The organism is Novosphingobium sp. NFX11 (assembly GCF_057376415.1).
In genome coordinates, this window is sequence record NZ_CP080384.1 from 1,705,666 (window position 1) to 1,929,639 (window position 223,974).

Genomic DNA, 223,974 nt, shown 5'->3' on the forward strand with positions numbered 1-223,974 from the left:
GACGAGGCCCGCGATCACGTGCATGTCGCCCACGAAAGGCCCACGCAGGATGCCTTGCGCGGTCAGCACCAGAATCACCGTCGCCACCATGATCTTGTCGGCGATGGGGTCGAGGAATACGCCCAGCTTCGACACCGTCCCGCTCGAACGAGCGAGATAGCCGTCGAAATAGTCGGTGAGTCCCATCAGGCAGTAAAGCCCGAAAGCCAGTCCGTAGCCGAATTCCCATCTGGGCCACCAGAGCAGGAAGGCGAGCAACGGAAGGGCGACGATGCGTGAAAGCGTCAGGATGTTCGGCAGAGTCAGCATGATGGGAATGCCATAGCCCGCAATCGCTACGGGAATAAAGTGGTGAACAGGGCTTGTGCCCCCGCCCCATGCCATTAAGTGTCCCGACGACCAATGAGCAAGGCCGGCGGCATACTTAGATCATGACCACGACGACCCAACTCATCCGGGCGCGACGTTTTCTCCCCTTTTCGTCACCCAGCTTCTGGGTGCGTTCAACGACAACCTGTTCAAGAACGCGATGGTGCTCTTCGTCGTCTACGAGGTGTATCACTCGGAAGGCCAGGAGGCGCGGTTCAGCGCGATGGCCTCGGCGATCTTCATCATCCCCTTCTTCCTGCTCTCGGCGCTGGCTGGGCAGCTGGCCGACATGCGGGACAAGGCGAAGCTGATTCGCATCATCAAGGCCTGCGAGATCGGCATCATGCTGGTCGGCGGCGCGGGCCTTGCCCTTGCGTGGCAGGGGCAGGCGCTCGACGCCGTGGCGATCCCGCTGATGCTGCTGGCGCTGTTCGCGATGGGGGTGCACTCGACCTTCTTCGGACCGATCAAGTACGCGATCCTGCCGCAGCACCTGAAGGACGGTGAAGTCCTGTCCGGCACCGGGCTGGTCGAAGCGGGTACGTACATCGCCGTGCTCGCAGGCACGATCGTCGCGGGCTGGATCAGCGTCGATGCCGCCGCGATCGGGGTGATCGTCGTCGCCATAATCGGCTGGTTCGCCGGGCGACAGGTCCCCTCCGCCCCGCCGCTCGGCAAGATCGAGCCGCTCGACTACCACGTCATCCGCGCTTCCGTGCGCCTTGTGCGCACGACGATGCAGGACCGCCGCGTGTTCCTTGCCATCTGCGCGATCAGCTTCTTCTGGGCGATCGGCACCGTGTTGTTCGTGCAGTTCCCGCCGCTCGCCAAGAACATGCTGATGGCCAGCAAGGAAGTGGCCAGCCTGTTCCTGGTGATCTTCTCGGTCGGCGTCGCGATCGGGTCGATGGCGATCAATGCGCTGCTCAAGGGCACCGTTTCCGCGCGCTGGTCGCCGATCTCGGTGATCGGCATGGGCGTGTTCCTCGTCGCCTTCCAGCAGGTCTGCCGCATCTGGCCGCCGCATAGCGGGACGGGCACGCTGATGGACGTCGGCATCTTCGTGGTGCAGCCGCTGGCGATCCCGCTGATGCTGACCTTGCTGGGCATCGCCATCTGCGGCGGCATGTTCGTGGTGCCGCTCTACGCCTTCCTCACCACCTTCGTGCCCAAGTCGCAGACCGCGCGCACGATTGCCGCGAACAACATCGTCAACTCGGGCGCGATGGTCGTCGGCTCACTGGCGACCGGCGTAATGACGCTGATGGGCGTGGCGGTGGCGCAGCAGCTACTGGTCGTCTCGCTGTGCTGCGTAGCCTCGGCCTGGCTGGGCTATCTGCTGTTCCGCGCCGAGAAATGCCCCAAGGCGGGCTGAGCCTCTTATCTTCGTCATTGCGAGCGTAGCGAAGCAATCCAGGGCAGCTTAAACCGCCCTGGATTGCTTCGCTACGCTCGCAATGACGCTACAGGTAAATGGCGACGCCTCGCCGTATCAGGCGATGAACAGCGTGATCGCCACGAAGCTGGCGCAGTAGGCGGTCAGAAACCCCCGCCAGTCGCCGCCGCTGAGGCGCCATTTGCGCGCGGCCTCCACATCTTCGTCTTCCTCCTCAAGCGATTCGGTGAAGACGTGGGGCGGCAGTGAGCGGCGGAACCAGTGCCCGGCCGACTCCTGCGTGAGGACGAGTGCGCGACGTGTCATGCTTCGCATAAGTCACGCATTAACGATTTGTTTACCATTGCGCAAAGCGCTTGGCGAACCCTTCCCGAAACGGGACGATTCGTTCTTGCAAGCATCGGAAACCCAAAGAAAAAGGGCCGCCCTAAGGCAGCCCTCTCGCTGGTTTCCGTCAGGAAGAGGTCAGGTCAGACCCGGTCGCCGAGCGCGCCCTTGACCTTGCCGATGCCCTGCTGAAGCTCGCCCTTCTTTTCCTGGGCCTTGCCTTCTGCCTGCTGGGCCGGGTCGTTGCGCGCCTTGCCTGCGGCCTGCTTGACGTTACCGGCAATCTCGTTGCCCAGTCCCTTCACGGTGTCCTTGAGTTCACCCACGGCGGTATCTCCTTAGCTCGGCGGCGAAACATCTCGCTGCCGTCACGTGAAGAGAACACGCTGCTCCGTCGCTAAGTTTCGTACGCCTGCGCCGAGGCGTGCCTTAGCGGCGATATGTCGTCACTCCCCTGCCAGCCCCAGCACGTAGTCCCACTCCTGCGGCGTCACCACACCCACCGACAGGCGCGAGAACTTCACCAGTTCCATCTCCGCCAGCTTGGGATCGCCCTTCACTTGCGCGAGTGTCACCGGCCGCTTCAGCTTGCGCACCGGCTTCACCTTGACCGCCGCCCACTTGCCCTCGGGATCGCTGGGATCGGTGATCCCGGCCTTGCTCACCGTAGCGATGCCGACGATCTCCTTGCCGATGTTGGAATGGTAGAAGAACACCTCGTCGCCTACTTCCATGGCGCGCAGGTTGTTGGCGGCGCGGTGGTTGCGCACGCCGTCCCATGTGCCCTCGCCTTCCTTCACAAGATCGTTCCAGCCGTAAGCATCGGGTTCAGACTTCATCAGCCAGTATGCCATGCCCGCACCTTCCATCGTAAATTTCCGGCCCGAATTAGACTGTGACGGCCGGGGCGCCTAAAGGGGCGGCATACCGACTCGTTACGGATTGCACTACCATGGACCTCGCACAAATCCCCGTCCTCAGCCTCGTGGCCGACAGTGCCGACCTGCCCGCGCGCATCGGCGAGAGCTTCCGCACCTTCGGCTTCGCGATGATCCGCGACCACGGCATCGACCAGTCGCTGATCGACCAGGCCTGGGCCAGGACCGAGGAATTCTTCGCCCTCCCGGTCGAGACCAAGCAGAAATACTTCATCCCCGGCCAAGGCGGCGCGCGCGGCTATACGCCGTTCCGCACCGAAGTCGCCAAGGGCGCCAAGGAGAAGGACCTCAAGGAATTCTGGCACGTCGGCCGCGACGTTCCCGCCGATTCGCCGCTCGCCGCCTCGATGCCGCCGAACATCTGGCCGACCGAGGTTGAAGGCTTCGAAGAGACCTTCCGCGAACTCTACGCCCAGTTCGACGAGGCCGGCGCCAAGGTGCTCTCAGCGATCGCCGTCGACCTCGGCCTCGATGCGGGTTGGTTCGACGCAGGGATCGAGGACGGCAACTCGGTGATGCGCCTGCTGCACTACCCGCCGGTTTCCGCTGAATCCGGAGGCGCCATCCGTGCCGGCGCGCATGAGGACATCAACCTCATCACCCTGCTGCTCGGCGCACAGGAAGCGGGCCTCGAACTGCTGAGCAAGGACGGTCGCTGGCTCTCGGTCGCGCCGCCCGAGGGCGCGATCGTCGTCAACATCGGCGACATGCTGCAGCGCCTGACCAACCACGTGCTGCCCTCGACCACGCACCGCGTCCGCAACCCCGAGGGCGCGCGTGCCGGGCACAGCCGCTACTCGATGCCGTTCTTCCTCCACCTGCGCAGCGACTTCCGCTTCGTCACCCTGCCCGAGTGCGTGAGCGACGAGAACCCGGACCGCTACCCGGTCTCGATCACCGCCGACGACTACCTGCAGGAGCGCCTGCGCGAGATCGGTCTGAAGATGTGAACGGCGCCGATTAAAACTCTGTAATAGCCCAAGCCCCGGCCCGCTGATGCAGGCCGGGGCTTTTTCGTTAACTGATATTTCAGAGGAACTGCGTAGCTCCAACGGCTTACAAGCCACGCCCTTGGAGGGGCCATTTCGTGCACGCAGCAAGTATCCTTTCCTCCCGGCGTGACACGGAAGGCAGCGAGGTCGACATCGTCGCTTTCGGCATCGTTACCGCGGCGATCATTCTTTTCGTCGCCACCGGCAGCGAAATCGGCCCGGCGGTCGTCAACTCGCTTACCGGACAAGGGCCGGGGCCGGACCATTTCCTGCTCAACGCCTTCCTGCTCAACATCGCGATCATCATCTTCGGCTGGAGCCGCTACCGCGAATTGTGCGACGAGATCATGCTGCGCCGCGCCGCCGAGCGTGAAGCGCGGCGACTTGCCGAAACCGATTCGCTCACCGGCTTCCACAACCGCCGCAGCTTCAACCTGAGCGTCGACGCGCTGATCGATCGCAGCGCGACGGCCGGGCGGGCCGTGGCGGTGCTGATGATCGATCTCGACAACTTCAAACAGGTCAACGACTACAACGGCCACGCCACCGGCGACCGCCTGCTGGTGGAATGCGCCCGCCGCATCACCGCCGCGCTTCCAGAAGGCACCATCGTCGGCCGCATCGGCGGCGACGAATTCGCCGTAGCCGTTCCGTTCGAGCCCCGTCACAGCGAAACCGTCGACAGCATCGCCGCGGCCCTGGTGCAGGCCATCGCCGAGGGCTCGCGCATCAGCAACGCGACGATCGACGTCACCGCCTCGATCGGCCTCGCCCGCGCCGAATCGCGCACGACTTCCTCGCCCGCGCTGCTGGAGATGGCCGACGTCGCGATGTACCACGCCAAGCGACAGGGCCGGAACCAGTTCTCGTGGTTCGAGCCGCAGATGGCGCACGAGATGCGTTTCCGCGCCGACCTTGAGGCAGGCATCCGCCAGGGCATTCCGCGCGGCGAATTCGTGCCGTTCTACGAACAGCAGGTCGATCTGGAAACGGGCGAACTGACCGGCTTCGAGATGCTGGCGCGCTGGGATTCGCCGCAATTCGGCATCGTTGCACCTGACATCTTCATCCCCGTCGCCGAGGAGATCGGCGCGATCACCGAACTCTCGCGCAGCGTGATCGCACAGGCGCTGGAAGACGCGAAGCTGTGGGACCCGAAACTGACGCTGGCGGTCAACATCTCGCCCATCCAGCTGCGCGACCCGTGGTTCGCCCAGAAACTCCTGCGCATGCTGGTGGAGGCCAACTTCCCGCCGCAGCGGCTGGAGATCGAGATCACCGAAAGCTGCCTCCACCAGAACCTGGGCCAGGTACGCACGCTGGTGACCAGCCTCAAGAACCAGGGCATCCGCATCAGCCTCGACGATTTCGGCACCGGCTACAGCTCGATCGGGCAGCTCAAGCAGCTGCCGTTCGACCGCATCAAGATCGACCGCAGCTTCGTCTCCAGCATGCTCGACGACGAGGACAGCGCCGCCATCGTCCGCGCCGTGGCGACGCTGGGCGAAGGGCTGCACATGCCGGTAACGGCCGAGGGGATCGAGACGCAGGCCGTGCTCGACCACTTGCGCCAGTACGGCGGGATCACCGGCCAGGGCTATCTGTACGGCCGCCCCCGCCCCGCGGCCGAACTCGGCGAATGGCTGGGTGAGGAACCCAAGACCGAAGTCGCCCCGGATGATACACCGGAAGTGAAGCGCGCCTGACGTCGTCCCGGACCTGATCCGGGACCGCTTGCCTTGAGCGACCTTGCTCTCGGCAAGGCGTCTCGCCGACCGCATCCGCCTAAAGACAGCCACCGGTCCCCGATCAAGTCCGGGACGACGAAAACGGCAGGGAAATTGACCTTCCCCCCGCACCACCTAAATCGCGCGCATGCGGATCGACTTCACCAAGATGCACGGCCTGGGCAATGACTTCATCGTGCTCGACGGCCGCGTGCACGCGCTGCCCCCGGTGGACGCCGCCTTCGCCTCGGCGCTGGCGGACCGCCACACCGGGATCGGCTGCGACCAGCTCATCGTCCTCGAACCCTCGATGGACGCCGATTTCCGCATGCGCATCTTCAACGCCGACGGCAGCGAGGTCGAGGCTTGCGGCAACGCCACGCGCGCGGTCGGCCTGCTGCACGGTGAACCCGCCCGGATCGAGACGCTCGGCGGGCTCGTCATCTCCACGCCCACCGATGGCGGCATCAGCGTCCAGATGGGCAAGCCGCGCTTCGACTGGAACGCGATCCCCCTCGCCTACGCCATGGACACCCACGCCATGCCCGTCGCGTGGGAGGAACTGGTGAACCCGATCGCGGTCAACGTCGGCAACCCGCACGTCATCTTTTTCGTCGCCGATCCCTACGCGATCGACATGGCCCGCATCGGCCCGATGATCGAGACCGACCCGCTGTTCCCCGAGCGCATCAACGTCAACGTAGCTGGCATCACCGCGCGAGACGCGATCACCCTGCGCGTGTGGGAGCGCGGCGCGGGCCTCACGCGCGCCTGCGGCACCGGCGCCTGCGCCACCGCGATCGGCGCGATGAAGCGCGGCCTCGTCGACCGCCGCGTCACCGTGACGCTGCCCGGCGGCCCGCTGGTGATCGAGTGGCGCGAGGACAACGAGATCGTCATGACCGGCCCCGCGACCGAAGCCTTCCGCGGCTCCTTCGACGCCGCCGATTTCGGAGCGCACATCAGGATCGCCATTTGACCGTCGAGGTCCATTCGCTCGGCTGCCGCCTGAACCTCGCCGAAAGCGAGTCCCTGCGCGGGATGCTGGGTGAGGCGGACGACCTCGTCGTCATCAACTCCTGCGCGGTCACGGCGGAAGCCGTGCGCCAGACCCGCCAGGCCATCCGTCGCGCCCGCAAGGCCCGTCCCGACGCGCGCCTCCTCGTCACCGGCTGCGCGGCCGAAGTCGAGCGCGAGGCGCTAGCGGCGATGCCCGAGGTGGACGGCCTCATCGCCAACACCGCCAAGCTCGACCCGCGCGCCTGGAACGTGCCGCTGGCCACCCGCGCGCCAGACACCCGCGCCCACACCCGCGCCTTCGTGCAGGTCCAGAACGGCTGCGACCACGCCTGTACCTTCTGCATCATCCCGCAAGGCCGAGGCCCGAGCCGCTCGCGCACCGTGGCGCAAGTGCTGGACGACGTGGTCCGCCACCTCGACGCAGGCGTGCAGGAAGTGATCCTCACCGGCGTCGATCTCACCTCATGGGGCGGCGACCTTCCCGGAGAACCCCGCCTCGGCGCGCTCGCCGAAGCGATCCTCGCCCGGTTCCCCGACCTGCCGCGCCTGCGCCTCTCCTCGATCGACGGCGCCGAAGTGGACGACCTGCTGTTCGACCTCCTCGCCTCGGAGGCCCGGGTCATGCCCCATGTGCACCTCTCGCTGCAGCACGGCCACGACCTGATCCTCAAGCGCATGAAGCGCCGCCATTCGCGCGCCGATGCGGTGGACGTCGTCGCAGCCCTGCGCGCCCGCCGCCCCGAGATCGCCATCGGTGCCGACCTCATCGCCGGTTTCCCCACCGAGGACGACGAGGCGCACGCCGCCAACCTGTCGATCATCGAGGCGCTGGGCGTCGTCCACGGCCACGTCTTCCCCTACTCGCAGCGCCCCGGCACTCCCGCCGCGCGCATGCCGCAGGTGGAGCACGCGACGATCCGCGCCCGCGCCGCGCAGTTGCGCGCAAAGGTAGCCGAAACCCGCGCATCCTGGCTTGCCGCGCATCTGGGCTTGCCGCTATGGGTGCTCGCCGAAAAGGGCGGGAGCGGCCACGCGGCCGACTTCGCGCCCGTCCGGGTTCCCCCGGCACGCCGCCCGGCGCGCTGGTGGAAGTGACCCCGACCCGAATTGTCGAAGGAATGCTGGAAGCATGAGTACCCCTGACCCCCAGCAGAACGAGGGGGCATCAAGCGACTGGTCCGACCGTCTCTTCGGAGGCTTTCGCCAGACCTCGCAGCGCCTCGCGGGCAATCTTGCCGGCCTTGGAGGCGGCACCCGCCTGACCCCGGCGCAGCTCGACGCGCTGGAAGATGCGCTCATCATGTCCGACCTAGGCCCCCGCGCCGCCGCCCGCATCCGCGACCGGCTGGCCGAGGAACGCTTCGAGCGGGACGCCGACGAACGCGCCATCATGGAAGTCGTCGCGCGCGAGATCGCCGAGATCCTGCGCCCGGTCGCCAAGCCGCTCGACATCGTGGCCTTCCCGCGCCCGCAGGTGATCCTCGTCATCGGCGTCAACGGCTCGGGCAAGACCACCACGATCGCCAAGCTGGCGCACTTGTTCCAGGAGCAGGACTATTCGGTCATGCTGGCGGCGGGCGACACCTTCCGCGCCGCCGCGATCGGCCAGCTCAAGGTCTGGGCGGATCGCCTGTCGATCCCCATCGTCACCGGCCCCGAAGGCGGCGACCCCGCCTCGATCGTGTTCGACGGCCTCAAGGCCGCGACCGAGCAGGGCATCGACGCGCTGATCGTCGATACCGCCGGGCGCCTCCAGAACAAGCGCGAACTGATGGACGAACTGGCCAAGATCCGCCGCGTCCTCGGCCGCCTGAACCCCGCCGCGCCGCATGACGTGGTGCTGGTGCTGGACGCCACCAACGGCCAGAACGCGCTCTCGCAGATCGAGATATTCAAGGAAGTGGCTGGCGTTTCCGGGCTCATCATGACCAAGCTCGACGGCACCGCGCGCGGCGGCGTCCTCGTCGCGGCGGCGGAGCAGTACGGCCTGCCGATCCATGCCATCGGCGTCGGCGAGAAGATCGACGACTTGCGCCCCTTCAACCCCGACCTGCTCGCGCGGGTCATCGCGGGGATCGCGTGATGAGCGCCGATGCTGCCAAGAAGCCCAAATCCAGCTGGCTGAACCTCGTCGTCGATTTCGGGCCGCTGCTGGTGTTCTTCCTCGCCTACCGGCACTTCTCGCCCGAGGGTGACGGCAATTCGATCGCCACCGTCACCGCCGTCATCAAGGGCACGATCGCCTTCATGGTAGCGACCGTGGCGGCGCTGATCGTGTCGAAGTGGCGGCTCGGCCATGTCTCGCCGATGCTGTGGCTGACGACGGTGCTGATCCTCGGCTTCGGCGCGCTGACGGTGGTGTTCCGCAATGCGATCTTCATCCAGCTCAAGCCCACCGCCGTCTACCTGATGTTCTCGGCCGTGCTGTTCTTCGGGCTGTGGCGCGGCAAGGCGATGCTCAAGTACCTGCTGCAGGCCGCCTTCGAGGGGCTGGACGACGCCGGCTGGATGATCCTGTCGCGCAACTGGGCGTGGTTCTTCCTGGTGCTGGCGGTGCTGAACACGGTGCTGGTCTATACCGTCAGCTTCGACACGTGGCTGCAGGCCAAGCTCTGGGGCTTCACGGTGCTTTCGTTCCTGTTCACGTTCTCGCAGCTGCCGATGGTACTGAAGCACGGCATGGGCGAGAGCGCGAAGGAAGAACTGGTCGAGAACCCGCCGCACGATTGAGCGGCTGCGTCATCCCTGCAAAGACTGGGAATGTGGCGCGCGCCACCCGAACCCTGTCAGGAGGTGGGTTCCCGCCTTCGCGCGAATGACGGAAAGAGTTGCACAACGGACATTGGATTAGCGCGCTAAGCTCCCAACCTCTCGTCCTTGCAGTCTGACTGAGTAGGCATTTCACCTCTTGCTTGCCGGAAGGACAGCTAGCTTGCTTAGCCCTAAGTTAGTCGCAGGGGCTGGGCAAAACGCCAGGTCGTTCAAGGAAGCGTAAGCGACGAATCGGCTGACCCTTGCCCCCGCCGCCGCGCGGGCTAACACCGGCAGCATGACTCAGCGCATCCCCACGCCCGAAGGCATCGCCCTCGCCGCCCGCAAGGTGGCCGAAATCCTGCCCCGCACGCCGCTGCTCCCGCTCGAGGTCGATGGCCGAACGATCTGGTGCAAGGCCGAGAGCCTGCAGCCGGTCGGAGCCTTCAAGATCCGCGGCGCCTGGCACCGCCTGTCCGCGCTGAACGACGAGGAACGCGCATGCGGCGTCGTCGGCGTCTCCAGCGGCAATCACGCGCAGGGCGTCGCCTGGGCCGCGCGGCGCCTCGGCATCAGGGCGGCGATCGTAATGCCGGTGGACGCGCCCGAGGTGAAACTGTCCAACACGCGCGCGCTCGGCGCCGAAGTCGTGCTCTACGACCGCCCCGGCGGGGAGGACCGCGACGAAGTCTCGCAAGCCCTCTGCGCCGAGCGCGGCGCCACGCTGGTCCACGCCTATGCCGACCCGTGGGTGATCGAGGGACAGGGCAGCACGGGCCTCGAGATCGCGGCGCAACTGGCCGAGCAGGGCCTTGCCGGGCCGGACCTGATCGTCGCGCCTTGCGGCGGCGGCGGGCTGACGGCGGGGCTCGCCCTCGCCTGCCCCGATGCCCGGATCGTGCCGGTGGAGCCCGAAGGCTGGGACGACGTGTGCCGCAGCCTCGCCGCCGGAACTATCGTGCCGGTCGGCCCCGATGCGCCGCCCACCGCTTGCGACGCGCTGCAGACGCCCGCCACATGGCCGATCAACTTCGCGATCCTCAAGGACCGTTGCCCGTTCGGCCTGGTCGCGACGCCTGCCGAAGTCCGCACGGCCCAGCGCCTCGCCTTCGCGAAGCTGCGCCTCGTCCTCGAACCGGGCGGCGCGGCGGCGCTGGCGGCGGTGCTGGCGGGCAAGGTGGAGTTGGGGAGCGTAGCGCCGTCATCCTCTCGGGCGGAAATACCGATGCGGCGGCCTTCGCCAAAGTCCTTTCGTCCCGGGATTGAACGCCCGGTGCTGCAAACTCCCGATGGAACCGGCAACGGTTGCGCGATATATTCCCGATACAAGGATAAGAAACTTCGGGAGTATAGCCATGGAAAAGGGACTGCCCGTCCCTGCCTTGAAGCCGTTCAAGATCGTCTTCATCGGCGTGGAACTGTTCTTCATCGGCATCACGCTGGCAGCGCTGGCGGACGTCGTTCTCGGCGAAAACTGGGGACTGGGCTGGAGCGTGTTCTTCATAGGCTTCATCGCCAGTGCCTGGGGCGCGGTCGCCTATCCGGTGTTCTGCGGGTGCTGCGGCTGGAACCGCAGCTGAACCCCTGCTAGTACGGCACCATGGATTTCGACGACCAGCTGCGCCGCTACTTCGCCACCGAAGACCTTTCCACCGTCACCCCCGCCGCAATCGAGGCCGGGGTGGAGCGGATGAAGGTCGATTTCGGCATGGAGCAGGACAAGGGCCGCCGCTTCGCGCTCTGGACCTTCATGTACATCCTCGGCTCCGCGCCCGACCTCGACGTCGCGTTCGAGACCGAGGACGAACGCAACGCCGCGCGCGATTTCATGGACATGATGGCGCAAATGGGCGCGGATTAACCGCGCTCGAAATAGCTCGCCAGTTCTACATGAGTGGACCAGCGGAACTGGCCGACCGGACGCAGTTCCACCAGCCGGAAGCCCGCCTCGACCAGCCGCGCGGCATCGCGTGACCAGCTCGACGGATTGCAGCTCACGTAGACCACGCGATTGACGGTGGAATCGGCGATGCAGTCCACCTGCTCGCGCGCGCCGGCCCGCGGCGGGTCGAGCACGACGGCGGCGAAACGGCTCAGTTCGTCGGGCTGCAGCGGGTTGCGGAACAAGTCGCGGTGGACGCTGAACACCGGCAGCTGCGCGCGGTCGGCGCCCGCCTTGCAGGCATAGTGCACGTCGCGCGCGGCTTCGGCGGCCAGCACCTTGGTCTCCGGCCCGGCCAGCGCGAAGGCGAACGTGCCCAGCCCCGAGAACAGGTCCGCCACCGTCGGCGCGCCCGCCAGCCACTCGCGCGCGGCGCCCACCAGCGCCTCCTCGCCATCCAGCGTCGCCTGCAGGAAGGTGCCGGGGGAAACGGCACTTTGACGCCGCCGAGCGTCACCGTGACGGGCACCGGCTCCCACACCGTCTCGAAGCCGTAGCCGCCGTCCATCGTCAGGCGCGCCAGCTTGTGTTCGCGCGCGAAGTCCAGCATCGCCTCGGTGGCCGCAAGGCCCTCGGCGGTGAGGCCCTTGACGCCGAGGTCGATGCCCTGGTCCACCAGCGTCATCTCGATGTCGGCGGCCATGCGCGCCTGCACCTTGCCAGGCGCGGGCCTGCCATGGCGCCCCTTCTTGACGGGCGCGGCCTTGCCCATGGTGATGAGCAGCTTGCGCAGCGGCCCCAGCAACGCGACGATCTCGGGCACGAGGACGTGGCATTCCTGCACTTCGACCAGCCGGTGCGACTTCGCCTCGCGGAAGCCGATCACCACGCGCCCGCCCGAGCTTTCCGCGCGCAGCGAGGCCCGGCGGCGCGACGACGGCGGCGAGAGATGCGGCGCGGCGAGCGCCTGCGTCCCCAATTCCTGCGAGGCGGCGGCATTGGCCACCCGCGCCTCGACGAAGGCCGTCAGGCTTTCTTCGTCGAGCTGCTGCAGCTGGCACCCCCGCACTGGCCGAAGTGGCGACAAGGCGGCTCGACATGATGCGGCCCCCATTCGAGCGTGTCGTCGATGCGCAGCTTGTCGCCGGGCGCGGCGCCCCAGGCGAAACGGCCGGACGCGGTGACGCCGTCGCCCTTGGAGGCGATGCGCAGGATCTCTTCGGATCTCGGTCATGGTTCCCGCGCGTATGCCCACCCCAGCCCCTCCCGCAAGCGGGAGGGAGAATATGGGGCAGCCCCTCCCGCAAGCAGGAGGAGAGAAAGAGCGCGCTACCTGCTCCCCTCCCGCTTGCAGGAGGGGCCGGGGTGGGCTTGTCCTACAGGCACGCAGCAAGCGCCAGCGGCACCGCCTCGGCCAGTTGCCCCGCCGTGAACGCAGGCGGGCAGAGCCGCGCCGCCTCACCGTGCAGCCAGACGCCCTCGCAGGCAGCGTCGAACGCCTCCCGTCCCGTGGCGAGACGGCTGGCAATCACCCCCGCCAGCACATCTCCGGTGCCCGCAGTTGAGAGCCACGAGCTTGCCCGCATCGCACAAGCGAGCCTGCCGTCGGGCGCGGCGATCACCGTATCCGGCCCCTTGGCCACGACCACCATCCCGCTCGCCTCCGCCAGCGCGAGAGCACGCTCGGGCCGCGTCCCCGCACCGTCGAGATCGAAAGCCCGCTCCAGCGCGACGAGTTCGCCTTCGTGCGGCGTGGCGATGACGGAGGCCTCGCGCCCTGCGAGGTGACGCGGCGCCAGCAGAACCAGCGCATCGGCATCGACCACCACCGGCACCCCATCCGCCAGAGCCACCGCCAGCCGTTCGCGCGCGGTCGCATCGCGCCCCAGGCCCGGCCCGACCAGCACCGCCGTGTGGCGATCGTCGGCCAACACCTCGCTCAGCGCACCCTGATCGACGACGAGGTCGGCGGGCACATTGCGCTTGCTCTCGGCGAAGAGCTTCACGTAGCCCGCCCCTGCCCGCTGCGCCGCGATTCCTGCGAGCACCGCCGCGCCGGGCATCGCCCCGCCGACGACCGCCAGCAGCCCGCGCCGGTACTTGTGCGCATCCGGCGCCGGAGCGCGCAACTGCGGTCGCGCGACTGCGAGGGCAGCCCCCGCACCGCGTCGACGCCGATCGGCACGCGCTGGAGCCGCCCCATCCGGGCGCTAGAAGGCATCAGGAAATGCGCGAATTTCCATGCGCCGAGCGCGATGGTCAGGTCGTAGGCGGGCAAACCCTCACCCAGCAGCATGCCCGAATCGGACTGTACCCCACTCGGCATGTCCACCGCCACGCGGCGCGGATGCGTTTCGGCCAGCCGCGTGAGCAAGGCGAGGTGCTCCTGAGACAACGGCCGCGTCAGTCCGGTGCCGAAAAGACAATCGACCAGCACTTCGCCCTTCGCCTCGGAATCGGTCTCGACCACGTCTCCGCCGAACAGCGCGCGCGCCTTGCGGCAGGCGTCGGTGGCAGGCTCGGCCGCCGCGACGACGACGGCATGGCCGCCCCGCTCGCGAATGGCCTCGGCAATGACGTAGCCGTCGCCGCCGTTGTTGCCCGGGCCGCAGAGCACCGTCACCTTGTGCCGCCCCGCCATGCGCCAGATCCATTCGGCGGCGCCACGCCCCGCCACCTGCATCAGCGCATCGACGCTGGTGCCGGCGTCGATCAACGCCTGCTCCGCCGCACGCATCTGCCCGGCTTTGAGGATCTGTCTATCGCGGGACATCGTGCTTCACCGTCGCGGGAAAGAGGTAGCGATCGGTGCCCACGGTAACGTCGAGCCGGTCGCCGGCAAGGCGCACCTTCGGCGGCGTGGCGCTGTCCTTGGTGGTCACTCCCACACCGCCCTTCGCGACCGCGAACCGGCGATAACCGCCATCGGGGTGGTGCACGACAAGCGTGAGCGCACCGTCCTTCTCGACCCGCTCCACCGAGCAGGCGGGCTTGAGTTCGGGCTCTCCTCCCACGGCGCAGTCGATGTGCTCGAGCGCTACGGCAACGGGAGCGGGCTCGTCACTGCGCGAGCAGGCGGCGAGAAGGAGGACGGCACAGGCCAGCGGCGGGAGCTTGGCGGTCATGGCATAAATCATAACGCCCGAAACGCGCGGGGCAATGTCAGGCTGCGAGATCACCACATCGTCATTGCACAGCCGGCTCAGGCATCCCGAACAAGCTCCCTCGCAGGCCCTTTCGTCCGCCATCCTCAATGCTGAGCCGAAACCGGCCTTTCCGGATGCGCCCCGTTGCGGGCCTTGTTGCATCCTCCCTGTTGCGAAGCAATGGGGAGGGGGACCGCTCGCGCAGCGAGTGGTGGAGGGGGAAACCCCTCCGTCAGCCCTGCGGGTTGCCACCTCCCCATCGCTGCGCGACAGGGAGGATATATGGCAACTTTCTACCCATTCCTGCCATTGGGGTCATCGTTCGCACGCCCCGATAACCACAAACGGTCCAACCCCAAAATGTCCCCGCGCACCAAACACGGGCGCAGCGACCTCAACCCCGCTTGAGCTGCGTCACGTCGCGCACCGCGCCCTTCGAGGCGCTGGTGGTCATCGCCGCGTAAGCCTGTAGCGCCGCCGAAACCTTGCGCGGGCGCAGGTGCACCGGCGACCATGCATCGGCGCCGCGCGCCTCCTGCTGCGAACGGCGGTGCGCCATGACCTCGTCCGAGATCATCAGGTTGATGGTACGGCCGGGGATGTCGATCTCGATCGTGTCGCCGTTCTCGACCAGCCCAATCTCGCCGCCTTCCGCCGCTTCGGGCGAGGCGTGGCCGATCGAGAGGCCCGAAGTGCCGCCCGAGAAGCGCCCGTCCGTCAGCAGCGCACACGCCTTCCCAAGTCCCTTCGACTTGAGGTAGCTGGTGGGGTAGAGCATTTCCTGCATGCCCGGCCCGCCGCGCGGTCCCTCGTAGCGGATCACCACGACGGTTTCCGCCACGACTTCGCCGCCGAGGATGCCCGCCACCGCCGCGTCCTGCGATTCTGTAGACCCGCGCAGTGCCGGTGAACTTCAGGATCGAGTCATCCACGCCCGCCGTCTTCACGATGCAGCCGTCGCGCGCGATGTTGCCATAGAGCACCGCGATGCCGCCGTCCTGGCTGAAGGCGTGTTCCTTGGAGCGGATCACGCCGTTCTCACGGTCGAGGTCGAGTTCCTTCCAGCGCGCCGACTGGCTAAACGCGGTCTGCGTCGGCACGCCGCCGGGCGCGGCCTTGTAGAATTCCTGGACCGAAGCCTCGGTGGTACGGCTGGTGTCCCAGCGCTCGATCGCCTCGCCCAGCGTGCGGGTGTGGACGGTCGGCAGGTCGGTGTGCAGCAGGCCCGCCCGCTCCAGCTGGCCGAGGATCGCGTAGATGCCGCCGGCGCGGTGGACGTCCTCCATATGGACGTCGGCCTTGGCCGGAGCGACCTTCGACAGGCACGGCACCTGACGGCTCAGGCGGTCGATGTCGGCCATCGTGAAGTCCACGCCCGCCTCGTGCGCGGCAGCCAGCAGGTGCAGCACGGTGTTGGTCGAGCCGCCCATCGCGATGTCGAGGCTCATGGCGTTCTCGAACGCCTCGAAGCTGGCGATGTTGCGCGGCAGCACGGAGGCATCGTCCTGCTCATAATAGCGCTGGCACATGTCCACCGCGACGCGGCCCGCCTCCAGGAACAGGCGCTCGCGGTCCGAGTGAGTCGCCAGCGTCGAGCCGTTGCCCGGCAGCGAGAGGCCCAGCGCTTCGGTGAGGCAGTTCATCGAGTTCGCGGTGAACATGCCCGAGCACGACCCGCAGGTCGGGCAGGCCGAGCGCTCGATCGTCTTCACTTCCTCGTCGGTATAGCTTTCGTCGGCGGCGGCGACCATCGCATCGACCAGATCGAGCGCGTGCTCCTTGCCGCGCAGCACCACCTTGCCTGCCTCCATCGGCCCGCCTGAGACGAACACGGCGGGGATGTTCAGGCGCATCGCGGCCATCAGCATGCCGGGGGTGATCTTGTCGCAGTTGGAGATGCAGACCATCGCGTCGGCGCAGTGGGCGTTGACCATGTACTCGACGCTGTCGGCGATGAGGTCGCGGCTGGGCAGCGAATAGAGCATGCCGTCATGGCCCATGGCGATGCCGTCATCGACCGCGATGGTGTTGAATTCCTTGGCGACGCCGCCCGCCGCCTCGATCTCGCGCGCGACCAACTGGCCCAAATCCTTGAGGTGGACGTGGCCGGGCACGAACTGCGTGAACGAATTCACCACCGCGACGATCGGCTTGCCGAAATCGCCGTCCTTCATGCCCGTCGCGCGCCAGAGCCCGCGCGCACCCGCCATGTTGCGGCCGTGAGTCGAGGTGCGTGAACGAAGGGCGGGCATTGTCGGAACTCCAGCAGTCATGGGCGCGGGTTTTCGCGCAAGTTTTCACACTATGTTGGAGCCGCCCCTACACGGTGATTGATTTCAATTCAACGTGAGTTTTTGCAATTATATTTCATGCGAGTTTCTCGACCACTGCCGCGCAGAGCCGCGTCATCACGTCGGCCCACTCCGCCTGCCCCTCTTCCTCGGCGATCAAGTCCTGGCGGATCTCGATGCTGAGATAAGGCAATCCGTTCGGTTCGGCATGGCGGTTCATCGAGGCGTTGAGCAGCTTGCCCGAGTACGGCTCCTGATCGCCGGTAACGAAGCCCTGCCCCTCCAGCCAGGGAATGGCGATGCGCGCGGCGCGCTCATCCTGGTTGTAGAGGACGCCGACCTGCCATGGGCGCGGCTTGGTGCAGGTGGCAAGGCCCGGCGTGAAGCTGTGCAGCGAGAGGATCAGCGCCGGGGGCGTCTCCCGCAGCTGCGCGGCAAGGGCCTGGTGGTAGGGATCGAACAGCCGGTCCACCCGCGCCTGCCGCTCCTCTTTGGTGAGGACATTGCCGGGGATGACGTAACCGTCGCTGATCTCAGGCATCATGCCGGGAACGTCGTGCGTACGGTTGAAGTCGCAGACGAGGCGGCTGACGTTGCCCAGCCACGCGGCGGTTCCGGCCTGCACCATGCGTTCGGCGATGGCGGCGACGCCGATGTCGATGGCGATGTGCTCGTCGAGCAGCGCGTCCTCTATGCCGAGGTCGATGTCGTCCGGCACGCGGTTGGAGGCATGGTCCGATACGACCAGAACGCCGCCGGTAACGGGCGTGCCGAGCAGGCGGTGGTATTCGGTTTCCAAGTCTGCCTCCGAAGGTTGCGCGCCGCGACCTTACCGCAACTTGCCCGCCATTTTCCACCAGTGGGGTTGAGTTTCGGCCAGCTTATCCCACGCCGCCTGCAATTGCGCCTCGCTGTCGTAAAGCGCAAAGCACGTCGCGCCCGAGCCCGACATGCGGGCGAGGAACGGCTCGGTCGCCCGCAAAGCTGCCAGCACATCGGCGACCGGAGGGCATATCGCGATGGCCGGAGCCTCCAGGTCGTTGCGGCCTTCCAGCGCGATCTTGCGGACGGACCCTGTCGGCATTTCGCCGCGGTCGACGCCGTCCCAGGCCTTGAAGACCGGGCCGGTCGGCACGCCCACGCGCGGGTTGATCAGCAAGACCGGTGTGCCGGTCAGGTCGCTCTCGATAGCCTGGAGGTCGGTGCCGGTGCCGGTGCCGATGCAGGTGGTGGACAGGACGCAGGCGGGCACGTCGGCACCCAGGTTCGCGGCGCGGGCCTGCCAGTCGTCGGGGAGGCCGTGGCTGCGCTCCACCATGCGGAACACCGCGCCCGCGTCAGCGGAACCACCGCCGAGGCCAGCCGCGACGGGGAGGCGCTTTTCGAGGTCGACGGCCCAGCCTTTTCCGTGCGGCAATGCAGACAAAGCCTTGGCGACGATGTTGCCGAAAGGATCGTCGATCTTGGCTGCGAACTCGCCATGGGTGGAGAGGCGGTCAGCCTCAACCGGGGAGGCGCTCAGACGGTCGCCGTCATCGACGAAGGCGAACAGCGTTTCGAGTTCGTGATACCCGTCCTCACGCCGACGACGGACATGCAGCGCGAGGTTGATCTTGGCATAGGCGGTTTCGTTCACGCGCCATCCTCCCCTGCGGGGAGGGGGACCATCCGCAGGATGGTGGAGGAGCACAGGCCGCACCTCGCGCCCTCGCCGCAAGCGCTCCCGGCAGACCTCGACAATGCGTATAATCGCCACGTTCACGTCCTCCAGCACGACCTTCGCGGGAACCCGCAATGTCGCCACGCCCTGCGAGCGCAGGAAGTGCGAGCGGGCCGCGTCCCGGTCTGCTGCGCGCATAGAGTCGTGCGCGAAACCGTCAACCTCGATGGCAAGCGAAGCGGCGGCGCAGTAGAAATCGAGGATGAAGTTTCCCGCCGGATGCTGGCGGCGGAACTTGAAGCCTGCCGGGCGCTTGCGCAGTTCATGCCAGAGCAGGACTTCGGGCAGCGTCATCTCGCCGCGCAGCTTGCGGGCGAGCCTTACGCTGCGGCGCGGGCCGGTAATCATAGGCCGAGGCTATCGGGGTGGCGGCTGCGTGGCGCGTTAAATTCGCGTCACGTAAGCCGCCTGTGCCCCTCCACCATGCTTCGCATGGTCCCCTCCCCGTTTCGGGGAGGATTTACATGTTCGGGTAGTTCGGGCCGCCGCCGCCTTCGGGGGTGACCCATTCGATATTCTGCGTGGGGTCCTTGATGTCGCAGGTCTTGCAGTGGACGCAGTTCTGCGCGTTGATCTGCAGCTTCGGCCCATCGCCCGCGTCGAGGAACTCGTAGACCCCCGCCGGGCAATACCGCGCCTCAGGCCCCGCATAGACCGGCAGGTTCACCGCAGTCGGGATGCTCGGGTCCTTCAGCTTGAGGTGGACCGGCTGGTCCTCCTCATGGTTGGTGAACGAATACGACACGCTGGTCAGGCGATCGAAGCTGATGACGCCGTCGGGCTTGGGATAGGCGATCGGCTTGTACAAGTCGGCGCGCTGCGTCTCGCTCGCGTCGGTGTGATGCTTCATCGGCTTGGCGAGGCCGAAGCCGAACAGCGTGCGCAGCCACATGTCAGCGCCCGCGAGAATCGTGCCCAGTTCGCCGCCCCACTTCGCCACCATCGGCTCGGCGTTCTGGACGAGCTTGAGTTCCTTGGCGATCCAGCTGGAGCGCACCGCGTCGTCGTAGTCTTGCAGGGTGTCCTGCTCACGGCCCGCCTTGATGGCGGCGGCGATGGATCTCGGCCGCCAGCATGCCGCTCTTCATCGCGGTGTGCGTGCCCTTGATGCGCGGCACGTTGACGAAGCCCGCCGAGCAGCCCGCCAGCACACCGCCGGGGAACGCCAGTTGCGGCACCGACTGCCAGCCGCCCTCGTTGATCGCGCGCGCGCCGTAGGCGACGCGCTTGCCACCTTCGAGGATCGCGCGGATTTCCGGGTGCTGCTTCCAGCGCTGGAATTCCTCGAACGGGTATATGTACGGGTTCTTGTAATCGAGCGCGGTCACGAAGCCGAGCGCCACCTGGTTGTTGGCCTGGTGGTAGAGGAAACCGCCGCCCCAGGCGTCGTTCTCGCTCATCGGCCAGCCCTGGGTGTGGATCACGCGGCCGGGGACGTGCTTGTCCGCCGGGATGTCCCACAGTTCCTTGATGCCGATGCCGTAGATCTGCGGCTCGCTGTTGGCTTCGAGGTTGTACTTTGCCTTCAGGCGCTTGGTCAGGTGGCCGCGCGCGCCTTCGCAGAACACGGTGTACTTGCCCAGCAGGTTCATGCCCGGCTGGTAGTCCCCCTTGGGATTACCCTCGCGGTCGACGCCCATGTCGCCAGTCTGCACGCCGATCACGGCGCCGGCATCGTCATAGAGTATCTCGGCGGCGGGGAAGCCCGGGAAGATCTCGATCTCCAGCGCCTCGGCCTGCTCGGCCAGCCAGCGGCACAAGTTGCCCAGCGAGCCGGTGTAGTTGCCTTTGTTCGACATGAAGGGCGGCTGGATGATGTGCGGAAGGGAGAACTTGCCCTTCTTCGTCAGGTGCCAGTGCCAGTTGTCCGTCACGGGGGTTTCCGCCAGCGGGCAGCCGTCCTCGCGCCAGGTCGGCAGCAGTTCGTCGAGCGCCCTGGGGTCGATCGTGGCACCCGAAAGGATGTGCGCGCCGATCTCCGAGCCCTTCTCCAGCACGCAGACCTGCAGTTCCGGGTCCACCTGCTTGAGGCGGATCGCGGTCGCCAGACCGGCAGGTCCACCGCCGACGACGACAACGTCGTAAGGCATCTCTTCGCGTTCGATCATGGTAGCCCCGTGCATTCTTTTCGTGTTTAGTCGAGCGATTAAATTCACGAATGCCTTGATTGCTCCCGCGCATAAGGTCAAGACCCGCGCGATGGATCAACCGCCAAATCCGCAATTTCTGGACGATATCACAGGTGCGCTCGACTGGTGGCGGGACGCCGGGGTGGACTGCGACTTTCTCGACGAGCCGGTCGAATGGCTCGCCCCGCCCGAACTGGAAGGCGCCTCGCCGCCGCGCCGCCGCCCGGATCCGAAGCCCGATCCGGATGCCCCGCCGCCGCCCGCCAAGCTCGATCCCGCCAGCCTGCCCGCCGACCTCGCGGCTTTCGCACCGTGGTGGCTGTGCGAACCGCTGCTGTGCGAAGGCGGCCCCGCCGCACGCGTGGCGCCGCAGGGCAAGGCCGGTGCCGAACTGATGATCGTCGTCGAGGAACCCGAGGCCGAGGACAGCGAAACACTGCTCTCCGGCCAGCAAGGCAAGCTGCTGGACGCCATCCTTACCGCGTTCGGCACCGGGCGCGAGGACGTTTACCTTGCCAGCGCCCTGCCCCGCCATACGCCGGGCGCAGACTGGGCGGCAATGAGCGAGCGCGGAATCGGGCAGGTTCTGCGGCATCACGTGAGTTTGGTGGCTCCGAAGAGGCTGTTTGTCCTTGGTGGAAACGTCCTGCCGCTAATCGGCCACGAATCGCCGCATCGTCCTGCCATGTTAAGGACTTTCGATCATGAAGGGGATCGATACCCCTGCTCGCCTCCTGGGCGCTGCCTGCCTTGCTCGCGCAGCCGCGTGCAAAGCCGGTGCTCTGGAGGGCCTGGCTGGATTGGACCGCGTCCTGAGAGATGCGGCCATCGGTCAGCCGGAGCAGGCGAGATCGCACAGGATCGCGGGGAATACCTTTGAAACGATTTATCAGGGCCGGACTGTTTGCGGGCGCGTGTATCGCCGCCTGCGCATCGGCAGCACCGGCCTTCGCCAACAGCGCTGCTGTGGACTACTTCCGCACCCGCGCCGACCGTACCGCCGTCCCTTCGCTGCTCAGCCAGGACGATCGAACCTATTACAAGTCGATGTTCGACGCGATCGACGCGAAGGACTGGGCCACCGTCCAGAAGATGCTGGCCGACCGCCCCGATGGCCCGCTACACCAGCAGGCCCGCGCAGAATACTACCTCGCGTCCGGATCGCCCAAGATCCAGCTGAACGACCTGCAGACATGGCTTTCGCAGGGCACCGAACTGCCCGGCGCCGACCAGATCAGCCGCCTCGCGCTCAAGCGCGGCGCTGTCGGCCTCCCTCGCTCCCAGCCGAACAGAGCTTCGCGCGCCTGCCGACCATCGCCAAGCGGGTTCGCCCCTCCTCGATCGACGACGGCACGATGCCCGCCGGGATCGCGAACGGCATCAACGACCGCATCAAGAACGACGATCCGATGGGCGCGCGCCTGCTGCTCGACGGGATCGACGCCAACCTCTCGCCCTCCTCGCAGGCCGAGTGGCGCCAGAAGGTGGCGTGGAGCTTCTACATCGAGAACCAGGATGCCAATGCATACCAGATGGCGCAGATCGCCGCGCTGGGGCAAGGCCCGTGGGTGGGCGAGGCATGGTGGACTGCCGGGCTCGCCGCATGGCGTCTGGGCGACTGCGACGGTGCTGCCGATGCTTTCGCCAAGGCCGCACGCTCGTCCGACAATGCCGAACTGACCGCCGCCTCGCATTACTGGAACAGCCGATCGCTGGTGCGCTGCCGCAAGCCCGAGCAGGCGAGCGCCGCGCTGCGCCTTGCCGCCGCGCGCGACGAGACGCTATACGGGATGCTGGCCGCCGAGCAGCTCGGCCTCAAGCTGCCCGAGCAGCACGCCGCCGCTGACTTTACGCAGGCCGACTGGCAGGCCCTGCGCGCCAGCCCCAATGTCCGCACCGCCGTCGAACTGGCGGAGATCGGCAAGGACGGCCTTGCCGACGAAGTGCTGCGCCATCAGGCCCGCATCGGCGATGCCTCGCAATATGCCCCGCTGACCCGCCTCGCGCGCGATCTCGGCCTGCCCGGCACCCAGCTGTGGATGGCCTACAACGCGCCGTACGGCGGCAAGCCCGAACCCGCGACGCGCTTCCCCACGCCCAAGTGGACCCCAGTGGGCGGCTGGAAGGTCGATCCCGCGCTGGTCTACGCGCATACGCTGCAGGAATCGGTGTTCCGCGCCGGAGCCGTCAGCCCCGCTGGCGCGCGCGGCCTGATGCAGATCATGCCCGCCGCCGCGCAGGACCATGCCGGATCGCTGGGCTACAACGGCAATGCCTCCGACCTCAACAAGCCAGAAGTCAACCTCGCCTTCGGCCAGCGCCACCTTGAAACGCTGAAGAACGATCCGGGCACGCAGGGCCTGCTGCCCAAGGTCATGGCCGCCTACAACGCCGGGCCGGTGCCGGTGCGCCGCTGGGCCACGGAAGTGAACTGCCAGGGCGACCCGCTGCTGTGGATCGAATCGCTCCCCTACTGGGAGACGCGCGGCTACGTGAACATTGTGATGCGCAACTACTGGATGTACGAACGCCAGGCGGGCGGCGCTTCGGAGAGCCGCATGGAACTGGTGCAGGGCATGTGGCCGACCTTTCCCGGCCTCGCCGGATCGGAAGGCGTTCGCATGGCCGCGAACGGAGCGATATTGCGTGGCCATCGACCCTGAGCGTACTTTCAAGCCCATCAACATAGCCCTGCTGACCGTCTCCGACACCCGCACCGCCGAGAACGACACTTCAGGCGATATCCTCGCCCAGCGTATCGTCGATGCCGGGCATAAGCTCACGCGTCGTACGATCGAACGGGACGATGCGAACCGGATCGCCGAACTGTTTAACGAATGGATCGACGACGCCGAAGTCGATGCGATCGTCTCCACTGGCGGCACGGGCCTGACCGGGCGCGATGTTACCCCCGAAGCGCTCGGTAAGCTGGGCGGGCGCGAAATTCCCGGCTTCGGCGAACTGTTCCGCTGGCTGAGCTACAAGACGATCGGCACCTCCACGGTGCAGAGCCGTGCCATGGCCATCGTCGCGCGCGGCACTTATCTGTTCGCGCTGCCTGGCTCCAACGGAGCGGTAAAGGACGGCTGGGACGGCATCCTCGCCGAACAGCTCGACAGCCGCAACCGCCCCTGCAACTTCGTGGAACTGATGCCGCGCCTGCTGGAAAGCTAAGCGAACAGCGGCAGCCTTGCGACCTCCGCCTCGCTCAGGGCGATGCCGAACAAATCGCGCAATGTCGTCGCATAGTCAGCCGCATCTGCGATTTCGCGCGTTTCGGTAATACCACCGCGATGGATGCGCAACGCTCGTTCGCTCAGCGCCGCGAAGCCCTCGGGCAGCACCACACTGGCCACATGCAGCATGGTGAAGCGCGTGTCGGGTCGGGTCGAAGTCCAGTGGTTGACCATTTCCAGATCGCCAGGCACCACTTTGGCAAGGTCGAACGTGTACTGCGCCTGCCATTCGCCATGCGGCGCAGCGCGACCGTCGGTCGCCTCCACCGGCCCGGCGCGTTCGAGCAGCCATTCGCCGTGCTGTCCGCCCATTTCGCCGATCCGCCGCAGGCGGTGCGCCGCGCCATCTCGCGTCCGCGCCTCTGCGCCGTCTTCAAGCGGCAGCGGCGGCACGTAGCTCCCGCCGAAACCGGCATCGGCAATCCATGCCCGCCCCGGCTCCGCGCGCACCAAAAGCAGCACATGCGTACGCGGCGGTGGCGGCGCATCCTCGGCCAGCCCCATCCGCACACGCGCCAGAAGCGGGCGGTTGGCCATGCCCAACGCTGCCAGCACATCGCCGTAGAGCCGGTTCTGCTCGAAACAGTATCCGCCGCGCCTCCGCACCACGAGCTTGTCGAACACGCTCGCGGAGTCGATGCGGATGCCGCGCCCAAGCGAAATGTCCAGGTTCTGGAACCCGATCGCCTGTCGATGCGCCTGCTGCAGGGCGGCAAGCCCGTCCGGATCCGCCAACGGTGTGTGCGAAAGGCCGATGCGGGCGAGGTAGCGATCGATGTCCATCATTGCGCCCTACCCGCTCCCGGCAGATGCGAGCAAGCCTGTGGATAAGCCTGGGATATAGTGCGCAGAACATGGGAAACGGCCGGGATAACATCCCTTCATCTCCACCTGATCGCGTGGCTCGCGCAAAGGCGTGATTGCCGCCGTGCTGTGCACACGCTAGCCTCCCGCTACCAGCGAGGAGCCGCCCGACGGATGCAGGAATTGCACGCACTTGCCGAGGCGATCGGCCTGCAACGGATATGGTGGGACGTCGACGGCAGAGAGCAGGTCGTAACCGACGCCTCGCTGCGCGCGATAGCGGCGGCGCTGAGTTACCCGGCCGAAAATTCTGCAGAGATCGCTGCCAGCCTCGGCCGGATTAAGGCCGAAGCTGAAAGCCCTCCCGCCATGATCGTCACCGACGTCGGCATGGAAACGCCGTTGCCGCCCAGTCTCGCAGGCGCCGAACTCACCTTGCCGGACGGCTCGGTCCAACGCCTCGATACCACGCGCTGGACGCTGCCGGCGATCGACACGCCCGGTTACTATCCACTGACCGTGAGCGGCCATGTCCTGACGCTGGCGGTCGCGCCGCACTCTTGCCCGACCGTCGCCTCGCTGGGCAAGGGCCGTATCTGGGGCGCGGCGGTCCAAATCCCCGCCCTGCGCGGCGAGCGCCCCGATGCGTTCGGGACTTTCGCGGAACTGGCCGAAGCGGTCGAAACCTTCGCCGCTCAGGGAGCGGATGCTCTCGCGATCAACCCGGTCCATGCCCTCTTCGCGGGCGACGGACGGGATTTCAGCCCCTACTCGCCTTCGAGCCGCCTTTACCTGAACGCAGCCATGGGCGATCCGGGGCTTGTTGGCCTTCCGTCGTTGCCCACCGATCAGCCGGAAGACGGGCCGCTGATAGACTGGGAAAAGGCCCTGTCCCATCGCCTCGCGCAAATGCGGGTGCTCTTCGCGGCTCTTGATGCAACGACACGGAACCGGATAGCCCGCGACAATGCCCGCGAAGGCGAAAGCTTGCAGCGACAGGCGCTCTACGATGCGCTCGACGTCCATTTGCGCGAACAAGGTGCTAAGGGCTGGCAGAACTGGCCACGCGAATTCCATGACCCGAAGGGTGAAGCCGTAGCCGCCTTCGCGCGCGACAACGCCGCCGAGGTCGAGTTCCACCTCTTCGCCCAGTGGCTGGCGCACAAGAGCCTTCGCGAAGTGCAACGACGCGCCCGCGACGCTGGCATGGCGGTGGGGTTGCTGGCGGACCTCGCGGTCGGCGTCCATACCGGCGGTGCGGATGCATGGGCCATGGGCGGCACGCTGCTGCAGGGCCTGACCATCGGCGCGCCGCCCGATCCGCTCGGGCCGCTGGGGCAGAACTGGATGCTGACCGGCTTCTCGCCGCGCGGGCTCGCGCGCAGCGGCTATGCGCCGTGGATCGCAACTATCCGCGCGGCGCTGTCCACTGCGGGCGCGCTGCGGATCGACCATGCCTTCGGCCTCGCGCGGCTATGGGTCGTGCCGGAGGGCCAGCCGTCGAGCGCGGGGGCCTACCTGCATTACCCCTTCGCGGACCTCATCCGCCTCGTCGCGCTCGAGGCGCATCTGGCGGGCGCGCTCATCGTCGCGGAAGACCTCGGCACGATGCCGCATGGTTTCGGCCCTGCGATCACCGCGCGCGGGATGCTGGGCATGCGCGTTCTCTGGTTCGAGCGCGCAGCCGACGACGGCTTCATCGGTTCGGCGGATTACGATGCACAGGCTGTCGCGATGACCGGCACACACGACACGCCCACCGTCGCCGGCTGGTGGAGCGGGCGCGACCTGCAATGGGCGCAGTGCCTCGGCCGTCTGCCTGAAGACATGACCATGGAAGAAGCCGAGGCCCGGCGTGCCTGGGATCGCGGGTTGCTCTGGGCTTCACTGACCCGCAACGCCGCCCCGCGCCCCTCCCTGACGATCCTGCTCCCGTGATCGAAGCGGCCTTGCGCCATATTGGCGCCACTCCCTGTGGCCTGGCGATCGCGCCGCTGGAAGACCTTCTCGCCGAGCCCGAGCAACCAAACCTGCCCGGAACGATTACCGAGCATCCCAACTGGCGCCGCCGCCTGACCGCTCCGCTATCGGAACTGCTGCAGGCACCGGCGACAGCCGGACGCTTGCGAGCGCTAGATGAAGCAAGGAAGGGACCGCCTAGCTCCTGAACGTCCCCGGCATCAGGTAGCCGCGGTCCAGTTCCTCCAGTCGGCTGACGCCGACCATAGCCATGGCAACGTCGATCTCGTTGGCAAGCAGATCAATCGCGTGCCGCGCGCCGTGCTCTCCACCCGCCGCACAGCCGTAGAGCGTTGCGCGCCCGACCAATACAGCCTTCGCGCCGATCGCCAGCGCCTTGAGCACGTCCGCCCCTCGTCGCACGCCGCTGTCGAACAGCACCGTGGTGTGGTCCCCGACGGCATCGACGATGCCCGCAAGCACATCGATGGCGGGAGGCGAACTGTCGAAGTTGCGCCCGCCGTGATTCGACACCGCGATGCCATCCACCCCGTAATCGATCGCGATGCGCGCATCTTCAACGCTCAGCACGCCTTTCACGACCAGCTTGCCCGGCCAGCGGCGGCGCAGCTGCGCGACGTCGTCCCAGCACACCGAAGCCGAATTCGCTACGCGGCTGACGGTGCCGGTCAGCTTGCCGCCGACCTCGCTCGGATAATTTGCAAACTGCGGCAGCCCGCCTTCCAGGTAATAGCGGCAGATCACCGAGGTGAACCACGAGGGCCGCTTCAGGAAGTCCGACACAAGCGTCGCGTTCGGTCGGATCGGGTTGGACATGCCCGCTCGCTTGTTGAATTCCCGCAGCGGCCACATCGGCGTGTCGACCGTAAGTACCAGCACGTCCGCCCCGTTCTCCCGCGCGGCCTCGACCACCCGCCAGGACAAGTCGCGCCGTTCCCACAAGTACATCTGCATCCAGTGGCCAGACGTCGCGCATTTCGCGATGTCGGCGAAGCTGGTGGTCGAACTCGTCGTCTGCGTGAAGGGTATCCCCGCCGAGGCCGCTGCCCGTGCAATCGCTCGCTCGCCTCGGTGCCAGAGCAGATCGGATACCCCGGTCGGCGCGATAACCAGCGGCAGGGGCTGGCGGCGGCCGAACAGCTCGACCTCGGCCGAGCGCCGAGCCACGTCGCACAAGGTGCGGGGCAGGAGCTGAACCGCCTGCAGCGCCGCGACGTTGCGTTTGATCAGCAGGTCGTCCTCGGTGCCGCGCTCGATGAACTCCCAGATCGCGCGCGGCAGGCGACGCTTCGCCAGTTCCCGTACTTGCGCGATGTTGTGAGACTTGCCCCTCACGCCAGACCCAGGTTTTCACGGAAGGTCGTGCCTTCGTAATCGGTGCGATAGACGCCGTTCTTCTGGAGCACCGGCACGACCTGATCGACGAAATCGGTAACCGAACTGGCCATGACCGTCGGTGTCACGTTATAGCCATAGCACCCGGTTTCGCGCCAGATTCGCTCCATTTCGGCGGCGACCTGTTCCGGCGTACCGACGATCTGCGGCTTGCCCACCGCCAGGCCCCAGCGGATCGCGACTTCACGCAGGGTCAGGGGTTTATCGCCCTCGATCTTGGCGAAGGCCTTCATCAATCCCTGCGAGGCCTGCGTCTCGATCTCGGCGAGCGGCTGGTCCAGGTCCATCCCCGCAAAGTCGACGCCCATCGTGCCAGAGAGACGGGCGAGGCAGCCGTCGATAGGCAGCTTCTCTACGAGGTCGGCGAGCTTGCGCTTTGCCTCTTCCTCGGTGCCGCCGACGATGGGCTGGATGCCGAAGCTGACCCCGGGCGTCACCCTGCCCGCCGCCTGCGCCGCATCAGCAAGGTTGGCCATGAAGCGCTTCATCCCTGCGACATTGGGCTGGATCGAGAAAACGACGTCGGCGTGGCTCACCGCAAACTGCTGCCCCCGCCCGGAGCTGCCGGCCTGGAACAGCACCGGGCGACCCTGCGGCGAAGGCGGCACCGGCGCGACGGTCTGGCAAGAGAAGAACTCGCCCGCATGGTCGATGAACTCGACCTTGGCCGGGTCGGCGAACACCCCGGCATCCCGGTCGGCCAGGATGGCCCCCGGTTTCACCGAATTCCAGAGCTTGTAGCAGACCTCCATGTATTCGTCGGCGCGATCGTAGCGGCGGTCGTGGTCGAGTTGCTGGAGCCCGAGTGCACGATGCTCGCCGCGCAAGTGCCCGGTGACGATGTTCCAGCCGACGCGGCCGCCGGACAGGTAGTCGATGGTTCCCAGTTGGCGTACGATGGTCCAGGGCTGGTAAGCGCTGGTCGACATCGTCGTCGCCAACCCGAGGTGCGTGGTCACAGCCGCTAGCGCCGACAGCAGCACGACCGGATCGAGCGATGGCCAGCACACGCCGTACTTCACAGCGTCCTCGTGGCTGTCGCGGTAACGGTCGAAGACGCCGGGCGTGTCGGCGAAGAACATGCCGTCGAAGCGACCGCGCTCCAGTGTTCGCGCAAGATCCTGCCATAGCCTGAGGCCGTGCAGCGCGTCGAGGCGGTTGTCGCCCGGCTGCGCCCAGCTCAGCACGGTGTGATTGATAGGCGAATTGATCAGAAAGCTGACCAAATGAATGTGCTTGCTCATGCGTGTGCCTCTCCTGCACGCGTGATGGAGCGGGCAGAAAGAGGTCGCAAGGTCAATGTATACAATGAGCGGATACCAAGCAGGGTGATCCGCGAATTTCAGCCAAATCTGGAAAGCATCATATCCAATTCATCGCCGGAGCGTATCGTCGTCCCGGATCAAGCCCGGGATAAAGTGCTGCTCAGGGCATAGTTCAGGTAATCACGTCCGGAGCCGTCCGCCCGGTATGCGCGACGATCCCGGCGATTTCCTCGGCGGCGGCGATCTGGTGCTCCAGCATCGCCGAAGTCTCCGCATCGAGGTTTCCGAAGCGCGGCTCGTAGCGTTCAAGGTACAGGCGTAAGGTCGCACCCTGCGTACCGGTGCCCGAGAGGCGGAAGACGATGCGACTACCGTCCTCGAACAGCACCCGGATGCCCTGGTTAGAGCTGACCGAGCCATCCACCGGATCGGTATAGGAGAAGCTGTCCGCATGGCGGACGGTCAACGGACCGAACACCTTGCCCGGCAGAGTGCCGAGTTGCGCCTTGAGGCCATCCATCAGCGCATTGGCGCCTTCGGTGGCGATACCCTCGAAGTCGTGCCGCGCGTAATAGTTGCGGCCGTAGCGCGCCCAATGCTCCCGCGCGAGGTCGTCGACGCTGATCCCGCGCACCGCGAGGATATTGAGCCAGAGCAGCACCGCCCAGAGCCCGTCCTTCTCACGCACGTGGTCGGAGCCGGTGCCAGCGCTCTCCTCGCCGCAGATGGTGACCTTGCCCGCATCGAGCAGGTTGCCGAAGAACTTCCACCCTGTAGGCGTCTCGAACACGGGCACGCCCAGCCCTTCGGCGACGCGATCGGCCGCGCCACTGGTCGGCATGGAGCGGGCAATACCCGCCAGCCGTCCGCGATAGGCCGGCGCGATCTCGATATTGGCGGCCAGCATCGCCAGCGAGTCGGACGGAGTGATGAAGCGCCCGCGTCCGATGATGAGGTTGCGATCCCCGTCCCCGTCTGACGCCGCGCCGAGGTCCGGCGCATCCTCGGACATCATGAGATCGTAGAGTTCCTTTGCGTGGATCAGGTTAGGATCCGGGTGGTGCCCGCCGAAATCCTCCAGCGGCAAGCCGTTGACCACTGTGCCTGCAGCAAAGCCGAGTCGGCGCTCCAGGATTTCGGTGGCATATGGGCCGGTGACCGCGCTCATCGAATCCATGCGCATGGTGAAGCCCGAGGCGACGACCTTGCGGATCGCGTCGAAGTCGAACAGTTCCTCCATGAGGTCAGCGTAGTCCGCGACCGGATCAATCACCTCGACGATCAGCGCGCCCACCTGCACTTCGCCGATGGCGTCGAGATCTATGTCGGACGTCTCCACCGTGAGCCAGCGGTCGATCGTCTTCGTGCGATCCAGCACCGCGCCGGTGACGTTCTCGGGCGCAGGGCCACCATTGGCGATGTTGTACTTGATACCGAAGTCCTCGTCCGGCCCACCGGGGTTGTGGCTCGCAGAGAGCACCAGCCCGCCGCTGGCCCCGTACTTGCGGATGACGTGGCTTGCCGCCGGGGTGGATAGAATACCTCCTTGCCCCACCAGCACGCGCGCATAGCCATTGGCGGCGGCCATGCGGATCGCCTGCTGGATCACTGTTCGGTTGTGGAAGCGCCCGTCGCCGCCGATCACCAGCGCCGCGTCCGGTTCCCGCTCCACAACGTCGAACACCGACTGGATGAAATTCTCGGCATAGCCCGGCTGCTGGAACACCTTGACCTTCTTGCGCAGGCCGGAAGTACCTGGCGCCTGTCCGTCGAAGGGGGTGGTCGGGACCGTGACGATCTGGGTCAAGGAAAGCGTCTCCAATGGGTATACTGCAGGCATGTGCGCAATAAGCGACACTTTCGTGTCATGGCGCGCATTGTCAAATGATAGCTCGACTAATGCCGCAACCACCGCAGGGTTGCAGACGTTCCGATTTCGTTAACTATCTGCTATGTAGATGTGCGAGGATCGAACCTCCGACTTTGCGCCGAGGACGTCGGCGTGCCGCATGAGTACTTGCCGGATGCATGCCCATAATGCCTTGGCCGACGAACCCGCCCGCCTCGCTGCACTTCAGCGCCTCGCCATTCTCGACACTCCGCGCGAGGAGGCGTTCGACAATGTCGTGAACCTCGTGCGAACTGTCCTCAGTGTACCGATCTCTGCCGTCACACTAATCGATAAAGATCGGCAGTGGTTCAAGGCGATCGAGGGTATCGACGCCACGGAGACACCCCGCAGCGAGTCGTTCTGCGCCCATGCCATCCGACAAGACGCCCCGCTCCTCATACCGGACGCAACGCAGGATTCTGCGCGTTTCCGACTACCCTGCCGTCACTCAGGATCCGCACGTGCGCGCCTATGCGGGCGTGCCGCTGGTCACCTCGGATGGCTACAACGTGGGTGCACTCTGCGCGGTGGACACCAAGACGCGCGAGTTCACCGAGAGCGAACTCGACATCCTGCGCAACTTCGCGCGCATCGTCGTCAACGAGATGGAACTGCGTCGCATCGCCGAGCGCGATCAGTTGACTGGCGCTCTCACCCGACGCGGCTTCATCGAGAAGGTCAACCAGGAGATCGCCCGCTGCCATCGCTACGGAAGGGCAGCCTCGCTGGTGCTGATCGACGTCGATCACTTCAAGTCCGTGAACGACACATGGGGCCACCCCGCCGGTGACGCGGTGCTCCGCGACCTTGCCGCCACGCTGGGGACGGCCGGGCGCTCCGCTGACATGCTTGGACGTCTCGGCGGCGAGGAATTCGCAATGCTGCTGCCCGAAACCGGTGTGTCCGAAGCGCTTGCCGCCGCCGAACGCTTCCGCGCCGCGATCGAGGCCCGTCCCATCGTCGTCGCCCCGACACGCACGATCGCAGTGACGGCCAGCTTCGGCATCGCGATGCTGGACAGCGGCATCACCGTAGCCGAGGAATGGATCGCGCGCGCCGACGGCCCGCTCTACGACGCCAAACGTGGCGGTCGGAACCGCTGCGCCGTGGCCTGAGACCTCAGGATACCTCACAGGCCTTGCCTGGCCGGGCATAGCGCGGATCGGCGACTACCGCCGTATCGGTCAGGGCATTCAGGAAGACCTCCACCTCGGCCGTTTCCGCAGGTGACAGCATGATCCCGTGACGGGCGATCACCTCTGAGATCGTATCGGCGCTGCCATCGTGCAGATAAGGTGCGGTTAGCACCACGTTACGCAGCGATGGCGTACGGAACCGACCGCGATCCTCCTGCCGCCCGGTAGCGCGGCCGAGGCCGAAATCACCGTTAGCCGGAACATCCGGCTCGCCCGGCAGGCGATGGAACGCGAGGTCGGTGAATTCCCGCCCGCGATGACATCCGGCACACTCGCGCGCGAACACCGCCTCACCTCGCGTGGCGGCCGTATTCAATGCGGGACCGCCTGCCGCTGCATAATCCCAAGCCGTCTCATGGCTGTCGATCGTGCGCTGGAAGGCCGCCAGCGCCGCGGAAACCGAAGTAAAGTCGATCCGACCGCGCGTCGCCGGGAATGCCGCCTTGAACAGCTTCCGATAACAAGGATTTGTCGAAAGGCGGCGCGCCAGTTCCGCCTCCTGCCCCTTCATGCCCATCTCGACCGGATCCTCACCCGCGATCGGCACGATCGCCTGCTGCTCCAGTGTGGTCAGGGAAGCATTGCCCCATGTCAGTGGCGAGAAGCTCCCGACATTCAACAGCGAAGGCACGTTGCGCAGCCCCGGCTCTCCATGGGCGCCGGGATGCGCCCGCACGCCATCGGCGAAAGCGTGCCGCGGATCGTGGCAAGTCGCGCAGGACAGTGTGCCGTTGATCGAGAGGTCGCCGTCGTGGAATAGCCGTCGCCCGAGCGCGACTTGTGCGTCAAGGCTGTTCCCGGCATCATGGGCAACCCCCACCCCGGTCGCAAGAACGAGGCTGGACAGCAGCAGCGCCCAACCGCCCGATCGGCTCATCGTACGGGCGCGACCATCACCGTCAGCGCCTGTTCTCCATTGGCCGCGATCTGCAGCAAGTGTCGACCCGCCGGAAGGTCGTACTCGACTATCTTGGCAATCCCTGAGCAATCCGGCCCGCGGCCATGCGCGACCGAGGGAACCGCCTTGCCGTCGACGATCACGTCGACCCACGAACGTCCGCTCTGCGCCACGCGATAGCGTCCCGCCGTCGCGACATCGAAAGCGAATAGACCGCCGAAGCTGACCGAACCGCCGGGCTTTCCGGGCTCTATCGCGTAAGCCACCTTCGGCGTCGGGACGAGCGCGGCATCGGCCGCAACACCCTGCTTTAGCAGCGCCCTGGATGCTGCATCGACCTTGATCGCGGCCTTCATCGAACGATGCGCCGCGCTCCAACCCGCAAGATCGGCGGGAACGGCCGCGGGTGCCGTGCAGGCCGCCTGATCATGCCCGCTCATCGGCTCGGCCGCTTGCGCCGAACCGGTCGTTGCCATCGCGAGCATAATTGCACCCAGGATTTGTCTCATGCTCATGGCTCCGTGCTCGATCTATGCCTCTAGGAATATATTTATATTCTGCCGAGCAGAATTATGTACGGCGGGATACAGATTCGCTCCAAGCGCAGATCCACAGAAGGTTCAAGGGGGATAACATGAAGTATGCGATCACTACGGCGCTTGCCGCGTCGCTGGTCTGTGCGACCGTGCCTGCATTCGCCGCGGACGACACCAATAGCGCATTCGGGCTAGGCCAGATCGTCGTCACCGCGCCGCGCAGCGAGAACGGCGACATCACCGCGTCCACCGTCAACGCCGAGGCGATCTACGACTTCTCGCGCGATACCCTGGATGAAGCGGTCAAGCTGATCCCCGGCGTCACTTCCGGCCTTTCCGGAAATTCGCGCAACGAACGGCTGATCTACGTGCGCGGCTTCGACCGCTATCAGGTGCCGCTGTCGATCGACGGTATCCGCGTCTACCTGCCCGCCGACGGGCGGCTCGACTATGGCCGCTTCCTGACCCCCGACGTCGCCGAGATTCAGGTCGCCAAGGGCTATGTCTCGGTGCTTAACGGCCCCGGTGCGATGGGCGGCGCAGTTAACCTCGTCACCCGCAAGCCGCATAAGGAACTGGACGCGGAAGCACGCTTCAGCCTGAACCTCGACAACGACGCGGACTATGCGGGCTACACCGGCTTCGTTTCGCTCGGCACGCGGCACGACAAGTGGTACGCGCAGGCCAGCTACGCGCGCAACTTCACCGACCACTGGGACCTCCCGAACAAGTTCAATGCCACCAACAACGAGGACGGCGGCGAACGCGACCTGTCGCGCTCGGAAGACTGGCGTGTCAACGCCAAGCTGGGCTTCACCCCGAATGCGACCGACGAATATGCGATCAGCTTCACCCGGCAGGAAGGCGAGAAGCTCGCCCCGCTGCACGTCTCTGACCTGACCGGCCTGCGTTACTGGACCTGGCCGTACTGGAACCTGCAGAACGTCTACTTCCTCTCGACCACCCGGCTGGGAGAGATCGCAACGCTGCGCACGCGGGCCTATTACAATACTTTCAAGAACAGCCTCGACAGCTTCGACAATGCAAACCTAGACACGCAGACCGCTCGCAGTTCGTTCAACAGCGCCTACAGCGATCGTGCCTACGGCGGCTCCGCCCAGCTGGACCTCAACCCCAGCGATGCCGAGCGACTGAGCGTCTCGTTCCACTTCCGCAACGACCGCCACCGCGAGATCCAGCAGAGCTTCCCTTCGGGCACCTGGGAGCCGTGGCAAACCACGATCGAGGAAACCTACAGCGCCGCGATCGAGAACGGCTACAAGCTGACGCCGCAGCTGGAACTGGTAGTCGGCGCCAGCTACGACTGGCGCGATCTGCGCCGGGCCGAGGACTATACTTCGGGAGCCTTCGTCTATTACGACTTGCGCAACGGCGATGCTTGGAATGCGCAAGGGCAACTGCTCTGGACGCCCGACGAGGCGACCACGATGCACCTCTCGGTCTCGTCACGCGCACGCTTCCCGACCATCTTCGAACGTTTCAGCACCCGCTTCGGCGGCGCCACCTCCAACCCCGACCTCAAGGCCGAGCGTGCCACCCAAGTCGAAATGGGCGGCGCTCGCCAGTTCGGTCCGCTGCGCGTCGAAGCCTCGGGCTGGTATGCCAAGGTGGACGATGCGATCGTCTCGTTCCCGTTCATCTACCAGGGCCAGTCCACCGCGCAAAGCCGCAACGTCGGTTCGGGCGACTATTACGGTGCCGACATCTCGGCGACCGCGCAGATCGCGGAAACGCTGCGGGTCGGCGCCAACTACGGCTGGGTACATCGCAAGCTGGATGATCCTACGCTGTCCAAGATCGCCTCGTTCCACATCACCGGCGTTCCCGAGCACTCGAGCTTCGTGTGGGCCGAGTGGTCGCCGATCCCAGCTCTGCGCATCCTGCCCAGCATCGACATCGCCTCGAAGCGCTGGACGGTCAACACCGCGGGAACGCGCTATTACCAGACCGGCGACTACGCGCTGGCCAACCTGCGCGTGGATTTCGACGTGACCGACTGGGCAACTCTGGGCCTCGGTGGGCGCAATCTGCTTGATGAGAACTACACCACCGTCGATGGGTATCCCGAACAGGGGCGCACTCTTTTCGTCAGCCTGCGCCTAAAGAACTAGGGCTAGAAAATCCCCATTGCCTTCATGCTGGCAACCGCGTTTCCCGCAACGATGCAGTGATCGTCGAGCCGTATTTCCAGCGGCTCGACGATCTGCCGAAACCTCGCCGTGGCAACGATGTCGTCACTGCTTGGACGGGCAGTGCCGGACGGATGGTTGTGCGCCAGCACGATACGCCTCGCATCCAGATCGAAAGCGCGGCGCACCGTGCGCCGAAGCGGGATAAGACATTCGGTCCGTTTCCCGCCAGCGTAGATGTCCTCGGCGATGTAGACACCTTCGCCATTGAAGAAGAACACCAGTACGCACTCTTCGCGCCGGCTGCCAAGTCTATTGACGAGATATTGACGGAAGGCGAAAGCTTCGGTCTGGAGCGGCGCTCCCAACATCGCCTCGCGTGAGGCAGCTTCGGCAAGACGCCGGGCGGCCGCTATCGCATGCGCGATTTCGTCCGCTAAATCCCTGCCGTCATGCTGGCCAGCCTCGAACAATGCCTCGCGTAGCGCCTCAACAGAAGCCGAATAGATCGTGCGCAGCGAGCCGAAACGGCTAATCAGCCGCCGGGCAATGTTCTCGGCTCTGCTGCCCGCGCAAGGTACGAAGAGCGGCGCCAGGACGGATAGCTGCCCAGCCTCCTGCGCCGCGACATGTGAAACATGATACCCATAACGATCGCCACCAACTGAATGTATGAAGGCGTGATCGACATCACGGCGTAGGCGAAGGCGTTGATCTCCGTCAGCAGCAGCCGATAGATGTGCCCAAACATCGCGATGATCTGCGCTCCAGCTATCCATAGTGGATACACCCGGTTCGCGTGGAGCGCGACGACGAAGGCACAGACCATTGCGAGCACATCGATAAGCAGATGCCCAAGGTTCGTCTTGTGCCAGAAAATCGAGCCATCGACGGCGAAATGGTACGCCCGGTCGATCGTGCCCATGGCGACCAGCAGGCCCGAGAGAATGCATTCGGGCCCAGGTAGCTTGCGGACAAGGCAGTAGAGGAACAGCAGGGCATAAATGGCGAACTGCGCCACATCCTTGTTCGACCACGTGAACGCCAACCAGGACTGGTCAGGCATGAACATGCCCTCCCGGTCCCGACTGGACGAGTTCGCGCGTCAGGCAATCCGGCGCAGCGGTTCGGCGTCGAGCATGCCGCTGGGCGGGCAAGAGTCCTTGTCGTCGGTGATCGCCTTCACTTCGAGGCCGACGCCGCGCAGTTCCTGATGTACGCGGATCATGTCGTTCTGGCTTTCGATCAGGGTGCGCTGCGCCTTGGCTAGACGCATCAGCGCGGTCTGACCGGTAAAGGTCTCGATACCGTCCGCCTGGCGGGCCAGCAGCATCGATTCCATCAGACGCGCCGAAGCAAGGAGAGCGGAATCGAGCGAGAGTTCGGCCTCGGGAAGCTGGCGGGCGATCCGGGCAGTAGCAGCAGCAATGGTCATCGACATGGCAATATTCCCCCTGACGCGGGACCGGCTCGACGGGCGCGCCACAAACACAGGTTCGAGAAGGCTGAAACAAGACCGTGCCGATCAGATCAGATCGGCCAGCGCACGAACGACGCCAAGACCCACCATCGCCACCAGTAGCATACCCCCGGCGATGGCGACCATGGCGGCTGTCCGGCTTAACCCGGCATTTGCCCCATCGAGCACCTCCGGGACGATCCGTTCGTAAGTCTCGCGCTGCCACGGCGCCGTGACGGTATACGTCATGGCATCCGAGAGAGCGAGGCTGACACCCGGTTCGTCCTGAGCCCTGACTGGTGCATCGGGTAGCACGTCCGGAACCTGAGGAATCTTATCTGGTATCCGATTACAGGTCACATCCTGATCCAGCAGATATTGCCGGTAGGACCGCGCCAGCTCGGCACGCGGCGGGGAGCCAGCGCGAATGCGCACACCTTCGATCCGCTGGTTCACGGCGCTTTCGGAAATACCGAGTTCCCACGCGATTTCCTTGCTGGTGCGATTCTCGGATACGAAGCGGAGCACTTCATGCTGCTTGGACGTCAATCCGGGGAAGACATGAAGAATCCCTGCGCCCAGAGCGCGATTCGACCCATGCTCGTTGAGATTCCTGTCTGCCATATCCTGCCAGCGACCCACCCGGCTCTAATCTAAACGTTACAGAGCGATACTACGCGGTCGCAATCATAAACATAGTTAGTCAAAAATTTACCATAAAAACATCGGGTTCCGAGGTAACGACGCGAAAAGGCCCGACAACCGCCGGGGCGGTTGCCGGGCCTTTTCGCGGCCTCTCCGTCAGGTGAGACTTATTCCTCGCCCATGCGCAGCGCGGCGATGAAGGCTTCCTGCGGAATCTGGACGTTGCCATATTCGCGCATGCGCTTCTTGCCTTCCTTCTGCTTATCCAGAAGCTTCTTCTTGCGGCTGATGTCCCCGCCATAGCACTTGGCGGTGACGTCCTTGCGCATGGCGCTGATCGTCTCGCGCGCGATTACCTTGGCGCCGATGGCGGCCTGAATCGGCACCTTGAACATGTGCCGGGGGATCAGTTCCTTGAGTCGTTCCACCAGCGCGCGCCCGCGCGGTTCGGCCTGGCTGCGATGGACGATCATCGAGAGCGCATCGACCGGCTCGTTGTTGACGAGGATGTTCATCATCACGAGGTCACCCTCCTGAAGACCGGTCTGCTCGTAGTCGAAGCTGGCGTAGCCGCGGCTGATCGACTTGAGGCGGTCGTAGAAGTCGAACACCACTTCGTTCAGCGGCAGGTCGTAGGTCACCTGCGCACGGCCGCCGACGTACGTGAGGTCCTTCTGGATGCCGCGGCGATCCTGGCACAGCTTGAGGATCGAGCCGAGGTATTCGTCGGGCGTGTAGATCACCGCCTTGATCCACGGCTCCTCCATGAAGTCGATCTTCACGGGATCGGGCATGTCGGACGGGTTGTGCAGTTCCTTGATCGACCCGTCGGTCATCGTCAGGCGATAGACCACCGAAGGCGCCGTAGTGATGAGATCGAGGTCGTATTCGCGGCTCAGGCGCTCCTGGATGATCTCCAGGTGCAGCAGGCCGAGGAAGCCGCAGCGGAAGCCGAAGCCCAGCGCCGCGCTCGATTCCATCTCGAAGCTGAACGACGCGTCGTTGAGGCGCAGCTTGCCGATCGATTCGCGCAGCTTCTCGAAGTCGTTGGCATCGACCGGGAACAGGCCGCAGAACACCACGGGCTGCACTTCCTTGTATCCCGGAAGCGCCTGCGTGGCGCCGCCCTTCACGGTGGTGATGGTGTCGCCGACCTTGGCCTGCTCGACTTCCTTGATCTGCGCGGTGATGAAGCCGATCTCGCCCGGACCCAATTCGGGAAGGTCAATGCGCTTGGGCGTGAAGCAGCCGACGCGATCGACGAGGTGGTCGGTGCCGCCCTGCATGAACTTGACCGGCAGGCCCTTCTTGATGACACCGTCGATGACGCGGACCAGAATGACGACGCCGAGGTACGGATCGTACCACGAATCGACCAGCATCGCCTTCAGTGGCTTGTCGCGCTCGCCCTTGGGCGGCGGGATCTTCTTGACGACGGCTTCGAGCACTTCGGCGATGCCGATGCCCGACTTGGCGCTGGCCATGACCGCCTCGGAAGCGTCGATGCCGATCACTTCCTCGATCTCGTTGCGCACCTTTTCCGGCTCGGCGGCGGGCAGGTCAATTTTATTGATGACCGGCACGATCTCGTGGTTGTGCTCGATCGACTGGTAGACGTTCGCCAGCGTCTGCGCTTCCACGCCCTGCGCGGCGTCCACCACCAGCAGTGCGCCTTCGCAGGCGGCAAGGCTGCGGCTGACTTCGTAAGCGAAATCGACGTGGCCCGGCGTGTCCATGAGGTTCAGCTCATAGGTCAGGCCATCGGAGGCGGTGTAGTTCAGGCGCACGGTCTGCGCCTTGATGGTGATGCCGCGTTCCTTCTCGATGTCCATGTTGTCGAGCACCTGCGCGCTCATCTCGCGCTCGGACAGGCCGCCGGTGGTCTGGATCAGACGGTCGGCGAGCGTCGACTTGCCGTGGTCGATATGGGCAATGATGCTGAAGTTACGGATCTGCGCGAGTTCGGTCATGGAAGCGCCGTTAGAGCATTTTACGCCGGTGTGAAATCACCTCCGGCGCGGGAAAATGCGAAAAAGTACGCAAGGCGTCACGCGGTACGACGTAGCGGTGCCGTCTCCGACTTCTCGCGCCTCGGCCGGACCGGCGTGAACAGGACCGCGCCATTGCCGTCGAGTTCCAGCGGCTGCCCGAACTCGAGCCCCATGCGGTCCTCCTTGCACCAGCGCGAGGTCGCCATGACGACATAGTCATCCGCCAGATGCACACCGAAGGTCGTTCCCACCGGCACGTTCCACAGGCCCTCGATCATCGCGCCGTGCTGCGAGATGTTGCGAATGGTGCCTTCGTAGCTGTGCGGTCCATGTTCCAGCGCGACCTTGCGCAGCATCGTCTGCCGCGTCGCGCGGGCCGAACGCGGGCCTTTCGCCACGGCTACGAGGCCGTCGGCCAATTGCGCTAGAACGCTCTGTGCATTGAGTGGTCGCTCGTAGATGTAGCCCTGCACGTGACTGCAGCCCAGCATGCGCACGAGGTCCAGTTCGTCCAGCGTTTCGACGCCTTCCGCAGTCGTCTCCATGCCAAGCGCCTCGGCAAGGTTGACGATCGAGGAGATGATCGCCCCGTTGCGGCTGCCCTGGATGGTGGCGCCCCGCACGAAGCTCTGGTCGATCTTGATCTTGTCGAACGGCGCCTTCTTCAGATAGCCGAGCGAGGAATAGCCCGTCCCGAAGTCGTCGAGCGCCAGCCGCACGCCGAGGTTCTTGAGCGCGGAGAACATCGCCTCGGTCGTCCTGTCGTCGCCGAGGAACACGCTCTCGGTAATCTCCAGTTCCAGGCGACCGGGCGAGACGCCTGCAGCGGCGATCGCGCTGGTGACGATGGCCGGCAGTGCGGGGTTGGCGAACTGCAGCGGCGAGACGTTGACCGCGACGCGCACCTCTTCCGGCCACTTTGCAAGATCGGCGCAGGCGGTGCGCAAGGCCCACTCGCCGATCTGCGCGACGAGGCCGGTCTCCTCGGCCACCGGCACGAACTTGGCCGGCGAGATATAGCCGTGCACCGGATGGTTCCAGCGCAGCAGCGCCTCGAAACCGGTGATCTTCTCGCTCGTGGTGCGCACTTGCGGCTGATAATGCAGTTCGAGAGACCCGCTGGCGATGGCGTCGCGCAAGTCCTGCTCCAGCTGCTGGCGCTCCTTGGCGTCGGAGTGCAGGTCCTCATCGTAGAAGTGATGCCGCCCGCGTCCGCCGCCCTTGGCCGCGTAAAGCGCGAGGTCCGCGTTGCGGATGAGTGCGTCCGAGGTCATGCCGTCATCGGGGCACAGTGCGATGCCGACCGAGGCGCCGATGGTCACCCGCGCACCTTCGATGGTGTAGGGCTGCGACAGGTTCTCGATAATGCGGCGCGCCAGATGAGCCAGACCCTCGCGGTTCTGCGCGCCGTGGAGGATCACCTGGAACTCGTCGCCACCGAGGCGCCCGACACGGCCGCGATCGCCCACGGTATTGCTCAGTCGTTCGGCGACCTGCTTGAGCAGGGCGTCGCCCGCCGGGTGCCCCATGGTATCGTTGACCGCCTTGAAGCGGTCGAGGTCGAGCAGAAATACCGCACAGGCGCGGGTCTCTATGCGCGGGCTGGTCAGGATCTTTTCCAGCCACTCCGACATCTGGAAGCGGTTGGCAAGCTTGGTGAGCGAGATCGAACCGGGCTAGCTGTGTGACGTGTGCCTGCGAGCGACGCTTTTCGGTCAGATCCGTGCCCGACCCACGGAAGCCCATGAAATTGTTGAACTGGTCGAGCACGGGGCGACCGGAGATCGACCACCAGCGCTCGTCCTTCTCGCCCGTCGCAGCACGCACGCCCAGGTCCTGGAACGAGGAGCGCGTGTTGAGATGGAACACCAGCGTGCGCTCCCCCTCCTGCCCCGCAGCCTCCAGCATGAACATGCCGGTGAAGGGCTTGCCCTCCATCTCGGACACGGTGCTGCCCAACAAGGCGGCGATGCTCCGGGTCACATACGTGATCTTGCCCTGACGGTCGGTCTCCCAGAACCAGCCCTGCCCGGTCTGCTCGTACTCATGCAGCAATTGTTCGGCGCGGCGCTGCTCGCGCTCGCGCTCTGCGTGGCGATTCGATTGCGACGACGCGGTACGCGCCTGCCGGATCGCCATGAGCAGGCCGATCACCGTGCCTACCGTCAGCAGTGTGAACGAGGCCATCGAGCCAGCGTGGAGCGAGCCGCCACCCCATAGCCCGATCGTCGCAGCAATGATCGAAGTCAGTCGATTCTCCAGCAACGCCGTCGCCATCAGCACGACGATGACGAAGATGTTGACCGTCACCTCCCAGCCAAGGTGCGGGTGCAGGTTCGTCCAGCGCGCCGCTCCGAAGCCGAACAGCATCATCGGCAGCAGGATCGCGACGAACAGCAGCGGATAGCGCTGCCATCCATTGTGAACCACCCTGCGCTCCATGCGCGCATAGATCGAAGCAGGCAGGCACAGCGCCATGCCGAGGGCCATGCACAGGCCTGCCACCATGTCCGGCAATGTCCCGGATATAAGGCCCATCAGTAGCGCACTGACAAGCAGCGCCGGCCCCATCAGGACCCAGCGGCGACACGTGAAATAATGGAGGCAGTCTCCGGCATCGGGCCGCCCGCTCCATCGAGCGAACCCGGCGAAGGGGAGGACGCAGCGGGAGCGGCATCGCCGTGCGAATCGTTCTTCGCCTCCTGCGCTGCGGGCAGGAGCCCTCGCTCGGCGCCCGAATGCGCCGCCTGTCGTTCGCCACGCAGACCCGGTTTCTTCATGCCCGCGACCATGCCTTTGCCGCCGTTGCGAAACCGTTAAGCGAGGCGACCGCAATCGATCGGGCAACGATCCGGAATCCGAAGCATTTCACTTGATACCGCTTCGTCGCCGTGCTTGCTTCCATTCAACCGGCCGGCAACGAAGTCGGCCAGATACGGGAGACATAGCCATGCGGCACATCGCCATCGTCGGATCCGGCCCGGCGGGCTACTACACCGCCGAAGCCGCACTCAAGCAGTGGGGCGATGAGGTGCACGTCGATATATTCGACACTTTGCCCGTGCCCTTCGGTCTGATCCGCACCGGCGTCGCGCCCGACCATCAATCGATCAAGGCGGTCGCCCGTCGCTATGAAAACACGGCGCTCACCCGCAACGTCCGATTCGTCGGCAACGTGATGCTGGGCCGGGACGTGACGGTCGCCGAATTGCAGAACCTTTACGACGCCGTGGTCCTCGCCACCGGCGCGCCGCACGATCGCAAGCTCGGCCTGCCCGGTGAGCAATTGCCGGGCGTCTTCGGCTCCGCCGCCTTCGTCGGCTGGTACAACGGCCATCCGCAGTTCACCGGACTCGACCCGCAACTGGGCCACGACACCGCCGTCATCGTCGGCAACGGCAATGTCGCGCTTGACGTGGCGCGTATCCTCGCCAAGTCGGAGGCGGAGTTCGCGGGGTCTGACATCGTCGCCCATGCCCTCGCCGCCCTGCACAATTCGGCGGTGCGGCGCATCGTGATCCTCGGGCGGCGCGGACCGCATCAGATCGCGATGACGCCCAAGGAACTGGGCGAACTCGCCAAGCTGGAACGCGCGCACCCCGTAGTGGATGCCGCCGACCTGCCTCCGCTGGAAGCCGACGCGGGCCTCGATACGGGGCTTCGCAAATCCCTCGGTCTGCTGCGCGCCTTCGCGACCAACCAGAACCCGCGCGCCGATGACGTCACGGTCGAATTCGACTTCTTCGCCGCCCCGAAGGCCATCCTCGGCGACACCCATGTCGAAGCGGTGGAAGTGGAGCGCACCCGCCTGGAGAACGGCAAGGCCATCGGCACGGGAGAAACCTATCGCATCCCTGCCGGGATCGTCGTGGCCTGCATCGGCTATCAGACTTCGCCGATCCCCGACGTGCCCTATGACGAGCAGGGCGGCCGTTTCGCCAACATCGAAGGCCGCATCGCCCCCGGTCTCTACTGCGTGGGCTGGGCACGGCGCGGGCCGACCGGGACGATCGGCACCAACCGACCGGACGGCTTTGCCATCGTCGAGAAGATCGCGGCGGACATGAAGGGCGATTCCGGCAAACCGGGCCGCCCCGGCTTCGATGCCCTCGCGGAAGAACGCAGCATCCAGGTCGTCAAGTTCACCGACTGGCAGAAGATCGACGAAGCCGAAGTCGCCGCTGCCCGCGATGGCGCCCCGCGCGAGAAGTTCGTCGAACTGGAAAAGATGATCGAGGCCACCGGACGGGCCTGAACCCTTAGCCATGACAAAGAAAAAGGGCCGGAGCTTTCGCCCCGGCCCTTTTCTCTTGCCTGCCGCGAAGGTCAGACGCGCATCGGCATCAGCACGTAGAGCGCGGGGCTCTTGTCGTCCTGACGGATCAGCGTCGGCGCGGCCGCGTCGGCAAGGTGGAGTTCCACCGTGTCGCCGTCGATCTGACCGAGGATGTCCTTGAGGTAATTGGCGTTGAAGCCAATCTCGAAGCCTTCAGCGGCGTACTGCGCGGGCACTTCCTCCGCTGCCGTGCCATTGTCGGGCGAGGTGACCGACAGGGTGATCCGGTCGCTGTCCAGCGCCATCTTCACCGCGCGGGTCTTCTCGGTGGCGATCGTCGCCACGCGGTCCACGCCCTGGAAGAAGCTCTTGGGATCGACCTTGAGCAGCTTGTCGTTACCGGTCGGGATAACGCGGGTGTAGTCCGGGAACGTGCCGTCGATCAGCTTGCTGGTCAGCACCACGCCGTGCTCGCCGCCCAGCGTGAAGCGGATCTTGCTGGCAGACAGATCGACGAGCACGTTGGTGTCCAGCGCCTCTTCGAGCAGCTTGCGCAGTTCGCCTACGCATTTGCGCGGCACGATCACGTCGGGCATGCCTTCCGAGCCGTCCGGACGGGCGATGGTGAAGCGCGCCAGACGGTGACCGTCAGTGGCGGCGGCCTTCAGTTCCTCGTCGCTGACGTGCAGGAAGATACCGTTGAGGTAGTAGCGCGTCTCTTCGGTGGAGATCGCGAAACGGGTGCGGTCGATCAACTGTGCCAGCGTGGCGGCGGGCACCTCGAAGCTGGTCGGCAGTTCGCCTTCCGCGATCATCGGGAAGTCGTCGCGCGGCAGCGTCGGCAGCTGGAAGCGGCTGCGACCGGCCTTCACGACCATGCGGTTGTCCGCCGAGATCGAGGCTGACCTGGCTGCCCTCGGGCAGCTTGCGCGCGATGTCGAACAGCAGATGCGCCGAGACGGTGATCGCACCCGCCTGCTCCACCGAAACCGCGCTCAGCGTTTCCACGACCTGCAGGTCGAGGTCGGTCGCCATGATCTTGAGCGCACCGCCGGCGGCGGCCTCGATCAGCACGTTCGAGAGGATCGGAATGGTATTGCGGCGCTCGACGACCGACTGCACGTGGGAAAGGCAGCGCAGCAGCGTGGAACGTTCGATAGTGGCCTTCATGACAGCCTCAAGTCCCCCTTGGTCGGGCACGGGATAAGGATATCCCTTAAATTCGGACGACTATCTCTAACGGGAGTCCGGAGCGCGGCAAGCCGGATGTGGGCGGAAAACCGCGAATCTGGGGATAAATCAAGGGTTCTTATGGAGAACTTGGCGAGGCGGAGCGTTCCACGTCCTTCCAGTCGAGCACCTGCACGCCGCCATGGCCATCGAGCCGAAAGTAGACCGAGCCATAACTGGAGCCGGGACTCAGCGTACTTGCACTGTAGATGACGTTGGCAAGCAAGGGTTTGGGCGACACATGTGGCCATACCGCTCCATTCTGGCCACGATAGCGCCCGCCCTTGAGAACTTGACCGTAGAACACCGGATAAGCGTTCTCGCAGGAATCGCGCCAGTCGAACCAGTAGGTTCCGGACGTGACTCGATCTTCGTCATCGCCGACCTCTAGATTCGCAGAAGGTCCGCTCTGTGCTCGGACATCGATCGAATAGAAGCAATCAGCGCGCGACCACCAGCCGCCCAAGGCATCGAAGGCCAGCCGCCCGCCGATCATCCGGGCCGTCATCTCATGCTCTGACGAGCACGATCCCAACGCCGCGAGCAAAGCCGCAAGCGCCGAAAACCGTGCCCACCGTTGCATCAGATCACACCATCACCATGCCACCGTTGACGTGCAGGGTCTGGCCGGTGACGTAGCCCGCTTCCCTGCTGGCAAGGTACACGGCGGCTGCGGCGATTTCGTCGCCCTCGCCCATGCGGCCGATCGGGATGCGGGCGTTGAGCGCGTCCTTCTGCGCGTCGGGCAGCACGTCGGTCATCGGCGTGCGGATGAAGCCCGGTGCGATGCAGTTCACCGTCACGCCGCGGCTGGCGATTTCCTGCGCGAGGCTCTTGGACATGGCGGTGATGCCGCCCTTGGCCGCGCAGTAGTTCATCTGGCCGGGGTTGCCGGTGGTGCCGACCACCGAGGTCACGTTGATGATGCGGCCATAGCGCGCCTTCATCATCGGCTTAGTCACGGCGCGCATCAGGCGGAAGGTCGATTCGAGGTTGATGCGGATCACCTGATCCCATTCCTCGTCCTTCATGCGCATCGCGAGGTTGTCGCGCGTGATGCCGGCATTGTTGACGAGAATGTCGATCTGGCCCAGCGACTCGAGCGCGGCGGGGACCAGCTTCTCGACCTGCTCGGCATCGCCCAGGTTGCAGGCGATGGAGACGTGGTCGACTTCCTGCAGATGCTGCGGGGTGTGCTCGTCGAGTTCTTCGCGGAAGGCGCGCAGCTTGTCGGCATTAGAGCCCGAGATTGCGAGGCGCGCACCTTGCGCCGCCAGCGCGCGGGCCACGGCCGAACCGATCCCGCCGCTTGCGCCGGTCACCAGGGCAGTCATTCCGTTGAGGTTGAACATGAGAAACTCCTAGATCGCCATCCCGGCGATGCTTCATCTGACGGCGTGCGGCCCCGGGTCAAGCCCGGGGCCATGCGGAAAATCAGAGGCTCTTGGCCAGCTCCTCGATTTCAGCCATCGAGATCGCGGCCACGACGTCCACCTCGCCCGCCGAGCGCTTGATCATCGGGCCGACGACCTTGCCGCCGATCTCGACGAAGCGCTCCACGCCCGCCGCGTGCATCGCGATCGCGCTCTCGCGCCAGCGGACGCGGCCGGTGACCTGCTCCACCAGCAGGCGCTGGACTTCGGCCGGGTCGGTCACGACCGAAGCCGTCACGTTGGCGAACAGCGCCACCCGCAGCGCGCCCGGAGGGTCGCGGCAAGCGCCTCGGCCATGGCGTCGGCGGCGGGCTGCATCAGCGGGCAGTGGAACGGTGCCGAGACCGGCAGCGCGATGCCGCGCTTGATGCCGTGATCCTTGACCAGCGCGATGGCGCGCTCGATCGCTTCCTTGTGGCCCGAGATCACGACCTGCGTGGGGTCATTGTCGTTGGCTACGGTGCAGACCTGACCTTCGGCCGCCGCTTCGGCGAGCGCAGTGGCCTTCTCGATGTCGGCGCCCAGCAACGCGGCCATGGCGCCCACGCCAACCGGCACGGCGGCCTGCATCGACTGGCCGCGCAGCTTCAGCAGGCGCGCGGTGTCGGCGAGGCTGAAGGCCCCTGCGGCGCAGAGCGCGGTGTACTCACCCAGCGAGTGACCGGCGACGAAGTCCGCCTTGTCGGCGAGGCTGATGCCGCCTTCCTTCTCCAGCACGCGCAGCACCGCGATGGCGTTGGCCATGATCGCAGGCTGGGCGTTCTCGGTGAGGGTGAGCTGGTCCTCGGGGCCTTCGCTCATGATGCGGAAGAGGTTCTGGCCGAGCGCTTCGTCGACCTCCTGGAAGACCTCGCGCGCGACGGCGCTGGCCTGTGCGAGTTCGGCACCCATGCCGACCTTCTGGCTACCCTGTCCGGGGAAAACGAATGCACGCATCTGCGACCGCTCCTTGGCTTGCACGGCGGGCGCGAGCCTCTCGCCGATTGCGAATCGATTGTGGCGCGGCGGGTTATTGACCTTGGCCGCTCAGGGCAAGCCCTGAGACACGCACGTCACCCGAAAGCGATGTCCTGGGTGACGCCCTTCGAGAAGTCGCCCGCCTTGCGCCGCACGTATTCGTAGAAGCCCTTGAGGTTGTCGGTCGGCTCGTACAATTCGAGCATGTGCCCGTAAGTTGCTATCGTATCGAGGAAAACGTAACGGAACCCGTCGGTCATCTGCGCGTCTAGCGCCAGCGCAGCCCCTCGCCCGGTGAAGTCGGCGACGGCTGCATCCAGATTATCGACGAACAAGGCTACGTGATGCAGTCCCTCCCTCCCCGAGCCTTCCGGATAGAGGTCATGAAAGGCCGAAGGGCCGGGATTGTTCTGCTGGCAGAACTCGATCATCACTTCGCCCCACTGGCCGTAGGCGCTGGAGTGATCGAGTTCGCGCTCTACCCCGCGATGGACAGCGCGGGTCAGCGCGATATGGTCGGCCACGTAGTAAGGCCCGGAGCCGAAGGCCGCGGAATGGGCCCGCGCGGCGGCGCGCACATCCGGCACGAAGTAGGCGATCTGGCGGATCGGCAAGGGCGCCATCAGTCTCTCCCGTTCTGTTTGAGCCGGAGAGTGGCGTCTTCGTCAGCCGAAGGGAACTATCTTATTTGCGGCATCGTGGCCGATGTCCGCCGCGCCAAGGAAAGCGATCGCGTGGCGTTCGCACCAGTAGCGCGCGATCTGCTCGGCATCGGTGCCGAAGGGGCGGTCGTTCTCCGGCACGTCGCTGACGCGGCCGAGGCGAAGGCCCGCGATACCGCCGAGATGCGCGGTCGCGTGGAAGAACAGGCGGTCGACGGCGTAGAGATATTCCGAGACTTCCTCCACCATGACCACGTGGTTGGCGAGCCCCGGCATCAGCCGCGTGCCACCAAGCATGGCCAGCGTCATCAGGTTGAAGGCGGCGACGGCGTGGCGCTCGCCGCCAAGCGAGGGTTCCAGGCCGTCCCTTTCGCCCGAAAGATAGGCAAGCGCACGGCGAACCGCGTCGGCGCCACCTGCGCGCCGAATGTCCGCCAGCATGGGGCCGTGGACGGGCTTGCCGATCCTCTCGCGATAGAGCCCGCCAAGCAGATAGCCTGCGTCCGAATAACCGAGGTAGGTCTTGCCGACCGCCGCATGACCCATCTGCTCCAGCGCGGCCTCCGCAATCCGGCACGCACCGTAGCCGCCCCGCGCGAACCACACGGCATCGACGGATGGATCGTTGGCGCACTCCAGCAGAGCACCGAGGCGTTGTTCGTCAGTTCCGGCGAAGTGCCCTTCCTGCGCGAAGCATTGCTCGTGAACGACGAGTTCCATGCCGGGAAACTCGGCAGCGGCGAGCGCGAGCACGGCCTCGGCATCCTCGCGGGTGATCGGGGTGGACGGTGCGCAGACGGCGATACGTGTCATGCCATGCATTCCTATCGAGGTTGTCACGGCGGGCAAGGCCGCATACGGCTTGCGGTCTATGACCGACCTGCCAACGCCCTCCAGCGACCTCACTACTCACCCCTGGTTCTTCTGCGGCATCGGCGGCTCCGGCATGCTGCCGCTGGCGCTGATCCTCAAGGGCCACGGCGCGAGCATCGGCGGCTCGGACCGCAGCCGCGACCAGGGCCGGACGCCCGAGAAGTTCGCCTGGCTCGAATCGCTGGGCTTCGAACTGTTCCCGCAGGACGGCAGCGGCGTGACCTCGGCCGAGCAAACGCTGGTGGCCTCGGCTGCGGTGGAGGACACTGTGCCCGAAGTGGTACGGGCGACGCAGCTCGGGTGCCCCCGGATGAGCCGCGCGCAGTTGCTGGCGACACTGTTCAATGCCGCGCCCTTCGGCGTGGCCATTGGCGGCACCTCGGGCAAATCGACCGTCACCGGCATGACCGGCTGGATCATGACCGCGGCAGGTCGCGATCCGACGATCATGAACGGCGCGGTGATGAAGAACTTCGTCAGCCCCGATGCGCCCTTTGCCAGTGCCCGCGTCGGACAGGGTGATGCCTTCGTGTCAGAGGTGGACGAGAGCGACGGCTCGATCGCGCTCTATCGCCCCAAGGTGGCGGTGCTGGGCAACGTCAGCCTCGATCACAAGAGCCTCGAGGAACTGCGCGAGTTGTTCGGCGACTTCCTCGCCCGCGCCGAAGTATCGGCGATCAACCTCGACGATGCGGAAACCGCCGCACTAGCCCATCGGGCGCGCTCGCTGGTGACCTTCGGGATCACTTCGCCCGACGCCCAGATCGCCGCGATCGACGTGGTCGAGGAGCCGACTTCGCTGTCCGCCACGATCCTCGACAGGCGCGAGGGCACCGAGCATGCGCTGACACTGAAGGTGCCCGGCCGCCACAACCTCTACAATGCGCTCGCCGCGATCGCTGCCGCCAATGCCGCAGGCGTGCCGGTGGCCGAGGCGGTGGTCGCGCTCGGCAGTTTCGTAGGGCTGGCGCGGCGCTTCGACGTGGTGGGCATCTCGCCCTCGGGAATCGCGGTGATCGACGACTTCGGGCACAATCCTGACAAGGTCTCGGCGACGCTCTCGACGCTCAAGGTACATCCGGGCCGCGTCATCGCGCTCTTCCAGCCGCACGGTTATGGTCCCTTGCGGCAGATGGGCGCCGAACTGGCCGAAGTCATCGCCCGCAAGCTGGGCCCGGACGACCTGACCATCCTGTGCGACCCGGTCTACTTCGGCGGCACCGTGGATCGCAGCGAAGGCTCTGAGCGGATCGTCCGGCTGATCGAAAGCCATGGCGGCAAGGCGGAGTATGTCCCTGCCCGCGAGGACTGCGCCGCGAGGATCGCGGAGATCGCCCGTCCCGGCGACCGCGTGGTCATCATGGGCGCACGCGACGATACACTGACGGTGTTTGCGAAGGATGTTCTGGCAGCTTTGCCCTGACGTCGTCCCGGACTTGATCCGGGACCGGTGGCAGTCTTGAGGCGAGGGCTATCAGCGGGGCGCCTCGCTTCGTTCCGGGCTGTCCACGGCCAGCGGTCCCGGATCAAGTCCGGGACGACACCGCCTGCAAACGCCGCCTCAGTGCCCCTTGCCGCGCGCCTTGGCGACGAGGTGGACGATCACCGCCACCACCGCGCCGAGCACCAGCCCGACCACCGCCGAAGCCAGCGCATAGCCCAGCCAGCCGAACACCGGCCCCACCGGCCCGGTTGCCTCGGCCAGCGCGTGCTGGATACCGTGCGAGACATGGGCAGGCCCGGGGACGCCCAGTTCCTCGAGCCCATGGAGGATAATCCCGCCGCCGACCCACAGCATCGCCACCGTGCCGACGCTGCCCAGAACCTTGAGCACGATCGGCATGGCCTTCAGCAGCCCGCGCCCCAGCGCCTGCGCGCTCGCGCCCGGCTTCTTGGTCAGGTGCAGGCCGACGTCGTCCATCTTCACGATCAGCGCCACCGCGCCATAGACGCCGATGGTGATGAGAATGCCCACCACCGCCAGTGCCACAGCGCGGGCGATGAAGCTGGAATCCTCCACTTGCGACAGCGCGATCGCCATGATCTCAGCCGAGAGGATCAGGTCGGTGCGGATCGCCCCGGCAACGCGGGTCTTCTCGAAAGTGGTGACATCGCTCACCGGATCGTCCAGCGTCTCGCCGTGCTTCTCGCCGCCCAGCTTCTCCAGCACCTTCTCGGCGCCCTCGAACGCGAGGTAGAGGCCGCCCGCCATCAGGATCGGGGTGATCGCCATCGGCAGGAAGGCGCTCAGCAGCAGCGCTACCGGCAGCAGGATCACCAGCTTGTTGAACAGCGAGCCCTTTGTGATCTTCCAGATGATCGGCAGTTCGCGATCGGGCGTGAAGCCGGTGACGTAGCCCGGCGTCACCGCCGCATCGTCGATCACCACGCCCGCCGCCTTGGTCCCGGCCTTGGCCACCCCCGCCGCCACGTCGTCCATGGAGGCGGCAGCGGCACGAGCGATGACCGCAACGTCGTCAAGCAGGGCGACAAGGCCGGAAGGCATTCTATTTCCTTTTGTTTGCAAGTGCGAACGAAGCCGCTGCATGCGGGGTAATCAGTCTGCGATCAAGCGAAAGCGAAACGGACTTAAATCCTGCGCGCACCCGCCGTTCTTCTCGACATGTGAAGAGCGCTCCACTTCCGGGGCCGCTCGAAAGGCTTACCGGGGTTCAACACATGTCAGTCATCAACACCAACATCAGCGCGATCCGCGCCTCGAACGCTTCGAATTCGGCCAACAAGGCTCTCGGCACCGCGATGGAGCGCCTGTCGACCGGCAAGCGCATCAACTCGGCCAAGGACGATGCGGCGGGCCTCGCCATCTCGACCTCGATGACCTCGCAGATCCGCGGCATGAGCCAAGGCATCCGCAACGCCAACGACGGCATCTCGCTGGCGCAGACCGCCGAAGGCACGCTGTCGGAAGTCGGCAACATGCTGCAGCGCGTGCGCGAACTGGCGATCCAGTCGGCCTCGGGCACCTACCAGACCTCGGACCGCGCGGCGATGCAGCAGGAAGTGACCGCGCTCACCACGCAGATCAACGACAGCTTCACGCAGGCCAAGTTCAACGGCAACACGCTGATCTCGACCACCGCGGGCGCCGACCTCACCTTCAACATCCAGACCGGCTCGCAGGGCGGCCAGCAGGTCGTGCTGACCTCCAAGGCGATCGACGGCACCAAGGTCTCGGCGACTGCCCTCGACGTGACCGATGCGACCAAGGCGGCGACCACGCTCACCAACGTCGATGCGGCGCTGTCGGACGTCAACGCCACCCGCGCCTCGCTCGGTGCCGGCCAGAACCGCCTCGAATCGGCGATCAACAACCTGACCAACACCACCACCAACCTGGCCGACGCCCGCAGCCGCATCGAGGACGCCGATTACTCGGCCGAAACCACCGCGATGGCCAAGGCGCAGATCCTCAGCCAGGCATCCACCGCGATGCTCGCACAGGCCAACCAGAGCCAGCAGAACGTCCTCTCGCTGCTGCGCTAAGAGACTGGATACAAGCCTTCCCGTCCCCCGGAAGGCCCGGAAGCCCGGCGGTCGTTTCCCCCGACCGTCGGGCGTTTCCGTGTCTGCACAAGGTGACAGGTTTACACGGTTTACACGGTCCAGAGGGCAAAGGTGTCACCTTAGGGCCGGAATGTGTCACCTTAGGAGCGTAAGGTGACACATTTTGCGGACGATGTGTCACCTTACGCGAAGGAAGTGTCACCTTGTGGTGTAACCTTGTGGAGTGCGAGGCGGTTCGGCAGGGCATGGGGCGCAATGTATCGGATGCCGCCTGGTGTAGGAAAGCGGACCAGGCATATCCTCCCTGTCGCGCAGCGATGGGGAGGTGGCAGCGACGCAGTCGCTGACGGAGGGGATCAACCCCTCCACCACCCGCTTCGCGGGCGGTCCCCCTCCCCATCGCTTCGCGACAGGGAGGATGCTCAGAACTCTACGTCGAGTTCTTCCATCTCTTCCGGCTCGGCCTTGGCGGCGGCGATCCATTCGCGCATCGGGTCCCATTCGGCGATGGTCAGGCAATAGGCCTCGCACGGTTCCGGCAGCGCCACCGCGTAGCTGACGAAGCGCGTCGTCACCGGGGCATACATCGCGTCCGCCACGGTCGGCTGCGCCCCGAACAGGAACGGGCCGCCGTAACGATCGAGGCACTCGAGCCAGATCGCCTCGATCCGCTCGATGTCGGGACGCGCGCCGGAGAACACCGGGAACTTCGCATGGCGCACCTTCAGGTTCATCGGCAGCGCCGAGCGCAAGTTGGTGAAGCCCGAGTGGATCTCTCCCGATATCGAGCGGCAATGCGCTCGTGCGATCGGGTCGGCCGGAAGCATCTGCGCATCGGGAAACCGCTCGTTGAGGAACTCCGCGATCGCCAGCGTGTCCCACACGCTCGCTCCCTGCCACGTCAGGCGCGGCACCAGCACCGAGGGCGAGAGCAGCAGCAGTTCCGCGCGGTTGGCGGCATCGTTGGCGACCATCTTCTCGGTCACCTCCAGCCCGGCAAGACGGCACAGCAGCCAGCCGCGCAGCGACCATGCCGAATAGGTCTTGCTGGAGATCGTCAGCGTAGCACCGGAATCGACCATGACCTGCCCCTTCATTCAGCTTGCATCGGGTTATGATGCAGCGCAGCATGATTGTACAACCGTTTGCGTGCACACTCGCCGAATCGCGAGGTGCCTGAGGGATATTGCGGATGCTCTATGACGCCTACCAGGCTTATTGCGACGTCCTGACCCCGGCGCGCCTGACCGCACGCGCGGCGACCGGTTTTCGCGACAAGTTCCTGGGCGGGGCGAAGACGATGCCGATGGCGCGCCGCCTCTTCGCTCTGGCCGAGACGTTCGACAAATCGACGATCACCCACAAGCGCCCGCCTTACGACATCGATGAAGTGCTCTGCGGCAATACCATGACGCCGGTGGTCGAGGACGTGGCGCTGGCCCTGCCCTTCGGCGATCTGCTCCACTTCGCCAAGCCGGAGGTGACCACGCCGCAACCCAAAGTGCTGGTGGTGGCGCCGCTTTCGGGCCACTTCGCCACGCTTCTGCGCAATACGGTCGCGACGCTGCTGCGCGACCACGACGTCTACATCACCGACTGGAAGAACGCGCGCGACGTGCCGCTCTCCGCAGGCAAGTTCGGGCTGGACGAATACATCGACTACGTCATTCGCTTCCTGCAGGAGATCGGCGATCCGGCGGCAAGGCGCGGCGCCAACGTGCTGGCGGTGTGCCAGCCTTGCGTGCCGGTGCTGGCGGCGGTGGCCATCATGGCGCAGGACGACGACCCGTGCCAGCCGCGCACCATGTCGCTGCTTGGCGGGCCGGTGGACGTACGCAGATCCCCCACGGTGGTGAACGAGCTTGCCAATGCGCAGAGCTACGACTGGTTCGAAAACAACCTCATCCACACCGTTCCGTGGCGCTACAAGGGCGGTGGACGCAAGGTCTATCCGGGGTTCATCCAGCTCACCGCGTTCATGTCGATGAACATGGGGCGGCACAATGCGCAGTTCCGCAAGCTCTACCAGCACCTCGCCGACCTGGAGATGGACGAAGCGGCGAAGATCGAGGACTTCTACGACGAGTACCTCGCGGTGCTGGACATGACGGCGGAATTCTACCTCGAAACCATCGACCGGGTGTTCCAGCAGGCGCAGCTGGCGAAGGGCGAACTGGTGCACCGCGGCCGCCGGGTGGACTGCGCGGCGATCCGCAAGACCGCGCTGCTCACCGTCGAGGGCGAGCGCGACGATATCTGCGCAGTGGGCCAGACGGCGGCGGCGCACCTGCTGTGCACCAGCCTGCGGCCGCACCTGAAGCGCCACCACCTGCAACCGGGGGTGGGCCACTACGGCGTGTTCTCGGGCTCGAAGTGGGAGCGCGAGGTCTATCCGCAAGTGCGCAGCATGATCCTGGCAATGGCGTGAAAGCCAAATCCTCCCTGTTGCGAAACAATGGGGAGGTGGCAGCCCGCAGGGTTGACGGAGGGGCGTCATCTCCCCTCCACCACCGCCTGCGGCGGCTGTCCCCCTCCCCATCGCTACGCGACGGGGAGGGTGAAGCGCTCCTCAATACCCCTGCTTCGCCAGCCAGGCGTCCACTTCCGGCATGCGGGTCTGGCCGACCTGGATGCGGTTCTGGATCTTGGCGATCGCCTCGTCCACCGGACGGCGCGAACCGGCCGCGAGGCGCTGCTTCGCATAGGCGTCCAGCTTGGCCGGCATCGCCGGATCGGAACTGCCGGTGGCCAGGCGCCCGACGTAGCGCGTCGCACCCGAGCTATCGACGCGGCTCATCACCGCATCGTAGTTGGCGAGGACGAAGTCGAACGCCTGCTCGGGATGCTCGCCGCCGACGGCGCTGACGATCACCGGGCTGGTGGTCACGCCCGGCTCGTCGGTGAGCGACAGGGCCAGCGCCTTGTCGGCCAGCGCCTTGTCGTTGGCGCGGCCCAGCAGCGAGTAGAGCGTGGTCTTGACCTGCGCCGAGGTCTCTTCCTGCGCCATCGTGTGCAGCTTGTCCCAGGTCGCCGCGTCCGCGTTCTTCGCGACGACGGTGAGCACCGCGACCTTCACCGAGGGATCGATCGAGGCCGGATCGGCGAAGCGGCGACGTGCCTCGGCGACCACCGAGGGTTCGCCCAGCGTGCCCAGTGTATCGATCAGCGTGGCGCGCAGGTCGCCGGCGGTGGCCTGCTCGTCCGCCTTCGGCTCCCAGCCGAGCGTGTTCAGCACCGGCAGCAGGCGCTTCGTGGCGAAGCGCGAGAGAGCCGCCTTGCGCTTCGCGTTGTCCTTGGCGAAGTCGGCGAGGCCGCCGATCACCTTCGCCGCGCGCTCCATCACTTGCGGCGAGGCATTGGCGGGCAGGTTCTTCACCACGTCGAGCATGTCGGCCATCGGCTGGTTGCCCGCGTAGCCGAGCGCCACCGCATCGTTGAGGATGCCGAGCTGGTCGACCGGCTGCACCGAAGCGATGCCCTTGACCAGACCCGCGAAGGTCTTCGCATCATAGAGCACGCGGTAGTAGCCCGACTGGCCCGCATTGACGACGACCGGACCGCAGCCCGCGACCTTGAGCGAACCCTTGCCCTGCAGCAGCGTCTCGGCCCTGGTGTCGTCCGTGCCCGCAGCGCTGACCGGCACGCGCCAGGCGAGCGGCTGCTTGTCGGCGCGGTCGCGGGTGAACTCGCCCTGCTCCAGCGCCAGCGTGGTCGAGCCGGCTGCGCACGAGGACGTCACCTTCACCAGCGGAATGCCCGGCTGCAGCGTGAAGTCGTGCGCGATCTGGCTGATCGGCTTGCCCGAAGCCTTGTCGATCTCGCGCCACAGGTCGTCGGTGACGGTGTTGGAGTGCTTGTAGCGCGCCATGTAGGCCTGCACGCCCTTCTGCCACTCGTCCGAACCGGCATAGGCTTCGAGCATGCGGATCACCGCCTCGCCCTTGGCGTAGGTGATGTTGTCGAAGGCCTGGCTGGCCTCTTCCACGGTGGCGATGTGGTGGATGATCGGGTGGGTGGTGACGTAGGCGTCCTGGTCCATGGCGCGCTCACGCTCGCCGGTGGCGGTCAGTTCGGGGTGCCATTCGGGGTGGAACTTGGCCGCCGCGCGGCTTTCCATCCACGAGGCGAAGCCCTCGTTCAACCACAGGTCGTCCCACCACGACATCGTGACGAGATCGCCGAACCACTGGTGCGCCATTTCATGCGCGACGACCGTGAAGATGCGCTGGCGCAGCGCGTTCGACGCGATCTTGGGATCGAGCAGCATCGCGTTCTCGAAGTAGAAGATGCCGCCCCAGTTCTCCATGGCGGAGAAGAACTGGCTACGACCCGGCGCCGCGATGTGGTCGAGCTTGGGCAGCGGGTACTTCTCGCCGAAGTATTCGTTCATCCACGGCAGCAGGTCGACCGAGGCGCCCAGCGCGTAATCCGCCTGCGCCAGATCGCCCTTCTTGGTGAGCACGCCCACTTCGGTGTCGCCCGCCATCTTGGTCTTGCGCTCGAAATCGCCGAGGCCGAAGAACAGCAGGTAGGTCGACATCTTGGGGCTGGTGCCGAAGGTCACCAGCGTCTTGCCGCCCCCAGGTCCTTGCGGCTTTCCACCGGCAGGTTGCCGACGGCGACTTCCTCGGTCGGCACCACGGTCTTGAGGCTGAAGGTGGCCTTGTAGAACGGCTCATCCCACGAGGGCATGAAGCGGCGCGCGTCCGAGTTCTCGAACTGGGTGAACAGCGCGCGCTTGGCCGAACCGTCGGCCGCCTTGTAGTCCAGCGCGAAGAGGCCGTAGGCCTGCGTATTGATCTTGCCCGCATAGTCGATCGACAGCACGTAGCTGCCCGGCGCGATGGGCTTGGCAAACGTGAAGGTCGCGGTCTGCGCGGCCTCGTCGAGCGAGACGGTGGGCGTACCGGCCTTCTTGCCCGATTTGGTCAGTGCCGCCTTGGCGATCGTCAGTTCGGCCGCCTGCAGCGTGATCGTCTGCGTCGCCTCGACCACGTCGACCGTGATCGCCGCCTTGCCCGCGAAGGTCATCGCCTTGGCATCGGGAGTGACGGTGATGTCGTAGTGGCTGGGGCGAACGCTGCGCGGAAGCTGCGTGGTCACCGTCTCCGCCGTTGCGCCCTTGGTTGTGGAAGCAGTGCCAACTTCCTGCGCGGAAACGGAAAACGGAAGGGCAACGCCGGCGAGAAGCGCCAGCGCGGCGCGACGATACGGTTTCTTCATGGACGACTCACACCAGATGGGGGGATGACGCCTTGCTAACGTCCTGTCGTGAGCGCGCAACAATTTACCTGTTGTGTGCAATTTTAAACGCTGCGGGAGTCACAGGGCCCACCCCGTCCGGCTAGGCAGCAAGCTGCCAAGCCTTCCGGCCCTCGCGCGAGCGGGAAGGCTGACCTCACTTCTCCCCTCCCGCCTGCGGGAGGGGCCGGAGTGGGCTTCCCCTTCTCTGCCCACACCGCGCTTGCATTCCGTCCAAAATCCGCTAAGCGCGCCCCTTCCCCAAAGTCCGAGGACACAGGGAAACCCAAAGAAAGCCGGAGGGGCCTCGCAATCCCGCGAGTCGCCAGCGATCGGTTAGACTAGATAAAGGAAGCTGCCGTGGCTCTATATGAGCACGTGTTCCTGGCACGCCAGGACCTCAGCCAGGCGCAAGTCGATGCGCTTGCTGCCGCCGCCACCGAGATCGTCGAGTCGAACCAGGGCAAGGTCGTCAAGACCGAGACCTGGGGCCTCAAGAATCTCGCGTACAAGATCAAGCGCAACCGCAAGGCTCACTTCGTGATGCTGAACATCGAGGCTTCGGGCGACGTCGTCGCCGAGCTCGAGCGCCAGACGCAGATCAACGAAGACGTCATCCGCTACGTGACCATCCGCGTCGACGAGCACGAGGAAGGCCCTTCGGTCATGATGCGCAAGACCGACCGCGAGCGTACTCGCCGTCGCGAACGTGAAGGGAACTGATTTCCATGGCACGTGCATTCTTCCGCCGCCGCAAGTCCTGCCCGTTCTCGGGCAAGAACGCGCCGAAGATCGACTACAAGGACGTTCGTCTGCTTCAGGGCTTCATGTCCGAGCGTGGCAAGATCGTCCCCAGCCGCATCACCGCGGTTTCCGCAAAGAAGCAGCGTGAGCTGGGCCAGGCTATCAAGCGTGCCCGCCACATCGGCCTGCTTCCCTTCATCGTGAAGTAAGGGAGGGACCTACCCATGCAGATCATCCTCCTGGAACGCATCGAGAAGCTCGGCGCCATCGGCGACGTCGTCTCGGTCAAGGACGGTTACGCCCGTAACTACCTGCTTCCGAACAAGAAGGCCCTCCGCGCCAACGACGCGAACAAGAAGGTCTTCGAAGCCAACCGCGCCAAGATCGAAGCCGACAACGCAGAGCGTCGTACGGCTGCCGAAGCCAACTCGGGCAACGTCGAAGGCAAGCAGATCGTCCTGATCCGCGCCTCGTCGAACTCGGGCCAGCTTTACGGTTCGGTTTCGGTCCGCGACATCGTCGATGGCCTGAACGCCGAAGGCGCGAACGTGTCGAAGCAGATGATCGTGCTCGAGCGCCCGATCAAGACGCTCGGCATCTTCGACGTCAAGGTTTCGCTGCACCCCGAAGTTGCGGTCAACGTCAAGGTGAACGTCGCCCGTTCGCCCGACGAAGCCGAACTGCAGTCGCAGGGCGTGGACGTGATGGCCGCGATGTTCGAACAGGACGTCTCGGGCTTCACCGAAGCCTACGACCCGAACGCCGAACCCGGCGAAATCGCGGTCGAGGAAACCGAGGAAGAGGGCGAGGCGCAGGCCTGAGCCTTTCCTTCGGTTACCGAGGAATAGCAAAGCCCTCGTTCCCAAGCGGAACGGGGGCTTTTCCTTTTGGGTCGAGCAGTTTGTGCCGATGGGGCTTTGACAAGCTCAGCCTGAGCGGTGTTGAGAGCAGGCTCTCAGAGCATCCGATGCCCCCTTCGTCATTGCGAGCGCAGCGAAGCAATCCAGGGCAATTCAGCGCCGCTCTGGATTGCTTCGCTGCGCTCGCAATGACGATCAATGAAAATCCAAATCCCGCTCAGGCTGAGCTTGTCGAAGCCCCCTCGACCGGGCAGACGCGGAAAACCATGATCCATCCCGTCACCCCCGCCGACTACCGCGCCGACGCAGCCCTGCGCCGCGCGATGCTGGCGCTCAACAACGCCCACGCCGTCGAACTCTCCTTCGCCGACGAAGCGCGCATGGCGATGCTGGTGGAGGAGGCATTCCTCGCCGCGCGGGTCGGCAGCGTGGACGCCCTGCTCCTCGCCTTCGCGCCCGGAGCCGCATACGACAGCGCCAACTACCGCTGGTTCGAACAACGCTATGCCAGCTTCGTCTACGTCGACCGCGTTGTCGTCGCTCCGGAAGCGCGCGGTCGGGGTCTGGCCCGCAAGCTCTACGCCCACCTATTCGACGCCGCACGCGCTGCAGGCCACGAGCGCGTGGTCTGCGAGGTCAATTCCGATCCTCCCAACCCGGCTTCCGACGCCTTCCATGCCGCCCTCGGCTTCACGCCCATCGGCGAGGCGCTGCTGGAGAACGGCAAGACGGTGACGTATCTCTCGCTGGAGCTGTCGTCGTCCCGGACTTGATCCGGGACGACGCAACGACACCGTCATCACCCTGCCCATATCGCCCCCTATTGCGCCGCAGCACGGAATGCGTAATAGATGGCCATGCAGAAGATGAAAGAAACCATCGCGGAATTGGTCCGCGTTTACGAAGCCGCCGTTTCCACTCTCAAGGCCGATATCGCCGCCTTCGTAGAGAACGGCATCCTCCCCCTTCAGATCGCCGCGCGAACCGGCTCTGGACATATCCGGAGCTGCGGATCACGTATCGCGGCACCGAACTCAACGCCCGCGCCTCGCGCGCGTTCGGGCGGCTCGAGATGGCTGGCACATATGCCACTACCGTTACGCGCCCGCATCTCTTCGCCTCCTACCTCGAGGAACAGCTCGCACTGATCGAGGCCGAGTACGAAGTGGAATTCGAGGTAGCCGCGTCCACGCAGGAGATCCCCTTCCCCTACGTGCTCGAAGGCGTATCGGTCGGCACAGTCACCCCGCAGGAACTGGCGAGCCACTTCCCCAGCACCGAACTGGCGATGATCGGCGACGAGATCGCCGACGGCACCTTCCTCGCCGCCGAGGACGAACCGCACCCGCTGGCCCTGTTCGACGGCCTGCGCACCGACTTCTCCCTCGCGCGCCTGGCGCACTACACCGGCACAAGCCCGGACCACTGCCAGCGCTTCGTGCTGTTCACCAACTACCACCGCTATGTGGACGAGTTCGTGGACTGGGCGGGCACGCAAGTCGGCTCGGACGGCTATGTCGCGCTTTCGGGCGCCGGCGGCCTCTATCTCGACGCGCCGGTTGAGAACGCGCGCGCACGCCTGTCCGACACCGCATGGCGCCGCCACCAGATGCCCGCCTACCACCTCATTCGCAAGGACGGTTCGGGCATCACGCTGGTCAACATCGGTGTCGGCCCGTCCAACGCCAAGACCATCACCGATCACCTCGCGGTGCTGCGCCCCGAGGCGTGGCTGATGATCGGCCACTGCGGCGGCCTGCGCGAAAGCCAGCGCATCGGCGACTACGTGCTCGCCCATGCCTATCTGCGGGACGACCACGTGCTCGACCCGGTGCTGCCGCCCGAGATCCCGCTGCCCGCCATCGCCGAAGTGCAGCTGGCCCTGGCGCAGGCGGCCGAGGTCGTCAGCGGCGAAGGCGGCGCGAACCTCAAGAAGCGGATGCGCACCGGCACCATCGTCACCACCGACGATCGCAACTGGGAATTGCGCTACACCGAGTCCGCCAAGCGCTTCTCGCTGAGCCGCGCGATCGGCATCGACATGGAAAGCGCCACGATCAGCGCGCAGGGCTACCGCTTCCGCGTACCTTACGGGACGCTGCTGTGCGTCTCGGACAAGCCGCTGCACGGCGAACTCAAGCTGCCGGGCCAGGCCAACCGCTTCTATGAAGAGGCGATCGCCAGCCACCTCAAGATCGGCCTCATCACCTGCGACCTGCTGCGCGAACAGGGTGACCGCCTGCACTCGCGCAAGCTGCGCGCGTTCAACGAGCCGCCGTTCCGGTAGGAAACAGCCTACCGGGCCAGAACACGAAGCCGACCGTCGCGACCTGAGCGGCGGTCGGCTTTTTCGTTGCGCCTGCAGAAAAGCGGCGGACGGCTACTCTCCCTCGCGGGATATATTCGTGATACGCCGCTTAACACGCAGAGAGCCTGCAGAATTTCGCTACGCGCACTCGCGCGAATGTTCTGGTGGTTGGTAATTTTATGCCCGCATTCCGAAACGACGATAGGCTCAAGCGCAATCTTATTCCCAATGTCATCGCAAGCCTTCCAAACGGCCACAGAACATTTACTTTCGCGAATAATCCTGCATTCAATATAGAAACTGAATTCGATTAACTTATTTTCAATGAAACATATGTGAAATGAATTTCAGGTATATTTCACGTTTATTTCCAATATTGAAATAGATGTGATCGATATACAACGCCATCAATTCATTATCCGCACATCGATGATTATATGATGACAGCCTGATCCTTACGGGAGCAGACGCATTCGCCTGCTTCCGGCGTCGAGGATTTCGCACCGCCGGAATCTGCGAAAGGAGCATCAATGACCCCCACATGAAGCGTTTGCTTCTGGCTTCGACCCTGCTGATGGGCCTGCCTGCGGCAGCGCACGCGCAGGACGAAGCGCCCTCCGCCACGGACGCGGCCGACACCGGCGACGCGATCATCGTCACCGGCTCGCGCCTGCGCAATGCCAACCTCGAGCAGGCCGCGCCGATCATGGCCGTGACCGCCGCCGAGATGAAGGCGACCGGCCAGGTCAACGTCGAGAACGTTCTGAAGGAAATCCCGCAGCTGGTCCCCGACCAGACCGGCGCCTCGAACAACCCGGGTGACGGCGTCGCCACCGCCAACCTGCGCGGCCTCGGCGCCTCGCGCACGCTGGTGCTGGTCAACGGCCGCCGCTACGTCTCGTACGACACCAACCAGATCGTCGACCTCAACACGATCCCGACCGCCCTGCTGGAGCGCGTCGACGTGGTGACCGGCGGCAAGTCGGCCGTCTACGGTTCGGACGCGGTCACCGGCGTCGTCAACTTCGTGACGAAGCAGGACTACGACGGTATCCAGGCCAACGCCAACTACCGCCTGACCGACGCGGGCGACGGCGCGCAGTACACGGGCGGCATTCTGGCGGGCAAGAACTTCGCGGACGGGCGCGGCAACATCACCGTCTACGGCGAGTACAGCCAGCGCAAGGCGATCACGCAGGCATCGCGCAGCTACACCAAGACGGCCATGACCGACGGCGACGATGGCACCCTCGTCGCGGGTGGCTCCTCGTCGATCCCGGCGACGCGCATGAATCTGGGCGGCACCAACTACAAGTTCGGGCAGGACGGCAGCTATTCGGCCTACGACAGCAGCACCGACGCTTACAACTACGCGACCGAGAACTACCTGCAGGTCCCGCAAAAGCGCGAACTCGTCTTCGCGCAGGCGCACTTCGACGTCAGCGACGCGCTGACGCTCTATGCCGAGGGCCAGTACGTCCACAACCGCGTCAAGAACCAGCTAGCGCCGACCCCGGTGACCGGCAGCTTCTCGATCGACAACGACAGCTCGTTCCTCTCGGCCGACAGCCAGGCGCTTCTGCAGGGCTACGACACCGACGGCGACGGCTACACCACCGCCAACATCTACCGCCGCCTGAGCGAGATCGGCGACCGCGTACAGGTCACCGACAGCAAGGCGGTGCGCGGCCTGATCGGCGCGCGCGGCGACATCGGCCACGACTGGAGCTACGACGTCTACGCCAGCTTCTCGCGCACCCGGCGGACCGAGTACCAGTACGGCAACATCTCGCGCAGCCGTCTGCAGCAGGGCCTGCTGACGACCTATGACGCCGACGGCAACCTCGTGTGCACCGACACCAGCAACGGCTGCGTGCCCGTGAACATCTTCGGCGAGGGCAACATCAGCGACGCGGCGGTCGACTTCCTGTCGATCGACACCGTCAACCGCTCGACCATCACCGAGAAGGTCGTCAGCGGCGCGATCAGCAACAACAACCTGTTCGACCTCGGCGCAGGCCCGGCCGGTTTCGCGTTCGGCGCCGAGTACCGCTCCGAGCACGGCAGCTACAACCCGGACGAACTGCTGTCCTCCGGCGACGTCGTCGGCTTCAACGCCAGCGACGCGACTTCGGGCGGCTGCAACGTCAAGGAGCTGTTCGCCGAAATCGACGTGCCGCTGATCGCCGACAAGCCCTTCATCGAGCGCCTCGAATTCAACGGCGCGGCCCGCTACTCGTACTACTCGACGGCGGCCAAGTCGGTGGGCACCTTCTCGGCCGGGCTCGTCTACGCGCCGATCAAGGACATCAGCTTCCGTGGCCAGTTCTCCCGCGCGGTGCGTGCGCCGACGGTGAACGACCTCTATAGCGGCAGCTCGCAGAACTTCGAGACTGCGACCGATCCGTGCTCGACGCCGGACGCGACGAGCTACTCCAACCTTTACGCCGCCTGCGTCGCCTCGGGCGTCGCCGCTGCGGACGTGGGTAACGACCAGTACAATGCCGCCGCGACCCAGATCGAAAGCTACAACGGCGGCAACACCAAGCTGCGCGAGGAGACCGCGAACACCTACACCTTCGGTGTCGTGCTCCAGCCGCAGATGATCCCGGGCCTGTCGATCACGGCCGACTACTATCACATCAAGATCGACAACTTCATCACCGCCGTCGGCACCGCCAACCTGCTCACGGCCTGCTACGGCGACGCAGGCAACAACTACACGTCCTACGACAGCAGCACCTGTTCGCTGCTGCCGCGCGACAGCACCGGCACCATCGTCGGCGCCATCGACAACCTGAGCAACACCGGCGGGGTCAAAACCGACGGCATCGACTTCGACGCGCAGTACACCATCCCGCTGGCGTTCGGCCGCAACAACTCCAGCAAGCTGAACCTGCGCGTCGCGGGGTCTTACCTGATGAACTGGACGTTCCGCCCGATGGCCTCGCTGCCCGACCTCGTGGTCGACTGCGCGGGCAAGTTCGGCCTGAGCTGCAGCAACGTCTACGCCAAGTGGCGCCTCAACAGCCGCGCCACCTGGTCGACCGAGGACCTGAGCGTGTCGCTGGCATGGCGCCACCTCTCGGCGGTGGACGACGACACCGGCGGCTATGCGGTCGACCATATCCCGGCCTATAACTACTTCGACCTCAGCGCGAGCGTCGACGTGGCCAAGCGCTTCACCTGGAACATCGGCATGAACAATATGTTCAACAAGAAGCCGCCTGTCCTTGGTGACAACCAGGAGCAGTCGAACACCTATCCGTCGACCTACGACGTCTACGGCCGGACGTTCTTCACCGGCATCACCGTCGACTTCTGATGAAACTGGGTGCTGGTGATGGCGATCGCTGCCACCCAATTTCCGTCATCCCCGCGAAGGCGGGGACCCAACTGATGATCGTGCAACACGACAATTCAGGAGATGGGTTCCCGCCTTCGCGGGAATGACGATGTGAGGAACCGCGATTCGCGGGCGACCCAAAGCGTCCTTGCGGCACTCGCCGCAGGGGCGCTTCCGCTCGCCTGAATGAAATATTGATGAAATTGCAGGTTCAAGTTCGCCCCATAGCGTCCGGGGCATGCCAAAGCCCTCCCAGACTTCGACTTCAGGCGCCACCGGCACTGCCGGGATCAACCGCCTGATCGCCTCCGCCTTTCGCGTCCGCCTCGTCAGCGACGTGCCCGAAAGGCTGGCGCGCTCTCCGCTGCCCTACCGGCCCAACGCCAAGCGGCGCGAGCGCATCACGACCATCCAGCGGCGCGGCGTGCTGTTCATCCATGTGCCCAAGAACGCCGGAACCTCGGTCTGCCACCAGCTCTACGGAACCCAGATCAAGCACGAGACCGTGCGCTACTACGCCAGCGTCGCCCCGCGCGTGCTCGACCTGCCGAGCTTCGCCATCCTGCGCGACCCGGTGTGCCGGTTCCTTTCGGCCTTCACCTATGCCAGCAACGGCGGCACCCGCGATCGCAAGGTCGCCCGCCCCTTCAACGCGCGTTACCGCGCGTTCGAAAGCGTGGACGACGCCATCGACCACCTCGCCACCGCGCGCAGTCCGTTCGACATCGACCACATCTTCCGCCCGCAGTCCTGGTATCTGACCGACGCCAGGGGCGACTGCCGCGTCGAAAACCTGATCCCCTACGAGGAGATCGACAGCCTCGGCGCCATCATGGGGCTGGACGAACTCGACGCCCTGCCCCGCCTCAACCGCAGCAATAAAGCCGCCGCGCCGATCCGGCTCAATCCCAGCCAGGAAGCCTTCATCGAGGACTTCTACGCCGGGGATTATGCCCTGTGGCGCGGCGCCATGCGGGTCACCAGCCTGAAGTCTCGCCCTTGTTCTGCGCGTCGAGCCACTTCTTGAGCGGCGCGAAGTAGTCCAGCATCGGCTTGGCGCTCATCTGCGGCGAGCCGGTGAACGTCTTGAGCGCCTCGGGCCAGGGCTTCGACATGCCCATCGCCAGCATCGCATTCAGGTTCTCGCCGACCTTCTTGTTGCCGTAGAAGCTGCAGCGGTGCAGCGGCCCCTTCCACCCGGCCTGCTTGCAAGCCGCCTGATAGAACTGGAACTGCAGAATCCGCGCGAGGAAGTAGCGGGTGTAAGGCGTGTTGCCCGGAACGTGGAACTTCGCGCCCGCATCGAACCCGTCGTCCGAGCGCGCCGAGGGCGGGGTGATGCCCTGATAGTCGAGGCGCATCTTCGTCCACGCCTTGTTGTAGTCGGCGGGCTGGATCGAGCCGTCGAAGATGCCCCAGCGATAGCGGTCGATCATCAGGCCGAAGGGCAGGAACGCCACCTTGTCCATCGCCTGACGCAGCAGCAGGCCGATGTCCTTGTCGGCGCCGGGGACCTTGCTCTTGTCGAGCAGGCCGATCTGCACGAGGTACTGCGGCGTGATCGACAGCGCGATGAAGTCGCCGATCGCCTCGTGGAAGCCGTCGTTGGCGCCGTTCAGGTAGAGATATGGCTGCTTGTTGTAGGCGCGCTGGTAATAGTTGTGGCCCAGTTCGTGGTGGATCGTGACGAAGTCCTCGGAATTGACCTTCGTGCACATCTTGATGCGGATGTCGTCCTTGTTGTCGACGTCCCATGCCGAGGCGTGGCAGATCACCTCGCGGTCGGCGGGCTTGGTGATCATCGAGCGGGTCCAGAACGTGCCCGGCAGCGGATCGAAGCCCAGCGAGGAATAGAACCCCTCGCCCGCCTTAACCATGTCGAGCGGCTTCTTGCCCTGCGCCTTCAGCAGATCACCTATGTCATATCCGAGATCACCCGCACCCTGCGGCGCGACGAGCGGGTAGACGTTGCCCCATTCCTGCGCCCACATGTTGCCGAGTAGGTCGGCGCGGATCGGGCCGGTGCGCGGCTGCACGGCATCGCCGTACTTCTCGTTCAGCTTGCGGCGCACGTAAGTATGCAGCGCCAGATAGAGCGGCTTGGTCTCTTCCCACAGGCGCTGGGTTTCGGCGGCGAACTGCTCGGGCGTCATGTCGTAGCCGGAGCGCCACATGGCGCCGACGTCGGCATAGCCCAGTTCCTTCGCGCCCTGGTTGGCGATGCCGACCATCTGCGCGTAGTCCGCCTTCATCGGCGCGCCGACGTTGTCGTGCCAGCTGGTCCACATTTCGGCGAATTCGGCCGGGCTATGCTGCAGGTTGCCCATCTCCGCCTCGATGTCCGAACCGTTGATCGACTTGCCGTCGAGCGTGCCCTTGCCCTTGCCATAGGCCGACGATAGCCGCGTGGTGATCTCGCTCAACTGCGCCGCCGCGCCGGGCGTGTTGGGCGCGGGCAGGACGATGCCCTGACGCAGGATGCCCAGCTTGCGCGACACGTCCGCATCGAGACCGGAAACCTTCGCAAACTTCGCCGCTTCGACCGCGTACTTCACCTGCTTCTCGGTGAGGTCGCCGTTGGACTTCGCCGCCAGCGCGTCGGTATCCTCGGTGATGTAGGTGTAATTGACCCAGTTCGCCTGATTGTTACCCAGCGAGAAGTCGAACAGGTCCTTCTCGGCATCGGCGACGAACTTCGCGGCACCCTCCGCCGTCTGCGGGTAATCCTCCGCATGGGCCGGGACGACGGCGAACGAAAGGCTTGCAGCCAATGCGGCAAGCGCGGTGGAGGCGAATTTCATGGGGGGAACCTCTCTGAACCTTTGAATGGCCGCGAGACTAGTCGCCCCTCGCGCGGGATCAACCGCTGGCGGACGAATATCCTCGGCCACGAGTGCAGCAACGCATCGCCGCCATGCGATCAAAGGAGTGGCCGGGCACACTGAAGCGAGGTTTTGCGACCATGCTGCGGGCTGCTTCCATCAAGCAAGGGGGACGCTCGCTCCACATGCCGATCCATGTCGTCTACGCCACGCCGGAAGGCCGCTCCCGCATGAAGCCCGTGACCATGGCGGGCGGCCTGTCCTACCTCGACCCGCCGCGCCCCGCGCTGGGCTGGCGCACGGTGATCTGGGAAGGCCCTGCCTTCACCGACAGCTTCCATACCGCGCAGGGCTTCGGCAGCCTCCAGACGATCCTTGAAGGCCGCCTCACCATCACCGTGACGGATGGAGACCTGCGCCGCGTGACCGGCGGCCCCGGCGACGCCTTCGTCTTCGTCGACACGACCGGTGACGGCCATGAGGCCTCCCGCCCGGACGACGCCACCTTGCGTGCGATCAATATCCGCTTCGCAGACGACTGGGCCGCCCTCACCGAAACCTTCGACGGCTGGCCGGAAGAGGCCGTGCCTTTCGCCTGAAACATCCTCACCGTCTTTGCGAGCGCAGCGAAGCAACCCAGAGCCGCTCGGTGTTGCCCTGGATTGCTACGCTGTGCTCGCAATGACGATAGGCGCGGTCAGCCCAGAAACCCAGCGATCGCCCTGCCGAGATCCTTGAACGTCACCGACGACATGTGATTGCCCGGCACTTCAGCATAAGTGCCCTGCGGCAGTGCCGCGGCGAGGTCCTGCGCCGAGCCGTTGTCGTGATCGTCCGCGCCGCACACGCACAGCGTCGGCATCGTCACTTGCGCGATGGCGTCGGGCGCGGTGTCGTCCACCGAGCCAAGCAGCAGGCGCGCGGCCACGCGGTCGATCTTCATCGACTTCATGAAAGCCTGCGCCACAAACGCCTTGTCGCCGCGCTCGATGGTCCCGAAGCGGTCGATGGCGTCGACGAAATGCGCGCTGCGCTTCGCCCAGCCCGACAGGCCCGTCAGCCCCATTCCGCCCAGCACCAGCCGCTGCGGCGCCAGCCCCGCCAGCACGCCGCGCACCACCGTCCGCGCGCCAAGCGAAAAGCCGCCGAGGTCGTATTCCGAAAGGCCCAGCGAGCCGATCACCGCCTTGAGATCGCGCACCAGCACGTCGGACGGATAGGCATCCGCATCGTGCGGGCCGTCGCTCTGCCCGTGAGCGCGCAAGTCCGGCATGAACACCTCGAAGCCCGCATCGGCGAGTATCTTGGCATTGCCGAACTTGATCCAGTTCACCTCGGCGCTGGAGAACAGCCCGTGCAGCAGCACCAACGGCCGTCCGCCGGTATCGCCCATGGTGTGCAGGGCGAGCTTCGCCCCGCCGAAACCTTCGACGAAATCGGTCTTCACATCGCTCACAGGCAAACTCGCTTTCCGGTCATTCAGGCGGCTCGAGACCGGCGGCCTTCCATCGGTCCATGACGCTCGCGTTCTCGGCGCTCGTCATGCCGGGCAAGTGCCGCACGTCGGTCCATGCCGTCAACATGCTTTCGGTCGCATAGTTCTGGCTGGGGCGGAACGGCGCGGGATCGTCGAAGCTGCCGACGGTCAGGTCGATGTTATCCCCGTCCAGAAATGCGAAGCCCAGCGGCGTGCCGCACTGCGAGCAGAACGGCCGATGCGCGATCGGCGATGAGGCGTACCAGTCCGGCTCCGTCTCCCACCGCACGGCCGATTGCGGCGCATTGACGAACGCGATAGACACCCCGCCGGTCGCCCGCTGGCACATGCGGCAATGGCACAAGTATGCCTTGTCGGGCTCAACCTCGGCGCGGTAGCGGATGCGGCCGCACTGGCAGCCGCCGGTCATTGCCCGCGTCATGACGCCGGCTCGGGCGCCAGCGGCCGGATATCGCCGCCGATGTGCCGCATGAAGTCGGCCTTGCCGAGCGGCACGCCCTTCATCCGCAGGATCGCGTAAGCCGTGGTCAGGTGGAAATAGAGGTTGGGCAGGATCCAGTCGTCGAGATAACGCTGCGCGGGCAGTTCGAGGTAGACGCCCATCCGCTCCAGCACGATCCGTTTGGCTTCGGGCGTGACGGCCGCGACTTCCGTAGCCAGCAGCGCGATCGTGTCCGCCAGCACCGCGCGGGCTTCTGCCCAGTCGACCACCGGCTGCACTTCGTTGGGCAGGTCCGCGCCCCGGCTCCAGACGACGAACTGCAGCGGCTGCGTGCAGGTTGCCGCGACCTGCCAGGCCAGCGGATGCATGTCCCCGGCCAGCCGCGCCGCCGCCAGTTCGTCAAGCGCGACATCCGCCTCTGCCGCCCATTCCTCGGCCTTGTCGAGCACCGCCGACAGCGTCTCCAGCCGGGCGGCCAGCAGTTTGAGGGCGTTCTTCGTCTCGGCGGCGTCCATGCAATCCTCCATCCCGGTGTCAGGTGAAGGTTAGGTGGCTACCGCCGAGCCGATTGCAAGCGCGCGCCTCAGCCCTTCTTGAGGTGGCGGCGGCCCAGCAGTTCCGCGATCTGAACCGCATTGAGCGCCGCGCCCTTGCGCAAGTTGTCCGACACGCACCACAGCGCCAGGCCGTTGTCCACGGTCGGGTCCTCGCGCACGCGGCTGACGTAGGTAGCGCCGTCACCCACCGCCTCGATCGGAGTGACGTATCCACCGTCCTCGCGCTTGTCGACGAGCATCACGCCCGGCGCCTCGCGCAGGATGTCCTGGGCTTCCTCGGCGCTGATCTCGTTCTCGAACTCGATGTTCAGCGCTTCGGAGTGGCCGACGAAGACCGGCACGCGCACGCAGGTGGCCTGCACCTTGATCTTCGGGTCGAGGATCTTCTTGGTCTCGACCACCATCTTCCACTCTTCCTTGGTGGAACCGTCGTCGAGGAACACGTCGATGTGCGGGATCACGTTGAAGGCGATCTGCTTGGTGAACTTGCGCGGCACGACCGGGTCGGCGACGAAGATCGCGCGGCTCTGCTCGAACAGTTCGTCCATGCCCGCCTTGCCCGCGCCGGACACCGACTGGTACGTCGCGACGACGACGCGCTTGATCGTCGCCTTGTCGTGCAGCGGCTTGAGCGCGACGACCATCTGCGCAGTCGAGCAGTTGGGATTGGCGATGATGTTCTTGGCCTTGTACCCGTCGATCGCCTCGGGGTTCACCTCGGGCACGATCAGCGGCACGTCGGGGTCCATGCGGTAGAGCGACGAGTTGTCGATGACCACGCAACCCTGCGAGGCCGCCTTGGGCGCATAGATCTTCGTCGCGTCCGAACCCGCGGCGAACAGCGCGATGTCCCACCCCGTGAAGTCGAAATGTTCCAGGTTCTTCACCTTGAGCATGCGGCCGGTATCGCCATACTCGACTTCGGTGCCCACAGAGCGCGAGGAAGCCACGGCGGCGATCTCGTCCGCCGGGAATTCGCGCTCGGCAAGGATGTTGAGTACTTCGCGGCCGACATTCCCCGTCGCACCGACGACGGCAACCCGGTAACCCATGGCAAATTCCCTTTAAAGGCGCCCGGGCAAGCGGACGCAGACACGCCGCGCGGGTTACCCGCCCACGCCCCTCAGGGCAAGCGCCGCAAGGCCGGAATGCAGGAAGTCACGCGGGCAATGGTCCCATAGGTGCGACAAGTCCTGCACCGGGCTCCTCGGCTCCGCGCGCCATGGAATCGCGGCGGCGGAATGGCTGACGCTTCCAGTAGGTCAGCGAACGCCAACTCCATTCAAGCGGCCCGCTCAGGAAAAAGCGAAGCCACACGTTGGCGAAAACCAGCATGGCCAGATCGATCACCGTGGCCGCCACCATCAGTTGCGCCCAGCCCAGCTTGTCCCACAAAGCGAGCCCCCAGGGCGCGAAGACGAACCACATCGCGGCGATGCTGGTCAGGATATAGATCGAGAACGCCATGCGCCCCGCTGCCTTGAAAGGCGAAAGCACGGTTCGGCCTGCAGCGGTCTTCATCAGCAGGTTGAACAGCCCGACATGCCCAAGCGTTACCGACAAGCGCGCGAATTCGGCCGAGATCAGTCCCGGCGTCGGCCAGGGCGTGAACTTGAAGATTTCAACGACATCCCATGCCCTTAGCCCACAACCGATGGCATAGCCCGCCAGTGCCAGCCCCGCATAGAAGCCCCCGGACCTGTCCCCCTGGATTACACCCCACTTAAACAGCGCCATGCCCAGACACATTGCCGGCGCAGCCTCCAGCACGGTAAAGAACAGCCCGTTTCCATCGCCGAACACCTTGTTCCAGATAAACCACGCGAACATCACGTATTGATGCGGCCATCCTTCCCGCGCCTTGCGTTCGGCGTCGATCGCGATCTGGTCCTTCTTGCTTGGCGGCTTGGAGAGGTCGTGCTGGTCGACTTTTTCCTGCCAGGTCTCGAGCGTCTTCTTGTCTTCGGCCGACATTTTGGCGCCTGCGGCCTGTTTCTTTTGCAAGACCTCGACCTTGTGGATGCGCTCGACCCGCTCCTGCCAGGCGAAGACCCCGCTGACAGCCACGAAGGCGGCGAAAGCCATGCCCATCGCCAGCAGCACCTTGGGTGAGGCCTTGCGGAACGGAAACAGCAGCAGCGCCGCCAGTCCGTAAGCCAGCAGAATATCGCCGACCCAGCCGATCACGAAGATATCGATCAGCCCGAACAGGATGAGCAGCAGGTTGCGGCGATAGTAAAGGTCGGCCACCTGCACCGGATCGTCGGGCTTCATGGCCTTGGCAGTAAAGACCATCACCCCGGCGCCGAACAGCAGTTCGAAAAGCCCGCGTTGCGTACCGTCCCAGAAAATCTGGATAGTCGCCCAAGTCGTCTGGTCGGCCGCACTCCACGACAAGCGACGGAAATCGTGCATCCACGACGACACATTGGAGCCCATGAAAGGGATGTTCATGAACAGGATACCCAGGATCGCAATCCCGCGCAGCACGTCGATCGCGTCAATCCGCGCCCGTCCACGTACCGGACCGAATTGAGCCAATTCCCCCGCCATGATTACCCTCACCTGTATTTATGATGAAGGTAATTGACGGCGATAATGACGTCAATCGAATGCATCCGACCAATTCATGACAATTACCGCCATGATGGAAGTACTTTCACTTCGGTTTTCGGAAAAATATCAGGTGAACGTATTAATTTGACTGGCAAAGGCATGCAGTAATCGCATCCTGCACCCATTCGTCGAGGAAGCCATCGTCCGACGGTCCGGCAAACTCGTACAGATCGCTCAACAGCGACGGGTCCGCGACAATCCTCGCCGCTTCGAGCAAGGGCATGGAGACCTGCTCTCCCGCCAACTCCCGCGCCAGCAACGGCAATGCCGCAACGGGGTCGAGGCGCGCCAGCCCGAGAATGGCTTCGGCCCGCACCTCATAAGCCGGGTCGATCGAAGAGGCGATCAGGGCCTTGCGAATGCCGGGACGATCCAGTTCAAGCTGCGAAAGCAGCATGACCGCCCAGTCACGATTGGCCGTGACGGCATCTTGCGTCATATAGATTAGACGCCCGAGGTTCGCCTCACCGAACGGACCTTCGCCAAACGCGAGCTCGTCGGCGATTACAGCCTGTAGAAATTCGGAAGGCGGAAGATAACGCTCGGTCATGCAGATGACCTCCCGGCATATCGTCCAGCCGCAAGGCGTCGCCCCCAAGGAAGGGGAGCGACGATCCAGGTCAGTGTGCCGTCGCCCCCTGCGCCGCGGTGTGCGGCGGCGGAGCCGCGGCGAGGTCGTCCGCCTCGGTCCACTCGATCGCGGTGAGAGGTTCGGTCAGCGCCTTGGCAAGAACCTCATCGACATGGGAAACCGGAATGATTTCCAGGCCCTGCTTCACGTTGTCCGGAATCTCGGCCAGATCCTTGCGGTTCTCCTCAGGGATCAGCACGAGGCTGATACCACCACGCAAGGCCGCCAGCAGCTTTTCCTTGAGGCCGCCGATCGGCAGCACCCGGCCGCGCAAGGTGACTTCGCCGGTCATGGCGACGTCCTTGCGCACCGGATTCCCGGTCAGCGTCGAGACGATAGACGTCACCATGCCGATACCCGCCGAAGGACCATCCTTGGGCACTGCACCTTCGGGAAGGTGGATGTGGATGTCCTTCTTGTGGAACACGCTCGGCTTGATGCCGTAAGCGGGCGAGCGCGCACGCACGAAGCTGAACGCGGTCGAGATCGACTCGTTCATCACGTCGCCCAGCTTGCCGGTCGCCTTGATGTTGCCCTTGCCGGGCACCGTCACGCTCTCGATAGTCAGCAGTTCGCCGCCCACTTCGGTCCAGGCGAGGCCGGTAACGGCGCCGACCTGGTGCTCTTCCTCGCCGACGCCGTGGCGGAACTTGCGGACGCCGGCGAACTCGTCGAGGTTTTCCGGCGTGATGGTAACCGACTTGGCCTTGCCCTCGAGGATCTGGCGCAGCGACTTGCGCGCCAGCCGCGCGATCTCGCGCTCCAGCGTGCGCACGCCGGCTTCCCGGGTGTAGTAGCGGATCAGGTCGCGCAGGCCTTCCTGCGTCAGCGTGAATTCGCCCTTCTTGAGTCCGTGCGCCTCCACCTGCTTGCGGATCAGGTGCCGCTCGGCGATCTCGACCTTCTCGTCCTCAGTGTAACCCTCCAGACGGATGATCTCCATGCGATCGAGCAGCGGCTGCGGCAGGTTCAGGCTGTTCGCGGTGCACACGAACATCACGTCCGACAGGTCGATGTCGAGTTCCAGATAGTGATCCTGGAACTTCGCGTTCTGTTCGGGATCGAGCACTTCGAGCAGCGCCGATGCCGGATCGCCGCGGAAATCCTGACCCAGCTTGTCGATCTCGTCGAGCAGGAACAGCGGGTTGGACTTGCCCGCCTTGCGCAGGTTGGTCACGATCTTGCCCGGCAGCGAGCCGATGTACGTACGGCGGTGGCCGCAGATCTCGGCCTCGTCACGCACGCCGCCCAGCGACTGGCGGATGAACTCGCGCCCCGTCGCCTTGGCGATCGACTTGCCCAGCGAGGTCTTGCCCACGCCCGGCGGGCCGACGAGGCACAGGATCGGGCCCTTCAGCTTGTTGGTGCGCGCCTGCACCGCGAGATACTCGACGATGCGGTCCTTGACCTTGTCGAGCGCGTAGTGATCGGCGTCGAGGATTTCCTGCGCCGAGGAGATATCGCGCTTGAGCTTGCTCTTCTTGCCCCAGGGCAGGCCCAGCAGCACGTCAAGGTAGTTGCGGATGACGGTCGCCTCGGCGCTCATCGGCTGCATCGACTTGAGCTTCTTCAGCTCGCCGACGGCCTTTTCCTTGGCTTCCTTGGAGAGCTTGGTCTTCTCGATCCGCTCGGCCAGTTCCTGCAGTTCGTTACCTTCGTCGCCCTCGCCGCCGCCGAGTTCAGACTGGATCGCCTTGAGCTGTTCGTTGAGGTAATATTCGCGCTGCGTCTTTTCCATCTGGCGCTTCACGCGGCCGCGGATCTTGCGTTCCACCTGCAGGACGCCGAGTTCGCCCTCCATGAAGGAGTAGACCATTTCCAGTCGCTTGAGCGGGTCGGATTCGGACAGCACCGCCTGCTTGTCGGACACCTTGGCCGACAGCTGCGCGGCGACGGTGTCGGCCAGCTTGGCCGCATCCTCGATATCACCGAGCTGTTCGCCCGCGTCCTGGCTGAGCTTCTTGTTGAGCTTGGCGTATTCGTTGAACTGATCGACGACGGTGCGCATCATCGCCTCGACCTCGGTGCCCTCGGCCTCGGTCGGCGCTATCGCCTCAACTCCTGCGACCAGCATCTCGCCCTCATCCGTGGTTTCGGAGCGCAGGGTTTCGAGGCGGGCGCGGTCCTGCCCTTCGACCAGCACGCGCACGGTGCCGTCCGGCAGCTTGAGCAGCTGCAGGACGCTGGCGATCACGCCGGTGTCGTAGAGGTCGTCACGATCCGGGTCGTCACAGCTGGGATCGAGCTGGGCGAGCAGGAAGATGTCCTTGTCGCCGGCCATCGCCGCTTCGAGTGCCGCCACGGATTTTTCGCGGCCCACGAAGAGAGGCACGACCATGCCCGGGAAAACGACGATGTCACGCAGCGGCAGAAGCGGAAGCAGGTTCAATGCACTTGTCCAATCATCTCGCACGGGGACTGCATCTTGGCCCAACCCCGGCATATTCCCGCAGGATATGGGTGGTTTTGGCCACCTTGCAATCTTTTCGAGGCGAAAGGCCGTGGAAACCCGCCTGCTCGCTACAGGAAATTACCCTCATCACGTTGCGAGGGCACCAGTAGCTGGGTCCGATTTCGAGTAATAGGGCGGCGATTCGTCACCGTTTCAGAGCTACGGGAAAAGGCGCGCGTCCTCTTCGACAGGCTCAGGGCGAGCGGACTTGGAGCAAACCACCGGACAGGCTTGGCACGAGATAAAAAAGCCCAGCCCGAACCACCGCTCAGGCTGAGCTTGTCGAAGCCCCGAAAAGGCAAACGCGCTTTAGAACGGCAGCTTGAAGCCCGGCGGCAGGCCCATGCCCTGCTGCGCCTTGGCGAGTTCCTCGTTCGCCACCGAGTCGGCCTTGACGCGCGCGTCGTTGTAGGCGGCCGCGATCAGGTCTTCGAGGATCGGCTTTTCCGAGGCCACCATCAGGCTGTCGTCGATGGCCACGCCGATCACGCGGCCCTTCGCCGAACAGCGGATCTTGACGAGACCGCCGCCCGACAGCCCCTCGACCTCAAGCTGGTCGAGCTTGCCCTGGGTTTCGTTCATCTGCTTCTGGATGGTCTCGGCGGCGGCTTGCGCGGCCTGGATCATCTCTTCCATCGACTTCATCTCAACGTCTCCAATTGCGGCCGCCCCGCCGATGGCGGCCTGGCGATCTTCCTGAATGAGTTCGGCGCCGGGGAATGCCGCCAGCGTCGCCTCGACCAATGGTGAGGTTCGCAGCGCCTCTGCGTCGGCAGTCTTCTTTACCTGATGCACTTCGACGAGGGTGGGCGCGCCTTCTCCAGCGACTTTCTCGACCTGCCAACGCTCGCCTGTGGCCGCCTGCAGACCGCCGCGCAGAACCGCAACGATGTCCTCGTTGAAGCCCGGCGGCTGGGCATAGCGCAGCAGGCCCGGCGAAAGCTCGACCACCCGCACCTGCATGCGCATGGTGTTCGCGGCAGACATCTCACCCGCATGCTCGACGTCATCGACCAGAGCTTCCCAGCGCGGCGAGATCGCAGCCGGTGACATTGCGACAGGCGCGCCGGACGCGGCACTTCCCTGCTCGGCCACGGGAGCCGCAGGCGCGCGGGAGGCGATTTCCTCCAGCTTGCGGACCAGTGCGCCGGGATCGGGCATGTCGCTGGCGTGCATGATCCGCAGCAGGGCCATCTGCGCCGCGACGAGCGGATCGGGCGCGGACTTCACCTCATCATGCCCCTTGAGCAGCAGTTGCCACAGGCGATGGAGTTGCCCCGCCCGCAGCGACTTAGCCCAACCCTCGATCGCCTCGCGCTCCTCGGTGGAGTGCGCTTCGGCGCTGCCGCTGACTTGCGCCACGGCGACGCGGTGGGTCAGGTCCATGAGGCCGCGCATCAGCGCGATCGGCTCGACACCGAGCGCGAACTGGTGCGCGACGAGGTCGAGCAGGTCGCCGCCCTTGCCGTCCAGGATCGCGGCGATGAGCTTGCGCTGCACGCCCTTGTCGGAGAGGCCGAGCATGTCACGCACCTTGTCGGCGCGGACCTGGCCTTCGCCGTCGAGGTCGGCGTGAGCAATCGCCTGGTCGAGAATCGAGAGGCCGTCGCGGACCGAACCCTCGGCGGCGGCGGCGACCATCGCGAGTGCCTCAGCCTCGGCCTCGACGCCTTCCTTCGCGCAGACGTGCGCGAAGTGGCCCGCCAGCATCGGCGCGGGGATACGGCGCAAGTCGAAGCGCTGGCAGCGCGACAGCACCGTGACCGGCAGCTTGTCCACTTCGGTGGTCGCGAAGAGGAACTTCACATGCGCCGGCGGTTCTTCGAGCGTCTTGAGCAGCGCATTGAACGCATTGCGCGAGAGCATGTGGACTTCGTCGATGATGTAGATCTTGTAGCGCGCCGAGACGGCGGCATAGCGCACCGACTCGATGATCTCGCGCACGTCGTCGACGCCGGTGTGGCTGGCGGCGTCCATCTCGATGACGTCGATATGGCGGCCCTCGGCGATGGCGACGCAGGGTTCGCACTGGCCGCAAGGGTCGATCGTCGGGCCGCCTTGCCCGTCCGGGCCGATGCAGTTGAGGGCCTTGGCGATGAGGCGCGCGGTCGAGGTCTTGCCGACCCCGCGCACGCCGGTCATCAGGAAGGCATGGGCCAGCCGGTCGCGCTTGATCGCGTTGGCGAGGGTCTGGACCATCGCCTCCTGCCCGATCAGTTCGGCAAAAGTCTGCGGGCGATACTTGCGTGCGAGCACGCGGTAGGGCTGCGAGGCGGTTCCGGCAGGAGTAGACTTGGCCGAAGGCGCTTCGACAGGCTTAGCCTGAGTAGGAACGGCGGCAGGTTCGGTTGCCTCGGCGAACATGGCGCTCTGCCCGGCTGCTTCGAGTTCGGCGGCGGAGGGTCGAGATTCGGGCTTTGGCTCCGGCGTCGCTTCCGGCTCAGGATCGCCGAACATCGACTGCTGCCCCGCGGCCTCCAGTTCGGCGGCATCGGGCTTGTCGTCAGCGTCGTCTTCGTCCCAGGGGGCGTGTCGCCGAACATGTCGCGTGAATCGTCCATCGTCGCTCAAACTAGGGGTTCGCGCCCGGGATGTCAGGAGGAAAGCGGCACGCTTATCGGCATGTTCCACAGCCTTCGCGTCCAGAAGGACACAAAGACGTGAAAATTCAGCGATGTAGAAAAATGAAGGAGCCGAACGACCCGCCGCAACCCGTTGTGGCTGCTTCCTTCCGGACCTGACCAAGTTGGCGGACGCAAACGCCCGTCCGACTCCCGGAGCGCCCTATGGCGATGGTTTGACGGGAATGCAAGCAGTTAGAACGACGTCGCCCCGGACATGGGCCGGGGCGATGGACGATCAGCGGAAGTTGTCGGCGTAAGCCTGGATCTTGAGGCGGCGCGGCGGGGTGGTGTGGATCTCGGCCTCGATGCCGTACTTGTCGGCATAGGCCTTGGCCTCTTCCGAAGTCGGGAAGCGCAGGATGACCTGCTGCTGCGTGTCGCCCGAGCCGGCCCAACCCATAAGGGGATCGGGCTTCTTCGCCTCCGACGGTGTGAACTCGAGGGTCCACTGGTCGAGCAGCGCCTTGCCGGACTGCATGGCGTTCTTCGGGCGTTGATAAATGCGTGCGCTCATGAGCCAGCGCTTTGCCTCCGAATCGCTGCCGAAATCAAGCGCGAATCACGCCTTGCGACTTGCTTCGAAGGCATTGCGCGTCTTGAGGCTAGGGTCTTCGGTCCAAGGTTCATCCGGCCAGCGGTGACGCGGGTAGCGTCCTTTCATGTCGCGCTGCACGTCGCGCCATGATCCCCGCCAGAAGCCGGGCAAGTCGCGCGTGGTCTGGATCGGGCGGCCGGCAGGCGAGGTCAGCTTGAGCAGCAACGGCTGCGAGGGCTGACCAAAGCCGGGGTGCCGGTCGAGCCCGAACAAGGCCTGCACGCGCACTTCCACCGAGGGGCCGCCTTCGTCCTCATAGTCGATCGGGTGCGTCGAACCGGCGGGACTGCGGAACTCGGGGGAGCGAGGCGGTCGAGCGCCTGCTGGTCATCCCAGCTCAGCCGATTGCGCAAGGCCTGCGTCACCGCGCCCCCGTCGAGCTGATCAAGCCGTCGTCCCAGAAGCGGTCCGAGCCATTCCTCAAGGTCCTCCAGCAGCGCCTCTTCCGACAACGCCGCAATCCCCGCATAGCGCGCGCGACGCAGGAAGTTCTGGGCCCCCTTGCCCAGCGGCACCAGGGGCAGGCCCTTGAGGCGGATGCGCTCGATCAGGAAGGCGCGGATCGCTTGCGGGTCTGGCGACGGATCAGGTCCGCTCGCCAGCGTGATCGCGCCGAGGCGACGCTCCAGCCGCGCCTCCACACGGCAGTCGGCCTCGTTCCAGCGCAGCACGGTGCGGCGTTCGATAGCATCGGCAAGCCACGCCTCGACCTCGGCCGTTTCGAGCGAGGCGCCCGAAAGGATGCGCGCGCCCTTGGCTTGCCCCTGCGCGTCACCGATCACCATCCACTCGCGAGCGGCCAGCGGCGAGGCGGGATCGAGCACGTAGCCCCTCCCTCCCGCGCTCAGCCATGTCTCGCCCGAGCCGTCGCGGCGACGCGCCAGCATGTCAGGGCGGCCGAGGGCGAGAAGCACGCCAAAGGGCACCTCTTCCGCGGCACCGGCAGCGACCAGCCCCGCCGCCCGCCGAGCCCAGCCCACCGCGAGCTTGCGCGAAGCCTGCGCGCGGGGCGCGCGGTCGGCATCCCAGCGGGAAAGGCGCTGCGTCAGGTCGTCACTACGACCACCTAGCCCACGCTCCTGCAGGAGCAGCGCGAGTTTCGCCGCCACATCGGCGGCGCCATGTTCGCAGGCGCGCAGGATCATCGCCGCCTGCGGCGGGTCCATCGGCAGGCTGGCGACCTTGCGGCCGAAACCGGTGATGCGCCCCGCTTCGTCGAGCGCGCCCAGGGCGACGAGGCCCTTGCGCGCCGCTTCCAGCGCCGGGGCGGGCGGCGGGTCGAGCCAGGCCATCACTGCGGGATCTCCCGTGCCCCACTGCGCCAGCGCCAGCGTCAGCGGCGCTAGGTCACTGGTCAGCATTTCCGGCGGATCGAACTCGGGCCGCCCGGCATGCGCGGCTTCCTCCCATAGGCGATAGGCGACGCCGGGCTGCTGACGGGCGGCGCGGCCTGCACGCTGGGCGGCCGAGGCCCGGCTTGCCCGGTGCGTGACGAGGCGGGTGACGCCCGCTGCCTTGTCGAACTCGGCACGGCGCGAGAGGCCCGCGTCCACCACCACCGAAACGCCGTCGAGCGTCAGCGAAGTCTCCGCGATCGCGGTCGCCAGCACTACCCGGCGGCGGCCTTCGGGATCGCGCCGGATCGCCGCGCGCTGGGCGGCGGGTTCGCACTGGCCATGAAGCGGTAGAACCAGCGCAGAGGGCAGCTTCTGCGCCAGCCCCTCGGTCACTCGCTCGATCTCGCGAACGCCGGGGAGGAAGGCCAGCACATCGCCATCGGCGTCGCGCCAGGCGGTGAGGACAGCCGATGTGACCGCGTCCTCGATCCGCCTGTCCGGCGCGTGCCCGAGCCAGCGCAGGTCGAGCGGCCAGGCTTTGCCCGCGCTCTCGATCACCGGAGTGCCCTCCCCCAGCAGCCGGGCGAAGCGGGTCCCATCGATGGTAGCGGACATGACGACCACCCGCAGGTCCTCGCGCAGTACGGCGCGGCTTTCGATCGCCAGCGCCAGGCCGAGGTCGCTGTCGAGATGGCGCTCATGCGCCTCGTCGAACAGCACGGCGGACACGCCGGGAAGCTCCGGGTCCGAGAGGATCGTCGAGACGAAGATCGCCTCCGTCATCACCACCACACGCGTGCGGGCCGAGCGCTTGACATCGAGACGGGTGACGTAGCCGATGGTCTCGCCTGCCGCCTCGCCCAGCTGCCCGGCCATACGCTCGGCGGCGGCCCGCGCGGCGACACGGCGCGGCGAGAGCAGGATCACGGTGCCCTTGCACCATTCCTCGCCCAGCAGGGTCGGCGCGAGCGCGGTCGTCTTGCCTGCACCGGGCGAAGCGATGAGCACGGCGCCCGTCCCGGCGCGCAAGGCGGCCAGGAGATCAGGCAGGACGGCATGGATCGGCAAGGTGCTCACAGACGCGCCCTTAGAGCATTATTGCCATGCGTAAAATCACCGGATCGGTTGTGATACGGGATCATTTCGCCCGACATGTGCACTTTTCATAAAGACTTGGATAGTATCAGAGACCGCTTGCGAGCCCCCGTTCTCGAATTGCAGACGCGCACACCATGAACGTTGCCGGTCAGTATCCCCTTCGCGTCGCGCAGTATCTGCGCCTGCGAGAGCACATACCACCGCTCTATGGACTGCTTTCGATCAACGCTGCCGTTCTGGCCTTCACCCATCGCCATCTTGCTCCGCCCCTGCTGGTCTACACCATCCCAGGCATCCTGATCACGGCGTGCGTTCTGCGCATGATCCTCTGGACCCGCCCCGTCAGGCCTTCGGATCTGGAACTCGAAGCGGTCGACCGGCGACTGCGCCGCACGCATGCCTTCGCCGTGATTTTCTCGATGGCGTTCGTCGCCTGGTCGCTGACGCTGGACCAGTATGGCGGACCCTACGAGCATGGCCACGTCGCCGTCTTCGTCTCGGTGACCGTACTGGGCTGCGTGTTCTGCCTCAATTTCCTGCCGCGCGCGGCGCTTGCGGTCTGCGTCACGGTTCTGGGCACTTTCCTCACTTATTCGCTGATCACGGGCGGCGAAGTGCTGATCGCCATCGCCGCCAACATTACCCTCGTGGCCATCGGCATTCTCAAGATCCTGGGTGATTCCTACCATTCCTTCGTTGATCTCGAGGCATCCCAGCGCGCTCTTACCATAGAGCGCCAACAGGCACAGGCGCTCGGCGAGGAGAACGCCCGCCTCGCCCAGACCGACGCGCTGACCGGAATGCCCAACCGTCGCTTCTTCTTCACGACGCTCGAGGGGCTGCTGGAGCACGCCGGGCCCGAGGACCGCTTCAGCGTCGGGCTCATCGACCTCGACCGTTTCAAGCCGATCAACGATACTCATGGCCACGCCCACGGCGACCGGCTGCTGCAGATCATCGGCGCTCGGATGAACGCCGCTTGCCCCGCCGACGCCATCGTCGCCCGGCTCGGCGGCGACGAGTTTGGGCTGATCGTCATGAGTGGCCCGCCCGAAGCCGAGCGCGTCGCCAACGACTTGTGCCGCGCCATCCGCGAACCCGCGCGCATCGGCGATATCCTGGTCTCGGTCGGCTGTTCAGCTGGCCTCGCGGTGTATCCGGAGACCGCCGCCAGTGCCAACCTGCTGTTCGACCGCGCCGACTTCGCGCTCTATCACGCAAAGAACCACAAGCGCGGCCAGTGCGTGCTGTTCTCGCAGGAACTGGAAAGACTGATACGCAGCGAGCAATCGCTGGACGCTGCGCTGCAGTTGGCTGACCTCGAAAGCGAGTTGTCACTCAACTACCAACCGATCGTCGCAACCGACGACCTCGACACCATCGGCGTCGAATGCCTTGCCCGCTGGCACTCGCCGCGACTGGGCCACATCGCGCCCGAACTGTTGATCGCCTCGGCGGAGCGCGTAGGCCGCGCTCGCGAAGTCACTCTGACTCTCTTCGGCAAAGCACTCGATGCCTTGGCGCGGCTGCCGGCGGGCTTGCGCCTGTCGTTCAACCTGTCGGGCAACGACATCTGCAACCCGCAGACGATCGATGCCCTGCTCCAGCGCGTCGCGGCCTCCGCCTGCGATCCGCGCCGCGTGCTGATCGAGATCACCGAATCCTCGCTGATCTCGGAGTTCGCCATCGCCAGCGCCGCTCTCGAAAGGCTGCGACAGACCGGAATGCGTATCGCCCTCGACGATTTCGGCACGGGATATTCCAGTTTGTCGTCGCTCCACCAGTTGCCGCTCGACATGGTCAAGATCGACCGCAGCTTCGCGGTAAGGCTGGACGAGGCCTCGGGCCGTCGCCTGATCACGGCTATCCGCCACCTCGCCCGCTCGCTTTCGCTGGAATGCGTGATCGAAGGTATCGAGACAGAGAACCAGCTCGTAAGCGCACGGCTGGCAGGTTTCTCATTGGCGCAAGGCTATTTCATCGCACGGCCCATGACGCTGGAGAGGGTGCTGGATCGCCTCGCCCAGCCGGGCAGCGCGCGCTGGAATGCCGTCGCCGGGTAAGGATCAGGTCGGGCGGCGCACGCCGTAATCGATGCGGATGCGGACCCATTCGCCGACTTGCGGCTTACCGTTGATGCGCGGCGGGATCACCTGGAACTGCCACGCCGCATTGAGCACCGCGCGCCCATAGCCGGAACCGCGTGGCGATCTGCCGAGGATCTGGCAGTTCTCGACGTGATAGTGATCGATCGTCTGGCAGGCGACCATGCCCCAGCCCTCGGGCGGAGCATTGGCGGGCATGTAGCCGCCGAGCTGCGCATCGGTGGGCCTGCGGAACCAGTCTGCATTATAGAGCGTGGCGCCGCCCGGCCCTCGCCGGGGCCATACGTGGAGCCACTGTTGCCGCCGCCCGAGGGGCTACCGCTGCCCGAACTCTTCATGCCGCCGATGTCCGCCGCCGCCATGTCCGACTTAGAGAGCTTGAGGAAGCTGAAGGCAGGCTTCTCGGCCGTCTGGGTCGGCTTCTCGATCGGCTGTACCGGAGTCTCGACCGCGACCTTGGGCTGTTCGACCTGATCCTTCTCGACCTTTTCCGCCTTCTTGGCGGGTTCGGGAGACTTAGCGCCGGTATCCGCATCCTCACCCTCGATGTTGAAGGTGACGGGGTTCTTCGCCTTCTCGCGCAGAGGGGCCACCGCCGTTTGATAGATCGCGATCAGCAAGGCGATCACGATGATCGCCGCCGACAGCAGTGAGGAGATCAGGCGTTGGCGAGGCGAACCGGATTGGTATCCGCCCCTGTCGGCGTAGGAGGGCATGGCGCGCCTCATTAAGCGAGCCGTGCTCGCGCTGCAATTACGGCTTTGTTGCAGAGTGTCGCAATCTCTGTGGACTGTGGCTCCGGCGCCCGTCCGGAGGAGCGAGCCTCAGCTCAATACCGCCGCGCGACGGCGAACTCCACCGCCTCGGCCATGGCGTTGCGTGCCTCGCCCGCCGGGAAGCCTGCAATCGCGTCGATCGCGCGCTGGGCGTAGAGCCGTGCCCGTTCGCGGGTCGCCTCGACGCAGCCATGGCGGTTGATCAGTTCGACCGCATGAGCGAGGTCTTCGTCCTCGGTGCGGAAACCGGCGATGGCGTCCTCCCAGAACTTGCGCTCCTCGGCATTGCCGCGCGCGTAGGCGAGGATCACCGGCAGGGTCATCTTGCCCTCGCGGAAATCGTCGCCCTTGTCCTTGCCCGATTCGGTCACTTCCGAATCGTAGTCGATCGCATCGTCCACCAGCTGGAAGGCGATGCCGAGGTTACGGCCATAGGCGTCGAGCGCCATTTCCTCCGCCTCGCTCTTTTCCGCGACGAGCGCGGAAATGCGGGTGGCGGCGGCAAAGAGCGCGGCGGTCTTGGAGCCGATGATCTGGAGGTAATGGTCCTCGCTCGTCTCGATCCGGCGCTGCGCGGTCAACTGGTCGACCTCGCCGGCAGCGATGATCGAACTGGCCTTGGAAAAGACCCGCAGAACCTTGAGGCTGCCGTCCTCGACCATCAGTTCGAAGGCGCGGGTGAACAGGAAGTCGCCCACCAGCACTGTCGCCGGATTGCCGAACACGATGTTCGCGGCAGCCTTGCCCCGGCGCATGTCCGAACCGTCGACGACGTCGTCGTGAAGCAGCGTGGCGGTGTGGAGGAATTCCACGGCGGCGGCCAGCTTGTGGTGGCGGTTGCCCTGGTAGCCGCACAGCTCAGCAGCCGCGACCATCAGCATCGGGCGCATGCGCTTGCCGCCGCCCGAGATCAAGTGCCCGGCAAGGGCCGGAATAAGGGGAATCTCACTCTGCATGCGGTCGAGAATGACGGCATTGACGCTGTTCATGCCGGACGCGGTAAGCGCCAGCATGGGAGCCAGGGAGGGTTGCTGCCTGCGCGTCTGCAGGGGGACGATATCTGCGCTCATCGCTGCGCGCTTTGGGCTCAAGGCGACCGCAACGCAAGTGCAAACGGTATCAACCGTGGCCGTAACCGGATTGGCAGAAGTGGGAAACCCGTGCTAGCGGGCGCTGCGATGACTCAGCAGACTTCCTCGACCGTCGGCACCGTCGACCCCGTCCTCGCGGGCTTTCGTTCCAGCATCGACAACATCGATGCCGCGCTGATCCACATGCTCGCCGAGCGTTTCCGGATCACCAAGGCCGTGGGCGAATACAAGGCGAAGACCGACCTTCCCGCCTCCGATCCCGGCCGCGAGGAGCGCCAGATCGCCCGCCTGCGCAAGCTGGCCGAGGACGCGCATCTCGACCCCGATTTCGGCGAGAAGTTCATCCGCTTCGTGATCGACGAAGTGATCCGTCACCACGAGCGGGCAAAGAACGAGGGCTGAGTTCCTCCTCGAGCAAGCTCGGGGAGGAATTACCGGCTTACTCTTCCACCAGACCCTGCAGGCGCGCCATCAGCGTCTGGATGCGCGTCGCCGCCTCGGTGAAGGTCGCGACGTCATCGCGGTTGCCGTTGCCGCGCGCTTCCTTGGCCGATTCGAGGTAACCCTCGAGATCGACTTCCAGTGCGTCGACCAGCATTTCGATCTCGTCCGAAGTCAGCGGGACGTTGATGGGCTTGCTCATGAATGCTCCTGAATTGGCTATGCGGCGCAGATAGCCGCCCTGCCCGCGACCGCAAGCCGTGACAGGAGCGGTTACCCCGAAAAATGTGCCGGGAAACGTCTTACGCCCCAGTCCGCGGCAGCTTCAGTTTCACCAGCAGCCCGCCCAGATCCTCGCTCTCGTCTAGTTCGACGGTGCCGCCGTAGATCTCCACCACATCGCGCACGATCGCAAGCCCCAGGCCGGTGCCGGGCTTTCCGGTATCGAGCCGCGCGCCGCGATCGAAGATACGGGTGCGCTCGGCCTCGGGGATGCCCATGCCGTCGTCCTCGATCCAGATTTCGCAGAACCGCTCGTTCTTCGCCGCATCGACGGTGACGAAGACGCTGCCGCCGCCGTACTTGGCCGCATTCTCGATCAGGTTGCCGAGCATTTCCTCGAGGTCCTGCTTCTCCATCGCCACGATGGCGTCGTGGTTACCGTCGAGATCGAGGCGGGTCTGGTCGTAGAGCCGCTCGACCGCGCGCATCACCGCCTCGAGGCTCGGCCAGACTTCGGCACGCGACTGGCCGACGGCGCGGCGGCCGACGGCGCGGGCGCGGGCAAGGTGATGATCGACCTGACGGCGCATCACCGCCGCCTCGCGAATCACGGTGTCGGCAAGGTCGGGCGCCTGCGCGGTTGCGGCGTTCATCACCACCGTCAGCGGCGTCTTGAGGGCATGGGCGAGGTTGCCCGCATGGGTGCGCGCCTCCTCCGCCTGCCGCTCGGTATGGGCGAGCAGCGCGTTCAACTCGTTCACCAGCGGCTCGACCTCACGCGGGAGCGGATCGTTGACGCGGCTGGAGCCGGTGGTGCGCAGCTTCTGGATCGCGCGGCGCACATGGCGAAGCGGAAACAGGCCGTACCATGTCTGCATCCCCGCCATCAGCAGCAGGCCGACGCCGAGTGCGACGAAGCTGTAGACCAGGATCGAGCGGATCATCTTGATCTGGTCGTCGAGGTCCTTGCGGCTGGCCGCGACGGTGAACATCCACTTGGCATCGCTGCCCGGAAGGATGATCGAGCGCTCCATCACGCGAAGCGGCTCGCCCTCGAACTGGAAGCTATCGTAGACGTGGGTTTCTGCGTCGAAGTGGCCGTCCGGCACGTTCAGGCTGCGGTCCCACAGCGAACGCGAGGGAAAATCCTCGTGCCCCTTGGCGCGAATTTGCCAGTAGAGGCCGGAATTGGGTTCGAGGAACCGCTGGTCGCCCAAGGGACGCAGGAAGAAAACCTCGCCGTCCTGCGAAATCTCGGCCGAGCCGATCATGCCGGTCAGCATATAGCCCAGCTGTTCGTCGAAGTTTCGCGTGACGATGCCGGTGACGGTGTGGTCGAGCGCCAGTCCACCCGCGAGCAGGAGGAAAGAGATCCACCCCGCCGCGATCAGCATCATGCGCCGCGCGAGCGAGCCGGTACTACCGGCCCGCTTCACGGGCGCCTGAGATGGGGCGGCGTCAGCCGCGGCCGGGTTCGGCGGGATCGTCGAGACTGTATCCAAGGCCGCGGATCGTCGTGATGACATCGGCACCCAGCTTCTTGCGGATGCGCGTGACGAAGACCTCGATCGTGTTCGAATCGCGGTCGAAATCCTGATCGTAGATGTGCTCGATCAGTTCGGTGCGGCTGACCACCTTGCCCTTGTGGTGCATCAGGTAGGACAGCAGCTTGTATTCCTGCGCGGTCAGCTTGACCGGCTCGCCAGACAGCGTGACGCGGCCCGAGCGGGTGTCGAGGCGCACCGGCCCCGCCGTCAACTCGCTGGAGGTATTGCCCGAGGCGCGGCGGATCAGCGCGCGCAGGCGGGCGATCAGCTCCTCGGTCTGGAACGGCTTGGCCAGATAGTCGTCGGCGCCGGCATCGAGGCCCGCGACCTTGTCCGACCAGCTGTCGCGCGCGGTCAGCACCAGCACCGGGAAGGTGCGGCCCTCGCGGCGCCACATGCCCAGCACGGTCAGTCCGTCGATCTCGGGCAGGCCGAGGTCGAGGATCACCGCGTCGTAGTCTTCGGTAGAGCCGAGGAAATGCCCATCCTCGCCATCGGCGGAGAGGTCCACGGCATAGCCGTTCTGCTCCAGCGTGGTCTTGAGCTGGTTGCCCAGGGTGGGCTCATCCTCGACGATCAGGATGCGCAATGTACCGTCCTCCTAACATGAACGAGGTTGAGATGGGCCGAAAGGGTGAAACGGTCAAGCAACAGGGCGTCGCTAAGTTCCCGGCCCGTTCCCGTACGAGCGCTCTAGCGCGACTGGCCGATGATGCGCCCCGTCCGGGCATCCACATCGACGAAATATACCTTCCCGTTCTTGATGAACTTGAGGCGATAGGTCATCGCCGCCGGGTCGTACTCCGGCCCGATGTACTGCATTCCCGACATGCGGGGCAGTACTTCGCGCTCGATCTCGCGCGGGGGCAGCACGTTGCCGGCGCGGCGCTCGCGCCGCAGTTCGCCCTGCTCGCCGCCGGAAGCATGCGCCACCGGAACAATCAGAGCGGGAAGCACGGCCAGCGCCGCAAGGAGGGTCGAAATCCTTTTCATCACGGCTTCGGTGCCTAAAGTTGAAGGCTTGAACAAGTCCTGAATGTGGCGGGAAGGTGGCAGACAGGTTTCCGGTGTGGCCGATGGGCAACGCAAACCTGATCCTCCCTGTCGCGCAGCGATGGGGAGGTGGCAGCCCGCAGGGCTGACGGAGGGGTCGCGTATTCCCCTCCACCACCGACTGCGTCGGCCGTCCCCCTCCCCATCGCTGCGCGACAGGGAGGATTTGCGGCCCTTCCCTTCCCCGCCGCTCCCCTGTAGGGCGCGGCCCATGGCACTCGCACCGATCCTCAGCTGGGAAAACCTCGGCCTCGTCCAGGGCAATGGCTGGCTCTTTCAGGGCCTCGACATCAACGTGGGACCGCGCGACCGGCTGGCGCTGATCGGCCGCAACGGCGCCGGCAAGACCACGCTGCTCAAGCTGCTGGCGGGCATCGTCGATGCCGACAAGGGCACCCGCTCGGTGCAGCCCGGCACGCGCGTCGTCACGCTGGAGCAGGACCCGTTCTTCACCGGCTACGACACCCTGCTCGACTTCGCGATCCACGGCGATGATGCGCCTGCCCGGCACGAAGTCGAGGCGATCGCCGACCAGCTCGGCATCGACCTCTCGCGCGAAGCCGCCAGCGCATCGGGCGGTGAACGCCGCCGCGCCGCGCTGTGCCGTGCGCTGGCGATGGAGCCCGACCTGCTGCTGCTCGACGAGCCGACCAACCACCTCGACCTCGCCGCGATCGACTGGCTGGAATCGTGGCTGCAGCGCTACAACGGCGCCTTCGTGGTCATCAGCCACGACCGCACCTTCCTCACCCGCCTGACCAACGCGACGCTGTGGCTCGACCGCGGCGGCCTGCGCCGCAAGGACATCGGCTTCGGCGGCTACGAGGCGTGGGAAGAGGAAGTCTACGCCGAGGAAGCGCGCGCCGCGCAGAAGCTCGACGCCAAGCTCAAGATCGAGGCGCACTGGCTGGAACGCGGCGTCACCGCGCGCCGCAAGCGCAACCAGGGTCGTCTGGCCAAGCTGTGGGAAATGCGCGCCACCCGCGCCGCGATGGTCGGCCCGCAGGGCGCGGCCAAGCTGGAAGTCGTCGCCAACGACAGCAAGACCAAGTCGGTGATCGTCGCCGACAAGGTGACCAAGGCCTTCGGAGACCGCACGGTCATCAAGGACTTCTCCCTGCGTATCCAGCGCGGCGATCGCATCGGCATCGTCGGCGCCAACGGTTCGGGCAAGACCACGCTGCTCAAGCTGCTGATGGGCGAGATGCAGCCCGATTCCGGCACGATCACGCAGGCCGCCAGCATGGAGCCCACGGTGATCGACCAGCAGCGCAGCCGCATGAACCCGGAAATGCGCATCCGCGACGTGCTGGCCGAAGGCAGCGACTGGATCGACGTACGCGGGGTGCGCAAGCACATCCAAGGCTATCTCAAGGACTTCCTGTTCGATCCGGGTCTGGTCGAGGCCAAGGTCGGCACCCTCTCGGGCGGCGAGCGTTCGCGCCTGCTGTTCGCGCGCGAATTCGCCACCACCTCCAGCCTGCTGGTGCTCGACGAGCCGACCAACGATCTCGATCTGGAAACGCTCGATCTGCTGCAGGAAGTGATCTCGGACTACGACGGCACCGTGCTGATCGTCAGCCACGACCGTGACTTCCTCGACCGAACAGTGAACATCACGCTGGGCCTCGACGGCTCGGGCCACATCGACGTGATCGCGGGCGGCTATGCCGACTGGGAGGCCAAGCGCCGCGAGCGTACCGTGGGCGCGGCAAAGAAGGCCAAGGCGGAAACCGCAGCCGCCGCGCCGCAGATGCCCGCGAAGAAGGCCAAGCTCTCGTACAAGGACCAGCGCGACTACGAACTGCTGCCCAAGCGGATCGAGGAACTGGAGGGCCTGATCGCGCGCGACGAGACGGCACTGTCCGACCCGGCGCTCTACACGCACGACCCGAAGAAGTTCGCCGCGCTGACCGACGCCATCGCCAAGGCGCGGACCGAGAAGGACAACGCCGAGGAGCGCTGGCTGGAACTGGCTGAGCAGGTCGAGAGCTGAGGCCCTTGTTCTGCCCTCGTTCGTCATTGCGAGCGCAGCGAAGCAATCCAGGGCGGTTTACGCCACTCTGGATTGCTTCGCTGCGCTCGCAATGACGAAGTATCTGATGCCGTCTTGCCAAGACCCGCCAATCGGCCGATAGCCCTCTCAAACCAAATCGGTTACAGAGGCTCCGCATGATAAACCGCATCCGCGACATCCGCCGCCAGAAGAACATGACGCTGGCCGACGTGGCGCTGGCCTGCGATCCGCCGACCACCGCGCAGACCATCGGTCGCCTCGAAACCGGCATGCGCAACCTGTCGCTGGTATGGATGAACCGCATCGCCGCCGCGCTGCAGGTGGAGCCGGAAACGCTTCTGCGCTCCGAAGGCGCCGAGCCCGCCCGCCTCGTCGCCACGCTGGGCACCAAGGGCGCCGAGGCCCTGAAGAAGCCGGTCGATGCCGTGCTGCCCAACGATCTCTCCGCCGATGCGCCATGGGTCGTGGTTTCAGTGGACGCCGCCGTCGGCGAATACCGCGAGGGCGACCAGCTGTGGCTGCGCCAGCACCGTCCGGAAGAGGCCACCGACCTGCTCAACCGCGACGTCCTCGCGCCCATGCAGGGCGGACGCTTCGCGTTCGGTCGGCTTACCGAGGGTAGTGCACAGGCCGTCACCCTCCTGCCGCCCGCCGCTGGCAAAAGCCCGGTCGCGGTGGAACAACCCGCCTGGCTCGCGGTTGCCGAAATGCTGGTCCGCAAGCTCTGATCCGCAAGCTCTGACTCTCGGCCGCCACGGGAAATCCATGCACGTCCTGTCCATCGCCACGCTGTTTCCCAACCCGGTGAAGCCCTCGTTCGGGGTCTTCGTCGGCAACCAGATGCGCGCAGTCGTCGCCAGCGGTCAGGTGGAACTGACGATGGTGAGCCCCATCGGCATCCCGCCCTGGCCACTCTCCACGCGCGAGCCCTACGCGCGGCTAAAGGACATTCCGGAGGTGAGCGACGCGGTGGGCCTCAAGGTCCACTACCCCAAGTTCACCACGTTCCCGAAAGTCGGCGGTGACACCAATCCGGGGCGCATCGCCCGCACCGTGCTGCCGCTGGTGCGCAAATTGCACAAGGAGAAGCCCTTCGACCTCGTCGATGCGCAGTTCTTCTTCCCGGACGGCCCGGCCGCCGCGATCGTCGCGCGCGAACTGGGCATTCCGCTGACAATCAAGTCGCGCGGAGCGGACATCCATTTCTGGGGCCAGCGCCCCCATGCGCTGAAACAGATGCTGGAGGCGGCGCACCAGTCCGCCGGGCTGCTCGCGGTCAGTCAGGCGCTGCGCGAGGACATGATCCAGCTCGGCATGCCCGCCGACCGGATCGATATCCACTACACCGGCCTCGACCGCGAGAAGTTCCATCCCATCGAGCGCGGCGCCGCCCGCGCTCTCGTCTCGGCGATGCCGAACCTTGGCATCTGGTCGGAAGGTCCGCTGCTGGTGACGCCCGGCGCGCTGATCCCGCGCAAGGGACAGGCGCTGGTGATCGAGGCGCTGTGTCGCCTGCCAGAAGCCCGCCTTGCGCTGGCTGGTAGCGGCGAGGACGAGGCACGGCTGAAAGCCCTCGCCCAGCGCCTAGGCGTGGCAGAGCGCGTGCAGTTCCTCGGCCTCGTCGATCACGAACTGCTGCCGCACGTCCTGTGCGCGGCGGACGTGCTGGTGCTGCCCTCGGCCAGCGAGGGGCTGGCGAACGTGTGGGTGGAGGGCCTCGCCTGCGGCACCCCGATCGTCATCCCCGACATCGGCGGCGCGCGCGAGATTGTCAGCGACGCCAGCGCCGGACGCATCGCCGAGCGCACCCCCGACGCCATCGCCGCGGCGGTGGAGGACATCCTCGCCGATCCGCCGACGCAGGCGCAAGTGGCCGAGCACGTCAGCCGCTTCTCGTGGGGCGTCAATGCGGAGAACATCGTGCACTTCTGGAAGGGCGTGCTGGGGCAGGACGAACCCGCCCCGGAGCTTGAGGAAACCGCCTGACTTTTGCTTCGTCATTGCGAGCGCAGCGAAGCAATGACGGATTTCAGAGCGACGAGCCGCCGTCCAGCACGAACTCCGCGCCGGTGGCGAAGGCGCTTTCGTCGCTGGCGAGGTAGAGGCACAGCGCCGCCACTTCCTCCGGCTTGCCGAGGCGGCCGATCGGGTGGCCCGCGACCCATTCGGCATAGAGCTTTTCGGGCTGGTCGGATTGCGCCAACACTTTGTCGAGGATCGGCGTGTGGATCACGCCGGGGTGCACCGAATTGCAGCGGATGCCATACTTCTCGTGCGCGTAGTGCAGCGCGATCGACTTGGTCATGTGGGTGACGCCCGCCTTCGCGGCGTTGTAGGCGGCCAGATAGTCCCTCGCGCGGATACTGGCCATCGAGGCGATGTTGATGACCGAACCGCCGGTGCGCTTCATCAGCGGAACGACATGCTTGCAGCCAAGGAACGGCCCGGCAAGATCCACGTCGAGTTCATGGCGGAAAGCGTCCAGAGTCAGCGCCTCCACCGAACCGACGGTGGTGATCCCGGCGCAGTTCACAAGCACATCGAGGCGATCGTGCAGTTCCTCCGCCCGTGCGAAGGCGGCGATCCACTGGTCCTCCTGCGTCACATCGAGGGGGACGAAATGCGCCGCCGCGCCGAGGTCGGCGGCCAGCCGCTCGCCCGCAGCCGCGTCGATATCGGCGACCAGCACCGCCGCGCCCTCGGCCACGTAACGGCGGACGATCGCCTCGCCCAGCCCCGAGGCGCCGCCGGTGACCAGCGCCACCTTGCCTTCGATCCGTCCCGTCATGCCGCTCTCTCCGTTTTTCTCTGCCAGGGGACTTGGCCCGCCGCGCCGCGCCGGACCACCTGTGCAAAGTGAGAGCGGCGCGGCGCGCAGAGCGCCCCTAGCCTTCGCAACACAACCAAGAGAGGACAAATCCATGCGCATCATCGTGGCCGGCTGGCTGCGCTACGCGGGCGACGAGAGCACCTGTGCCGAGATCATCACCACGGGCCGCGACCATATCCTCGCCGCGCGGGAGGAGAAGGGTTGCCTCGCCTATACCTGGGCGGTCGATCCGATCGATCCCGGCGTAATCCAGGTCTACGAGGAATGGGAGAGCGAGAAGGACCTGCTCCAGCACTTCGCCGACCCGCCCTACGCCGACATGCGCGCGCATCTGGAGCAGTGGGAGATCACCGGGTTCGGCGTGCAGCTCTACGGCGCGGGCATGCCGGAGGCGGTCTATGCGGATGACGGCTGGCCGCGGAAGGAGATTTTCGGGGTGACGCTGGAAGCGTAAACCGCGCAACCCTCAATCATCGTCATTGCGAGCGCAGCGAAGCAATCCAGGGCAACGCAAACCGCCCTGGATTGCTTCGCTGCGCTCGCAATGACGAAGGTAGGAGATACGTTTCTCCTCAACCCTCGATCGGGATCAGGAAATCCATCGTGTAGCGCCTGGCCTTCCAGCCCTCATCCGTGCGCACCACATCGAAGTAGTAGCGCCCGTTGACGGTGATCCCGCCGCCCGCCTTGTACTTGCCCATGCCGATCACATAGGCGCGGATCGACGCGGTATCGCCGTCGTAGGCGGTGATCGCGAAGTTCGTCAGGTAATGCGCGTGAGCCGCCATCGCCGCGAAGGTGCCCTCGAAGAACTTGCGGATCTCGCCGTGTCCATTGAGGCTGGGAAACCCGATACCCGATAGATCGAACACCGCGTCCTCCACGAAGACGGCGCAGATGCCGTCAAGGTCATGCAGGCTGTCGACGGCATGGGCATAGGACACAAGCAGGTCCTGGATCGCCAGACGATCCTCGATGGGGCAGGCTGTCATTGAAGCAAGATCCTCTCTTATTGCGTCGTTACGGGAAAGCCGGGGCGGATCGGGTCGGAGCCGTCCCAGCCTTGCGCAGCGCCGGCGATGCGGGCGAAGAATTCGCCCTGCAGCGGGTTTTCCTCGATCAGCTCGATCATGCAGCCGAGCGTCGCCGAGGTGTCGATGTAGGAAAAGCGAAAGCCGCCGAAGCTGCCATCCACCGCCGTCACGAAGCCCTGCTGCGCATAGCGCGCATGCACCGCATCGTAATCATCGGTGTAGATCGCGAGGTGGTGGAAGCCGCCCTGCCCCTTCGCCACCGTATCGCGGTAGGCGGAAGGGTTGTCGCAATGCTGCTGGATCAGCTCGATCTGCACGCCACCGGACTGCGCGATCGCCACCGAGAAATCCAGACCCGAGGCAGGCCGCCCGCAATAGGAATATTCCTCCAGCACCACATGCGGCACGGTGAGGAACGGCCCGATTCCGGTGGTACGCACCCAGTCCATGCAGGCGGCCTCAAGGTCCTCGACCATGAAGGCCACCTGCATAACGTGGGAGCCCGGAACGCCGGGCGCGACCATTATTCCGGCGCGCCCTTCACGTAATCGTTGAGCAGTTCGTGGAAGCGCTGGATGCGCTTTTCCTGACCCGGCAGGATGCAGCCCTTGAACCCGCGCGAGTTCAGGCCCTGTTGCTGGCTGGTGCCGATCGACAGGTCCTGATCCGCCACGTAGCCCACCGAAACGCCGTCGCCGTAGACCGAGTGGCGCGCCACCGCGTCATGCTGGAGCGGCAGCATGCCCAGCGGGGTGAAGACCTCCTTCATGCCCTCGACCGGCGGATAGAGGCACCAGTGCTGGAACACGCACTTTTCCGGGTCGGTCGGGTGCGGCTCGGTACGCAGGACCTGCAGCTGCTCGGGGCTCATGGTGAGCGTCAGGTTGGGGAACAGAGTACAGTGGAAATAGTCCACCAGCTGCTGGTCGCTCATGTTGTCGTAATTGGTGTAGCCCCGGCCCGGACCGAGGCGGCGCTTCGCCTCGATGATCGCTTCGCGCAGATCACCCGTGCGGCCGTTGTATTCCTCGGGATCGATGCCCCACGCCCGCGCTGCCTCGCCCAGCGGAGCGGGCACTTCGGAGGTGTGGTAATCGACGCGGGTGGTCGCCTGATGGCCCTTCATCCACATCGAGTTGTGGCCCGAGGGGTACATCTCGAACAGGGTGTCGGGCAGGCCGTCGTTGATGAAGGTCGCCAGTTCGGGGTGGATGGTCGGGAGGTGGTAGCTCTCGTTGAAGTTGTCGCGGATGATCTTCCAGTTGAAGTCCGCATCGGCCGAGACGTTGAGCACCCGCACCCAGTTCTCGATTCCGTAGCCCTTCAGGCGCTCGGGGAACGGATCAAGCCATTCGTGCAAGGGGGCGACGTCGTCGTCCATGCACCAGAACACGAACGGGCCCCATGTCTCGCAGCGCAGTTCGGAAAGGTGGACCTTACCGCAGGGCGTGCCGCCTTCGAAATCGTCGGGGTCCTGCACTTTGGCGAGGGTGCCGTCGAGGTCGAAGGTCCAGTTGTGATAGCCGCAGACGATGCGCGGCACGCTGGCCATCTCGCCCAGCACGAGCCGGTTACCCCGGTGCGGGCAGGAGTTGTAGAACGCCTTGATCGAGTCGTCTTCCTGCTTGACCATGATGACGGATTCTTTGGCGAAGTTGTGGCGGATGATGTCGCCCGGCTCCTCCAGTTCCGCCAGCAACCCGCCAAGGTGCCAGACCTTGGGCCACAGGTTCTTCATCTCGCCGTCCATCCACTCCTTGGTGGTATAGCGGTCGGCGGTGATGGTGTCGCCGCGCACCGGCGGATCGAATTCCTGCGAGTAGCGGGAAACCTTGGTCTGGATGTTCATGGCTTCAGGTATCCTGTGATTATCGCTGTTATCGTTGGCTGGGATCGTCGCCCCGGCGGCCGCCGCGCGGCGCTCCTGGATTGGCGGCGAAGAAGTCGAGGGTGCCCGGATCGTCCTTGACCCAGTCGGTCACCAGCATCCGGTTGACGATGCGCCATTCGCCATCGCGGCAGGCATAAGTGTCGAGGTAGCGGCCCGAGATGAACAGGTCGCGCACGCCCCCGTCCTCGCTCGAAACCGAGTGCCACGCCTGGAAGTACCACTCGCCGGTGGCGCCATCCCCGTCGACGGCGATGCGCGACTGGCCGAGCAGGTGGTGCGTGGCGTTCATGTCGGCGAGGAAGCCTTGCGCGAAGGCCACGAATTCGTCGGCGCTGCCCTTCATCAGGCCGCAGTCGACGACGGCGTCGTCATGGAAGGCGCTGCGCTGCAGGTCCGGTTCCAGCCGGTCGAGACCGCGCATGTAGCGCGCCGCCGCATCGGCGATGTCGCGCCGCGCAGCGAGGTCGCGGACTTCAGCCTCGAGGTCGAAGCGGGTGGTCGTCATAGTGTCCAAGAGGCTGGCCTCCGGACAGATTGCTCGCGTGCGCTGGGCATGGCCTTTCACTCTCCCGTTCCCGGACAGGGCGCGTCTGTTTTCTTGCGCGCCTCTGGCCTTGAGTGCGGCCGGCGATAAATAAACCGGCTCAACTGCCGGTTTTTATGCTACGCTCCGGCGCATCTGCTAACCTGCGACTTAGGATAGGTTCGGGCGAACCCGCTGATAGCGCAGGGAAACAAAGGGATACGGGGGAAGGACGATGAAGGCCGAGGCACTGCAAGACCGGATGCTCAGCGCGCTCATGCCCGAATTGCATGCCCGCCTGCCGGAGAATGGCGTCCCCGAAAAGTGGCAGCAGCGCAAGAGCGCGATGATGCGCGAGCGGCTGGTTTCCGGAGCGATCGACTGCCTCGTGGAGAGCGGCTACCCCGGCCTTACCACCGCCGCGGTGGCGAGCGCCAGCGAGGTGTCGCGCGGGACGATGCACCATCACTTCCAGACCAGAATGGAACTCGTTTCCGCCGTCGTCGATCAGGTCGTCTACCACCGGATGCGCACGTTCCTCGCCGACTACTTCGACGCGGTCTCGCGCCGCACGGACGAGCCGATGATCGAACTGGCCTGCGATGCCCACTGGCGCTCGGTCCAGACGCGGGACTATGCGGCATGGCTCGAACTGGCCGTCGCGGCCCGCACCGACGCGGAACTGGCGGCGATCTTCGAACCCGCCGCGCGCCGCTACGACGCCATCTGGGCGAGCGAGATGATCGAGGCCTTCCCGCAATGGCGGGAGGACTGGGACAACCTGAAGCTCGCGCATGACTTCACCAGCGCGATGCATGCCGGGATGCTCCTGCACAAGCCGATCTTCGACGACACGCGGATCGACCGCCTGCGCCGCTTCGCCGCACGCACGATGCAAAAGCTGAGTGAGGAACCGTCGTCCCGGACTTGATCCGGGACCGGCGGCTGTCTTTAGGCGGACGCTTGCAGGAAGGCGCCATACTGTAAGGTAGGCTGTTCACGGCCAGCGGTCCCGGATCAAGTCCGGGACGACGACCTCTCAGGCACCGCGCTTCTCTCAAAAGTCACAGGTGTCGCTGCGGCCATCCCTCTTCCAGACTTGCTCCCGATAACGAATCCCGAAAACCGGGCATCGAAGGAAAGGATATCCCGATGGCGACAGTGGCAATCACCGGAGCAGCGCGCGGCATCGCGTACGAACTCGTCAAGCAGCATGCCGAGCGCGGCGACCGGGTCTACGCCCTCGCCCGCGATCCCTCGGGCGCGGCCGCGCTCAACGAATTGGCAGCCTCCTCGGACGGCAGGATCACGGTCCACGCGATGGACGTGGGCGACAATGCCTCGGTCGCCTCGGGCGCTGCGGATACCGGCAGCGAACCAGTCGACGTGCTGTACAATGTCGCCGGCGTCACCGGCAAGGCGGAACCGCAGCTCGACGGGATCGACTGGGACGACTTCGACAATTCGATCGAGATCATGCTGAAAGGCCCGCTGCGCGTGCTCAGCGCCTTCCTGCCGCGCCTGCACGACGGTTCGAAGGTCATCAACTTCTCCAGCCAGCTCGGCGCATCGACCTGGCCTTACGGCGGCTACTGGCCTTACGCGGCGGTCAAGGCAGGCCTGAACCGCATGATGCGCTCGGTTGCGTTCGACCTGAAGGAACGCGGCATCGTGGTCGGCGTCATCCACCCCGGCTACGTCGCCACCGACATGAGCGGCCCCGGCGCCGACATCTCCCCGCAGGAAAGCGCGTCCTCGATCATGGCCCTGACCGACGGCTGGGCGATCGAGGAGACCGGCGAATTCTACAAGTGGAACGGCGAAAAGCACGCCTGGTAAGGAGACCCCGACCATGGCGTTCACCGGACCGCTGGAGGACCGCATCCTCATCCGCGAATTGCTCGATACCTACGCCCACGCGGTGATGACCCGCGATGCCGAGACATGGGCCTCGACCTGGGCGGAGGATTCGTACTGGGCCTTGCCCGAATTTCCCGACCTCGGCGGCTTCACCGGCAAGGAAACGATCGTTTCCGCATGGGTGGAATCGATGAAGAACTACGGCCTCGGTGGAAACGCCGCCAAGCCCATGGTCTACGTCGCCCACCCCGGCGAAATCCGCGTCGACGGCGACCGGGCCTCGGCGATCTCCTACACCTCGGAAATCTTCGAGGACCCGGCCTCGGGCAAGACCATGCGCCTTCGCGGCCGCTACGTGGACGAACTTGCGAAAGCGGACGGCCAGTGGCGCTTCACCCGCCGCGAATACACGACTTTCGACGCACGCGAGGATTGATGCCCCGTCGTCCCGGGCCAAACCCGGGACGACGACGGCTTCACAGCCCCAACTGCTCGAACATCTTGCGGGTCATCGCGCTCATGTGAGCCATGACTTGCGCAATGGTGCCCTGCACTTCCGCGAAGCGCAGCGGCTTTACGCGCTCGACCAGCACTTCCTCGGGCGTCGGCTGCTGCGCGAAAAGTGCCATGACCTCATCGGCGAACTCGCCGAGCGGCTGGTAACCCTCGCGCGTGCTCTGCCCGGGGGTGAGGTCGGTCTGCACGGCGGGCGGTGCCAGTTCGATAACCTCGACCTTGTCACGCAGCATCTCGCGAAGCGACATCGTGTAGCTGTGGATCGCAGCCTTGGTCGCATTGTAGGTCGGCGTGCCCGGCAGCGGCACGAAGGCGAGGCCCGACGTGACGTCGACGATCGTCCCGTCGCCCCTGGCCACGAGATGATCCACCAGCGCGTCGATGAGCCGGATCGGGCCGAGCAGGTTGGTGGTGATCGTCGCCTCGGCGTCCGACAAGTCGCGGGCGCGGTCCAGCCGCTCGTAGCGCATGATGCCGGCATTGTTGACCAGCACGTTGAGCGCCGGGAACCTCTCCAGCACTTCTGCGGCGAAGGCGGCGACGCCTTCTGCGCTTTCCACGTCGAGCCTGATCGCATGCATGTTCTCGCGGCCCGCACAGGCGGCTTCCAGCGCGTCTAGGCGGCGCCCGGCAACGATCACGGTGTTACCCGCGTCGTGGAAGCGCTGCGCCAGCGCCTCGCCGATGCCCGAGCCGCCGCCGGTGATGAGGATGGTGTTTCCGGTGGTCTTCATGGGGACACTCCTTGGTTGACGCCATCGATCTAGCACTCCACATTCTATTCGAAAGAAGGCACCCAAAAGATTTATACTTACCCGAAAGAGAGTGATCCAATGGCTGCCCGTCCCGCCCCCGAGAAGAACTGCGAGCACATCGACCCGCGCGTGGAAGCGCTCGTCACCGAGCTGATCGGGCGGGTGGCAGACAAGTGGACGATGATCCTGCTCGAAGTGCTCGAGGAAAACGGCGTGCAGCGCTTCACCCAATTGGCCCGCGCCGTGCCCGACATCAGCCAGAAGATGCTGACTCAGACGCTGCGCCGCATGGAGAGGGACGGGATGCTGACGCGCACCGTCCATCCCGTGGTCCCGCCGCGCGTGGACTATGCCCTGACCCCGCTGGGCGAAACCCTCAGCGAAGCGTTCTGCGGCGTGTGGATGTGGGCGGAAGCGAACCTCGAGCGCGTCGAACGCGCGCGAGAAGAATTCGACGCACGTTAATTCAGAAGGCTGCGCAGCAGTTCCATCGCGCTGCGCCGGGCCAGTCGCTCCGGCACGTAGACGACCGGAACGGCCTTGCCCTCGATCAGTTCGGCGACGTCGATGGTTTCCTTGAGCGCAATGCCGCAGCGGTCATGCGCGCGCCAGCGGACTTGCCCCTTGATCACCTGATCGCCGACGACAAGCTCTACAGCGACGCCGCGTGCCGGAGGTGCATCGACCAGCGCCAGCACACCACGCGAGGAGGCATTAGCCAGCGTCGCCTCGGCAACGCGGCTACCGATGCGGATGTTGGCCTTGATGGCCAGCATCGTGCGCGTTTCCATCCGCTGACGGTGAATGAACATGCCCGCTCCCTGCAAAGAACCGGGTCCGATTATACGGGATGAATGCCTAAAACGGAGTTAAATCGCCTTTAACATCCCGGCCCGCCTTCACGGCGGGCCGGGAACGTGGATCAGGCCGCCTTCTTCTTCAGGCGCCAGGCATGCAACAGCGGCTCGGTATAGCCGCTCGGCTGCTCGACGCCCTTGAACACCAGGTCGCAGGCCGCCTGGAAGGCCATGCTGGTGTCCCAGTTGCCCGCCATCGGTTCATAGAGCGGATCGCCCGCATTTTGCGCATCGACCTTGGCGGCCATGCGCTGCAGCGATTCCATGACCTGCTCCTTCGAGCAGACACCGTGCAGCAGCCAGTTCGCCATGTGCTGGCTGGAGATGCGCAGCGTCGCGCGGTCCTCCATCAGCCCGACATCGTTGATGTCCGGCACCTTGGAGCAGCCGACGCCCTGGTCGATCCAGCGCACGACGTAGCCCAGCAGCCCCTGCGCGTTGTTGTCGAGTTCCTCGCGCACTTCCTCCTCGGACCAGTTGATGCCTTCGGCCAGCGGCACCGACAGTAGCAGGTCAAGCCCGGGAATGTCCTCATTGGCGATGCCTTCGCGCAGGCCAAAGACATCGACCTGGTGATAATGCATCGCGTGGAGTGTCGCAGCGGTCGGCGACGGCACCCAGGCGGTGTTTGCGCCGGTCTTCGGGTGGCCGATCTTCTGCTCCATCATGTCGCGCATCATGTCGGGCGCCGCCCACATCCCCTTGCCGATCTGCGCCACGCCCGAAAGGCCATGCCGCAGGCCGATGGCGACGTTGCGCTTCTCGTAGGCGGCGATCCACGCCGAGCCCTTGATGGCGGCCTTGCGGATCATCGGACCCGCCCGCATCGAAGTGTGGATTTCGTCGCCGGTACGGTCGAGGAAGCCGGTGTTGATGAAAACGATACGGTCCTTCACCGCCTCGATGCAGGCACCGAGGTTGGCCGAAGTCCGGCGCTCCTCGTCCATCACGCCGACCTTGATGGTGCAGCGCGAGAGGCCCAGCAGGTCCTCCACCGCATCGAACAACGCGTTGGTGAAGGCGCACTCCTCAGGCCCGTGCATCTTGGGCTTGACGATGTAGATGCTGCCTTCGCGGCTGTTGCCGTACTTTGTGAGGCCCCGAACGTCCTGCGTCGAGATTGCGCTGGTGATCACCGCGTCCATGACGCCCTCGGGGATTTCCGAGCCGTCCGGCAGCAGGATCGCCGGGTTGGTCATGAGGTGACCGACATTGCGCACGAACAGCAGCGAGCGGCCGGACAGCGCCTTCTCAGCCCCATCAGCAAGCGTCACCGTCTTGTCGGCCGCCAGTTCGCGCGTGAGCGTGCGCCCGCCCTTCTCGAATGTGTCGGTCAGGTCGCCCTGGATCACGCCCAGCCAGTTGGCATAGGCCGCGATCTTGTCCTCTGCATCGACAGCCGCGACCGAGTCCTCCAGATCGACGATGGCAGTCAGCGCCGCTTCGAGAAAGATGTCGGCGATGCCAGCCTTGTCGGTGCTGCCGACCTGGCTCGCGGCATCGACGACGACCTCGATGTTGAGGCCGTTGTTGACGAACAGCAGGCCCTTGCTCGTGCGCCCGACGAACTGCGCCGCATCGGCGGGTTCGACACCGTCCAGGTCGGCAAGGTCTGCCCACGACCCAGTCTTGAGCGGCACCGCCCGGTCGAGAAACGCGCGTCCTGCCGCGATAACCGCCGCGCCGCGCGCCGCATCGTAGCCCGGTCCCTGAGCGGGGGCCGCATCGAGCGCATCGGTGCCGTACCATGCATCGTAGAGGCTGCCCCAGCGCGCATTCGCCGCGTTCAGGAGGAACCGGGCATTGAGTACCGGAACGACCAGCTGCGGCCCTGCCATCGTCGCAATTTCGGGATCGACGCCCTGCGTGCCGATGGTGAATGCCGCCGGCTCGGGAACGAGATAGCCGATTTCGCGCAGGAACGCCTGGTATTCGTCCTGTTCGATGGGCCTGCCTGCCCGCTCGCCGTGCCATGCGTCGATCTGCGCCTGCAGCGAATCGCGCTTGCCGAGCAGCGCGCGGTTGCGCGGGGCGAATTCGGCCACGAGCGCGGCAAAGCCTGCCCAGAACGCGGCGACGTCCTGCGCGATGGGGGGCAGGACCTGCTCCTCCACGAACTTCGCCAGTCCTGCATCGACCTGCAGCCCCGAACGATCAACCCTGTCAGTCATTGCCTTCCTCGCACTGGTTCGAACGCACACGAACATCGTGCCACGTCCACGTCAAAAACCAAATTGCCCTGGGGAAGGATGTGCGCCGTATGACCGATGCGCGCGCGATTGGCAACTGCGCCGAAAGTATCGTCATGGATCAGACGGTTGCAGACCGGGACGGGATCCGGACCTTTCCCGGATTTCCTTAACCGTCGGAAACCCTTACATTCAAGCTCACGTTAAGCATGAGACTCGGCGGGAACGCGGAACTGGCACGAACGTTGCTAATCTGTGACCACTGCAAAGGGATGGAAATGCTCCGAAAAGTCGGTCGCCTGTTCGTGATCAAGAGCAACTGGGAAGCCTACATGGTGATCTACGCGCTTGCCCTCGGCGCGATCGAGCGTGGCAGCGTTTATCTCACACGCTTTCCGGGCTTCGGCGGTAAGCTGCTGTTCCTCGCGTGCACCGGCGCCGTGTTCATGGCGGGTGCCAAGATCCTCGACTGCATCAAGTATGAGAAGGCCGCCCTGATGGCGAAGGCGGAAGGCCCATCCCCCGAAGAAGACCTCGAGCGAAAAGCCGCCTAGACCAGATCGTCAGAATCGCGCGCCGTCGACTTTCGTGATCGTAAGCGCATCGAGGTCCGCCGCTGGCACGCAGCGCAAGTTCACCGCCGTCATCTTCGTTCCGTCCGGCGCCTCGCCCTGTGCGAAAGGCTCCACCCCGCATGTTGGGCAGAACTTGTGCCCGATCACATGCTTGTAGAAGCGATACTCGGTGAGTTCGTCGGCTCCGCGCTCTATCGCAAGTGCGTCATGCGGTATGAAAGCGAGCAGGAAGCCCTTGCGACGACAGTGCGAGCAATTGCAGCTCATCGCCTCGTGCGGAAGTTCGCCCATCACCGTGAACGCCACTTTGCCGCAGTGGCAGCTGCCCGAAAATGTCATCACTGACCCGTCCTTTCCCTATAGCGGCCGAAAATCGGGAACCGAGCGGTGGCAGGTGGGGCGATTCTGTTGATAGGCTCGCCCCCAGCCCCCGGAATCCGCTTCTGTTACCCGGTGGGTCCAACCGTGTTCTAACTTTGTAACTTCAGGGCGTTAGCCCCTAGAATTACGCCGCGAGAGCAAGTGCTTCGTTGTCGTTGGCACTTATGAGTTTTGAGCCTTGAACGGGTTACTCAGCCCGGAAGAAAACACCGCTTTTCAACACACGTCGATCCTAGTTCGGCCCCGTCATCACCCCTGCGACAACAGGGTTGTTTCCCAAAGGAAACGGGTGATGGTGGAGCCGCCGGGTACCGCCCCGGGTCCGCTGCGTCTATTGCACGGCGCAATTTATCCTCATAGCCGGTCGAAACCAGCAGGAGCCCATATAGGGGCTCCCGCCTGAATGTGAAGTGAAAGTGGATGAGTTGTTTGGGGAATGCCCATGCTGGGCATTCCCGTTGCGGCTGCGGCGGATTTTCAGATTACTTCTTGCGCAGTTCCTCGAGGATTTCCTTGAGCGCGATCAACTGCGGATCGACCGGAGCCTCGGGCGCCGGTGCATTTGCTGCGGCCTCGGCCTCCTGCTTCTTCACCGAATCGATCATCTTGTTGACCGAACGGACCAGCAGGAACAGCACGAAGGCGATGATCAGGAAGTTGACCACCTGGGTGATGAACTCGCCGTAGCCGATCATCGGCACGCCGGCCGCCTTCAGCGCGGCATAGTCGGTAAGACTGCCCTTGTAGTCCGCCGGTGCGTCGCCCAGTTGGAAGAAATACTTCGAGAAATCGATGCTGCCGAACAGCCAGCCGATCACCGGCATGATCATGTTCTCGTTCAGTGACGACACGATCTTGCCGAAGGCAGCACCGATCATCACACCGACTGCGAGGTCCAGCACGTTGCCGCGTGCAATGAACTTCTTGAATTCGTCTACGATTGCCATGCGCCTGGTTCCCCTTCTGCCGGCCAAATGGAAATAAATCTGAGTGCTGTTTGACACACTCCACCCGGCCCCTCAAACGTTTGTTAACCGACCGGGTTTCCACCGAGCCCGCCCGGCGTCCTTGATCCGCCATCGCGGAGCGCTATCTATCGCGTGGAAGCCGCCGGTTCGCCCGGCGTGCAGTGGAGGAACGAAGTCCGATGACGCTCTTCAACGCCCGCTCGGCAAAGACCGGCCTGGTTCTCGCGGCCGCGCTTTCGCTGTCCGCTTGTGGTTTCAACTCGGTGCCCACCAAGCAGGAGGCTGCCAAGGCCAAATGGGCTGATGTCGAGGCCGCTTTCCAGGAACGCTCGAACCTCGTTCCCAACCTTGCCGCCGTCGCCAAGGGTGCGGCCGAGCAGGAAAAGTCGATCCTCGTCGGCGTCACCGAGGCACGCGCCAAGGCCACCTCGGTGCAGATCAGCGCCGACGACCTCGGCGACCCGAAGAAGATGGAGCAGTTCCAACAGGCGCAAGCCAACCTTGGCGCCGGCATCGGCCGCCTGCTCGCCAGCGTGGAAGCCTATCCGGACATCAAGTCCAGCACCAACTACCAGATGCTGCAGAGCCAGCTCGAGGGTCAGGAAAACCGCATCCGCGTCGCCATCCGCGACTACAACGGCGCGGTTCAGGACTACAACACCGAAGTCCGCACTTTCCCTCGATGATCGGCGCGCGCCTGCGCGGAGCCGATCCGCTGGTGCCCTACAAGGCCGTTACGCCCGGCGCCGAAGCCGCCCCGAGCCTCGAAGGAAAGCTCTGATCCGATGGCCCGCATCCGGGCCGTCCCGCTGGCCGCGCTTCTGTGCCTGCTGGCCCTCGTTTCGGGGGCTGGCAGCGCATGGGCGCAGGCCGCGCAACTGCAGTTCCCCAAACTCACGGGGCGCGTCGTCGATGCCGCGAACATCATCCCCGACGCCGAGGAAGCGCAACTGACGCAAAAGCTGGAGGCGCTGGAGAAGCAGTCGCATCGCCAACTGGTGGTGGCGACGATCCCTTCGCTCGATGGCTACGAGATTTCCGACTACGGCTACCAACTCGGCCGCGCCTGGGGCATCGGGCAGAAGGGCGACAACAACGGCGCCATCCTCATCGTCGCACCCAACGAGCGCAAGGTGCGCATCGAGGTCGGCTACGGCCTCGAAGGCACGCTGACCGACGGGATGAGCTTCCTCATCATCAACCAGCAGATCCTCCCCCGCTTCAAGGCCAACGATTACCCCGGCGGGATCGAGGCAGGCACCGACGCCATCATCAGGCAACTGACCCTGCCCCCGAAGAGGCGCAGAAGATCGCCGCCCAGGCCGACAAGGCGCGCGCCGATCAGGGCGACGACATCTCGCCCGGCACGGTCATCTTCATTCTCTTCGTGATCTTCTTCTTCGTCCTGCCGATCATGCGCGCGGCCAGCCGCGGCGGACGGCGCAGCCGCTACGGCGGCATCGACACACCGATCATCTGGTTCCCCACCAATTCCGGCGGTAGCAGTTGGGGTGGCGGCGGTGGCTGGGGCGGCGGAGACGGCGGCTTCTCCGGAGGCGGCGGCGATTTCGGCGGCGGCGGCGCAAGCGGGGACTGGTAGGCCATGGCAAGACCCACATATCTCACCTCCGAGGACCACGAGCGCATCCGCGCCGCCGTGGCCGAGGCCGAACTGCTCAGCTCGGGCGAGATCGTCACGATGCTGACCGACCGATCGGACGGCTACACCGACGTCGCGCTGGCGTGGTCGGCCTTCGTGGCGTTCCTGGCCCTCTCCGCGCTGGCGATCGCGCCTGATTTCTACATGGGCCTCTACGACGCACTGATCGCCGACTGGGGCCATGAGTGGTCGCCCGGAATGATCCTCTCGCTGGCGCTGGGCGTGGCGACGATCAAGTTCGCGGGGATGACGCTGCTGCAGCTGTGGCAGCCGCTCAAGTTCTTCCTGATCCCGGCGCCCATCCGCACCACCCGCGTCCACGGCCAGGCCACCCGCGCCTTCCGCATGAGCGCGGAGCGGCGCACCACCGGGCGCACCGGCATCCTCATCTACATCTCGATGCGCGAACACCGCGTCGAGATCCTCGCCGACGAGGCCATCGCCAGCAAAGTCGAGCCCGGCACCTGGGCCGACGCCATCGCCGCGATGCTGGGCGAACTTCGCGAGGGCCGCACCGCCGACGCCATGATCGCCGGCGTCGGCAAAGTCGGCGCGATCCTCTCCCTGCACGTCCCGCGCCTGCCGGACGACGTCAATGAACTGCCCGACGGAACCATCGAATTATGAGCATGCCGGATCATTACGATGCCGACCACCCCGTCGAGACGATGTGGGAAGGCCGCTTCATCACCGCGAAGAAGAAGGGCCGCTGGGAATACGTCGGCCGCGCGCGCGGCATCCGTGCGGCGGTGATCCTGGCAATCGACCCGGAAGATCACGTCATCCTCGTCGACCAGTACCGCGTGCCGCTCGGCAAGCGCTGCATCGAGCTGCCTGCAGGGCTCGTCGGCGACCATGACGATAATGCGGACGAGGACGCGAGCATCGCCGCCGCGCGCGAACTGGAAGAGGAAACCGGCTACCACGCCGGACGCATGGAAACGGTAGGCGAGTTCTACTCCTCGCCCGGCATGGTGTCGGAGAGCTTCACCTTGTTCCGCGCGCACGATCTGGTGAAGGTCGGCGAAGGTGGCGGCGTCGATAGCGAGGACATCGTGGTGCACCGCGTGCCGCTTTCGGGGCTTGCACAGGCGCTCGAAACGTGGCGCGGCGAAGGTTACGCGATCGACGTGAAGATGCTCACGCTGCTCGGCCCCTCCATCCTCGGCTGACATGCGCACCAGCCCCGGCGTCTGCCAGCGCAAAGCGCGCCACGCCAGCGAGGCCGAGGCGCTGGACGTCGCCGCGCGGGCGCCCTTCCTCCTGCGTCCGTACAAGTGCGGGCTGTGCCGCAAGTATCACCTCACCAGCCGGACCAAGGGCATGAAGCTGCCAAAGTTCGAACTGGAGAGGCGATCGAGTAATTCCTCCCCGAGCTTGTCTCGGGGAGGTGGCAGCCCGAAGGGCTGACGGAGGGGGCATTTCCGGAACTCGCCCCTCCACCACCCGCTGCGCGGGTGGTCCCTCCCCGAGCAAGCTCGGGGAGGAATTTTCCTCACAGCGTCGTGAAGATCGCGCCGAAGTCCTTGCCGCCGTTGCCGGCATCGACGAAGGCTTCGTAGATCTTCGTCGCGTGCTCGCCCATCGGCACAGTGGCGCCCGCCGTCTCAGCGCCGCCAATGGCGAGACGCAGATCCTTGAGCATCAGCGCCGAGGCGAAACCGCCCGCATAGCCATTGTCCGCCGGGCTGGCCGCGCCGACGCCCGGTGCCGGGGTATAGTCGTTGAGCGACCAGCAGTAGCCGGTGGACTTCGAGCTGATCTCGTAGAACTTCTGCGGATCGAGGCCCGCCTTCTCGGCCAACGCCAGTGCCTCGCAGGTGCCGATCATGTGGACCGCGAGCAGCATGTTGTTGCACATCTTGGCAACCTGGCCCGCGCCGCTCTCGCCCGCGAGAATGACGGCTTTGGCCATCGGTTCGAGCACCACCTTCGCCTTCTCGAACGTGGCTGCCGGACCGCCCACCATGAAAGTGAGCGTGCCGCCGTTGGCCGCCGCGATGCCGCCCGAGACCGGGGCATCGACCATCTCGTAGCCCGCAGCCGTCGCCAGCTCGGCCACTTCGCGCGCCGTGGCGAGGTCGATGGTCGAGCAGTCGAGGAACAGCGCGCCCGCCGGAGCCTTGCCGATCACGTCGGCGGTGTAGACCGCCTTCACGATGCCGCCGTTGGGCAGCATGGTGACGACGGCATCGGCATCCTTCACCGCGTCGGGGACGGCGGTGTAGGTGGCGCAGCCGTTCTCGGCCGCCTTGGCCAGCGCGTCGGCGGACAAGTCGAAGGCGTGGACTTCGTGGCCCGCCTTGACGAGGTTTGCGGCCATGCCGCCGCCCATATTGCCCAGGCCGATGAATGCGATCTTCATGGAATATCTCCCCTCCCGTTTGCGGGAGGGGCCGGGGTGGGCCTTCTCCCGAAACTAATGGTGGACCTGTCTAAATCAGGCCCACTCCTGCCCCTCCCGCAAGCGGGAGGGGAATGCGACGTTACTTGCCCTTCCACACCCCGGGGCGCTTCTCGACGAAGGCGGCCATGCCTTCGGCCTTGTCCTCGGTCGCGGTCAGCACCTGGAACATGCGGCGCTCCAGCACGAGGCCGGTGTCGAGCGTGGTCTCGAAGGCGAGGTTGACCATTTCCTTGTTCATGGTCGCGGCGAGCGGCGGCATCGCGGCGATCGTCGCGGCCGACTTCAGCGCCGTCTCCAAGAGGTCTGCGAGCGGCACGACCTGGCTGACGAGGCCCGAACGCTCCGCCTCGGCGGCGTCCATCATGCGGCCGGTGAGGCACATGTCCATGGCCTTCGACTTGCCGACGGCGCGGGTCAGGCGCTGCGATCCGCCCATGCCGGGAGCAACGCCCAGCTTGATCTCGGGCTGGCCGAACTTCGCGTTTTCCGAAGCGATGATGAAGTCCGCCATCATCGCCAGCTCACACCCACCGCCCAGCGCGAAGCCGTTGACGGCCGCGATCCAGGGTTTGCGGGTGGTCTTGACGACCTGGCTGGTCCAGCCGGCGAAGAAGTCCTCCGAATAGAACTCGGCGCTGGGCTTGTCGGACATCTCCTTGATGTCGGCGCCCGCCGCGAAGGCCTTCTCGCCCGAACCGGTGATGACCGCGCAGCCCTGCGACTTGTCGGCCTCGAAGGCGGCGAACGCCTCGATCAGCTCAACCAGAACCTTCGAGTTCAGCGCGTTGAGCGCCTGCGGACGGTTGAGCGTAATGAGCGTGACGCCGCCCTTCTGCTCGACCAGGATCGTTTCGTAAGTGCTCATAGGGGCTTCCATTCCTCTTCGGGGAAAGCGGCGCGAAGATCGCGTCCAGCATCTCTTCGGTCACGCCTCCGGGCGTAGCCGGGTTCCATTGCGGGTTCTGGTCCTTGTCGACGATGACCGCACGCACGCCCTCGGCAAAGTCGGGCAGGACCAGCACGCGGCCGCCGAGGCGGTATTCCATCGCCATGTTCTGAGCGAACGTCTCCAGCCCCAGCGAGGCTTCGAGCTGGCGCAGCGAGACCTTGCAGGCCTGCGGGCTCTTGGTGCGCAGGGTGGCGAGTTCCTTCGCCGCCCATTCGCCGCCATCGCTTTCGAGCGAGGCCAGCACCTGCTCCAGCGTGTCGAAGGCGAAGTGCTTGCGGATCGCGCCCGCATTGGCGGCAACCTTCGGTTCGGGCGCCTTGACCGAGAGCGCGGCGAGGACTTCCGCGATGTCGTCACCCACGGCGATCCGGCTCTTGGCCTCGACCAGCGCTTCGGAGGGTAGGTAATGGGTGGAAAGGCCAGCCCAAAGGCATTCCGCGCCGTCGAAGCGCGCGCCGGTCAGTGCCAGGAACTGCCCCACGCGGCCGTCGAGGCGCGAGAGATACCAGCCGCCGCCGACGTCAGGGAACAGGCCGATCCCGGTCTCGGGCATGGCGTAGCGGGTGTTCTCGGTCGCCACGCGGTACTTGGCGGGCTGCGAGATGCCGACGCCGCCGCCCATGGTGATGCCGTCCATGAAGGCGACGATCGGCTTGTCGTACGTGAACAGCTGGTGGTTGAGGCGGTATTCCTCGAAAAAGAACCTGCGCCCTTCGACGCCGCCGTCGTTCAGCGCGGAATGGCGCAGCAGGTTGATGTCGCCGCCCGAGCAGAAGCCGCGCCCTTCGGCGTGGTCGATCAGGACGACTTCCACGGCGTCGTCGGTGGCCCACGCGGCCAGCTGCGCGCTCATCGCCTCGCACATGGCAAGGGTCAGCGCGTGGATCGCCTTGGGGCGGTTGAGCGAGATGATCCCTGCGACGCCTTCGCGCCGGAACAGCACTTCGTCAGTCATGACGGCCCCTTACTTGACGAGTTCGCGGCCGACGATCATGCGCATGACCTCGTTGGTGCCTTCGAGGATGCGATGGACGCGCAAGTCGCGCCAGAAGCGCTCGATCGGATAGTCCTTGAGATAGCCATAGCCGCCGAAGACCTGCAGTGCGCGGTCCACCACCGAGGAGCCGGTGTCGGTCGCGATCAGCTTGGCCATGGCGGAGAAGCGCGTCTTGTCGGGCGCTCCCGCCGTCACCTTGGCGGCGGCGAGGTAGAGCAGCGCGCGGGCGGCCTCCAGTTCGGCGGCCATGTCGGCGAGGCGGAACTGGGTGTTCTGGAACTCGGCGATCGGCTGGTCGAACTGCTTGCGGTCCTTGGCATACTGCACCGCCTCGTCGAGGCAGCGCTGCGCTCCGCCGAGCGAGCAGGCGCCGATGTTGAGGCGGCCGCCGTCCAGGCCCGCCATCGCGAACTTGAAGCCGTCACCCTCGGCGCCGACGCGGTTCTCGGCCGGGATGCGCGCGTCTTCGAAGACGACCTGCGCGGTGGGCGAGCTGTTCCACCCCAGCTTCTTCTCCGGCGCACCGAAGCTGACGCCGGGGGTGTCCTTGTCGACCACGAAGCACGAGATGCCGCGCGACTTGTGCTCGCCGGTGCGGGCCATGACGACGTAGACGTCGTTGACGCCGGCGCCCGAAATGAACTGCTTGGTGCCGTTGAGGACGTAGTGGTCGCCATCCAGCCGCGCCGTCGTCTTGAGCGCCGCCGCGTCCGATCCCGAGCCCGGTTCGGTCAGGCAGTAGGACGCGATCTTCTCCATCGACACGAGATCGGGCAGGTAGCGGTCCTTGAGCTGCTGGTCGCCGAATTTGTCGATCATCCACGCGCCCATGTTGTGGATCGAGATATAGGCGCTGGTCGCCGGGCAGCCGTAGGACATGGCCTCCATGATGAGCGCCGCGTCAAGGCGGCCAAGACCGATGCCGCCGCTTTCCTCGGACACGTAGATCGCGCCGAAGCCCAGTTCGCCCGCGGCCTTCCAGACGTCGACGGGATAGTGATGCTTCTCGTCCCACTCCGCCGCGAAGGGGGTGATCCGGTCGGCGGTGAACCGCTGCGCCGTTTCCTGGATCGCGAGCTGGTCTTCGGTGAGGCCAAACTGTTCGGTCATCTCTATCCCTGTTTCGTCATGGGCGCTGTCATCCGCAGCGGGTGTATGTAAGCGGTCCCGGCATCGCGTCCTTGCCGTAGTCCCGCCGGATCATCGTCTTGCCATCGTCCTGCACGTCGAGGACGACGTCGTTGGTCCAGCTCTGGCCTTCGCCGGTGTAGTCGAAGGTGCCCCGGATGCGGCTTTCGCCGGCTTCCTTGATCTCGCCCAGCTTGGCCACCGACTCGTAGAACTTGAGCTGGTCGGCCGAGACTTCGAGCAGGCCCTTCGCATCACCCTTGGTGCTGGTGCAGTCCGCAGGGACGAGGCCCCAGCGGCCGCGGATCGTCTCGGGGATTTCCGATGCGCTCGCCCCCTTATCTGCACCGAGGCCGCCAGCATCGAGCCCCGCTTCGCTCGCCTCGACCGGGGCGGGCGATTCCTGGAACACTTCCTCGGTCTCGGTCGGCGCCGCCGTGGTGGCGGTGGCGTCAGGCTGCTTCGAGCAGGCACCCAGCGCCAGCGCGGCGGTCAGGGCAAGAAAGGGAAGCGTGCGGGTCATCGGTCATCTCCATGCGCGGCACCGGATAAAGGTGCTGGAACGCTCCACCCTCTACCCGGTTGCCGCACGAAGATCAGCCCACCAGTGCGATGATATCCTTGCCGAACAGCGCTTCGTCCGACGGGATCACCTTGTGCTGCGCCAGCGGCTTCGACACCCAGGTCTCGTTGATGAGATCGCGCCACGTCACGTTGTTGTTGGTGCCGTTGCCGCCCCACGAACCGCAGCCCAGCGAGAAGGTCTGGCGCATGCCGTTCCACACGTTGCCCGAGTTCGAGGCCGACTGCGGCTGGTTCACCATCACGCGGCTGGTCTTGGTGCCTTCGGCCAGCTTCATGATGTTGGCGTCGCTCTGCGAATAGATGCCGCAGGAGTGGCCCTGGCCCTGATAGCCCTGGATGGCGTTGGTCAGGCGGATCGCCTCGTCGATGTCCTTGGCGCGGTAGAGCGCCATGGTGACGGTCATCTTCTCGCCCGAGAACTTGTAGTCCGGGCCGTAGCCGGTTTCGGGCACGATGAAGAAGGCGGTGCCTTCAGGGATCGCGAAGCCGGCATAGTCGGCGATGAACTGCGCGGACTGGGCGACGACCTTGGCGTTGATGTGCTCGCCGTCTTCCCAGATCGCGTTCTGCAGCTTGGTCTTGTTCTCACCCTCGATGATGAAGCCGCCCTTGGCCTTCAGCTTTTCGAGCATGGTGTCGTAGATCGCGTCGAGCAGGATCACCGCATTGTCCGACGAGCACGAAGCGGCATAGTCCAGCGTCTTCGACAGCAGGATCTTGGCGGCGGCGTCATCGAGGTCGGCGGTGTCGTCGACGGTGATGACCGCGTTGCCCACGCCGACGCCCAGCGCCGGGGTGCCCGAGGAGTAGGCCGCCTTCACCATCGGCGTGCCGCCGGTGGCGAGGATGCGGTCGCACTGCTTCATGACTTCGTTGGTCTTTTCGACCGAGGGCTGCTCGATCGGGATCACGAGGTCGGCGGGCGCACCCATCTTGACCAGTGCATCGCGCATCAGGTTGCAGATCTTGGCGTTGATGAACTTGGCGCGCGGGTGCGGGCAGATGATGATCGAGTTGCGGCCCTTGACCGCGCTGATCGCCTTGATGACCGGGGTGGCCTCGGGGTTGGTCGAGGGCGAGAGCGCACCGATCACGCCGACGGGCTTCGCCAGCTTGACGATGTTGCGCTCGGGGATCTCGTCGATAATGCCGACCGACTTGTCGTCGATGATGTCGTAAAGGGTGGCGCGGGTCTTGACCGAGATCTTCTTGAACTTGCCCTCGTAGTTGCCGAGCTGGGTTTCCTCGACGGTCTCGCGGGCGATTTCCTCGTCCATGCCGGGCTTGCACACGGCGTAGACCATGCCGCGGATCCAGGTATCGACCTGCTCCTGCGTGGCGTTCTCGATCTGCGCCTGCGCGGCGCGCGAACGGGCGACCAGTTCGGCGACTTCGGCGGCGACGGGGGTTTCGGCGATCAGTTCGGCAGTAGCCATGTGCATCTTCCCTTAGATTTCTGCGCGCAGGTGCCCAGCAGACCCTGCGTTTACGCTGGCATCCGGATCACCCCTCGTTCCCCGAGTTAGGCGATCCGACACACCTTGCTCACCTGCACCTTTGGCGAGGCCTGCGCAAGTTTAATTAACCGAGCGATTAAATCGTAAGGTTGCAAAAACATCATCTTGATGCGCAGATCACGCAATGATCGATGGCCGGAGGATTTGCCCGAGAATAGTCGTCGCCCCTTGCCCGGCACAGGGGTTCCGGGCAGTAGAGGGCCGCAATATCGCGGAGGCGCTCCAGACCGGAGATGCCCGCCCGATTTCGACACAACCAAGATAGCCGGGTGGGCGGGGGTCGCCGCCGGGGCAATGGAAAAGGTGACAGGCGCGTGAGTGAGACGATCGATCCGGCAGAATTCCGCAAGGTGCTCGGCAGCTATCCCACCGGTGTCTGCGTCATCACCGCGCTGGACGAGGGCAAGCCCGCCGGCATGGTCGTCGGCAGCTTCACTTCGGTCTCGCTCGACCCGCCGCTGGTCGGCTTCTTCCCCGACAAGTCGTCGACTTCGTGGCCGCTGATCGAGAAGGCTGGCCACTTCTGCGTCAACGTCATGGCCAGCGACCAGGGGCCGGTCTGCAAGGCCGTCAGCGCCAAGGGTGACGCCAAGTTCGTCGGTGTGGAATATGCGGTTTCCGAGCACAACCTGCCAGTCATCGCCGACTCGATCGCCGCGATCGAGTGCAAGCTCTACTCGGTGACCGAAGCGGGCGATCACTGGTTCGTGCTCGGCCAGATCCTGCGTATGGAGACCGTGCGCGAGGACGAACCGATGCTGTTCCACCGCGGCCGCTACGGCAGCTTCGCGGAGAAGATGTAAGGGTTTTCGTCGTCCTGGCCTCGCTCCGGGACGACGTATCGCTTCGGCGGTTTGACTTTCCCGACCTACATGCTGTTCACATGTTCAGCATTACGATCCGGGAGAGTATTTCACATGACACGTTCGCTTGACGGCAAGGTCGCCGTGGTCACCGGCGCGGGTTCGGGCATCGGCCGGGGCATCGCGCTGCGGCTGGCCGAAGACAGGGCGGCCATCGCCGTGTGGGACCTCAACCCCGAAGGCGCCGCCGAGACCGTGTGCCAGATCGAGGCAGCGGGCGGCAAGGCTCTCGCCATCACCGTCGACTGCTCCGACAAGGCCGCGATCAAGGCTGCCGCCGACGAGACACGCGGCAAGTTCGGCGCCATCACCATCCTCGTGAACAACGCCGGTATCGCGCCCTTTACGCCGTTCATGGACGTGGAGGACGAAGAGTTCGACAAAGTCATCCGCGTGAACCTCAAGGGCCCTTGGCTGGTCACAAAGGAAATCGTGCCGGACATGCTGGCCGCGAACTGGGGGCGGATCATCAACATCACCTCCTCGTCCACGCAGTCGGGCTCCTTCGCGCAAAGCCATTACGTCGCCTCGAAGGGCGGCCTGCTCGGCCTCACCAAGGCGCTGGCGATGGAACTGGGCAAGACCGGCATCACCGCCAACATGATTCCGCCCGGCTCGATCGACACCCCAATGCTTCGCGGCGCACCGATCGACGCGGATGCCTACGGCGCCTCGCTGCCGGTCGGGCGGCTGGGGCAAGTGGCGGACATCGCCGCAGCGGCGGCGTTCCTGGCCTCCGAGGAAGCCAGCTACATGACCGGGCAGACGATCAGCACCAACGGCGGCCGATACATGGGCTCGGCCTGAGGGGGCTTGCTACGGCATCCCCGCGCGCTAGCGTGCCGGGATGCCGATTCCGTTTCGCATAGCCGTAGATGGCGCCGTACTTTCAGGAGAGCGACGCGAGGGTCCAGGCCCGCCTCTGGTGCTGGCCCACGGCTTCGGCGGATCGCGGCGCGACTGGGACCAGCTGGTTGCCGGGCTTGCCCCCGACCGCCCTTTGATCACCTACGACCAGCGCGGCTTTGGTGCCTCCGAAGCAGAAGGCGGTCCCTACTCCCACGCCGACGACCTGCTCGCCCTGATCGACGCACTTGATATCGCCGAGGCCGATCTTTGCGGCATGTCGCTGGGCGGGGCGACCGCCCTCAACTTCGCGCTCGATCACCCGAGGCGGATAAGGCGGCTGGTGCTGGTGAGCCCGCTGATGGTCGGCTGGACATGGACGAGCGAGTGGATCGAACGCTGGAAGACCATCGGCCGCGCCGCGCGCGCTGGCGATATGCAGCGGGCGAGAGACCTGTGGTGGAGCCATCCGCTGTTCGATGCGCTACGTGACACCTCTGCCGCAGCCGTCATGCGCGCATCGATCGAGGCATTCCACGGTCGCCAGTGGGTTCTCGACGAACAGCACCCTGCCCTCCCCGACAGCGAGCGACTGGGCGAGCTTTCCATCCCAACCCTGCTGCTGACCGGTGCGCGCGACACCGCCGACTTCCGCATGATCGGCGATGCGATCGCCGCCATGGGCCAGGACGTCACCCGCATCGACCACGAAGGCGCTGGCCACATGCTGAACCTCGAAATCCCGGAAGTCATTGCAAGGGAGATCGAGCGGTTCCTCATTTGACGAATGAAACTGCGGCAATCGCATCGCCCATGCGATCGGAGACGCCATCGCGTTGCCGCCCTTGCTGGGAATGGACACTCTTCTCGCGCGAATTGTGATCGACCGGAGCCAAACTGGCCGGCGGCGCACAAGGGCGGAGAGGAGAGCAAAAGACATGAAGCTGGGCTTCGCGATGCCACACATGCTGCGGCTCAAGGCGACGATGCAGCCATGGGAAACCGAAGTGACCGGCGCCGACCAGACCCGCCTTGCGAAATGGGCGGAAAAGCTGGGCTTCGAGATGATCGCGGTGCCCGAGCACCACATCATCCCGCGGAAGCACATCGAGCTTTCGGGCCCGTTCTACTTCAACGCCTACACCGCGATGGCCTATATCGCCGGAGCGACCGAGCGGGTGCGGGTCAATTCGTGCATCGCGATTCTGCCCGCCCAGAATCCGATTGTCACGGCCAAGGCGCTGTCGACGATGGACTGGCTTTCCAGCGGCCGGGTGACGATCACCTTCGCGGTCGGCTGGCTGGAGGAGGAGTTTGCACTGCTGGGCGTTCCATTCCACGAACGCGGTGCCATGGCGGAAGAGTACATCCAGGCGATCATCGTCCTGTGGACTCAGGAAAATCCTGAATTCGAAGGAAAATATGTTTCCTTCCGAGATGTCGCTTTTGAACCCAAGCCCGTGCAGAAACCCCATCTTCCCGTGTGGTTCGGCGGCGACGCCGATGCGGTCCTCAAGCGCGTCTCCCGCTACGCGCAGGGCTGGTGGCCGTTCCTGACCAAGCCCGAGGACATTCCTGCGCGCATCGACTTCATCCGATCGCGGCCCGACTACAATGGCCAGTTGGCGGACGTCTACTACGGCATGTCCACCAGCCGTGTCGGCGAGGGTCATGCGGTGATCGATGATCCCACGGCCCGCCCCGGACAGACCAAGCAAGAGATCATCGATCGGCTCGGATGGCTGAAATCCCTTGGTATTACATGGAGTTCCGTACCCATTCCGGCCCTCCCCGCGATCGCGGCCTACTACGACTACACCCAGTGGATCGCCGAGGAGATCATGCCCGCCATCCGCTGAGCGAACGTCGCCGCGATGCCTGACGGGGCATGCTTGACCTCAGGCACACAGCGGCACTTAACGGCACACAACGGCACAAAGGCCGGGGAGAGATGATCATGAGCCCACCAAGGCCAAGGCCCAAGCTGGATCAGGAGAACACTGCGTTCTGGACCGGCGGCGCCGAGGGCGAACTGCGGATCGTACACTGCGGCGACTGCGGGCAGTACACCCATCCTCCGCGCGTCCTGTGCCGTCACTGCCAGTCGGAGAACATCGCTGCCAGCGCCGTGGCGGGCACCGGCGTGATCGATACCTTCACGATCAACCACCAGCCCTGGGCCAAGGATCTGCCCGTCCCCTACGTCATCGCCCGCGTCGCGCTCGACGGGGTGCCGGGAGTCTCACCTCACCACCAACATCGTCAACTGCCCGGTCGATGCCGTGGCGTTCGGCGACCCCGTGCGCGTCCTGTTCGAGGAACAGGACGGCATATTCTATCCCCTCTTCGAGCGAGCGATCTGATGGCACGCGAAGCCTACATCACCGGCGTCGGCCAGTCCGAGGTCGGCGTTCGCCTGACGCGCCATCCGCTGCTGCTGACGCTCGACGCCGCGAAGGAGGCGATCGCCGAGGCGGGCCTCACCTTCGGGCAGATCGACGGCGTGTTCTCCTTCCCCGGCAAGGTCAACGGCTACCTCGCTTTCTCGCCTGTCGGCACCGACGAGGTGATCGAGGCGCTGGGCATCAAGTCGAAGTGGCAGATGGGCGGCATGGAGCAGCCCGCGCAGCTTTCCGCCATCGGCATGGCGGCCTGGGCGGTGAAGCAGGGCATCTGCCGCCACGTCCTGTGCTTTCGCACCGTCTACGAGGCGGGCGGCATGGCCGACCCCGCCACCTATATGCCGCCGCGACCAGACACCGTCTCGGGAGCCTCGCAGTGGACCAGCCCGTTCTGGGCGACGTCGGCCGCCTGCTGGACCGCGCAATACGCCGCGCGCCACGTCCACAAGTATGGCCTGACGCGCGAGCAACTCGGCCAGATCGCCATCAACGGTTCGAAGAACGCCATGCTCAACCCGCGCGCGCGCGCGATCACCAAGGCGGAACTGACACTCGACACCTACATGTCGGCACGGATGATCTCGACCCCGCTGTGCCTCTACGACTGCGACCGCTTCTCCGACGCCTCCACGGTGGTGATCGTCTCGGCGGGCGACGCCCTCGACGAGATCAAGTGCGAGCCGATCCGCATCGCCGCGATGTCAGGCTCGGTGGACCGCTATTCGTGGGACCAGGTCGAGTGGCCTGCCGCTTACGATGCGGGCCGCGACCTGTGGCAGCATACCGACTACACCATCGACGATGTCGACACCGTGCAGTTCTACGACGGCTTCGCGTACCTGCCGATTACCTGGCTGGAGGGCCTGGGCTTTTGCGAGAAGGGCGAAGGCGGCCGCTTCATCGAAGGCGGCACGCGTATCGCGCGAAACGGCGAACTGCCGCTCAACACGGCGGGCGGCCAGTTGGGCGCCGGGCGTCTGCATGGCTTCGGTTTCGCGCACGAAGCTGTGACGCAGCTGCGGGGCAATGCGGGCGAACGGCAAATCCCGGGCGACCCGAAGGTGGCAGTGGCTACGTCCGGCGGTGGACCGCTGGCGGCAGCGCTGCTGCTGGCAAAGGACTGAACGGCTCCGGCCTCGCGGGCTCTCCTCCTGCGGGGCCGGGGATGGCATTTCCATTTTTCGTGGACACGCTTCTTCATTGCGAGCGTAGCGAAGCAATCCAGAGCGGCTCAAAACTGCCCTGGATTGCTTCGCTACGCTCGCAATGACGATTGAAGTTACAATGCGACGTCACACTACCGTCGACGGCAGCGTCTTCGCACCCGGCCGCTTCACCGATTTGGCGCGCTTGAGGCCGATCAGCGGGCGCAGCGGGCCGACTTCCCGCCCGACGAGGTAGAACAGCCAGGAACCGCCCGCCACCGTCGCGCACAGCACCAGGAATTCCGGCAGTGCCGTCAGCCCCTTGTCGCGCAGCCAGTAGCTGACGAGCACCATGACGGTCTGGTGCGCGATGAACACCGGGAACACCGCCTCCGCCAGAGTGCCCCGCCAGCGCGCGTCGCGGTTCCAGAAGCGGTCGGCGATCCCGAACAGGGCGATCACCGTGCCCCAGCACTGCACCGACTTGGCGAAATCCAGCGGTTCCATCCACGCGCGCGGCGTCCGCACGTTGCCGGGGAAGTACCACGCTTCCAGCGCCACGAAGGCGTAACCGGCCAGCCCGACGACCAGCGCGGCCTTCCACTTCCGGGCGATCGCCTGCCGCAAGGTCTCGGACCCGCGCAGGAGGTAGCCGAACAGGAACATGCCGCCATAATGGAGATGCGCGCAGAAGTCGGTCAGCACGCTGTGGGTGTCGGTCCAGCCATCACCCGGCGCGCGCACGGCGTAGACGGCAAGGCACCCGAACGGCAGCAGCCACGGCCCGGAAAGGACCTTCTCCGCCCCACGCGCCAGTCCCGCGCGCCAGTGTGCAGGAAGCACCATCAGCGCCGCGCAGAGCACCACCGTGTAGGCGAGCAGGTAGATCACGAACCACAAGTGCATGATCGCCGGCAGGTTCTCGTGAATGACCCGGCGGAAGCTGAAGGCATCATGGAACAGGAAGTAGCCGTAGCCATGCGTGTAACCGCTGTTGAGCAGTCCCATGTATGGCTGCGGCGGCACGATCACCGTCAGGCCAAACAGCAGCGGTATGCCGAGCCGCAGCAACCGGCTCTTGAGGAAGGCCCCGGCGTCCCGCTCCTTCGCGAACAGCGCCGCGCTGGCATATCCCGAAATCGCGAAGAGCAGCGCCAGCCGCCAGGCGCTCAGTCCCAGCAGCGGGATTTCGGCCCACCACACCACCCCGCGCGAGGGCGTCTGGTAGCCCCAGGGCGTGAATGAAAATCCGACGTGGTAGAAGATCAGCATCACGAAAGCGCCCACGCGCAGCCAATCCATTCCGTAGTGGCGCTGGCTGGGGGCGGGGTTCATCGCAATCCGTCAAGTCTTCGGCCCGCCACGCGGGTCAGGGGTGCCCGCATGCAGCGGCGTATAATTGTCGGGGGCTCATTAGGCGCGTTGTCACCGCTCTGCAATCGCGCGCTTGTAACAGAGGGTATCCGGGATGCCGCCGCGCATTTCGTCGGTTCCGGAGGCAACTGTGGTTGGTACGCCGTGCCGAAACGCCGAACATCGCAGGCATGACGTCCCCCGAAACGACCGTAGCCACCCGGCCGACCCGCAGGCGCCCCGCCAGTTCGATCGAACGCGCCGCTATCGAACCGTGCGTGACAGAACGGGCCGGGATGGAACGAGCTGCCTACGTTCCCGACTTTCGCGGGCCATTACGCTCGCCGGAATGCGCCGATCCGGTGCCTGCGAACCATGCCCTCGTGCTGCTTGTGCATGACGGAAGCGAGCACGCCATCCGGGACGCCGTGCAGGATGCGATGGCAAAAGCCATGGCAAACGCCGTGGAGGCCGGGACGCATCTGTTCGCCCCACATGTTCTGGGCGCGAATGCCATGAAGCCTGACGGGATCCCCGCAGCTTTCGCACGGCTACTGGCAAGGCACCGGCCCGCGGGCGTGGTGTTGATGCCTCCCCTTTCCGCACGCGAGGATCTGGCCGACTTGTGCCTCCGCGCACAGGCGCGCTGTCTTCGGGTCGGCGCCCAGCCCGGCCTGTCCTGCGACGAGCGCGGCGGCGCAGCACTTGTCGTGCGCCGCCTCGTGACGCTCGGCCATACGCGGATCGGTCTCGTCGCCGGCCCGGAAAGCTCGGCCGGAGCCCGGCAGCGGGAGCTCGGCTATCTTGACGCCATGGCCGAACTCGGGCTCGATCGTGGCCCCGCTCTGATCGTACCGGGCGACAACAGTTTCGAATCCGGCATCGCGGCCGGACGGCTGCTCTTGGAAATAAGCCCTCGCCCCACCGCCATCCTCGCCTGCAACGACGAGATGGCCGCCGGCGTCCTCCACGCCGCGGCGCAGGACGATGTGCCGGTTCCCCAAGCACTGTCCGTTGTCGGGTTTGACGATACCTCCCTCGCCCACCGCCTCCTCCCGCCGCTCGCCTCGGTCCACGTGCCGTGGAACCGCATCGGCGAAGAGGCCGCGAAGTGGATACTGGCAGAAAGTTCCGCCTCGCTCGAACCTTTCGAACCGCACCTGATGGAGCGTGCTTCGCTCGGCCCAATCGGATGAAATTCCCGACTTTGCCCCAACGGGCAAAGCGCTCGAATGAATGGCAGTTCCGTTAGGCAACATTTTACCATAAGAGATTAAACCATTGTGGATCCATTTGGCGGATGGATGGCGCAAGGGGGCCAATCTTGTATCTGCAGACTGACCGGCATCGCACCGCCATTCGCCCGTTGACCGACGGTCGCCTCGTGTCTCAGGCCGCTGCGCTGGTCGGCCTGAGCGCATGGAGCTGTGACCTTGCGACCGAACAGCTCGAATGGACCGAAGGCGTGTTCGACATCTTCGGCCTGAGCCACGACATGCACTTCGAACGCCGCGACACCGTCGCCCTCTATCACGAGGAATCGCGCGAGATCATGCTCCGCCTGCGCGCGCAGGCGATCGAGGCGTGCTCCGGCTTCTCGATGGAGGCGCAGATAGTCCAGCCGGGCGGCGAGACGCGCTGGTTGCGGCTGGCCGCCAATACGCGAGTGGAGAACGGCCGCGCGGTGCAGCTTTACGGCATGAAGCAGGACATCACGCAGGAGCGCCTGCAATGGGAACAGCTCCGCCGCCTTGCCGAGAACGACCCGCTCACCGGGCTCGGCAACCGCGCGCGGTTCCAGTCGGAGTTCCTCGACCTTCCCGCCGGATCGGAGCGACTCGCGCGCATCGGTGCGCTGGCGATGTTCGACCTCAACGACTTCAAGGGCATCAACGACCGCTGGGGCCACGCCGCCGGAGACGCCTGCATCGCCCGCTTCGGCGAGCGGCTGGCCACCGCCTTCCCCGGCGCCCGCCTGATCGCCCGCATCGGCGGAGACGAATTCGCGGCGCTGCTGCCCGCCACGATGCCCGCCGCAACGCTGGAAAGCGCCGTGCGCCGCCGCATCAACCGCCTCGTCACCCGGGTCGAGTGGCAGGGCACGCTGATCCCGATCGGAGTCAGTGCCGGTCTGGCCTTCATCGGCGGGTCGCCGGAGGCCACCTTCGCAGCCGCCGACGCCGCCCTCTATGCCGCCAAGCGTAGCGGCCGCAACGTGCTGCGGGTGGCGGCCTAAGCCCCTCCGGCTCCACCCATGTCGTGCGGGTAACGCGGGGTGAGAGATACTTCGTTGCCGTCCAGCCGCCGTCCACGACGATCGACTGGCCGTTTATCATCTCGCTCCCCGGCAGGCACAGGAACGCGATGACCGAGGCAATGTCCTCCGGCTGCGCCAGGCGCGGATAGGGCGTGGTCTCGACGTTGGCGCGCTTGAAGCCCTCATCCTCGAAACGGTGGCGCACCATGTCGGTCATCGTCACGCCCGGCGCCACGCAGTTGGAACGGATGCCGCGCGGGCCGTATTCGCAGGCCATGTGCTCTGTCATCGACTTGAGGCCGCCCTTGGCGGCCGAATAGGCGCCGCCGCGCCGTCCGCCGATATGCGCGAACGTGCTGGTCACGTTGACCACGCTGGCGCCCTCCCCCAGATGCGGGATGACGTCGCGGCAGAGCCGGAACGGGGCGACGAGCATGATGTCGAGGAAGTCGTCGAGCGTCTCGTCGTCCGTCTCGTCGAGCGGCTTGGGGCTGCCGACGCCCGCGTTGTTCACCAGCGCGTCGATGCGGCCGAAGCGGGCCAGCGCCTGCGCGACGACGGCTCCGGGCGCAGCCGGGTCGGTCAGGTCGGCGCTGATGGCAAGGACGTGGTCGGGATTGCCGATCGCCGCCTCGAGCGCCGCCAGCTTGTCCTTAGAGCGGCCGACACCGACGATCGCGAAGCCCACGCCGTGCAGGATCTTCGCGGTTTCGAGGCCGATGCCGCTGCCCGCACCCGTGATGATCGCTACCTTCACTTCGACTTCCTCCACCGTTGCAAGGCCGTGTTAGCCGCCGCTCCGGCAGGCGTCGAACCGCCCGGGCGGTATTGCCTGAGCCCGCCTTGCCCCGCTGACGCACGGGGGTAGTCAGAAGGCTCAGACAACGAGCGAACAGGCACAATGAGCACACCCAAGGCCGCCCTCGAAGGCATCCGCGTCATCGACATGAGCCGCGTCTTCGCCGCCCCCGTCGGCGCGCAAATCCTCGGCGACCTCGGCGCCGACGTCATCAAGGTGGAGCGGCCGGGCGTGGGCGACGACGGGCGCGGCTACGGCTTCTCGTGGGTGCCCGGCAAGGACGGGATCGAGACGCGGCACTCCAGCTTCTTCACCGTGTCCAACCGCAACAAGCGCTCGATCACGCTGAACCATTCCCGGCCCGAGGGGCAGGCGATCCTGCGCGATCTGGTGAAGAACGCCGACGTGCTGATCGAGAACTACAAGGTCGGCGACCTCAAGCGCTTCGGCCTCGATTACGAGAGCCTGCGCGCAATCAACCCGGGCCTCATCTACTGCTCGGTCACCGGCTTCGGCCAGACCGGGCCGATGGCGGCGCTGCCGGGCTATGACGGGCTGTTCCAGGCGACCGGCGGCATGATGGCGGTGACCGGCATTCCCGAGGGCCAGCCGGGCTCCGGCCCGCTCAAGACCGGCCCCAGCCTCGTCGACTTCGTGACCGGCCACAACACCGCGCTGGCGATCCTCGGCGCGCTGATGCACCGCACCCGCTCCGGCGAGGGGCAGTACATCGACATCGCCCTGCTCGACAGTTCGGTGGCGATGGTCAGCCACATCATGCAGGACTACCTGATAAGCGGCAACGCCCCGCCGCGCCTCGGCAACGGCGGCAACGGCGGCGGCCCGGCGGACCTGATCCATTGCGCGGACGGCATCATCTACCTCACCGCCGGCACCGACGAGCACTGGCGCCGCCTGACGGTGCTGATGGATCAGCCCGAACTGAACGACGATCCGCGCTTCGATTCCAACCTGAAGCGCGGCAAGACCAATCGCGCCGAGTTGATGGCCATCATCAACGACTGGAGTGGCCGCTTCCCGACCCTGGAGGTTCAGGCCATGCTCGACGGCGCGGGCATTCCGGCGGCGCGCTACAATGAACTGGCCGACGTCTGGGAAGACCCGCAGGTGCAACATCGCGGCCTGAAGGCGACGACGCCGCATGCATGGGCGGAAAGCGGCTCGGTCGATCTCATCGCCAGCCCGCTCGCGAAGATGTCGGCGAGCCCGGCGACGATCCGCATGGCCCCGCCGATGCTGGGCGAGCATACCGACACCATCCTTTCGGAGCTGGGCTACGACGAGGCGCAAGTCGCCGCGCTGCGGGACGCGAAGGTGGTGTGAACGCCCAATCCTCCCTGTTCCGAAGGAATGGGGAGGTTGGCAGCCCGCAGGGCTGACGGAGGGGCTGCTACCCCTCCACCACCGCCTTCGGCGGCGGTCCCCCTCCCCATTGCTGCGCAACAGGGAGGATATAGCCTCAGCGTCCCTTGAACGCGGGCTTGCGCTTTTCGAGGAACGCATTGACACCTTCGAGGAAGTCCTCGGTCCGCCCCGCCTCACGCTGGCCGCGCCGTTCCGCCTGAAGCGCGGTTTCAAGGCTGGAATCCAGCGCGTCCCACGCCATGCGCTTGATGAGGCCGAGCGAGCGCGGGCCGGTGGCCAGCCGCTTCGCCAGCTTCATCGCCTCGGCGTCGAGGTCGTCCTCGGGCACCACCCTGGTCGCAAGGCCCCAGTCGAGCGCGGTCCTGGCATCGACCTTCTCGCCCAGCAGCATCATCTGCACGGCGCGCACCCGGCCCACCGCCTGCGCCAGCAGGTAGGTCGCGCCGCCATCGGGCACGAGGCCGACGTGGCAGAAGGCGCAGAAGAAGTACGACCCTTCCGCCATCAGCACCACGTCGCCTGCCGCCGCCAGCCCCGCACCGAAGCCCGCCGCCGGCCCGCGGATCGCGGTGACGACCGGCTGCTCCATCGTCTTGATCTGCATGATGACCGGGTTGAACGCGCGGTCGAGCTGGCCGCCGATATCGCGCATGGGATCGGCCAGCATATCCTGCGCCGCCGCAAGGTTCGCGCCCGAGCAGAACGCCTTGCCCTCCCCGTCAGCAGCACCGCGCGGGCATCGCGCGCCGCCACGTCGAGGGCGTGGACCATCTCAAGCCCCATCGCCTCGGTGACGCCGTTCATGGTCTTGGGATCGTTGAGGGAAATGCGCGCGACGCCGTCCTCCAGCGAATAGAGGATGTGCTCGTAACTCATGGAATCTCCCTCTCCGTCGATCAGGCGAGCATGGCGCCCAGGCGTTCCTTCACGATTGCCTCGGCCTCGCCAACGATCCTTTCGATCAGTTCCTTGCAGGTGGGCACGTCATGGATCAAGCCCTGCACCATCCCGGCCCAGAAGATGCCCTTGGTAAGATCACCGCTCTGCAGTAGCTCGCGGCCCACCGCGCCCGCGACGAGGTGGCGGATATCCTCGAAAGTCGAGTCGGGCCGTTCGGAAATCGCGACCACTTCGTCGGACACGTCGTTCTTGCCGACGCGCGCCGAGTTCTTGAACTTGCGGAATATGAGGTTGGTGCCGCGCTCGTCGTTCTCGACGTACCTGGCCTTCACGTTGTCGTGGATCGGCGCTTCCTTGGTGGCGCAGAAGCGGGTGCCCATGTTGATGCCCTCCGCCCCCAGCGCCAGCGCCGCGACGAGGCCGCGCCCGTCGCCGATCCCGCCGCTCGCCAGCATCGGAATCTTCACCTTGTCCGCCGCCGAGGGGATCAGGATCAGGCCGGGAATGTCATCCTCGCCGGGGTGCCCGGCGCATTCGAAGCCGTCGATCGAGATGATGTCGCAGCCGTGCTTCTCGGCCGAAAGCGCGTGGCGCACGGCGGTGCATTTGTGCAGCACGGTGACGCCGTGGGGCTTCACCATCTCCCAGATCTCGCGCACCTGCTGGGTGCCCGCGGTCTCGACGATCTTGACGCCGCCGTCGATCACGGCCTGCGCGTAAGCCTTGTAGTCGGGCGGCAGGATCGTGGGCAGGACGGTGATGTTCACCGCGAAGGGCTTGTCGGTCATCGAGCGGCAGCGCTCGATCTCCTCGCGCAGCGCCTCCGGGCTGGGCTGGGTCAGCGCGGTCAGGGTGCCGAGGCCGCCGGCGTTCGACACCGCGCTCGCCAGTTCGGCATAGCCGACACCCTGCATGCCGCCCTGGACGATCGGATGTTCGATGCCGAGCATCTCGGTCACGCGGGTCTTGAATGGCATGGTTCTCGCTGCTCCCTATCGATGGTTGCATGCGGGGCTATGTCATGCGGCGCGGGGCTTCAAGCAGCGGGTGCGGGAGCGAGCGGGCATCGCGCCAGCGAATAACCAAGCGCTTGCTACATAATTTCGGAAGCGTATGATCCCCTGCAAACGAGAAGGGAGAATCGCCATGGCAACCGCCGCTCTGGAACCTGTTCAGGATCGGATCGAGGAACTGGGCATCAAGCCATCAGCGCCGACAACCACATCAACGAACCCCGCAACCTGTTCATCGACCGCTTCCCTCCCACCTGAAGGACAAGGCACCGCGCGTGATCGAGGGCCGCGACGGCGGCGAAGGCTGGAGCATGGACGGCACGCCGCCCAAGCGCACCTACGGCCTCGAATGCATGGCGGGCTACGACAAGAGCGAATACCGCATGTCCGGCCTGCGCCACGCGGACCTCAGGCGGGGCAACTACGATGGCGCCGCGCATCTCGCGGATATGGACATCGACGGGGTATGGGCCTCGGTGACCTATCCGGGTTTCAGCCCGTCGTTCTATACCCATCCCGATCCGGAAGTCGCTGCCGCCGGATCTCGTCGCCTACAACGACTGGATCCTCGACGACTTCCAGTCCGCCGACCCCAAGCGCCTCTGCGGCCTCGCCATCAATCCGACCGAACTCGGCATCGAGCACGCCGTCGCCGAGATGCGCCGCTGCGCGAGGAAGGGTGCGCGGGCGATGTACATTCCCGGAAATCCGACGATCCCCTACAACCACCCCACGCACTACCACCCCGTCTGGCAGGCGGCGGACGAACTGGGGCTGACGCTGTGCATGCACCGCAACCACGGCGGCCCGCCCGATGCCACCGACTGGGACCGGCTGCAGGAGGACAAGGTCTCCATCGGCGGGATCGTGACGCGGTACTTCTCGTGCCTCAAGCCGTTCTCGTACCTGATCTTCGCAGGGATCTTCGACCAGTACCCGAACCTGAAGATGGTCGGCGCCGAGGTCGACTGCGGCTGGGCGCCGTTCTGGGTGCAGACCATGGAGCATCACTGGGAAATCCAGAACTCGTGGCATCCGGTGAAGCTCAGGCATTCGCCCACCGAGTTTATCGGCCGCAACGTCTTCACCACCAACGTGGACGACTACTGCGGCTACCAGATGATTCTGGACCGGGCTCTGGCCGTGGCTGGCGAAGATGACGATGTTCTCGTCCGACTACCCGCACTCGGCGACGATCTGGCCGCATTCTCGCGACGTGGCGCTGAAGATGACGGCGGACCTGACGCCGCAGGACACCCGCACGACACTGTCGGAGAACGCGGCAAGGGTGTTCGGCTTCGACGTCTAATTCCTCCCCGAGCAAGCTCGGGGGGAATGGCGCTACACCGGCCCGTTCGCTTCGATCCCCTGGATCACGAAAGCCGCGATGGCGTCCCTGATCTCAGCCTCGCTCGCCATGCCGGGCGGGAACAGCCAGTCACGAAACATCAGGTTCGCCAGCACCGCCGCGAACGACACGCGCACCATCAGTTCCGGCGCGATCCGGGGTGCGTCGCCGACCCGCGCCTGGCTCATCGCCTCGCCCTTGCGGAAGTAGTCCTGCAACCCGTCGAGCGCCTCGATCCCGCCCAAAGCCTCAGGCGAATAGGCGTTGGCGACCGCCAGCGAGAGGAACATCTTCGAATGGCTGCCCATGAAATCGAGCAGTTCGCCGATGTAGGCCCGCGCCACGTCCTTGCCCTCGCCCGCTCCGGCGGTCCGCGCCTGGAAATCCGCGAAGTGACGGTTCAGCGGCGTGAAGATCGCCGCGCGGAACAGCGCCTGCTTGCTGTCGTGGAAGCGGAAGATCTGCGCCTCGGTCACATCGGCGCGGCGGGCGATGGCGGCAGTCGTCGCCCCGGCATAACCCGAGGCCTCGAACTCCTCGGCGGCGGCTTCGAGGATGCGGTCGGCCACTTCCTCGGAGGAGCGGCGGCGGCGTTTCGGTTTCGGATCGGGAGCGGTCAATCTTTCCTGCCGGTTTCGCTTGCGTGACTGCATGTGTCGGGAACGGCGGGCGCCATTGAAACCCTCCCGCCCGACCCTAGATCTCGCCGGGACAAACGCTCAAGGAGACAATTGAAAGTGAACGGAATGAAGACGGCCATGCTGCTGGCGGCGCTGACGGCGCTGTTCATGGGGCTGGGCTACATGCTGGGCGGAACCGGCGGCGCCATCATCGCGCTGCTCGTGGCGGCGGGCATGAACCTGTTCACCTTCTGGAACGCGGACAGCATCGTGCTGAAGATGCACAACGCCCGCGAGGTCGGCCCGGAGAGCGAGTTCCACCGCCTCGTCGCCGAACTGGCGCAGCGTGCCGGGCTGCCGATGCCCCGCGTCTACGTGATCGACACCGAGGCGCCCAACGCATTCGCCACCGGCCGCGACCCCGAGCACGCCGCCGTCGCCGCGACCACGGGCCTGCTCGACATGCTCAGCCGCGATGAAGTGGCGGGCGTGATGGCGCACGAACTGGGCCACGTGAAGAACCGCGACACGCTGGTGATGACGATGGTGGCGACGATCGCGGGCGCCATCTCGATGATCGCCAACTTCGGCATGTTCTTCGGCCACATGGGCAATTCGGAGGACCGCCCCAATCCGATGGCCGCGATCGCGGCGATGGTCATGGCGCCGTTCGCGGCGATGATCGTGCAGATGGCGATCAGCCGCACCCGCGAATACGGCGCCGACAAGGCGGGCGCCGAGATCAGCGGCAACCCGCGCGCGCTGGCCTCGGCGCTGCAGAAGATCGCCGGGCCCGCCGCCCACTTGCGCAACCCCACCGTCGAGCGCAACCCGGCGGCGGCGCAGCTCTACATCGTGCCCTCGTCGGTGTCGGACCTGTTCTCGACTCACCCGGCGACCGAGAAGCGCATCGCCGCGCTGATGGCGATGGACGGCGGGGCGGCGCCCCCGCGTCCGGCTATGGCTTCGGTGCCGCGCAGTAGCGCGACGCGTGGCCGGTCGGCGCTCGATCCGAACCGGCGCTGAAGCCGCACACCTCGTCATTGCGAGCGCAGCGAAGCAATCCAGGGCGGCTTGAGACTGCCCTGGGTTGCTTCGCTGCGCTCGCAATGACGACTTAGGGTTTCACCCAACGCGCGATGAAGAAGCCGTCGAGGCCGCCCGCCTCGGCCAGCATTCCCGGATCGGTGCGCAGCCAGCCCTCGCCGGTCGGCGAAAGACCCTCGGGCAGTTCCGCTGCCGCGATCGGCGCAAGCGTCAGTTCGACGTCGGCCGCGCGGTCCTCGCCTTCCTCCTGCTCCAGCGAGCACACGGCGTAAACCAGCGTGCCGCCGGGCTTCAGCCACTCGGCCGCCCGCGCCAGCATCCGCGTCTGGATTTCGGCCATCTCCTCGATCTGGCGCGGCGCGATGCGGTGGAGCACGTCCGGATGACGGCGCGAGGTGCCCGTCGCCGTGCACGGCGCGTCGAGCAGGATCGCGTCGAACTTCTCCTGCGGCTCCCACGTAAAGGCATCCGCGAGCACCACCTCCGCCTCCAGCGCGGTGCGCTCAAGGTTCTCGCGCAGGCGTTCCAGCCGCCGCTTGGCGTTGTCGAGCGCGGTCACTTTCCAGCCCGCCGCCGCAAGCTGCATCGTCTTGCCGCCGGGCGCGGCGCAAAGATCGAGCACGGACCGGCCCTCACCCGCACCGAGCATGCGCGCGGGCAGGCTGGCGGCGAGATCCTGCACCCACCACGCACCCTCGCGGAAACCTTCGAGGTGCTCCACCGCGATCCCGCGCGGCAGGCGCACATGACCCGGCATCAGCGAGATGCCGCCGAGGCGCTCGGCCCACTCCGCCGTCGCCCCCGCATCGCGCAGCGCAAGGTCCAGCGGCGGCGGCACGGCGAGACCCGCGGCGATCGTCTCAGCCCGGATGCCCCAGCGCTCCATGACCGGCTCGGGCAGGGTCGGCACTTCGGGCAGCGTCACGGCGCGCTTGGTCAGGGTCGAGAACACGCCGTGCGCCAGACGGCGCGGGCCGCCCATCAGCAGCGGTAGGCCGGTGGCGATGACGGCGTGCGCGGGCGTCTCCAGCCGCAGCACTTGCGCCAGCATGATCTGCAGCACGGCGCGCGCCTTGGCGTCGTCCGCCAGCGGCAGGCGGGTGGCGGAGTCGATCAGCGCATCGAGGTCGGCGCGCCAGCGCAGCACCTCCCCGGCGATGGCGCGGGCGAGCGCGCGGTCGGCATCGCCCTTGATGCGCGCGAGCGCGGAACCGCCCGCCTGGTCGAGCGTCTCGCCCCTGCGCAGAACGGCATCGATGAGGTTGAGCGCGGCACGGCGCGCAGGAAGTCCGGGTATGTCCATCGTCGGCCCCTATACCGGATTGCCTTTTTCCGCCACCCGCACCACATGGGGTCCATGACCAAGCGCGCCACTGAACGTCCGGCGGCCTTCACCAAGCCCGCTCACTGGAACAACGACCCCGCTCCCCCGCCCGTGAAGGCCAAGGACGAGCAGGACCCCGACGGCCTTTCACCCACCCGCTACGGCGACTGGGTACAGAAGGGCATCGCGATCGATTTCTGAGGAGGCTGGAAAACCGCCTTCCGTCATTGCGAGCAAAGCGAAGCAACCCAGGGCAGTATTAAACCGCCCTGGGTTGCTTCGCTTTGCGCGCAATGACGATGGTGGATGAATGGCCTCTACTGGCCCTGCCCCTGCCCCTCCCCCTGCCCCCAGCCACCGCCGAGCGCGAGGAACACGGCGATCTGGTCGTCCACCAGCGCCGCTTCCGCCGCCGCATGGCTCACCCGCGCCGAGGCGAGGCTGCCCTGCGCGCTCAGGAGGTCGAGGAAGTCGCTGCGCCCGAAGCGGAACAGCTTGGCCGCCTGCCCTTCCGATATGCCGGCGCTGTCGCTCGCGCGGCCCAGCGATGCGGCCTTGTCCCGATCGCGGGCGTAAGTTTCCAGCGCCGTCTCGGTGCCCTGCAGGGCCGAGAGCACGGTCGCATCGAACTTGGCGAGATCGACATCGACCTGCGCCTTGGCGGCATCGATCTTCGCCTTGACGATCGGGCGATTGGGGAAGCTCCAGCTCAGTAGCGGGCCAAGGCTGAAGCCGAAGCTGTCGGACTTGCCGAGGTTCTGCAACTGCCCGCTGCTGGCGACGCCCGCGCCGATCGAGACGCTCGGGTAGAGGTCCGCCACCGCCACGCCGATGCGCGCGGTATCGCCGGCGATGGTGCGCTCGGCCTGGCGGATGTCGGGACGGCGGCGGATCAGCGCGGCGCCGTCGCCGACCGGCATCGGCTGGGCGAGGCGCGGCAGGACCGAGCAGCTCGCCACGTCCTGCGGATAGTCCGCCGGCGCCCGGCCGAGCAGCGTCGCCAGCAGGAACAGCGCGCCCTGCCGCTTCGCCACGAAGGCGGGCAGGCTGGCCCGGCTGGTGTCCACCGCGGTACGCGCGCGGCTGACGTCGAAGGCGGTGCCGCGCCCGCCGCGCTGCAGCCGGGTGGTGGCATCCAGCGTCTGCTGCTGCAGCACGATCACCTTCTGGACCGTCGCCATCTGGTAATTGGCGCCGCATACGTCGGCATAGGCCTTGGCGGTCGCCGCCGCCACGCTGATCCGCACCGCATCGCGCGCCGCCTCGACCACCTCGCGGTCCGCCTGCGCCCCTCGACCGCGCGCCGCAGCTTGCCGTTGAGGTCGAGCGGATAGCTCAGCGAGAGGCCAAGGTCGTACGTCACGACACCGGGGATGTTGGTCCCGCCCGACTGGGTGGAATAGTCGCGCTCGAGATCGGCATCGGAACTGACGGTGGTGCTCAGCGCCCGCGCGCCGGTCGTCTCGCGCAGCACCGCTTCGGCCTTGCGGATGTTCGCCTCGGCGGCGCGCAGGTCGGCGTTGGCGGTGAGCGCCTCTTCCACCAGCGCGTCGAGGCGGGGATCGGCGTAGAGGCTCCACCAGCGGTCGGGCAGCGGCGCCTGCGCGAAGGCGGGATCGCGCGCCGCGACGAAGTCCCCCTGCGCCGAAGGCGTGCCGGACACCGCGTTCTCGGGCGGATGATAGTCCGGCCCGGCGGTGGCGCAGGCGGACAGCGCCAGCGCCATCGCGGCGGCGCAGAGAAGACGGGCGGGACGCATCACCGGGCTCCCGCGCTCTGCGTCGCGGCGGGAGCGGGAGCCGCCGCCGGGGCCGGAACCGGACGTGCCTGTCGCTTCGGTTCGCCGTCATGCTGCTCGATCGTCACCGTCGCAGTGCGGCCGAGGATCAGGCGCACGTTCTTCGGCACATGCGTCAGGCGCACGCGCACCGGGATCCGCTGGGCGAGGCGCACCCATGAGAACGTTGCAGCGACGTTGGGCAGCAGGTTGCCCGAGTCGCTGCGTGTATCGTCGTTGATGCCCGCCGCGATGCTCTCGACACGACCCTTGAGTACCTGCCCCTCGCCCATCAGCTTCACGCTCACCGGCGCGCCGATGTGGATGAGCGGCAGCTTGGTTTCCTCGAAGTAGCCCTCGACGCGGATCGAATCGCCATCGACCAGCGCCATGGCCTGGCTTCCGGCGGCCACGTAGTCGCCCGGATGCAGGTCGAGGTTGGTCACGGTGCCATTGACCGAGGCATGGACTTGCGTGCGCTGGAGGTCGAGCTTCGCGCGATCGACCGCGCTTACCGCTTCCTGCACGGCGGCGCGGGCAGTGGCGACCTTGGCGACGTTCTGCTCATGGGATTCGGTGGCGACGAGATCGCCGAGCGCAAGGTCGCGCGAAGCCTCGCGCTGCGCCTGCCCCAGCGTCGCCTTCGCGCTGGCAAGGCTCGCCTGCGCTTCCTCGACCGCCAGCGAATACCGCGGCTTGTCGATCACGAACAGCAGGTCGCCTGCCTTGACCACCTGGTTGTCGCGCACCGCCACCGAAGTCACGAGGCCGCCGATGTCCGGCGTCACCCGCACCACGTCGGCACGCACCCGGCCGTCCCGGGTCCAGGGGCTGCGCTCGTAATGCATCCACATCCAGTACGCGATGAAGGCCGCGAGCAGGACGATGACGATAGTGGCGGCGCTGCGGCCGATGGCGGGAAGCAGGTTCTTCATGGGTGGAGACCGGACCAGGTGGCGAGGAAGGAAAGCGCACCGAACACCATGACATAAAGGCACAGGTCGACGAGCGCGCGATAGGCGACGATGCGGTAGAAGCCGACGAAGTCCGCCACACGCATCAGCAGCATGGTCAGGACCGAGGCGATCACCGCGATCAGCAGGAGGGCGGGCATGTAGACGCCCAGGATGGAGACTTCGCCGTTCATGGCTGGCCTTTCAGCGCGGCGGCTTCTGGAAAGATGTTACGGCGCAGCGAGATCAGCGCCAGAGCGGCCTTGCGGCGCACCGAACGGTCCTCGTCGCGGATGAAGACGTGGAGCGCCGCGTCAATATCACCCAACAGTTCGGGCGCTGCGGGCGGGCGGTGATCGGGCTCGAGACGGCGATAGTAAGCCGCGACGTCGGCCAGCACGCTGGTCAGCGGCGCGCTGCGGGCGGGCGGCAGGTCGAGACGCAGTTCGCGCAGTTCACCGATTGCCACGCCGGTGCGAAGATCACGCAGCACGTCATAGAGCGGCGCGCCCGGCTGCTTGCCGGAGAGCGCAAGGCGGGGATTGAGCAGCGCGATACGGTCGAGCATGCGGTTGATCCAGCCACGCACGTCGGGCGGTCCGTAGAGGTTGGCTCGCTCGGCGATATCGCGCCAGCCCGCGCGCAGGGTGCGGCGGATGGCGCTCTCCAGCCCGGCCGTCTGCAGCAGACGTGCCATGATGATCGCGAACAGCGTGCCCAGCAGCTGCGCCAGCGAGCCGTTGGCGAAAGTGGCGAAGTTGTCGGTATACTTCTCGGCGATGATGAAGGGGCTGCCCATGCCGAGCAGCGAGGGCAGCGCAACGCCGGCGTAGCGGGGAGAATGCATCAGCGAACCCAGCACCAGCAAAGGGGGCGCCAGAGTCAGCGCGAGCATCGGAAACCCGTCGACGCGTGGCAGGATCGCGAAAGCGTAGATCATGCCCAGGATCGTTGCGATGAGCGTGCCGTTGAAGAACATCCACAGCGGCAACAGCGGATTGTCGGATGCGGCGAACAGCGCCAGGAACACGCCCGCCAGCATGACGGCGGTAGCACCGTCGTTCCAGCCGCTGCCGATCCAGAGCGTGCAGCCCAGGATGATCGTCAGCGCCGCACCGGCCGCACCGCGCACCGCGCCGCGATAGTCGCGATGAACCTCGCGGTTGCGCCGCCCTTCCAGCAGCGGCGGAATGCGCGCGGAAACCGGCTTGCGATTCCTCGTACCCATCTGGTCGGCCAGATCGCGGCAATCGAGGTGCGCTTCGATGAGGCTGGCCAGCCGCGAGCCCAGGCTGAGCACAAGCATGTCGTTCCAGCCCGAGGCGCCGTCCACTTGCGGCTCCAGTGCGACGCAGCGGGCCTTGAGTTCGGTCCCTATGCGCTCGCGTTCCTCACGGTCGTTCTCGATATGTGAAAGCCAGGCGCGGGTATCCGCCAGCAGCGCCTCGGCCTCGTCGCTCATCGCATCACGTTCGCGCAGTGCTGCGATGCGATCGGACACCGCCGCCCCCAGCGGCATGAGCAGCGAGAGCTGGTCCTGCAGCGCCCGCACCGTGCGCACGCGCGGGGCGAGGCGGCTGGTCTCGAACGGCAGGTGAATCGAAAGCTGGTGCAGTTCGGTGACGTCCTGCGCCAGCCGACGCTTTTCCGCCTCGATCGAGGGATCGGGCTCAAGCTCAAGCGAATCGCGGCTCCAGCGCTCGGCATCTCGCAGCATCATCGCCACACGGCCGAGCAGGAACGTCGAGACCGAGCCCGGCAGGACGACGCCATGGATCAGGCTGCCGCACAGGATACCGATGGTGATCTCCTGAACGCGCAGTGCCGCGTCCTCGAAGATGAGGTCGGGCGTGCTCACCGTCGGCAGCACGATCAGGCAGGCGGTATAGCCCGCCAGCACGAAGATGTAGCCGCGCGGCGTCCGGTCGAGCAGCGAGACGAAGACGCACAGCGCCAGCCACGATGCGAGCGCCAGCGTCAACAGTTCGGGCGAGTGCGCGAGCGGCGGCACCATGAGCACCGAGGCGGTCGCGCCGATGAACGTGCCGATGACGCGGAACAGCGCCTTGGACACCACCGCACCCGCCAGCGGCGCGGCGACGATGTAGGCGGTGAGAAAGGCCCAGTACGGTCGCTCCAGCCCGATCGAAAACGAAATGTACGCCGCGAGGATCGCCGCGAGGAATGCCTTGATCGAAAAGATGGCCGCCGGGACGCCCCAGCGCGCGAAGACCGGCCCGTTCATGCCCGCCCCCGCATCTCGGCGGCGCGGCTGCCGACCGTGGTAATCAGCTTTACGGCCGCTTCGAGGTCGGCGTCCGGAATGCCGCCCAGCAATTCCCCCGCAGCGCCACCAGCCGCGCTTCCGCCTTGCGGGCGATGCGCGCGCCCTCGCCGGTCAGGTGGAGGAGATTGGCCCGGCGGTCACCGGCATCGGCGAGCCGCTCGACGAGGCCCGCCGATTCGAGCTGGCGCACGGTGGTGGTCAGCGAAGCTTCGGTGATGCCGATCGCCCGCGCCAGATCCGCCTGCCTCGCCCCTGCGCCCAGCCGCTCGAGATGGACCAGCGCCCATCCCGCCGAGTTGGAAATCTCCAGCGAGGCAAGGATGCGGTCGGCAAGCTGTCGCCACGCCCGCGCGACAGGCGCGAGTTGCGTGGCGAGGTCATGGGCAAGGCTCGATCGGTCGGTCATGGGTCCTGGGGGGATCGGGGGTGGCGGGTACTTAGGCTCCTAACTATTATCGGGCAACCGGGTTACCCTTGCGATTTACAAACCAGCAATGCCGGAAATTGCAATCCGCGCAAGTGGGACGTTGGTATCTCGTGATCCTCCCTGTCACGGAGCGATGGGGAGGATGGCTCAGGGTTCGATCTCGATGGGGGTGCCGTCGGCCACGACTTCCCACAGAGCCTCAATCTCTTCGTCGGAAACCGCAATGCAGCCGTCGGTCCAGTCGCCGGGTACACGGCCCGCAGCCCAGTCGTTCGGCTGACCGTGGATCATGATCATCCCGCCCGCAGAGCGCCCACGCCCCGCCGCAAAGGCGCGGTCGTCGGCGTTGGGGTAAGAGATATGAAGCGAGAGATGATAGGCGCTCGCCGGGTTGCCCCAGTCGATGACGTAACGCCCCTCCGGGGTCCGCTCGTCGCCTTCGAAGCGCTTGGGGCCGACGGGCTCGTCGCCGAGCTGGATATGCTCGATCACATCGACGAGGCGGCCGCCGGACCAGAGTTCCATGATCCGCGCCGCCTTGCGTACGCGGATCATGTCGATGTCAGGCAGTTTCAAAGGCCGGGGCGCTTCAGTGGCGCCCAGCAGCAGAAGCAGCGGGGCGAACCTCAGGACGCCCCGCATCATCATCAATCCACGAAGGGATCGCGCACGAGGATGGTGTCCTCGCGCTCGGGGCTGGTGGAGACGAGCGCCACCGGCGTCTCGATCAGTTCCTGGACGCGCTGGATGTACTTGATCGCCTGCGCGGGGAGGTCCGCCCACGAACGGGCACCGGCGGTGGTGCCCTGCCAGCCGTCCATTTCCTCGTAGATCGGCTCGACCGCGGCCTGATCGGCGGCGTGGCTCGGGTAGTAATCCAGCACCTTACCCTTGAGGCGGTAGCCGGTGCAGATCTTCACCTTCTCGAACCCGTCGAGCACGTCGAGCTTGGTCAGCGCGATCCCGGTGACGCCCGAGATCGCGCAGGACTGGCGCGTCAACACCGCGTCGAACCAGCCGCAGCGGCGCTTGCGGCCGGTGACGGTGCCGAATTCGTGGCCACGCTCGCCAAGGCGCTGGCCGGTCTCGTCCTCCAGCTCGGTCGGGAACGGGCCGGAGCCGACGCGGGTGGTGTAGGCCTTGACGATGCCCAGCACGAAGCCGGTCGCCGAGGGGCCGAGGCCCGAACCGCTGGCAGCAGTGCCCGACACGGTGTTGGAGCTGGTGACGAAGGGATAGGTGCCGTGATCGACGTCGAGCAGCACGCCCTGCGCGCCTTCGAACAGGATGCGCGCGCCCGCCTTGCGGACCTTGTTGAGGCGCTTCCACACGGGCTGGGCGAACTGCAGCACGAAAGGCGCGATCTCGCGCAGTTCGTTGAGCAGCGCCTCGCGGTCGATCGGGGGCTGGCCGAAACCGGCGCGCAGCGCGTCGTGGTGCGCGCAGAGGCGATCGAGCTGCGGCTCCAGTGCATCGAGATGCGCCAGATCGCAGACGCGGATCGCGCGGCGGCCGACCTTGTCCTCGTAAGCCGGGCCGATGCCGCGACCGGTGGTGCCGATCTTGCCCGCACCGGCGGCCGCTTCGCGCAGGCCGTCCAGCTCGCGGTGAACCGGCAGGATCAGCGGGCAGTTGTCGGCGATCGCGAAGTTCTCGGGATTGATCTCGACGCCCTGGCCGCGAAGCTTCTCGACTTCGGACTTGAGGTGCCACGGGTCGAGCACGACGCCGTTGCCGATGATCGAGAGGGTGCCGGTGACGATGCCCGAAGGCAGCAGGCTCAGCTTGTAGACCTGCTCGCCGACGACGAGCGTGTGGCCCGCGTTGTGGCCGCCCTGGAACCGCACAACTGCGTCCGCACGGCTGGCGAGCCAGTCGACGATCTTGCCTTTGCCCTCATCGCCCCACTGGGCGCCGATCACGGTAACATTTGCCATGGATATGCTCCTCCACCCTGCCACGGTGGATCCGGTATCGCCCTTCGACAGGACTCGACGATACGGATTTACGGTGGGGCAGGAGGCCCCGGCTTTTTCGGTCGGCGCCCTAAGGGCAAGGGGGGCGGTAGTCAAGGGTCACCGGCACGAACGGGTTACTCTTCATTACACTTGGCGACTTGCCCCTGCCCGCTCCGGCCTGCGACCCTGCAGACATACCACGGGAGCATGCGACCATGAAGAAAACCCCAATGATCACGATCGGTGCCCTGCTGCTGGCGGTAGCTACGCCCGCCCTCGGGCAGCAGCGAACGGAAACGCTGAGTTACGGCACCGGAGCGCTGCAGACGCTCGATTTCTGGCCAGGAACTCAGAACGGGGCCGCGCGCAAAAAGCCTTCCCCACTGGTCGTCTTCGTTCACGGCGGTGGCTGGAAGCGCGGCGACAAGGACAGCGCCACCGGCCGCTACAAGGTCGCGCACTACACCGGCGAGGGCTACGCCTTCGCCAGCGTCAACTACCGGCTAGTCCCGGACGCGACCGTGGAGCAGCAGGCGCAGGATGTCGCCGATGCACTCGCGGCCCTGCTCAAACAGGCGGATTCGCTAGGTATCGCGCGCGGCAAGGTCGTGCTGATGGGGCACAGCGCGGGCGCGCATCTGGTGGCACTGGTCGGCACAGATCCACAGTATCTGCGCAAGGCCGGACTATCCTACGCCGACATTCGCGGCGTGATCCCGATCGACGGCGCCGCCTATGACGTGGCCGAACAGATGCAGGATGCCGGGCGGCTGATGGGCGCTACATATCGGCAAGCCTTCGGAACCGAGGCATCCCGCCAGCGCGCCCTGTCGCCCACCTTGCAGGCCGCCGCGCCCAACGCGCCGCAATTCCTGCTCCTCCACGTCCAGCGCGCCGACGGCGTGGGGCAAGCCCAGGAACTGGAAACCGCGCTGCGCAAGGCGGGCACGCAGGTCGAGCGCGAAGGCTTCCCCGGACGCGGATTGCCGGGACACATGCAGATCAACCGCGAACTGGGCAATCCGGACTATGCCGCGACCGGCGTAGTCGACCGCTGGCTTGCCCGGGTGTTCGGCTAAAGCGCGACCGCCTCGCCGCCTTCCAGCTTGTGCGAGCAGCCGAGCGCCAGCGCATCGTCCGCTTCCGAAAGCGCGGCGACGGTCACCCAGCCGATCGCCCGCTGACGACTGGCGACCTCGCGGTCATGGCCGAGCGGGAGGAACAGGCGGCGCTCTTCGCCCGCAGCGGCGGACAGGCTCTCGATCAGCGGATCGGGATAGAGCGAGAAGCCCGTCGCGGCTTCCGGATTGCGGCCGGTCTGACCAAGAATCGAATATGTACCGCCGCGCCCGAGGCTGCCGGGCACGCCGTCAGCGTAGATCGTGAAGCCGAACCACGACTGATACTCGAAGCCATGACGCTCGGACGGATCGAGGGTCAACCGCGCCTTGCCGCTCACCCGCGCGGCGATCGCCCGCAGCGCGGCGATACGGCTGGCGAGCACGCCACCGACGTCGAATTCAGCCAGCCGCTCGATCGCGCTATCGAACGGGCCGACGGCATAGAGCAGCGGCAGATAGGCCTCGCCGCCCGCATCGACGAGCCCGCCCGCGTCCTTGGCGTCGAGCATCTGGCGCACCGCCTCGATGTTCATCGAGGGCAAGGGCAGCGCGCCGGCGCTCAGCGTATCGACGAGATCGGGGAGCGTGAAGTCCACCGAAACGCCCGTCGCGCCTGCCGCGCGCAGCGTCTCGATCGCCAGTTCGACGATTTCGGCCACGGCTTCGGTCGAATCGGTGCCGACGAGTTCCGCGCCCAACTGCAGCCGCTCACGCGCCGGATCGAGGCCGTCGCCCTTGATGGTCACGACCTGCCCCGAATAGGACAGCCGCAGCGGACGCGGCGCTTGTGCAAGGCCGGTCGCGGCGATGCGCGCGACTTGCGCGGTGATATCGGACCGCAGTGCCAGCATCCGCATCGAGACCGGATCGACGAAGCGGAACATGCGGCGCACCTGAACGCCCGCCATGCGGTGCGCCAGCGCCTTCTCGAATTCGAGCACCGGGGTCTCGACGCGCGCGTAGCCGTGGCTCGCGAGAACGTCATGCGCGGCGCGGCGCACCGTCTGTGATGCCCATGCCTGCTGCGGCAGACGGTCGCCCAAGCCCTCGGGCAGAAGATCGCGGTCGTTTTCCTGCATAATGGCCGCGCCCTTAGCCCGCCCAAGCGCGGTTGTCGAATGTACAAATCTGCGACGATTGGCGACGAATTTTCCGTCGGCTCCGGAAGGTCCAGCGGCTAAGTCGAAGCCATGCGTCTGGCGGGACGCATTCGCTTTCAACCAACAAAGGCCCGACCATGAGCCCTGCCCGCACGATTACCCCGCTTCTGGCCGCATTGCTGATGACCCTCGCACCGCCCGCCCTCGCCCAAGGCATGCCCGGAGGCATGGATGGCGGCATGGGTAGCGGCGGAATGGGAGGGGCATGGGCGGAGACGACATGGGCGGCGGAGGCCCTCCCGGTGGCCCCGGTGGTGGTGCCCGACCGCCGCAGCCGCCCAAGCCCATCAAGCGCGCCCGCTTCGACAAGATCGTCACCGACATGTTCCGTGCCGCCGATACCAACCGCGATGGCACCGTGACCCTAGACGAACTGCACGCCCTCGTCGAAGCGCGACGCGCGGTCATCATCAAGGAGCGTTTCGCCGCGATCGATGCGGACCGCAACGGCACTATCTCCATGGCGGAATTCAGCGCATGGCAGAGCAAGATGGGCTCGGCCGCCGCCAGCGACGATGCCGCGACCGGTGACCGAAGCGGCCCGATCGTCGAGGCAGTCATGCCCGACGTCGGCGAGGATCGCGCACTCGCGCGGTTGATCGAGCCCCTCAGCGGCACCGTCATCGCCCGCGCCAACACCAATTACGACGCAGGCGTCTCGCTGGCGGAACTGCTGGCCTACGAAGGCAAGCTGTTCGACGCGGCGGACACCGACCACGACGGCTACCTGTCGATGGAAGAACTGCGCCCCAAGGGCAAGGACGGCGAACGCATGCGCGGCCCCGGCGGCGCCATGAATGGCCCGATGGGCGGCCCGCCGCCGCGCTGATGCTTCAGAGCAGCACGCGCCAGGTCTCGCCCTGAACCGGTTCGCCGAACGTATGGTGAACCTGAGTGTCGATGCACTCGAAGCCGTTGCGCGCGTAGATGCGGCGCGCGGCTTCGAGCACGGTATGCGTCCATAGCACCACCTGCCGGTAGCCCTTCTCCCGCGCGAAATCGAGGCAGCCGGCGACCAGCGCGTCGCCGATGCCCCGCCGCCGCGCGAAAGGCTCTACGTGGAGCAGGCGCAGCCGAGCGGTGCCTTCGCCCTCGTCGGTGAGGAACACTGCACCGGCCATGACACCGCCCAGATCCGCGACCCAGCAGCGCTCTCGCTCCGCATCGAAGTTTCGCAGGAAAGCCGCAGTGGTTTCCGCCTCGACCACCTCGAGCCCGTGCCCCCAACTGTGGCTTTCGGCGTAAAGCACGGATTGACGCGCCGCCACCTGACTGACTTCGCCGACCCGCGCATCGCGGATCGTGAAGGCATCGGGCGCCTGGCGATCCAGCAGCAGCCGCGCTCTTGTCAGCGCCTGCACCAGATCGTCGCGCTCGGTCGCGCTCAGGCGTTCCAGATCGTGCGCGACGGCATCGCGCTGGCGCCCGTCGATCTCCTCGAAAGCCGCCTGCCCCGCCTGCGTCAGCCGGATCGGGCGGGCACGCGCGTCGCTGTCGAGCCGGTCCCGCGCGACCCAGCCCCGATCCTCGAACCGGGCGATCATCCGGCTGAGGTAACCGCGATCGAGGCCCAGCTCCGCCTGCAGGACATTGGCCAGCACCGGCCCGAGCCGCGCGATCTCGAACAGGAGGCGCGCTTCCGGCAGGTTCGCGTCGGTATCGAGAAAGCGCGCGTCGATGGCGCCGACGTGCCGGGTGAAGAAGCGGTTGAAGGTGCGGATCGCGTCGATGGCCTGGTTCATGCGCCAGCCTTGATCGATTATGTTGACTGAGTCAACAATATCGAGAAGCGCGAGGCGAACGACGCCTCCCGAACGAAAAAGGGCCGGCGCCACAAGGCACCGACCCCTCTTCCGTTGGGAGCCTGTTAAAGCGTCAGCTCAGAACGTCAGCGCCTTGACGGTCTTCACGCCCGGCAGCGCGCGTGCCTGCTCCAGCAGTCCGGCCGAGAGATCGCCGTCCACCGAGAGCAGCAGCACCGCTTCGCCGCCAGCCGCACGGCGGCCGAGGTTGAAGGTGCCGATGTTGATCGCGTTCTCGCCCAGCAGCGTACCGATGCGGCCGATGAAGCCCGGCGCGTCCTCGTTGACGATGTAGAGCATCGAACCGTCGAGTTCCGCCTCGACCTTGATGCCGAACATCTCGACGAGGCGCGGCTCGACGTTGTTGAACAGCGTGCCAGCCACCGAACGCTCGCCCGCTTCGGTCTTCACCGAGACGCGGATCAGGGTGTGGTAGTCGCCCTCGCGCTCGGTCTTCACTTCGCGCACTTCGAGGCCGCGCTCCTTGGCGAGGAACGGGGCGTTGACCATGTTCACCGTGGCCGACTGCACGCGCAGGAAACCGGCGAGGACGGCGGCGGTGATCGGCTTCTGGTTCAGTTCGGCAGCGGCGCCCTCGACGTGGATCGAGATGCGCGGAACCGAGTCCACGGTCAGCTGGCCGACCATCGAACCCAGCACTTCGGCCAGCTTCATGTAAGGCTTGAGCTTGGGGGCTTCCTCGGCGCTCAGCGAGGGCATGTTGAGCGCGTTGGTGACGCCGCCGTTGACGAGGTAGTCGGCCATCTGCTCGGCCACCTGCAGCGCCACGTTGACCTGCGCTTCGGTGGTCGATGCGCCCAGGTGCGGGGTGCAGATGAAGTTCGGGGTGCCGAACAGCGGCGATTCCTTGGCCGGCTCGGTCTGGAACACGTCGAGAGCGGCGCCCGCGATGTGGCCCGAATCGAGGCCCGCCTTCAGCGCGGCTTCGTCCACCAGACCGCCGCGTGCGCAGTTGATGATGCGAACGCCCTTCTTGGTCTTGGCGAGGTTCTCGGCCGAGAGGATGTTGCGGGTCTGGTCGGTCAGCGGCGTGTGCAGCGTGATGAAGTCCGCCTTGGCCAGCAGCGTTTCGAGGTCCGCCTTCTCGACGCCCATTTCCACGGCGCGCTCAGGCGTCAGGAACGGGTCGAAGGCGACGACCTTCATGCGCAGGCCCAGCGCTCGGCTGGCGACGATGGAACCGATGTTGCCGGCGCCGATGAGGCCCAGCGTCTTGCCGGTGACTTCGACGCCCATGAAGCCGTTCTTCGGCCACGTACCGGCCTGCGTCTGGGCGTTCGCCTCGGGCAGCTGGCGGGCGAGCGCGAACATCAGGGCGATGGCGTGCTCCGCAGTGGTGATCGAGTTGCCGAACGGGGTGTTCATCACCACGACGCCCTGCGCCGAGGCGGCAGGGATATCGACGTTGTCGACGCCGATGCCGGCGCGGCCGATGACCTTGAGGTTCTTGGCGGCGGCCAGCATTTCCTTGGTCACCTTGGTCGACGAACGGATGGCGAGGCCATCGTATTCACCGATGCGGGCGATCTGCTGTTCCGGGTTCTCGCCGGTGATGACGTCTACGTCGCAGCCCATCTCCTCGAAGATGCGGGCGGCGTTGGGGTCCATCTTGTCGGAAATGAGGACTTTGGGCTTGGTCATGGAATAGGTTCCTTCACGCTGGCCGTAAGGGCCATGGCGGAGTGAAAAATCGCTGAGTGAAACTCGATCGCGCAGCAAGATCCTCGTCATCCCCGCGAAGGCGGGGACCCAACTGATGCTGTTTCAGGTTGCACCGTCATCAGCTGGGTTCCCGCCTTCGCGGGAATGACGACGGTGTTCTTACGCTGCGACCTGCTCGGCCTTGACGGTGGCATAGGCCCAGTCGAGCCAGGGACCGAGATCCTCGATGTCCTGGGTGTCGACGGTGGCGCCGCACCAGATGCGCAGGCCCGCAGGGGCATCGCGGTATCCGGCGACGTCGTAGGCGGCGTCCTGCTTTTCGAGCAGGGCGGCGAACTTCTTGATGAAGTCGGCGTCGGCGCCTTCGACGGTCAGGCAGACCGAGGTCTTCGAACGGGTCGCCTCGTCCACCGCAAGGTGGCCCAGCCAGTCACGCTCGGCGACGATCTTGCCAAGGGCAGCGGCGTTGGCATCCGAACGGGCCTTCAGACCTTCCAGACCGCCCAGCGACTTCGACCATTCCAGCGCGAAGATCGCGTCCTCGACGGCGAGCATCGAGGGGTGTTGATCGTCTCGCCCTTGAACACGCCCTCTGCGAGCTTGCCCTTGGAAACGAGGCGGAACACCTTGGGAAGCGGCCATGCCGGGGTGTAGGTTTCCAGACGCTCAACCGCGCGGGGGCCGAGGATGAGGACGCCGTGACCGCCCTCGCCGCCCAGAACCTTCTGCCAGGAGAAGGTGGCGACGTCGATCTTCGACCAGTCGATGTCGTAGGCGAACACCGCCGAGGTCGAGTCGGCGAAGGTCAGGCCTTCACGATCGTCGGGGATGAAGTCAGCGTTGGGGACGCGCACGCCCGAGGTGGTGCCGTTCCAGGTGAACAGCACATCGCTGCTGAAATCGATCTGGGTGAGGTCGGGCAGCTGGCCGTAGTCGGCGCGGATCACGGTGGGATCGAGCTTGAGCTGCTTGGCGGCGTCCGTCACCCAGCCTTCGCCGAAGCTTTCCCACGCAACCGTCGTCACGCCGCGCGCGCCGAGCATGGTCCACATGGCCATTTCGAAGGCGCCGGTGTCCGAACCGGGCACGATGCCGATGCGGTGCGTATCGGGCAGCTGCAGCACTTCGCGCATCAGTTCGATGCAGTAGGCGAGGCGCGTCTTGCCGATCTTCGCACGGTGCGAACGACCCAGCGATTCGGTGGCGAGCTTTTCGGGGGAATAGCCGGGCGGCTTGGCGCAAGGTCCGGAAGAGAACTGCGGACGAGCAGGTTTACGCGCGGGAACGGCAATCAAATCAGTCATTTCTGACTCTCCTTACAGAGAGCACGCGCGGCGTTGGGACCGCGTGGCCCGGAGCCGCTCCTAGTGGCACCCACGGGGATGTCAATCGTCTTGCAGGCCAGTTCACTGTGCAAAACGGTCGCATGCATATGGCGCCCTGCCGCCGTGTAAGGCACGGATAAGCACAGGTTAAGGCACTCCCCCAAGAGCTTGGACCCATGCATAGAATTTTGTTCGCCCTCCCCTGCTTGCCGTGCTCAGCGGGTGCATCGACCGTCCGGCGCCTTCGAACCGGCGGCCGAATCACGCGGCGAGTCGCCCCCGACCCGCGCCGCCGCGCCCCGAACTGCGGCAGTGCCTCTCTACGCTGAGCGCACAGCAGGCCGTGTTCACGCCAGTCGAAGATCGCTGGTACGGCAGCGCCTGCTCCACGGTGGGGACGGTCAAGCTGGCCGCGCTCAACACAGACGACGCCACGGTGACCGTTTCCGGGCTCGGCCCCGTGACTTGCGCAACCTCGACAGCCTTTGCGGGCTGGGCACGCTACGGCGTGGACCGCGCGGCGCAGCAGATCCTCGGCAGCCGACTGGTGAAGATCGAGACGTTCGGCAGTTATTCGTGCCGCAACGTCGCGGGCACTTCACGCCGGTCGGGTCATGCCAGTGCCAATGCCATCGACGTCTCGGGGTTCGTCCTCGGCGACGGACGGCGCATCACCGTGCTGGCCGGCTGGAACGGCGGCACCCCGGCAGAACGCCGCTTCCTGCGCGTGGTCCACGACAGCGCCTGCAAGCGCTTCGGCACGACGCTGGGCCCCGGTTACAACGCCGCGCACGAGAACCATTTCCATCTTGAGGCGGACGGCGCGGATTTCTGCCGCTGACGACGCGCCCATTCGTCATTGCGAGCGCAGCGAAGCAATCCAGGGCGGCGCAAGACTGCGCTGGATTGCTTCGCTGCGCTCGCAATGACGGAAGGTGAGGCTCCCGGGAGGAACGGGGCTCAGCCGCCCAGGATGATCGGATCGGGCGCGTCGTCGCTGTCGCCCGCATCGGGATGGATCGCGAAACGGATGCGTTCGATGCAGCCGCTGCGGCCTTCCTGCGAGGGCGCCGCCTTGGCCGACTGGATCACCTGCAGCGCCTGCCGCCCGAAATCGTCGGAAGGCTGCGCGGCCAGCACCTTGGCATTGCCCACCGCCCCCCACGGCGCGATGTCGTAGCTGACGACCGCCCAGCCCTCGATCCGGCGGCGGTTGTAGGCCTGCGGGAAGCGAAGCACCGGCTGGCTCGCCCAGTCCTGCCCGGCCGGGCACTTGTCGCCTGCGGGAAACGCGCTCTTTTCCGGCATCGGCGGCGCGGGGAGCACTTCGGGCTGGCGCCAGTAGGGATAGGAACACCCCTTGCGCGCACCGCCGGTGAAGCGCGATCTGCGCATCGCCTTGACCGCCGCCGCATCGAGCGCCTTGTTGCCGGTGCCGGTGCCGATCCGCACGTTCACCGGCTTGCCGCCCGCATCGGTGTCGTACGTCACCAGCGTCCATTCCTTCATGCCTGGGGTGCCGGGCAGCTTCGCGAAATCCGGGAGCGCGCGCACCAGCGGCTGCGGGCGCGGGGCGTCGGCGCAGTTGCTACCTTCGCGGATGCGCTCCCAGCCCGGCATCGGCAGCCGTCCGTTCAGCGGCGTCACCGTGTAGGACACCAGATCGGGCACCGACGCAGTCGCGAAAGGCTCCACCGCGACCGCATAGGTCACCGAGCAGGCGCTGTGCGCCTTGGACGGGAACCGACTGGCGGCGAGCGCGGGCGCGATGTCGTCGTTGGGCGCGAAGCGGGCATCCCCGCGCGTGATCGAGACCGGTCGGCCACTGGCGTCGATGTCGAAACGCAGCGTCACCGACTGCTGCGCATTCGGCCCGCGCCAGCCGATGGTGTTCAGCGGACGGCGCAGCGGCGCGCCGGAGACGAGAGCGCTGCCATCGCAGCGCACGTCCCCGGGCGTCCAGGCGGCAAGACCGCGTTCGCTGGAACGGCGGAATTCATCGGCGACGACCGGCGGCGGAGGGACCGCAGGAGGCGCCGCCGCCGCCATCAGAACTGCCAGAGCAACCGCCACCATGCCTGATCTCCTTGTCCGGAGATTTCAGGCTAACACGTTGTCAAGACAGGACAAGGACAGATCGGCGCCACAATCGATCCGGTTCTGCGCCGAAGTCGACGCATCAAATCTCCAGCTGGCTGCCCAGTTCCACCACGCGGTTCGTCGGGAGGCGGAAGAATTCCATTGCGCTCGCCGCATTGCGCATCATCCACGCGAACAGCTTTTCGCGCCAGATCGCCATGCCGGGCTTCTCCGAGGGTACCAATGTCTGGCGCGAGAGGAAGAAGCTGGTCTTCATCATCTCGAACGGGCCGCCGCACATCGGCGCATGGGCCAGCGCGGCGGGAATGTCGGTCTCCTCCATGAAGCCGTAGCGCAGCGTCAATCGGTAGAAGCCCTGCCCCAGATCGACGACGGTGAAGCGGTCCTCCGGCTCCACATAGGGGCCGTCCTGCACTTCCACCGTCAGCACGACGACGCGCTCGTGCAGCACCTTGTTGTGCTTGATGTTGTGGAGCAGCGCCGAGGGCACGCCCATGTTGCTGGAGGCCATGAAGATCGCCGTGCCCGGCACCCGCGCGGCGCTGCCGTGGGCGCTCTTGGCGAAGACGTTGAGCGGCAGCGCGGCCTCGGTCATGCGGTCGCGCATCAGGCGGCGGCCCTTGTTCCACGTCGTCAGCAGGGTGAAGGCGATGCCGCCGATCATCAGCGGGAACCAGCCGCCGTCGGGGATCTTGGTGGCGTTGGCGGCGAAGTAGGCGCCATCGACCACGAAGAAGGTGACGATCACCGGGATCGCCAGGGCCTTGTGCCATTTCCACACGACCAGCAGCATCACCGCCATCAGGCAGGTGTCGATCAGCATCGCCCCGGTCACCGCGATGCCGTAGGCCGAGGCGAGGTTCGACGAGTTCTGGAACACCAGGACCAGTACGATCACGCCGGTCATCAGCGCCCAGTTGACGAAGGGGATGTAGATCTGGCCCGCCTCGTGCTCGCTGGTGTGGCGGGTCGAGAGGCGCGGGATGAAGCCCAGTTGCATCGCCTGATGGGTGATCGAGAACGCGCCCGAGATCACCGCCTGGCTGGCGATGAAGGTGGCGCAGGTCGCCAGGATCACCAGCGGCAGGCGCAGCGATTCGGGCGCGAGGTTGAAGAACGGGTTCTCCATCGCGACCGCCGCCTGCGCGTCGTCGAGACCCAGGATCATCGCCGCCTGCCCGAAGTAGTTGATGAGCAGGCAGGGCATCACGAAGGCGAACCACGACAGGCGCAGCGGGCCGCGCCCGAAGTGCCCCATGTCGGCATAGAGCGCCTCCGCCCCTGTCACCGCCAGCACGACCGAGCCGAGCGCCAGGAAGCCGAGGATTTTGTCGGTCAGGAAGAACTGGATCGCGTACCACGGGTTCAGCGCCACCAGCACCTCGGGCATCTGGACCAGATGGTAGATGCCCAGCACCGCGAGCACGGTGAAGTAGGTCACCATGACCGGCGCGAACAGCGCGCCGATCTTGGCGGTGCCGCTCTTCTGGATGACGAACAGCGCGATCAGCAGCACCAGCGCGATCGGCAGCACGAAGGGCGCGAGGTCGGACTGGACGACGGTGAGCCCCTCGACCGCCGAGAGCACCGAGACCGCCGGGGTAATCATCGAGTCGCCGTAGAACAGCGAGGTCGCGAAGACGCCCAGCAGCACCACCAGCGGGCCGTAGCCGGACTTGCGGATCGCGCCGGAAATCAGCGCGACAAGCGCGAGGCTGCCGCCCTGCCCCTTGTTGTCCGCACGCATCAGCACACCGACGTACTGCACCGACACCACCAGCGTCATCGACCAGAAGATCAGGCTGACGACGCCGAGTACGTGCAGTTCGTCGATCGCCAGCGGATGCGGGCCGACGAAGGTTTCGCGGAAGGCATAGAGGGGCTGGTGCCGATGTCGCCGAAGACGACGCCGACCGCGCCAAGCGCGAGCTTGGTGATATTGCCCGAGCCCTGGCCGTGATGGCCGCCCGAACTGTGAGACTCACCCGCCGTCGAAGGAACGTAAGGTGTGTCTGCTGGAGAATCACTCATTCATGCGTCCTGTAATGGACTCGCAGACACGCTAGAGCGGCTGCGGCAGGCTTGCGCCGTTAGCAGCATGAATGGGGCCAAGCAACGATACTTACAATCCCCGCGCCCGGCGGCAATGTTCCGTTCAGGGATTGGCCGGGCCGGGCTGAACGGGCGCCGATCTCGGTCGGGGCCTGACCGTTTTGCGCCGCGATCGCGGCGTCGAGGCGCATCAGTTGCTGGGCGAGCGGCAGGCGCCATGGCGCATCCTCGGGTGCGGTCTTCACAACATCCACCCACAAGGCACGCGCCTCGGCGAGTTTCCCCTCGCGCGCATAGGCGAGGCCGAGGAAGAATCGTGCGCCCGGCGCATCCGGCTCCGCGTCGATCGCACGCTGGTAGGCGTAGAGCGCGGGCGGCGTCAGCATGTTGTCTGCGTGGGCGACCAGCGAATTGGCCAGCGCCAGCCAGGCGTCGGCGTTCTTGGGGTCATCCTCGATCGCCCCGCGAAGGACTTCGGCGGCATCGGCATACTGACCGTTGCGAGCGAGGCCATCGGCGATCACCACCCAGCGGTTGCTGGTCGGGATGCCGCTATTGGTGACCTTGGCGCGGCCTTCGACAAGCGCGGCGGGGTCGGCGGACACGGACTCGGCCGAATCCTTCGGCGCTCCTGCCAAGCTCGGGGAGCCCTGCGTCACGTATCCCGCGATGCCGAGCAGCAGCGCCGAAGCCACCGCCTCGCGGCATCCGCGCGGCACCTTGAATACGAAAAGCAGCACCGCCAGCACGAGGACGGCTAGGCCGATCACGAAAACCCAGGTCACTGCCCTGCTCCTTTTGCGGAAAAGCGGCGCCGCAGCAGCAGGAAGGCGATGAGCAGCAGCACGCCCGGCACCGCGAACAGCGGCCAGGTCAGGCCGGTGAGCTGAGGCGCATAGCTGACGTAGTCGCCGTAGCGCTCGATCAGCCAGGCGCGGATCTGCTCGGGAGTCTCGCCCGCCTTGATCCGCTCGCGAACCAGCGAGCGCATCGAGCCCGCGATCGGCGCGTCCGAATCCGCAATCGACTGGCCCTGGCACTGAAGGCAGCGCAGGGTCTCCATGAGGTCCTGCGCCTTGGTTTCCTGCGCCGGATCATCGAGCTGACGATAGGCGTAAGGCGCAGTGGACTGCTCCTCCTGCGCGAACACGGGAGCCGCGAGAGCAAGCGCAACGAGAGCGATCAGGCGCTTCACTCACCCGCCTCCTTCAGCTTCTCAAGCAGCACCCCGAGGTGCTCGGGCCGGATTTCGCCGATGTGCTGGTAAACGATCGTGCCCTTACCATCGACCACGTAAGTCTCCGGAACGCCGGACGAGCCGAGCGCCAGTTGCACTTTCCCGTCATCGTCCGCGCCGATGCGCTGGAACGGGTCGCCGTTCGTTTGAAGGAAGCCCTGCAGGTTCTCGGTCGTGTCGCGCACCGAGATGCCTTCGATCGGCACCCCGGCCTTGGCCAGCGCTCCGAGTTGCGGCGCCTCGACGCGGCAGGGAATGCACCAGCTGGCGAACACGTTGACGAGGTGCGGCTTGCCGTTGGCGAGCACCTTGCTGTCGAGGCCGGGCCGCCCCGGCAAGGCGGCAGGCAGATCGAACTGCGGCATCGACTTGCCGACGAGCGCGGAGGCGACATTGCGGTCCGCCGGACGATAGAGCCCCACGATCACCAGCGCCACGAAGCCGAGGAACAGCGCCAGCGGCAGCCAGATCGCCCAACGTGGCGCTTTTGCGGGTAAATCGCTCATCGTCCCTGCTTCTCGCGCCGATAGGCGATCTTGTCCTTGGCCACGATCCGCCGCACGTCGGCCGCCACCCGGCCCACCAGCGCCAGCAGGCCGCCCAGCGCGATCAGCAGACCGCCGATCCAGATCAGCGGCGCGAAAGGCTTCCACCACAAGCGCAGTTGCCAGCGCGATTGCTTCTCGCCATCGACCTTGGGCGCCTCGCCGCCGAGCACGGCGTAAAGCTGGCCATTCCAGCGCGTCAGCAGCGCCGATTCGCTAGTCTGCTGCGGCGGCGCCCAGAAGCTGCGCGACTGCGGGAGCATGCGGGTCACCTTACCGTCGATACCGTAGCGCACCAGCAGGCGCGCCTCCATCGCCGTCCAGTTCGGACCGGCGACAGGCTCGACGGTGTCGAGCTTGACGCCCCATGGCCCGACTTGCGTGACCTCGCCCATGCGCACGGCGACCAGCTTCTCGACGGAGAAGGCGCTCTCGCTGCTCATGCCGAACAGCGCGACGGCAATGCCAAAGTGCGCCACCACCATACCCCAGATCGGCAGCGGCGTGCGGCGCAAATTGCGGCCCTTGAGCGGCAGCAGGCTGGCCCATCCGAGCCCGACCGACAGCGCAAGACCGATCCAGGGCAGCAGCGCGACGCCGCCCAGCACTAGTACGCAGATCCCCGCCGCGACGATCAGCATCGCCGGGATCACCAGCTCGCGGCCGACGCGCCCGAACTTGTCCCGCCGCCAGCGCAGCAACGGCCCGACCATGAGCACGACCAGCATCGGCACCGCGAACAGCGCGCTCATCGGATTGAAGTACGGCGGCCCGACCGAAACCTTGGCTCCCATCGCCTCTGCGAACAGCGGGTAGAGCGTGCCGAACAGCACGATGCCCAGGATCGCCGAGAGCATCACGTTGTTGACCACCAACGCGCCCTCGCGGCTGACGAAGGCAAAGCGCTCGCCCTCGGTCACGGTCGCGGCGCGCAGGCCGAACAGCACCAGCGCGCCGCCGATGTAGATTGCCAGCAGCGCGAGGATGAACGTGCCGCGCTGCGGATCGACGGCAAAGGCATGCACGCTCGTCAGGATGCCCGAGCGCACCAGGAACGTGCCGATCATCGACATCGAGAACGCGACCACGCCCAGCATGATCGTCCAGGCGCGCAGTGCATTGCGCGCCGCCAGCACGCCGCACGAATGGAGCAGTGCCGTCGCCGCCAGCCAGGGCATCAGCGAGGCGTTCTCGACCGGGTCCCAGAACCACCAGCCGCCCCAACCCAGTTCGTAATAGGCCCAGTACGAACCGGCGGTGATGCCCACGGTGAGGAATATCCACGCGCCCAGCACCCACGGGCGCATCGCCTTGGCGAACGCCGGGCCGACCTCGCGCGTCACCAGAGCACCGATAGCGAAACTGAACGCGATCGAGAGCCCCACATAGCCCAGGTAGAGCGTCGGCGGATGGAACGCGAGGCCAAGGTCCTGCAGCAGCGGGTTGAGCCCGTTACCCTCCATCGGCACCGGCGAAAGCCGCTCGAACGGGTTGGAGGCAAACAGCAGGAAGGCATAGAAGCCAAGGCTCACGAAAGCCTGCCCGGCCAGCGTCGCCAGCATGGTGCGTTCCGGCAAGCGCTTTTCGACGAGCGCCACGAAGGCGCCGCCCAGCCCCATCACCGTCACCCACAGGAGCATCGACCCCTCGTGGTTGCCCCAGGCGCCGGCGATCTTGAACACCAGCGGCTTCATCGAATGCGAATTGAGCGCGACCAGCTTCACCGACAGATCGGTGACCGAAAAGACGTAGATGAGACAGGCGAAGGCCAGCAGCGCCAGCCCGCCCTGCACCACCGCCACGGGGCGCACCGCACCGCCGAGCACGGCGCCGCGCTCTGTCAGCCCCAGCGCACCGGAAACGAGTTGCAGCGCCGCCAGCGCCGCCGCCAGCCAGAGGGCGGCAAGACCTAGTTCAGCGATCATTTGGGTTCAGCGATCATTTGGTTTCTTGCATGACCTTCTGGGCCTGTTCCCTGGACATGTCCTGCATCTCGCGAGGCACGTAGTTCTCGTCATGCTTGGCAAGGAGGTTGTCGGCGACGAATGTGCCGTCCGTGCCCATCTTACCCTCGGCGACGACGCCGGACCCCTCGACGAACAGCGAGGGCACGATGCCCTTGAAGGTCACCGGCACGCGCGCCTTGCCGTCCTGCACGGCGAAATTGATCGTCACTCCGTCCGCCGCCGTCTTGAGCGAGCCCTTCTCGACCATGCCGCCAAGGCGCACGGCGCGGCCGGGCTCGGGCGGCCTGGCGACGATCTCGCTCGGCACGTAGAAGTAGCTCGCCTGATTGCGCAGCGCCCATGCGGCGAGCAACGCCGCCCCGATGAGCACGACCAGCGCGACGATCAGCAGCACGAGGCGCTGGTGCTTGGCCTTGATCGGGCTCTTGGCGACCGTCGCCATCAGCGGTTCCTCGCGGAATCACGGCGCTTTTCTGCGCGGCGCATCGAAAGCAGCGCCCATGAGACCATCGCCAGCGTCGCGCCGACGCCGACCACATAGGCCGCGACCACGAAGGCCCATGGGTCCATCGCTTCACGCATCAGAACGCCTCCACTTCCGCGCGCGCTTTCCTGCGCAGCCGCGCCTCGGCCTGCTGCTCGGCCAGGATCGCACGCATCCGGGCGAGCACGACGCCTGCGAAGATCAGCGTGAAACCGAGCATCGCGGCAAGCAGCGGCACCAGAAAATCGCCCGACATCGCGGACTTGCCCACGGTGATGCTCGGCGGCTGGTGCTGGCTGTTCCACCAGATCACCGAGTAATGAATGATCGGCACGTTCACCGCGCCGACGAGCCCGAAGATGGCGGGCGCGCGATTCTGGCCGCCGTCCGCAGCCTCGCTCGCCTGAGACAGCGCCATCCAGCCGAAGTAGAGGAACAGCAGCACCAGCATCGAGGTCAGCCGTCCGTCCCAGACCCACCATGTCCCCCACGCAGGACGCCCCCACAGCGAACCTGTAAGTAAGCAGACGGCGGTAAAAACCGCGCCCGGCACCGCGCAGGCCTTCGCCGCGATGGCCGCGAGCGGATGACGCCAGACGAGTTCGGTGAAGCTCGCGCCCGCGATCCCCATCCACCCGGCCATGCCCAGCCAGGCGGCGGGCACGTGAAGATAGACGATGCGCACCGTCTCTCCCTGCAGGCGCTCGGCAGGGGCGACGAACAGCCCCCAGCCCAGCGCCGCGAAGGCGACGACCAGTCCCGTGCCCATGCACAGGGGCATCAGCCAGCGGGCGATGCGCAGAAAACGGGCGGGATTGGCAAAGCCGTGCATGACAGGCGCGCTTCTATAGTGCGTGTTGAAAGGAGCAAGTGACTCAGATCAAAGCACAGCGCTTTTCATGCGCCAATCGGGCATTGGTATCATGATGCCGCTATGAGCATCACACTGTGGTAAAAGGGAGAAAATGGGGCGATCGATGGGGTTCGAACCCACGACCTCCGGTACCACAAACCGGCGCTCTAACCAACTGAGCTACGATCGCCACAGGCGCACTCGAGAGGCGCCGCGTCCGGCATCGGACGCTGCTGCATCCGGTGCGGAGCGCGCCTTTTGCACAGCGCGCGGATTCTTGCAAAGCAAAAATGCGGAGAGGCGAAATTTACCTGCCCGGCACCTCGCACGCGATTTTCCTGCGCCCTGCCCGTGGCTAAGGTCGGCGCATGGACGAACCCGGCGAATCATCGGCTGCAAGACTGCTATCCCACCCCGGCGTTCAGCGCTTCCCATCGTCCCGGCTCGACCTGTTCATCCTGCGCGAGTTCCTCGACGCCGAGCGCTGCGCGCAGTTGGTCGATCTGATCGAGACCAACAACCGCCCCTCGACGATCGCCGACTACAACGGAGACGATGCGTTCCGGACCAGTTCGACCTGCGACCTGTCACGCGACTATCCGGTGGTCGACGAACTGGCGCAGGCGCTGTCCCGACTTTCCGGCATCGACCTTGCCCATGCGGAACCGCTGCAGGGACAGCGCTATGAAGTCGGGCAGGAGTTCAAGGCGCACACCGATTATTTCGAGCCCGACAGCGCCGATTTCGAGAAATACTGCAAGGTTCCCGGCCAGCGGACCTGGACCTTCATGATCTACCTGAACGACGTCGAGGCCGGGGGCGCGACTCGCTTCAAGGTCATCGACAAGATGATCCAGCCCGAGACCGGCAAGCTCATCGGCTGGAACAACCGCCGCGCTGACGGCAGCTGTAACGCGGCGACGCTTCATCACGCGATGAAGGTGCGCAAGGGCCGCAAGTACGTCATCACGCAATGGTATCGCGAGCGGCCCTGGGGCTGATCCCCAAGGCCGCCCGGACTTTTACTTGGCCGCAGCGATCACCGCGCAGGCGATGCGGCCACCGGCGTTGCCCGAAGGCTGGCTGGTGTAGTCGTCCAAGCCTGCGTGGATCACCAGCGCCGAACCGTCCGCGTCGAGCAGCGACTTCGGCCCCGGCGAGAGCGTCACGCCGGAATTCAGCACCTGCGTCTTGAGCAGGCCGTCGGCGCCGACATTCTGATTCGGCATGTCACCGCCATGCGGGCCGGTCGCGACCATGTAGCCGTGCTGGTGATCGCCGCCGGTGAAGTGGCCGCCCGAACTGTCGAACTTGGTCGCGGTGTCGCACACACCCTTCTGGTGGAAGTGGAAGCCGTGCTCACCCGCCGGAATGCCCTTGGCCTCGGCGCTGACGAGGACGCCTGCCGGGGTCTCCTGCAGCATGACCATGCCGATGGTCTTGCCGTCCAGCCCGATCAGGTCGGCATGGATCATCGGCGCTGCGGCCGCAGTCGTTGCGGAGTGGCCGGTATGGTCATCAGCCGCACCGGCAGCGCCGGCGAGCGAGAGCAGGACCGCCGAGGCGGCGAGGATGCGGGAGGATCGCTTCATATCGTATCTCCGGTCTTTCGGGCTGGATGGCTGCGAAACGCAGCCGCACGCATGGACGTTCCCCGCCCCGCGTGGACATTCACGACCCTAAAGCCCTGCACATGAAAGGCAATCGCAACTGGCAATGAAATTTTGCCCGCTATGCGGGCAACAAAAAAGGCGGCCCCAGGGACCGCCTTCTTCGTGAAGCTGATGTTCGGAAGCGCGAAGCCCCGCCCAATCAGTTCTTCTTGAGCGTGAGACCGCCGAAACGCTTGTTGAACTGGGCCACGCGGCCACCGTCCTGAAGCTGGGCCTTGCCGCCGGTCCATGCCGGGTGCGAGGTCGGGTCGATGTCCAGAACCAGCGTGTCGCCTTCCTTGCCCCAGGTCGAGCGGGTCTGGAAGGTGCTGCCGTCGGTCATCTGCACCGTGATGGTGTGGTAGTCGGGATGCGTATCGGCCTTCATGGGTCTATCTCTTTCGCATGTGGCCGGTTCCGACCGGCCTGGCTTGAAAGCGGCGCGCTTACAGCGAAGCGGGCCGGAATGCAAGGGTGAAGAAGCCCACCTCTGCCCCTCCCGCAAGCGAGAGGGGAATGATGAGGTTCCGCCTCAGGCGTCCGCGATCATCGCCGTGAAGTTGACCTCGCAGGTCACCTTGTCGTCGATGGAGGCCTTGCCCCAGAACTTGCACACGCGCGAGCGCTTCTGGACGAAGCCGGTGCGCAGTGTCAGCAGGTGCCCGGGGGTCACGGGGGCGCGGAACTTCGCGTCCTCGATCGCCATGAAGTACACCAGCTTGCCGGTCCCGGCAAGGCCGAGGGTCTCGATCGCGAGGATGCCCGCAGCCTGCGCCAGCGCCTCGATCTGGAGGACGCCGGGCATGATCGGTCGGCCGGGGAAGTGCCCCTGGAAGAAGTCCTCGTTGAAGCTCACCGCCTTGACCGCCTCGATCTCCTCCTCAGAGATCGAGACCACGCGGTCGACGAGCAGCATCGGGTAGCGGTGCGGAAGCGCCGCCAGGATCTTCGCGGTGTCGTACACGACTTCGGCGTTATCGCTCATGCCCGTGACGTCCGATCAGCGGCCCGAGGGCTGCGTCGCCGGAGCGGCGCCGGCCGGAGCCTGGCCCTGAGCGGCAGCCTGCTGTGCACGCTGCTCGCGAACCTGGCGCGGTTCCCAACCAGCGGGCGGAACCAGCTGGGCCGAGGGGATCGACGTGTTCAGCTCGTTCAGGATGTCCTGATTGAGGTTGTAGGCGCCGCCGTTGACCGCGAGAATCGCGTCGGGCGAGATCAGGATCGACACGCCCTTCTTGGTCATCGCTGCCTTGACCGCATCGTTCAGCTTGTCTTCGATCTGCTCGTTGACGTAAGCCTGCGACAGGCCGACCGGCTGCAGGATGCGCTGGAGTTCGGCCTTGCCGTTCTCCTGGATCTGCTGGATCGAACCGGCCTGCTGTTCAAGTGCAGCCTGCGTGACCTTGCCGCCCTGACGGTCGGCGTTGAACTTGTCGATCAGCGGCTTGATCTGGGCGTTGAGCGCGTTCTGCCGGGTCTGCGCCTGGTCGAACTGCGCCTTGAAGGTGGTCTGGCGCTGCGTTTCCGCGGTCTTGAACGCGTTCGAGTTGGCGATCACCGCATCGAAGCTGGCAACGCCGAGGCCCTGCACGATCGTACCGCCGGTTGCCGGAGCAGCGGCTGCCGGAGCAGGCTTGGCTGCAAGCGCGGGCTGCGCCGCGACGGCGGCGAACGCGAGGCCAGCGGCCAGCGCGACGAACTTGGTCTTGGTAGTCATCAGAACTGGGTTCCCACGTTGAAGTTGAATGCCTTGGGATCGTCGCCGTCCTGCTTGAGCAGCACGCGCGAGAAGTCGATGCGGAACGGGCCGAAAGGCGAGTTCCAGTTCACGCCGATGCCGATGGCGACACGCGGCTTCCAGGTATCGCCAACGAAATACTCGTTGAAGTTGTACGCGTAATTGCCGGTCGCGGTTAGCGTACGTCCACTGGAGTCCGTCGAGGACGTCGTCGTGGTCGTCGTGTCGTTCCCGTCCGTGTCCTTGGTATAGTAGGTCGGGATACAGCCGTTCTTGCAATCGGTCAGATCGCTCTTGTTGAACTTGGTCCCCCACACGGCACCGACATCGGCGAAGATCGACGGGCGTAGGCCCATTTCACGCGCACCCGAGCCCAGCGGAATCTCCATCTCGGCACGGCCCATGTAGTAGTAGTTACCACCCAGCGCGTCGTCCGACCAATCGCTGCGCTTGGTCGATTCCACGCCATCAGTGATATACTTACGCAGCACGCGCGGACCGACGCCGCGAATGGCGAAGCCACGGAACTGCGGCTGACCGAGATAGAAGCGGTCGGTCAGGCGAATTTCCTGCCCCGCCAGCCCCTTGATCGCGCCACCTTCAGCGGACAGCGAGAAGATGAAGCCATGCCCCATGTTGAAGAACTTGGACGCATTGCCGCGGATGCGCGCATACTTCACATCGCCGCCCAGACCCGCGAAATCGACATTGACCGACGCGGTAATTCCGCGCGTCGGGCGCATGCGGTTGTCCAGCGTATCGTAGATCAGCGAGCCGCCGACGATCGAACTAAGGCGCTTACCGATCGCGTCGCACAGATAGCGGCCGGCATAGAGCGGATCGCACTGCAGCGTGCCGTTAACGCGAGTGGAGTAATACGTGTCCTTGTCCAAGCTGACGTCATCGTAGTTCAGCGTATAGCTGCCTACGGCCGTCAGATATTCGGTCAGCGGCACGCCTGCACGGATCTGGATACCCGTGGTCGACTGCTCATAGGTCGTGTTGCGGTCGGAGTTGTAGTAATTGAAGCTGTTGTAGTCGCGGCGGTAGATATTGACGCCGAGCGACACGTTCTTGTCCAGCAGGTACGGCTCGACGAAGCTGGCTTCCACGCTCTTCGAATAGCGCGAGATGCTGCCCGAAAGGCCGACCGTCTGACCACGGCCGCGGAAGTTGCGCTGCCGGATCGAGGCCTGGAAGATGAAGCTCTCGAGACTGGAGAAACCGGCCGAAAGCTGGAGTTCGCCGGTCGGCTTTTCCTCGACGTTGGCTTCCAGAAGAATGCGGTCGTCGGCGCTGCCGGGCTTCTGCTCGACCTCGAACTTCTCCTGGAAGTAGCCGAGCGACTTGATGCGGTTAGTCGAACGCTTGACCTGCAGCGAGTTGAAGGCATCGCCTTCCGCCAGACGGAACTCGCGGCGGATCACCTTGTCCTGGGTCAGCGTGTTGCCGTTGATGTCGATCTTCTCGACATAGACGCGCGGCGCCTCCTGGATCACGAAGGTCAGCCCCATGGTGAGGTTTTCCTTGTCGCGATCGTACTGCGGGCGGACGTCGGCGAAAGCATAGCCGAAGGCACCGGCAGTCTCGTTCAGACTGTCGATGGTGTCCTCGACCTGCTTGGCGTTGTACCAGTCACCCTTGTGCATGGGCAGGTTGCCGGCCATCTTCTCGCCGTCGAAGTCGCGCAGCTGGCTTTCGACCTTCACGTCGCCGAACTTGTAGCGCTTACCTTCCTCAACCACGTACGTGATGATGAAGTCCTTCTTGTCCGGCGTCAGTTCGGCCACGGCCGAGACCACGCGGAAGTCGGCATAGCCCTGCGTCAGATAGAACTGGCGCAGCTTCTGCTGGTCGAAGGCCATGCGGTCGGGGTCGTAGCTGGTGCCCGAGCTGAACAGACGGGTGAAGCGCGCCTGCTTGGTCACCATCTGGCCGCGCAGTTCGCCGGCCGAGAAGTGCTCGTTGCCGATGATGTTGATCTGGCGGACCTTGGACTTGTCGCCCTCGGTGATTTCGAAGACGATATCGACACGGTTCTGGTCGAGCGAGACCATCTTCGGCTCGACGGTCGCGGCGTAGCGACCCTGGCGCTTGTACAGCTCGATGATGCGGGCGACGTCAGCGCAGATCTTGGAACGGGTGAAGATCTGGCGCGGCGCGACCTTGATCTCGGGAAGGATCTTGTCGTCCTTGATGCGCTTGTTGCCTTCAAGGATGATGCGGTTGACGACCGGGTTCTCCTGAACCGTGATCGTCACCACGCCGTTGTCGAACGCAACCTGCGCGTCCTTGAACAGCTCGGTGCCGTAGAGGTCCTTGAGCGCGGCGTCGGCGGAAACCTTGGTGTAGTTCTGACCGACGCGCATCTTGATATAGGACAGCACCGTCTGCGCTTCGAGGCGCTCGGCGCCTTTCACCACGATGGTCTGAATCGGCTGGCCTTCCTCGACCGGCGCAACGACAGCCGGAGCGGGAGCAGCGGGTGCGGCAGGGACCGGCGCGCGCTTGCCTGCCTTTGCCGCTTGCGCGGAAGCCTCCATGGGCATCCCCGCGAGGATAGTGGTCCCGAGGAGCACTGCTGCAACTTGCGAGCCCCAGAGGCCTCGGGCGCTGCGCGCTCCAGTGCCGCGAACCATTTCCCGTCCGATCATTCTACGCAAAATCCCGTATTCGCTTTCGCGATGAAAAACAGACCACCGGCGGGAGCGCACCCAGACCCGCAGGCAATCGCAGCCATCTGCCCGATGGAGCCGGTCCAATCAAGCAGACAAAACCCGGCAACATTGTGATCGCTCGTGAATCCCTCCAGGCTATCCCCCGAAAATAGGGAGAGAGGCCAGGTCATTGACCGTGACGAAGACCATAAGCGCCAGCACCAGCGCCACACCCGTCTTTATCGCCCATTCCTGACTGCGTGCACCCAGGGGTCTGCGCCGGACCAGTTCAGCCGCGTAGAAAGCCAGATGTCCGCCGTCGAGGCCAGGAATTGGCAGGAGGTTGATGAATGCCAAGTTAATCGAGATCAAAGCGGCGAACTCCACGAAGGCTTCCCAGCCCAGCGTGAAAGTCTGCCCGGAATACTGCGCGATCTTGATCGGACCACCCAGTTCGCGGACGGAGCGGTCGCCCGTGAAGATCTGGGTTATGCCGGTCACCATGTTGCCCATGGCGCGGAAGCTCTGCTGGAATCCGAGGGCGACGGCATCGACCGGGCCGACCTGCTCGAAGCGGCCCGCGCGTACGCCGATCTGACCGACCTTCTGCGGCTTGCCCTGTGCGTCAGGGATAGAGCCTTCGGTCACCTTGACCGGGAAAGTCCGGACTTCATTCCCGCGCCGCACCGAGAGATCGACGCTGCGCCCCGCCTGCGGGCGGATGAGTTCCGGGATGTCCTCGAAGCTGGTGATTGCGGCGCCGTTCACCGCGACGATGCGGTCGCCCACCTCGAGCCCGGCGTCCTCGGCCGGCGAATCGCCGTAGAAGCCGCCGACGACGGGCGGCATCATCCGCACGCCGATATCGCCGATCTTCGCCTTGTTACCGAACTGGTCGCTGAACTCCTGCGTCGCCAGCTTCACCGGAAGGACAAGCGTGCGCCCTGCCCGCTCCACCGCGATCGGCAGCGTCTTGCCGGGGAAGTACGCGACGCGGCCCGGCACGTCGGTGGCTCCGTCAACCTTGTCACCGTCAATCGCGACGATGCGGTCGCCGACGCGCATACCCGCAGCCTGCGCGGGCGAGTTGGCGGTAAAGCCGCTAATCTCCGCATCGTTTACGACGCGGCCGTAGATCGAGAAGAACCCGGCGAAGATCGCGACGCACAGCAGCAGGTTGGTCAGCGGCCCGGCGAAGACGATCAGCGCGCGCTGCCACAGCGGCTTGGAATGGAAGGTCTGCGCCCGCTCCTGCGCCGACAGCCGCACATCGTCGGGCTTCGGCGCGCTCGTCGGGTTCATGTCGCCTGCGAACTGGACGTAGCCGCCGAGAGGCAACGCCGAGAGCTTCCAGCGGGTGCCGCGCTTGTCGGTCCAGCCCGCGAGTTCCTTGCCGAAGCCGATGGAAAAGGCGTCCGCCTTCACGCCGAACAGGCGGCCGACGAGATAATGCCCCAGCTCATGGATCAGGACCAGTGGCCCCAGCACCAGGAGGAAGGCGAAGATCGTCGTCAGAATTCCTGGTGAACCGGTCAAGCTATGCCTCTCTTCAGGTGCTGGTCACGAGTACGCGCGCCCTCGCCCGGGCCTCCGTGTCCACTTCGAGGACGTCGGAGAGGCTGCCGGGCGGCGGCGGCGCATACGAGCCTAGCACGTCTTCCACTTGTGCAGAGATACGCGTGAACGAAATCTGACCGCCAAGGAACGCAGCAACCGCGATTTCGTTCGCGGCGTTGAGCACGGCGGGGATCGCCCCGCCCGCCTGCGCCGCCTCGCGCGCCAGGCGGGTGGCGGGAAAGCGCACTTCGTCGGGCTTGCGGAAAGTCAGTTCGCCGATCTCGGCAAGGTCGAGCGGGGCGCAGGGCGTGTCCATGCGCGCGGGCCAAGCCAGCGCCGAGGCGATCGGCACACGCATGTCCGAGGGGCCAAGCTGCGCCAGGGTCGAGCCGTCCCGGTACTCGACCATCGAATGGACCACCGACTGCGGGTGGACGATGATCCGCAGTTTATCGAGGCCGACGGGGAACAGGTGGTAGGCTTCGATCAGTTCGAGGCCCTTGTTGAACATCGTCGCCGAATCGACGCTGATCTTCGCGCCCATATCCCAGTTGGGATGGCGGACCGCCTCGGCCGGAGTGGCGGCGCTGAGACGCTCCCACGACCAGTCGCGGAACGGGCCGCCGCTGGCCGTCAGGGTGATCCAGCGCACATGGGCATGGTCGTTGCCGGTGAGGCACTGGAAGATCGCGTTGTGCTCGGAATCGATCGGCAGCAGCGTGGCGCCATGCCGCGCGACGGCGGCCATCATCACTTCGCCCGCCGAAACCAGAGCTTCCTTGTTGGCAAGGGCGATGATCCCGCCCTGCTCGATCGCCGCCATCGTCGGCGCAAGGCCGGCACAGCCGACGATCGCCGCGACGGTGACGTCGGCGCCGCGCGCAGCGGCCTCGATCAGCGCGACGGGACCGCCTGCAGCTTCGATCCCGGAACCGGCAAGCGCCTCCCGCAGAGCAGGCAAGTGCGCCTCATCGGCGACGACGGCGACCTCGGCTCCGAATTCGCGCGCCAGCTTCGCCAGTTCGGCCGCATTGGAATGCGCAGTCAGCGCGACCACGCGCCACTCGTCGCGATTGCGGCGGATCAGATCGAGCGTCGAGGCGCCGATCGAGCCGGTCGCGCCAAGCACCGTCAGGGAGCGCAAAGAACCGGTCATGCCAACACCACGATAGCCATCGCCAGCAGGAACAGCGCTGCCAGCAATCCGTCAACCCGGTCGAAGAAACCGCCGTGCCCCGGAATGAGGTTGCCAGAGTCCTTGAACCCCGCGCGGCGCTTCATCCAGCTTTCGAAAAAGTCGCCCGCCTGCGCACAGACCGCCACCAGCAGTCCGGCCGCAAGGCAGGTCGCAAAGAGCGGAACCGCGCCCGCCGTCGCGTACCAGCAGGGCTGCGTACCGAAGCACGACACCGCGTTCGCCGCCGAGACGTCGGGCGTAAGACGGATCGCGCCTTCCTGCCAAAGCTGCGCGGCGGTGAAGAGCGCGAGCGTCGCGCCCAGCGCCGCGCCCATCAGGCCCGACCAGGTCTTGGACGGACTGATCGACGGCGCGATCTTCGGCCCGCGCAATGTGCGGCCGGTGAAATAGGCGCCCACGTCCACCGCGATCACCGTCCCCAGCAGGGTCAGGATCGGCGCGAGGGTGAAGGCGTCGTTATGCAGGAACAACAGCATGGCCGCGCCGATGCCGACATAGAGCATCCCCACGAAGTTCCACGCCGCCCGCGCACCCGGTCCCGGAGTGATGCGACGGGCAAGCCTGATCCACTCCCACAGCACCCCGACCGAGACGGCGCAGACGAAGGCGATCCACACCGGCCCGCCCAGCCACAAGGCAGTCCCGGCGACCGCAACCATGACGATGGCCGAAAGCGTCCGCACCTTGAGATCGGAGGTGCCTTTCGCCGGAGGCTCAGCGCCCGCCATAGCGACGCTCGCGAGTGGTGAAGGCGCTGAGCGCATCGCGCAAGTGATCGGCGGTGAAATCCGGCCAGAGCACGTCGGTGAACAGCATTTCGGCGTAAGCCGCCTGCCACAGCAGGAAGTTCGACAGCCGTACCTCGCCGGACGTGCGGATCAGCAGGTCGAGCGGCGGCAGGTCCGCCGTATCGAGTTCAGCCGCGATCGTCTCGGGCGTGATCGGCCCCTTCGCCGCAGCCCTGGTCGCCGCGCGGGCGATCTCGTCCTGCGAGCCGTAGTTCAGCGCCACCGCCAGCGTCGTCTCGGTATTGTGCGCGGTCTTGGCCATCGCGCCTTCGACCAGTTCGACCAGTTCGGGCTTGAATGCGGTATAGTCGCCGATGATCTTGAGCCGGACGCCCGCCGCCGCGAATTCGTCGAGGTCGGAGAGGATGAAGCGCTTCATCAGGCTCATCAGGTCCGAGACTTCATCCTCGGGCCGCCGCCAGTTCTCGGTCGAGAAGGCGTAGAGGGTCAGTGCCTCCAGCCCCATTTCCCGCGCGCCGCGCACGACGCGGCGCACCGCCTCCACGCCGCGCTGGTGGCCCACCGCGCGCGGAAGCAGGCGCTTCTTCGCCCAGCGCCCGTTGCCGTCCATGATGATGGCGACATGACGGGCGCGCAGAGATTCGTCCTTGGCCATCAGGCTCCCTTCTCGGCGAAGCGCAACAGGCTCACTTGCCGAGGATTTCCTTTTCCTTGGCCGCGAAGACCTCGTCGAGGGCCTTGACCATCTCGTCGGTCAGCTTCTGGACTTCGGTTTCGCCGCGCTTGCGGTCGTCTTCCGAGATTTCCTTCTTCTTCTCGTCGGCCTTCAGGTTCTCGATGCCGTCGCGGCGCACGTTACGCACGGCGACGCGCGCCTTCTCGGCATAGGAGCTGGCGAGCTTGGCCAGTTCCTTGCGGCGTTCCTCGGTCAGGTCGGGGATCGGCAGGCGCAGGGTGTTGCCGTCGTTGATCGGATTCAGGCCCAGACCCGCCGAACGGATCGCCTTTTCGACCGGACCGATGTTGGTCTTGTCCCACACCTGCACCGAAAGCATGCGCGGCTCCGGCGCGGAGATCGTGGCGACCGACGTGATCGGCATCGAACTGCCGTAGACGGTCACGGTGATCGGCTCCAGCAGCGCGGTGTTCGCGCGGCCGGTGCGCAGGCCCGAGAGGTCGTGCTTGAGCGCGTCGATCGCGCCCTTCATGCGGCGCTCGAGATCCGCCTTGTCGTACTTTGCCATGGTTCAGGCTCCTTTCTGAACGATCGTCTTGGTGCCGCCACCCGCAAGGACGGTGGCCAGGTTGCCCTGCTCGCGGATCGAGAACACGACGATCGGAATGCTGTTGTCACGGCACAGGGCCACGGCGGAGGCGTCCATCACCTGCAGGTTGTCGGCGAGGACGGTGTCGTAATCGACGGAATCGTACCGCTTGGCGTCGGGGTTGCGCTTGGGATCGCTGTCGTAGACGCCGTCGACGCTGGTGCCCTTCAGAAGAGCATCGCAGCGCATCTCGGCAGCGCGCAGGGCGGCGCCGGAATCGGTGGTGAAGTACGGCGCGCCGACACCGGCGGCGAAGATCACCACGCGCCCCTTCTCAAGGTGGCGCTCGGCCCGGCGGCGGATCACCGGCTCGCAGACTTGGTCCATCTGCACGGCGCTCTGCACGCGCGTTTCCACGCCGATCTGCTCCAGCGCGTTCTGCATCGCCAGCGCGTTCATCACGGTCGCGAGCATGCCCATGTAGTCGGCCTGCGCCCGGTCCATGCCGCGCGCAGCGCCCGCCATGCCGCGGAAGATGTTGCCGCCGCCGATGACGAGGCAGATCTCGAGCCCGGTTTCCTTGGCCGCCTTCACTTCCTTGGCAAGTTCCGCCACGAAATCGGGATCGATTCCGAACTGCTGGCTCCCCATCAGCACTTCGCCCGAAAGTTTGAGCAGGACGCGCTTGTAGGGGGATGACATGCCGCTGGGTCTCCTGTGGGGGCCGGGAATACTGGAACGGCCCCGGCTTTAGGAGGGCAAGCGCGAATTGCCAAGGGGCTTGGACTGTGGATGAACCCGGTTCAGCGCGCCATTACGGACAGTTCTTCCTCACGCCGATCGTAAGCAACTTGTGCCGAGGCCACCGATCCCATCCGCCTCTCCGCCCAGTCGATCATCGCCTGCAGCGCATCAAGCAGTTCCCGCCCCAGCGGCGTTACCGCATAACTGACCGAAACCGGCACCGTCGGCACCACATCGCGGCGCACCAGCCCGTCGCGCTCCAGCGAGCGCAGGGTCTGACTGAGCATCTTCTGCGAAATGCCGTCAATCCGTCGCTTGAGCCCGTTGAAGCGCATCCCACCAGCCCCAAGCGTCGTAAGGATCAGCACGCTCCACTTGTCGGCGATGCGATCGAGCAACTGCCGCGTAGGACAGTCCGCCGCATAGACGTTGGGCGCGAAGCGGGCGGTTCCCTCAAGGTAACCCGGTGCGGTGATAGTGCCTTCTTGCATGGTCATCGCCAATACCACATCTGGTCACCATTGGATACCTGGTGGAGAATGGAAATGAAGATCGCAGTCCTCGGTGCCAGCGGCCGCGCCGGATCGGAAATCACGAAGGAAGCCGCCGCGCGCGGCCACGAAGTCCTCGCCATCGCACGCAACCCGGAAAAGATCGCAACCGGCGAGCGGATAACGGCAGTGACGGGCGATGCCTCGGACGCCGCATCTCTCGCCGCCCTGATCGCCGGACGCGATGCCGTCATCAGCGCCCTGCACTTCGACGTCCCCGCCGAAATCTTGCTCTCGGCAATCCGCGAGGCCGGCGTGCCCCGGCTGCTGGTAACCGGAGGCGCGGCCAGCCTCGAAGTCGCCCCGGGCAAGCGCCTGATCGACACACCGGACTTTCCCGAGGAATGGAAGACCTTCGCGATGGGCGGGATCACCTTCCTCGACGCACTGCGACAAGTGGACGACGTGGACTGGACGTTCTTCTCCCCCGCCGCGCTGATCTTCGAAGGCCCACGCACAGGCAGCTACCGCTCGGGCGGCGACGAACTGGTCACCGACGATGCCGGCGAGAGCAAAATCAGCTTCGCCGACTACGCAATCGCGATGATCGATGAACTGGAAGCGCACAAGCATTCCAGGGAACGGTTTACGGCAGCATATTGAGATAAAGGGAGTCCTGGGGCCATCGCCCCAGACCCCGGAACTGTCGTTGCCCCGCGCGCAGCCGCCTCAACCCAACGCCGCGCCGCAGGCTTTGAAGGTCTCCCGGCACAGCGTCATCGCATGACGAAGCCGCGTGCCAGACCTCGACGGTATACGGGGTGCAGGGGTGGTAAACCCCTGCCCCCTCCCTCTTAGGCTGCTTCCGCCAAAGGCCCGCCGATCGAGCAAACCCCATCGACACCCAGCACATGCGCCACCCTGCCCATAGCCATCCAGGCAGCAGTGCAATGCGTCAGATCGACGATCTCAGCATCGGTCATCACGCTCTTGAGCTGCGCCCAGAACGCGTCGTCCTCGGCCAGCCCGCGCGGGTCGGTGCCCATCTTCTGCGAGTACCGCACGGCAAGACGCTCCTTCTCGGTCAGGCTGCCGAGGTCACCGCCGAGCACGGCCTGGTACATGGCCTCGTCAGGCGCGTTGCCCTGCTCGATCACGCCGCCGTCATAGCCCAGAATCCGCAAGTCCCTCTGCGCGCGCCAGTTCATGCAGACGGTGCAGCCGTTGATGACGGCGGTGGCGATGCGGCATGCCTCGAACAGCCGCAGGGGCAGGTTGGAATACTGGTAGGGCGCCATCGCAAAGGCGCCTGAAGCCCGGACGATTTCGGGCGAATACTCAACGGATAGATCGGGAATCGGATTCTGCGGCTGGGGAGCGAGTTCTACGCGCATGGGGCCTCTCCGGTTGCGCCCGGATCTGGCCGGGTCAATGCGGGAGGCTACGCCGACCCTTTAATAAGTCAATCGTGCATGTTTTTTATGGGCTGCAAACGAGACGGGCCGCAGAAGCATATGCTCCTGCGGCCCGCACGTTTCTTCAGCGAAGAAGGCTTGAGATCAGCCGGCGACCGCTGCGGCCACTTCGGCTGCGAAGTCCGTGACTTCCTTCTCGATGCCTTCGCCCAGCTGGAAGCGCACGTAGTCCTTGAGGACGATCTTCGCGCCGGCTTCCTTGCCGGCCTGGTCGACGACCTGCTGGATCGGGGTCTTGTTGTCCATGACGAAGACCTGCGAAAGCAGTGCGTTTTCCTTGGCGTACTTGGCGATCGCGCCGTCGACCATCTTCGCCTGCACGGCTTCGGGCTTGCCCGATTCGGCGGCCTTTTCCTGGGCGATCTTGCGCTCGCGCTCGATCAGCTCGGCGTCGAGGTCTTCGGCGTTCAGGGCCAGCGGGAAGGCAGCGGCGATGTGCATCGCGATCTGCTTGCCGAGACCTTCGAGAACGGCAGCAGGCGCTTCCGATTCCAGAGCAACGAGCACGCCGATCTTGCCGAGGTTCGGCGCAGCGGCGTTGTGCATGTAGGGAACGACGAGACCGGCCGAGACTTCGACGGTCTTCATGCGGCGAACCTGCTGGTTCTCACCGATGGTCGCGACGTTGTTGGTCAGCGCGTCGGTCACGGTGCCGCCGCCCGGGTAGGCCGAGGCCTTGAGGGCTTCGACGTCGTCACCGGCAACGCCGAGCGCGGCTTCGGTGGTCTTGCGCACGAAGTCCTGGAACTGGTCGTTCTTGGCGACGAAGTCCGTCTCCGAGTTGACTTCGACGGCGACGCCCTTGGTGCCGGTCACGGCAATGCCGACCAGGCCTTCAGCGGCAGTGCGGCTGGACTTCTTGGCAACGGCGGCGAGGCCCTTGGCGCGCAGCGCATCGATCGCGGCTTCGATGTCGCCGTTCGTCTCGTCGAGAGCCTTCTTGCAGTCCATCATGCCGGCGCCCGAGCGCTCGCGCAGGGTCTTCACGTCAGCGGCGGTGTAAGCCATCGCTCAATTCCTCTTGATTGAGTGGGGAGCCTTATTCGGGCTCCTTGAAACAGGTGCGCGCCGGGCCACATGGACCCGGCGCGCGACAATTCCGTGACGAAAGTGTCGTCGTGCCGGGCTATTACGCCTCGACAACAGCCTCTTCTGCGACCGGCTCGTCGAACGAACCGCTGTCGGCACCGCTGTCGACCACGGCAGCGCGGCCGCCCTTGGTCGCGGCCTGGGCGATCGCTTCGCAGTACAGGCGCACGGCGCGGCTGGCGTCGTCGTTACCTGGGATCGGGAACGAGATGCCGTTGGGGTTCACGTTGGTGTCGAGAACGGCGACGACCGGGATGCCGAGAACGTTGGCTTCCTTGATCGCCAGCTCTTCCTTGTTGGCGTCGATCACGAACATCACGTCCGGGATGCCGCCCATGTCGCGGATACCGCCGAGCGACAGCTCAAGCTTGTCACGCTCGCGGGTCAGCTGAAGGACTTCCTTCTTGGTCAGACCGGCGGTGTCGCCAGCCAGCTGCTCTTCAAGAGCCTTGAAGCGCTTGATCGAACCTGAGATGGTCTTCCAGTTGGTGAGCATGCCGCCCAGCCAGCGGTGGTTGACGTAGTGCTGGCCGCAAGCGCGTGCTGCCTGAGCGATCGGCTCCTGCGCCTGGCGCTTGGTGCCGACGAAGAGAACCTTGCCGCCGGCCTGGACGGTCGACTGCACAAATTCGAGAGCGCGCGCGAAGAGCGGCACGGTCTGCGACAGGTCGATGATGTGGATGCCGTTGCGCGCGCCGAAGATGTACGGCTTCATGCGCGGGTTCCAGCGGTGGGTCTGGTGACCGAAGTGTGCGCCGGCTTCAATGAGCTGCGACATGGTGACGACAGGTGCCGCCATAGTAGAATTCCTTTCCGGTTGAACCTCTGGAAGGCAGGAACCGCGCGGAAGTCTTTCGACTCTGGCCGCAACAGCACCGGTATGTGCGCCTTCCATGTGGATTGCTCACCTCGAGTCGAACCGGACAATCCGGACAATCTCTTGGCGAACGCGGGGCCCTTAGACGCCTTGGCCATCAAAATCCAGCCCCAATTCGCCGCAAAGGTTTGTCAGTTCACCGTCAAAAAGGCCGATTCCAGCCCTATTCAAGGCTTACCCAGGAACTCGCCGCAGTTGACGGTTTTCTCAAGGCAAAGCTGGTGATAAATTGTCTAACGCAGCAAACATCGGAAATTGCTCAGGTTTCGCGCCAAAAGGGGGCGTCGACAGGATGGGTTGGGGCGAAGCCGGAATAAGAAGGTCGCTCGCACATGACTACCCTTGCATCCATCCTGTTCACACTCGCCGCCGCAGCGGCTGTGCTCACGATCTGGAAAAGCCTGACGACTGCCCTGCCGGGCATCCGCGCGTTGCACGCGATGCTATCGGATAACGCTTCGCCGCCGGTCATCCACGTAAGGACTCTGCCGACCCGAACAGAGGGCCAGACCCGGACATCCCGGCGCCACCGCCGCACGCAGCGCCCCAAGCCGGTCACCCACCGCCTTCATCAATATCCGCACCGCACGCACGTCGCCTGAAAGCACGTCACGCCTGCGGGCTTCAAAAAGCGCTTGACTCGAATGGAACAAAAAGAGAACTAACCCCTATCGGAACATTATTAGAACAGATTCTGGTTTTCCACAAGCTGTCCACAGCCCCCCTGCAGAGTTCAGGCGCCGGGCTCGGGCGAAGGTTCGAAAGGAACGGTCATGACTGTATTCGCCGCCTGTCTCTTTGCCCTCGCCGCGATGGCTTCGGCATTCTCGATCCTGATGACGATCCGCCGCTACGGCCCGAACGCCCTCACCTTTCGGGAACAGCTCGCCGCCTGCCCCGGTACGCTGGTCGTGACATGGAAGGTAATCGAGCGCGTGCAACTGCCTGCGCTTGCTTCGCTTAGAAAGGGTCCTGCCCGTCGTACGCCGGCGCGGCTGGAGTGGCCGGGTACGTCGTCGATTGATCTTGCCGCCTGACCTTGCCGTAAGTGATAAGGCCGACCGGAATCAACAGCAGGTAGACAATCGTCACGGCCGCAAGCGTGAACCAGGGCTCGATCAACAGAGCCGCCACCGTCAGCCCCACCACCGCGAGCACACCAAGCCGCAGATGCGGCGGTGGACGCATGCGGGACCAGGCGAGCGTCGGGATGCTTGAGATCATCAGGAAAGCCACCAGAACCATCCACCCGCTTACAAGGATGGGGTTGGCGAATTCGGGCAGCCGCCCGCTCGCCACCCACAGGTAAAGCGGCAGGAATGTAAGGCCGGCGCCAAGCGGCGCGGGAACACCGGTCAGGAAGCCGGCGGCCTTGTGCGGCTGGTCGAGCATGTCGAGCCGGGCATTGAAACGCGCAAGCCGCAATACGCAGCAGATCGCAAAGGCCAGCGAAGCGATCCAGCCCATGCTGGGAAGCTGATGCAGCGTCCACAAATAGACGATCAGCGCGGGCGCGACGCCAAAGGAAATCGAATCGGCAAGACTGTCGAGTTCGGCGCCGAAGCGCGTCTGCGCCTTGAGCAGACGCGCTGCGCGCCCGTCGATACCATCGAGCAGGCCAGCCAGAATTACGGCCAGAACGGCCTTCTCGAAATCTCCGGCAATGGCGAACCGGATGCCGGTCAAACCGGAGCAGAGCGCCGCCGCCGTGATCGCATTGGGCACCACCGCGCGCATCGACAGGCCGGGAGCCAGACGCCGGCGCGGTACGTCGCCGGGAGCTTCGTCCAGATCTCTGCCCGGCCGATCGTCGATCACTGGGCGATGCCCTCGATCAGCGGCGCACTGCCGAGTTCGGCGAGCACGGTTTCACCGGCGATGATCTTCTGGCCCATCAGGACCTTGGGCTCGACACCCACCGGCAGGTAGACATCAACCCGGCTGCCGAAGCGGATCAGGCCGATGCGCTGGCCGGAAGCGATGATGTCGCCGGGCTTCACGAACGGCACGATGCGGCGCGCGACCAGTCCGGCGATCTGCGTGAAGCAGATGCGCAGGCCATCGCCGCGTTCGACGAGGATGTGCTGGCGCTCGTTCTCTTCGCTCGCCTTGTCGAGGTCTGCATTCACGAACTTGCCGGGAATGTAGATCACCCGCTTGATCGTTCCGCTGATCGGCGAGCGATTGATGTGGACGTCGAACACCGACATGAAGATCGAAATGCGGGTAACCAGGTCGGTCGGCATCGGTGCATTACCGCTACCGTCGTCCATGGTCAGTTCGCGCGGCGGCGAAACCTTGCCGATCAGGGTGACCAGACCATCCGCGGGCGCGACGATCGCGCGCTCGTCCTGCGGCGTGACGCGGATCGGATCACGGAAGAACGCCAGCACGCAGACCGTCAGGACCGCCAGCGGCCAGCCGAACCACGGCCCCCACAGTATCCAGACAATCGCAGCGACGACGCCCGCGATGGCGCCGAACTTGCGACCTTCCTTGTGAATGGCGGGCCATTGCCACGACGCTTCGCCGCGACCTTGATTATCTAGAATGTTTCCGGGCATCGTTCTCGTCTAGCCAGTGTGCACGTGTACCGCAATGCCACCACGCGCCCGTTGTTCCCTGTCCACGGGAAAGCGCGGGTAGAACCCGCTCGCCGCGAACCACGATCTTTCGTAGACCACAGCCAGACGGGAACGGCGCCTCGCACCGAGAGACATCTATTTTCTATGTGAAGACCCGAACGGGACCGGCGTTCATTCGCCGGGTCAGCTGGTGGTGGACAGGGCTGGATTCTGAACCAGCGTACGCTTGCACGGGCAGATTTACAGTCTGCTGCCTTTAACCACTCGGCCACCTGTCCACACCAGTTGCTGGCGGCTGGAAATCCAAGGAAAACCCGGGAAATCCGGCGTTGGTCGAGGCCCCCGAAGGTGCCCCGTTGCCGAGGAGCCGCGCCTTTGCCGAAGCGAGCCTTGCCTGTCAATGCCCTCCCTGTCAGAGGGGGCAAGATTTTTGCATTTACGCTTAGATTTTTCGAAAGGACTACAGATGACCAAGCGTGGCGGACACGTCGGCCCCCAGGGCGGAGACGAAGGCGAAGCCCGCCGGGGTAAGGCGCTGCGCGGCCGTGCGGGCCGGATGAAGAACGGCCGCGGCAGCGGCCGGGCCTCCACGGGCATGGTGCGCCTATGGGGCCGGCACGCCGTCGAGGCCGCGCTCAAGAATCCGGACCGCAGCCACCGCAAGCTTTGGGCGACTCGCGAAGGCGTCGAGATCGCTCGACGGCGAACTGCCCAGCGACTTCCCGGTGGAATGGGCACAGCCCGCCGACCTCGCCCGCCTCGTCGCCAAGGACGCGCCGCACCAGGGTCTCGTGCTGGAATGCGCGCCCCTCGACGACATGTTCCTTGCCGACGTGCTCGATGGCGACCCCGCCCGCCCGGTCGTGGTGCTCGATCAGGTGACCGATCCGCACAACGTCGGCGCGATCATGCGCTCGGCCGCTGCCTTCGACGCCTGCTGCATCGTCACGCAGGACCGCCACGCACCGCCCGAATCGGGCACGCTGGCAAAGTCCGCATCGGGCGCGCTCGAAGTGCTCCCCTGGATTCGCGTGGTGAACCTCGCCCGCGCACTCGAGGAAATCGCCGAAGCGGGCTACTGGCGCATCGGCCTGGATGGATCGGCCGAATCGACGCTCGGAGAGGCCCTTCCCACCGGCCCGGTCGCACTCGTGCTCGGCGCCGAGGGAGACGGAATGCGCCACAACATCACCCAGCACTGCGACGCGATCGCCAAGCTTCCGATCAGCGAGGCCATGGAGAGTCTTAACGTCAGCAACGCCGCTGCCATCGCGCTCTACGCAGCAGCGACCCGCGAGACGGAATAAATCCACCTCAGCGCGTACGGCGTCATGACGCCGTACGCGCTGAGGCGAGCGCTCCAGCAGCTTGGAGTATCGCTTGGTCTCGCTAGGGGCACCTTGAGTGCCGTTGAGTGCCGCCTGAAGCATGCAGCCCAGGCCCAAACGACAAACGCCGCGCCGACCCTGACGGGCTGGCGCGGCGTTTATTCTGGTCGGCCTGCGAGGCGTTGCAGGCCGTCGTCCGTCTTAGTTGACGGCGTCCTTGAGGCCCTTGCCGGCCTTGAACTTCGGCTGGGCCGAAGCCTTGATTTCCATGGGCTCGCCGGTGCGGGGGTTACGGCCGGTCGATGCCTTGCGCTTGGCGACCGAGAAGGTGCCGAAGCCGACGAGACGCACTTCGTCGCCCTTCTTCAGCGCGCCGGTGACCGCGTCGAACACGGACTCGACAGCCTTGGTGGCGTCGCTGCGGGTCAGTCCGCTGGAATCGGCGACTGCGCTGATGAGATCGTTCTTGTTCATTATGGGAACCCCCTTACCTTTCAGTGGAGCGGATGGTTGAGAAATTCTACTCGCCTCGAGAGGGACGGAATTGAGCCGTTTTTCCTGCGGGTGGCAAGGCCCAAATAGAGCCAAAACTCGCAGTTAATCGCGTTTTTCCGCCGTTTTCTCAGAGACAAAGCGTTGTGCGGCGCAGCATCGGACGAAACCCGGCATTGCGACTCGCTTGCAGGACTGATGCTTGGCGATCCGCTGATCATGGATAGCAATGGATCGGAGACACGAAAAAAGGCGGCCCGAATCCGAACCGCCTCTTCGTGCAACCCGGCGGTAAGACCGGGCCGCTGACTTTCGCTTACGCGTTGTCGGTGATACGACGCTCGGCGATGCGGGCGCGCTTACCGGTACGACCACGCAGGTAGTACAGCTTGGCGCGGCGCACGACGCCGCGGCGCACGACCGTGATCGAATCGATGTTCGGCGAGTAGAGCGGGAAAACGCGCTCCACGCCTTCACCGAAGCTCATCTTGCGCACGGTGAAGTTCGAACCCATGCCACGGTTCGAGCGCGCGATGCACACGCCCTCGTAAGCCTGGACGCGGGTGCGGGTGCCTTCGACGACCTTCACGCCGACGCGGACGGTGTCGCCCGGACGGAATTCAGGGATATCCTTCGCAGCCTTGGCGATTTCCTCGGCTTCGATCTGCTGAATCAGGTTCATGAACCCAAATCCTCGTTTTTCGCCGCGCGCCAGAGGCAGGCTGAACCCGAGCGTCCCTGTGACGCTCCCAGAGGTCCGGCCTGCGTGACCGTGTGTCGTCCTCCGCCTGTCGTTTCCGCCAGGCGGCGATCTTCGCATGATCCCCCGATCGCAGCACTTCAGGGATCGTGCGCCCTTCCCACTCAGGGGGTCGGGTATAGTGCGGGTACTCGAGAAGACCGTCCTCGAACGATTCCTCGGTCCCGCTAGAAGGCGCGCCCATTACGCCGGGAAGCAGCCGAATGCAAGCATCGAGTACCATCAAAGCGGCGCATTCTCCGCCGGACAGCACGATGTCGCCGACCGAGACTTCCTCGACCTCGCGGCCCTCGAAGATGCGCTCGTCGAAGCCCTCGAAACGGCCGCAAAGCAGGATAACGCCGGAGCCCTGCGCAAGCTGGCGCACGCGCTGCTGCGAGATCGGCTTTCCGCGCGGCGTCATGGCGATCACCGGTGCGTCCGGATTGGTCGCACGGGCATGGTCGATGGCAGCGGCGAGGATATCGACCTTGAGCACCATCCCCGCGCCGCCGCCCGCGGGCGTATCGTCGACGGTGCGGTGCCTGTCAGTGGCGAAGTCGCGGATGTGGACCGGATCGATAGACCACTTGCCGTCCGACATCGCCCTGCCCGCCAGTGACACGCCGAGAGGGCCGGGGAACATCTCTGGGTAGAGGGTGAGCACGGTGGCGGAGAAAGTCATCGCTCGCCCTTGGCCCGGCACGGCGCGGCAATCAAGGTGCCGGCGACGCCGGCAACGGGCTCAGGCCCGCTCATCGGCCCTGCCTAATTGACACGAAAGCCTGTGTGAAACACCGCCGATTTTCCAAGTTAGCGTTTGATACGATTATCTTTTCATCGACATGGCTGTGACCTTTGGCGGAACCGCAAGGTGACAGATTGGAAAAGCGCGGCATTGGCGTCATGCGGCGCAATGATACCGATCTCGCCCCGTGTAGGACAGAGAGGTCCAGATTGAGCGCGAGGTCGTCCCGGCCCATGCCGGGACGACGAAAAGAGGTGTCACGCCAAGACCCGGCGCGCGCCCGCTGGCGAGCTATTCTTCCGCGAACGCCGCGTTGAGGACGATACGCTCGTCGTTCCATTCGGGCACGGCGGCGGGCGTCATCGGCACCATGAAGCGGCGGCGCTTGCCGTCCTCGCTCACGGGGCGCTCGATCTCCAGCACGTCGCCCGCGCCGAAGTTCTCGACCGCCACGCACGTACCCAGCGCCTCGCCCTCTTCCGAGACGACGGGCAGGCCGAGCAGGTCCGCGTGGTAATACTCCCCTCCGCCAGCGCCGGCATCGCCGAGCGCGGGACGGTGAGCACGGTGCCGCGTAGCTTTTCCGCCGCGTTGCGGTCCTTCACCTCGTCAAAGCGGGCGATCGCGCCGCCCTTGCCGTCGTCCTTCAGCTTCACCACGGTGAGGCTGGAATCGTTGAAGGCGCGGTAGCGCTTGAGCGCCGCCACGCCTTCACCGAACAGCTTGAGGCGAACCTCGCCCATCACGCCGTGCGCGCCGGAAACGGCGGCAAGCGTGACGGGGCGATCCTTCTTGCCGTCAACCAAGGCTTAGGCCTCGGTCGATTCCTCGGCGGCTGCTTCGGGAGCAGCTTCCTCGGCCGGAGCAGCGGCGGCGGCAGCAGCCTCGGCAGCGGCTTCTTCGGCTTCGCGCAGCTTGGTGGCGCGGTCTTCAGCGCGCTCCTTGGCCTTCTTGCCGGGCTCTGCCTGCTTCGGGTTGTTGGTAGCGGCGCGCTCCTTCACACCGGCCTTGTCGAGCAGCCGGGCAACGCGGTCGGTCGGCTGGGCGCCAACGCCGAGCCAGTAACGCACGCGGTCCTCGACCAGACGCACGCGGTTCTCGTCGTCCTTGGCGAGGATCGGGTTGTAGGTGCCGACCTGCTCCAGGTACTTGCCGTCGCGCGGCGCGGTCGCGTTGGCGACGACGATCTTGTAGTACGGGCGCTTCTTGGCACCACCACGCGAGAGACGGATCGAAACGGACATGAGACTTACCTTTCTATAATTCTGGGAATATTTGAGATTATCGTTTCAGGAATTTGCTGAGATCGGCACCGCCGCCACCAAGCCCGGGGAAGCCCCCGGCCGAGGGACCGAGACCGGCACCGCCGAGGCCCGGCATCGCGGCATCGAGGCCGCCCTTGCCGAACATCGCGGCCAGCCCCTTGAGGCCGCCCATCTTCTTGATCTGCTTCATGGCCTTGGACATCTCCAGGTGCATCTTGAGCAGCTTGTTGACGTCCTGGACCTGGGTGCCCGAGCCGTTGGCGACGCGGATCTTGCGCTTGGCGTTGAGCAGTGCAGGATTGCTGCGCTCCTTCGGCGTCATCGAGCCGATGATCGCGTCCATGCGCAGGAGGACGCGGTCGTCCATGCCCGACTGCTGCATCGCCGCCTTGGCCTTCTTCATGCCCGGCATCATGCCCGCCAGCGCGCCGAGACCGCCCATGTTCTGCATCTGCTTGAGCTGCATGCGCAGGTCGTTCATGTCGAACTTGCCCTGCTCCATGCGCTTGGCGAGCGCCTCGGCATCTTCGATCTTGACCGCTTCTGCGGCCTTCTCGACCATGGAGACGATATCGCCCATGCCCAGGATGCGGTTGGCGACGCGGCTGGGGTGGAAGACCTCCAGCGCATCCATCTTCTCGCCGGTGCCTGCGAACTTGATCGGCTTGCCGGTGACGGCACGCATCGACAGCGCCGCACCGCCGCGCGCATCGCCGTCCATGCGGGTCAGCACAACGCCGGTGAGGTCCACCTGCCCCGCGAACGACTGCGCGACGTTGACCGCGTCCTGACCCGTCAGCGAATCGACCACGAGCAGCGTTTCGCGCGGGGTCGAGATGGCGGCGACCGCCTTCATCTCGTCCATCAACTGCTGGTCGACGTGGAGGCGGCCCGCGGTGTCGAGCAGCAGCACGTCCACGGCCTGCAGGCGCGCGGCCTGCATCGCACGGGTGGCGATCTCGGTGGGCTGCTGGCCGGCGATGATCGGGAGCGTGGCGACGCTCACCTGCTCGCCCAGCACCTTGAGCTGTTCCTGCGCCGCCGGACGGTTCACGTCGAGCGAGGCCATCATCACCTTCTTGCCCTGCTTCTCCTTGAGAAGCTTGGCGATCTTGGCGGTGCTGGTGGTCTTGCCCGAGCCCTGAAGGCCGACCATCATGATGACGATCGGCGGCACGGCCTCAAGGTCAAGGCCGGGGGTCTCTTCGCCGCCCAGCGTCTCGATCAGCGCGTCGTTGACGATCTTGACGACCTGCTGGCCCGGCGTGACCGAGCGCAGGACGTTCTGGCCGACGGCCTTTTCCGTGACGGTATCGATGAAGCGGCGCACCACCGGGAGCGCGACGTCGGCCTCGAGCAGCGCGATGCGCACTTCGCGCATGGCATCGAGAACGTCCTGCTCCTTGAGCGCACCACGGCCGCGCAGCTTGTCGAAGACGCCACCAAGGCGATCTGACAGACTGTCGAACATAGGCCGTTCACTCCTTCAAATCCGGCGCGAAACACGCCAAAAACGCCGGTGGGCGAAACCTCGCTGACCGGCGGATGCATGACCTGATAGCAAAAAACGCCAGTGGACGAAACCTCGTCAACCAGCGTGTCGCAATCATGCGAAACTTCAATGTAGCGAAATGGTGGAGCCTAGCGGGATCGAACCGCTGACCTCCTGCATGCCATGCAGGCGCTCTCCCAGCTGAGCTAAGGCCCCAATCATTTCAGCAAGTTAACCCTGGGAGGACCAACCCGTTTCCCTCGTTTTCGGCGTTTCGAAGAAGCGCCTCCGCTTGGGAGGCCGCCATCTACGGGCGGTCTGAAAACTTGGCAAGAGGAAAATTTGCGTGATGTCGATTTTTTCGGCGGCGAGTTTTGAGGCGCTATCGCAGACCGGTTCGCCGCCCCACACCACTGTCCTGCTCCACACTTTTGTCATCCCCGCGAAGGCGGAGACCCAACTGATGCCAGTGCGGGCAGGCGCCTTCAGGAGATGGGTTCCCGCCTTCGCGGGAATGACGAGGAAGGCGGAGCCTAGGCGAGAAGCGAAAGCGCGGCAGCGCGCGCCACCGAACAAGCACCCCAGAACCAGCCGGGGCCGGTTCGCTATAAAGCGGACCGGCCCCGTGTCAGATCAGTTGTCGTGGTCTTCGTCGTCGCCGCCGGCACCGATGCCGAGATCGTCGTCACCGCCGAGGTCCACATCGTTGTCCGGCGAATCGCCGTCGTCATCGATGTCGAGATCCTCTTCGGCCAGATCCTCGTCCTCGGTCTCGACGACTTCCTTCTTCTTCTGGATTTCCTCGTAGGGAATCGGCTGCTTGGACTTGAGCACCGGCTCGGGGGTCCATTCGTTGCCGCATTCGATGCAGGTGACCGGGTCATCCTTGCCCAGGTCGTAGAAGCGGGTGCCGCATTTCGGGCAGCCATGCTTGGCGCCCCATTCAGCCTTGGCCATGGAAAGTCCTCGTCTGGCCCGTTCCGGATGGCGCGGGCAAAGTAAATTGCGTGTCTTGATGGGAAAGCCTGCGCACTTAATCAAGTCTCGCGAGATTAGGCGCGCAAGGCCGCATCAGGGCGCGCGCCTTGCCATAGCGGACAGGCGCTGTCAAAAGCCGCCCCGTTTTTACAGCATTCCAGCCCCGAAAGTCCAACCCCGTGAGCCACGACACCCTGAACATGCGCCCCCGCCGCTTCCTGCCGACCGGGCCGCTCAAAGGGCGAATCCGGGTTCCGGGCGACAAGTCGATCAGCCATCGCTCGATCATGCTGGGCGCGCTGGCGGTGGGCGAGACGAAAGTGACCGGCCTGCTCGAAGGCGAGGACGTGCTTTCCACCGCCGCCGCCATGCGCGCGATGGGCGCCACCGTGACGCGCACGGACGAAGGGGCCTGGACTGTCAACGGCGTCGGCGTGGGTGCGCTGCTCCAGCCCGAAGCGCCGCTCGACATGGGCAATTCGGGCACGTCGACGCGCCTCTTGATGGGCCTCGTCGCCAGCCACCCGATCACCGCGACCTTCATCGGCGACGGCTCGCTCTCCAAGCGCCCGATGGGCCGCGTCATCGATCCGCTTTCCGAGATGGGCGCCAGCTTCGAGGCATCGGAAGGCGGCCGCCTGCCCTCATCCTCAAGGGCGCCAGCCCGGCGGTGCCGATCCGCTACCGCCTGCCGATGGCCTCGGCACAGGTAAAGAGCGCGATCCTGCTGGCCGGCCTCAACACGCCCGGCATCACCACCGTCATCGAGCCGGTGCCCACCCGCGACCACTCCGAGCGGATGCTGCGCGGATTCGGCGCCGACCTCACCGTCGAGACCGATGCCGACAGCGCGCGGGTTATCTCGATCCGGGGCGAGGCCGAACTGAAGCCGCAGACCATTGAGGTTCCGGGCGATCCTTCGTCCGCCGCCTTCTTCATCGTCGCCGCTCTCGTGATCCCGGGCAGCGAAGTGCTGATCGAGAACGTCGGCCTCAACCCCACTCGCGCCGGGATCGTCGAAGTGCTGCGCCAGATGGGCGGCTTCATCGAGGAAGTGAATCCGCGCGAGGTCGGCGGCGAACCGGTCGCCGACCTGCTGGTCAGGCACTCCGCGCTCAAGGGCATCGAAGTCGATCCCGCGATCGTGCCCGCCATGGTGGATGAATTCCCGGTCCTCTTCGTCGCCGCCGCGCTGGCCGAGGGCGTGACCACCACCACCGGCCTTGAGGAACTGCGCGTCAAGGAATCGGACCGTATCTCCGTGATGGCGACCGCCCTCGCCGCCGCCGGTGTCACCGTGCGCGAGACCGAGGAAGGCCTGGTCATCACCGGCTCCGGCGGCGAGCCGCTGGTCGGCACCAACGGCGCCATCGCCACCCACCTCGACCACCGCATCGCCATGTCGATGGCGGTCGCCGGCCTCGCCAGCCGTGCGGGCGTCGAAGTAGACGACGTGCGCCCGATCGCCACCAGCTTCCCCGTGTTCGAGGCGATGCTGGCCAAGCTCGGAACGGGGGCCTGACCGCATGATCATCGCCGTCGACGGACCGACCGCCTCGGGCAAGGGCACGATCGCCAAGGCACTGGCCGCGCACTTCCACTTGCCGCATCTCGACACCGGGCTGCTCTACCGCGCGGTGGGCCACCAGTGCGCGTTGAGCGGCGGCAATCCGGACGATCCGGCAGACGCGCTGGCCGCCTGCACGTTCGCGCCCGAATTGCTCTCCGATCCCGAACTGCGCTCCGAGGCGACCGGCGGCCTCGCCAGCCGCGTCTCGATCCACCCCGCCGTGCGCCAGGCCCTGTTCGAGCGCCAGCGCAGCTTCGCCACCCAGCCCGGCGGCGCCGTGCTCGACGGGCGCGACATCGGCACCGTCATCGCGCCGGAGGCCGAGGCCAAGCTGTTCGTCGTCGCCTCGGTGGAGGCCCGCGCGCAGCGGCGCTTCCTCGAGATGCAGGCGCATGGCCGCGACGCTTCGCTGGAAGAGATCACCGCCGACCTCGCCGCCCGCGACGCCCGCGACAAGGGCCGCAAGGACGCCCCGCTGGTCGCCGCCGCCGATGCGCTGGTGATCGACACCTCCACCCTCAAGCGGGAGGAAGCGATCGCCGCCGCCATCGCCGCCGTGGACGCGCTCGTTCAGTCGGCCTGAGAGAGCCGCCTTTCAATTGCCCCGCGCAGTTCGGGCCGCCTGCCGAAGTGGAACACCGCCTCGGCCAGCACGAACAGCGGGCCGATCAGCAGACCGCGCACGTCGTCGAGGAAAGCGGGCTTGCGCCCTTCCCACTTGTGACCGAGCAGCTGGAATAGCCAGCCCACTACGAACAGGCTTAGTCCCCAGCCCAGCCAGGTCGCGGTATCCTGCTCGGCCAGCTTGCCGCCGATCACCTTGCCCACCGCAAGCACCGCGGCCATGCCACAGGCCAGCCTGCGGTCGAGTGTGAAGTAGAAGCAGCACACCGCGACGATGGCGAAGTCGACGGCTGCAAGGCCGATTCCGGCGATCTCGATCCGGGGCCGCGCCAGCAGCACCTCGACCGCCAGCACGATCATCGGAATGCCGATCATGTGCGTCATGACGTTGCGCCGGTCGCGGTGATACGCCGCATATTGCGCCAGATGGCACACGAGCCGTTCGGACATCTCTTTTCTCCCGAACGGCATGATAGCGGCATGAGAAAATTCAGCCAGCGATGTTGGCGGCCCGATTGCGCGAGAAACGGAATTTCCCGCCCTGCCCGCGAGCGCCGCTCCTGATCGAGCGAAAGCATCGCCTTTGGGAAACCTTGTAATATCTCCAGCGAATAGCCATGTATTCGCCACGCTGTTGCAATTTATTTCGTCGCAACCCTGTCCAGCGGTGTCTCTTCACGATCAAAAATACTTTTCGATCGGCTTTCCTGAGACAGGAAACGTTGCCGCCATTGCCTGGATTTTGACAGCCAGTCACGCGCGGCTCGAAATGGACAACCGCATGATTGCTTATTTCCTGCTCGTTCACCGCTATCCGGCACAGTTCAAGCGGCTCTTCGAGGCCATCTATCAAGCGGGAAATCAATACGTAATTCATGTCGACAAAAGCTCAGGCGAGGCCCTTGCGAATGACATTGCGTCCTTTCTGCAGCCCTATCAGGGGGTCGCAATCCTCGACCCCCAAAATGCGCTGTGGGGTGGCTACAGCCTCGTCGATGCGGAACTGCGCGGAATGGCTCGTCTCCTCGAAATGGACGGTCGCTGGACACATTACATAAATCTGTCCGGCCAGGACTTTCCTCTCAAAAGCCAGAACTACATCCGTCAATTCTTTGCAGCCAATCCGGGCAAGCAGTTCATCCGCGCGCTCGATCAGCGCAAGGAACGGCCTGACACCCTGAATCGCATCAGTCATCGGTTCACCGAAGAGCATGGCAAGCTGACGCCGGGTGCTGCCCGCCCCTACCCCGCGGGCAGCACCCCTTCATCGGCACTCAGTGGAAGGCCGTGACCCGGAGCTTCTGCGCATATGTCTGCCATGATCGGCGAGCCGACTCGTTCAAGACATTCTATCGCAACAGTTTTATCGCGGACGAAGCCTTCTTCCAGACCGTGATGATGAACGGCGGCGGCCACGGCATCGTCATGAACGACGATCTGCGGATGATAGACTGGGTCCCCGATGGCGACATCAAGCTGCGCCCGCGCAATTACGACGAACGCGACATCGACCGCTTGCGGGCAAGTCCAGACCTGTTCGCGCGCAAGTTCGACGCAGAGACCGACACCACGATTCTCTCGCTGCTCGAACGCCATCTGTGCTCGGAAGCGGCGAATATCTACCGTCCGGCGGCCGCATTTTCGCGCCTGCCGGACGCCGTCGCCGCCTGACGGCGCGCTCCATCGAACCAGCACAGGAAGAACGAATATGGCCAAGTCGCAGAAGAAATCGAACCGCGAAGTCCGCAAGCCCAAGGCGGCAAAGCCGAAGACCAACGCGTCGAAGCCGACCGAAAAGCCGGGCGTGGTCGCCGGTCTTCAAAACATGAAGCGCTAAGGGAGCAGCAAAATGCGCATGTCAGCAACTTTCTGCAGAGAGCAAGAAGCGCTGCAGCGCGCCAAAGCCCTCAGCGAGCCGCTCGAAAACCGCCGGGGTATCGCGATGGCTGCAGCGAAAGCGTGGGAGGCGGAGGCCATCTCGGCCGAAAAGCGCGACGCCAAACTGACCCCGCTCGACAAGCTCGATACTGCCATCGCCCGGCAGTTCGCGCTCGAGGCAGGCGGGGACAGTGACGGCCAGCGCATCAGTCACGGATAGGGGTGACGCCGCCGCTTGCGCACCGTGGTCGTTGCGGGGCCGCCGATGTCACGGAAAATGCCAAATCCCTTGCATTTCCGCCCCCTCGCGCGTAATGGCCCCGGGTCCCGAAAGGCATCTGCCTCAGGGGCGCCGCGAACGGCATCCGGCCGCCGCGGCAGTTCGGCCCCTTTGGCCCGTTTTCCTGCATGGTGCAGGTAGCGGAGAAAAGACCGGCGGACACAACCGCCAGGCCGGAAAAATCGAACGAAGGAAATGTGTTGATGGCATCTGTTGCCAATCCGACCCGCGACGATTTCGCGAAGATGCTCGACGAGCAGCTCGGCGGCGTCGCTGACGACGGCTTCGAAGGCCGCGTCGTCAAGGGTACCGTCACCGCGATCGAGAACGACAAGGCCGTCATCGACGTGGGCCTCAAGAGCGAAGGCCGCGTGTCGCTGCGCGAATTCGCTCGTGGCGAAGACGACCACGGCCTGAAGGTCGGTGACGAAGTCGAAGTCTACGTCGACCGCGTCGAGAACGCCGACGGCGAAGCGATGCTGTCGCGCGACCGTGCACGCCGCGAAGCCGCCTGGGACAAGCTGGAAAGCGAGTTCGGCGAAGGCAAGCGCGTCGAAGGCGTGATCTTCGGCCGCGTCAAGGGCGGCTTCACCGTCGACCTCGACGGTGCCGTTGCATTCCTCCCCGGCTCGCAGGTCGACATCCGCCCCGTGCGCGACGTCACCCCGCTGATGGATGTGCCGCAGCCCTTCCAGATCCTCAAGATGGACCGTCGCCGTGGCAACATCGTCGTGTCGCGCCGCGCCGTGCTCGAAGAGACCCGCGCCGAACAGCGCAGCGAGCTGATCGACAAGCTGAGCGAAGGCCAGGTCATCGACGGCGTCGTCAAGAACATCACCGACTACGGTGCGTTCGTTGACCTCGGCGGCATCGACGGCCTGCTCCATGTCACCGACATGAGCTACAAGCGCGTCAACCACCCGAGCGAAGTGATCGCCATCGGCGACACCGTGAAGGTCCAGATCATCCGCATCAACAGCGAAACCCAGCGCATCAGCCTCGGCATGAAGCAGCTGGAAAGCGATCCGTGGGAAGGCGCTGGCGTCAAGTACCCGGTCGGCGCGAAGCTGCAGGGCACGGTCACCAACATCACCGAATACGGCGCCTTCGTGGAGCTGGAAGCCGGGATCGAGGGCCTCGTCCACGTTTCGGAAATGTCCTGGACCAAGAAGAACGTCCACCCGGGCAAGATCGTTTCGACCTCGCAGGAAGTCGAAGTGGTCGTTCTCGAAGTCGATCTCGGACAAGCGCCGCATCTCGCTCGGCCTGAAGCAGGCCCAGCAGAACCCCTGGGAAGCGTTCGCAGAGCGTCACCCGGTCGGCTCGCAGGTCGAAGGCGAAGTCAAGAACGCGACCGAATTCGGTCTGTTCATCGGCCTCGACGGCGACGTGGACGGCATGGTTCACATGTCGGACATCGCATGGGGCATCTCGGGCGAAGACGCGCTGGCTCTGCACCGTAAGGGCGAGCAGGTTTCGGCCGTGGTTCTCGATGTCGACGTCGAGAAGGAGCGCATCTCGCTCGGTATGAAGCAGCTTGAGCGTGGCGCTCCGGCCGCCGGCGGCGCCTCCTCGGCTGCCGAAGGCAACCTGCGCCGCGGCCAGGTCGTCACCGTCACCGTTCTCGAAGTTCGCGACGGCGGCCTGGAAGTCCAGGCTGGCGACGATGGCGCCACCGGCTTCATCAAGCGTTCGGACCTCGGCCGCGACCGCGACGAGCAGCGCCCCGACCGCTTCCAGGTCGGCCAGAAGCTCGACGCCATGGTCACCGGTTTCGACCGTTCCAAGAAGCCGAACTTCTCGGTCAAGGCCCGCCAGCTGGCCGAAGAGAAGGAAGCAGTCGAGCAGTACGGTTCGTCGGACTCGGGCGCTTCGCTCGGCGACATCCTCGGCGAGGCTCTGAAGGCGCGTTCGTAAGAACGGTCTTCGGCTTCATCGAAGCTGAAACAGTGAAGGCCCGTCCGGAGCGATCCGGACGGGCTTTTGCTTTGGGGAACCGCGATGCCCCGCCCGCTTTGTTCCTGCGAGCCGGGCAAGGATCGAAAACCATGCAAGCCACTCCCTTCCTCATGTTCCAGGGCGATGCGCAGGAAGCGCTGATCCTGTGGAAGCGTGCGTTTCCCGATCACATCGAGGTTGCGGAACTGGAGCGCCACTCCGGCGGCGAGGCGCAGGGCAAGCTCTCCTCCGCGCGCTTCACGCTCGGCAGCACCGAGTGGCGGGTGTTCGACAGCCCGATCCCGCACGCCTTCACCTTCACCCCCGCGACGTCGATCTTCGTTGACTGCGAGGACGAGGCGCAGCTTCGCCACGCCGCGAAAGTCCTGGGCGAAGGCGGCAAGGTGATGATGCCGCTGGACGGCTACGAGTTCGCGGCTCTGTTCACGTGGCTCAGCGATGTGCATGGCGTCAGTTGGCAGCTCTCCCTGCCCTTTCCAGAGCCCGACTGAGGACCTACATCGCTCCCGCAAGGAGAGTGACATGCTCGAAGTCCACCAGTTCCCGTGCCTGTCCGACAACTACGGCTACCTGCTGCACGATCCCGTGAGCCGGGAAACCGTCTGCATCGACACCCCTGACGCCGATGAATATCTGCGGCAGGCGGGCCGGAAGGGCTGGCAGATCACCCAGATCTGGAACACCCACTGGCACCCGGATCACGCAGGCGGCAATGCCGCGATCAAGGCGGTCACCGGCTGCCGCGTAACCGCTCCGGCCGGGGACGCGGACAAGATCGAGGCGGTCGATCGCACTGTCGGTCAGGGCGACATCGTCACCATCGGCGACCGGCAGGCTTTCGTGATCGACGTCGGCGGGCATACCAATGGCCACATCGCCTACCACTTGCCCGGATCGTGCATCGCCTTCGTCGGCGACGCCCTGTTCGCGCTCGGCTGCGGCCGGATGTTCGAAGGCAACCCCGAGCAGTTCTGGGCGTCGCTCAAGCGCCTCAAGGCCCTGCCCGGCGAGACGATGATCTACTGCGCGCACGAATATACGGCGTCGAACGCCCGCTTCGCGCTCCATGCCGATCCCGACAACGCCGACCTCCAGGCCTACGCCGAGGAAATCACCCGCCGCCGCGACAAGGGCCTGCCGACGGTGCCGACCAAGCTGGAGCGGGAACTGCGCACCAATCCCTTCCTGCGCGCCGACGACCCCGCCCTCCAGAAGCGCTGGGAACATTCCGGCGACGCGGTGGCGACGTTCGCAGCGCTGCGCAGTGCGAAGGATCTCGTTCTGACCGTGCTGAAAAGCGTCGCCGCCGCGCTCATGGCCCTGCCGCTCGCTTCCTCGCCTGCTCTCGCCGCCGAAGTCATCGTATCGCCCACGCCGCTACCGCCCTCGCATGACCGGCCGCGCGTATTCCTCGGCGGCAGCATCGAGATGGGCGTCGCGCGGGACTGGCAGGCGGACCTGATCGCCGCGCTCGCCGACCAGCCCGCGATCCTCCTCAACCCGCGCCGCCCGGACTGGGACCCGGCTTGGAAGCCCGTGGCCGAGGAGCCGCACTTTCGCCAGCAGGTCGAATGGGAACTGTCCGCGCTCGACAGTGCCGACGTGATCGTCATGTACCTTGCGCCCGGCACGCAGAGCCCGATCAGCCTGCTCGAACTGGGCCTTCACGGGCGCAGCGGCAGGATCGTGCTGCTGTGCCCCGACGGCTTCTGGCGCAAGGGCAACATCGACATCACCGCCGAGCGTTACGGCATCACCCGGGTCGCGGCCTTCGAGGACCTCGTCTCCGAAGTCCGCGCCCGGTTGAAGCGCTGGAAACCGGAATAGCCCTTCAGGTCTCCGGGAAGGACAGTGTCTTGTTCAGCCGCTCGATCACTTCGTCGAGCGGCTCCACCACGGTGACCGAACGCCCTTCGCCGAAACGGATGCGGGTGCCTTCGGTCACCTGGGACACGAATGTCACCTGCGAGGCGTTGATGGCGGTCGCGGTACGGTCTGCCCCGGTTAGCTTCACGAACATATGACACCTCTCCTGCTTATTATTGGAGGGTCAGACTAGTGCGGGATCGCTCATCGCGAAAGAGGGCTTCGCGACGCCGCCTCCGACATAAGACCTGACGCACCAGCAACGAATGCGACACGTTCCAGCCATATCGCCGCGCCATGAATTCGTGCCTCGCCCGCCTCGCCCTGATCGCAGCCGCCGCGCTTTGCGCACCTCTCGCGCATGCAGAGACGACGCAGGACGAGCAGGCCTGGATCAACCTGACGGCGATGGGGCCGATCTCCGGCGACGTGGTCTATTTCGCCGAGTTCCAGCCGCGCATGGGCGACGGCATCTCGCGCCTCGACGCGCTGCTGCTGCGCGGAGCGGTGGGCGTGAAGCTGTCCCGGTCGGCGACGCTCTACCAGGGCTATGCGCATGTCATCACCCCTGTCGACGGCGGCCGCGACATCAACGAGGAGCGCAGTTTTCAGCAGTTGAACCTCGCGCTCGGCAAGCCCTTCGGCGGCGAACTGTCGTCACGCACGCGGCTGGAGCAGCGCTGGCGCTCTGACGGCAGCGACGTGGGCTGGCGACTGCGCGAGATGATTCGCTATGAACATCCGCTCAAGTCGGGCAGCGATGCGGTGAACGCGCTGGTCTATGCCGAAGGTTTCGTGGCGTTCAACGACACCGACTGGGGCGCACGCAGCGGCTTCGACCAGCTGCGCAGCTTCGTCGGTGCGGAAGTGGGCCTTCCCGGCGCCTCGACGCTGGAACTGGGCTATCTGAATCAGACCATCGATCAGACCCGCGGACGCACACGAATGAACCACGTGGCGTCCGTGACGCTGTTCTACCGGCACTAAATCCTCCTTGTCGCGAAGCGATGGGGAGGTGGCAGCCCGTCACGGGCTGACGGAGGGGTTTCCCCTCCACCACCCGCTACGCGGGCGGGCCCCCTCCCCATTCCTGCGGAACGAGGAGGATTCACCGGCTTCAGAACGGCAGGTTGTACAAACGCACCGCGTTGTCCTGCAGCACCTTCTTGCGCGTGGCGTGGTCATAACCGCCCAGGACGTCCTTCAGGTGCTCCTGCACGCCCGGATAGAGCGAGGTCGGGTGCGGGAAATCGGTCTCGAACATGACGTTGTCGACGCCGATGATCTCCAGCAGATACTTGGGCGCGATCTTCTCGAACCAGAAGGTGCAGAAGAAGTGATCGCGGAAGTAGTCCCAGGGCTGCTTCTTGAGCACGTCGCGCTTGATCGGCAGCATTTCGCGGAACTGGTGCTCCAGCGCCTCGACCGCGAAGGGCACCCAGCCCGCGCCGCTTTCGATCAGGCCGATCTTGAGCTTGGGATGCCGGTCGAGACGACCCGAAACCATCCAGTTGCCCAGCGTTGCCGCGTTGCCGATCGAGAACATCGTCGCCACCACCGACAGCGTCTGCTCGAACTGGAAGCCTTCCCAGGTCAGGGTGTTGGGATCGATCGCCGCATTGAGGTGGAAGTTCAGCGGCATGCCGGTCGCCTCGCACATCTCGAGGAACGGCGTCCAGTAATCGTAATTGAAGCTGGGCACGCCGACGCGCTCGGGCGTGTCGGGCAGCACGAAGCCCTTGAGGCCGATGTCGTGGCAGCGCTTCGCCTCGGTTTCCAGCGCCTTCTGGTCCCAGAACGGCAGGTGCGCCATGTTGAAGATACGCTGGCCGGAAGTCTCCTGGAACTCGGCCGAGGCGTCGTTGTAGATCTGGATGACCTTGAGCGCGAGGTCGAGGTCGCCCAGGCTCATCAGCGAACCGGCCTGCGTCACGCCCGAATTCTGGAAGCAGATCTGCGCATGGACGCCCATGTCGTCCATCGCCTGCAGGCGCGCCTTGAGTTCGTGGCCGCCGGGGTGCGCCTGTTCCAGCTTCGGGAAGGCCAGCCGCCCGAGCAGCTTGTTATTGTCGGCGCGGATGACGTTGCCGCCCAGCGTGCCGAAGTCACGGTCGCCCACGAACCAGCGGTCGGTGCCATTGACCCGCTCCACGCGCGGCATCTTGTCCTTCCAGCCCGCCGGTGCGCGGCTGGTGAAGAGGTCCGGCGCCTCGGTGATGTGGGTGTCGGTATCGACGATCTTAATACCTTCGAACATCGGATCGAGACCGCCCGACTGCGAGGCATAGTCCACCTCGCGAATCACGCCGCCTTCGGTATATCCTTCCGCCGACCAGTACTTGCGGGCGTTTGCCGCCATCTCCTGCGCGTCAGACTCGGCCATCACTCAATCTCCCGAAAAACAATTGCCTCTCATTTCGCAACCGGGCCGGGTTCGCACAATCGCGCAGGGCAACGCCGGGACGATGACTGGCATTGCGAGGCGCGAGACGGCGGGATTGCGTCGCTTGTCTCGCTTGCGGCCCTCTTGTTGCGGAGCGGCCATCCCGGCATCTATTCATCCGGGAGACGAACATGCCACAATCGCGAACGCTTGACGACATCCGCGTGGACTACGAAGCGCCGGACAACGTACCGAAGGACCGCATCGTTGATCTGTCCTTCGCGAACGGCAGCGAGCCTAACGACCTCGTCGATCCCTACGAGCCCTTTGCGTGGCTCAACGGCGAGGATATTCCCCGTCTGCTCTACAATCCGCCGATGCGGCATGGCCTCGGCGCGATTTCGGGCAACCAGCGCGGCAACTGGGTGGTCTCGCACTATGCCGACATCGAGCGGGTCTATACCGACAACGACCACTTCTCGAACGCCGGGACGGCCGAGTTCCAGCGCCTGATCGGCGAGACCTTCAAGTCGATCCCTCTCGCCATCGACCCGCCGGACCACCAGAAGTACCGGCTCTATCTGATGCCGTATTTCAGCCCCGCGCGGATCACCCGCGAACTGGAACCGCGCATCCGCAAGGTCGTCGTCGAGATGATCGATGCCGTCGCCGGCAAAGGCGAAGTGGACATGGCCTGGGACTTCGGCCGGGTCTACCCGGTGCGCATCTTCATGGGCCTGATGGGCTTTCCCGAAGAGATGTTTGAGCAGTTCCTCGATTGGGAGTGGGAAATCCTGCACTCGGGCGACCTTGCCAGGATGCAGGCGGCGCTGCGCGGGGTACTGGATTTTCTGCGCGCTTTCATTGCCGAGAAGGAGCGCGAGCCGGACGACCATCTCGTCTCCGCGATCGTTCATGGCAGGATCGGCGACCGCGCCCCGACCGAGGACGAGAAGATCGGCATGGTGTGGTTCCTGTGGCTCGGCGGTCTCGATACCGTGGCCGCGACGATCGCGCAGATGTTCCGGCGCATGGCGCTGCAGCCGGAAATCCAGCGCGCGATCCGCGAACGGCCGGAACTGATCAACGGCGCGGTGGAGGAATTCCTTCGTACGCAGCCGATCCTCTCGTCCACGCGGACGGCGACGAAGGACTTCGAATGGCACGGGGTTCAGGTGCGGAAGGGCGATTCGTTCCAGTGCCTGAACCCGGCGGGGAATTTCGACCCGGCCCGCTTCGACGATCCGCGAAAGTTCGACCCCGAGCGCAAGGCCAACCGGCATTTCACATTCGTCGGCGGCGTCCACATCTGCCTCGGCGCGCACTTGGCGCGGCGCGAACTGCGGGTACTGCTGGAGGAATGGTTCAACCGTATTCCCGAATTCCGGGCGAAACCGGGGGCGGATACGACGGTGTTTCCGGGGCTGCTCTCAATCCGCAACCTGCCGCTGGTGTGGGATGCGGGTGCATGGTCGTCCCGCACTTGATCCCGGATCGCTGGCGGTCTTCAGCAGGCCCCTGCTCTGACGGTGACGCTCTTCGTCATACCGGCGAAGGCAGGCACCCATTTCTTGACAGTGCCTGTTGCCTGCCCATCAGTTAGGTCCCCGCCTTCGCGGGGATGACGGGTAAAGGATGGAACTCTGGAGGCATCCACAGCCGGCCGCCCCTGACGGTCCCGCAACGTCAGCCCTGCACTTCCTTCAGCGACGGCTCCATCCTGTAATCGGGCAGCCCGTCGAGCGCATTGCGCAGCGCCTCGCTCCAGCTCGTCGAGACGGACTGGAAATATGGATCGGAAGCATCGATCCGCCGCTCGTGACGGGGCGTGAAGTTGTCCCGCTCGATCACCAGCAGGTCGAGCGGCAGGCCGACCGAGAGGTTCGCCTTGAGGGTGGAATCGAACGACACCGTCATCAGCTTCACCGCACTCTCGAAGCTCATGTCGCGGTCGTAGCCGCGGATCAGGATCGGGCGACCGTACTTGGTCTCGCCGATCTGGAAGAACGGGGTGTCGAAGCTGGCCTCTATGAAATTGCCCTCGGGGTAGATGAGGAACAGGCGCGGCTCCATGCCCTTGATCTGGCCCGCGACGATCATCGAGGCGCTGAAGGTGCCGGCGGCCGCCTTCTGGCCGTTGTCGGTGGCGCGTTCCTCGATGATGTCCTGCAGCAGGTTGCCCACGATCGAGGCGACCTTGAACATCGTCGGTGCCTCGAGCAGCGAATTGTGCCGCTCGGAAGGGGCCTTGGTGCGCTCTTCCAGTTGACTGATGACCGCCTGCGTGGTGGCGAGGTTGCCCGCCGTCATGACCGAGATGATCCGCTCGCCGGGGATCTCCCAATGCACCATCTTGCGGAAGGTCGAGATGTTGTCGACGCCCGAATTGGTGCGCGTGTCGCTCATCAGGACGAGCCCGCGATCCAGCATCATGCCGACACAATAAGTCATGGTACTACGTCAAACCCCGTGCAAACCCGTGCCGCCCGTACCCCACCGTGCAGTGAGGGTCTAGCTGCCTTGCGTCTGCTGCTGCCCGCCTTGTGCGGACTGCTGCTGCTGCATTCCTACCCGATTCTCATCTACCGATAGATGAACGTCGAGTCGGGTTTCTCCCGCCCCCATGGCAATACCGGTGACGGGCGCGGCTTCTGAATAGTCGCAGCCCGTCGCCACGCGGATATAGCGCTCGTCCGGGCAGATCGCGTTGGAAACGTCGAAGCCCACCCAGCCGAGCCCGGGCACATGCGCCTCGGCCCAGCCGTGGCCGGCCTCCTGCTCGACGCGGTCGTCGATCCGCAGGTAACCGCCGACGTAACGCATCGGCACGTCGAGCATGCGTCCGGCGGCGATGAAGATATGCGCGTGATCCTGACACACGCCCTTCCCCGCCGCTAGCGCCTGTTCGGCAGTCGTTTGCGAATCGGTGGTGCCCGTCACGTACTCCACTTGCTCGCCGATCACGCTCGACAGGGTGTGGAGATAACCCAGGAGGTCGGAGCGATCGGCCTCGATTCCGGCGAGGAGCTGCCGCACCTTGGGACCGGGCTTCGTCAACTTCGTCGGCCGCAGGAAGCACCACAGCGGCATAAGCCCGAAGTTCTGGCCGACGACGCCGTTGTTGTCGACCGTCCGGACGGTGCCCTCGCAAGTCACCACCACCTCCGGCACGCCCGGCTCGATCGAGACGAGATCGACATGATTGTAATGCTGGTCCTCGTAGGACGCCTGAGTGGCCGCGCCCTCCAGCGTCATGCGCCAGTCGAGCACTTCCTGCCCGTGTGTCGACTTGGGCTTGAGACGCAGGCGCTGCAGCCCGTGAGTCACCTTACCGGCGAAGGCATAGCGCGTGGTGTGCTTGACGGTCAGGAGCACCCTTGTGCCCTCCTACTCGCTGAACCGATAATCGGCGGCGATAGCGCTGCTGATCTCGATGGTCTTGCCGATGAAATCCTGCAGGAATTCGTGCAGGCCGGTCTCGAAAATCTCCTCGATCGAGGTCTGATGCAGCCTGGCCCCCGCATCGCGCAGCAGTTCGTGCGCCGGAACCTCCACACCGTATTCCTTGGCGAGCCCCGCCATGTTGCTGCGGATCTTGTCATAGCAGAACACAAGGCTGCGCGGGAACTGCCCATCGAGGATCAGGAACTTCGCGATGCCGCGCGGGTCCATCGAACCGGCGTTGAGCCACGAATAGGCTCTGTTTCCGGCCACCGAGCGCAGCAGCGTGTCCCACTGCACGTTGTCGAGGCTGGAGCCCACCCACGCCGCACTCGGCAGCAGCACGTAGTACTTCACGTCGAGGATGCGCGCGGTATTGTCCGCCCGCTCGATGAAAGTGCCGATGCGCGAGAAGTTGAACACCTCGTTGCGCAGCATCGTGCCCTCGAGCGCGCCGCGCACCAACGTCCCGGTGCGGCGGATCTCGCGCAGCACTTCACCCAGACTCGTCTCGCGGACCGGCCGCGCGAGCAGTTCGCGCAAGTTCATCCAGCCTTCGTTGGTGGTCTCCCACACCGCGTTGGTCAGGCTGGTACGCACCACGCGCGCATTGGTCCGTGCGTTCTCGACCATCGCCAGTACTGAACCGGGATTGTCCTTTTCGCGCAGCAGAAAATTGAACACCTGTGGGCCGGTGAACTCGCTGTGGGTTTCACAATAGGCCTCAAGCTGGCCGGTCGTGGTGAGGACCGACTTCCACTCCTCGTCCTGCGACTGGCGACTGCCCCGCGTCAGCGCGAGGTGAAAGCCCACGTCGATCAGCCGTGCGGTATTCTCCGCGCGTTCGAGATAACGGCTCATCCAGTAGACGCCGTTCGCGCCTCGGCCCAGCATCAGTTCTTGCCCCTGCTCATATCCACCGCGCTCATTCGTCCAGCACCCAGCTGTCCTTGGTGCCGCCCCTTGCGAGGAATTGACCACCAGCGATCCCTTCTTGAGCGCCACGCGCGTCAGCCCCCGGCGTGATGTCGATTCCGTCGGGCGATACGAGCACGAAAGGCCGTAAGTCCACGTGCCGGGGCGCGAGGCCCTCCTTGGTGAAGATCGGCACGGTCGAGAGCGAGAGCGTCGGCTGGGCGATATAATTGCCCGGCTTGGCGCGCAGTTTCTGCTCGAACTCCGCGATCTCCTTTTTCGAGGAAGTCGGGCCGATCAGCATTCCGTAGCCGCCCGAACCGTGCACTTCTTTGACGACGAGGTCCGCAAGGTTGTCGAGCACGTAGCCTAGCGAATCCGCCTCCGAACAGCGCCAGGTCGGCACGTTCTGGAGGATCGGCTTCTCGCCGGTGTAGAATTCGACGATCTCGGGCATGTAGCTGTAGATCGCCTTGTCGTCGGCGATGCCGGTGCCCGGAGCATTGGCGATGGTGACGCCGCCCGAACGGTAGACGTCGAAGATGCCCGCGACGCCCAGCACCGAGTTCGGATTGAAGGTCAGCGGGTCGAGGTAATCGTCGTCCACCCGGCGGTAGATCACGTCGATCGCCTTGTAACCGGTGGTCGTGCGCATGCATACACGCCCGTCCATGACGCGCAGGTCGCTGCCCTCGACCAGTTCCGCGCCCATCTGGTCGGCGAGGAACGCGTGCTCGAAATAGGCGGAATTGTAGATGCCCGGCGTCAGCACCGCCACGACCGGCCGCTTGCCGCCCTTGTAGGCCGCCGGGGCGCAGGCCCGCAGCGAACGGGCGAGGCGGCGCGGATAGTCGGAGACGGGGCGTACCGGAACTTTAGTGAACAGTTCCGGGAACATCGCCATCATCGTCTCGCGGTTCTCCAGCATATAGGAGACGCCGGAGGGCGTGCGGGCGTTGTCTTCGAGCACCATGAAGTCGTCCGGCCCGGTGCGGACGAGGTCGATGCCGACGATATGCGTGTAGACCCCGCCCGGCGGCGTGAAGCCGATCATCTGGCTGAGGAACGCCTCGTTGTTGCGCAGCGCCTCGATCGGCAGGCGGCCGGAACGGATGATCTCCTGACGGTGGTAGAGATCCTGAAGGAAGGCGTTGATCGCCCGCACCCGCTGCTCGATCCCGCGCGTCAGCTTGCGCCATTCGCGCGCGGTGATGATGCGGGGGATCATGTCGAAGGGGATCAGGCGTTCCTCGCCCGCGTCATCCCCGTAGACGTTGAAGGTGATGCCGATGCGGCGGAAGAAGCGCTCCGCCTCTGCATCCTGCCGCCTGAGCCAGGTGGTGTCCTGACCGTCGAACCATTGGCGGAATTCTTCGTATGCGGGACGTACTGAGCCGTCCGCGTTGAGCATCTCGTCGAAGTTCTTGCTGCCCGCAGTCGCCATTGTGACTCCCTGTTGACCAATTGATGCAACAGGAATCAGGACTTGCCAAGCGCTCTCGCTGCAAGTGCGAAATAAATTTAAGACGACGGTGAAAGCGGTGAAATCAGAGCGATTCTGATCGTTAATGTGCAGCGGTGTCTTGCATCGCCAACAAGCCCCGCGCCGTTAGATCTGCCCGCAGCGCCTCGGCGCTGTCAAACTGATGAACCTGCCAACCCAGCTCCCGTGCCGAGGCGATGTTGGCGGCGTTGTCATCGATGAACAGCATTGCCCGCGGATCATGGCCGAAGCGCTGCGCGGCAAGGTCGAAGATGCGCGCATCGGGCTTGAGCAGTTTCTCGTCGCCCGAGACGACGATGTCTCCGAACAGGTCGAACAGCGGCTCTCCGGCGCGGTATTCATGCCAGAACGCGCTAGCGAAGTTGGTGATGGCGAAGAGCGGGACGCCGCCCGCAGCCAGTTCGCGCACGATCTCGTGGCTGCCGGGGACGTTGCCGGGGATCGTCTCGCCGAAGCGCGTGGCGTAGGCGTCGAGCAGGTCGTCGTGCCCGGGAAATTCGGCCTTGCGGGCGGCGACCATCTCGGCGAGGTCGCGGCCGCCGTCGTGCTCGACGTGCCAGTCCTGCGTGACGACGTTGGCCATGAACCAGTCGAGCCGGTCGGGCTCGACGATCAGCTTGCCGAACAGCAGGCGCATGTCCCACTCGATCAGCACCTTGCCGACGTCGAAGACGACAGCATCAATTCCACGGACAGCAGACATGACAAGACCCCCGCGATCGGCGGGGGCCTCATGCACGCGACGAAACCGTCCGCCTGTTATCGCCCGCCGAAGCGGGCGGACAGGATCAGCCCTGGCGGGCCTTGAAGCGACGGTTGGTCTTGTTGATGACGTAAGTACGGCCGCGACGACGGATCACGCGGTTGTCCCGGTGACGGTCCTTGAGCGACTTCAGGCTGTTGCGAATCTTCATGGTCTATCTCGTCCGTGTCATCGTGGCGGTTACCGACCGCCGGAAATTCGAAGTGGCGCCGTTAGTGGTAGCCCGCGACAAAGTCAAGTGTTGCGGGCCGTTGCGGGCACCGGTGCCAACGCCTATCTTCGTTCAGGCGCGGGCAAGTTGTGGCCCGCATAAGATAAAACTCGGGCGCGACGCCACCGAATTCGGACCGGAACACGATGAAATTTCTAGAAGCCTCGGGGAAAATGCTCAAAGGCGCAGGAATCGCCGCAGGGATCGCAGCCTCGTTGCTCGCTTCCTCGGCGCAAGCCCAGTACGGCCCCGGCTGGGGCGGCGGAATGGGTGGCGGCTGGGACCGGCCCGGCTGGGGCGGCTCGATGCTCGATCTCGCCGCGCATGCAGACCCGGTCCAAAGATCTGCGCGAAGGTCATGTCGAAGTAAGCCGCTTCGTCTCGCCCGACGCCGCTGCGGTGGCCGAACTGGGCCATGGTCCTGTCTCGGTCGAATCGGAATCGGGTGACGGTGCCTGGGTCGAGGCCGGCGCGCGGCGCGCCTACGAGGCCGCGATCGTCGATGCTCTGGTCGGCGCCGGGTACGACACGCTCCATCCCGACACGCCGCAGCCGCAGATTACCAAGCTGCGTATCTCCCGTCAGGTGCTCACCCCGGCCGAGGAAAAGCGCAGCCCGGTCAGCGGCACCGCCGCTATGGAAGTGGGCACTTACGGGCAGGCCTATGGCCTGGGCATCAACATCGACATGACCAAGCCGCGCTCGGCCCTCGTCTCCACCCGCCTCGACGCGCAGATCGTCGATCGCGCCAGCGGCAAGGTGCTGTGGGAAGGCTACGCCACGATCGCCACCCGCGAAGGCGACGACAAGTGGCCCGACGGCATGATCGCCACCAAGCTGGCGGGCGCCCTCTTCGACAACTTCCCCAAGGCCGACGCGATCGGTCCCGACGGGGTCGGCCGCGCGGGATAAAGCGGAACTGCAACACCCCGAGGCGGGTTACATAATGTCCGCTCAGGCCGAGCTTGTCGAAGCCCCTCGGCAGGGCACTGAGGCTGGACCATAAGGCCCCGCGAAGAGGACTTCGAAATCATGCGCACCCTGCCCGCACTGCTTGCCCTCACCGCCGCGCTGGCCCTCAACGCCTGCGTCGCGCCGGTCGGCCCGGTCGAAGTCACCCGCTTCCACGCGCCCGACATGTCGCGCCTCGGCCGCGGCACAATCCGCGTCGAGCCCGCAACCGGGCAGGCCGACAACCTCGAATTCCGCACTTATGCCGCCGCCGTGGCGCGTGAACTGACGCGCATCGGCTATACCGAACCGCTTCCCGGACAGGCAGCCAGCGCGCAAATCGCGTTGCTGACGCTGGAGCGCAACACCTACCAGCCGCAGCGCTCGAACAGCCCGGTGTCGGTCGGCGTCGGCGGCGGGACCGGCGGTTATGGCTCGGGCGTGGGCCTCGGTATCGGCTTCGATCTTTCCGGCAAGCCCAAGGAGCAGGTCGAGACACGCGTGTTCGTCTCCATCCGCGATCGCGCCGCCGCGCCCACTGCCACCGCCTTGTGGGAAGGCCGCGCCGGCTTTGTGGTACGCGGCGATCTCGCCACTGGCACAGGCCCCGCTCGGCTCGGCGAAAGTTGCCGAAGCGCTGTTCAAGGGGTTTCCGGGACAGTCGGGCGAAACTATTCAGGTAAAATGACCGACATCCAGATCACCGCTTCGTTCGATTCCGGCAACATCGAAGTCCTCTCCGTCTCCGGCCCCGAGGCGAGCCTCGCGATCCGCAAGGATCACGAATCGGACTTCTTCCAGTGGTTCCACTTCCGCGTCTCCGGCGCGGCGGGCCGCGAACTGGTGCTGCGCATCAACGGCCTCAACGGCTCGGCCTATCCGATGGGCTGGCCGAACTATGACGCCGTCGTCTCCGAGGACCGCGAATACTGGAGCCGCGCGGAAAGCACGTTCGACGAAAGCCGCGACGGCGGCACCCTTACTATCCGCTACGAGCCGGTCGGCGACCTCGCATGGTTCGCCTACTTCGCGCCCTATTCGATGGAGCGTCACCACGACCTCGTCGCCGCGATTGCCGGTGCTGACGGCGTGTCGCATCGCTCGCTGGGCCTGACCCTCGACGGGCAGGCGATCGACTGCCTCGACATGGGCGACGGGCCGCTGCAAGTCTGGCTCTACGCCCGCCAGCACCCCGGCGAATCGATGGCGGAGTGGTGGATGGAAGGCGCGCTAGACCTGCTCGCCGATCCCGCCAGCTCGGTAGGCCGGGAACTGCGCAAGCGCTGCACCCTGCACGTCGTTCCCAACGCCAACCCCGATGGCTCGCGCCGGGGGCACCTGCGGACCAATGCCGTAGGCGTGAACCTCAACCGCGAGTGGGCCGAACCCACGGCCGGGAAGTCCCCCGAAGTGCTGGCGATCCGTGATGCGATGGACGCAACAGGCGTCGACTTCGCCATGGACGTCCACGGCGACGAAGCGATCCCGGCGGTATTCCTTGCAGGGTTCGAGGGCATCCCCTCGCTCAAGCAGGAGCAGCAGGCAGGCTACACCCTTTACGCGGATTTACTGGAGCGCCGCACGCCCGATTTCCAGACCAAGGTGGGCTATCCCCTCACCCGGCCGGGCAAGGGCAACCTGACAATGTCCACCAACCAGTTGGCCGAGCGCTACGGCGCCGTGTCGATGACGTTGGAAATGCCATTCAAGGACCACAACCCCGCCGCCGACAAGGCGCAGGGCTGGAGCCCGGAACGGTCGGCACAGCTGGGGCGCGACTGCATGGCCGCGCTGCTGGAATGGCTGGTGGAGCGCGAAACGGCCTGAGTGTCATTTCATTGTCCCGGACTTGCTCCGGGACCGCCCGCCGTGAACTGCCGAACTGACGGCGTATAAAGCGGGGCTTCGACAAGCTCAGCCTGAGCGGATTTGAGAGAATATCTCGATGCCGCTCAGGCTGAGCTTGTCGAAGCCCCCGCCGATGGCAGGTACTAAAGACAGCCACTGGTCCCGGAGCAAATCCGGCACGAAGGCATCCTAGAACGCCGCTCGGCGACGCTCCTCGCGCACGGTGCGGCGTGCCCAGTGCGGCTCGGCGAGTTCCACGCCCAGCGCGCCGACGATGGACTGGAGCAGTACCCAGCCCTCGCCCCAGTCGCCGCGCGGCTCGTCGGCGATCGGGCAAGCCCCCAGTCATTCGCCAGCCGCAGCATCGAGCGCTGGGCAGAACCGTCGAGATCGGCGACGAGGAACGAGGTGAACGGCAGCGGCTGGCGCGGGCAGGCACCAAAGGCTGCCAGGCGCGGGTCGGCGCCCGGAAGGTCCACGTTGGGCGCATCGACGATCAGCGCGCCGATTACCGGGCTTTCTGCCCCGGACACCTCGAACTCCACCCACCAGGCAAGTGCCAGCGCGGCGATGTCGTCGGTCACAATCACTACCGGCCGATCGGCGCGGCGGATCGCAAGGTTCAGCTTGTTCACCCAGGTATTGCGGTGCGGCTCATCCCAAAGGCCGAGTTCCACCACGCGGCAGTGCTCGCTCCATTGGGCCCAGCGGCTCATCCAGTGTTTCGCAGTCAGCGGCGTACCGGGCACCAGCAGGATAAGCGGCGTCTCGCGTTCAGGGAAATTGCGAAGCGTTGCCATGGGAATCTCCAGTTGATCGAGCTTCCGCCGGTCGACTCTATGTGTCCCGACTGGCCTGAAGGTTATCTCAACTTGAAAGATAGACAATAGGAGATGCGACGGATGGTGCCTGCCCGTCGCCATACGGGAACGGGTGTTCAGCCCAGGTTCGCAGGTCCGAAGGCGTAAGGCAGCAGTTCGGAGAGCCGGGTTTCCAGCACGCCTTCCGCACCGTCGCACCAGACCACCGGGTCAGTGCCGCCAAGCTGCGCGATCTCGTTGATGATCTGGCGGCAGCGCCCGCACGGTGTCACCTGAGGTCCCTGCCCGGCCGCGCCCGGCGCGCCGCCGGTGACCGCAAGGGCCTGCAACTGCGGCCGGTCGCCCTTCGCCAGAATTCCGGCGATCGCGACCGTCTCCGCGCAGAGCGACAGGCCATAGCTCGCGTTCTCCACGTTGGCGCCAGTCACCACGGTACCATCGGCCAGCAGCAGCGCTGCCCCGACATGAAAGTTGGAATAAGGCGCATAAGCTCCGGCAGCGGCCTTACGGGCGGCCGCCATCAGGGTGTCGCGGGTGTCGTCGTTCATGCCGGTGGTCATGGCAGCACGACTACCCAGCGCAGCCCCCTTGCGCAACCTCGTTGGCGAGCGAATGGTTCGCCGTCCACATCGTCCAGGGCCTCCCGGCATAGCCCGGCTCGAAGCGATCCTGCACCAGCCACAAGTTGCGGTCGAGCTTGTGCGCGATGGTGTAGCGCGACTGAAAGGCCGGCGTGACCTTCAGGATCACCGGCTTGCCCGCGTGAGTCTCGACCTGGTTGAGGAAGGTCATCAGTTCGCTCTCGACCCGGGCGTCGGAGACTTTCACCGGGCAGTTGTCGGCCAGCATGTCGAGTTCGACCGCGGGCGGCAGCAGCTTGGGGTCGCGCGGCACGGTGGTGACGAAGTTGGCCGCCTGCGTGCCGGCCGGCTGGCATGGATCGTAGCGGTGGAGTGCCCCCACCTGCATGCCTGCCGCCTTGGCCGCCTCGAAGTTGTCGACGAAGGCGGGATCACGGGCGAAGGCGCTGGCGCTCGCGTCGATATAGGCGAAGTCGGCGCCGATGGCCTTTAGCGACTTCCAACTGACCTCGCCGTCATCGACGCCGATCTCGACGCCTTGTAGCGGGTAGACGGCGCGCTCCGGCGTCCAGTGACGCAAGTGCCACCAGCCCCATGCCCCGGCGACGATCGCCACGAGCGCGAGGGCGCCCAGCGCGCGCCGCAACAGCCCCCTGCCGCCCGAAGCGGTCCTTGTCTTGCGTGCCACGATGTCCCCTTCAGCCGCGGATATGCAGGACGCAGATCAGCGTGAACAACCGCCGTGCCGTGGGGTGGTCGGTCTCGACCTTGCCCTGCAGGCGTTCGAGCAGCAGTTCCGATGCCTCGTTGTGGATCGCGCGGCGGGCCATGTCGATGGTTTCGATCTCCTGCGCGGTCGCCTTGCGAATCGCCTGGTAATAGCTCTCGCAGATCGCGAAATACTCGCGGATCGGCCGCCGGAATCGGGCGAGGCCAAGCACGAGCGTCTCCAGCGCCGCTCCGTTATCGGCGGTGATTTCCAGCGACAAGCGCCCGTCCTGTACCGAAAGCCGCAACCGGTAAGGACCCTCGTGCCCCGCCTCCGACGAGCGCAAGGGCTTGAAGACATTGTCTTCTATGAGATCGAAGATGGCGATGCGCCGTTCCTGCTCGATATCGGCATTGCGCCACAGGATGGTCGCATCGTCGAGTTCGATGTGGGAGATACGCGGGTCGGCCATTACGGCACGCCCTTTACGCGGTTGCGGCATGGGCGGGCAAGTGGGCTTAGTTCCAAGAAAACCCACCCCCAACCCCTCCCGCTTGCGGGAAGGGAGCGAGACTTGGGCCGCAGGCCCTAGTCGCAGAGGGGTGGGCAGCGCCGCACACAGCCCACACACATCCACAGCTTGTGGATTAATATCCCTCCCCGCCTGACTTGTTCGCGCAGCGCTGCCGGAGCATTGTCCGGCGCTTATGGTCCAGCCTGTTGCCCTTGCCCGTACCGATGGTGCGGAAGTCCGAACCCTGCCCGCGAACGTCGAGGCGGAAGCCGCCTTCCTGGGCGCGGTCCTCATCGACAACCGCGTGATCGAGGAACTGCAGACCCCGCTCACCCCGCTCCATTTCTTCGAGCCCGTCCACGGCCGCCTCTACGAACGCATCCTGCAGCTGCTAGACCGCAAGGCGGTGGTCACGCCGGTCACCCTGCGCCCTTATTTCGAGGCCGACGAATCGCTGAAGGCGCTGGGCGGCGTCGCCTATCTCGCCCGGCTGACGGCGGACGGCCAAGGCCTGCTCGCCCCGCGTGAGCTGGCCGAGCAGATCTACGATCTCGCCCTGCTGCGCGAACTGATCTCGGTCGGTCGCAATCTGGTCGAGAGCGCGATGGATACCTCCGAATCGGTCGAACCGATGGAGCAGATCGAGCACGCCGAAGCCGCGCTCTACAAAGTGGCCGAAGGCGCCGCGACGCAGAACGAGGCCAAGAGCTTCGGCTCCGCCACCCGCGTCGCGATCCAGGCGATCGAAAAGGCGTTCAATTCGGGCGGCCACATCTCGGGCAAGACCACCGGCCTCACCTCGGTCAACCAGAAGATCGGTGGCCTTCACGATTCCGACCTTATCATCCTTGCCGGGCGTCCCGGCATGGGCAAGACCTCGCTGGTCACCAACATCGCCTTCAACACCGCGCAGCGCTACGTCGACGACACCGTGCGCGACGGCATGCCACACGAGAAGTCGGTGGGCGCGCCGGTGGCTTTCTTCAGCCTCGAAATGAGCGCCGACCAGCTGGCGACACGTATTCTGGCCGAGCAGTCCAACATCAGCTCCGAAGCGCTGCGCATGGGCAAGATCAGCCGCGAGGACTTCCAGTCGCTGTCTTTCGCCAGCCAGCGGCTTGCCGAACTGCCGCTCTACATCGACGACAGCCCGGGCCTGACGATCGCCGGCCTGCGCACCCGCGCCCGCCGCCTCAAGCGCCGCCACAACATCGGCCTCGTGATCATCGACTACCTGCAGCTGCTGTCCGGGTCGGGCCGCGCCAACGACAACCGCGTGAACGAAATCTCCGAGATTTCGCGCGGGCTCAAGACGCTGGCCAAGGAACTGGGCGTTCCGGTGATCGCGCTCTCGCAGCTCAGCCGTGCAGTGGAACAGCGCGACGACAAGCGCCCGATGCTGTCCGACCTTCGCGAATCGGGCTCGATCGAGCAGGACGCCGACATGGTCTGGTTCGTCTACCGCGAAGACTACTACGTGAAGGCGACCGAGCCCAAGTTCCCCAGCGACACCGACGGCATCGACGTCAAGGACAAGTGGGAAACCTGGCGCGCCAAGATGGAGGAGGTCACCGGCCTCTCCGAACTGATCATCGCCAAGCAGCGCCACGGCGCCACCGGCAAGGTCCGCCTGCGCTTCGAAGCACGCATCACCAAGTTCTCCGACCTCGCCCCCGACGACATGCGCGCCGCATTCGAAAGCGACTGACCGCGCAAATCCTCCCTCCCGCGCAGCGATGGGGAGGTGGCAGCGCGAAGCGCTGACGGAGGGGGTAGTGCTTTCCTCCACCCCCGCTTCGCGGCGGTCCCCCTCCCCATTGCGATGCAACGGGGAGGATGCCAGAACGAGAGCGCATGACCGAGACCCGCGTTCTCCTCATCGCCGGTGGCTCCGGCTCCATCGGCAGCGCCATTGCCCGCCTGGCTCTGGATCAGGGCTGGAAAGTCGCGCTTCACGGCCGCAGTCCCGAGAAGCTGCAGGACATGGTGGTCGATCTTTCCGATTTTGGCACGATAGACGGCTTCGCTGCCGACATATGGGAGGAAGACGCCGCCGAAGTCCTCGTTGCCGAAGTGGCCGAGCAATACGGCCGCATCGATGCCGTGATCGACTGCACCGCGACCGGCCCGCAAGGTATTACCGGCCTGTTCCCGGGCACCTCGCCGGAAGTCTTCGGCGATTTCCTCAAGGTCTCGATCGGCTGGATCGAACGGCTTGCCCATGCTGCCTACGATATGCTGGCGCAGCAGGGCGGGACGCTGATCGCCTTCGTTTCGGATGCGGGTATCTATGCGGCGCCGCGCCAGACACTGATCGGCGCAGCACGGGCCGGGACCATAGGCTTCATCCGCAACTTCGCCGTCGAGGCCGCGCGCGACGGCATCCGCGCTCACGTCATCTCGCCGAGCTATGTCGAAGGCAGCGAGAGCGCGCGGCGCATGGGTTCCGAACGCATGGCCAGGGCAGCGCAGCGAGCGGGCCTCGGCCTCCCGACCGCCGAGGACATCGCTCCTCTGGCGCTGTTCCTGTGCGGTGACGGGGCGCGGCGGATGACCGGGCAGGTTCTGAGCGTGAACGGCGGCCTGAACGCCTGAAATATCAGGCCGTCTGCGGCTCCAGCATCGAAGGCGCGACGCGTCCGCGCATCATCAGCGCATAGGACGCCAGCGCAACACCCACGCCGACGAACCACGCATATGTATAGATCACCGACCACACCTCTCCGAATCCGCCGAACAGGCCCGGCGCCGAAACCTTGAGGAAGCCCGGCACATTCGGCGCGATGCCCAGCGCCAGCGCGATCAGCGCGCGCGGGTTCCAGCCATTGCCGTACACGTAAGGGCCGGTCTCGCTGTAGAGGCCCTCGACGTCCAGCTTTGTCTCGCGCACCAGCCAGTAGTCGGCGATCAGGATGCCGGTGATCGGCCCGAGCAGCGCGCCGTAGCCGGTCAGCCACGTGAAGATGTAGCCATCGGTACTGGCCATCAGCTTCCACGGCATGATGACGAGGCCGATCACCGCCGTGATCAACGCGCCGGTGCGGTAGGAAATGCGCGAAGGGCTCAGCGAAGCGAAGTCGTAGGCCGAGCACACGAGATCTCGCCGCGATGTTGCACGACACCGTATCGACCGCGATGACGATCAGGCCCAGCAGCACGAACGGTCCCGACAGCGTGCCCGCGAGTGCCACCGGGTCCCAGATCGCATGGCCGTAGATCACCACGGTCGCCGATGTGGTCATGACGCTGATCAGCGCGATCAGCCCCATCGTCGGCGGCAGGCCCAGGGTCTGGCCGATCATCTGGTCGCGCTGGGTCTTGGCGAAACGGGTGAAGTCCGGGATATTGAGCGCCAGCGTGCCCCAGAACCCGACCATGGCGGTCATCGCAGGCAGCCAGACCGCCCAGAACTGCCCTTCCTTCGCCCCGCCCGGCCCGAAGGCGGACGGCGCTGAGAAGATCGGGCCAATCCCGCCGGCCGCATCGATCGCCCACCACAGTAGCGCCACGCACGCCACGATCTTGAGCGGCGCGGTCCAGGTTTCCAGCCGCCGGATCGTCAGCAGCCCCTTGCGCACGAACAGCAGCTGCACCAGCCAGAAGGCCATGAAGGCCAGCAACTGGCCCAGCCCGATCCCGAAGAACGGCAGCGGCGTCCCCGCAGGTCGGCGCCGAGGAAAATGCCCAGCAGCGTCAGCAGCGCCTCGCCCCCGATCCAGGTCTGGATGCCGTACCAGCCGCAAGCGACGAGCGCGCGAGCGAGTGCGGGAAGCCGCGCCCCCACGGTGCCGAAGGAGGCCCGCACCAGTACCGCGAAAGGCACGCCGTAGCGCGTTCCGGAATGCCCGATCAGCAGCATCGGCACAAGGATCACGACGTTTCCCAGCACCACCGTAAGCGCCGCCTGCGTCGCCGACATGCCCTGCTCGATCAGACCGGCGGCAAGCATCCACGTCGGAACGGCGACCACCATGCCCACCCACAGCGCCGCGAAGTGCCACCAGCGCCAGTTTCGCTGCGTTGCGTCAGTGGGCGCAAGGTCCGCGTTCCAGAGGGTATCATCCCGTCCCGTGCCCCCGGCCGCCTGCGTCTGTGCGTGATCCATCTGGCCCCCACCGGTGTCTGGAAAGGACGAAGAATGCCGCAGCGCAGCATGGCGTCAAGCCCCTGATTTCATCGCTCTCCGGCAGACGGAGACGGGCTTTCAGATCGCGCGGCGCATGTAACGCGCGTCCGGCCCGTAGCTGGCGAGCTTGCGCCCTAAGGCTTCGTCCGCAGCGACCGCCGCAAAGCCCTGACCCTGCCAGAACGCCAGGGTGTCGTTGACCGAAACCAGCGCAACCTCCTGCCCGCCAAGCGCGCGCAGGTCTTTGAAAAGCCGGCGCACTGCGGGACCTGCATGTCCCAGTCCGCGCGCGTCCGCATGCAGGGCAAGATCATGAAGGTAGAACGCCTCCCGCTCCTCCGGCAACGTGCCGAGCAGACTGTCGAGCGGAGGTATGGCCCCAAGCGGCCACGGATAAGCGACGAGGTAACCTTTCACGCCTGCCGTCACCGGATCCGCCAGCACGAAGCAGCCCGGCGCGAACAGCGCGAACCGCTCCGCGAAACACGCCCGCGCCTCGAAATGGTCGGGGAACGCCGTGCGCGCCACGTCCACGACGCCGTCGATGTCTTCGGCGCGCATCGGACGCCAGCGCAGGACGCTCACAGGCCGCGCACCCATGCGGAGATCCGCTCCAGCGCCTCGTCGAGCACGTCGTCGGGCTTGGTGAAGCACAGGCGCACGATATGACTCGGGGGCGCCCTGCCCATTCTGGCCGCTCTCATACAAGGCGCTGACCGGAACCGTCGCCACGCCCGCCTCGCGCAGCGCCCGCTCGCTGAATTCGCGGTCGGTCAGAGCGATGCCGGATGCGGCGAGGTCGATGCACAGGAACCACGTAGCAGCGTTAGGCAGGACGGCTAGCCCCACCGCCTCCAACCCCGCCTTGAGCCGGGCACGGGAAGCCGCCCAGTCGGCGTGCAATCCATCGAGAATGTCCACCCGCTCCAGCCCTTCGGCGACGGCCCATTGCAGTGGAACCGCCGTCGTGAACGTGAGGAACTGGTGCACCCGCGCGAGCGCAGAACCGAGGTCTCCCTTCGCAGCCATCCAGCCGATCTTCCAGCCGGTAAGGCCGAAGATCTTGCCCGCCGAGCCGATCTTCACGACCCGCTCCGCCATGCCTTCGCAGGCCATCAGCGAGCGATGCGCCGCGCCGTCGAAGCGCACCTGCTCCCACACCTCGTCGCAGATGGCGACAAGATCGTGCCTGGTGCAGAACCGCGCGATCATCGCAAGCTCATCGGCGCTCGCCACGGTGCCGGCGGGATTGAGCGGATCATTGAGCATGATCGCGCGTGTCCGGGGCGTCACCGCCGCCTCCAGCGCCGCCGCATCGTAACGGAAATGCGGCGGTTGCAGCAGGACCGAGACGGGTACGCCTCCAGCCCGCCGCACCATCGGCGCATAGGCGTCGTAGGCAGGCTGAAACAGGATCACCTCGTCACCCTCGGAGACCAGCGCCAGCACGGCGGCGGCTATGGCCTCGGTGGCACCGGATGTGACAACGACCTCGGACGGCGCAAGGGTTAACCCCTGCGTGCGCGCATAGTGGGCGCAGACCGCCTCGCGCAGCGCGGGAAGCCCGACGCTCGGCGGGTACTGGTTCGATTGTTCGCGCAGCGCGCGCGCCGCCGCTTCGAGCAGGGGCGCAGGCGGCGGACTATCGGGAAAACCCTGCCCGAGATTGATCGCGCGGGTCTCACGGGCAAGCGCCGACATCCGCTCGAACACCGTCGTGCCCATGTCGGCGTAGACGGAATGGATGCGGGGTCTGGTCTTCATCGCCGGCTCTGTGCTCCGATAGGCTGCGCAAGCTCGGCCGATACCGTCATCTTGCGCAAAATGCACGATGCTCGCGCCAAAAGCGACAAGAGGGGGCCGTGGACCCAGCGCCGCTATCCCCAGCATCCAATGAACGTTCCCTTTCGCGCGCCTTCCACATGCGATACCAAACCCATGCATGGATCGCGTGAAAAGGTGATTGAGGTCCGCGTTGAACAGCCTGAGCCGATTCACCGAGCGCCTGCCATTCCTGCCCGACCGGCCGCTGGTCCGTTACACGGTGACCGTCGCACTCTGCCTGTTTGCTCTGTGGCTGCGCTGGTTCCTCGATGCCGCTTTCCCGCCCGGCTACCCGTTTCTGACCTTCTTCCCGGCGGTGATCCTCAGTTCGTTTCTTTTCGGACCGCGGCCGGGCGTCGTCGCCTCCGTCCTGTGCAGCCTCTTTGCGTGGTATGTCTTCATCCCGCCGCGCATGGCCTTCGCGTTCGACGGCGGCACGCTTACCGCGATGGCGTTCTACACGGGCGTCGTGGTGGTCGACATCGCGTTGGTCCACTTCATGCAGGCCGCCAACGCCCGCCTCCATCGCGCCCGAGAGGAAGTACGCGCGCTAGCTGAGGAACGCCGGCAACTGGCCGAGCGTGCCGAACTCCTGTTCCAGGAGATGCAACACCGGGTCGGCAACAACCTTCAGATGGTAGGCGCCGTTCTCTCGCTCCAGATGCGCACCCTAACCGAGCCCGTCGCCCGCCGCGCGCTGTCGGACGCGGCGGGCCGGCTCCAGGTCATCGGCAATATCCAGCGCCAGCTCTATCACCAGGACGGCCGCCTCGTTCCGCTCGATCGCTTCCTCGGCGAAGTCTGCGCCAAGACCATGGCCTCCAGCGCCCGCACCGGGATCACCTGCGCGGTCGAGGCCCAGGAAGGCATTACCCTGCGCCCCGACAGCGCGGTTCCCGTCGCGCTGATCGTGACGGAAGCGATCGCGAACGCCCTCGAGCACGGCTTCCCCAGCAGGAGAGCGGCGCGATCACCGTGCGCCTCGCACGCTTCGGTGACGGCGTGCTGCTACGGGTCGAGGACGACGGGCGCGGCCTGCCGCCCGGCTTCGATCCCGCTTCGGCGCAGTCGATCGGCCTGCGTATATCCCGTATTCTCAGTCAGCAGTTGGAGGGGCAGATTGTGCTGGAGAACGGCGCTCGCGGCACCCGGATGACGCTGGAACTGCCGCTTTCCCGCCTTGCAGAGACGGCCTGATGCGCCTCGGCACGCCCGGCATCGCGGATATCGCGCCGAAACGACGCTACTCCTGCCCTCGCTAGCTTGTGATTCAGCGCCATGCGCCTACATTGGAGCGCGAAAGGACGGATTCCCGCAAAATGAACGACGACCAGCCCAACGGCAACCCATGGGTCAAGAGCCTGCTCGTATGGGGCGGCATCTTCCTCGCGCTCCTGATGGTGGTCTCGATGTTCGGATCGCGCGCCACCACCGGCCCGGCGATTCCGTACTCCGACTTCCGCAGCAAGGTGGCCGAAGGCAGCGTCGCCTCGGTCGAGATTTCCGAAGACCGCATCGACGGAAAGCTCAAGAATGGAGACAGTTTCTCGACCGTCCCCGTTCCCAACGACCAGACCCTGACTGACCTGCTCCAGCGCAACGACGTCAAGTATTCGGGCAAGGAAGCCGAACAGGGCAGCCTGCTGCTCTACATCCTTGCGCAGACCCTGCCGTTCCTGCTGATCGTCGGCATCGCCTTCTTCGCGCTGCGCCAGGTCCAGAAGGGCGGCGGCTCGGGCGCGATGGGCTTCGGCAAGTCCAAGGCCAAGATGCTTACCGAGCGTTCGGGCCGTGTGACCTTCGACGATGTCGCCGGTATCGACGAAGCGCGTGAAGAACTGGAGGAAATCGTCGAGTTCCTGCGCGATCCCACCCGCTTCTCCAAGCTCGGCGGCCAGATCCCCAAGGGCGCATTGCTGGTCGGTTCGCCCGGCACCGGCAAGACCCTGCTCGCCCGCGCCATCGCCGGCGAGGCAGGCGTGCCGTTCTTCACGATCTCGGGCTCCGACTTCGTCGAGATGTTTGTGGGCGTCGGCGCCAGCCGCGTGCGCGACATGTTCGAGCAGGCCAAGAAGAACGCGCCGTGCATCGTCTTCATCGACGAAATCGACGCCGTCGGCCGCCACCGTGGCCACGGCCTCGGCAACTCGAACGACGAGCGCGAGCAGACGCTGAACCAGCTCCTTGTCGAGATGGACGGCTTCGAGGCGAACGAGGGCATCATCATCATCGCGGCGACCAACCGCCCCGACGTGCTCGACCCCGCGCTGCTGCGTCCGGGCCGCTTCGACCGCCAGGTCGTGGTGCCGGTGCCCGACATCGAGGGCCGCGAGAAGATTCTCGCCGTGCACATGAAGAAGGTACCGCTGGCTCCCGACGTGAACCCCCGCGTAATCGCGCGCGGCACTCCGGGCTTCTCCGGCGCCGATCTCGCCAACCTCGTCAACGAGGCTGCCCTGCTCGCAGCGCGCCGTAACAAGCGCCTCGTTGCCATGCAGGAGTTCGAGGACGCCAAAGACAAGGTCATGATGGGCGCGGAACGTCGCTCCATGGTCATGACCGAGGACGAGAAGAAGATGACCGCCTACCATGAGGCGGGCCATGCCATTGTCTCGCTGAACGAGGCGGCTTCCGACCCGATCCACAAGGCGACGATCATCCCGCGCGGCCGTGCGCTGGGCATGGTCATGCGTCTGCCGGAGCGCGACAGCTATTCCTACCACCGCGACAAGATGCTCGCGAACCTCTCGGTGGCGATGGGTGGCCGCGTGGCGGAAGAACTGATCTTCGGCTACGACAAGGTCTCGTCGGGCGCCTCTTCGGACATCCAGTACGCCACCAGCCTGGCGCGCTCGATGGTCACCAAGTGGGGCATGTCGGACAAGCTCGGCCCGATCCAGTACGAGGACAGCCAGGAAGGCTACCTCGGTATGGGCGGCACGCAGCGCACCATGGGCTCCAGTGAGACCAACCAGTTGATCGACAGCGAAATCCGCGCTCTGGTCGATAACGCCCACGCTCGCGCGACGCAGATTCTCAAGGATCAGAACGTGGCGCTGGAAACCTTGGCGCAGGCTATGCTCGAATACGAAACGCTCTCAGGTGACGAGATCAAGCAGCTTCTCGAAGGCGGTCAGATCGACCGCCCGTCGGAGCCGCGCGGTCCTTCGGCGGCACGGCCGTTGTCCGGTTCGGCCATCCCCAAGGCAGGCCGCCGCTTCACCGGCACGGCGCCGCAGGGCGCCTGAGCGGGAAAGAACAAGGTTCTCCCAAAAGGAGAATGCAGGAGGGGGCGTCAGACTCAGGTCTGACGCCCCTTTGCGTTTGCACCTATTGCGGAGTTTGCATCTGATCTTTTTGCTGCCTCGCCGCCACCGCAAGTATAGTATCGCAATGCCGGACATTCACGAAATGCGAGGACGCTATGGCCCAAGTCGAGATAGTCGTCTGTGAAAAGCGCTGAAGCCCGCAGGGAGGCGTGGGTTTTGGTGGATATGAAGTAATCGAATTTGCAAGGTTTTGGGGAAATCGGGCGAAAAGCTTGCGATTACGTGCGCCTGTGCACGTAGGGGCTTTCCTCGCAAGTCGGGTCGTGATTCACTGAGTTGGACGACACGAAGAGGTTTTGCCGATGCCTCCGAAGAAGCCCGCGCCGCGCAGTGACGAGTTGTTCCGCAGTCAGCTCGACAACATGGTCGACATGGAACACGCGCTGGTGAAATTGGCGGGGCTGATCGACTGGTCACGGTTCGATGCGGCCTATGGACGGTTCTACCATGAGAAAGGCCGCCCTGGGCTGTCGACGCGGCTAATGGCAGGCCTGCACCTGCTCAAGCACATGGAGGGCCTGTCGGACGAAGCCGTCTGCGCCCACTGGGTCGAGAACCCGTACCACCAATTCTTTTGCGGCGAGCAGTACTTCCGCCACAAGCTGCCACTGGATCGTTCGTCGATGACGCGCTGGCGGAACCGGATCGGGGCCGACAAGCTGGAACTTCTGCTCGCCGAGACGCTGCGCGTGGCGATGGAAACCAGGGCAATGCCGCCGCAGGCCTGCGAGCGGGTGACGGTGGACACGACTGTACAGACCAAGGCGATTGCCCATCCCACCGACAGCCACCTGCTGCTACGCGGCATCGAGTGGCTGAACCGGATTGCCCGCAAGCACGGTATCAAGCTGCGCCAGTCATTCCTGCGGGTGGGCCGCCAGGCTCGGCGCGATGTCTCCCGGCTGATCCACGGGCGCGGTCACAAGCAGGCGATGCGTTGGGTGCGCAAACTTCGCACCTGGCTGGGCCGGCTCGACCGCGACATCGGCCGCAAGATCGCCGGAAATGAGGAACTCGAGGCCGCCTTTGCCGTCGTCCGCGAGCGGGTGGCGAAGATCCTCACCCAGAAGGCTGGCAGCACAGACAAGCTTTATGCCCTGCACGCGCCCGAGGTGGAATGCATCGCCAAGGGCAAGGCGCGGACCCGCTACGAGTTCGGGGTAAAGACCTCGATCGCGGTGACAAACGCCCGCACCGCCGGCGGCCAGTTCATCGTCGGCATGCAGGCGTTGCCCGGCAACCCCTATGATGGCCACACCCTGTCCGGGCAGATCGAGCAAGTCGAGCGCCTGACCGGCGTCACCGTTGAGCGGGCTTATGTCGATCGCGGCTACAAGGGGCACAAGCATGGCGGGCAGGCCAGGGTCTATATCGCCCACACCCGCGGGATCACCTCACCCACGATCAAGCGCGAGCTCAGGCGACGAAATGCCATCGAACCGATCATCGGTCACACCAAGTCCGATGGCCTGCTCGAGCGCAATCACCTCGCCGGTGCCACCGGCGATGCCATCAACGCCATCCTGGTCGCCGCGGGGCACAATCTCAGGTTGCTCGTCGCATGGCTGACTGCGCTTTTGCGCGCCCTCATCGCCGCCTGGCTATCCCCAGTCCTGCCCGAAATGGGCGCTGCCTGAAAGCAGCGTACCAGTTCGATAAACCCCTCACGGCACATCGGACGCAATCTACCCGTCGCCGAAACGAACATCGCATTGTTCACGGCCGACGAGATATATGATGGCGAAGGCGACGAGTTGCTCTTCACCGGCCAGTTCGATTTCCTCCCCGCGCCGGTGAATCGATCGCCAGGAATACCGACGATTACTTCCATTACTATGAAGTCATCGACGTGTGGCACCGTGAAGACCCCGAAGCCGGCAGGTTCCAGGCATGCCTGGCGGTCAAGATCGTCGACTGATCCCCGCCGCCGAGTGGCTTACATACTGGTCTGTGCCATGATCAGCGTAAAAAACACGCCGAGCGCCATGGCGGCAAAGACCAACAGCACAGCCGTTCGCCACAGGCCGCCGAACCGCCCGACACCGTAAGCCCCGCGCAGCTGGCGATACATGTGCAGCGGCGGGGTCAGAATCAGCAGGGCAATCAGACCACCTGCTCCCACGGTGCTGGCGATCATCCCCACGATCGCCAGAAGCGTCATGAAGCACAACGAATACGTCACGAAAACCGTGTGGTCGTAAAGATGGAAGCGCCGGCTGAACGGAAACAGCAGCCACAGGAACGGCACCGAGATCGGAATCAGCGCCCAACTGTACTTATAGGCGTAAGTCTGAAGCTTGTAGCTCGCCAGATCGGGGTTGGAGCGGAACTTCTTTATCGCTTTATCGAGCGCCGGAATGTCACTGACCTTGCGGGCGGGATCCACTTTCAGGTCCACATTCTCGGCTTTCAAATCGCGTAAAGTGTCGAGCGCCGCGTGTCTTCCTTCCAGTTGCGATCTGAAGCTCTCGATCGGCTGGCCTTTCGCGATCGCCGCCTTGCGCGTGCCCTCGATCCCGGCGATCTCGCCTTCGAGCCGCTTTATGTTGGCTTCGAGGCCCTGCGAATTCCCGGTTTGCGTGGCAGGTTCCTCGTGGCCCTCGGTCGCGTGGAACACCGCGAACATCAGAAAGACGCAGAACAGGAACAGCGCGATCGGTGACACGTAGCTGGCGCGGCGACCATCGACGTATTCGCGCGTCAGGCGTCCCGGTCGCCACGCCAATAGTGGCACGGTACGCCAGATCTTGCCCTCGAAATGGAACACGCCGTGCAGCAGGTCGTGGAAGAAAGCGCCGAGACTACGGTGAACGTGCGCCGCCTGCCCGCAAGCATGGCAATGCGACCCGGCGAGATGCGTCCCGCAGTTAAGGCAATCCGCCTCGTGGGTATGCCCATCATGCCTTTCGGCGCGCCCTGCGTGATATTCCGGCTCGATCGCCCCCGCCAGGGCGGCACCCTGCCCAAGCTCCGCCAGTCCTTCGCTGATCCCGCTCATGTTCGCCCCCGTTCAACGGAAACGAAACCTATGCCGGGATCGCAATTCGCGCAATGCGGCCGCGCACGTGGCTCAGCACCTCTGACCCAGCTTTTTCTCAATCGCCGCCCAGAGCCTCCCGAATGCCTGAGCCGCAGTACTTTGCGGAGCCAGTACTCCGACCGGCTGGCGCTGAACGGCGCATTGTTCGACAACGCTGGCGTAAGGAATTGCCGGCCAGTTCGGGTTCGTCTCATGCGCCTGCTTGTGCAGCGCCCGGCGCATGTCGAGCATGGAGAGCACCGGCAGGATAGGCGGGTGCCGCTTGGTGTTCCCAGCAATCTCGCGCACGACGAGATCGAACGCACGCGACGAAAGTGGAGATGGTGGCAGCGGCACGATTACGAGATCCGCAGCGCGCACGACCTGCGCCGACAACTCGTTCATGACAGGCGGACAGTCGAGAATGATTCGGGGGTAGTCGGCCGAAAGCTCTTCTGTCAGTTTTGCCAGCCGTTTGCGCTTGCCGATCTTCACCAGTTGCGCATCGAGCGCACGGATCGATTCATCGGCGGGAAGCACGTCCAGCCGCTCGAACGCTGTCGGCTGGATCAGCCGGGTTGCGGGTCTTTCTCGCGCAAAAACCTCTTCAGCAAGCCGCGTTTCCTGCGGTTCAAGACCATAGAGAAACGCCGAGCCGCCTGCCGCGTCGAGGTCCCACAGCAAAGTACGGTGGCAGCTCTGCACCGCCGAAGACCATGCGAGATTGGCCGAGAAGGTCGTCTTCCCTACCCCGCCCTTGACGCTGTAAATGGCTATCGTAGCGCCCCTGCACTCGACAGCTGATCCCGAGGGGAGCTCGGACGCAACGAGGGGACCGGCCCTCTTGGGCGGTCCCCCGGTCAATCCGATAATACGAGGCAGTTTCGATTTTCCGGGCACGCCCGTATCGTTGCCTGCAGCAGGGCTGCAGTCAACGGTTACGATCAGCCGTCGTAATCGCCGCCCAGCGAAGTGTTGCGGGTCGGGGCCGACGCGGTGATGCGCAGGGCCTCGGCCGACTGGCTGAGCGAGCCCACATCGTCCATCTCGTCGTCGTCGTCGGGCAGGACGCGCTGCATCGAGGTGACCAGCGTTTCCTTGAGGTTCTTGGGAACCACGGTTTCCTCGGCGATTTCGCGCAGTGCGACGACCGGGTTCTTGTCGCGATCGCGATCGATGGTCAGTTCCGCGCCGCCCGAAATCTCACGCGCACGCTGCGCGGCGAGAAGGACGAGGTCGAAGCGGTTGGGGATCTTGTCGACGCAATCTTCGACAGTAACGCGCGCCATGGGCACTCCCGGTAAAGAATCTGTGGGATCGGAAAGGCTGGCAGTTAGGGCCAGAGGCGGGGAAAGTCAAGGAAATGGGGCGCCTCATCCGCGACCGGCAGGCTACCTTGAGGTGAGTGTCATCGGCAGGGGCTTCGACAGGCTCAGCCTGACCCTTCGACTAGCTCAGGGTGAGCGGGGTTGAAAGCAGGTCTTCAAATTCCGCTCAGGCTGAGCCTGTCGAAGCCCCATCGCCAGACGCTACGCCCGCGTGAAGCTCAGCGCCAGCCTCGCCAGTTCGGGGAAGGCCTCGGCCCGCTCTTTCGCCTGCGCGTTGGAGGCCGTGCCGCGGATTACCCGGCCTTTGATGCCGTGGAAGATCGCGGCGAGGCGGAAGAAGTTGAACGCCATGTAGTAGCGATAGTCCGGCAGCCCCTCGCGCCCGGTGCGGCGGCAATAGGCGGCGACGTAGTCTTCCTCGCTCGGGATGCCCAATGCGGCGATGTCCGCACCGCCCAGTCCCGCCACGATGTGCGGCGGCATGTGGTACATCATCGCGTTGTAGGCGAAATCCGCCAGCGGATGCCCCAGCGTAGACAGTTCCCAGTCCAGCACCGCCAAAACGCGCGGCTCGGTGGAGTGGAAGATCATATTGTCGATGCGGAAGTCGCCGTGGATCACGCTGGAGGCGCCATCGTCCGCCGGCATGTTCGCTTCCAGCCAGGCGATCACCGCGTCCATGTCCGCGTCGCGGCCGGCGGCCTCGTCCTCGAAATACTGCTTCGACCAGCGGCCGACCTGACGGGCGAAGTAATTGCCCGGCCTGCCGTAATCGCCCAGTCCAATGGCGTCCGGATCGTAGGAATGGAGTTGCGCCATCGTCGCGTTCATCGCATCGAAAAGCGCGGCGCGCTCCGCGTTCGAAACGCCGGGGACGGTCGCATCCCAGAAGATGCGGCCTTCCACCATTTCCATGACGTAGAACCAGGTGCCGATGACGCCATCGTCTTCGCACAGGCCATAGACCTTTGCCACCGGGAAGCCCGCACCGTGGAGCGCGGAAAGCACCTTGGCCTCGCGCTCCACCGCGTGGGCGCCCTTGAGCAGTTGCCCCGGCGGCTTGCGCCGCAGGACGTAGCTGCGCGAAGGCGTCACCAGCTTGTAGGTGGGGTTGGACTGCCCGCCCTTGAACTGCTCGACGCTCAGCGGACCGGCGAAGCCCTCGACATTGGCTTCCAGCCATGCGGTCAGCGCCGCCTCGTCGAAGGCATAGCCTTCGCGCACGGCGGTGGTGCCGGAATTCGCGCCCGTAATGTCGGAGGCATTCTCGCTCATGCGGGCTGCGCTTCCTGCGCCTTGCGCCAGTCGCGACGGATCTTCTTGGCGAGGCTCCACTTGTGGACTTCGGTGGGGCCGTCATAGATGCGGAACGCACGAACTTCGCGGAACACCTGCTCGACGATGGTGCGTTCGGTAACGCCCGTGCCGCCCATCACCTGCACGCAGTTGTCGGCGATCTTCATCAGTGCTTCGGACACCGAAACCTTCGCCATCGAGCTCTCCACTGTGCCGAGCGAGCCGGTGTCGAGCACCGAGGCGCACCAGTCGATCATCAGTTCGGACTGCTTGATGAGGATTTCGTTCTCCGCCAGCATGAAGCCGACGCCTTCGTGCTCGATCAGCTGCTTGCCGAACGCCATACGGCGGCAGGCATAGTCGCTGGCGATCTCGTGCGCGCGGATGCAGCAGCCCAGCCAGCGCATGCAATGCGAGAGGCGCGCCGGGGACAGGCGGATCTGGGCATACTTGAAGCCCTCGCCCGGGTCGCCCAGCATGTGTTCGGCCGGCACGCGCAGGTTGTCGATCGTCAGGGTGGCGTGGCCACCCGGCATCGAGCTGTCAATGGTGTTCGGCACCTCGTCGATGCGGATGGCATCGTCGGGCAGGTCCACCAGGAACATGCAGGCGCCGCCCTTGGTGTCTTCCTCCGCCGAAGCCGCCATGACGATGCCCACCATCGCGCCCTGCGCGCCGGTGATGAAGGTCTTGCGGCCGTTGATGACCCAGTGGTTGCCATCCTTGTGGCAGGTGGTCTTCATCATCGACGGATCGGAACCGGCGCCGCCCCATTCGGCCGGCTCGGTCATGAAGAAGGCGGAGCGGCCCTTGCCCTCGACCAGCGGCTTGAGGAAGCGCTCCTTCAGTTCGGGCGAGCCAACGTGGCCGATGAGGTACATGTTGCCCTCGTCGGGCGCCATGGTGTTGCAGGCCAGCGGGCCCAGCGGCGACAGGCCCGACTTGATGAGCACAACCGCCGTCTCGCGCTGGTTGAGGTGCGATCCGTCGGCGCGGATGTGCGGGGTGAGCACGCCGGCCTCGCGGGCCAGACCGCGCAGTTCCATCAGCAGTTCGTCGGTCGGCGCGCCGTGGTGATCGCGGCGCGGGTCCTTCTCGTAGGGCGCGACCTTTTCGCGGACGAAAGCCTCGACCTTGTCGGCCATGTCGAGGGCGTATTGGGAAATCTCGCTCATTATTGCAGCACCCGGATCGGATCGGAGCCATCCCAGTCGCGGGCGGCATCCTTCATCATCTGAAACAGACCTTCGGTGCCGGTAAGCGGCTGAAGGTATTCGATTACGTGGCCGGGGCCCTGACCGGGATCGACATAGATCACCTCGCCATCGGCGCCGACCTTGCCCTCCACGATCACCTCGGCGCCGGCTTCGGCGCAGGCCTTGCGGGCTTCGGCGATCGATTCAACGAAGACGCAGACGTGGTGCAGGCTATCGCGCACCGCATACTCGCCCGAATAGAGCGAGGGGGCATCGGAATCGGTCTTGATAAGCTCGATCTGGATGTCCCCCCAGTAGCCGATGGCCATGGTGAACGTGGCGTCGGTGGGCTGGCCCTTGTACTTCATGTCGTCGAGCCGCACGTCGTTGAGGACGAAGAACGGGCCGACGCCGACCGTTTCGATCCAGTATTTCATGGTCGCATCGAAATCGGTCGGGAAATAGGCGAGTTGGATCACGTCGCCCAGCCGCTTGAGCGGGCCGGGCTTCACGACGGTTTGGGTGGCCTCTCCGGTCATTTTCTGTCCCTTCAAAACTTCGTCATCCCCGCGAAGGCGGGGACCCAACTGATGACGGTGCAACCTGCACCCTCAGGAGATGGGTTCCCGCCTTCGCGGGAATGACGGGGAAGTGTGCAATCACGCGCCGAACAGGCCCTCGGGCGCCTCGATCAGACCCTTGAGCGTCTGCAGGAACTGCGCGCCCGCAGCGCCATCGATGGCCCGGTGGTCGACCGAGAGAGTGAAGGAAATGCGCGTTTCGAACGCCACGTCGCCGTCATCCGTCTCCACCGGCTGGCGCAGCGCCGCGCCGACGGCGAGGATCGCGCCCTGCGGCGGGTTGATGATCGCATCGAAGTTCTCGATCCCGAACATGCCGAGGTTGGAGACGGAGAAGGTGCCGCCGTCCATATCGTCCATGCTGAGCTTGCCGGCCTGCGCCTTGTCGATCAGGCGGCGGGTTTCCACCGCGATCTGGTCGATCCGCATCAGATTGGCCTGACGCACCACCGGGGTGACGAGGCCCTTGGGGCTGGCGACCGCGATCGAAACGTCGGCGTGCGGGAAGCGGTGAATTTCTTGACCGTGCACCTGCAGGTTGACGTCCGGGTGCTTCGCCAGCGCCATGGCCGAAGCCTTGACGATCCAGTCGTTCACCGAAGCCTTGCTGCCCAGCACGACGTTCGCGGTCTTGCGCATCGCGATCAGCGCATCGGCGCTGGCCGACATGCGCAGATAGAAGTGCGGAAGCTCCTGCTTCGCCTGGGTGAGCCGCTGAGCGACGACCTTGCGGACGCGGTCGAAAGGCACGACTTCGGGGCGGTTCTCACCGGCCACGAATTCAGGCGTGCCGATGCCGCCGGCCGACGCCTTCGGCGCAGGCACGAGCGCCAGCACATCGGCCTTGGAGATACGGCCGCGCGGTCCGGTGCCGGTCAGGCCCTGCAGCGAGAGGCCGTGCAGCGCGGCGATACGGCGGGCGAGCGGCGAGGCGAGGACCTTGAGGTCGTCCGCCTCGACGGGAACCGTGCCCTTGAGCGAGGGAGCACCCTCGCCGCGCAGCGCCTTCACCACGTCCTGATGGGTGATGCGACCGCCACGGCCCGAACCCTCGATACCGGCGATATCGACGCCCTCTTCTTCCGCGAGGCGCAGGGCCTCGGGGCTGATCGGGCGGTTGGTGTCGATCTTGATGCGCTGCTTTTCAGGAGCCGGCGCAGCAGCGGCAGCCGGAGCGGACTCCTGGGTCTTGGTCTTCTCGGCGCCCCCTTACCTGCACCTTGGGCGATGCCGCCCTCGGCCGGCTTGAAATCGGCCACGAAGGCATCGATCTCGGCGTCCGAGTGCGAACCCTCGTCGAACACCGCCAGCAGCGCGCCGACGGGTTCCTCGCCCGCGCCGCCGCCCACGATGATGCGGCGGACGGTGGCTTCGTATTCGGCCTCGACCTCGTTGGTGATCTTGGCGGTTTCGATCAGGCACAGCGTCTGGCCGCGCTTGAAGGTTTCACCCTCCTTCACCATCCATTCGGCGATCGTGCCTTCGGTCATTTCGATGCCCCACTTGGGCATCGTGAATGCGCGGATGCGACTCATGTCAGCGCTCCCCTCAACGGTATTCGAGCGTCTTGCGCACGGCAGCGGCGACCTTGGCCGGGCTCGGCAGGTAGGCGCTTTCCAGTTCGCGGGCGAACGGGACCGGCGTGTGCGGCGGGGTCACCATCTCGATCGGCGCCTTGAGGCTGGCGAAAGCCTTCTGGGCGACGAGCGCGGAGATGTCGGTGGCCAGCGAGCAGCGCGGCGGGGCCTCGTCCACCACGACCAAACGACCGGTCACTTCGACCGAATCGAGGATCGCTTCCTCGTCCAGCGGCGAGGTGGTGCGAAGGTCGATCACGTCGCAGCCGATGCCGTCCTGCGCCAGATCGTCCGCAGCCGTCTCGGCGTAGCGCACCATCATGCCGCTGGCGACGATGGTCACGTCCTGCCCAGCACGGGCAAGGCGGGCGTGGCCGAAGGGGATGCAGAAATCCGGATCCTCGTTCACTTCGCCGCTCATCGCGTAGAGGAACTTGTGTTCGAGGAACACGACCGGATCGTCATCGCGGATCGCCTGACGCAGCAGGCCGCAGGCGTCTTCCGGGGTGGTCGGCATGACCACCTTGATGCCGGGCATGTTGGTGACGAACTGGCTGATCATCTGGCTGTGCTGCGCGGCGGCGTTGTAGCCCGCGCCCACCGGCATGCGGATCACCGCCGGGCAGACCGACTTGCCGCCGAACATGTAGCGGAACTTGGCGATCTGGTTCCAGAGCTGGTCCATGCACACGCCGATGAAGTCGGCGAACATGATCTCTGCCACCGGGCGCTTGCCGGCGAGGGCCAGACCGCCCGCCGCGCCCATGATGGCGCTTTCGCTGATCGGGGTGTCGATCACGCGGTTGGGACCGAAGGCGTCGTAGAAGCCGGTCGAGGTGGACCAGATGCCGCCGATCGCCTCGGGGCCGCCGGCCGTGCCGTTGCCACCGACGACGTCCTCGCCCAGCACGACGACGCGCTCGTCACGCTGCATTTCCTGGAAGATCGTGTTGCGGATGGCATCGCGATACATCATTTTTGCCATGGGTCTCGCTCCTGCCGTCAGTAGCTGATGTAGACGTTTTCAAGGACGTTCTCGGGCTGCGGGCGCGGTGCGGCGCGCGAAGCCTGGACGGCATCCTCGATGGCCTTGAGGGATCTCGGTGTCGATCGTGTCGAGATCCACGTCTTCCAGCAGCTTGGCGCCGGTGACGCTGGCGCGGAAGATCTTGAGGCAGTCCCGTTCGGCGCGCAGGCGATCGAGTTCGCCATCGCCGCGATAGCGCTGCGGATCGCCTTCGAAGTGGCCGAAGAAACGCTCGGTATCGAATTCCACGGCGGCCGGGCCATTACCGGGGGTGCGGACATATTCCAGCACTTCGCGGAAGGTGTCGTAGACGGCGAAGAAGTCCGTGCCGTCGCCGCGCCACACCTTCATGCCGAACGCTTCGGCGCGGCTGGCGATGTCCCTGGTGGTACCGACCGCGTAATCGACGCCGGTGTGCTCGGAATAGTGATTGTTCTCGAAGACGAAGATCGCCGGGGCCTGGGTGACGACCGCGAGGTTCATCGCCTCGAACGTGGTGCCCTGGTTGCAGGCGCCGTCGCCCGAGAAGGCGATCGAGACGGCCAGCTTGCCGTTCTCGTCCGGA

At 65.5% G+C, this 223,974-nt stretch carries 200 protein-coding genes, 3 tRNA genes, 2 other RNA genes and 34 pseudogenes (2 of these 239 cut by a window edge); 85 read left to right on the plus strand and 154 right to left on the minus strand.

Annotated elements, in window-relative coordinates; translation table 11 throughout:
• A pseudogene (pgsA, locus tag KZO24_RS08670) lies at window positions 1-309 on the minus strand (CDP-diacylglycerol--glycerol-3-phosphate 3-phosphatidyltransferase); it reaches 284 nt to the left of the window's first position.
• A gap of 122 nt (window positions 310-431) precedes the next feature.
• On the opposite strand from pgsA, the pseudogene KZO24_RS08675 reads away from it, so the two are divergent.
• A pseudogene (locus KZO24_RS08675) lies at window positions 432-1,744 on the plus strand (MFS transporter).
• Window positions 1,745-1,861: 117 nt separating this feature from the next.
• Here KZO24_RS08675 and KZO24_RS08680 read toward each other — a convergent pair.
• The 3 genes from KZO24_RS08680 to KZO24_RS08690 all read right to left on the minus strand — a co-directional run bounded on the left by KZO24_RS08680 (window position 1,862) and on the right by KZO24_RS08690 (window position 2,946).
• Window positions 1,862-2,071: a hypothetical protein gene (locus KZO24_RS08680; protein ID WP_231958197.1), complete on the minus strand. Its 210-nt coding sequence runs from the start codon at window positions 2,069-2,071 to the stop codon at window positions 1,862-1,864.
• Between the two features lie 164 nt (window positions 2,072-2,235).
• On the minus strand, window positions 2,236-2,418 hold the full coding sequence (locus KZO24_RS08685; protein ID WP_008833272.1) for a CsbD family protein: 183 nt from the start codon (window positions 2,416-2,418) through the stop codon (window positions 2,236-2,238).
• A gap of 120 nt (window positions 2,419-2,538) precedes the next feature.
• Window positions 2,539-2,946 carry an EVE domain-containing protein gene (locus tag KZO24_RS08690; RefSeq protein ID WP_271181592.1) on the minus strand — a complete coding sequence of 136 codons (408 nt, stop codon included), beginning with the start codon at window positions 2,944-2,946 and terminating at the stop codon, window positions 2,539-2,541.
• 98 nt (window positions 2,947-3,044) lie between these two features.
• On the opposite strand from KZO24_RS08690, the gene KZO24_RS08695 reads away from it, so the two are divergent.
• The 9 genes and pseudogenes from KZO24_RS08695 to KZO24_RS08735 all read left to right on the plus strand — a co-directional run bounded on the left by KZO24_RS08695 (window position 3,045) and on the right by KZO24_RS08735 (window position 11,381).
• On the plus strand, window positions 3,045-3,980 hold the full coding sequence (locus tag KZO24_RS08695; protein ID WP_008833274.1) for an isopenicillin N synthase family dioxygenase: 936 nt from the start codon (window positions 3,045-3,047) through the stop codon (window positions 3,978-3,980).
• Between the two features lie 137 nt (window positions 3,981-4,117).
• Window positions 4,118-5,728: a putative bifunctional diguanylate cyclase/phosphodiesterase gene (locus tag KZO24_RS08700; RefSeq protein WP_211150228.1), complete on the plus strand. Its 1,611-nt coding sequence runs from the start codon at window positions 4,118-4,120 to the stop codon at window positions 5,726-5,728.
• Window positions 5,729-5,897: 169 nt separating this feature from the next.
• Window positions 5,898-6,728: a diaminopimelate epimerase gene (dapF, locus tag KZO24_RS08705; protein ID WP_008833276.1), complete on the plus strand. Its 831-nt coding sequence runs from the start codon at window positions 5,898-5,900 to the stop codon at window positions 6,726-6,728.
• Window positions 6,725-7,902 (plus strand): annotated as a pseudogene (locus KZO24_RS08710) (MiaB/RimO family radical SAM methylthiotransferase). The gene dapF and the pseudogene KZO24_RS08710 overlap by 4 nt, the downstream one beginning before the upstream one ends.
• A complete protein-coding gene (ftsY, locus tag KZO24_RS08715; RefSeq protein WP_271181594.1) occupies window positions 7,899-8,852 on the plus strand; it encodes a signal recognition particle-docking protein FtsY in 954 nt (317 codons plus the stop codon). Before KZO24_RS08710 ends, ftsY begins: the two are co-directional and overlap by 4 nt.
• A complete protein-coding gene (locus KZO24_RS08720) occupies window positions 8,852-9,499 on the plus strand; it encodes an inner membrane-spanning protein YciB (protein WP_271181595.1) in 648 nt (215 codons plus the stop codon). The genes ftsY and KZO24_RS08720 overlap by 1 nt, the downstream gene beginning before the upstream one ends.
• Before the next feature lie 319 nt (window positions 9,500-9,818).
• Window positions 9,819-10,786 (plus strand): annotated as a pseudogene (locus KZO24_RS08725) (threonine ammonia-lyase).
• 89 nt (window positions 10,787-10,875) lie between these two features.
• Window positions 10,876-11,100: a hypothetical protein gene (locus KZO24_RS08730; RefSeq protein WP_271181597.1), complete on the plus strand. Its 225-nt coding sequence runs from the start codon at window positions 10,876-10,878 to the stop codon at window positions 11,098-11,100.
• A gap of 20 nt (window positions 11,101-11,120) precedes the next feature.
• Window positions 11,121-11,381 carry a hypothetical protein gene (locus KZO24_RS08735; protein WP_008828846.1) on the plus strand — a complete coding sequence of 87 codons (261 nt, stop codon included), beginning with the start codon at window positions 11,121-11,123 and terminating at the stop codon, window positions 11,379-11,381.
• Here the strand turns inward: KZO24_RS08735 and KZO24_RS08740 are convergent.
• From KZO24_RS08740 to KZO24_RS08775, 8 genes and pseudogenes are all read right to left on the minus strand, one after another.
• Window positions 11,378-12,617 (minus strand): annotated as a pseudogene (locus KZO24_RS08740) (class I SAM-dependent RNA methyltransferase). The gene KZO24_RS08735 and the pseudogene KZO24_RS08740 overlap by 4 nt on opposite strands.
• A 161-nt stretch (window positions 12,618-12,778) precedes the next feature.
• Window positions 12,779-14,175 (minus strand): annotated as a pseudogene (locus KZO24_RS08745) (NAD(P)H-hydrate dehydratase).
• The gene (locus tag KZO24_RS08750) at window positions 14,162-14,527 is read right to left on the minus strand and encodes a hypothetical protein (RefSeq protein WP_271181600.1); all 366 of its coding nucleotides are present in this window, start codon (window positions 14,525-14,527) and stop codon (window positions 14,162-14,164) included. Before KZO24_RS08750 ends, KZO24_RS08745 begins: the two are co-directional and overlap by 14 nt.
• Before the next feature lie 415 nt (window positions 14,528-14,942).
• Window positions 14,943-16,800 (minus strand): annotated as a pseudogene (gene ilvD / locus KZO24_RS08755) (dihydroxy-acid dehydratase).
• Between the two features lie 115 nt (window positions 16,801-16,915).
• Window positions 16,916-17,638: an N-formylglutamate amidohydrolase gene (locus KZO24_RS08760; protein ID WP_271181602.1), complete on the minus strand. Its 723-nt coding sequence runs from the start codon at window positions 17,636-17,638 to the stop codon at window positions 16,916-16,918.
• 30 nt (window positions 17,639-17,668) lie between these two features.
• A complete protein-coding gene (locus KZO24_RS08765) occupies window positions 17,669-18,475 on the minus strand; it encodes a 4-(cytidine 5'-diphospho)-2-C-methyl-D-erythritol kinase (RefSeq protein ID WP_271181603.1) in 807 nt (268 codons plus the stop codon).
• A gap of 150 nt (window positions 18,476-18,625) precedes the next feature.
• A pseudogene (locus KZO24_RS08770) lies at window positions 18,626-18,907 on the minus strand (endonuclease domain-containing protein); the annotation flags it as partial.
• Between the two features lie 112 nt (window positions 18,908-19,019).
• A pseudogene (locus tag KZO24_RS08775) lies at window positions 19,020-20,667 on the minus strand (electron transfer flavoprotein-ubiquinone oxidoreductase).
• A 91-nt stretch (window positions 20,668-20,758) separates the two neighbouring features.
• Between KZO24_RS08775 and KZO24_RS08780 the strand changes: the two are divergent.
• The 3 genes and pseudogenes from KZO24_RS08780 to moaB all read left to right on the plus strand — a co-directional run bounded on the left by KZO24_RS08780 (window position 20,759) and on the right by moaB (window position 23,862).
• Complete coding sequence (locus KZO24_RS08780; protein ID WP_486487130.1) at window positions 20,759-21,568, plus strand: uracil-DNA glycosylase family protein; 810 nt, start codon at window positions 20,759-20,761, stop codon at window positions 21,566-21,568.
• Between the two features lie 86 nt (window positions 21,569-21,654).
• A pseudogene (locus KZO24_RS08785) lies at window positions 21,655-23,351 on the plus strand (lytic transglycosylase domain-containing protein).
• A complete protein-coding gene (moaB, locus tag KZO24_RS08790) occupies window positions 23,335-23,862 on the plus strand; it encodes a molybdenum cofactor biosynthesis protein B (protein WP_271181608.1) in 528 nt (175 codons plus the stop codon). Before KZO24_RS08785 ends, moaB begins: the two are co-directional and overlap by 17 nt.
• Here moaB and KZO24_RS08795 read toward each other — a convergent pair.
• Window positions 23,859-24,707 (minus strand): arylamine N-acetyltransferase family protein, encoded by an 849-nt coding sequence (locus KZO24_RS08795; protein WP_271181609.1) that lies wholly within the window; start codon window positions 24,705-24,707, stop codon window positions 23,859-23,861. The genes moaB and KZO24_RS08795 overlap by 4 nt on opposite strands.
• 195 nt (window positions 24,708-24,902) lie before the next feature.
• On the opposite strand from KZO24_RS08795, the gene malQ reads away from it, so the two are divergent.
• Together malQ and KZO24_RS08805 are read left to right on the plus strand one after the other, a co-directional pair.
• Complete coding sequence (gene malQ, locus KZO24_RS08800; protein ID WP_486486080.1) at window positions 24,903-26,666, plus strand: 4-alpha-glucanotransferase; 1,764 nt, start codon at window positions 24,903-24,905, stop codon at window positions 26,664-26,666.
• Entirely contained in the window at window positions 26,663-26,896 is a 234-nt protein-coding gene (locus KZO24_RS08805) for a 4-alpha-glucanotransferase (RefSeq protein WP_486486081.1), read from the plus strand. Before malQ ends, KZO24_RS08805 begins: the two co-directional genes overlap by 4 nt.
• Here KZO24_RS08805 and KZO24_RS08810 read toward each other — a convergent pair.
• From KZO24_RS08810 to KZO24_RS08820, 3 genes are all read right to left on the minus strand, one after another.
• Window positions 26,886-28,043: an alpha-hydroxy acid oxidase gene (locus tag KZO24_RS08810; protein WP_271181611.1), complete on the minus strand. Its 1,158-nt coding sequence runs from the start codon at window positions 28,041-28,043 to the stop codon at window positions 26,886-26,888. The two genes, KZO24_RS08805 and KZO24_RS08810, sit on opposite strands and share 11 nt — an antisense overlap.
• Window positions 28,040-29,347: an NtaA/DmoA family FMN-dependent monooxygenase gene (locus tag KZO24_RS08815; protein ID WP_271181612.1), complete on the minus strand. Its 1,308-nt coding sequence runs from the start codon at window positions 29,345-29,347 to the stop codon at window positions 28,040-28,042. Before KZO24_RS08815 ends, KZO24_RS08810 begins: the two co-directional genes overlap by 4 nt.
• Window positions 29,348-29,540: 193 nt before the next feature.
• Window positions 29,541-31,175 (minus strand): alpha-D-glucose phosphate-specific phosphoglucomutase, encoded by a 1,635-nt coding sequence (locus tag KZO24_RS08820; RefSeq protein WP_271181613.1) that lies wholly within the window; start codon window positions 31,173-31,175, stop codon window positions 29,541-29,543.
• A 217-nt stretch (window positions 31,176-31,392) separates the two neighbouring features.
• Here KZO24_RS08820 and KZO24_RS08825 point away from each other — a divergent pair.
• Window positions 31,393-31,587: pseudogene (locus KZO24_RS08825) on the plus strand (sensor domain-containing diguanylate cyclase); the annotation flags it as partial.
• Between the two features lie 40 nt (window positions 31,588-31,627).
• Complete coding sequence (locus tag KZO24_RS08830) at window positions 31,628-32,374, plus strand: sensor domain-containing diguanylate cyclase (RefSeq protein ID WP_486486082.1); 747 nt, start codon at window positions 31,628-31,630, stop codon at window positions 32,372-32,374.
• A 4-nt stretch (window positions 32,375-32,378) separates the two neighbouring features.
• Here the strand turns inward: KZO24_RS08830 and KZO24_RS08835 are convergent, their stop codons facing one another.
• Together KZO24_RS08835 and KZO24_RS08840 are read right to left on the minus strand one after the other, a co-directional pair.
• The gene (locus KZO24_RS08835) at window positions 32,379-33,332 is read right to left on the minus strand and encodes a cytochrome-c peroxidase (protein WP_271181614.1); all 954 of its coding nucleotides are present in this window, start codon (window positions 33,330-33,332) and stop codon (window positions 32,379-32,381) included.
• On the minus strand, window positions 33,329-33,862 hold the full coding sequence (locus tag KZO24_RS08840) for a homogentisate 1,2-dioxygenase (RefSeq protein WP_271181615.1): 534 nt from the start codon (window positions 33,860-33,862) through the stop codon (window positions 33,329-33,331). Before KZO24_RS08840 ends, KZO24_RS08835 begins: the two co-directional genes overlap by 4 nt.
• A 125-nt stretch (window positions 33,863-33,987) precedes the next feature.
• Between KZO24_RS08840 and KZO24_RS08845 the strand changes: the two genes are divergently transcribed.
• Window positions 33,988-36,021 (plus strand): TonB-dependent receptor plug domain-containing protein, encoded by a 2,034-nt coding sequence (locus KZO24_RS08845; protein WP_271181616.1) that lies wholly within the window; start codon window positions 33,988-33,990, stop codon window positions 36,019-36,021.
• A 2-nt stretch (window positions 36,022-36,023) separates the two neighbouring features.
• On the opposite strand, the gene KZO24_RS08850 is transcribed toward KZO24_RS08845, so the two are convergent.
• From KZO24_RS08850 to KZO24_RS08880, 7 genes and pseudogenes are all read right to left on the minus strand, one after another.
• A complete protein-coding gene (locus tag KZO24_RS08850; RefSeq protein WP_271181617.1) occupies window positions 36,024-36,512 on the minus strand; it encodes a JAB domain-containing protein in 489 nt (162 codons plus the stop codon).
• Between the two features lie 62 nt (window positions 36,513-36,574).
• Complete coding sequence (locus tag KZO24_RS08855) at window positions 36,575-37,105, minus strand: hypothetical protein (protein ID WP_271181618.1); 531 nt, start codon at window positions 37,103-37,105, stop codon at window positions 36,575-36,577.
• 39 nt (window positions 37,106-37,144) lie between these two features.
• Window positions 37,145-37,480 (minus strand): hypothetical protein, encoded by a 336-nt coding sequence (locus KZO24_RS08860; protein ID WP_271181619.1) that lies wholly within the window; start codon window positions 37,478-37,480, stop codon window positions 37,145-37,147.
• Window positions 37,481-37,564: 84 nt separating this feature from the next.
• A complete protein-coding gene (locus KZO24_RS08865; RefSeq protein ID WP_430098102.1) occupies window positions 37,565-38,140 on the minus strand; it encodes a helix-turn-helix transcriptional regulator in 576 nt (191 codons plus the stop codon).
• A gap of 170 nt (window positions 38,141-38,310) precedes the next feature.
• The gene (gene lepA / locus KZO24_RS08870; RefSeq protein WP_069707550.1) at window positions 38,311-40,113 is read right to left on the minus strand and encodes a translation elongation factor 4; all 1,803 of its coding nucleotides are present in this window, start codon (window positions 40,111-40,113) and stop codon (window positions 38,311-38,313) included.
• Between the two features lie 77 nt (window positions 40,114-40,190).
• Complete coding sequence (locus KZO24_RS08875) at window positions 40,191-41,768, minus strand: EAL domain-containing protein (protein ID WP_486486083.1); 1,578 nt, start codon at window positions 41,766-41,768, stop codon at window positions 40,191-40,193.
• A gap of 118 nt (window positions 41,769-41,886) precedes the next feature.
• Window positions 41,887-42,705, minus strand: a pseudogene (locus tag KZO24_RS08880) (PAS domain-containing protein); the annotation flags it as partial.
• 379 nt (window positions 42,706-43,084) lie between these two features.
• On the opposite strand from KZO24_RS08880, the gene KZO24_RS08885 reads away from it, so the two are divergent.
• Window positions 43,085-44,389, plus strand: a complete 1,305-nt coding sequence (locus tag KZO24_RS08885) for an FAD-dependent oxidoreductase (protein ID WP_271181622.1) — start codon at window positions 43,085-43,087, stop codon at window positions 44,387-44,389.
• Between the two features lie 71 nt (window positions 44,390-44,460).
• Here KZO24_RS08885 and dnaN read toward each other — a convergent pair.
• The 6 genes and pseudogenes from dnaN to KZO24_RS08915 form a co-directional block, all read right to left on the minus strand.
• Window positions 44,461-45,580: pseudogene (gene dnaN / locus KZO24_RS08890) on the minus strand (DNA polymerase III subunit beta).
• Window positions 45,581-45,719: 139 nt separating this feature from the next.
• Window positions 45,720-46,223 carry a hypothetical protein gene (locus KZO24_RS08895; protein WP_486486084.1) on the minus strand — a complete coding sequence of 168 codons (504 nt, stop codon included), beginning with the start codon at window positions 46,221-46,223 and terminating at the stop codon, window positions 45,720-45,722.
• A gap of 4 nt (window positions 46,224-46,227) precedes the next feature.
• Window positions 46,228-46,992: a 3-oxoacyl-[acyl-carrier-protein] reductase gene (fabG, locus tag KZO24_RS08900; RefSeq protein WP_271181624.1), complete on the minus strand. Its 765-nt coding sequence runs from the start codon at window positions 46,990-46,992 to the stop codon at window positions 46,228-46,230.
• Window positions 46,993-47,074: 82 nt separating this feature from the next.
• Window positions 47,075-48,009: pseudogene (gene fabD / locus KZO24_RS08905) on the minus strand (ACP S-malonyltransferase).
• A 116-nt stretch (window positions 48,010-48,125) separates the two neighbouring features.
• Window positions 48,126-48,653 carry a VOC family protein gene (locus KZO24_RS08910; RefSeq protein ID WP_486486085.1) on the minus strand — a complete coding sequence of 176 codons (528 nt, stop codon included), beginning with the start codon at window positions 48,651-48,653 and terminating at the stop codon, window positions 48,126-48,128.
• Window positions 48,654-48,695: 42 nt separating this feature from the next.
• Window positions 48,696-49,505 carry an LD-carboxypeptidase gene (locus KZO24_RS08915; RefSeq protein WP_271181627.1) on the minus strand — a complete coding sequence of 270 codons (810 nt, stop codon included), beginning with the start codon at window positions 49,503-49,505 and terminating at the stop codon, window positions 48,696-48,698.
• A gap of 58 nt (window positions 49,506-49,563) precedes the next feature.
• Between KZO24_RS08915 and KZO24_RS08920 the strand changes: the two genes are divergently transcribed.
• Entirely contained in the window at window positions 49,564-50,988 is a 1,425-nt protein-coding gene (locus tag KZO24_RS08920; RefSeq protein ID WP_271181628.1) for a glutamate ligase domain-containing protein, read from the plus strand.
• 138 nt (window positions 50,989-51,126) lie between these two features.
• Here KZO24_RS08920 and KZO24_RS08925 read toward each other — a convergent pair whose 3' ends face one another.
• Window positions 51,127-52,071 carry a DUF808 domain-containing protein gene (locus KZO24_RS08925; RefSeq protein ID WP_271181629.1) on the minus strand — a complete coding sequence of 315 codons (945 nt, stop codon included), beginning with the start codon at window positions 52,069-52,071 and terminating at the stop codon, window positions 51,127-51,129.
• Between the two features lie 173 nt (window positions 52,072-52,244).
• On the opposite strand from KZO24_RS08925, the gene KZO24_RS08930 reads away from it, so the two are divergent.
• A complete protein-coding gene (locus tag KZO24_RS08930; protein ID WP_036522625.1) occupies window positions 52,245-53,069 on the plus strand; it encodes a flagellin N-terminal helical domain-containing protein in 825 nt (274 codons plus the stop codon).
• Between the two features lie 443 nt (window positions 53,070-53,512).
• Here the strand turns inward: KZO24_RS08930 and KZO24_RS08935 are convergent, their stop codons facing one another.
• A complete protein-coding gene (locus KZO24_RS08935; protein ID WP_008832804.1) occupies window positions 53,513-54,172 on the minus strand; it encodes a glutathione S-transferase in 660 nt (219 codons plus the stop codon).
• A gap of 110 nt (window positions 54,173-54,282) precedes the next feature.
• Between KZO24_RS08935 and KZO24_RS08940 the strand changes: the two genes are divergently transcribed.
• Entirely contained in the window at window positions 54,283-55,518 is a 1,236-nt protein-coding gene (locus KZO24_RS08940) for a polyhydroxyalkanoate depolymerase (protein ID WP_486486086.1), read from the plus strand.
• A 141-nt stretch (window positions 55,519-55,659) separates the two neighbouring features.
• Here the strand turns inward: KZO24_RS08940 and KZO24_RS08945 are convergent.
• A pseudogene (locus KZO24_RS08945) lies at window positions 55,660-58,313 on the minus strand (M1 family metallopeptidase).
• Window positions 58,314-58,691: 378 nt separating this feature from the next.
• Here KZO24_RS08945 and rpsF point away from each other — a divergent pair.
• The 3 genes from rpsF to rplI are packed head-to-tail and all read left to right on the plus strand — an operon-like array spanning window position 58,692 to window position 59,896.
• Window positions 58,692-59,054 (plus strand): 30S ribosomal protein S6, encoded by a 363-nt coding sequence (gene rpsF / locus KZO24_RS08950; RefSeq protein ID WP_008832807.1) that lies wholly within the window; start codon window positions 58,692-58,694, stop codon window positions 59,052-59,054.
• A gap of 5 nt (window positions 59,055-59,059) precedes the next feature.
• On the plus strand, window positions 59,060-59,284 hold the full coding sequence (gene rpsR / locus KZO24_RS08955; RefSeq protein ID WP_007686754.1) for a 30S ribosomal protein S18: 225 nt from the start codon (window positions 59,060-59,062) through the stop codon (window positions 59,282-59,284).
• A gap of 15 nt (window positions 59,285-59,299) precedes the next feature.
• Window positions 59,300-59,896, plus strand: coding sequence for a 50S ribosomal protein L9 (rplI, locus tag KZO24_RS08960; protein WP_271181632.1), 597 nt, complete (start codon window positions 59,300-59,302; stop codon window positions 59,894-59,896).
• 158 nt (window positions 59,897-60,054) lie between these two features.
• Here rplI and KZO24_RS08965 read toward each other — a convergent pair whose 3' ends face one another.
• Window positions 60,055-60,210 (minus strand): hypothetical protein, encoded by a 156-nt coding sequence (locus KZO24_RS08965; protein WP_271181633.1) that lies wholly within the window; start codon window positions 60,208-60,210, stop codon window positions 60,055-60,057.
• Between KZO24_RS08965 and KZO24_RS08970 the strand changes: the two genes are divergently transcribed.
• The 4 genes and pseudogenes from KZO24_RS08970 (at window position 60,202) to KZO24_RS08985 (ending at window position 66,616) form a co-directional block, all read left to right on the plus strand.
• Complete coding sequence (locus tag KZO24_RS08970; RefSeq protein WP_271181634.1) at window positions 60,202-60,708, plus strand: GNAT family N-acetyltransferase; 507 nt, start codon at window positions 60,202-60,204, stop codon at window positions 60,706-60,708. The genes KZO24_RS08965 and KZO24_RS08970 overlap by 9 nt on opposite strands.
• An 84-nt stretch (window positions 60,709-60,792) precedes the next feature.
• A pseudogene (locus KZO24_RS08975) lies at window positions 60,793-62,222 on the plus strand (AMP nucleosidase).
• 562 nt (window positions 62,223-62,784) lie between these two features.
• Window positions 62,785-65,568 (plus strand): TonB-dependent receptor, encoded by a 2,784-nt coding sequence (locus KZO24_RS08980; protein ID WP_486486087.1) that lies wholly within the window; start codon window positions 62,785-62,787, stop codon window positions 65,566-65,568.
• A 259-nt stretch (window positions 65,569-65,827) separates the two neighbouring features.
• Window positions 65,828-66,616: a sulfotransferase family protein gene (locus KZO24_RS08985; RefSeq protein WP_271181637.1), complete on the plus strand. Its 789-nt coding sequence runs from the start codon at window positions 65,828-65,830 to the stop codon at window positions 66,614-66,616.
• Here KZO24_RS08985 and KZO24_RS08990 read toward each other — a convergent pair.
• A complete protein-coding gene (locus KZO24_RS08990) occupies window positions 66,567-68,390 on the minus strand; it encodes a M2 family metallopeptidase (protein WP_271181638.1) in 1,824 nt (607 codons plus the stop codon). The genes KZO24_RS08985 and KZO24_RS08990 overlap by 50 nt on opposite strands.
• 161 nt (window positions 68,391-68,551) lie before the next feature.
• Between KZO24_RS08990 and KZO24_RS08995 the strand changes: the two genes are divergently transcribed.
• A complete protein-coding gene (locus tag KZO24_RS08995) occupies window positions 68,552-69,010 on the plus strand; it encodes a cupin domain-containing protein (RefSeq protein ID WP_036522612.1) in 459 nt (152 codons plus the stop codon).
• Window positions 69,011-69,108: 98 nt separating this feature from the next.
• On the opposite strand, the gene KZO24_RS09000 is transcribed toward KZO24_RS08995, so the two are convergent.
• The 13 genes and pseudogenes from KZO24_RS09000 to hrpB form a co-directional block, all read right to left on the minus strand.
• Entirely contained in the window at window positions 69,109-69,867 is a 759-nt protein-coding gene (locus KZO24_RS09000; protein ID WP_008830018.1) for an alpha/beta fold hydrolase, read from the minus strand.
• A 19-nt stretch (window positions 69,868-69,886) separates the two neighbouring features.
• Entirely contained in the window at window positions 69,887-70,330 is a 444-nt protein-coding gene (locus tag KZO24_RS09005; RefSeq protein WP_271181639.1) for a GFA family protein, read from the minus strand.
• On the minus strand, window positions 70,327-70,866 hold the full coding sequence (locus KZO24_RS09010) for a DUF1993 domain-containing protein (protein ID WP_271181640.1): 540 nt from the start codon (window positions 70,864-70,866) through the stop codon (window positions 70,327-70,329). The genes KZO24_RS09005 and KZO24_RS09010 overlap by 4 nt, the downstream gene beginning before the upstream one ends.
• Window positions 70,867-70,934: 68 nt before the next feature.
• Window positions 70,935-71,960, minus strand: coding sequence for an aspartate-semialdehyde dehydrogenase (locus KZO24_RS09015; RefSeq protein WP_271181641.1), 1,026 nt, complete (start codon window positions 71,958-71,960; stop codon window positions 70,935-70,937).
• Window positions 71,961-72,066: 106 nt separating this feature from the next.
• The gene (locus KZO24_RS09020; RefSeq protein WP_486486088.1) at window positions 72,067-73,449 is read right to left on the minus strand and encodes a DUF418 domain-containing protein; all 1,383 of its coding nucleotides are present in this window, start codon (window positions 73,447-73,449) and stop codon (window positions 72,067-72,069) included.
• 154 nt (window positions 73,450-73,603) lie between these two features.
• A complete protein-coding gene (locus KZO24_RS09025; RefSeq protein WP_271181643.1) occupies window positions 73,604-74,074 on the minus strand; it encodes a lyase in 471 nt (156 codons plus the stop codon).
• Between the two features lie 70 nt (window positions 74,075-74,144).
• The gene (gene lon, locus KZO24_RS09030; RefSeq protein ID WP_486487161.1) at window positions 74,145-76,493 is read right to left on the minus strand and encodes an endopeptidase La; all 2,349 of its coding nucleotides are present in this window, start codon (window positions 76,491-76,493) and stop codon (window positions 74,145-74,147) included.
• 423 nt (window positions 76,494-76,916) lie between these two features.
• Window positions 76,917-77,252: a YbaB/EbfC family nucleoid-associated protein gene (locus KZO24_RS09035; RefSeq protein ID WP_008830943.1), complete on the minus strand. Its 336-nt coding sequence runs from the start codon at window positions 77,250-77,252 to the stop codon at window positions 76,917-76,919.
• A 1-nt stretch (window position 77,253) separates the two neighbouring features.
• A pseudogene (locus tag KZO24_RS09040) lies at window positions 77,254-79,168 on the minus strand (DNA polymerase III subunit gamma/tau).
• A 121-nt stretch (window positions 79,169-79,289) separates the two neighbouring features.
• Window positions 79,290-79,386, minus strand: an RNA gene (gene ffs, locus KZO24_RS09045) — signal recognition particle sRNA small type.
• A gap of 80 nt (window positions 79,387-79,466) precedes the next feature.
• On the minus strand, window positions 79,467-79,745 hold the full coding sequence (locus tag KZO24_RS09050) for an ETC complex I subunit (RefSeq protein ID WP_271181646.1): 279 nt from the start codon (window positions 79,743-79,745) through the stop codon (window positions 79,467-79,469).
• Between the two features lie 45 nt (window positions 79,746-79,790).
• Window positions 79,791-80,090 (minus strand): ATP-dependent helicase C-terminal domain-containing protein, encoded by a 300-nt coding sequence (locus KZO24_RS09055; RefSeq protein WP_486487162.1) that lies wholly within the window; start codon window positions 80,088-80,090, stop codon window positions 79,791-79,793.
• The gene (hrpB, locus tag KZO24_RS09060) at window positions 79,976-82,240 is read right to left on the minus strand and encodes an ATP-dependent helicase HrpB (RefSeq protein WP_486486089.1); all 2,265 of its coding nucleotides are present in this window, start codon (window positions 82,238-82,240) and stop codon (window positions 79,976-79,978) included. The genes KZO24_RS09055 and hrpB overlap by 115 nt, the downstream gene beginning before the upstream one ends.
• 155 nt (window positions 82,241-82,395) lie before the next feature.
• Between hrpB and KZO24_RS09065 the strand changes: the two genes are divergently transcribed.
• On the plus strand, window positions 82,396-84,324 hold the full coding sequence (locus KZO24_RS09065; RefSeq protein WP_271181648.1) for a putative bifunctional diguanylate cyclase/phosphodiesterase: 1,929 nt from the start codon (window positions 82,396-82,398) through the stop codon (window positions 84,322-84,324).
• Between the two features lie 86 nt (window positions 84,325-84,410).
• Here KZO24_RS09065 and KZO24_RS09070 read toward each other — a convergent pair whose 3' ends face one another.
• On the minus strand, window positions 84,411-85,082 hold the full coding sequence (locus KZO24_RS09070) for a hypothetical protein (protein ID WP_486486090.1): 672 nt from the start codon (window positions 85,080-85,082) through the stop codon (window positions 84,411-84,413).
• Window positions 85,083-85,195: 113 nt separating this feature from the next.
• Entirely contained in the window at window positions 85,196-86,212 is a 1,017-nt protein-coding gene (locus KZO24_RS09075) for a polyprenyl synthetase family protein (RefSeq protein ID WP_271181650.1), read from the minus strand.
• 108 nt (window positions 86,213-86,320) lie between these two features.
• On the opposite strand from KZO24_RS09075, the gene KZO24_RS09080 reads away from it, so the two are divergent.
• Entirely contained in the window at window positions 86,321-86,635 is a 315-nt protein-coding gene (locus tag KZO24_RS09080; RefSeq protein WP_008832035.1) for a chorismate mutase, read from the plus strand.
• 37 nt (window positions 86,636-86,672) lie between these two features.
• Here KZO24_RS09080 and KZO24_RS09085 read toward each other — a convergent pair whose 3' ends face one another.
• From KZO24_RS09085 to KZO24_RS09100, 4 genes are all read right to left on the minus strand, one after another.
• The gene (locus KZO24_RS09085; RefSeq protein ID WP_008832034.1) at window positions 86,673-86,876 is read right to left on the minus strand and encodes a hypothetical protein; all 204 of its coding nucleotides are present in this window, start codon (window positions 86,874-86,876) and stop codon (window positions 86,673-86,675) included.
• Between the two features lie 100 nt (window positions 86,877-86,976).
• Window positions 86,977-88,293 carry a sensor histidine kinase gene (locus KZO24_RS09090; RefSeq protein ID WP_231958208.1) on the minus strand — a complete coding sequence of 439 codons (1,317 nt, stop codon included), beginning with the start codon at window positions 88,291-88,293 and terminating at the stop codon, window positions 86,977-86,979.
• 61 nt (window positions 88,294-88,354) lie between these two features.
• Window positions 88,355-89,032: a response regulator transcription factor gene (locus KZO24_RS09095; RefSeq protein WP_008832032.1), complete on the minus strand. Its 678-nt coding sequence runs from the start codon at window positions 89,030-89,032 to the stop codon at window positions 88,355-88,357.
• Between the two features lie 104 nt (window positions 89,033-89,136).
• Entirely contained in the window at window positions 89,137-89,436 is a 300-nt protein-coding gene (locus KZO24_RS09100) for a PepSY domain-containing protein (protein WP_008832031.1), read from the minus strand.
• Between the two features lie 271 nt (window positions 89,437-89,707).
• Here KZO24_RS09100 and KZO24_RS09105 point away from each other — a divergent pair, with 271 nt between their 5' ends.
• From KZO24_RS09105 to KZO24_RS09115, 3 genes are all read left to right on the plus strand, one after another.
• Window positions 89,708-91,492 (plus strand): ABC-F family ATP-binding cassette domain-containing protein, encoded by a 1,785-nt coding sequence (locus tag KZO24_RS09105; protein WP_271181651.1) that lies wholly within the window; start codon window positions 89,708-89,710, stop codon window positions 91,490-91,492.
• 176 nt (window positions 91,493-91,668) lie between these two features.
• On the plus strand, window positions 91,669-92,241 hold the full coding sequence (locus KZO24_RS09110) for a helix-turn-helix domain-containing protein (RefSeq protein ID WP_271181652.1): 573 nt from the start codon (window positions 91,669-91,671) through the stop codon (window positions 92,239-92,241).
• A gap of 37 nt (window positions 92,242-92,278) precedes the next feature.
• Window positions 92,279-93,499: a glycosyltransferase gene (locus KZO24_RS09115; protein WP_271181653.1), complete on the plus strand. Its 1,221-nt coding sequence runs from the start codon at window positions 92,279-92,281 to the stop codon at window positions 93,497-93,499.
• 43 nt (window positions 93,500-93,542) lie between these two features.
• On the opposite strand, the gene KZO24_RS09120 is transcribed toward KZO24_RS09115, so the two are convergent.
• A complete protein-coding gene (locus tag KZO24_RS09120) occupies window positions 93,543-94,301 on the minus strand; it encodes a glucose 1-dehydrogenase (RefSeq protein ID WP_271181654.1) in 759 nt (252 codons plus the stop codon).
• Window positions 94,302-94,434: 133 nt separating this feature from the next.
• Here KZO24_RS09120 and KZO24_RS09125 point away from each other — a divergent pair, with 133 nt between their 5' ends.
• The gene (locus KZO24_RS09125; RefSeq protein ID WP_271181655.1) at window positions 94,435-94,797 is read left to right on the plus strand and encodes a putative quinol monooxygenase; all 363 of its coding nucleotides are present in this window, start codon (window positions 94,435-94,437) and stop codon (window positions 94,795-94,797) included.
• 118 nt (window positions 94,798-94,915) lie between these two features.
• Here the strand turns inward: KZO24_RS09125 and KZO24_RS09130 are convergent, their stop codons facing one another.
• Genes KZO24_RS09130 through KZO24_RS09145 form a run of 4 tightly spaced genes read right to left on the minus strand, consistent with a single transcriptional unit; the run spans window position 94,916 to window position 97,773 of the window.
• Window positions 94,916-95,335, minus strand: coding sequence for a nuclear transport factor 2 family protein (locus KZO24_RS09130; RefSeq protein ID WP_271181656.1), 420 nt, complete (start codon window positions 95,333-95,335; stop codon window positions 94,916-94,918).
• Between the two features lie 17 nt (window positions 95,336-95,352).
• Window positions 95,353-95,901 (minus strand): VOC family protein, encoded by a 549-nt coding sequence (locus KZO24_RS09135; RefSeq protein WP_271181657.1) that lies wholly within the window; start codon window positions 95,899-95,901, stop codon window positions 95,353-95,355.
• A complete protein-coding gene (locus KZO24_RS09140) occupies window positions 95,901-97,226 on the minus strand; it encodes an aromatic ring-hydroxylating oxygenase subunit alpha (RefSeq protein WP_008830433.1) in 1,326 nt (441 codons plus the stop codon). Before KZO24_RS09140 ends, KZO24_RS09135 begins: the two co-directional genes overlap by 1 nt.
• 28 nt (window positions 97,227-97,254) lie before the next feature.
• Window positions 97,255-97,773: a nuclear transport factor 2 family protein gene (locus KZO24_RS09145; RefSeq protein ID WP_271182133.1), complete on the minus strand. Its 519-nt coding sequence runs from the start codon at window positions 97,771-97,773 to the stop codon at window positions 97,255-97,257.
• Window positions 97,774-98,026: 253 nt separating this feature from the next.
• Between KZO24_RS09145 and KZO24_RS09150 the strand changes: the two genes are divergently transcribed.
• From KZO24_RS09150 to KZO24_RS09160, 3 genes are all read left to right on the plus strand, one after another.
• Window positions 98,027-98,722: a TetR/AcrR family transcriptional regulator gene (locus tag KZO24_RS09150; protein ID WP_271181658.1), complete on the plus strand. Its 696-nt coding sequence runs from the start codon at window positions 98,027-98,029 to the stop codon at window positions 98,720-98,722.
• Between the two features lie 221 nt (window positions 98,723-98,943).
• Window positions 98,944-99,630, plus strand: a complete 687-nt coding sequence (locus KZO24_RS09155) for an SDR family NAD(P)-dependent oxidoreductase (RefSeq protein ID WP_271181659.1) — start codon at window positions 98,944-98,946, stop codon at window positions 99,628-99,630.
• A gap of 13 nt (window positions 99,631-99,643) precedes the next feature.
• Complete coding sequence (locus KZO24_RS09160; protein ID WP_271181660.1) at window positions 99,644-100,087, plus strand: nuclear transport factor 2 family protein; 444 nt, start codon at window positions 99,644-99,646, stop codon at window positions 100,085-100,087.
• A gap of 40 nt (window positions 100,088-100,127) precedes the next feature.
• Here KZO24_RS09160 and KZO24_RS09165 read toward each other — a convergent pair whose 3' ends face one another.
• Entirely contained in the window at window positions 100,128-100,901 is a 774-nt protein-coding gene (locus tag KZO24_RS09165) for an SDR family oxidoreductase (RefSeq protein WP_271181661.1), read from the minus strand.
• 99 nt (window positions 100,902-101,000) lie between these two features.
• Between KZO24_RS09165 and KZO24_RS09170 the strand changes: the two genes are divergently transcribed.
• Window positions 101,001-101,387, plus strand: coding sequence for a winged helix-turn-helix transcriptional regulator (locus KZO24_RS09170; RefSeq protein ID WP_271181662.1), 387 nt, complete (start codon window positions 101,001-101,003; stop codon window positions 101,385-101,387).
• Here the strand turns inward: KZO24_RS09170 and KZO24_RS09175 are convergent.
• Window positions 101,384-101,734, minus strand: coding sequence for a hypothetical protein (locus tag KZO24_RS09175; RefSeq protein WP_008830426.1), 351 nt, complete (start codon window positions 101,732-101,734; stop codon window positions 101,384-101,386). The genes KZO24_RS09170 and KZO24_RS09175 overlap by 4 nt on opposite strands.
• Window positions 101,735-101,844: 110 nt before the next feature.
• Window positions 101,845-103,950, minus strand: a complete 2,106-nt coding sequence (locus KZO24_RS09180; RefSeq protein ID WP_271181663.1) for a malate synthase G — start codon at window positions 103,948-103,950, stop codon at window positions 101,845-101,847.
• Between the two features lie 296 nt (window positions 103,951-104,246).
• Between KZO24_RS09180 and KZO24_RS09185 the strand changes: the two genes are divergently transcribed.
• A complete protein-coding gene (locus KZO24_RS09185) occupies window positions 104,247-104,522 on the plus strand; it encodes a hypothetical protein (protein WP_271181664.1) in 276 nt (91 codons plus the stop codon).
• 9 nt (window positions 104,523-104,531) lie between these two features.
• Here the strand turns inward: KZO24_RS09185 and KZO24_RS09190 are convergent, their stop codons facing one another.
• From KZO24_RS09190 to mscL, 3 genes are all read right to left on the minus strand, one after another.
• Window positions 104,532-104,882, minus strand: a complete 351-nt coding sequence (locus KZO24_RS09190; protein WP_271181665.1) for a GFA family protein — start codon at window positions 104,880-104,882, stop codon at window positions 104,532-104,534.
• 93 nt (window positions 104,883-104,975) lie between these two features.
• Window positions 104,976-105,338, minus strand: a transfer-messenger RNA (tmRNA) gene (gene ssrA, locus KZO24_RS09195).
• A 68-nt stretch (window positions 105,339-105,406) separates the two neighbouring features.
• Entirely contained in the window at window positions 105,407-105,871 is a 465-nt protein-coding gene (gene mscL, locus KZO24_RS09200; RefSeq protein ID WP_271181666.1) for a large conductance mechanosensitive channel protein MscL, read from the minus strand.
• A 200-nt stretch (window positions 105,872-106,071) separates the two neighbouring features.
• Between mscL and KZO24_RS09205 the strand changes: the two are divergent.
• From KZO24_RS09205 to KZO24_RS09225, 5 genes and pseudogenes are all read left to right on the plus strand, one after another.
• Window positions 106,072-106,673, plus strand: a pseudogene (locus tag KZO24_RS09205) (LemA family protein).
• A gap of 4 nt (window positions 106,674-106,677) precedes the next feature.
• Window positions 106,678-107,492, plus strand: a pseudogene (locus KZO24_RS09210) (TPM domain-containing protein).
• Between the two features lie 3 nt (window positions 107,493-107,495).
• Complete coding sequence (locus KZO24_RS09215; protein ID WP_271181668.1) at window positions 107,496-108,179, plus strand: TPM domain-containing protein; 684 nt, start codon at window positions 107,496-107,498, stop codon at window positions 108,177-108,179.
• On the plus strand, window positions 108,176-108,724 hold the full coding sequence (locus KZO24_RS09220) for an NUDIX hydrolase (protein WP_370424276.1): 549 nt from the start codon (window positions 108,176-108,178) through the stop codon (window positions 108,722-108,724). The genes KZO24_RS09215 and KZO24_RS09220 overlap by 4 nt, the downstream gene beginning before the upstream one ends.
• Before the next feature lies 1 nt (window position 108,725).
• Window positions 108,726-108,962 carry a hypothetical protein gene (locus tag KZO24_RS09225; protein ID WP_271181669.1) on the plus strand — a complete coding sequence of 79 codons (237 nt, stop codon included), beginning with the start codon at window positions 108,726-108,728 and terminating at the stop codon, window positions 108,960-108,962.
• A gap of 85 nt (window positions 108,963-109,047) precedes the next feature.
• On the opposite strand, the gene mmsB is transcribed toward KZO24_RS09225, so the two are convergent.
• From mmsB to KZO24_RS09255, 6 genes and pseudogenes are all read right to left on the minus strand, one after another.
• Complete coding sequence (mmsB, locus tag KZO24_RS09230) at window positions 109,048-109,917, minus strand: 3-hydroxyisobutyrate dehydrogenase (RefSeq protein ID WP_271181670.1); 870 nt, start codon at window positions 109,915-109,917, stop codon at window positions 109,048-109,050.
• Between the two features lie 121 nt (window positions 109,918-110,038).
• Window positions 110,039-110,824 carry an enoyl-CoA hydratase-related protein gene (locus KZO24_RS09235; RefSeq protein ID WP_271181671.1) on the minus strand — a complete coding sequence of 262 codons (786 nt, stop codon included), beginning with the start codon at window positions 110,822-110,824 and terminating at the stop codon, window positions 110,039-110,041.
• Window positions 110,821-111,863: pseudogene (locus tag KZO24_RS09240) on the minus strand (enoyl-CoA hydratase/isomerase family protein). The gene KZO24_RS09235 and the pseudogene KZO24_RS09240 overlap by 4 nt, the downstream one beginning before the upstream one ends.
• A 9-nt stretch (window positions 111,864-111,872) precedes the next feature.
• Window positions 111,873-113,015: an acyl-CoA dehydrogenase family protein gene (locus tag KZO24_RS09245; RefSeq protein ID WP_271181673.1), complete on the minus strand. Its 1,143-nt coding sequence runs from the start codon at window positions 113,013-113,015 to the stop codon at window positions 111,873-111,875.
• Window positions 113,016-113,043: 28 nt separating this feature from the next.
• Window positions 113,044-113,556, minus strand: a complete 513-nt coding sequence (locus tag KZO24_RS09250) for a hypothetical protein (protein WP_271181674.1) — start codon at window positions 113,554-113,556, stop codon at window positions 113,044-113,046.
• 73 nt (window positions 113,557-113,629) lie between these two features.
• Complete coding sequence (locus KZO24_RS09255) at window positions 113,630-115,054, minus strand: aldehyde dehydrogenase family protein (protein ID WP_271181675.1); 1,425 nt, start codon at window positions 115,052-115,054, stop codon at window positions 113,630-113,632.
• A gap of 395 nt (window positions 115,055-115,449) precedes the next feature.
• On the opposite strand from KZO24_RS09255, the gene KZO24_RS09260 reads away from it, so the two are divergent.
• The 5 genes from KZO24_RS09260 to KZO24_RS09280 all read left to right on the plus strand — a co-directional run bounded on the left by KZO24_RS09260 (window position 115,450) and on the right by KZO24_RS09280 (window position 120,370).
• Window positions 115,450-115,938 carry a flavin reductase family protein gene (locus KZO24_RS09260; protein WP_271181676.1) on the plus strand — a complete coding sequence of 163 codons (489 nt, stop codon included), beginning with the start codon at window positions 115,450-115,452 and terminating at the stop codon, window positions 115,936-115,938.
• Window positions 115,939-116,052: 114 nt separating this feature from the next.
• On the plus strand, window positions 116,053-116,805 hold the full coding sequence (locus KZO24_RS09265) for an SDR family NAD(P)-dependent oxidoreductase (RefSeq protein ID WP_271181677.1): 753 nt from the start codon (window positions 116,053-116,055) through the stop codon (window positions 116,803-116,805).
• A gap of 118 nt (window positions 116,806-116,923) precedes the next feature.
• Complete coding sequence (locus tag KZO24_RS09270) at window positions 116,924-117,628, plus strand: alpha/beta fold hydrolase (protein ID WP_271181678.1); 705 nt, start codon at window positions 116,924-116,926, stop codon at window positions 117,626-117,628.
• Window positions 117,629-117,782: 154 nt separating this feature from the next.
• Entirely contained in the window at window positions 117,783-118,703 is a 921-nt protein-coding gene (locus KZO24_RS09275) for a TIGR03619 family F420-dependent LLM class oxidoreductase (protein ID WP_370425286.1), read from the plus strand.
• Between the two features lie 98 nt (window positions 118,704-118,801).
• Window positions 118,802-120,370: a thiolase C-terminal domain-containing protein gene (locus KZO24_RS09280; RefSeq protein ID WP_486486091.1), complete on the plus strand. Its 1,569-nt coding sequence runs from the start codon at window positions 118,802-118,804 to the stop codon at window positions 120,368-120,370.
• A 168-nt stretch (window positions 120,371-120,538) separates the two neighbouring features.
• Here KZO24_RS09280 and KZO24_RS09285 read toward each other — a convergent pair whose 3' ends face one another.
• Complete coding sequence (locus KZO24_RS09285) at window positions 120,539-121,726, minus strand: acyltransferase family protein (protein ID WP_271181681.1); 1,188 nt, start codon at window positions 121,724-121,726, stop codon at window positions 120,539-120,541.
• A 173-nt stretch (window positions 121,727-121,899) separates the two neighbouring features.
• Between KZO24_RS09285 and KZO24_RS09290 the strand changes: the two genes are divergently transcribed.
• Together KZO24_RS09290 and KZO24_RS09295 are read left to right on the plus strand one after the other, a co-directional pair.
• Complete coding sequence (locus KZO24_RS09290) at window positions 121,900-122,940, plus strand: substrate-binding domain-containing protein (RefSeq protein ID WP_271181682.1); 1,041 nt, start codon at window positions 121,900-121,902, stop codon at window positions 122,938-122,940.
• Between the two features lie 128 nt (window positions 122,941-123,068).
• The gene (locus KZO24_RS09295; RefSeq protein WP_271181683.1) at window positions 123,069-123,980 is read left to right on the plus strand and encodes a GGDEF domain-containing protein; all 912 of its coding nucleotides are present in this window, start codon (window positions 123,069-123,071) and stop codon (window positions 123,978-123,980) included.
• On the opposite strand, the gene KZO24_RS09300 is transcribed toward KZO24_RS09295, so the two are convergent.
• Window positions 123,883-124,758, minus strand: a complete 876-nt coding sequence (locus KZO24_RS09300; protein ID WP_486486092.1) for an SDR family NAD(P)-dependent oxidoreductase — start codon at window positions 124,756-124,758, stop codon at window positions 123,883-123,885. The genes KZO24_RS09295 and KZO24_RS09300 overlap by 98 nt on opposite strands.
• Window positions 124,759-124,902: 144 nt before the next feature.
• On the opposite strand from KZO24_RS09300, the gene KZO24_RS09305 reads away from it, so the two are divergent.
• Window positions 124,903-126,144, plus strand: a complete 1,242-nt coding sequence (locus KZO24_RS09305) for a CaiB/BaiF CoA transferase family protein (RefSeq protein ID WP_271181685.1) — start codon at window positions 124,903-124,905, stop codon at window positions 126,142-126,144.
• 136 nt (window positions 126,145-126,280) lie between these two features.
• Here KZO24_RS09305 and KZO24_RS09310 read toward each other — a convergent pair whose 3' ends face one another.
• From KZO24_RS09310 to KZO24_RS09320, 3 genes are all read right to left on the minus strand, one after another.
• Entirely contained in the window at window positions 126,281-126,853 is a 573-nt protein-coding gene (locus KZO24_RS09310; protein ID WP_486486093.1) for an enoyl-CoA hydratase-related protein, read from the minus strand.
• A gap of 229 nt (window positions 126,854-127,082) precedes the next feature.
• Complete coding sequence (locus KZO24_RS09315) at window positions 127,083-128,063, minus strand: NAD(P)H-dependent flavin oxidoreductase (RefSeq protein WP_271181687.1); 981 nt, start codon at window positions 128,061-128,063, stop codon at window positions 127,083-127,085.
• Between the two features lie 773 nt (window positions 128,064-128,836).
• Window positions 128,837-129,100 (minus strand): hypothetical protein, encoded by a 264-nt coding sequence (locus KZO24_RS09320; RefSeq protein WP_486486094.1) that lies wholly within the window; start codon window positions 129,098-129,100, stop codon window positions 128,837-128,839.
• Window positions 129,101-129,255: 155 nt separating this feature from the next.
• Between KZO24_RS09320 and KZO24_RS09325 the strand changes: the two genes are divergently transcribed.
• Window positions 129,256-129,408, plus strand: coding sequence for an amidohydrolase family protein (locus KZO24_RS09325; protein ID WP_486486095.1), 153 nt, complete (start codon window positions 129,256-129,258; stop codon window positions 129,406-129,408).
• A 32-nt stretch (window positions 129,409-129,440) separates the two neighbouring features.
• Here the strand turns inward: KZO24_RS09325 and KZO24_RS09330 are convergent, their stop codons facing one another.
• Window positions 129,441-130,067 carry a TetR family transcriptional regulator gene (locus KZO24_RS09330; RefSeq protein WP_271181689.1) on the minus strand — a complete coding sequence of 209 codons (627 nt, stop codon included), beginning with the start codon at window positions 130,065-130,067 and terminating at the stop codon, window positions 129,441-129,443.
• 117 nt (window positions 130,068-130,184) lie between these two features.
• Between KZO24_RS09330 and KZO24_RS09335 the strand changes: the two genes are divergently transcribed.
• Window positions 130,185-131,093, plus strand: coding sequence for a M48 family metalloprotease (locus KZO24_RS09335; protein WP_271181690.1), 909 nt, complete (start codon window positions 130,185-130,187; stop codon window positions 131,091-131,093).
• Window positions 131,094-131,184: 91 nt separating this feature from the next.
• Here KZO24_RS09335 and KZO24_RS09340 read toward each other — a convergent pair whose 3' ends face one another.
• Complete coding sequence (locus KZO24_RS09340) at window positions 131,185-132,417, minus strand: RsmB/NOP family class I SAM-dependent RNA methyltransferase (RefSeq protein WP_486486096.1); 1,233 nt, start codon at window positions 132,415-132,417, stop codon at window positions 131,185-131,187.
• Between the two features lie 54 nt (window positions 132,418-132,471).
• On the opposite strand from KZO24_RS09340, the gene KZO24_RS09345 reads away from it, so the two are divergent.
• A complete protein-coding gene (locus KZO24_RS09345) occupies window positions 132,472-132,639 on the plus strand; it encodes a DUF1674 domain-containing protein (protein WP_271181692.1) in 168 nt (55 codons plus the stop codon).
• Window positions 132,640-132,755: 116 nt separating this feature from the next.
• Here KZO24_RS09345 and KZO24_RS09350 read toward each other — a convergent pair.
• The 7 genes and pseudogenes from KZO24_RS09350 to KZO24_RS09380 form a co-directional block, all read right to left on the minus strand.
• Window positions 132,756-134,164, minus strand: a pseudogene (locus KZO24_RS09350) (efflux transporter outer membrane subunit).
• A 32-nt stretch (window positions 134,165-134,196) separates the two neighbouring features.
• On the minus strand, window positions 134,197-135,150 hold the full coding sequence (locus KZO24_RS09355) for an efflux RND transporter periplasmic adaptor subunit (protein WP_271181694.1): 954 nt from the start codon (window positions 135,148-135,150) through the stop codon (window positions 134,197-134,199).
• Window positions 135,147-135,362 (minus strand): DUF1656 domain-containing protein, encoded by a 216-nt coding sequence (locus tag KZO24_RS09360; protein WP_271181695.1) that lies wholly within the window; start codon window positions 135,360-135,362, stop codon window positions 135,147-135,149. The genes KZO24_RS09355 and KZO24_RS09360 overlap by 4 nt, the downstream gene beginning before the upstream one ends.
• The gene (locus tag KZO24_RS09365) at window positions 135,359-137,413 is read right to left on the minus strand and encodes an FUSC family protein (RefSeq protein ID WP_271181696.1); all 2,055 of its coding nucleotides are present in this window, start codon (window positions 137,411-137,413) and stop codon (window positions 135,359-135,361) included. The genes KZO24_RS09360 and KZO24_RS09365 overlap by 4 nt, the downstream gene beginning before the upstream one ends.
• Before the next feature lie 49 nt (window positions 137,414-137,462).
• Window positions 137,463-137,861 carry a MarR family transcriptional regulator gene (locus KZO24_RS09370; RefSeq protein ID WP_486486097.1) on the minus strand — a complete coding sequence of 133 codons (399 nt, stop codon included), beginning with the start codon at window positions 137,859-137,861 and terminating at the stop codon, window positions 137,463-137,465.
• 168 nt (window positions 137,862-138,029) lie between these two features.
• Window positions 138,030-138,524, minus strand: coding sequence for a L,D-transpeptidase family protein (locus tag KZO24_RS09375; RefSeq protein ID WP_271182136.1), 495 nt, complete (start codon window positions 138,522-138,524; stop codon window positions 138,030-138,032).
• A 5-nt stretch (window positions 138,525-138,529) separates the two neighbouring features.
• Entirely contained in the window at window positions 138,530-139,819 is a 1,290-nt protein-coding gene (locus KZO24_RS09380) for an adenylosuccinate synthase (protein ID WP_271181698.1), read from the minus strand.
• A 236-nt stretch (window positions 139,820-140,055) separates the two neighbouring features.
• Here KZO24_RS09380 and KZO24_RS09385 point away from each other — a divergent pair, with 236 nt between their 5' ends.
• Window positions 140,056-140,919, plus strand: coding sequence for an alpha/beta hydrolase (locus KZO24_RS09385; RefSeq protein WP_370424720.1), 864 nt, complete (start codon window positions 140,056-140,058; stop codon window positions 140,917-140,919).
• Here KZO24_RS09385 and KZO24_RS09390 read toward each other — a convergent pair.
• Entirely contained in the window at window positions 140,916-142,040 is a 1,125-nt protein-coding gene (locus tag KZO24_RS09390) for an ATP phosphoribosyltransferase regulatory subunit (protein WP_271181699.1), read from the minus strand. The two genes, KZO24_RS09385 and KZO24_RS09390, sit on opposite strands and share 4 nt — an antisense overlap.
• A 286-nt stretch (window positions 142,041-142,326) precedes the next feature.
• On the opposite strand from KZO24_RS09390, the gene KZO24_RS09395 reads away from it, so the two are divergent.
• Window positions 142,327-142,950 carry an EF-hand domain-containing protein gene (locus tag KZO24_RS09395; protein ID WP_486486098.1) on the plus strand — a complete coding sequence of 208 codons (624 nt, stop codon included), beginning with the start codon at window positions 142,327-142,329 and terminating at the stop codon, window positions 142,948-142,950.
• Between the two features lie 4 nt (window positions 142,951-142,954).
• Here the strand turns inward: KZO24_RS09395 and KZO24_RS09400 are convergent, their stop codons facing one another.
• The 3 genes and pseudogenes from KZO24_RS09400 to KZO24_RS09410 form a co-directional block, all read right to left on the minus strand.
• Window positions 142,955-143,863: a bifunctional helix-turn-helix transcriptional regulator/GNAT family N-acetyltransferase gene (locus tag KZO24_RS09400; protein WP_271181701.1), complete on the minus strand. Its 909-nt coding sequence runs from the start codon at window positions 143,861-143,863 to the stop codon at window positions 142,955-142,957.
• Window positions 143,864-144,001: 138 nt separating this feature from the next.
• A complete protein-coding gene (gene serA, locus KZO24_RS09405; protein ID WP_271181702.1) occupies window positions 144,002-145,585 on the minus strand; it encodes a phosphoglycerate dehydrogenase in 1,584 nt (527 codons plus the stop codon).
• Between the two features lie 180 nt (window positions 145,586-145,765).
• Window positions 145,766-146,910: pseudogene (locus tag KZO24_RS09410) on the minus strand (phosphoserine transaminase).
• Window positions 146,911-147,274: 364 nt separating this feature from the next.
• Between KZO24_RS09410 and KZO24_RS09415 the strand changes: the two are divergent.
• A complete protein-coding gene (locus KZO24_RS09415) occupies window positions 147,275-147,772 on the plus strand; it encodes an extensin family protein (RefSeq protein WP_486486099.1) in 498 nt (165 codons plus the stop codon).
• Between the two features lie 119 nt (window positions 147,773-147,891).
• Here the strand turns inward: KZO24_RS09415 and KZO24_RS09420 are convergent, their stop codons facing one another.
• The 10 genes and pseudogenes from KZO24_RS09420 to KZO24_RS09465 all read right to left on the minus strand — a co-directional run bounded on the left by KZO24_RS09420 (window position 147,892) and on the right by KZO24_RS09465 (window position 156,359).
• Window positions 147,892-149,007 carry a TonB family protein gene (locus KZO24_RS09420; RefSeq protein WP_486486100.1) on the minus strand — a complete coding sequence of 372 codons (1,116 nt, stop codon included), beginning with the start codon at window positions 149,005-149,007 and terminating at the stop codon, window positions 147,892-147,894.
• A 103-nt stretch (window positions 149,008-149,110) separates the two neighbouring features.
• A pseudogene (locus KZO24_RS09425) lies at window positions 149,111-151,062 on the minus strand (potassium transporter Kup).
• Between the two features lie 59 nt (window positions 151,063-151,121).
• Complete coding sequence (locus tag KZO24_RS09430; RefSeq protein ID WP_486486101.1) at window positions 151,122-151,868, minus strand: tetratricopeptide repeat protein; 747 nt, start codon at window positions 151,866-151,868, stop codon at window positions 151,122-151,124.
• Window positions 151,865-152,278 (minus strand): cytochrome c-type biogenesis protein, encoded by a 414-nt coding sequence (locus KZO24_RS09435; protein WP_008830270.1) that lies wholly within the window; start codon window positions 152,276-152,278, stop codon window positions 151,865-151,867. Before KZO24_RS09435 ends, KZO24_RS09430 begins: the two co-directional genes overlap by 4 nt.
• On the minus strand, window positions 152,275-152,826 hold the full coding sequence (locus KZO24_RS09440; RefSeq protein WP_271181707.1) for a DsbE family thiol:disulfide interchange protein: 552 nt from the start codon (window positions 152,824-152,826) through the stop codon (window positions 152,275-152,277). The genes KZO24_RS09435 and KZO24_RS09440 overlap by 4 nt, the downstream gene beginning before the upstream one ends.
• Complete coding sequence (locus tag KZO24_RS09445; RefSeq protein WP_271181708.1) at window positions 152,823-154,790, minus strand: heme lyase CcmF/NrfE family subunit; 1,968 nt, start codon at window positions 154,788-154,790, stop codon at window positions 152,823-152,825. Before KZO24_RS09445 ends, KZO24_RS09440 begins: the two co-directional genes overlap by 4 nt.
• 13 nt (window positions 154,791-154,803) lie before the next feature.
• The gene (gene ccmE, locus KZO24_RS09450) at window positions 154,804-155,274 is read right to left on the minus strand and encodes a cytochrome c maturation protein CcmE (RefSeq protein ID WP_008830267.1); all 471 of its coding nucleotides are present in this window, start codon (window positions 155,272-155,274) and stop codon (window positions 154,804-154,806) included.
• Entirely contained in the window at window positions 155,274-155,414 is a 141-nt protein-coding gene (locus KZO24_RS09455; protein WP_271181709.1) for a hypothetical protein, read from the minus strand. Before KZO24_RS09455 ends, ccmE begins: the two co-directional genes overlap by 1 nt.
• The gene (ccmC, locus tag KZO24_RS09460; RefSeq protein WP_008830265.1) at window positions 155,414-156,148 is read right to left on the minus strand and encodes a heme ABC transporter permease CcmC; all 735 of its coding nucleotides are present in this window, start codon (window positions 156,146-156,148) and stop codon (window positions 155,414-155,416) included. Before ccmC ends, KZO24_RS09455 begins: the two co-directional genes overlap by 1 nt.
• Before the next feature lie 134 nt (window positions 156,149-156,282).
• A tRNA-His gene (locus KZO24_RS09465) sits at window positions 156,283-156,359 on the minus strand.
• Between the two features lie 178 nt (window positions 156,360-156,537).
• Here KZO24_RS09465 and KZO24_RS09470 point away from each other — a divergent pair.
• Window positions 156,538-157,170 (plus strand): prolyl hydroxylase family protein, encoded by a 633-nt coding sequence (locus KZO24_RS09470; RefSeq protein ID WP_271181710.1) that lies wholly within the window; start codon window positions 156,538-156,540, stop codon window positions 157,168-157,170.
• A gap of 21 nt (window positions 157,171-157,191) precedes the next feature.
• On the opposite strand, the gene KZO24_RS09475 is transcribed toward KZO24_RS09470, so the two are convergent.
• From KZO24_RS09475 to KZO24_RS09530, 12 genes are all read right to left on the minus strand, one after another.
• Window positions 157,192-157,761, minus strand: a complete 570-nt coding sequence (locus tag KZO24_RS09475; protein WP_271181711.1) for a superoxide dismutase family protein — start codon at window positions 157,759-157,761, stop codon at window positions 157,192-157,194.
• Window positions 157,762-157,981: 220 nt separating this feature from the next.
• Window positions 157,982-158,209: a 50S ribosomal protein L31 gene (gene rpmE / locus KZO24_RS09480; RefSeq protein ID WP_008830262.1), complete on the minus strand. Its 228-nt coding sequence runs from the start codon at window positions 158,207-158,209 to the stop codon at window positions 157,982-157,984.
• A 144-nt stretch (window positions 158,210-158,353) separates the two neighbouring features.
• Complete coding sequence (fabZ, locus tag KZO24_RS09485; RefSeq protein ID WP_271181712.1) at window positions 158,354-158,806, minus strand: 3-hydroxyacyl-ACP dehydratase FabZ; 453 nt, start codon at window positions 158,804-158,806, stop codon at window positions 158,354-158,356.
• A gap of 15 nt (window positions 158,807-158,821) precedes the next feature.
• Window positions 158,822-159,538 (minus strand): OmpH family outer membrane protein, encoded by a 717-nt coding sequence (locus KZO24_RS09490; RefSeq protein ID WP_271181713.1) that lies wholly within the window; start codon window positions 159,536-159,538, stop codon window positions 158,822-158,824.
• Window positions 159,538-162,198, minus strand: a complete 2,661-nt coding sequence (bamA, locus tag KZO24_RS09495) for an outer membrane protein assembly factor BamA (RefSeq protein ID WP_486487163.1) — start codon at window positions 162,196-162,198, stop codon at window positions 159,538-159,540. The genes KZO24_RS09490 and bamA overlap by 1 nt, the downstream gene beginning before the upstream one ends.
• A gap of 174 nt (window positions 162,199-162,372) precedes the next feature.
• A complete protein-coding gene (rseP, locus tag KZO24_RS09500; RefSeq protein ID WP_271181714.1) occupies window positions 162,373-163,752 on the minus strand; it encodes an RIP metalloprotease RseP in 1,380 nt (459 codons plus the stop codon).
• A 13-nt stretch (window positions 163,753-163,765) separates the two neighbouring features.
• Entirely contained in the window at window positions 163,766-164,929 is a 1,164-nt protein-coding gene (locus KZO24_RS09505; RefSeq protein WP_271181715.1) for a 1-deoxy-D-xylulose-5-phosphate reductoisomerase, read from the minus strand.
• Window positions 164,926-165,699 (minus strand): phosphatidate cytidylyltransferase, encoded by a 774-nt coding sequence (locus KZO24_RS09510; protein WP_486486102.1) that lies wholly within the window; start codon window positions 165,697-165,699, stop codon window positions 164,926-164,928. The genes KZO24_RS09505 and KZO24_RS09510 overlap by 4 nt, the downstream gene beginning before the upstream one ends.
• Window positions 165,686-166,375 (minus strand): polyprenyl diphosphate synthase, encoded by a 690-nt coding sequence (gene uppS / locus KZO24_RS09515; RefSeq protein WP_271181717.1) that lies wholly within the window; start codon window positions 166,373-166,375, stop codon window positions 165,686-165,688. The genes KZO24_RS09510 and uppS overlap by 14 nt, the downstream gene beginning before the upstream one ends.
• Window positions 166,376-166,406: 31 nt before the next feature.
• A complete protein-coding gene (frr, locus tag KZO24_RS09520; RefSeq protein ID WP_271181718.1) occupies window positions 166,407-166,964 on the minus strand; it encodes a ribosome recycling factor in 558 nt (185 codons plus the stop codon).
• Window positions 166,965-166,967: 3 nt separating this feature from the next.
• A complete protein-coding gene (gene pyrH, locus KZO24_RS09525) occupies window positions 166,968-167,687 on the minus strand; it encodes a UMP kinase (protein ID WP_008831813.1) in 720 nt (239 codons plus the stop codon).
• Window positions 167,688-167,788: 101 nt separating this feature from the next.
• Window positions 167,789-168,220 carry a winged helix-turn-helix transcriptional regulator gene (locus KZO24_RS09530; RefSeq protein WP_271181719.1) on the minus strand — a complete coding sequence of 144 codons (432 nt, stop codon included), beginning with the start codon at window positions 168,218-168,220 and terminating at the stop codon, window positions 167,789-167,791.
• A 54-nt stretch (window positions 168,221-168,274) separates the two neighbouring features.
• Between KZO24_RS09530 and KZO24_RS09535 the strand changes: the two genes are divergently transcribed.
• Window positions 168,275-168,883, plus strand: a complete 609-nt coding sequence (locus tag KZO24_RS09535; protein WP_271181720.1) for an NAD(P)-dependent oxidoreductase — start codon at window positions 168,275-168,277, stop codon at window positions 168,881-168,883.
• A gap of 191 nt (window positions 168,884-169,074) precedes the next feature.
• Here KZO24_RS09535 and KZO24_RS09540 read toward each other — a convergent pair whose 3' ends face one another.
• From KZO24_RS09540 to rpsB, 3 genes are all read right to left on the minus strand, one after another.
• The gene (locus KZO24_RS09540) at window positions 169,075-169,614 is read right to left on the minus strand and encodes a carboxymuconolactone decarboxylase family protein (protein WP_271181721.1); all 540 of its coding nucleotides are present in this window, start codon (window positions 169,612-169,614) and stop codon (window positions 169,075-169,077) included.
• A gap of 165 nt (window positions 169,615-169,779) precedes the next feature.
• A complete protein-coding gene (gene tsf / locus KZO24_RS09545) occupies window positions 169,780-170,703 on the minus strand; it encodes a translation elongation factor Ts (protein WP_036522544.1) in 924 nt (307 codons plus the stop codon).
• A 121-nt stretch (window positions 170,704-170,824) separates the two neighbouring features.
• Window positions 170,825-171,583 carry a 30S ribosomal protein S2 gene (gene rpsB, locus KZO24_RS09550; RefSeq protein WP_271181722.1) on the minus strand — a complete coding sequence of 253 codons (759 nt, stop codon included), beginning with the start codon at window positions 171,581-171,583 and terminating at the stop codon, window positions 170,825-170,827.
• A gap of 410 nt (window positions 171,584-171,993) precedes the next feature.
• Here rpsB and KZO24_RS09555 point away from each other — a divergent pair, with 410 nt between their 5' ends.
• On the plus strand, window positions 171,994-172,263 hold the full coding sequence (locus KZO24_RS09555) for a hypothetical protein (protein ID WP_271181723.1): 270 nt from the start codon (window positions 171,994-171,996) through the stop codon (window positions 172,261-172,263).
• A 358-nt stretch (window positions 172,264-172,621) separates the two neighbouring features.
• On the opposite strand, the gene pssA is transcribed toward KZO24_RS09555, so the two are convergent.
• From pssA to KZO24_RS09570, 3 genes are all read right to left on the minus strand, one after another.
• On the minus strand, window positions 172,622-173,398 hold the full coding sequence (pssA, locus tag KZO24_RS09560; protein ID WP_271182139.1) for a CDP-diacylglycerol--serine O-phosphatidyltransferase: 777 nt from the start codon (window positions 173,396-173,398) through the stop codon (window positions 172,622-172,624).
• Window positions 173,399-173,475: 77 nt separating this feature from the next.
• Entirely contained in the window at window positions 173,476-174,225 is a 750-nt protein-coding gene (locus tag KZO24_RS09565) for a phosphatidylserine decarboxylase (protein WP_271181724.1), read from the minus strand.
• A 212-nt stretch (window positions 174,226-174,437) separates the two neighbouring features.
• Window positions 174,438-174,524, minus strand: a tRNA-Tyr gene (locus KZO24_RS09570).
• A gap of 278 nt (window positions 174,525-174,802) precedes the next feature.
• Between KZO24_RS09570 and KZO24_RS09575 the strand changes: the two are divergent.
• Window positions 174,803-175,553: pseudogene (locus KZO24_RS09575) on the plus strand (TrmH family RNA methyltransferase).
• Window positions 175,554-175,775: 222 nt separating this feature from the next.
• Here the strand turns inward: KZO24_RS09575 and KZO24_RS09580 are convergent.
• From KZO24_RS09580 to KZO24_RS09615, 8 genes and pseudogenes are all read right to left on the minus strand, one after another.
• The gene (locus KZO24_RS09580) at window positions 175,776-176,048 is read right to left on the minus strand and encodes an HU family DNA-binding protein (RefSeq protein ID WP_008829169.1); all 273 of its coding nucleotides are present in this window, start codon (window positions 176,046-176,048) and stop codon (window positions 175,776-175,778) included.
• 334 nt (window positions 176,049-176,382) lie between these two features.
• Window positions 176,383-176,748: a 50S ribosomal protein L19 gene (gene rplS, locus KZO24_RS09585; protein ID WP_008829168.1), complete on the minus strand. Its 366-nt coding sequence runs from the start codon at window positions 176,746-176,748 to the stop codon at window positions 176,383-176,385.
• Entirely contained in the window at window positions 176,687-177,490 is an 804-nt protein-coding gene (gene trmD / locus KZO24_RS09590) for a tRNA (guanosine(37)-N1)-methyltransferase TrmD (RefSeq protein WP_486486103.1), read from the minus strand. The genes rplS and trmD overlap by 62 nt, the downstream gene beginning before the upstream one ends.
• A gap of 354 nt (window positions 177,491-177,844) precedes the next feature.
• Window positions 177,845-178,296, minus strand: a pseudogene (gene rimM / locus KZO24_RS09595) (ribosome maturation factor RimM).
• Between the two features lie 66 nt (window positions 178,297-178,362).
• Window positions 178,363-178,797, minus strand: a complete 435-nt coding sequence (gene rpsP / locus KZO24_RS09600; protein ID WP_271181728.1) for a 30S ribosomal protein S16 — start codon at window positions 178,795-178,797, stop codon at window positions 178,363-178,365.
• 37 nt (window positions 178,798-178,834) lie between these two features.
• Window positions 178,835-180,289, minus strand: a complete 1,455-nt coding sequence (gene ffh / locus KZO24_RS09605) for a signal recognition particle protein (RefSeq protein WP_036522535.1) — start codon at window positions 180,287-180,289, stop codon at window positions 178,835-178,837.
• 161 nt (window positions 180,290-180,450) lie between these two features.
• Window positions 180,451-180,526: transfer RNA gene (locus tag KZO24_RS09610), tRNA-Ala, on the minus strand.
• Between the two features lie 417 nt (window positions 180,527-180,943).
• Window positions 180,944-181,267 (minus strand): TIGR02300 family protein, encoded by a 324-nt coding sequence (locus KZO24_RS09615; protein WP_008829084.1) that lies wholly within the window; start codon window positions 181,265-181,267, stop codon window positions 180,944-180,946.
• Between the two features lie 221 nt (window positions 181,268-181,488).
• On the opposite strand from KZO24_RS09615, the pseudogene aroA reads away from it, so the two are divergent.
• Both aroA and KZO24_RS09625 read left to right on the plus strand, forming a co-directional pair.
• Window positions 181,489-182,810: pseudogene (gene aroA, locus KZO24_RS09620) on the plus strand (3-phosphoshikimate 1-carboxyvinyltransferase).
• Window positions 182,811-182,814: 4 nt separating this feature from the next.
• Complete coding sequence (locus KZO24_RS09625) at window positions 182,815-183,441, plus strand: (d)CMP kinase (RefSeq protein ID WP_271181729.1); 627 nt, start codon at window positions 182,815-182,817, stop codon at window positions 183,439-183,441.
• Here the strand turns inward: KZO24_RS09625 and KZO24_RS09630 are convergent.
• Entirely contained in the window at window positions 183,429-183,932 is a 504-nt protein-coding gene (locus KZO24_RS09630) for an Mpo1 family 2-hydroxy fatty acid dioxygenase (protein WP_271181730.1), read from the minus strand. The genes KZO24_RS09625 and KZO24_RS09630 overlap by 13 nt on opposite strands.
• A gap of 133 nt (window positions 183,933-184,065) precedes the next feature.
• Between KZO24_RS09630 and KZO24_RS09635 the strand changes: the two genes are divergently transcribed.
• From KZO24_RS09635 to KZO24_RS09670, 8 genes and pseudogenes are all read left to right on the plus strand, one after another.
• Window positions 184,066-184,773 (plus strand): beta-1,6-N-acetylglucosaminyltransferase, encoded by a 708-nt coding sequence (locus tag KZO24_RS09635; RefSeq protein ID WP_486486104.1) that lies wholly within the window; start codon window positions 184,066-184,068, stop codon window positions 184,771-184,773.
• Window positions 184,770-185,153, plus strand: coding sequence for a beta-1,6-N-acetylglucosaminyltransferase (locus tag KZO24_RS09640; protein WP_486486105.1), 384 nt, complete (start codon window positions 184,770-184,772; stop codon window positions 185,151-185,153). Before KZO24_RS09635 ends, KZO24_RS09640 begins: the two co-directional genes overlap by 4 nt.
• A 37-nt stretch (window positions 185,154-185,190) precedes the next feature.
• A complete protein-coding gene (locus KZO24_RS09645; RefSeq protein ID WP_256434545.1) occupies window positions 185,191-185,319 on the plus strand; it encodes a hypothetical protein in 129 nt (42 codons plus the stop codon).
• 18 nt (window positions 185,320-185,337) lie between these two features.
• Window positions 185,338-185,580: a hypothetical protein gene (locus KZO24_RS09650; RefSeq protein WP_486486106.1), complete on the plus strand. Its 243-nt coding sequence runs from the start codon at window positions 185,338-185,340 to the stop codon at window positions 185,578-185,580.
• 263 nt (window positions 185,581-185,843) lie between these two features.
• A pseudogene (gene rpsA / locus KZO24_RS09655) lies at window positions 185,844-187,557 on the plus strand (30S ribosomal protein S1).
• A 131-nt stretch (window positions 187,558-187,688) separates the two neighbouring features.
• Complete coding sequence (locus KZO24_RS09660; RefSeq protein WP_271181734.1) at window positions 187,689-188,090, plus strand: VOC family protein; 402 nt, start codon at window positions 187,689-187,691, stop codon at window positions 188,088-188,090.
• Between the two features lie 31 nt (window positions 188,091-188,121).
• Window positions 188,122-188,874: pseudogene (gene gloB / locus KZO24_RS09665) on the plus strand (hydroxyacylglutathione hydrolase); the annotation flags it as partial.
• A 153-nt stretch (window positions 188,875-189,027) separates the two neighbouring features.
• The gene (locus tag KZO24_RS09670) at window positions 189,028-189,426 is read left to right on the plus strand and encodes a nucleoside 2-deoxyribosyltransferase domain-containing protein (RefSeq protein WP_486487164.1); all 399 of its coding nucleotides are present in this window, start codon (window positions 189,028-189,030) and stop codon (window positions 189,424-189,426) included.
• A gap of 4 nt (window positions 189,427-189,430) precedes the next feature.
• On the opposite strand, the gene KZO24_RS09675 is transcribed toward KZO24_RS09670, so the two are convergent.
• Entirely contained in the window at window positions 189,431-189,619 is a 189-nt protein-coding gene (locus KZO24_RS09675; RefSeq protein ID WP_008829093.1) for a hypothetical protein, read from the minus strand.
• Window positions 189,620-189,762: 143 nt separating this feature from the next.
• Between KZO24_RS09675 and KZO24_RS09680 the strand changes: the two genes are divergently transcribed.
• Window positions 189,763-190,452 carry a DUF2490 domain-containing protein gene (locus tag KZO24_RS09680; protein WP_271181737.1) on the plus strand — a complete coding sequence of 230 codons (690 nt, stop codon included), beginning with the start codon at window positions 189,763-189,765 and terminating at the stop codon, window positions 190,450-190,452.
• 130 nt (window positions 190,453-190,582) lie between these two features.
• Here the strand turns inward: KZO24_RS09680 and KZO24_RS09685 are convergent, their stop codons facing one another.
• Window positions 190,583-191,848, minus strand: a complete 1,266-nt coding sequence (locus KZO24_RS09685; protein ID WP_271181738.1) for an amidohydrolase family protein — start codon at window positions 191,846-191,848, stop codon at window positions 190,583-190,585.
• Window positions 191,849-192,039: 191 nt separating this feature from the next.
• Here KZO24_RS09685 and KZO24_RS09690 point away from each other — a divergent pair, with 191 nt between their 5' ends.
• A complete protein-coding gene (locus tag KZO24_RS09690; RefSeq protein WP_271181739.1) occupies window positions 192,040-193,335 on the plus strand; it encodes a cytochrome P450 in 1,296 nt (431 codons plus the stop codon).
• Window positions 193,336-193,534: 199 nt separating this feature from the next.
• Here KZO24_RS09690 and KZO24_RS09695 read toward each other — a convergent pair whose 3' ends face one another.
• From KZO24_RS09695 to ykgO, 6 genes and pseudogenes are all read right to left on the minus strand, one after another.
• Window positions 193,535-194,299: a proteasome-type protease gene (locus KZO24_RS09695; protein WP_271181740.1), complete on the minus strand. Its 765-nt coding sequence runs from the start codon at window positions 194,297-194,299 to the stop codon at window positions 193,535-193,537.
• Window positions 194,300-194,359: 60 nt separating this feature from the next.
• Window positions 194,360-195,223, minus strand: coding sequence for a transglutaminase family protein (locus KZO24_RS09700; RefSeq protein ID WP_271181741.1), 864 nt, complete (start codon window positions 195,221-195,223; stop codon window positions 194,360-194,362).
• 12 nt (window positions 195,224-195,235) lie between these two features.
• Window positions 195,236-196,183: an alpha-E domain-containing protein gene (locus tag KZO24_RS09705; protein ID WP_271181742.1), complete on the minus strand. Its 948-nt coding sequence runs from the start codon at window positions 196,181-196,183 to the stop codon at window positions 195,236-195,238.
• 31 nt (window positions 196,184-196,214) lie between these two features.
• Window positions 196,215-197,648: pseudogene (locus KZO24_RS09710) on the minus strand (circularly permuted type 2 ATP-grasp protein).
• 121 nt (window positions 197,649-197,769) lie between these two features.
• Window positions 197,770-198,411: an HAD family hydrolase gene (locus KZO24_RS09715; RefSeq protein ID WP_271181743.1), complete on the minus strand. Its 642-nt coding sequence runs from the start codon at window positions 198,409-198,411 to the stop codon at window positions 197,770-197,772.
• Window positions 198,412-198,496: 85 nt separating this feature from the next.
• The gene (ykgO, locus tag KZO24_RS09720) at window positions 198,497-198,622 is read right to left on the minus strand and encodes a type B 50S ribosomal protein L36 (RefSeq protein ID WP_003046794.1); all 126 of its coding nucleotides are present in this window, start codon (window positions 198,620-198,622) and stop codon (window positions 198,497-198,499) included.
• 384 nt (window positions 198,623-199,006) lie between these two features.
• On the opposite strand from ykgO, the gene KZO24_RS09725 reads away from it, so the two are divergent.
• From KZO24_RS09725 to KZO24_RS09735, 3 genes and pseudogenes are all read left to right on the plus strand, one after another.
• On the plus strand, window positions 199,007-199,594 hold the full coding sequence (locus KZO24_RS09725; protein WP_486486107.1) for a DUF4136 domain-containing protein: 588 nt from the start codon (window positions 199,007-199,009) through the stop codon (window positions 199,592-199,594).
• A gap of 120 nt (window positions 199,595-199,714) precedes the next feature.
• Window positions 199,715-200,321: pseudogene (locus KZO24_RS09730) on the plus strand (DUF4136 domain-containing protein).
• Window positions 200,318-201,460: a M14 family metallopeptidase gene (locus KZO24_RS09735; RefSeq protein WP_271181746.1), complete on the plus strand. Its 1,143-nt coding sequence runs from the start codon at window positions 200,318-200,320 to the stop codon at window positions 201,458-201,460. The pseudogene KZO24_RS09730 and the gene KZO24_RS09735 overlap by 4 nt, the downstream one beginning before the upstream one ends.
• Before the next feature lie 164 nt (window positions 201,461-201,624).
• Here the strand turns inward: KZO24_RS09735 and KZO24_RS09740 are convergent, their stop codons facing one another.
• The 4 genes from KZO24_RS09740 to KZO24_RS09755 all read right to left on the minus strand — a co-directional run bounded on the left by KZO24_RS09740 (window position 201,625) and on the right by KZO24_RS09755 (window position 204,064).
• Window positions 201,625-202,281 (minus strand): RBBP9/YdeN family alpha/beta hydrolase, encoded by a 657-nt coding sequence (locus tag KZO24_RS09740; protein WP_486486108.1) that lies wholly within the window; start codon window positions 202,279-202,281, stop codon window positions 201,625-201,627.
• 137 nt (window positions 202,282-202,418) lie between these two features.
• A complete protein-coding gene (locus KZO24_RS09745; RefSeq protein ID WP_285018138.1) occupies window positions 202,419-202,850 on the minus strand; it encodes a cytidine deaminase in 432 nt (143 codons plus the stop codon).
• A gap of 22 nt (window positions 202,851-202,872) precedes the next feature.
• Entirely contained in the window at window positions 202,873-203,571 is a 699-nt protein-coding gene (locus tag KZO24_RS09750) for a glycoside hydrolase family 25 protein (protein WP_486486109.1), read from the minus strand.
• A 10-nt stretch (window positions 203,572-203,581) separates the two neighbouring features.
• Entirely contained in the window at window positions 203,582-204,064 is a 483-nt protein-coding gene (locus KZO24_RS09755; RefSeq protein WP_008829108.1) for a UPF0262 family protein, read from the minus strand.
• Window positions 204,065-204,299: 235 nt separating this feature from the next.
• Between KZO24_RS09755 and KZO24_RS09760 the strand changes: the two genes are divergently transcribed.
• Together KZO24_RS09760 and KZO24_RS09765 are read left to right on the plus strand one after the other, a co-directional pair.
• Window positions 204,300-205,814, plus strand: a complete 1,515-nt coding sequence (locus KZO24_RS09760; protein ID WP_271181749.1) for a replicative DNA helicase — start codon at window positions 204,300-204,302, stop codon at window positions 205,812-205,814.
• A gap of 146 nt (window positions 205,815-205,960) precedes the next feature.
• The gene (locus tag KZO24_RS09765) at window positions 205,961-206,701 is read left to right on the plus strand and encodes an SDR family NAD(P)-dependent oxidoreductase (protein ID WP_271181750.1); all 741 of its coding nucleotides are present in this window, start codon (window positions 205,961-205,963) and stop codon (window positions 206,699-206,701) included.
• Between the two features lie 4 nt (window positions 206,702-206,705).
• Here the strand turns inward: KZO24_RS09765 and KZO24_RS09770 are convergent, their stop codons facing one another.
• The 5 genes and pseudogenes from KZO24_RS09770 to KZO24_RS09790 form a co-directional block, all read right to left on the minus strand.
• On the minus strand, window positions 206,706-207,200 hold the full coding sequence (locus KZO24_RS09770) for a cytosine permease (RefSeq protein WP_486486110.1): 495 nt from the start codon (window positions 207,198-207,200) through the stop codon (window positions 206,706-206,708).
• A gap of 43 nt (window positions 207,201-207,243) precedes the next feature.
• A pseudogene (locus tag KZO24_RS09775) lies at window positions 207,244-207,714 on the minus strand (cytosine permease); the annotation flags it as partial.
• Complete coding sequence (locus KZO24_RS09780; protein ID WP_486486111.1) at window positions 207,666-208,211, minus strand: cytosine permease; 546 nt, start codon at window positions 208,209-208,211, stop codon at window positions 207,666-207,668. The gene KZO24_RS09780 and the pseudogene KZO24_RS09775, both read right to left, overlap by 49 nt.
• Before the next feature lie 99 nt (window positions 208,212-208,310).
• The gene (locus KZO24_RS09785) at window positions 208,311-208,832 is read right to left on the minus strand and encodes a GNAT family N-acetyltransferase (RefSeq protein WP_271181752.1); all 522 of its coding nucleotides are present in this window, start codon (window positions 208,830-208,832) and stop codon (window positions 208,311-208,313) included.
• Window positions 208,814-209,996, minus strand: a pseudogene (locus KZO24_RS09790) (aminotransferase). Before KZO24_RS09790 ends, KZO24_RS09785 begins: the two are co-directional and overlap by 19 nt.
• A gap of 280 nt (window positions 209,997-210,276) precedes the next feature.
• On the opposite strand from KZO24_RS09790, the pseudogene KZO24_RS09795 reads away from it, so the two are divergent.
• The 4 genes and pseudogenes from KZO24_RS09795 to KZO24_RS09810 all read left to right on the plus strand — a co-directional run.
• Window positions 210,277-210,816 (plus strand): annotated as a pseudogene (locus tag KZO24_RS09795) (DUF4118 domain-containing protein); the annotation flags it as partial.
• A 242-nt stretch (window positions 210,817-211,058) separates the two neighbouring features.
• Window positions 211,059-211,253 (plus strand): ATP-binding protein, encoded by a 195-nt coding sequence (locus KZO24_RS09800; RefSeq protein WP_486486112.1) that lies wholly within the window; start codon window positions 211,059-211,061, stop codon window positions 211,251-211,253.
• 122 nt (window positions 211,254-211,375) lie between these two features.
• Window positions 211,376-213,304, plus strand: a complete 1,929-nt coding sequence (gene ftsH / locus KZO24_RS09805; RefSeq protein WP_008829529.1) for an ATP-dependent zinc metalloprotease FtsH — start codon at window positions 211,376-211,378, stop codon at window positions 213,302-213,304.
• 383 nt (window positions 213,305-213,687) lie between these two features.
• Window positions 213,688-215,022: an IS5 family transposase gene (locus KZO24_RS09810; protein ID WP_486486113.1), complete on the plus strand. Its 1,335-nt coding sequence runs from the start codon at window positions 213,688-213,690 to the stop codon at window positions 215,020-215,022.
• A gap of 299 nt (window positions 215,023-215,321) precedes the next feature.
• Here KZO24_RS09810 and KZO24_RS09815 read toward each other — a convergent pair whose 3' ends face one another.
• The 10 genes and pseudogenes from KZO24_RS09815 to KZO24_RS09860 form a co-directional block, all read right to left on the minus strand.
• On the minus strand, window positions 215,322-216,383 hold the full coding sequence (locus KZO24_RS09815; protein ID WP_486486114.1) for a DUF3667 domain-containing protein: 1,062 nt from the start codon (window positions 216,381-216,383) through the stop codon (window positions 215,322-215,324).
• A 72-nt stretch (window positions 216,384-216,455) separates the two neighbouring features.
• Entirely contained in the window at window positions 216,456-217,181 is a 726-nt protein-coding gene (locus tag KZO24_RS09820) for a ParA family protein (protein WP_271182141.1), read from the minus strand.
• Window positions 217,182-217,348: 167 nt separating this feature from the next.
• Complete coding sequence (rpoZ, locus tag KZO24_RS09825; protein WP_008829533.1) at window positions 217,349-217,693, minus strand: DNA-directed RNA polymerase subunit omega; 345 nt, start codon at window positions 217,691-217,693, stop codon at window positions 217,349-217,351.
• A 240-nt stretch (window positions 217,694-217,933) separates the two neighbouring features.
• On the minus strand, window positions 217,934-219,007 hold the full coding sequence (locus tag KZO24_RS09830; protein WP_271181756.1) for a phosphotransferase: 1,074 nt from the start codon (window positions 219,005-219,007) through the stop codon (window positions 217,934-217,936).
• Window positions 219,004-220,203 carry an acyl-CoA dehydrogenase family protein gene (locus KZO24_RS09835; protein WP_271181757.1) on the minus strand — a complete coding sequence of 400 codons (1,200 nt, stop codon included), beginning with the start codon at window positions 220,201-220,203 and terminating at the stop codon, window positions 219,004-219,006. The genes KZO24_RS09830 and KZO24_RS09835 overlap by 4 nt, the downstream gene beginning before the upstream one ends.
• The gene (locus KZO24_RS09840; protein ID WP_008829536.1) at window positions 220,203-220,763 is read right to left on the minus strand and encodes a VOC family protein; all 561 of its coding nucleotides are present in this window, start codon (window positions 220,761-220,763) and stop codon (window positions 220,203-220,205) included. Before KZO24_RS09840 ends, KZO24_RS09835 begins: the two co-directional genes overlap by 1 nt.
• Before the next feature lie 120 nt (window positions 220,764-220,883).
• A complete protein-coding gene (locus tag KZO24_RS09845) occupies window positions 220,884-221,915 on the minus strand; it encodes a 2-oxo acid dehydrogenase subunit E2 (RefSeq protein WP_486487165.1) in 1,032 nt (343 codons plus the stop codon).
• Window positions 221,813-222,340, minus strand: a complete 528-nt coding sequence (locus KZO24_RS09850) for a biotin/lipoyl-containing protein (RefSeq protein WP_486486115.1) — start codon at window positions 222,338-222,340, stop codon at window positions 221,813-221,815. The genes KZO24_RS09845 and KZO24_RS09850 overlap by 103 nt, the downstream gene beginning before the upstream one ends.
• A gap of 13 nt (window positions 222,341-222,353) precedes the next feature.
• Window positions 222,354-223,367: an alpha-ketoacid dehydrogenase subunit beta gene (locus KZO24_RS09855; protein WP_271181759.1), complete on the minus strand. Its 1,014-nt coding sequence runs from the start codon at window positions 223,365-223,367 to the stop codon at window positions 222,354-222,356.
• A 17-nt stretch (window positions 223,368-223,384) separates the two neighbouring features.
• A pseudogene (locus KZO24_RS09860) lies at window positions 223,385-223,974 on the minus strand (thiamine pyrophosphate-dependent dehydrogenase E1 component subunit alpha) (it continues 401 nt past the right edge of the window).

Excerpts from the sequence above, each read along its gene's own strand:
- KZO24_RS08680 (WP_231958197.1), bottom strand. The coding sequence starts at position 2,071 with ATGACACGTCGCGCACTCGTCCTCACGCAGGAGTCGGCCGGGCACTGG.
- KZO24_RS08690 (WP_271181592.1), bottom strand. The coding sequence starts at position 2,946 with ATGGCATACTGGCTGATGAAGTCTGAACCCGATGCTTACGGCTGGAAC.
- KZO24_RS08695 (WP_008833274.1), top strand. The coding sequence starts at position 3,045 with ATGGACCTCGCACAAATCCCCGTCCTCAGCCTCGTGGCCGACAGTGCC.
- dapF (WP_008833276.1), top strand. The coding sequence starts at position 5,898 with ATGCGGATCGACTTCACCAAGATGCACGGCCTGGGCAATGACTTCATC.
- ftsY (WP_271181594.1), top strand. The coding sequence starts at position 7,899 with ATGAGTACCCCTGACCCCCAGCAGAACGAGGGGGCATCAAGCGACTGG.
- KZO24_RS08720 (WP_271181595.1), top strand. The coding sequence starts at position 8,852 with ATGAGCGCCGATGCTGCCAAGAAGCCCAAATCCAGCTGGCTGAACCTC.
- KZO24_RS08730 (WP_271181597.1), top strand. The coding sequence starts at position 10,876 with ATGGAAAAGGGACTGCCCGTCCCTGCCTTGAAGCCGTTCAAGATCGTC.
- KZO24_RS08735 (WP_008828846.1), top strand. The coding sequence starts at position 11,121 with ATGGATTTCGACGACCAGCTGCGCCGCTACTTCGCCACCGAAGACCTT.
- KZO24_RS08750 (WP_271181600.1), bottom strand. The coding sequence starts at position 14,527 with ATGACCGCCAAGCTCCCGCCGCTGGCCTGTGCCGTCCTCCTTCTCGCC.
- KZO24_RS08780 (WP_486487130.1), top strand. The coding sequence starts at position 20,759 with ATGGATCAACCGCCAAATCCGCAATTTCTGGACGATATCACAGGTGCG.
- KZO24_RS08795 (WP_271181609.1), bottom strand. The coding sequence starts at position 24,707 with ATGGACATCGATCGCTACCTCGCCCGCATCGGCCTTTCGCACACACCG.
- malQ (WP_486486080.1), top strand. The coding sequence starts at position 24,903 with ATGCAGGAATTGCACGCACTTGCCGAGGCGATCGGCCTGCAACGGATA.
- KZO24_RS08815 (WP_271181612.1), bottom strand. The coding sequence starts at position 29,347 with ATGAGCAAGCACATTCATTTGGTCAGCTTTCTGATCAATTCGCCTATC.
- KZO24_RS08830 (WP_486486082.1), top strand. The coding sequence starts at position 31,628 with ATGCCATCCGACAAGACGCCCCGCTCCTCATACCGGACGCAACGCAGG.
- KZO24_RS08835 (WP_271181614.1), bottom strand. The coding sequence starts at position 33,332 with ATGAGCCGATCGGGCGGTTGGGCGCTGCTGCTGTCCAGCCTCGTTCTT.
- KZO24_RS08840 (WP_271181615.1), bottom strand. The coding sequence starts at position 33,862 with ATGAGACAAATCCTGGGTGCAATTATGCTCGCGATGGCAACGACCGGT.
- KZO24_RS08845 (WP_271181616.1), top strand. The coding sequence starts at position 33,988 with ATGAAGTATGCGATCACTACGGCGCTTGCCGCGTCGCTGGTCTGTGCG.
- KZO24_RS08855 (WP_271181618.1), bottom strand. The coding sequence starts at position 37,105 with ATGCCTGACCAGTCCTGGTTGGCGTTCACGTGGTCGAACAAGGATGTG.
- KZO24_RS08860 (WP_271181619.1), bottom strand. The coding sequence starts at position 37,480 with ATGTCGATGACCATTGCTGCTGCTACTGCCCGGATCGCCCGCCAGCTT.
- lepA (WP_069707550.1), bottom strand. The coding sequence starts at position 40,113 with ATGACCGAACTCGCGCAGATCCGTAACTTCAGCATCATTGCCCATATC.
- KZO24_RS08875 (WP_486486083.1), bottom strand. The coding sequence starts at position 41,768 with ATGTCGGAGTGGCTGGAAAAGATCCTGACCAGCCCGCGCATAGAGACC.
- KZO24_RS08885 (WP_271181622.1), top strand. The coding sequence starts at position 43,085 with ATGCGGCACATCGCCATCGTCGGATCCGGCCCGGCGGGCTACTACACC.
- KZO24_RS08895 (WP_486486084.1), bottom strand. The coding sequence starts at position 46,223 with ATGCAACGGTGGGCACGGTTTTCGGCGCTTGCGGCTTTGCTCGCGGCG.
- fabG (WP_271181624.1), bottom strand. The coding sequence starts at position 46,992 with ATGTTCAACCTCAACGGAATGACTGCCCTGGTGACCGGCGCAAGCGGC.
- KZO24_RS08910 (WP_486486085.1), bottom strand. The coding sequence starts at position 48,653 with ATGGCGCCCTTGCCGATCCGCCAGATCGCCTACTTCGTGCCGGATGTG.
- KZO24_RS08915 (WP_271181627.1), bottom strand. The coding sequence starts at position 49,505 with ATGACACGTATCGCCGTCTGCGCACCGTCCACCCCGATCACCCGCGAG.
- KZO24_RS08920 (WP_271181628.1), top strand. The coding sequence starts at position 49,564 with ATGACCGACCTGCCAACGCCCTCCAGCGACCTCACTACTCACCCCTGG.
- KZO24_RS08925 (WP_271181629.1), bottom strand. The coding sequence starts at position 52,071 with ATGCCTTCCGGCCTTGTCGCCCTGCTTGACGACGTTGCGGTCATCGCT.
- KZO24_RS08930 (WP_036522625.1), top strand. The coding sequence starts at position 52,245 with ATGTCAGTCATCAACACCAACATCAGCGCGATCCGCGCCTCGAACGCT.
- KZO24_RS08935 (WP_008832804.1), bottom strand. The coding sequence starts at position 54,172 with ATGGTCGATTCCGGTGCTACGCTGACGATCTCCAGCAAGACCTATTCG.
- KZO24_RS08940 (WP_486486086.1), top strand. The coding sequence starts at position 54,283 with ATGCTCTATGACGCCTACCAGGCTTATTGCGACGTCCTGACCCCGGCG.
- rpsR (WP_007686754.1), top strand. The coding sequence starts at position 59,060 with ATGGCACGTGCATTCTTCCGCCGCCGCAAGTCCTGCCCGTTCTCGGGC.
- rplI (WP_271181632.1), top strand. The coding sequence starts at position 59,300 with ATGCAGATCATCCTCCTGGAACGCATCGAGAAGCTCGGCGCCATCGGC.
- KZO24_RS08970 (WP_271181634.1), top strand. The coding sequence starts at position 60,202 with ATGATCCATCCCGTCACCCCCGCCGACTACCGCGCCGACGCAGCCCTG.
- KZO24_RS08965 (WP_271181633.1), bottom strand. The coding sequence starts at position 60,210 with ATGGATCATGGTTTTCCGCGTCTGCCCGGTCGAGGGGGCTTCGACAAG.
- KZO24_RS08980 (WP_486486087.1), top strand. The coding sequence starts at position 62,785 with ATGAAGCGTTTGCTTCTGGCTTCGACCCTGCTGATGGGCCTGCCTGCG.
- KZO24_RS08985 (WP_271181637.1), top strand. The coding sequence starts at position 65,828 with ATGCCAAAGCCCTCCCAGACTTCGACTTCAGGCGCCACCGGCACTGCC.
- KZO24_RS08990 (WP_271181638.1), bottom strand. The coding sequence starts at position 68,390 with ATGAAATTCGCCTCCACCGCGCTTGCCGCATTGGCTGCAAGCCTTTCG.
- KZO24_RS08995 (WP_036522612.1), top strand. The coding sequence starts at position 68,552 with ATGCTGCGGGCTGCTTCCATCAAGCAAGGGGGACGCTCGCTCCACATG.
- KZO24_RS09005 (WP_271181639.1), bottom strand. The coding sequence starts at position 70,330 with ATGACGCGGGCAATGACCGGCGGCTGCCAGTGCGGCCGCATCCGCTAC.
- KZO24_RS09010 (WP_271181640.1), bottom strand. The coding sequence starts at position 70,866 with ATGGACGCCGCCGAGACGAAGAACGCCCTCAAACTGCTGGCCGCCCGG.
- KZO24_RS09015 (WP_271181641.1), bottom strand. The coding sequence starts at position 71,960 with ATGGGTTACCGGGTTGCCGTCGTCGGTGCGACGGGGAATGTCGGCCGC.
- KZO24_RS09025 (WP_271181643.1), bottom strand. The coding sequence starts at position 74,074 with ATGACCGAGCGTTATCTTCCGCCTTCCGAATTTCTACAGGCTGTAATC.
- lon (WP_486487161.1), bottom strand. The coding sequence starts at position 76,493 with ATGGTCGTGCCTCTCTTCGTGGGCCGCGAAAAATCCGTGGCGGCACTC.
- KZO24_RS09035 (WP_008830943.1), bottom strand. The coding sequence starts at position 77,252 with ATGAAGTCGATGGAAGAGATGATCCAGGCCGCGCAAGCCGCCGCCGAG.
- KZO24_RS09050 (WP_271181646.1), bottom strand. The coding sequence starts at position 79,745 with ATGAGCGCACGCATTTATCAACGCCCGAAGAACGCCATGCAGTCCGGC.
- KZO24_RS09065 (WP_271181648.1), top strand. The coding sequence starts at position 82,396 with ATGAACGTTGCCGGTCAGTATCCCCTTCGCGTCGCGCAGTATCTGCGC.
- KZO24_RS09070 (WP_486486090.1), bottom strand. The coding sequence starts at position 85,082 with ATGCCCTCCTACGCCGACAGGGGCGGATACCAATCCGGTTCGCCTCGC.
- KZO24_RS09075 (WP_271181650.1), bottom strand. The coding sequence starts at position 86,212 with ATGAGCGCAGATATCGTCCCCCTGCAGACGCGCAGGCAGCAACCCTCC.
- KZO24_RS09080 (WP_008832035.1), top strand. The coding sequence starts at position 86,321 with ATGACTCAGCAGACTTCCTCGACCGTCGGCACCGTCGACCCCGTCCTC.
- KZO24_RS09085 (WP_008832034.1), bottom strand. The coding sequence starts at position 86,876 with ATGAGCAAGCCCATCAACGTCCCGCTGACTTCGGACGAGATCGAAATG.
- KZO24_RS09090 (WP_231958208.1), bottom strand. The coding sequence starts at position 88,293 with ATGATGCTGATCGCGGCGGGGTGGATCTCTTTCCTCCTGCTCGCGGGT.
- KZO24_RS09100 (WP_008832031.1), bottom strand. The coding sequence starts at position 89,436 with ATGAAAAGGATTTCGACCCTCCTTGCGGCGCTGGCCGTGCTTCCCGCT.
- KZO24_RS09105 (WP_271181651.1), top strand. The coding sequence starts at position 89,708 with ATGGCACTCGCACCGATCCTCAGCTGGGAAAACCTCGGCCTCGTCCAG.
- KZO24_RS09110 (WP_271181652.1), top strand. The coding sequence starts at position 91,669 with ATGATAAACCGCATCCGCGACATCCGCCGCCAGAAGAACATGACGCTG.
- KZO24_RS09115 (WP_271181653.1), top strand. The coding sequence starts at position 92,279 with ATGCACGTCCTGTCCATCGCCACGCTGTTTCCCAACCCGGTGAAGCCC.
- KZO24_RS09120 (WP_271181654.1), bottom strand. The coding sequence starts at position 94,301 with ATGACGGGACGGATCGAAGGCAAGGTGGCGCTGGTCACCGGCGGCGCC.
- KZO24_RS09125 (WP_271181655.1), top strand. The coding sequence starts at position 94,435 with ATGCGCATCATCGTGGCCGGCTGGCTGCGCTACGCGGGCGACGAGAGC.
- KZO24_RS09130 (WP_271181656.1), bottom strand. The coding sequence starts at position 95,335 with ATGACAGCCTGCCCCATCGAGGATCGTCTGGCGATCCAGGACCTGCTT.
- KZO24_RS09135 (WP_271181657.1), bottom strand. The coding sequence starts at position 95,901 with ATGGTCGCGCCCGGCGTTCCGGGCTCCCACGTTATGCAGGTGGCCTTC.
- KZO24_RS09140 (WP_008830433.1), bottom strand. The coding sequence starts at position 97,226 with ATGAACATCCAGACCAAGGTTTCCCGCTACTCGCAGGAATTCGATCCG.
- KZO24_RS09145 (WP_271182133.1), bottom strand. The coding sequence starts at position 97,773 with ATGACGACCACCCGCTTCGACCTCGAGGCTGAAGTCCGCGACCTCGCT.
- KZO24_RS09150 (WP_271181658.1), top strand. The coding sequence starts at position 98,027 with ATGAAGGCCGAGGCACTGCAAGACCGGATGCTCAGCGCGCTCATGCCC.
- KZO24_RS09155 (WP_271181659.1), top strand. The coding sequence starts at position 98,944 with ATGGCGACAGTGGCAATCACCGGAGCAGCGCGCGGCATCGCGTACGAA.
- KZO24_RS09160 (WP_271181660.1), top strand. The coding sequence starts at position 99,644 with ATGGCGTTCACCGGACCGCTGGAGGACCGCATCCTCATCCGCGAATTG.
- KZO24_RS09165 (WP_271181661.1), bottom strand. The coding sequence starts at position 100,901 with ATGAAGACCACCGGAAACACCATCCTCATCACCGGCGGCGGCTCGGGC.
- KZO24_RS09170 (WP_271181662.1), top strand. The coding sequence starts at position 101,001 with ATGGCTGCCCGTCCCGCCCCCGAGAAGAACTGCGAGCACATCGACCCG.
- KZO24_RS09175 (WP_008830426.1), bottom strand. The coding sequence starts at position 101,734 with ATGTTCATTCACCGTCAGCGGATGGAAACGCGCACGATGCTGGCCATC.
- KZO24_RS09180 (WP_271181663.1), bottom strand. The coding sequence starts at position 103,950 with ATGACTGACAGGGTTGATCGTTCGGGGCTGCAGGTCGATGCAGGACTG.
- KZO24_RS09185 (WP_271181664.1), top strand. The coding sequence starts at position 104,247 with ATGCTCCGAAAAGTCGGTCGCCTGTTCGTGATCAAGAGCAACTGGGAA.
- KZO24_RS09190 (WP_271181665.1), bottom strand. The coding sequence starts at position 104,882 with ATGACATTTTCGGGCAGCTGCCACTGCGGCAAAGTGGCGTTCACGGTG.
- mscL (WP_271181666.1), bottom strand. The coding sequence starts at position 105,871 with ATGGCAATCGTAGACGAATTCAAGAAGTTCATTGCACGCGGCAACGTG.
- KZO24_RS09215 (WP_271181668.1), top strand. The coding sequence starts at position 107,496 with ATGGCAAGACCCACATATCTCACCTCCGAGGACCACGAGCGCATCCGC.
- KZO24_RS09220 (WP_370424276.1), top strand. The coding sequence starts at position 108,176 with ATGAGCATGCCGGATCATTACGATGCCGACCACCCCGTCGAGACGATG.
- KZO24_RS09225 (WP_271181669.1), top strand. The coding sequence starts at position 108,726 with ATGCGCACCAGCCCCGGCGTCTGCCAGCGCAAAGCGCGCCACGCCAGC.
- mmsB (WP_271181670.1), bottom strand. The coding sequence starts at position 109,917 with ATGAAGATCGCATTCATCGGCCTGGGCAATATGGGCGGCGGCATGGCC.
- KZO24_RS09235 (WP_271181671.1), bottom strand. The coding sequence starts at position 110,824 with ATGAGCACTTACGAAACGATCCTGGTCGAGCAGAAGGGCGGCGTCACG.
- KZO24_RS09245 (WP_271181673.1), bottom strand. The coding sequence starts at position 113,015 with ATGACCGAACAGTTTGGCCTCACCGAAGACCAGCTCGCGATCCAGGAA.
- KZO24_RS09250 (WP_271181674.1), bottom strand. The coding sequence starts at position 113,556 with ATGACCCGCACGCTTCCCTTTCTTGCCCTGACCGCCGCGCTGGCGCTG.
- KZO24_RS09255 (WP_271181675.1), bottom strand. The coding sequence starts at position 115,054 with ATGGCTACTGCCGAACTGATCGCCGAAACCCCCGTCGCCGCCGAAGTC.
- KZO24_RS09265 (WP_271181677.1), top strand. The coding sequence starts at position 116,053 with ATGACACGTTCGCTTGACGGCAAGGTCGCCGTGGTCACCGGCGCGGGT.
- KZO24_RS09275 (WP_370425286.1), top strand. The coding sequence starts at position 117,783 with ATGAAGCTGGGCTTCGCGATGCCACACATGCTGCGGCTCAAGGCGACG.
- KZO24_RS09280 (WP_486486091.1), top strand. The coding sequence starts at position 118,802 with ATGAGCCCACCAAGGCCAAGGCCCAAGCTGGATCAGGAGAACACTGCG.
- KZO24_RS09285 (WP_271181681.1), bottom strand. The coding sequence starts at position 121,726 with ATGAACCCCGCCCCCAGCCAGCGCCACTACGGAATGGATTGGCTGCGC.
- KZO24_RS09305 (WP_271181685.1), top strand. The coding sequence starts at position 124,903 with ATGAGCACACCCAAGGCCGCCCTCGAAGGCATCCGCGTCATCGACATG.
- KZO24_RS09310 (WP_486486093.1), bottom strand. The coding sequence starts at position 126,853 with ATGCTGGCCGATCCCATGCGCGATATCGGCGGCCAGCTCGACCGCGCG.
- KZO24_RS09315 (WP_271181687.1), bottom strand. The coding sequence starts at position 128,063 with ATGCCATTCAAGACCCGCGTGACCGAGATGCTCGGCATCGAACATCCG.
- KZO24_RS09320 (WP_486486094.1), bottom strand. The coding sequence starts at position 129,100 with ATGGTCTGCACCCAGAACGGCGCCCAGCCGCAGTCGACCTCGGCGCCG.
- KZO24_RS09325 (WP_486486095.1), top strand. The coding sequence starts at position 129,256 with ATGACGATGTTCTCGTCCGACTACCCGCACTCGGCGACGATCTGGCCG.
- KZO24_RS09340 (WP_486486096.1), bottom strand. The coding sequence starts at position 132,417 with ATGGACATACCCGGACTTCCTGCGCGCCGTGCCGCGCTCAACCTCATC.
- KZO24_RS09345 (WP_271181692.1), top strand. The coding sequence starts at position 132,472 with ATGACCAAGCGCGCCACTGAACGTCCGGCGGCCTTCACCAAGCCCGCT.
- KZO24_RS09355 (WP_271181694.1), bottom strand. The coding sequence starts at position 135,150 with ATGAAGAACCTGCTTCCCGCCATCGGCCGCAGCGCCGCCACTATCGTC.
- KZO24_RS09360 (WP_271181695.1), bottom strand. The coding sequence starts at position 135,362 with ATGAACGGCGAAGTCTCCATCCTGGGCGTCTACATGCCCGCCCTCCTG.
- KZO24_RS09365 (WP_271181696.1), bottom strand. The coding sequence starts at position 137,413 with ATGAACGGGCCGGTCTTCGCGCGCTGGGGCGTCCCGGCGGCCATCTTT.
- KZO24_RS09370 (WP_486486097.1), bottom strand. The coding sequence starts at position 137,861 with ATGACCGACCGATCGAGCCTTGCCCATGACCTCGCCACGCAACTCGCG.
- KZO24_RS09375 (WP_271182136.1), bottom strand. The coding sequence starts at position 138,524 with ATGCGGGGCGTCCTGAGGTTCGCCCCGCTGCTTCTGCTGCTGGGCGCC.
- KZO24_RS09380 (WP_271181698.1), bottom strand. The coding sequence starts at position 139,819 with ATGGCAAATGTTACCGTGATCGGCGCCCAGTGGGGCGATGAGGGCAAA.
- KZO24_RS09385 (WP_370424720.1), top strand. The coding sequence starts at position 140,056 with ATGAAGAAAACCCCAATGATCACGATCGGTGCCCTGCTGCTGGCGGTA.
- KZO24_RS09390 (WP_271181699.1), bottom strand. The coding sequence starts at position 142,040 with ATGCAGGAAAACGACCGCGATCTTCTGCCCGAGGGCTTGGGCGACCGT.
- KZO24_RS09395 (WP_486486098.1), top strand. The coding sequence starts at position 142,327 with ATGGGCGGAGACGACATGGGCGGCGGAGGCCCTCCCGGTGGCCCCGGT.
- KZO24_RS09400 (WP_271181701.1), bottom strand. The coding sequence starts at position 143,863 with ATGAACCAGGCCATCGACGCGATCCGCACCTTCAACCGCTTCTTCACC.
- serA (WP_271181702.1), bottom strand. The coding sequence starts at position 145,585 with ATGACCAAGCCCAAAGTCCTCATTTCCGACAAGATGGACCCCAACGCC.
- KZO24_RS09420 (WP_486486100.1), bottom strand. The coding sequence starts at position 149,007 with ATGGTGGCGGTTGCTCTGGCAGTTCTGATGGCGGCGGCGGCGCCTCCT.
- KZO24_RS09440 (WP_271181707.1), bottom strand. The coding sequence starts at position 152,826 with ATGAGCGATTTACCCGCAAAAGCGCCACGTTGGGCGATCTGGCTGCCG.
- KZO24_RS09445 (WP_271181708.1), bottom strand. The coding sequence starts at position 154,790 with ATGATCGCTGAACTAGGTCTTGCCGCCCTCTGGCTGGCGGCGGCGCTG.
- ccmE (WP_008830267.1), bottom strand. The coding sequence starts at position 155,274 with ATGGCGACGGTCGCCAAGAGCCCGATCAAGGCCAAGCACCAGCGCCTC.
- KZO24_RS09455 (WP_271181709.1), bottom strand. The coding sequence starts at position 155,414 with ATGCGTGAAGCGATGGACCCATGGGCCTTCGTGGTCGCGGCCTATGTG.
- ccmC (WP_008830265.1), bottom strand. The coding sequence starts at position 156,148 with ATGCACGGCTTTGCCAATCCCGCCCGTTTTCTGCGCATCGCCCGCTGG.
- KZO24_RS09470 (WP_271181710.1), top strand. The coding sequence starts at position 156,538 with ATGGACGAACCCGGCGAATCATCGGCTGCAAGACTGCTATCCCACCCC.
- KZO24_RS09475 (WP_271181711.1), bottom strand. The coding sequence starts at position 157,761 with ATGAAGCGATCCTCCCGCATCCTCGCCGCCTCGGCGGTCCTGCTCTCG.
- rpmE (WP_008830262.1), bottom strand. The coding sequence starts at position 158,209 with ATGAAGGCCGATACGCATCCCGACTACCACACCATCACGGTGCAGATG.
- fabZ (WP_271181712.1), bottom strand. The coding sequence starts at position 158,806 with ATGAGCGATAACGCCGAAGTCGTGTACGACACCGCGAAGATCCTGGCG.
- KZO24_RS09490 (WP_271181713.1), bottom strand. The coding sequence starts at position 159,538 with ATGACTACCAAGACCAAGTTCGTCGCGCTGGCCGCTGGCCTCGCGTTC.
- bamA (WP_486487163.1), bottom strand. The coding sequence starts at position 162,198 with ATGGTTCGCGGCACTGGAGCGCGCAGCGCCCGAGGCCTCTGGGGCTCG.
- KZO24_RS09505 (WP_271181715.1), bottom strand. The coding sequence starts at position 164,929 with ATGACCGGTTCTTTGCGCTCCCTGACGGTGCTTGGCGCGACCGGCTCG.
- KZO24_RS09510 (WP_486486102.1), bottom strand. The coding sequence starts at position 165,699 with ATGGCGGGCGCTGAGCCTCCGGCGAAAGGCACCTCCGATCTCAAGGTG.
- uppS (WP_271181717.1), bottom strand. The coding sequence starts at position 166,375 with ATGGCCAAGGACGAATCTCTGCGCGCCCGTCATGTCGCCATCATCATG.
- frr (WP_271181718.1), bottom strand. The coding sequence starts at position 166,964 with ATGGCAAAGTACGACAAGGCGGATCTCGAGCGCCGCATGAAGGGCGCG.
- pyrH (WP_008831813.1), bottom strand. The coding sequence starts at position 167,687 with ATGTCATCCCCCTACAAGCGCGTCCTGCTCAAACTTTCGGGCGAAGTG.
- KZO24_RS09530 (WP_271181719.1), bottom strand. The coding sequence starts at position 168,220 with ATGCAAGAAGGCACTATCACCGCACCGGGTTACCTTGAGGGAACCGCC.
- KZO24_RS09535 (WP_271181720.1), top strand. The coding sequence starts at position 168,275 with ATGAAGATCGCAGTCCTCGGTGCCAGCGGCCGCGCCGGATCGGAAATC.
- KZO24_RS09540 (WP_271181721.1), bottom strand. The coding sequence starts at position 169,614 with ATGCGCGTAGAACTCGCTCCCCAGCCGCAGAATCCGATTCCCGATCTA.
- tsf (WP_036522544.1), bottom strand. The coding sequence starts at position 170,703 with ATGGCTTACACCGCCGCTGACGTGAAGACCCTGCGCGAGCGCTCGGGC.
- rpsB (WP_271181722.1), bottom strand. The coding sequence starts at position 171,583 with ATGGCGGCACCTGTCGTCACCATGTCGCAGCTCATTGAAGCCGGCGCA.
- KZO24_RS09555 (WP_271181723.1), top strand. The coding sequence starts at position 171,994 with ATGACTACCCTTGCATCCATCCTGTTCACACTCGCCGCCGCAGCGGCT.
- pssA (WP_271182139.1), bottom strand. The coding sequence starts at position 173,398 with ATGCGCGCGGTGGTGCCCAATGCGATCACGGCGGCGGCGCTCTGCTCC.
- KZO24_RS09565 (WP_271181724.1), bottom strand. The coding sequence starts at position 174,225 with ATGCCCGGAAACATTCTAGATAATCAAGGTCGCGGCGAAGCGTCGTGG.
- KZO24_RS09580 (WP_008829169.1), bottom strand. The coding sequence starts at position 176,048 with ATGAACAAGAACGATCTCATCAGCGCAGTCGCCGATTCCAGCGGACTG.
- rplS (WP_008829168.1), bottom strand. The coding sequence starts at position 176,748 with ATGAACCTGATTCAGCAGATCGAAGCCGAGGAAATCGCCAAGGCTGCG.
- trmD (WP_486486103.1), bottom strand. The coding sequence starts at position 177,490 with ATGACTTTCTCCGCCACCGTGCTCACCCTCTACCCAGAGATGTTCCCC.
- rpsP (WP_271181728.1), bottom strand. The coding sequence starts at position 178,797 with ATGTCCGTTTCGATCCGTCTCTCGCGTGGTGGTGCCAAGAAGCGCCCG.
- ffh (WP_036522535.1), bottom strand. The coding sequence starts at position 180,289 with ATGTTCGACAGTCTGTCAGATCGCCTTGGTGGCGTCTTCGACAAGCTG.
- KZO24_RS09615 (WP_008829084.1), bottom strand. The coding sequence starts at position 181,267 with ATGGCCAAGGCTGAATGGGGCGCCAAGCATGGCTGCCCGAAATGCGGC.
- KZO24_RS09625 (WP_271181729.1), top strand. The coding sequence starts at position 182,815 with ATGATCATCGCCGTCGACGGACCGACCGCCTCGGGCAAGGGCACGATC.
- KZO24_RS09630 (WP_271181730.1), bottom strand. The coding sequence starts at position 183,932 with ATGTCCGAACGGCTCGTGTGCCATCTGGCGCAATATGCGGCGTATCAC.
- KZO24_RS09645 (WP_256434545.1), top strand. The coding sequence starts at position 185,191 with ATGGCCAAGTCGCAGAAGAAATCGAACCGCGAAGTCCGCAAGCCCAAG.
- KZO24_RS09650 (WP_486486106.1), top strand. The coding sequence starts at position 185,338 with ATGTCAGCAACTTTCTGCAGAGAGCAAGAAGCGCTGCAGCGCGCCAAA.
- KZO24_RS09660 (WP_271181734.1), top strand. The coding sequence starts at position 187,689 with ATGCAAGCCACTCCCTTCCTCATGTTCCAGGGCGATGCGCAGGAAGCG.
- KZO24_RS09670 (WP_486487164.1), top strand. The coding sequence starts at position 189,028 with ATGGGCGTCGCGCGGGACTGGCAGGCGGACCTGATCGCCGCGCTCGCC.
- KZO24_RS09675 (WP_008829093.1), bottom strand. The coding sequence starts at position 189,619 with ATGTTCGTGAAGCTAACCGGGGCAGACCGTACCGCGACCGCCATCAAC.
- KZO24_RS09680 (WP_271181737.1), top strand. The coding sequence starts at position 189,763 with ATGAATTCGTGCCTCGCCCGCCTCGCCCTGATCGCAGCCGCCGCGCTT.
- KZO24_RS09685 (WP_271181738.1), bottom strand. The coding sequence starts at position 191,848 with ATGGCCGAGTCTGACGCGCAGGAGATGGCGGCAAACGCCCGCAAGTAC.
- KZO24_RS09690 (WP_271181739.1), top strand. The coding sequence starts at position 192,040 with ATGCCACAATCGCGAACGCTTGACGACATCCGCGTGGACTACGAAGCG.
- KZO24_RS09695 (WP_271181740.1), bottom strand. The coding sequence starts at position 194,299 with ATGACTTATTGTGTCGGCATGATGCTGGATCGCGGGCTCGTCCTGATG.
- KZO24_RS09705 (WP_271181742.1), bottom strand. The coding sequence starts at position 196,183 with ATGCTGGGCCGAGGCGCGAACGGCGTCTACTGGATGAGCCGTTATCTC.
- KZO24_RS09715 (WP_271181743.1), bottom strand. The coding sequence starts at position 198,411 with ATGTCTGCTGTCCGTGGAATTGATGCTGTCGTCTTCGACGTCGGCAAG.
- ykgO (WP_003046794.1), bottom strand. The coding sequence starts at position 198,622 with ATGAAGATTCGCAACAGCCTGAAGTCGCTCAAGGACCGTCACCGGGAC.
- KZO24_RS09725 (WP_486486107.1), top strand. The coding sequence starts at position 199,007 with ATGCAGACCCGGTCCAAAGATCTGCGCGAAGGTCATGTCGAAGTAAGC.
- KZO24_RS09735 (WP_271181746.1), top strand. The coding sequence starts at position 200,318 with ATGACCGACATCCAGATCACCGCTTCGTTCGATTCCGGCAACATCGAA.
- KZO24_RS09740 (WP_486486108.1), bottom strand. The coding sequence starts at position 202,281 with ATGGCAACGCTTCGCAATTTCCCTGAACGCGAGACGCCGCTTATCCTG.
- KZO24_RS09745 (WP_285018138.1), bottom strand. The coding sequence starts at position 202,850 with ATGAACGACGACACCCGCGACACCCTGATGGCGGCCGCCCGTAAGGCC.
- KZO24_RS09755 (WP_008829108.1), bottom strand. The coding sequence starts at position 204,064 with ATGGCCGACCCGCGTATCTCCCACATCGAACTCGACGATGCGACCATC.
- KZO24_RS09760 (WP_271181749.1), top strand. The coding sequence starts at position 204,300 with ATGGTCCAGCCTGTTGCCCTTGCCCGTACCGATGGTGCGGAAGTCCGA.
- KZO24_RS09765 (WP_271181750.1), top strand. The coding sequence starts at position 205,961 with ATGACCGAGACCCGCGTTCTCCTCATCGCCGGTGGCTCCGGCTCCATC.
- KZO24_RS09780 (WP_486486111.1), bottom strand. The coding sequence starts at position 208,211 with ATGGATCACGCACAGACGCAGGCGGCCGGGGGCACGGGACGGGATGAT.
- KZO24_RS09785 (WP_271181752.1), bottom strand. The coding sequence starts at position 208,832 with ATGGGTGCGCGGCCTGTGAGCGTCCTGCGCTGGCGTCCGATGCGCGCC.
- ftsH (WP_008829529.1), top strand. The coding sequence starts at position 211,376 with ATGAACGACGACCAGCCCAACGGCAACCCATGGGTCAAGAGCCTGCTC.
- KZO24_RS09810 (WP_486486113.1), top strand. The coding sequence starts at position 213,688 with ATGCCTCCGAAGAAGCCCGCGCCGCGCAGTGACGAGTTGTTCCGCAGT.
- KZO24_RS09815 (WP_486486114.1), bottom strand. The coding sequence starts at position 216,383 with ATGAGCGGGATCAGCGAAGGACTGGCGGAGCTTGGGCAGGGTGCCGCC.
- rpoZ (WP_008829533.1), bottom strand. The coding sequence starts at position 217,693 with ATGGCGCGCGTTACTGTCGAAGATTGCGTCGACAAGATCCCCAACCGC.
- KZO24_RS09830 (WP_271181756.1), bottom strand. The coding sequence starts at position 219,007 with ATGAGCGAGAATGCCTCCGACATTACGGGCGCGAATTCCGGCACCACC.
- KZO24_RS09835 (WP_271181757.1), bottom strand. The coding sequence starts at position 220,203 with ATGAGCGAGATTTCCCAATACGCCCTCGACATGGCCGACAAGGTCGAG.
- KZO24_RS09840 (WP_008829536.1), bottom strand. The coding sequence starts at position 220,763 with ATGACCGGAGAGGCCACCCAAACCGTCGTGAAGCCCGGCCCGCTCAAG.
- KZO24_RS09850 (WP_486486115.1), bottom strand. The coding sequence starts at position 222,340 with ATGAGTCGCATCCGCGCATTCACGATGCCCAAGTGGGGCATCGAAATG.
- KZO24_RS09855 (WP_271181759.1), bottom strand. The coding sequence starts at position 223,367 with ATGGCAAAAATGATGTATCGCGATGCCATCCGCAACACGATCTTCCAG.